Consider the following 230,686-nt stretch of genomic DNA (forward strand, 5'->3'; position numbering starts at 1 on the left):
CCCCGTGACTTCAGACCGAGACACTTTCGGCGAGGTGTGGCAGCAGGTCGTCGCCGAACTCAACGACGACGAAGCCGCACGCGACCACGAACCACTGACACGCCAGCAGAAGGCGTGGCTGTCGCTGGTTCGACCCCTGACACTCACCGAGGGTTTCGCCCTGCTGACCGTGCCGACGGCATTGGTCCAGGAACAGATCGAACGAAATCTCCGCGAGACCATCCGCTCGGTCCTGAGCCGTCACCTCGAGGAGCCCGTCGACCTCGGGGTACGTATCGCGACCCCGCGCAACGACGAGCCGGTACCCGAGGCGCCGGTACCCGACGCTCGTCCGATCGGTGGACGCGCCGCGGCCGCCGACTACGCTGCTGCCCCGGTCAATGCCGGTCTGGGCTCGGCCCCGGTGTCGGAGTCCCCGCGGCCGTCCGGCGACTGGGCGTCGTACTTCGCCGAGCGACCCACGTCGACGCCGCCGGCAACCGGGGCAAACCTCAACCCCAAGTACACGTTTGACACATTCGTCATCGGTGCGTCGAATCGTTTCGCGCACGCCTCGGCGGTGGCGGTGTCGGAAGCCCCGGCACGGGCATACAACCCGTTGTTCATCTGGGGCGAGTCCGGTCTGGGCAAGACGCACCTGCTGCACGCCGCGGGACACTACGCACAGCGCCTCTTCCCGGGCATGCGGGTGAAGTACGTGTCCACCGAGGAGTTCACCAACGACTTCATCAACTCGCTGCGCGACGACCGCCGGGTGGCGTTCAAGCGCCGGTACCGCGACGTCGACGTCCTGCTCGTCGACGACATCCAGTTCCTGGTGGGCAAAGAAGGTATCCAGGAAGAGTTCTTCCATACCTTCAACACCCTGCACAACGCGAGCAAGCAGATCGTCATCTCCTCCGATCGACCGCCGAAACAGCTTGCGACACTGGAAGACCGGCTGAGGACGCGGTTCGAGTGGGGACTGATCACCGATGTCCAGCCGCCCGATCTGGAGACGCGGATCGCGATCCTGCGCAAGAAAGCGCAGATGGACAACATCGCGGTGCCCGACGACGTCCTCGAACTGATCGCGTCGAAGATCGAACGCAACATCCGCGAACTCGAGGGGGCGCTGATCCGCGTCACCGCGTTCGCCTCGCTCAACGACGCCGCACTCGACAAGTCCCTCGCCGACGTCGTCCTGCAGGCGCTGCTGCCCAATTCGGGGACCCTCGAGGTCAGCGCGGCGAGCATTCTCGCGATCACCGCCGAATACTTCGACATCTCCGTCGAGGAACTGCGCGGACCCGGTAAGACACGGTCGATCGCCCAGGCACGTCAGATCTCCATGTACCTGTGTCGGGAACTCACGGACCTCTCGTTGCCGAAGATCGGGGAGACCTTCGACCGCGACCACACCACCGTGATGTACGCCGAACGCAAGATCCGCAAGGAGATGGCGGAGCGACGTCGGGTCTACGACCACGTCCAGGAGCTCACCGCACGCATCAAACAGCGTGCCGTCGGCTGAGACGCCCTCTCCCGTATCTGTAGCTCTCTCGCACCCCCGAGGCCGCATCGGCCCGGGGGTGCGGTCGTCTCACGGTCCGACGCCCGGCGATCGGATTCAGCGGGCCCGAAGGCCAACTCTGTTCCTCGGGTCGAGGGTCGCGGACGCCGTCCGACGACTTTCGTCTTCGGATCCGGCAACGAACGGCCCTGGTCGCGATTGATCACCAGTTGTGGATGATCCTTGGGATAACCCCGGTCGGCATGTGCACCGACGGTGGACGCCGTGCGAACAACATGAAAACTCCACACCGGTGCCCGGATCCGCTCGACGTTGCTCCACCGGTCATGCACACGCTCGCACCCATCCGGACTGGCCCGATGGCATGGTTGTCCACAGATTGCACAGCTCCTATTACTGAGATGGATCCCTCTAGAAAGAGAATCTTTTGTAAGAAGGTCTGTGCACAGACCGTTGCCGATCGGCGCGCTCGGACGCCGCCGGTACGAGGGCCGGACTTGCCCCCAACCACTCCGGCTCGGGCAGTGGCGTTCTACAGTGGGATTCCCGGATGCGGGATCCCACTCCAGGCCGGCCGACCCACTGTGGCGCCGACCCGGCGATCCAGGCGGGAACGAGAACGAGAGAAGGGCAACCTCCCAGCATGAAGTTTCGTGTCGCGCGTGACGAGTTCGCTGATTCCGTCGCCTGGGTCGCTCGCAGTCTCCCGTCTCGTCCGCCCGTCCCGGTTCTCGGTTGTGTTGTGCTCAACGTCGGTGAGACGGGCCTGACCGTCTCGGGCTTCGACTACGAGGTCTCGGCGCAGGAGAACCTCGGCGCGGAGGTCGCCGAGCCCGGGCAGGTGCTGGTCTCCGGCCGGCTTCTCGCCGACATCACCAAGGCCCTGCCGAACAAGCCGGTCGACGTGACCCTCGACGGCTCGCGCGTCGCGATCACCTGTGGCAGCGCGAAGTTCTCCCTTCCGACGATGCCGGTCGAGGACTACCCGCAGTTGCCCGACGTCCCGTCCATCACCGGCACGATCCCGTCGCAGCTGTTCGCCGAAGCCATCTCCCAGGTGGCCGTGGCAGCCGGCAAGGACGACACGCTACCGATGCTGACCGGCGTGCGCGTCGAGATCGAGGGCAATTCCGTCGTTCTCGCCGCGACCGACCGATTCCGTCTCGCGGTGCGCGAATTGCAGTGGGAGCCTTCTGATCCCGACACGAAGGGTGCCGTTCTGGTCCCGGCCAAGACGCTGTCGGAGAGCGCCAAGACCGCAGGTGCCGAGGGCACCGGCGTCGTCTCCCTGGCCTTCGGCGGGGGCGCGGCCATCGGATCCGACGGCATCCTCGGCATCCTCGGCGAGACCAAGAAGACCACCACCCGCTTGCTCGACGCGGAGTTCCCGAAGTTCCGTCAGCTGCTGCCGGCCAGCCACACCGCCGTCGCCACCATCGACAGCGGCCCGCTGATCGAGGCGATTCGACGTGTGGCCCTGGTCGCCGAGCGCGGCGCGCAGGTCCGGATGGAGTTCTCCGAGGGATCCGTTCTCCTCACCGCGGGCGGTGACGAGGCGGGTAAGGCCGAGGAAGAGCTGCCCGTGTCGTTCCAGGGTGAGCCCCTCACGATCGCGTTCAATCCCGGGTACCTGCAGGACGGCTTGTCGGCGATCAACGCCGACGCGGTGGACTTCGGGTTCACCACTCCCAGCCGGCCCGCGGTGCTCCGCCCGGCCAGCGGCGAGGATCCGGTGGCGGACGAGTCCGGCGCCTACGTCGCCCCCGAGAGCGCATTCAGCTACCTGTTGATGCCCGTCCGCCTCCCCGGCTGACGGCCGCCGCCGGCCTCGCCGTCACCAGGATCGACGCCGACTCGTGTTCGTCCGTGAGTTGCATCTGAGGGATTTCCGATCGTGGCGGGCCGTCGACCTCGATCTGGCACCCGGCCCGACCGTCTTCACCGGCCGTAACGGCTTCGGCAAGACGAACCTGCTCGAGGCGCTGTACTACCTGTCGACCCTCCGGTCGCATCGGGTGAGTTCCGATGCGCCCCTCGTCCACGCGGGATCCGCGTCGGCATCGGTGATCGCGACGGTCGAGAACGACGGTCGCGAGCTGACTGCCGATCTGCGGATCAACGCCGAGGGGGCCAACAAGGCGGCCATCAACCGGAGCCCGGCACGACGACCCCGCGACCTGCTCGGCATCCTCCGCACGGTGCTGTTCGCACCGGAGGACCTTTCTCTGGTGCGTGGGGATCCGAGCGACCGACGGCGATTCGTCGACGAGCTCGTCGCACAGCGAGGACCCCGCTTCGCCGCGGCCCGCGCGGACTACGACCGGGTTCTCCGCCAGCGTTCAGCCTTGCTCAAGACTGCCGCGGCAGCGCTGAGACGTGGTGGGGACCAGGCGGATTCAGTAATAAGCACGCTCGACGTCTGGGACGGTCAGCTCGCGGATCTCGGTGGTCAGGTGGTGTCGGCGCGGTTGTCGGTACTCGCGGAGCTCGAACCCCATTTCACCGGTTCGTACGCATCGATCGCGCCGCATTCCCGGCCGGCCGTGCTCCGATACCGGCCCGCGGGGGGTGCGGAGATCGAGGAACGCACGCCCGAGGCGATCGCCGACGTGCTGGCGCTACGCCTGACCGAGTTGCGCGACAAGGAGATCGAGCGCGGCCTGTGTCTCGTCGGCCCGCATCGCGACGACATCGACATCGTCCTCGGCAGCGATATCGCGAAAGGTTTTGCCTCCCACGGGGAATCCTGGTCGTTGGCGCTGGCTCTGCGCCTGGGATCCGTCGAGCTGACCCGTGCGGAGGGTGTCGAGCCGGTCATCATGCTCGACGACGTGTTCGCCGAACTCGACGCCAAGCGGCGAGCGCAACTCGTCGAGTTCACCGCCGATGCCGAACAGCTGCTGATCACCGCTGCCGTGGCGGAGGACATCCCCGAGCGGATCGGCGGACGGCGAATCGGTGTCGACGTCGTCGACGACGACGAGGGACGGCGTTCGCACATCGTCGACGTCAACGGCGCCGGGGCTCCCGAGGATGATGACGATGACCGCGAGGGTGACGACGAGGTGGCCGCGGGGGAGGGAACCCATGAGTGAGGACCACCCATCCGCTTCTCCGGATGATCCCATCGAGCCGGCGCCGCGCCCGACGCCGCCGGGTGAGCTGGGCGGATACGAACGCGCCCGCAAGGCACTCGAAGAGGCCCGTGCGCAGGCCCGCGCCGCGGGGAAGTCCGTCGGTCGGGGTCGGGCGTCGCCGGTGCGTCGGGTACCGCGGGGATCCCAGGGTCGCCGGCGCTGGTCCGGCTCCGGACCCGATGCGCGGGATCCGCAGCCGTTCGGCAGGCTCGTCGGAGGTCTGGCGAAAGAACGCGGCTGGCAGGAGAAGATCGGCGAAGGCACCCTGTTCGGCATGTGGGAGCAGATCGTGGGTTCCGACATCGCTGCACACGCGAAGCCGGTTGCACTGCGCGACAACGTACTCCACGTCCAAGCCGAGTCCACGGCATGGGCGACCCAACTCCGTTACGTCCAGTCGCAGATCCTCGCCAAGATCGCGGCCGCCATCGGCAACGGCCAGGTCACCTCGTTGCGGATCAGCGGCCCGAAGGGGCCGTCGTGGCGCAAGGGCGAGCGGCATGTGCGAGGCCGGGGCCCGCGCGACACCTACGGCTGATGCGTCGCTAGCAGAGTCGCCGGCACTTTACTAGTTGCTGAGCCTCGTGGGCCGTTTTACATCCCCAAGCCACGATCGACCCGGGATGAAGCCAAGAAAATCGATCTGAGGGCCTGTTAGCGGCCCCGGATGCGCGTTCCAGGGCGAGTCAGGCAGTACACTGTGGGGAGTTGTCCCGACAGGGGTGCACAACAACAGACAGACAGCGCCTCCAGGCTACCCGGATCCACACACCGGGTATCCCTGTGCGCGTAGCCGCCGTGTGCCCCGTCGAGAAGGATCGACGACGGATCGGAGACCCCCTGATCCGTCGATGAGCAGAACAGGAGCGGACGCACCTCGTGGCCGACACCAGCGACACCGGACCGAAGAAGAACAAGAAGAAGCCGTCAGAGTATGGCGCCGATTCGATCAACATCCTCGAAGGTCTGGAAGCCGTCCGCAAACGGCCCGGCATGTACATCGGATCCACCGGTGAACGAGGCCTTCACCACCTGATCTGGGAGGTCGTCGACAACTCCGTCGACGAGGCGATGGCCGGTTTCGCCTCTCGGGTCGACGTGACGCTCCTCGCCGACGGCGGTGTGCAGGTCGTCGACGACGGTCGTGGCATCCCGACCGGCATGCACCGGACCGGCGTGCCGACCGTCGAGGTCGTCATGACCCAGCTGCACGCCGGCGGCAAATTCGACTCCGACGCCTACGCGGTGTCCGGTGGTCTGCACGGTGTCGGCATCTCGGTGGTCAACGCGTTGTCCACCAAGGTCGAGCTGGAGATCCAGAACGACGGCTACAACTGGGAGCAGACCTACAGCTACGCCAAGCCGGGCGCCCTGGAGCAGGGGAGCGCGACGCGCAAGACCGGCACCACCGTCCGGTTCTGGCCGGACCCCGAGATCTTCACCGAGACCACGCGATTCAACGCCGAGACGGTCGCGCGTCGACTGCAGGAGATGGCGTTCCTGAACAAGGGCCTCACCATCACGCTGACGGATCAGCGCCCGCAGGCCGTCGAGCCGCCGGGTGATGCCGACGGCGACGAGGACGGCGGCAGCACCGAGGCCGCCGAGGTCGTGAAGTCCGAGGAGGAGAAGGCTGCTGCGGCGGCCAAGCCGAAGACCCGCACGTACCACTACCCCGACGGACTCGTCGACTACATCAAGCATCTCAACCGCACCAAGCAGTCGATCCACAACACGGTGATCGGATTCAACGCCAAGGGTGACGGCCACGAGGTCGAGATCGCGATGCAGTGGAACGCCGGCTACTCCGAGTCGGTCCACACCTTCGCCAACACCATCAACACCCACGAGGGCGGCACCCACGAAGAGGGGTTCCGCGCGGCGCTGACCAGCACGGTCAACAAGTACGCGCTGGACAAGAAGCTGCTCAAGGAGAAGGACGGCAAGCTCACCGGTGATGACATCCGCGAGGGTCTCGCGGCGGTCATCTCGGTGAAGGTCTCCGACCCGCAGTTCGAGGGCCAGACCAAGACCAAGCTGGGCAACACCGAGGTCAAGGGCTTCGTCCAGCGGACCTGCAACGAGCACCTGGGTCACTGGTTCGAGGCGAATCCGGCCGAGGCCAAGATCATCGTGAAGAAGGCCGTCGACTCGTCGCAGGCGCGCATGGCCGCACGCCGCGCGCGCGAGATGGTGCGTCGGAAGACCGCCACCGACATCGGCGGTCTCCCCGGCAAGCTCGCCGACTGCCGCAGCAACGACCCGACCAAGTGCGAGGTCTACATCGTGGAGGGCGACTCGGCCGGCGGCAGCGCCAAGTCGGGCCGCGACTCGATGTACCAGGCGATCCTCCCGCTGCGCGGCAAGATCATCAACGTCGAGAAGGCGCGCATCGACCGCGTGCTGAAGAACGCCGAGGTGCAGTCGATCATCACCGCGTTCGGCACCGGCATCCACGACGAGTTCGACATCTCCAAGCTCCGCTATCACAAGATCGTGCTGATGGCCGATGCCGACGTGGACGGCCAGCACATCTCGACGCTGCTGCTGACCCTGCTGTTCCGGTTCATGCGGCCGCTCATCGAGCACGGTCACGTGTTCCTGGCCATGCCGCCGCTGTACAAGCTCAAGTGGCAGAAGTCGGCACCCGAGTTCGCGTACTCCGACCGCGAGCGGGACGGACTGCTCGAGGCCGGCCGGGCGGCGGGCAAGAAGATCAACACCGACGACGGCATCCAGCGCTACAAGGGTCTCGGCGAGATGAACGCCAAGGAACTGTGGGAGACCACGATGGACCCGGCCGTGCGCGTCCTGCGCCAGGTGACCCTCGACGACGCCGCGGCCGCCGACGAACTGTTCTCCATCCTCATGGGTGAGGACGTCGCCGCTCGTCGCAGCTTCATCGCCCGCAACGCGAAAGACGTTCGCTTCCTCGATGTCTGATCGCCAAACGGTTGGCTCCGAGCAGCTGATCCGCACCCGCTGGTTGAGGTGCGAGGCGGCGTCCTGAGGTGCGAGGGACGAGCCTCGAAGGAAGCGCTAGCGACTAGCCTCGAAACCACTGGCAGAAAGAACCGAAATGACTGACACCACTCTGCCGCCCGCCGGCGGTGAAGGCGACCGCATCGAGCCCGTCGATCTCGGGCAGGAGATGCAGAAGAGCTACATCGATTACGCGATGAGCGTCATCGTGGGCCGCGCTCTTCCCGAGGTCCGCGACGGCCTGAAGCCGGTGCACCGCCGGCTCCTCTATGCATCCTTCGACGCCGGGTTCCGGCCGGATCGCAGCTACGTGAAGTCGGCGAAACCCGTTGCGGAGACGATGGGTAACTACCATCCGCACGGCGACACCGCGATCTACGACGCCCTGGTGCGTCTCGCCCAGCCGTGGTCGATGCGGTACCCGCTCATCGACGGTCAGGGCAACTTCGGCTCACGCGGCAACGACGGTGCGGCCGCCATGCGGTACACCGAGGCTCGCCTCACCCCGCTCGCGATGGAGATGTTGCGCGACATCGGCGAGGAGACAGTCGATTTCGTCCCGAACTACGACGGCAAGACGAACGAGCCGACGGTTCTCCCGGCCCGTATCCCGAACCTCCTGATCAACGGATCCGGCGGCATCGCGGTCGGTATGGCGACGAATATGCCGCCGCACAACCTCAATGAGGTTGCCGATGCGGTGTTCTGGGCACTGGAGAACCACGACGCCGACGACGAGACCACTCTCGTGGCGTGCATGGAGTGCATCAAGGGTCCCGATTTCCCCACCGCCGGACTGATCGTCGGCAGCCAGGGCATCAAGGACGCCTACATGACCGGGCGCGGCAGCATCCGCATGCGCAGCGTCGTCGACATCGAAGAGAACAAGGGGACCACCACGCTGGTGGTCACCGAGTTGCCGTACCAGGTCAACCCGGACAACCTCATCCAGTCGATCGCCGAGCAGGTCAACGAAGGAAAACTGAAGGGCATCAGCCGGATCGAGGACCAGTCCTCGGACCGCGTAGGCATGCGCATCGTGGTGACACTGCGCCGCGACGCCGTCGCCAAGGTCGTGCTGAACAACCTGTACAAGCACAGTCAGCTCCAGACCAGCTTCGGCGCCAACATGCTGTCCATCGTCGACGGCGTGCCGCGCACCCTGCGTCTGGATCAGATGATCCGCTACTACGTGGCGCACCAGATCGACGTCATCGTGCGTCGTACCCGGTACCGGTTGCGCAAGGCCGAGGAACGCGCCCACATCCTGCGCGGCCTGGTGAAAGCCCTTGACGCCCTTGACGAAGTGATCGCGCTCATCCGCCGCTCGGCGAACACCGAGACCGCGCGGACCGGCCTGATCGATCTCCTCGACATCGACGAGATCCAGGCCGATGCGATCCTCGCGATGCAGCTGCGTCGCCTGTCGGCCCTCGAGCGTCAGAAGATCGTCGACGAGCTCGCGGAGATCGAACTCGAGATCGCCGACTACAAGGACATTCTCGACAAGCCGGAGCGTCAGCGCGCGATCGTGCGCGACGAGCTCAAGGAGGTCGTCGAGAAGTACGGCGACGAGCGTCGGACCAAGATCATCGCGGCCGACGGCGATGTCAGCGACGAGGACCTGATCGCGCGTGAAGACGTCGTCGTCACCATCACCGAGACCGGGTACGCCAAGCGCACCAAGACCGACCTCTACCGCAGCCAGCGCCGCGGCGGCAAGGGTGTGCAGGGCGCCGGACTCAAGCAGGACGACATCGTCAAGCACTTCTTCGTGTGCTCGACCCACGACTGGATTCTGTTCTTCACCACCCGGGGTCGGGTCTACCGCGCCAAGGCCTACGAGCTGCCCGAGGCGAACCGCACCGCCCGGGGCCAGCACGTCGCCAACCTCCTGGCTTTCCAGCCGGAAGAGCGCATCGCCCAGGTCATCCAGCTCAAGACCTACGAAGACGCGCCCTACCTCGTGCTGGCCACCCGCAACGGTCTGGTGAAGAAGTCGCGACTCGTCGACTTCGACTCCAACCGTTCCGGCGGCATCGCGGCGATCAACCTGCGCGGCGAGGACGAACTGGTCGGGGCCCAGCTGTGCAGCGCCGACGACGATCTGCTCCTGGTCTCGCAGAAGGGACAGTCGATCCGCTTCCACGCCGATGACGAGGCCCTGCGGCCGATGGGCCGACAGACCTCCGGTGTCCAGGGCATGCGGTTCAACACCGACGACACCCTCCTGTCGCTCAACGTCGTCCGCGACGGCACCTACCTCCTGGTCGCGACGTCCGGCGGATACGCGAAGCGAACCGGCATGGACGACTACCCGGTGCAGGGCCGAGGCGGCAAGGGTGTGCTGACCATCGCCCACGATCGCCGCCGCGGCGAACTGATCGGCGCCCTCATCGTCGACGACGACTCGGAGCTCTACGCCATCACCTCGGGCGGTGGTGTCATCCGCACCACGGCGAAGTCGGTGCGCAAGGCCGGTCGCCAGACCAAGGGTGTGCGCCTGATGAACATCGACGAGGGAACGACGGTCATCGCCATCGCCCGCAACGCCGACGAGCCGGACGAGACTGAGGTCTCCTCCTAGGCGTTAGGGTGAAGACCACTGTTTCGCGGCCCGCCTGCAGTCGGCGGGCCGGGGAACAGTGGGTTCGGACCCGGCGCCGAGCGAGCAACGTCAGAACGCCTGAGTGAGGGAATGTCTGTGAGCACACCGAACGAGCCGCATCAGGACCAGAACGGGCGCCCCGCCGGGGGGCCTGGGGGCCCCGGGACCGGTACCCCGACCGGGGGACTGGTGCCGCCCTGGCAGCGCGGACCCGCCGAGGATTCGGCCGCCGCACCGACCGAGACGTTCACTCGTGAGGGCGCGTCACGCCCCGGCGCCGACGGGAACCCGGGCGGCCCGCCGCAGAGCAACCCGGGCGGCCCGCCGCCGCGCGGCGTCGTCACCAACAGCGGCACCGCCGCCGCCAGCATGAGCGGCCAGCAGGCGCCGGTGACCAAGCTCGAGAGTCCGCGCCGACCGGGCGCGGCGACCGCGACCGAGGAGCCCGGCTTCGTCGAGTCACCGACCAGCACGATCGACCGAGGGCACCTGCCGGAGAACGACCTGCCCGATCTGGATCAGATCCACCACACGGCCGACCTGAAACGACCCGAGGCACCGCAGACGCCGCCGGGAGGCAAGTCGGTTCCGCGGTCGGCGCCACGCCAGGTGCTCGCTGCCGGGACCGCGCTGCGCGCGTCGGTGCAGGTGCGTCGGATCGACCCGTGGGCGACGTTCAAGGTCGCGGCGGTCCTGTCGGTGGTCGGCTTCTTCATCTGGATGATCTCCGTGGCGGTGCTGTATCTGATCCTCGACGGCATGGGCGTGTGGGATCAGGTGAACAACAGCTTCGGAACACTCATGGCAGAGGAATCGAGCACGAGTGGTGACGTCATCGGGGCCGGCACCGTCTTCGGCGGTGCGGCCCTCCTGGGGGCCATCAACGCCATCCTGCTGACGGCGCTCGCGACGATCGGCAGCTACATCTACAACATCTGTGCCGACCTCGTCGGCGGCGCCGAGGTGACTCTCGCCGACCTCGACTGAGTGAGCTCCTGACCAGCCGTTTTGTTTGTTGGGGCATCGGTCGGGTAATCTCACTCCTCGGTTCAAGGGCCTATAGCTCAGGCGGTTAGAGCGCTTCGCTGATAACGAAGAGGTCGGAGGTTCAAGTCCTCCTAGGCCCACTGCGACAGATGTTTTTCGGACATCGGAATTCGCATCCCACCGAACCCATCCGGGACGGTACGGGGCCTTAGCTCAGTTGGTAGAGCGCTGCCTTTGCAAGGCAGATGTCAGGAGTTCGAATCTCCTAGGCTCCACCACTTTCACCGAAGGCGACGATGCGGCTCGACGAGCCACTCGTCGCCTTCGGCGTTTCTCTCGATCGCCGACTCTCATCCCAGCCGCACAACAGGCCGGTCACCATGTGGACCGAGGAGATGCAGGATCTCGACGGGGCGTCGCCGGCCGGTCCGGCGTCATCTTTGCAGATTCCGCAAAAGCTCTCGCCGGTCGCGACTGCCGTCGCAGACCATGGACTCCATGAGCATCGGGAACGACGCAGGTGGCGTTGAGGTGGACGAATCGAACGAGCATCTACGAATCCTGCTTCTCGGCGGGCGCGGTGCGGTGGGCGAAGTCGTCGCCCGGGAGCTGGTGGACGCCGGCCATGTCGTGACCGCGACGAGCCGCACGGCAACCGGTGACGCTCGGGTCGATCTACTGGGCAACCTCTCGGAGTTGCGTGGTCTCGTTGCGCGACACGACGTCGTCGTCAATGCCTCGGGGATCGAGCGCCCGGAGCTCGGCACCGCGACCGGACCGACGCCACTGGTCGACATCTCGGCGTCGGGGGCCTACCTCGACGCGCTGCGGGCCGCCGCCGTGGGGCCCGTCGTCCTGGGGGGCCCGTCGTCCTGGGAGCGGGGCTTGCACCGGGCCTGAGCACGATCCTGGCCGCCTCCCTCGACTCGCGCCCGGACGACGACCTCGATGTGCTCGTGATGCTCGGGGCGGGCGAGAAGCACGGCCCGGCGGCGGTCGCCTGGACGGTCGGTCTGGTCGGCACCGACGTCCACCACCCGCCGAAAGGCCGACCGGTGCGCAACCTCGGCGAGACCCGCCGCGCCACCGGACCGGACGGACGCAGCAGGCGCCATCTGCGCGCCGACTTCCCCGACCACGTCCTGCTGGACGACAAGCCCGGCGCGATCCGCTCGTATCTCACCCTCAGCTCGGCACCGATGACCGCGGCGCTGGGTCTGATCGGTCGGGTGCCGGTGTTGCGGAGCACCTTGACGTGGGCGCCTCCCCTCGGGTCGGACGCCTGGCATGTCGTCGCCGAGAACCGGCGGTCCGGTGAACGTCGACACGCCTGCGGTACAGGACAGTCCGAGGCGACAGGTCGGTTGACGGCGCTGGCTGCCATCCGCGCTGCGACAGAGCTGCGCGATTCGTCGCGGACTGCGGTGACGATGGCCGACCTCGTCTCGCTCGACGACGCGCTCGCGGTGATGACGTAGGTCCGCTCCTACGTCGCGGCGTATTCGACGATCGAGACCCCGGTCTCGAAGTCCTGACCACTGACGCGGCGAAACCTCCTGGGCGCGTATCGTCCGCGAGCCATCAGCGGGATTCCGCTGCCGAAGAGCACCGGCTGACGTTTCAGGACGAACCGGTCGATCTCGTCGGCCAGCTGGGTCGCCAGATCGCCACCCCCGCAGAGCCAGATATCCTTTCCCTCAACCTTTTTGAGATCGCGCACGACGTCGAGCGGGTCGCGGTCGGTGAACGTCACACCGTCCACGGGGTCGCGTCGTCGATGGGTGAAGACGTACTGGTCGAGGTGGCGGTACGGGCTCGTGACCTCGGGCAGCCCCGCAGCGTAGGTGCCGGCTCCCATGAGCACGGTGTCGAAGATGCCTGCGCTCTGGTCGATCCCGAGTGCGACGGCGTAGTCGGTCGGGATCGTGTCGGCGAATCTGTCGTTGATCCCGTCCATGTGATCGCCTTCGATGAGAAAGGCGTCGAACTGCCCGTCCGGTCCGGCGATGTACCCGTCGAGACTGACGGCCACGTAGTACACGAGTTCACGCATGTTGTTCCCAATCACTTCAGATGTAGTGATTGCGAAACTACAGCACATGTAGTGGTTGCGCTATCGTTTTCCCATGGCCCGAAATGACGACCGCCGACGCGCGCTTGCCGATGCGGGCCTCGAAGTGCTCGCCGACACCGGCGCCCGCGGGCTCACCCACCGCGCCGTCGATCGTGCCGCCGGCGTGCCTGTCGGTACGACGACGAACTACTTCCGTTCTCGCTCAGCACTTCTGACCGGTCTGGTGGAGCGCATCTATGAGCGGCTGGCGCCGAGTGACGACTTCATCGCCGAACGGGCCGGACGCACACCGACCCGGGAGCTGTTCGCCGAGTACCTCCGCAACATCGTCGAACGTCTGATGGCGAACCGGACCGTCACCATTGCGCTGATCGAACTCCGGCTGGAAGGTATTCGGCGCCCCGAGGTCGCAGAGATCATCGTCGAATGGCGCCGCACCGGATTCGCCGGGGACGTGGCCTTCAACGAGCAGGTGGGCCTGCCGGGAACCGCGCGGGAGATCGCCCTGTTCCACTACGCGGTCGACGGACTCCTCCTCGACCAGTTGACCGGCCCCCTGCTACCGGACGTACCGGTCGACGACATCGTCGATGCACTGGTCGACGGGTTGCTGCCCGGCTGAGATCGCGCCGCCCGGGTCCGACTTCGGGTCGACGATGGCTGGACATCGAACCCGCTACCGTGAACAGGTGGACCGAGACCTGCTCGACGGACGCTACGAGATCCGGGGAGTTCTCGGACGCGGCGGCATGGCAGTGGTCCATGACGGGTGGGACCGGCGACTCCACCGATCGGTCGCCATCAAACTGCTGCGCTCAGAGCCGGACACCGGGACGGTCGCACGGGACCGATTCGCCGCGGAGGCGCGGGCGGCTGCCGCACTCAACCACCCGAACATCGTCGCCGTCCACGATTTCGGCGAGCACGACGGCACGCCGTACATCGTGATGGAACGGCTGAGTGGCACAACGGTCGGCGACCTCATGGTCGGCGGGCCGTTGCCACCCCACCGCGTCGCGGCGATGCTCGACGACGTCCTGGCCGCCCTGCAGGCCGCCCATTCCGCCGGCGTGCTGCACCGCGACATCAAACCCGCGAATCTGCTGATGTCCGGCAACCGGGTGAAGGTGGCCGATCTCGGCATCGCCAAGACCGCCGGGATGGCGCACACGGCGACGGGAGAAGTGGTCGGCACCATCTGCTATCTCAGTCCCGGTCGCGTGTTGGGCCGGGCGGCGACTCCGGCCGACGATCTCTACGCGGCTGCGGTCGTGGCGTACGAGGCGTTGACCGGTCGCCGAGCGTACGACCACGACAACCCTGCCGCCGTGGCGCACGCCATCCTGCACGCGCCACCGCCACCGCTGGCCGACATCCGTCCGGATGTCGCGCCGACACTGCGCGAGACGATCGACCGGGCGATGCGCCCGGGCGACACCGTGCCGTTTCCGAGTGCCGCGGCGATGAGCGCGGCGTTGGCCCGACGGGGCGACCACCCGGGCCGTGACGCGGGGACGAACCGGCTCACGGCGCCGCTGCCGTTGCTGATGCCGCCCGCTGGGGTCCCGTCGGGAACGGCTCCACTTCCGGGTGTGCCGAACCGGTCCCGACGTCGAACGTCGATCGCGGTTCTGGGTGGCGCTGCCGCCCTGCTGGTCGCCCTACTCGTCGCCGTCGTCGTCATCGCCGGCGGATCCGACGACGACACACCTGTTCCGGCGACCCCGAGCTCCCTGCCGGCCGCCGAGTCCTCGGCCACTGAATCCCGTCCGACTCCGCCGAGCACAGTCGACGCGTCCACGCCGATCCCTGTACCGACCGGCGCGACGGAGACCGACGCACCATCGACTGAGCAGGGTCCGGCCGAAAGCGGAGGAAACGGGCGGGGGAACAACGGTGGTGGCAACAGTGGTGGTGGCAACAGCGAGAACAAGGGGAACGGGAAACCGAAGGACGACAAGAACTGACACGCTAACGGTGTCAAACTCCGCAGAAGACTTCGGACCCAGCGGTCTCAGGGTCGAGGCCCCCGACCCTCAGTCGTTCCTCTTCTCCAGGTGCGCGTAGCGACGGCGGAACTTCTCGACCCGGCCGGCGACGTCGGGGATCGTGTTGACGCCGGTGTAGAACGGGTGCGAATCGCTGGTGACGTCGACGGTGATGAGCGGGTACTCGTTGCCGTCGGACCACGTGACGGTCGCCGACGACGTCGCGGTCGAGCGGGTGAGGAACTCCTTGCCCGTTGAACCGTCGCGGATGACGACGGGGTGGTAGTCGGGGTGGATGCCCTTTTTCATGCTGGGTGCCTTTCGGGAGATGGATGAGCGTCAGTTGTCCCGCGGGTCCGAGGCGTCGAGCCCCGGAATCGCGTCCACGGTCGACTCGGCGACGTCGAGGTCGTCGCACGGGTCGGCGTGGAACTGACCGAAGGGATCGTCGAAGGTCGACCAGAATTGCTGTCCCGCGGCGAATTCGACCTCGTTGAGGCACGCGTTCCGCAGTGCCTCCTCGATGTCGGCAGGATCGCCCTGATGAACGAGAGCGACGAGTGACGTGTGGCGGTCGCCGAACGCCTCGTCCCAGCGCAGGGCACCGAGGGCGCGACGTTCGGCGGACACCTCGGCGAGTTCGTCATCGGTCATCGAGGCGAGCCAGGGGCCTCCGTGGGCGACGCGCAGCCCGCCACCGGCCGACTCGAGCCACAGCGCCTCGTCGGGCTGTGTCGCCATCCAGAGCCGCCCGCGCGCACAGACGACCCCGTCGAGCAAGGCGTCGATCGCGTCGTGGAAACGGCCCGGGTGCAGAGGTCGGTCGCTGTGGAACTCGACCCAGGTGACCCCGCAATCGGATTCCAACGGGGGTTCACCGGCGAGGAGCGGGTCGTGCGGACCGTCGATGCGACCCCGCCGTGAACGTGGGGGCACCGCGGCGAGCAACTGCTCGGCGAGGACGGGTGTGATCGGGCGTTGCGGCAGCTCGAACATCATCGGGACGTTCGGTGCGAGCCGCTTGAGGACGGCGACGAGTCGGGCCGACGCCCACGCGTCGCGGAAGGTCGGGTCGCACGCCGCGACCACGAGCGCATCGGCGAAGGCGACCTGTCCGACTGCCACCTGGGCGAGCGTGCGGTCGTCGTCGAGCGCGACGTGCCCGCCCTCGGCGAGCGACAGGTCGCCCGTCGCCGACGTCAGCCAATCCTCCTCGGCGACACACGCAATGGTGAGGTTGACGCGGACGTCGGCGGCCGCCGGGGCGTCGTCGAACCCGGGCATGTCCGCGACGATGACGTTCTCGATCGACCAGGCGACCTGCTCGGGTTCCAGGACGGGATCGAGCGTGAGGACGATCCGGCTCACCGACGGTCGACGATGAAGGCGCCGGAGCAGGGGGAGCAGGTCCTCGCGCAGCGTGCACGAGATGCATCCGTGGGCCAGCTCGACGATGCAGACGTCATGTCGGCTACGCCCGTCGGGTCCCCGCCAGCTGAGGGTCCGGACGACGCGCCCATCCTCCACCTGGGTCAGGTCGTGGTGTATCTGGACGCTGCCGACACCGCCGCACTCCAACGCATCGCCGACCCGATGGATCGACGGTGCGTCGAGCCCGGTGACCAGGACGACCGGGGTTCGATGGTCGGTCGGTCCGGCGTCCTCCGGGCGGTTCGCGAGTCCATCGTCGAACACGACTCCACTCCGATCTATTGAGAATGATTTCCATTTGTGCTCCGCCGACGGTACCGTGGCCGAACAGTTAATGCCAATCATTGTCGATAAGAACAGGAGGCAGCATGTCCAAGAGGTGCCAGGTCACCGGTCGGGTGCCGGGATTCGGCAAGCAGGTGTCGCATTCGCACAAGCGGACGTCGCGCCGGTGGGACCCGAACATCCAGCGACGCCGCTACTACGTGCCCAGTGAAGGGCGGTATGTGACGCTGCGCGTGAGCGCCAAGGGGATCTCGACCATCGACAAACACGGCATTGAGTCGGTGCTGCGCAAGATCCGCGCGCGTGGAGAGAAAGTCTGATGGCGCGCAACGAGATCCGCCCGATCGTCAAACTGCGCTCCACCGCCGGGACCGGGTACACGTACGTGACCCGGAAGAACCGCCGCAATGATCCCGACCGGATGGTCCTCCGCAAATATGACCCGATCGCCCGCGCTCACGTCGACTTCAAGGAGGACCGCTGATGGCCAAGAAGTCCAAGATCGTCCGCAACGAACAGCGTAAGGAGGTTGTCGCGCGGTATGCCGACCTCCGCGCCGAACTGAAACGCGCGAGCGTGGCGGCAGATTCGACGCCCGACGAGCGGATGGAAGCGATGCGACGTCTCCAACGGCTGCCGCGCAATGCAAGTCCGACGCGGCTGCGGAACAGGGATGCGGTCGACGGCCGTCCGCGCGGGTACATCGGGAAAGCAGGTCTGTCCCGCGTCCGGTTCCGCGAGCTCGCGCATCGCGGCGAACTACCCGGGATCCAGAAGTCCAGCTGGTGAGACGGCCCTACGAGAACCAGGAACGGTGATGGCCAACAAGAGAATCCGCCAGCGCGACGATGTGCCGGCCAAACGCAAGAAGAACCTGCTCGCAGCGCAGGGTGTACGCGTCGACGGGCGTAATCCCGTCGACTACAAAGACGTCGCGCTGCTGCGGCAGTTCTTGTCCGACAAAGGACGTATCCGGAGCCGACGGCTCACCGGTTTGAGTCCGCAGGAGCAGCGCCAGGTCGCCACGGCGATCCGCAACGCACGCGAGATGGCGTTGCTGCCGTACGACTCTCGGCACTGACGACTGTTGTGCGGTGAGAGTGGAGCGACCCCCTCTGCTCCCTGAGGTGCGAGCGAAGCGAGCCACGAAGGGCACGGTGAGGTGCCTCGCCAGCCCTTCGTGGCTCGTCGCTAACGCTCCTCGCACCTCAGGGAGCGGGAGGGGGCGTCGCTAACGCTCCTCGCACCTCAGGGAGCGGGAGGGGGCGTCGCTAACGCTCCTCGCACCTCAGGGAGCGGGAGGGGGCGTCGCTAACGCTCCTCGCACCTCAGGGAGCGGGAGGGGGCGTCGCCAACGCTCCTCGCACCTCAGGGAGCAGAGGGGGGCGCTTCTTTCGGATTAGGGAGCGGGAGGGGGCGTCGCTAACGCTCCTCGCACCTCGGCGAGCAAAAGCCCTACTTCGAGCCCTGCGGGACGTTCTCGAGTCGATCGAGCAGGGTGCGGGCCAGCGATTCCGACGATGCGGGGTTTTGGCCGGTCAGCAGGTTGCCGTCGGTCTCGATGTGGACCGTCCACGGTTCGGCGAGGGTGACCTTGAATCCCGCCTGGGTGAGCCGGTCCTGCAGGAGCCAGGGCGCCTTGTCGGCGAGCCCGGCCTGCTCCTCCTCGGCGTTGCTGAAGCCGGTCACCGTGCGACCGGCGAACGCGTTGACCCCGTCGGGAGTGTTCGCGGCGAGCAGGATCGCCGGCCCGTGACAGACGATCCCGACCGGTAGTTGGGCCTCGTCGGCTGCGATCAGGAGGCCACCGGCGTCCGCGTCGACCGCCAGATCCTCCATCGGGCCGTGTCCGCCGGGAACGAACACGGCGTCGTAGTCGGCGATGCGAACGTCGGTGAGCGCGATCGGCTTCTTCAGTTCGGGTGCGGTCTCGACCACGTGGCGGATCTCGGCCGCGCGCTCGGGCGTGCCGATGCTCTCGACCGCCAGACTGGTCTCGTCGACCGGTGGCCGTACGCCGTTCGGGGTGGCCACCGTGACCTTGTATCCGGCCGCGCGGAACACCTCCAGTGGGGCGACGGCCTCTTCGGCCCAGAACCCGGTCTTGTGAGCCGAGCCGTCGTTCAGCGTCCAGCTTCCGGCGCCGGTCATGATGAAGAGAATGTTGCGTGTCATCTGAACCTCCTGTGCCCAGGTAGACGATGTGGACATCGTCCGCCAACGTAGAGAACAACCGCGAGCTCGGCCACGGTGCAGGTCAGGTCAGGTGAGACCGGTGAGCTCGGCGGAGCGTTGCCACAGACCGTCGATCAGTGTCTGGTCGTGGGCCTGGCGATTCTCCCGGCCGTTGGGCTTGTGGCGGTTGAAGTACACCCCGTTGACGCTCGGGTCGGCGCCGCGCTCGGCCAGGGCGATCAGCGGGGCGGCACCCTGCTCGGGGGTGATGGTCACCAGGCGTGTGATCGGGGACCGATAGGCGAGTCCGACGAATCGCGAGTCGCGGCCGAAGCTCGTTGCCGCAGGTCCTGGATGCACTGCGGCGGAGTAGATCCTGTCGGCAGTCCAGCGCTGGGCGATCCCGCGCGTGAACAGGATGTTCATCAGCTTGGCGGTGCCGTACGGGCGCATCGCGAGTGTCCGGCGTTTCTCGAAGTCGAGATCATCGAGGTCGACCTGCCCGAAGAGATTGCCCACGCTGGAGGTGTTCAGGACCAGGGACTGCGGTGCCGCGGCCAGTCGGTCTCGCAGCAGGTGAGTCAACAGGAACGGCGCGAGATGGTTGATCTGGAAGTTGAACTCGTGCCCGTCGGCGGTGCGTTGGGACGAGTCGAACGTCCCGCCCGCGTTGTTCATCAGGACGTCGATCGTCCCCACGGCGCCGTTGATCTCGGCTGCGAGGTCCCGCACCTGCGCCAGATCCGAGAAATCCGCGGTGAACTGGGTCGCGCCGGTCTCCGCCGCGATCGGCGCGAGCTTCTTCGGTGAGCGTCCGACGAGGACGAGATTGGTATCGGGCCCGGCCAGGGACCGGGCGGCGATCGCGCCGATACCGTCGCTGGCGCCGGTGAGAACGATGGTGCGGGTCGGTTCGGCCATCACTGTCCCTCCGCCGTGCCCTCGGAACCGCCCAGAGCGTGGCCCTGATCGGAGTGACCGGTGTGGGGAGCGGCCTCGTAGGCGGCCTTCTCCTCCTCGGTCCGCTTCGTCTGCCCGATCGGGGTGTCACCGGCGGCCGGCAGAACGGACTCGGGACCGTGCTCCTCGTCCGGATCGTCCCGCAGATCGGGGTCGGTCTTCAGTTCGTCTTCGTTGGTCGTCCAGGTGGGCTTCTCGTTGTCCGGCATCTCTCCACCTTGCCCGAAGACGCGCGAATTCACACCGGTATTGACTTCAAGTTCACTTGAGGTTGTCTGCTCGTCGTCGTGACCACACTCGACCCGGCCAGCCGGCGCATCGGCCTCATCCTCGTCGTCCCGACCCTCATGGTGATGCTCGACGTGACGGTGGTGACCGTCGCGCTCCCACAACTCACCACCGAATTCGACGCCCCGCTGTCCAGCGTGCAGTGGGTGACCACCGCCTACGCGCTGGCCCTTGTGGCGGTGATGCCGCTATCCGCGTACGCCGGCAATCGGTTCGGCGGTCGGCGCGTGTACTGCGCGGCGCTGTTGGTCTTCGTCCTCGGCTCCCTGCTCACCGCCCTGTCCTGGAACATCGTCAGTCTCATCGTCTTTCGCGCCTTACAGGGACTCGGCGGCGGAATGCTCCAACCCGTGGGCATGGCCATCGCGCTGCAGGCGGTGCCCGAGAGACTGCGCGGTCGGATGATGGCCATCTTGGGACTGCCCACCCTCGTCGGTCCCGTGCTCGGTCCGGTGCTGGGCGGCGTTCTCGTGGACCATGGCAGCTGGCGCGTCGTCTTCGCGGTCAACGTTCCCCTCGGACTGATCGCGGTGGCGTTGGCCTGGCGATTCTTCCCCCGGACCGGCTCTCGCCGGATGCCGCGGATCGACCTGCGTGCGGTTGCCGCTCTGTCCCCGGGTGGTGCGTTCCTGGTTCTCGGCCTGTCTCGCGCCGGCGACACCGGTTCGCTCCTCGCGGCGTCGATCCTGGTGCCGGTCGGTATCGGCGTGATCCTGTTGGCGTACTTCGTGCGCCGGTCGCTGCGCAGCCGCACCCCCGTCCTGGATCTCCGACTCCTGGCACAAGCTCGCCTGCGTGGTGGCGTCGTGGTGATGATCTTCTTCGCCGGGGCGTACTTCGGCTCGATGACCATTCTGCCGATCTATGTCCAATCGGTCCGGTCCGATTCGGCCACGACCGCAGGCATGCTGTTCGTCCTCCCCGCGCTCCTGAGCGGCATCAACCTCCAGATCGCCACCCGTGTGACCGATTCCGTGGACCCACGGCGGGTCGCGATCTGCGGGATCGTGCTGTCGACGACGGCGATGATCCTGATGGCGACGCTGCTCGACGAGTCCACTTCCTACCCGGTCATCGTCGCGATCCTCGCTCTCATGGGAATCGGTGTCGGAGCGACGATGTTGCCCACCATGACCGCCGCCACCCGCGATCTCGAAGGCGCCGACACCCCGGGTGGCACGACCATCCTCACGACCTCGAACCAGTTCGCCGTCGCGATGGCATCCGCCGCGATCACCGCCACCATTGCGGCGCTGATGAACTCGCGCAGCGGGGCGGTCGACGGTCGGGGAGTGGCGGGGGCGATGACGCTCGAATCCGCCGACCGTGCCGACGCCGCGCCCGAGTTGGCCTCGGCGATCGCCGACACGTACCTCCTCACGGCCGGTCTGCTCGTGTGTGCCCTCCTCGCGGCCGTGTTCGTGATGCCGGCGCGGCGGGCCCTTCGAGACGCTCGCAAGCTCGCTCCTCAGGGGGCGGGGTGAGAAGCTCGCTCCTCAGTAACTGCGGCCGTCGTGGACTGCGAAAGCACTCGTTGTGACCGGAGCGGGCCCAATTACTGCTCCCTGAGGAGGCCGGAGCTTGCGGAGGCCGTCACGAAGGGTCCTGGTGAGATGCGTCACCGAACCCTTCGTGGCTCGTCGCTAACGCTCCTCGCACCTCAGGGAGCAATGGTTGTGTCGTTCTTTCGGATTAGGGGGCGTGTTAGGTGGGCGCCGGCTCGCTTCTAGGTATCTGCGGCCCTTTTGGATCAGGGAGCGGGGGCGATCCGCGGGACCGCGGCGAGGAGTTCGCGGGTGTAGGGATGCTGCGGATCGTCGAAAACCGCGTCCGCCGAACCGTACTCGACGATCTCACCGGCACGCATCACCGCGATGTCGTCGCTCACGTGGTGGATGACGCCCAGGTCGTGCGAGATGAACACCAGCGCGACACCGGTTTCCGCCTGCAGGCGGGCCAGGAGGTCGAGGATCCGTGCCTGGATGGACACGTCGAGGGCCGACACCGGCTCGTCGCACACGATAACGGCGGGACGCGGTGCGAGCGCACGGGCGATCGCGACGCGCTGGCGCTGTCCGCCCGACAGTCGTGAGGGGTGCCGGTGCCGGTACTCCGCGGGCAGCCCCACCTGCTCGAGGAGTTCGGTGATCCGGTGGTCGAGATCTGCGCTGCGAACGCCGGTCACCCGCAGGGCGTCGGCCAGGACGCGGTCGACGGTCCATCGTGGGTCGAACGAGCTGAGCGGATCCTGGTAGATCACCGAGATCAGGTGGCGCGACGCGCGGCGGCGGGCCTCGGTGAGTCCGGACCACGCCGCGCCGTTCAATTCGACGGTGCCGGAATCGGGTTCGGCGAGCCCGAGGATGATCCGTGCGGTGGTGGTCTTGCCCGAACCCGACTCGCCGACGATGCCGAGGGTACGACCGGGCGCGAGGTCGAAGCTCACCCCGGCCACGGCGGGGCGGGCAGTGATCGCCTTGCCCCTGATCGCCGGATTGCTGAACGACTTGTGCAGGTCGCGAACACGGAGTGCGAGTGGCTGGTCGGGCGTCGGTGTCGCCGTGGTGGCGAGCTGCTCACCGCTGACGAGCAGCGTGCCCTTGGATGCGCGGGACGGGATGGCGTCGATGAGACCTCGGGTGTACTCGTGCTGCGGCGCGGTAAGCACCTCGCGAGCATTCCCGTACTCTACGATCTCACCGTCGCGCATCACGGCCACGCGGTCGGCGAGGCGCGACACGACGGCCAGATCGTGCGAGATGAGGATGATGCCGTTGCCCCGCGTCTTGGCCTCGGCCAGCACGTCCAGGATCTGAGCCTGGACGGTGGCGTCGAGCGCCGTCGTCGGCTCGTCGGCGATGAGGAGTTTCGGATCCTGGGCGAGCGCGGAGGCGATGAGGGCACGCTGGCGGAGTCCGCCGGAGAGTTCGTGCGGACGCTGACGCGCACGTACCCGTGGCTCGGGAACGCCCACGAGATCGAGCAACTCGACGACGCGTTCCTCGCGGAGTGCACGTCCGAGCCGCTTCGGGGTCCGGCCGCCACCTGCACCGTGTGCGGTCAGCGATTCGGCGATCTCGCTGCCCACCGTGCGCAGTTGATCCAGGGACACCAGGGCGTCCTGGAGGACGAATCCGATCTCGCGCCCTCGGATGGCGCGCCACTCGCGGTCGACCAGGCCGCGCAGATCACGCCCGCCGAACGAGAGGGCGGTGGCGTCGATCTCGGCGCCCGAACCGGTGAGTCCGATGAGGGTGCGCGCGGTGACGGACTTGCCGGAGCCGGATTCGCCGACGATCGCCAGGCACTGGCCGGCAGAAACCGAGAACGACACGCCCTTGACGACCTGGCGGCCGGCGAACGAGACGCGGAGGTCGCGCACCTCGGCCAGCGGTGCGTCGGTGCGGTCGACGCGGACGGAGGCCATCGTCTCTCGGGTGACGACGGTCATCGGCGGTCTCCTTCCAGTCGTGCGCCGAGGTGACGGCCCACGGTCGTGAATGCCAGCGCCACCGCGACGATGACGAGACCGGGGAAGATCTCCAGCCACCAGGCCACGGTGATGTAGGTGCGTCCGGCGTCGAGCAGTGCGCCCCACTCAGGTGCGGGTGGTGGTACGCCGAGTCCGAGATAGGCCAGTCCCGACGCCCAGATGATCGCCTGTCCCACTCCCAGCGTCACGGTCACGATCATCGGGCGGAGCGCGTTGGGCGCGATGTGCTGCACAAGGATTCGGCGGCGAGGGTGCCCCAGGGCGGTCGCCGCTTCGATGTAGGGCGCAGTCCGGACGGCGAGCACCTGACCGCGCACGATGCGGGCGTACCCCGGCGCGATGCCGATACCGATCGCCAGGATGAGGGTCACCTGTCCGGGCCCGAAGACCGAGGTCAGGAGGAGACCGAGAAGCACGATGGGGAAGGCGAACATCACCTCGATCCAGCGATTGGCCAGCGCCTGGGCGACGCGCCCTGACAGCCCCGCGGCGATGCCGAGCAACACCGCCAGGACCGATGCGAGTGCGACCGCGCCGAGCCCGATGATCAGCGATTGCCGGGTGCCGGCGATGACGCGACTCAGCAGGTCTCGTCCCGACAGATCGGTGCCGAACGGGTGTGCCCAGCTGGGCGGTTGCAGGGTGGCGTCCAGGTCGACGGCGAGCGGGTCGTAGGGAGCGAGCAGGTTGGGCGCCACCGCGGCCACGAGCAACAGGACCAGCACCACGAGTGCGGCGATCACCGCCGCTGGTGGCCATGAACGACGTGGCTGGTCGTCCTGACCGCGAGGCGTGCCGGTGGTGGACCTGCGAACCGCGGAGAGCGCGTTCGTCAGTGCGGGGCGGACCGGATTGGTGAGGGTCATGGGACCTCGATCCTGGGGTCGATGACGGTGTACAGGAAGTCCACGACGAGGTTGGCGATCGTGTAGACGAGCGCGACGAACAGAACGATGCCACTCACCAGCGGGACGTCACGCGAACTGGCCGCCGCGACCAGCGTCTGACCGATACCCGCTCGCGCGAACACGGTTTCGGCGATGACCGCACCGGACAGCAGCGCGCCCATGGCCCAGCCCGAGACCGTCACCGCGGGAAGGACGGAGTGTCGCAACACATGTCGATACCGGACCGACAGATCGCCGAGCCCGCGACTGCGGGCGGTGAGCACGAAGGGCTGGTCCAGTGCGCGGGCGAACTCGTCCCGGGCGATCTGGCCGAGGAAGCCCGACAGCGGGATCGCCAGGGTGAGCACGGGCAGGACGAGTCCCCACAGGCCCGTTCCGCTCTCGACGGGAAACCAGCCGAGGTTGATCGCGAACACCACCAGGAGGATCGATCCCACCCAGTACTGCGGCAGCCCGGCGCTCACGGTCTCGATCAGGGACCCGGCCGCGCCCCAGGGTCCACGGCGGCCTGCCGTGAGCGTGGTGAGGACGAGGACGAAGAGCCACGCGACGACCAGGGCGGTGAGGGTGAGGACGAGCGTGGGTCCGATCTGGTCGGCGATGATCTCGGTCACCGGCTGCTGCAGCTGGAACGAGATGCCGAGATCGCCGCGCAGCAAACCGCCGAGATAGTCCAGATACTGCGACCACACCGAATCGTCGAAACCATACTCGGCGTTGACCGGAGCGAGTTCGTCCGGTGTGCGTTCCCGGCTCTCGCCAGACGAGAGGTTGAGGAGCAGCGTCGCGCGGTCGCCGGGAGCGAGCACCTGGAGCAGGAAGGTGATGGAGGCGGCGGCCCACAGCACGAAGACGGCCGAACCGATCTTGCCCGCCCACCGGGTCAGGCCCCGCGGGGCGACCACCTGGCGTCGGGCCGCGGTCACGGCCGGGTCGTCGACCAGGGTCATCGCACGAACCTCGCATCTGCGAACACCGGTTCGCCTTGGGATTTCTCGACCCACACCCCGTGGAGGCGTGGTGACACCGCCAACGACGTTGTCTGCGTGTACAACCCGATCGAGAGCGCGTTGTCACCGATGAGGCGCTGGGCGTCGCGGTAGAAGCCCCGGGCCTGTACCGGATCCGGAGAGGCGTTGCCCTGCTCGATGAGGGTCTGCAGACGCGGGTCGTTGTAGTACGCGGTGTTGTGCGGGTTGGGACTGTCCGGGAGGCGCTGACGCCAGTTGATGTACAGCAGGCCCGGGGTCGGGCTCGTCCAGTAGCCGACGTAGGCGTCGTAGGTCGGTGCCTTCGCGTACTGCCCGCCGAAATACGCGCTCTGGGTGGCGGGGACGAGCTGGATGTCGAAGCCCACGTCACGCGCCTGTCGAGCCACCGCCTGCAGGATCGCGGCACCCTCGGGTCCGACGATCGCGTCGGCGGCGTACACCACGCGCGCGGTCAGGCGTCGTCCGTCCTTCGTGCGGATGCCGTCGTCGTCGCGACCGGTCCAACCCGCGTCGTCCAACAGAGCAGCGGCCGCCTCCGGGTCGTGCGGGTAGTTCCCGGCCTCCGGGTCGTAGTCCGGGGTGCTCTGACTGAGCGCGCCGTTGGCGTTGTAGGGGACCACGCCGAGAAACGCGGTCTCGACGGCTTTGCGACGGTCGGCCGAGTAGGCGAACGCCTGCCGTACCCGGACATCGTCGAACGGCGCGTGGTCGACGTTGAGGGTGATGGCATTCGGGCGCCCCGGCGTCACGTAGCGGGTCACCTGATACCGGCTGGTCGCGTCCGCCCAGTTGATGGCCGGCACGTTGTAGATGACATCGGAGGAGTCGCTGCGCAGCGATCCGTAGCGGAGCACCGGGTCCTTGAGGAACTTCCAGACCAGCTTGTCCACGTACGCCGGACCCTGGTTCTCCGCGTTTGCCGGGGGAGAGTTGTACTTCGGGTTGCGCACGAAGGTGATGCTGCGATTGCGGTCCCAGCGTTCGATGATGAACGGGCCGGACCCGACCGGGCTGGTGCAGTTCGCCTTCGGACCACGCGCCAGCGCGGTCGGCGACTGGATTCCGAAGTAGCCCTGCGTCAGCACGGTGAGGAGCGGGGTGTACGCCGACCTGAGGTTCATCCGGTAGGTCAGCGGCCCGATGACCTCGTCGGACTCGAAGTACTTGCCGATGTAGGACACCACCGTGCCGTTGGGTTTGTCCGGGTTCAGATACGACGCGAAGGTCGCACGAACGGCTTCGGCGTCGAGCGGTGTGCCGTCGCTGAATTCGACACCGGGCTTCAGATGGAAGGTGTACGAGCGCCCGTCGGCGGAGATGTCCCAGCGGGTGGCCAGCCACGGCACCACTCGTCCCGAGTCGTCCAGCGACACCAGGTTGTCGAGGTATTGCCGTGCCAGATAGGCGTTTTGAACCCACCCACCGTGCACGCAGGGTGGTTCCTGCTCGTGGCCGTAGGAGATGGTCCCGCCCGAGACGTACTGGCCCGGCGCGGCGGGGACCCCCGTCGACTCGCCGTCACCGGTGCGCGGCTGGGCACATCCCGCCAGCAACGTGACGCAGGTCAGGGCGACCCCGGCCGCGGGCAGCAGGCGGGATCGCCGCGATCGTCGCGGCACAGGACGTCGTCGCAGCACAGAACTTCTCCTCGGGCGGCACAGATGGCGGCGGACGCGGCTCGAGGTCGTGGGACACGACAGCGGGAGCCCGGCGTCGGGACGGGAATCACCACAACCTAGGGGCTCCGGACGGTGTCGGGCACCCCTTGGGGCCACCCTGATCCGAAGTCGCCGGACGCGCGGCGCCGTCCGTAACGTCGCGCTGAGTCCGACGCCTCGTGATCAGGAGCAGCCATGTCCGCGCCCCCCTTGAACTTCGCCGCCTTCGTCATGAACACGACATCGCACATCCTGCACGGAGCGTGGCGGGCGCCGGAGGCGCAGCAACACCACTTCAACGATCTCGACCACTGGATCGGCCTCGCAAAACTGTTGGAGGAGGCCCGGTTCGACTTCATCTTCTTCGCCGACGTGGTCGGACTGTACGACGACTATCAGGGGGACTGGAAGAAGTTCGTCGACTCCGGCCTGCAGATCCCGAGCAACGACCCGCTCGTGCTGGCCTCCGCGATCGCCTCGCACACAGAGCATCTCGGCATCGCGATCACGAGTTCGATCCTGCAGGAGCACCCGTTCGACTTCGCTCGTAAGATCTCCACCCTCGATCACCTGAGCAAGGGCCGGATCGCGTGGAACATCGTCACGAGTCTGTCCGACAACGCCTGGCGCAACTTCGGATACGACGGGATCACCAAACACGACGACCGCTACGCATGGGCCGACGAGTACGTCGACGTCGCGTACAAGTTGTGGGAGGGTTCCTGGGACGAGGGCGCGCTGATCCAGGACAAGACGGGCGGTCTCCACGGAGACTATGACCGCGTCCACAAGATCAACCATGTCGGCGAGCACTACCGGGTCGAGGGACCTCATCTCGTGTCGCCGTCCCCGCAGCGGACCCCGGTGCTGTTCCAGGCCGGTTCCTCGCCGGCCGGACGACGTTTCGCGGCCCGCAACGCCGAGGCGCAGTTCATCCTCTCGCCGTCTCCCGACGCCGCGCGGACGCTGATCGCCGACACCCGTCGCCTCGCGGCCGAGGCCGGCCGGCAACCGACGGATCTCCAGTTCTTCCAGGGACTCTCATTCGTGATCGGGAGTACCGAGCAGGAAGCGGCGCGCAAGTCCCGCGAACTCGACGAGCTCATCGACCCGAGCACGATCATCGCCCACTCGGCGGGCGGCATCGGCGTGGATCTCGGGCACTACGACCTCGACACCCCGATCGGGCAGAGCCACACCGAGGGTTCCCAGAGCTTCCTGCTGTGGCTTCGCGAGGCCGTGCCCGACCGCGAACCGACCGTGCGCGATCTCGCCCAGTTGCGCAGCCGGACAGGCCGGGTCGTCGGGACACCGGACCAGATCGCCGACCGTCTCGAGCAGTGGCGTGACGCCGGGGTGGGTGGCATCAACGTCATCAACGCGACCATCCCCGGCAGCTACGTCGACTTCGCCGACCACGTGCTGCCAGTTCTCCGCGAGCGCGGTCTGGCGAAGCGGGAGTATGCCGAGGGAACCTCACGTGCCAAACTCAGCGGCCACGACCGGCTTCCGGAGTCGCACCCCGCCGCACGCCATCGCGGCGCGTTCGCGAAGGTGCCGGCATGACCGCACCCGCGCGGGTCGTGACCGACCGGAACGAGATCCTCGCCGAGATCGCGGCCGGTTCGGCCGAGCGCGAGCGCCAGGGCCGGGACCCCCGCGAAGCCGTGGCGCTCCTCCGACGGTCGAGGTTGACCGCGCTGTCACTCGACACACAGTCCGGAGGTGCCGGGGCCGGAAGTGTCGAACTCTTCGAGTTCATCATCGACCTCGCCCGCGCCGACCCGATCGCCGCGCACATCCTGCGCGCTCACTACTGGTTCGTCGAGCAGATCGAACGCCTCCCCGTCGGACCGGTGCGGAGTCGGTGGAGCGAGCGGATCGCCGCGGGCGCCATCGTCGGCAACGCGTCCAGTGAACGCGGTGTCGCCGCCGGGTCGCGCCAGTACGCGACTCAACTCGTCTCCGACGGTGACGGCTGGCGGTTGCGTGGCGAGAAGTTCTACAGCACCGGAACGGCTTTCGCGGACTACGTCACGGTCCTCGCCATCGTCCCGGACGCCCTGCGCGCGCGGCTGGTGAAAGTGGTCGTCCCGGTCGACCGCGACGGGGTGAGCGTCGTCGACGACTGGGACGGGATCGGGCAGCATCGGACGGGCACCGGTTCGACGTTGTTCGACGATGTCCGCGTCACCTCGGACGACGTCCTGGAGTTCGTCGAACTCGACGACTCCACGCCGCCCGCCGCCAACGACGGCCCATTCCTGCAGCTGTTCCTGCAGGCACTGATCGCCGGCATCCTCCTGGCCGCCTCGGATGATGCCGTCGCACTGCTGAATTCACGCGTACGGACGTTCGAGCACGCGCCGTCGCCCGAGCCACGGCAGGATCCGATCCTGCTGGAGCGGATCGGTGAGATCGACGCCGCCGCACATGTGGCACGGGACGCGGTCCTGAGTGCGGCGCGGCAGGTCGAGACCGCGAACGCATTGGCGCGACGCGGCGTCATCGACGTCGAGCAGTTCGCGCAGGCGTCGCTCGCCGCCGCGCGCGTGAAGGTGCACGTCGATCGCATCGCCCTCCCGGCGGCGGCGGCCGTCTTCGACGTGGGTGGTGCCTCGTCGGCGAGCCGTAGCCGCAACCTCGACCGGCACTGGCGCAACATCCGGACCATCACCCTGCACAACCCGACGTCGTACAAGGCCGTCGCCATCGGTGATCTCCGCGTGAACGCCACCCCGTTGCCGGGCAACGGGTACTTCTGATCGCGAGACCCGCCGGCAGCTCACCGGGGGCGCACCGGAGCTCGCACTTCCGGGGCGGAGGGTTGATTCCCTGCTCGTCGGCCGGCGTCAGGCGACGAACAGGATCCAGCCGTAGACGATCAGCCCGAACACGAAGACCCCCAGGTAGGCCCAGCCGACCCAGATCGCGGCGGTGGCGAAGGGCAGACCGATCTCGCGACGCTGCCGGATCTGCGTGCGCGCCCGGTAGCCCAGGACGAGTCCCACGATGAAGGTGATCCCGAGGATCGACAATGCCAAGGCCCACAACGCCATCCGATTGACACGCGGACCGGCACCGGACTGGGGAGCCACGCTGTCCTCCGAACTACTGGTGGGATGTGCTGCTGCTGAATAGGCCTGGGTTTCGGGGCGGTCGGCGACCGGAGGCGTGCTCACCGCGCCGGGACTGTCGACGACGCGGGTGTCCGACGCCGGATCCTCGGACTGATCGACGAATCCGCCACCTGCTCCCACCACCTGCGTGGTGCGGTTGTCCCGGGTGGCATCCGGGCCGGGGGAGTCGGGGCGCTCGCCGGGCGCAGCACCTGGACGGGTGCCGGCAAACGGCGGACGTGATCCGTCGAGGGGTCGATTGCCCTGTGGCGGAACACCTTTGGCGAGTGGTGGTGCTCCGGGAGTCGGGCGCCGGCCGGGCGGGGGTCGATGCCCGGGTGGCCCGGCCGGCATCGGCGGGCGTTGGCCCGGACCGACGGGGCTGCCACCCGGCCTCGGTCCCGCGGGGTTGGCTCCCGCACCGGGCGCGTTGGGTGTCGGCCCGGGACCGGTCGGCCCCGGTCGTTGCGGTCCCGGCGCGGGTGGGCGCGGTCCGGCAGGACCTGCCGTCGGCCCCGGGGTGTCGCCGCGCGGCGGTGCCGGTCGTTGGCCCGGAGGTGGGCCGGGGCGGGTTTGCGGGCGACCGCCCGGAGGCGGGGTGAATCCGCCGCCCGGCGCCGGACGGCCGGCGCCGGGAGTGTCCGTCCCGTGCGGGGGCGCGCTGACGGGCCGTGCCGGAGCCCGTTCCCACGGCGCGGGATTGCTCGTCGGCGCGGAGCTCTCGGGCGTCGACCACGACTCGCGGGTCCGGTCGTCAGCGCCGCCGGACCCCGGCGGCGGGTTCGGGGAGCGCTCGTCGTCTGAGGTCACGAGTCCAAATTACCCGTGCATGACATGCGGCCGGTGCCGAGGCGGCCGCGGCGGGTCACGACGCCTGCGTCTCGGTGCTCTCGGCGAGCGCCTCGCGCACCTCCTCGATCCGCGGGACGGTCGGGGACACCGGGGCCACCACGCGTCGTGCGCGACGCAGCGAGCCGACGGCGACGACGGCGGTGACGGATGCGACGACCACACCCAGCGCGGCGAAGAGGTAGTTCTTGGACATGGGCTCAAGACTGCCAGCCGGTGCCCACAGCTGCCACCCCGGCCCGGCGCATTTGCGCACCTCGCGGCCGTCTCCCGACCATCGGACCGGGTGTAAGTGGTTGGATGGAGGTGTGACTACACAGAAAACCTCCGCAGTCATCCACACCAACCGCGGCGACATCAAGGTCGACCTGTTCCCGAACCACGCGCCGAAGACCGTCGAGAACTTCGTCGGCCTGGCCGACGGCAGCAAGGAATACAGCAAGCCCAACGCGTCCGGCGGCAACTCCGGCCCGTTCTTCGACGGCTCTGTGTTCCACCGCGTCATCTCCGGGTTCATGATCCAGGGCGGCGACCCGACCGGAACCGGCATGGGTGGCCCCGGCTACCAGTTCGGTGACGAGTTCCACCCGGAACTGCAGTTCGACCGTCCGTACCTGCTCGCGATGGCCAACGCCGGGCCGGGCACCAACGGTTCGCAGTTCTTCATCACCGTCGGCCCGACCCCGCACCTCAACCGTCGCCACACCATCTTCGGTGAGATCACCGATCCGGCGTCGCAGCAGGTCGTCGACGCGATCGCCACCACCTCGACCGACCGCAGCGACCGGCCGCTCGACGAGGTCGTCATCGAAAAGATCGAGGTCAACTGACCTCTCCGGAGCACGCCGCCCCGCAGCGGGCGGTGTGCTACCGGCATCCCGACCGTCCCACCGGCTTGTCATGCAGCCGGTGCGGGCGTCCGGTATGTCCCGAGTGTCTGCGCCCGGCTGCGGTCGGCCAGCACTGTCTGGACTGTCTCCGCAACGACGGAGTGCAGCGGTCGCCGTCACTCGGCGGCCCCAGGGGTGGCGTCCGCAGGATGGCGCCGACGCGCACTGCGCCCACGCAGCCCTACGCGACCTATGCGCTCATTGCGGTGAACCTGCTGATCTTCGCGCTGTGCGTTCTCCAGGCCGGGGTCGGTGACCCGGGCGGTGCGTCGATCTTCAGTGCCGGCGACCTCCTCAAGAGCGACGTCGCGGCCGGTGAGTACTGGCGTCTGCTGACCGCGGGCTTTCTGCACTTCAGCGTCATGCACGTGGCCGTCAACATGCTCTCGCTCTACATCCTGGGCCGCGACCTCGAACTCGCGCTCGGGATCGGCCGCTACCTGGCCGTGTACGTGATCGCCCTGCTCGGCGGCAGCGCCGCGGTCATGCTCTTCGAGAACGACCGCGCCCTGACCGCCGGTGCGTCCGGGGCCATCTACGGCCTCATGGGCGCGATGCTCGTGATCATCCTCAAAGCCCGTGTGTCCCCGGTCCCGGTGCTGCTCATCATCGGGTTCAACGTCGTGCTGTCGTTCTCGCTCCCCGGGATCTCGGTTCTGGGGCATCTCGGCGGTCTCGTCTTCGGCGCGGCCGCCACCGCGGCCATCGTCTATCTACCCGACGCGGTGCTCCCCGCGGGTCGTCGAGATCCGCAGACCGCGAGCCGGGTGGGCTGGATCGCGCTCGCCGCCCTGTTCGTGCTCGCTCTCGGCCTCGGCATCGGCGCAGGTGTCGCCTACGACGGGCTGACCTACATCCGCTGAGCCGGCCTGAAAGCCGCCCCTCACCGGCCTTCTGCCGGCGTATTGCTTGCAGCCGCCTTGGACTGCTCCCCGGGAGTTGGACTGAGAAATCAGTTCCGACTCGTGGGGAGCAGTTGTATGCGTAAGCGCAGTTTGTTGACTGTGGAGCAGCGTGAGCAGGCGGTAGCCTGCTTTGAACAGGGTTTCGCTGATCGGGCGGTGGCGACGAAACTGAGAGTGCCGCGTGAGTCGGTGAAGCTGCTGTATCAACGTTGGCGGATCCGTGGCAGAGGTGCATTGTTGGAGAAACGAGTCCAGTCCTCGTACTCGTTCGAGTTCAAACGCGATCTCGTGGAACGGTTCCTGGCCGGGGAAAGCGTGCAGTCACTGGCCGAGGAAGCCGATTTGTCCTCCCCCCAAGTGCTGACGGCGTGGGTGCGAATCTATCGCCGTGAGGGCGTCGATGGACTCAAATCGAAGCCTCGTGGCCGGCCCCGCACGAAGCCGGTCGAAGAGCTGAGCGAGGTCGAGCAGTTGCGTCGGGAGAACGAGCGGTTGCGGGCGGAGAACGCCTACCTGGGAAAATTGCAGGCCTTGAGGAAGCAGCAACGACGGTCCTGAAGGTTCAGGCTGTCATCTCCCTCAAGGCAGAACATCGGCTCGGTGATCTACTCGCCGCGGCCGGGTTGGCGCGGTCGACGTTCTTCTACCACCAGGCCCGACTCGACGACCCCGACCCATGGGCAGAGACGAAGGCGGCGATCAGCGAGATCTTCCACGCCAACAAGGCGCGCTACGGCCATCGGCGGGTACACCGCGAACTGGTCAAGACCGGACATCGGATCGCGAAGAAGACCGTGCTGACACTGATGCGCCGACTCGGCCTGGTCTGCAGGATTCGCCGTCGCCGATATGTCTCCTACCGCGGCTTTGTCGGCCCAGTTGCGCAGAATCTGCTCGACCGTGACTTCACCGCCGAGGCGGTCAACCAGAAGTGGGTCACCGATGTCACCGAGTTCCGGGTTGGGCAGGACAAGCTGTATCTGTCACCGATCATGGATCTGTTCAACCGCGAGATCATCTCGTACTCGATCGGCCGGTCACCGACTCTGGACCTGACACACTCGTCGCTGCGTGCCGCGATCGCGACCCTGGAACCCGGCCAGCTGCCACTGGTCCACTCCGATCAAGGCTTCCAGTACCAGCACCACACGTGGGGACAACTCCTTGCCGATGTCGGTGCGCAGCAATCGATGTCACGAAAGGGCAACTGCTACGACAACGCTGTCATGGAGGCGTTCTTCGGCCACCTCAAAGAGGAATGCTTCCACCACGTCACCTACCTCGACATCCACGCACTCGAAGTCGCCCTGCACGACTACATCCAGTGGTACAACCACGACCGCACCTCGGAACGACTCGAGGGCCTGAGCCCGGTGCAATACCGGACTCAGGCCCTCGTGGCCTAACCTCGAATTACCAGTCCAACAAATGGGGACCAGTCCACCTTCCCGAGGGTGGGTTTCAGAGCGTCTGCCCACACGGTGACCCGACCCTGGGTCCTCTACCCCTCGTCGACGACGAATCCCGACTCGCGCAGCGCGTCGACCACGGTCGGCAGGTCGGTGCCGAGGTCCCAGCGGCTGAGCACGACCAGGCGGGTGTCGTCGCGCGGACCCATGCCGTCACGGTGCGACGGCGACGCGGCTGCCTCGTCGTCGAGCACGTCGATCTCGAGTTGTCCGACGCGGCGTCCGACCCGGCGGATGGACAGCACGCGAATCCGCTCGATGCGTTCGCGGGGATACGCCCGCGGCCCGCGCAGCGTTCGGATGATCAGGACGGGCGACGGGCCGGACGAGACGGCCAGCCGGGGACGCACCAGCAGCGTGTAGGCACCGAGTGCGAGAAGAAGGATCCCGGCGACGCCCATCAGGACCGACCCGGCGGGATCCCCGGTGACGACCACGGCCGCCCCGACCAGCACGACACCGCCGAGGCACCCGGCGAGGCCGGCACCGACGGGGGTCGCCCAGGCATGTGTGTAGGAGTCGTCAGAGTTATCCACAGGAGTTACTCACAGTGGGGATGACTTACACACATGTGATTTCCACAGTGTGGATAACTTACAAGCGTGTGTTTCAGCAGCTCAGCGGCTTCGACACGCGAACGACCGACGACGCCTACCGCCAACGCATCGTCATCAACAGGCCCGCCACCATCAGCGAGAAGCCGATCAGGAAGTTCCACGAGTTGAGCTCGGCCATCCAGTGCAGGACCTGGCCCTCGCCGCCGTACGCGGTGGGGGTTGCGGCCAGGTAGTAGACGACGAGCCAGGCGAGACCCAGCACCATCAGGCCGAGCATGACGCTTACGTAGATGGTGCTCGAAGGGCCGGCCTTGACCTTGACCGGCGTCCGGCTGGCCGGGTTGATCGTGTAATCGGTCTTCTTCCGGACTTTTGACTTCGGCATGACTTCCTCTGTTGTGCGGCACCGCCGGAGCGGTCGTACGCGAGCGGGGCGACAACACACGTCCCCGCCATTGGCAAACACTCGAGATCTACGGTATCTCACCAGGTCGCCGACGCCGAGCACCCGCTTCGGCGGTAGCCTTTCTCGCGTGAGTCGCATTCTGGTGGTCGACAACTACGACAGCTTCGTCTACAACCTGGTCCAGTACCTCGGCCAGCTCGGCGTCGAGGCCGTCGTGTGGCGCAATGACGACCCGCAACTCTCCCCGGCCGACCCCGACCGTCTGCGCGAGGCGGTCGCCGGATTCGACGGCGTGCTCCTGAGCCCCGGCCCCGGTACCCCGCAGCGCGCCGGCGCGACGATGCCGATGGTCCGCGTCGCCGCCGAGGAAGAACTACCGCTGCTGGGAGTGTGCCTGGGCCACCAGGCGATCGGGGCGGCGTTCGGCGGCACCGTCGACCGCGCACCCGAACTCCTGCACGGCAAGACCTCACTCGTCTTCCACGACGACGCAGGCGTTCTCGAAGGTCTTCCCGATCCGTTCACCGCCACCCGCTACCACTCGCTGACGGTGCTGCCCGAGACGATCCCCGACGAACTCGTCGTCACCGGCCGCACCGAGTCGGGCATCGTGATGGCGATGGCACACCGCGAACTGCCCATCCACGGCGTCCAGTTCCACCCGGAGAGCGTCCTGACCCAGGGCGGTCACCGGATGCTCGCCAACTGGCTCAAGGCGTGTGGGATCGAGATCGACGAGACCCGGGTGTCAGCGCTCGAAGCGGAGATGGCGACCGCGATCGGCTGACACCGCCGGGGCGGTCACCGAGGCTCAGTTGGGGAGCAGACTCGCCTGGCCGACGATGATCGTGATCGAACCGCTCTTGCGGGTCTGTGACCCGGGATTCGGTTCCTGTCCGACGACGCGACCGTCGTCGGGACTGCCGAGCGGGACGTTGCGGGTCTGGCGCGTCAGGGTGGACCGCTCCCACCCGGCCCGCTCGAGCTCGGTCTGTGCCTCGGCGGGCGTCTTGCCACGCAGGTTCGGGACGGTGAAGAGATTCCCGCGCGACACGCTGATCTGCACGGTGCTGCCCTGTTCGGCGGTCGAGCCCGGACCCGGTGACGTGGAGATGACCTCTCCGGCCGGACGGTCGGAGTCGGCGGCGACGACCACGACCATCATGCCGAGCTCTTCCAGCACCGACCGTGCCCGATCCTCGGACATGCCGACGACGTCGCGAACCGTGACCTCGCGCGGTCCGTTGCCCACGTTGACGACGACCGCGCCGTTGACCGGCACCTCGGTGCCGACTGCCGGGGCGGTCGAGACGACCTTGTCCTTCATCTCGGCCGACGAGTCCACTCGGTCGGTCCGCACATTGGTGAACCCCAGGACCTTGAGCGAGTCCAGGGCCTCCGTGGGTGTTTTGCCGACCAGATCCGACGGCAACCGCACGCGCTGGGGACCCGTCGAGATGTAGAGCGCGATCTCGGAGCCCTCGGCCGCCATCACGCCCTCGCCCGGAGTTGTCCGGGTGGCGAGACCCGCGCCGACGTCGAGGCTGGGTTCTTCGAGAACGCGGACCTCGAAGCCGGCTCGTTCGAGCGAGGCCTGCGCGTCGTCGGAACTGAGGCCCGAGACCGCCGGGACCGATTCCTGCGGTGCCGACCCCGAACTCCACGGCGACCACAGGAACAGGGTGCCGACGAGCAGGGCCACGACGGCCAGGGCGCCGGCCATGAGCAGCCGAGACCGGCGTCGAGGTGTCTTCCCGTCCTCGTCCTCGTCGTCGCGGCGGTGAGTACCGCCGTTGCCGTTCGCGGTGCGGGCGGGGATCGCGCGGCGCGGACCCGTCGTCTCCGCGCGGGTCGGGCGGCGCGGCCCGGTGTCGATGAACTCGGTGCGCTCCTCGTCCGACAGCAGCATCGGCGCCGATGGCTTACCGCCGGCGAGAACCCGGATCAGGTCGGCGCGCAGGTCGGCGGCCGACTGATAGCGGTTGTCCTTGTTCTTGCTCATCGCCTTGAGGACGACGGAGTCGAGTTCGCGTGGGATCTCGGGGCGGACGTGCGACGGCCACGGCGGATCCTCGTGCACGTGCTGATGTGCGACGGCCACCGGCGAATCACCCGTGAACGGCGGCTCACCGGTGAGGAGCTCGAAGAGCACGCACCCCATCGAGTAGATGTCGCTGCGCGGGTCGACCTTGATGCCGCGGGCCTGCTCCGGAGACAGGTACTGTGCTGTTCCCATCACCGCAGACGTCTGGGTCATCGTCGACGTCGCGTCGCTCATCGCCCGAGCGATGCCGAAGTCCATGACCTTCACGGCTCCGGACTTGTCGATCATCACGTTCGCCGGCTTCATGTCGCGGTGGACGATGCCGTTCCGGTGCGAGAAGTCCATGGCGGCCGCGACGTCGGCCATCCAGGTCATCGCCTGTCGCGGAGAGATCGGACCGTTGGCGCGCAACACATCTCGCAGGGTGTCGCCGTCGACGTACTCCATCACGATGAACGGCAGCGGACCGTCGTCGGTCTCGGCCTCGCCCGTGTCGAAGACCTGCACGATCGTGGGGTGGTTCAGCTTCGCCGCGTTCTGCGCCTCGCGACGGAAGCGGAGATAGAACGACGGATCACGGGCAAGATCGGCACGCAGCACCTTGACCGCGACGTCGCGATGCAGCAACAGGTCGCGCGCGTAGTGCACCTCGGACATGCCACCGAAACCCAGCGTTTCGCCGAGTTCGTAGCGGTCGGAGAGGTGGTGTGGTGTCGACATCGGCCTCGGTGGTTCGCCCCTCAGGATCTCAGATCAGAACATATCGGTCGGAAACTTCTCGGTCGGAGACATTCGGCACACGGGCACTGCGGGTGCCTCGGCACGGTTGTCTCCAGTACAGCTGTCCATCAGCACAACGGTGAGAACGGCACGCCGGGGAAGCACGGGGTTCCGGTGGCGGCACCGGGATCCGGCGGCGAGTCAGGGGGTCCCGACGGCGCGAGTGTGGTCGTCTCCTCGCTCGTCTCGCTGGTGGTCGTCGTCTCCTCGCTCGTCGTCGTGCGAGTCGTGCGCCGGGTGGTGGTCGGCTCGTCGGTCTCCTCGGTCGGTGCATCGGTCGTCGTGGTCTCGGTGACCGTCGGCGACGACGGGGGTGGCGTCGCCGCCCCACCGTTTCCACTGTTCACCAGATAGAACCCGATGAGTCCGATGGCGCCGACAAGCAGGGCGGCCGCGATGCCGGCGAGGACCTTCTGCCCGGTCGTCCAGCTGTTGTCCGGCGGTGGTGGCGCGACCGCGGTGCGGGACGTCGGCCGGGGTGTCATCGGTCGCGACGCGGCCCCGGTCGGTGGCGTGGCGCCACGTGCGACCGCGGCACCGAGCGCCGCGGCACCCGCTGCTCCCGCCGCGGCACCTGCGATCGCCCCCGGACGAGGCGGACGGCGCCCGGCGCGCACGGCGGCCACCGCATCGGCGAACTCGCCGCCGTTGGCATAGCGCTGCCGCGGATCCTTGGCCATCGTGATCTCGATGAGTTCGCGGACACCCGACGGCAGGTTCGACGGCAGTGGGGGCGGCGACTCCCGGATGTGTTTCATCGCGACGGTGATCGCGCCGTCGCCGAGGAACGGCCGCCGGCCGGTGAGCGCCTCATAACCGACGACTCCGAGCGAGTAGACATCCGACGCCGCGGTCGCCTCGTCACCGGTGGCCTGTTCCGGGGAGATGTACTGCGCCGTCCCCATGACCATCCCGGTCTTGGTGACCGGGGCGGAGTCGACGGCCTTGGCGATACCGAAGTCGGTGATCTTCACCTGGCCGACCGGCGTGATCAGGATGTTGCCGGGTTTGACGTCGCGGTGCACGAGACCCTGGTTGTGCGCGGCCTGCAGGGCGCGACCGGTCTGCTCGAGCATGTCGAGCGTGTTGGTCAGCGAGAGCCGGCCCAGCCGAGAGATCACCGAGTTCAGCGGTTCGCCGTCGACGAGTTCCATCACCAGGTACGCCAGCGGATCGCCGCCGTTGTAGTCCGGGGTCTCGCCGTAGTCGAAGACGTTCGCGATCCCCGGGTTGTTCAGCTTGGCGGTGGTCTGTGCCTCCGCGCGGAACCGGGCGATGAACTCCGGGTCGCTGGTGTACTCGGCCTTGAGGACTTTCACCGCGACACGTCGATTGAGACGCGTGTCGAGCGCCTCCCACACCTGTCCCATACCGCCCGTGGCGATCAGGCGGATGAGCCGATACCGATCGCCGATGGTGGTGCCGTTCTGCAGGGTCATCGACTGCCACCTCCCACCAGTGAGTTGATCACTTCTCGTCCGATCGGCGCCGCGACGGTTCCGCCGACCGAGTCCGCACCGAATTGTCCATTCTCCACCACGACGGCGACCGCGATCTGCGCGTTCGACGACGGCCCGAAGGCGATGTACCAGGAGAACGGGGTGTCCGTACTCGACCCGCTTTCCGCCGTTCCGGTCTTCGACGCGATCGACACCGGACCGCCCGCGCCGGCCGTCGACCGTTCCGACTCGATCATCATCGACGTCAGCTCGGCGGCCTGCTCGGGCGTGATCGGCTTGTTGGCCGTTGTCGGCGGGGTGGTCTGCAGCGTCCGCAGATCCGCGGCCTGCAACTTGTCCACCAGGTACGGCTGCATGCGCACACCTCCGTTCGCCACGGTCGCGGCGATCATCGCGTTCTGGAGCGGGGTGAGCCGGACGTCACGCTGCCCGATCGAGGCCTGCGCGAGGACGTCGAGGGACGGGATCTGTCCGACAGTCGAGTCGGCGACGGGCATCGGGATGTCGGGGCCCGGCTGATCGAGGCCGAAGAGGCTCGCGGTCTCGGTGAACTTCGGGATCGCGTCGGACATCTTCTCGGTCACCAGTTCGGCGAAGGCGGTGTTGCACGAGTACTTGAACGCCGTCTCCAGTGACACGGTTCCGCCCGACGACCCGGGGCAGGTCTCGCCGCCGTAGTTCGGCAGCGAGACATCGGTGCCGGGCAGCGGGAAGGTCGGCGCGGCGGTGAGACGGATGCCGGGAGTGATGTTGTCGCGCAGGGCGGCGGCCGACGTCACGACCTTGAAGGTCGATCCCGGTGGGTACAGCTGGCTGATCGCGCGGTTCAGCATCGGCTGCGCGGTGTCACCGGGGCGGTTCCACGCCTCCCAGCTGCCCTCACGAACCTCCTGGTCGTGGCTGGCGAGCTTGTTGGGGTCGTAGCTCGGGGTCGAGACCATCGCGAGGATCTTCCCGGTGTTCGGCTGCAGGGCCACGACGGCGCCCCGGCACGGTCCGTCGCACGGGCCGTTGAGCATCGCCTGGTAGGCGGCCTGCTGGACCTTCGGGTTGATGGTCGTGACGACGTTGCCGCCGCGTGGATCGCGGCCGGAGAACATGTCCATGAACCGCTGGCCGAACAGCCGGTCGTCGGATCCGTTCAGGATGCTGTTCTCGTAGTGCTCGATCTGACTGGCGAGGTACTGGAACGAGTAGTAGCCGGTGACCGGGGCGAAGGCCTCGGCGCCCTCCCGCGGGTACTGACGGAGGAACTTTAGGCGGCTGTCGATGGGCACCGACAGCGCGATGACCGTGCCGTCGGCGGTGGTGATCAGACCGCGCTGGCGAGAGTACTCGTCGAGCAGCACCCGGTTGTTGCGGGTGTCGGTCTTCAGCGCGTCGGCCTTGAAGACCTGCACATAGGTGGCGTTCGCGAGGAGCGCGATGATCATCACGATCACCGCCATCGACACATTGCGGATCGGCTTGTTCACCGGCGCTTCACCACCTGCGTGGGCAGTGCCTCGACGGGCTTGGCCGCGGGCCGCTTCTTGCCGGGATCGGGTTCGCGCGCGGCGTTCGAGATCCGGATGAGCAGCGCGACCAGGATGTAGTTGGCCAGCAGCGACGACCCGCCGTAAGACAGGAAGGGGGTCGTGAGACCGGTCAGCGGGATCAGCTTGGTGACGCCGCCGACGACGACGAAGATCTGCATCGCGATGGTGAACGCGAGTCCGGTCGCCAGGAGTTTGCCGAAGCTGTCGCGTACGGCGATGCCGGTCCGTAGTCCGCGGTGGATGAAGATCATGTACAGCAGCAGGATCGCGGTGAGGCCGGCCAGGCCGAGCTCCTCACCGATGGTCGAGATGATGAAGTCGGTGTTGGCGAACGGCACGATGTTGGGCCGACCCGAACCGAGTCCGGTGCCGAACAGTCCGCCCGTGGCCAGGCCGAACAGGCTCTGCCCGATCTGGTAGCCCGAGCCGTCGAAGTCCGCGAAGGGATCCAGCCACACCGAGACACGCGTCTGCAGGTGCGAGAAGATCGACCACGCGAACACCGCGCCGATGGCGAACAACCCGATGCCCAGCACCAGCCATTCGACACGTGAGGTGGCCACGTAGAGCATCGTCAGGATCGTCGCGAAGATCAGCAGCGACGTACCCAGGTCCTTCTGGACCACCATCACGGCGATGGCGATCGCCCAGGCGGCCAGGAGCGGACCGAGGTCGCGGGCGCGCGGCAGGTCGACGCCGAGCACGTGCGGACCGGCGGTGATGAACAGGTCGCGCTTCGACACCAGCACCGCCGCGGCGAAGATGATGATCAGGATCTTGGAGAACTCGCTGGGCTGGATCGAGAAGAACGGTGTGATGATCCAGTTCTTCGAACCGTTGATCTCCGAGAACGCACTGGGCAGGATCGCCGGGATGATCAGGAAGACCAGTCCGCCGAGGCCGAGCGTGTAGGCATAGCGCGACAGCGTGCGGTGATCGCGGATCAGGATGAGGACCGCGGAGAACGCCACGATGCCGAGCACCGCCCACAGCAACTGCTGGTCGGCGTTGCGGGTCGCCTCGGTGGCATTCACCGACTCCCCGGTGTTGCCCGTACCGAGGTCGAGCCGGTGGATCAGCACCAGCCCCAGGCCGTTCAGGACGGCGACGACGGGCAGCATGATCGGATCGGCGTGGGGTGCATAGCGTCGGACCACGAGGTGGGCGACACCGAACAGCCCGGTGTAGGCGGCCACGTACTTGAGGATGTCCCAGGTGAGGTTCTGACCCTGGGCGGCCTGGACGATGAGCAACGCCACCGTCACCAGACCGATGGCGAACACCAGGAGCAGCAGTTCGGCGTTGCGACCGGTGCTCGTGGCGGGTTGGCGTGGCGGGGCGTGCGGTGCGGGCGCGGCTTGAGTCATCTCACCTGCTGCCGGCAACTCGTGCCGGCGTCCTGATCAGGTGCGGGCGTGGCGGAAGGTCCGGCGTTGCCGGTGGGCGGAGCCACCGACTCGGTCGCACCCTGCTGCGGGATTCCCGGTGCGGGCGCCGCGGTGGCGCGTGGTGCGGGCGCGGACGGGTCGGTGCTCGGTGTGGACTCCGACGGTGCCGGTGGCGGGGGAGTCGGTGCGGGCGTTGCCGACGAGGGCGCGTTGTCGCAGCGGAAGGTCAGCTCGTCGGTGACGACGCCCTGGATCTGCTGCTCGCTCTTGTTCCGGATCATCACGTTCTTGACCGACTGCGCCGGCCCCGACACCAGGTCGTCGACGTTGAGGGGGAACTCGCAGGTGCCGTCGTCGTAGGAGATGAACGTGTACGTCGGTTCGGTCTGATCGAGGTCCTCGACGCAGACGCGCTGCACCGGGTTGCTCATCGAGAGGAAGAACACCTTTTCCGGTGATCCCTGGTAGACGAGCACGTCGCCGCTGTCGTCGGCGGCCACGTAGTAGTTGCTGCGTACGACGGACCGGACGACGAAGACGCCGACGACCAGCGCCGCCACCACGGTCAGCACGACACCGGCGACGATCCAGCGTCGGTACTTGCTCTTGTGCTTGGCGGCGGGCTCGTCCTCGGTCAGCACCGTCGGGCGCTGCGGTTCGGCGGGGGGCGGGCGAAGTGCTGCCGCCCGTCCCGCGGCGGTCGCCGGGTCGGGCGTGTAGATCTCCTCGTTGCCGCCGGCAGCGCCACCGACGATCGGGCGCGAGTCGCCGTACTCGGTGTCGACGACGTCGGCGAGGACGACGGTGACGTTGTCCGGGCCGCCGCCGCGCAGCGCGAGTTCGATGAGACGGTCGGCGCACTCCTTGGGGTCGGCGATGGACCCCAGGGTCTCGGCGAGGGTCTCCTCGGTCACGACGTCGGACAGGCCGTCGCTGCACAGCATGTACCGATCGCCGGCGCGGGCCTCGCGCATCGTCAGGGTCGGCTCGACCTCGGTTCCGGTGAGCGCGCGCATGATCAGCGAGCGTTGCGGATGGGTGTGTGCCTGTTCGGCGGTGATGCGACCTTCGTCGACGAGGGTCTGGACGAAGGTGTCGTCACGGGTGATCTGGGTCAGCGCACCGTCGCGGAACATGTATCCGCGCGAGTCGCCGATGTGACACAGGCCGATTCGGCTGCCGGCGAAGAGGATCGCGGTGAGCGTGGTGCCCATGCCGTCGAGTTCGGGTGATTCGTGCACCTGTGCCGCGATCGCCTCGTTGCCGGCACGGGTGGCGCCGTCGAGCTGGGTGAGGAGGTCGCCGCCGGGCTCGTCGTCGTCGAGGGTGCTGAGCGCGCGGATCACCAGTTGGCTGGCGACTTCGCCGGCCGCGTGGCCGCCCATTCCGTCGGCGAGGGCCAGCAGGCGAGGACCCGCGTAGAACGAGTCCTCGTTGTTGGACCGCACGAGACCACGGTCGCTGCGCGCGATGTAGCGCAACACAAGTGTCACGGGCGCAACTCGATCACGGTCTTGCCGATGCGGATCGGCGTGTTCAGCGGGACCTTGACCGCGGTCGTCACCTTGGAACGATCGAGGTAGGTGCCGTTGGTGGAGCCGAGGTCTTCGACATACCAGTCGTCGCCGCGTCTGGAGAGCCGCGCATGTCGCTCGGAGGCGTAGTCGTCGGTCAGCACCAGGGTCGAGTCGTCGGCGCGTCCGAGCAGGACCGGCTGCTGACCGAGGCTGATCCGGGTGTTCGCCAGCGCGCCGTGGGTGACGACGAGATAGCGGGCCGCGCCGCGGACGCCGCCGCTGCGACGTCGCTTCTCCGAGCCGCCGGAGTACCGGGGGATGCGGAGTCCGCCGGCCGACGCGATGTCGGCGCGCAGCGTGCGGATCACGGCGAAGACGAACAACCAGAGCAACAACAGAAAACCGATGCGGGTCAGTTGCAGCACCAAGCCCTGCATGTCGTGTTCACCTCCAGCGCGTTCCGTCTCGCGGGTCGTACCCACGGCAGCGATCATGGGACCGCCGAGCGAAACGAGCGGACCCGACTGCATCTTATGGGCAGATTCGCCGAACCCGGTCATTCGGATATGACAGTTCAGTATCAACCGGCCGGAGCGGTCTCGGGCCAGTCTCGACCGTCGCCCACGTCAGGTGGGCGTGCGCTCGGCGTTTGCGGGTCTACTGGAACCGGACGGTGATGTCGGAGTGTCCGACGCGGATGCGGTCGCCGTCGGCGAGTTCCCAGGTGTTCACCTGGAGATCGTTGACGGTGGTGCCGTTGGTCGAGTTGAGATCGGTGAGCATGGCGGTGGCGCCGTCCCAGCGGATCTCCACGTGGCGGCGCGAGACGCCGGTGTCGGGCAGACGGAACTGCGCGTCCTGTCCGCGGCCGATCACGTTCGATCCCTCGTGCAGCTGGAAGGTGCGGTTGCTGCCGTCCTCGAGGAGGAGCGTGATCGACGACGGGGCGTAGCCTGCGGCCGGGCGGCCCGCGCCGTATCCCTGGTCGTAGCCGCCCTGGTAGTCGTAATTGGCGGGCTGCTGGCCGTACGCCTGCTGGCCGTAGCCCTGCTGCTCGTAGCCCTGCTGACCGTAACCCTGGTCGTAGCCGGGTTGCTGGCCATAGCCCTGCTGGTCGTATCCCTGTTGACCGTAGCCGGGCTGCTGGCTGTAGCCCTGCTGCTCGTAGCCGGGTTGCTGTCCGTAACCCTGCTGGTCGTATCCCTGTTGGCCGTAGCCGGGCTGCTGGCTGTAGCCCTGCTGCTCGTAGCCGGGCTGCTGGCTGTAGCCCTGCTGTCCGTAGCCGGGCTGTTGGCCGTATCCCTGCTGGTCGTATCCCTGTTGTTCGTAACCCTGCTGGCTGTATCCCTGCTGGTCGTACCCCTGGTCATAGCCGGGCTGCTGACCGTACTGGTCGTACCCCTGCTGGCCGTAGCCCTGGTCTCCCGGCTGTCCCGATCCCTGGCCGTACTGGTCGTAGGCGGGATCGGCGCCCCTGCGCTGGTCGTATCCGGGATTCTGAGTCATCTTGGGGGCTCCTTGGTCGGGGGCGTTGGTAAGTGGGGGAACAGGGGCCGGGCGTCCGGCCGGCGGACCGGGGACCGGCGCAGCGTGCGGATGCTCCGAACGTGCTCCCGCCGGGCGGGGCCGCGCGTCCGGGTTGACCGTGCCGCGTGCGCGGAAGATCCCCGTGTGCAAGGACGGCGATTGCTCGAACTCTACGACGACCTTGCCGTAGGTCTGCCATCCGTTGTCCTTGATGAAGTTTTCCAAATGCTTCGAGAAAGTCTTGCGGTTCAGCTCGTATTCCGCAGCGATGTGCTGATGATCGGTGGGACTGAACAGCAAGGTGTAGCTGTTGGCCGCAAGGACCGTACCGTCACCGAGGTTCTCGAGCGACTCCTCGGCTTCTCGTTGAAGCCCGTTCTCGATCTCCTGCGGGGCCACCTGACCACCGAAGACACGGGCAAAACCGTCGTCAACTGCACCTTCGAGCTTGCGTTCCAGTCGTTGCAGGATCCCCACCGAGACCTCCTTTCGCGGCAATAGAGCGTGTCGCCGTGCATCTGGCCTTGTTTGATGATAGCGACATCAACGGCCAACTGTGCCACCAAGGCAACTGGTGCACCGTGTGCAACTCCCGTCCCATTGGTGTGTATTCGGCATCTGACGTAACCCGACGTACTGCACAAATGCAACGTCGGAGATCGAGTTTTGTTTCGGCGGCGGCGTGCTGCTATCGTCGTCCAGTCGCCGGACACACCCAGTTCGACGACATGCCCACCGGATTCTCGGTGGCCACGGGCGAGTGGCGGAATGGCAGACGCGCTGGCTTCAGGTGCCAGTGTCCTTCGGGACGTGGGGGTTCAAGTCCCCCTTCGCCCACCACGAGCGAAGACAAGGTCAGGTTGCACAGGGCAACCTGGCCTTTCTCGTTTCCGGACCCGATGGACGGGTACCGTCCTGCTGCCGCTCGTACCGCTCCCCGGTCGCAGGCAGGGACGCCGAACGACAATACGGTTCGCGACCATTCGATCAGGAGGTGCTCGGTGTCCGACGACCGCGATCGCGACCCCGACGGTCGCGCGCGTCAGGCCCGGCCACGTGACGAGCTGGGACGGCCGCTGCCCTATGGCGAGCGCGGCGTCGAGCCCGTGTCCGAGGAGCCATTGCCGCCCGACGAGACGATTGCGCTGGCATGGCGGTTGTTCGAGGAGGGTCGTCCGTTCTCCGCGCACGAGGTGTTCGAGACCCGCTGGAAGTCGTGTCCGCCGGCGGAGCGTCCGCTGTGGCAGGGACTGGCCCAGCTCTGCGTCGGACTGACTCACCATCGTCGTGGCAACGCCGTCGGCGCGCGACGCCTCTACGACCGCGCGGCTGCGCGATTGACGGAGTACGAGCAGTCGCACGGACCGACGTACGGGATGGACCTCGCCGCGATCCGCGCCCGTGCTCTCGAGGAGATCGACTCCGATCCCACCTGAACCGCGTCACACCGTCCGATAGCGCAGCAGCGAGACGCCCAGCTCGAAGGCCTTGGTGTCGACGAGCCGCAGGGTCGGGATCTCCAGACCGTCGGGGAACAGCCGCCGCCCCGATCCCTGGACGGTCGGGTAGACGAACAGCCGGTACTCGTCGACGAGACCGGCGCCGATCAGGGTGTGGCACAAGCTGATGCTGCCGGTCACGACGATGTCCTTGCCGTCGGCGTTCTTCAGCGCGGTGACCTCATCCACGACATCGCCGGACAGCACCGTCGAGTTCTGCCAGTCCGGGTCGGTCATCGTGCTCGACACCACGTATTTGTCGACGGTGTTCAGGTAGTCGGTGATCCCGGTGGCGTCCTCGGTCTGGTGCGGCCAGAAGCTGCGGAAGTCCTCGAAGGTCTGCCTTCCGACCAGCAGACCGTCGGCCTCGGCGTCCTGCCGGTGCGACTCGGCCATGAGGTCCGGCGCCTCGACGGTCGGGTCGAACCAGTCGGTCACCATCTCGATCGAGCCGTCGAGCGTCATGTTCTGGGTGATCGCCAGCGTTCGCATGCTTCTCCTGAAGAGTCGTCGCAATGTTCTCCCAGATACCGACCGGCGGGGCGGGCGATAGTCATCGGGGGATCAGCGCGACGGCCGCAGACAGTTCTCGACGATCCGGTCGACGAGTTCGTCGTCGTCGATCCCGGGCGCGGCCAGGCCCAACGATCCCGTCGAGGACAGCATCGCGATCCCGTGTACGCCGACCCACAGCTCGGCTGCGCGCAGCTCGGGAGCGTCGACGGTGCCGCTGTGCTCGATCAGCGAGACCAGCCAGGCGAACAGTGGCCGTGAGGTGGTGCGGAGGTCGGCCCCGCCGCCCTCGAGCAGGTCGTGCCGAAAGATCAGGGCGAACATCGCAGGTCGACGACGGGCAAACGCGACGTACGTGAATGCGACGTGCCGGATGTTCTGGGGTACCTCGCCCGCCGCACGCATCAGTTCCGACGACAGGTCCTCCAGGCCTTCGCGGGCGATGGCCGCCAGAAGCGCGCGGTGCGTCGGGAACCATCTGCGGGGAGCGCCGTGGGAGACGCCCGCGCGGCGCGCGATCTCGCGCAATCCCACATCTGGTGAACCGGTCTCCTCCAGCAATTCGACGCCGGCACGAACCAACGCGGTCCTGGTCTTCGCTGACTCCACGTAGACAGTGTCACCCACGCTCGGGTAGACACTGTCTATGCGCGCGAGAACCAGGCTGTCGTACGCCCTGTGTCGGTACGTCCTGATCGGTCCGGCACTCGTCCTGTGGGGGAGACCCCGGATAGCGGGCCGCGAGCATCTGCCCACCACCGGGCCGGTCATCGTGGCTGCGAATCATCTGTCCGTGCTCGATTCCTTCTACCTGGCTCTGGCCGTGCGTCGACCGGTGACGTTCCTCGCCAAGCGCGAGTACTTCGAGCGGCCTGGTCCCGTCGGTCGCCTGCAACGCTGGTTCTTTCTCACCCTGGGGCAGATCCCGGTCGATCGTCGTGGCGGCACGGAAGCGTCGTCGGCGCTCCGACGAGCGGTGGAGATCCTGGAAGACGGGGGAGCCTGGGGAATTCACCCCGAGGGCACCCGATCCCCGGACGGGCGGATGTATCGCGGACGGACCGGGGCCGTGCGGGTGGCGCTGATCACGGGTGCGCCGCTCGTACCCGTTGCGATCTCCGGGACCGGGCGAGCGGATGGCCGGTTGCCAGGCAGACGCAGGGTCACGATCGACATCCTCCCGCCGATCGACCTCGGATGCGGAGACGTCGCCGAGGGCCGAATCCGCGTCCTCACAGACGAACTGATGGCGACGATCTGCGAGCGGTCCGGACAGAACTACATCGACGAGTACGCGCGGCGGTGGACCAGCGGCGAAGGGCGGCCCGGCGCTGCGTGAATCATCGAAAGGGCGGGACCCCTTACCGCGGTGTCAGCTCGACGATGGCCAGCGGACGCGTCGTCTTCTTCTGGTAGCCCGCGTAGCGACCGCGGTTCACCTCGTCGACGAGGACGAAGCGCCGGGCGTAGTCCGGGTCGTCGGGGTAGGTCGCCCGCGCGGTGACCTGGATCCGGCGCCGACCCACCTGGACCTCGACATTCGGATGGGCCTTGAGGTTGGCGAGCCACCCCGGCGGTCGCGGCGACCCGCCGTTCGACGCGACCACCAGGTAGGCCTCGCCGTCGCGGGCATAGGTCAGTGCGTTGCACCTCGCCTCACCCGTGCGGCGCCCGATCGTCCGCAGCAGCAGCGTGGGATTGCCCATGAGCAGGCGGTGGCCGACGAGACCGCCCGAATGCTCGTACAGCCACTGGTGGGTCTGAAGTGCTCGGATGAACAGCGAGGTCATTGGTCCACTATCGCCGAACCGCGATCGGCGAACCGGCTGAAACACCGGTTCGCCGGTCGACGCTCCGCTCAGCTGTCCCCGCTCGCCACGCGCTGTGCGAATCCCGCGAGGTGGGTGCGCAGCGCGGCAATGCGTTGCTGCCGCACGGTTTCGGGGTCGTCGGTGGCGAAGATGGCCGACGGCTTGGCGCGGACGTTCGTCGAACATTCGAAGTTCGAGCAGATCAGCGTGCCGACGGTGTTGCCCTTGCGTCCCGCGGCGCCGGCGAACTTCGCGCTGAAGAAGGCGACCTCGTTGGGCAGCTGGACATCTTCGCAGAACGAGCACAGCGGACGGTTGCGCGGCTGTCGGCCGCCGAGTCGCAGCATGATCCCGACGACGTCGTCGTCGGTCGGGATGACCACGTATCCGACCATCGGGAGCTTCGGATCCCGCCAACCGGCGAAATCCAGCTTCTCCCAGTAGAACTCGTCGAAGTCGGGTGGGAGGGTCATGCTCTTGCGTTCGCGCAACGAGGCGTTGACGAACGACGAGCGAATCTCGGCTTCGGTCAAGGAATGCATGGTTGTGTACACCTCAGGTGTCGGAGGATGGAGGAGAGCACGATTCGACCGGCGCGGTCCACAACAAGGGACGCGCGCCGGTCGGGGCGGGGTGCTCAACCGTCGGCGCGCACGACGCCGACGACCTCCTCACGCCCGAAGGGCGACACTCTGACAGACACGAGGACCGATGGTGGACCTCCTGGTGATCGCTGTCAACCCGTTTCGCGGTGACTCAGCCGGCGAGGAGTTTCGCGATGCGCACCACACGTTGCGCCATGTGTGCCAGGGCCGCCTTCGTCGCGTCGTCGAGGTCGTTCTTGTTCTCCGGACCCGTGACGTGGGAGACGCCGTACGGGTTGCCGTCGGCGAACTTCAGCCCGTCGGTGTAACCGGGCGGGACGAGGATACCGCCGAAATGCATCAGCGACGTGTAGAGCCCGGTGAGCGTGGTCTCCTGGCCGCCGTGCGCGGTCTGGCTCGAGGTGAAGGCGGCGTAGGCCTTGTCGGCCAACTTGCCCTCGGCCCAGAGTCCGCCGAGCGAGTCGATGAACGACTGGAACGGCGAGGCCGTGCTACCGAACCGCGTCGGGCTCCCGAAGATCACCCCGTCGGCCCAGACGATGTCGTCACCGCCTGCCGCGGGCAGGTCCTTGGTGGCCTCGTAGTTGGCCGACCACGCCGGATTCTCGGCGAACGTCTCCGGATCCCGCGTCTCGGCGATGTGTCGGACACGAACCTCGGCTCCGGCGGATTCGCCGGCGTCTGACAACGCCTGCGCCATCGCGGTGCCGTGCCCGGTGGCCGAGTAATAGATGATCGCCAGTTTGGTCAATGTGTCGCTCCCGTCTCGGTGATTGGCATATGCCGCCGACGGGTACCCGGAGCACGTGAATCGACACCCACGCGCATGCCGACTACTCGTCGTGGACGGGATTCGTAGCCCCGTCCCCAACGGATAGGCACGACGGTGCTGTTCATCGGCACCTCCGGGTGGCAGTACCGCGACTGGCGGGGTGCGTTCTACCCCCAGCAGCTTCCGCAGCGTCTGTGGTTGGACTACTACGCCCAGCGGTTTCCGACCGCAGAGGTCAACAACACCTTCTATCGGCTGCCGGAGAGGAAGGCGTTCGAGAACTGGGCCGAGACCGTTCCCGCCGACTTCCGGATGGCGGCGAAGATGAGTCGCTACCTGACCCACATCAAGCGCCTCCAGGAGCCGGCCGAACCGGTCCAGCGCTTCCTCGACCGGTCGGCGGGACTCGACGGTCGGCTGGGGCCGGTGCTCCTCCAGTTGCCTCCCAACCTCCGCGCCGCGCCCGACGCCCTCGACGAGACGCTCGCGCGGTTCCCGAAGACGATTCAGGTCGCGGTCGAGCCCCGGCACGACTCGTGGTGGACCGACGAGACCCGGTCGGTCCTCGAACGGCACAACGCGGCGTTGTGCTGGGCCGACCGGAAGAACCGCATCCTCAATCCACTTTGGCGCACAGCCGATTTCGGATACTTGCGACTTCACGACGGCACGTCGCGACGACCGATGAGCTACGGGACCCGTGCGATCGACAGCTGGCTGCGCCGCCTCTCGGAGTTCTACGACGACTCGTGCGATGTGTACATCTACTTCAACAATGACCCGGGTTGTGCCGCAATCGACAACGCGTTCACCATGATTCGCCGTGCGCAGCGGCTGGGGCTCGCCGTCAAGACCGTCGAGCGTTGATCCGGTGAGAATCGGGCCGGTCGGTTGTGCGGCACGGGCGGGTCCATCGTTCGACGTAATCGGAGCACAGTTGCCGCCGACGACGTGGCAGCCCGCCCGGCGCTCGGTACGGTGCGAGCATGTCGATCCTGCTGATGCTCGTCGTCCTGCTCGCGCTGCTGGCCGTCCTCGGTGCCGGGATCGCAGGCATCGTCGTCCTGGTGTCCCGGAGGTCGGCGGGTTCGGTTGTGGACGGCTCACGGAATGTCGTGGCCGGCTGGTACCCGGACCCGCAGGACCCGGTCGCGGATCGGTACCACGACGGTCAGACCTGGACCACTCACACCCGGCCCCGCATCGCCGACGGCGGATAGGCAGCCCGCACGCGTCGGGTGACCGGCATCACCGATCTTAATTGGTATTTTCCGTACCAATTTATGGTCTACTTGCACCATGCAATTGACCCGCTTCACCGACATCGGCCTCCGAGTCGTGATGCGGTTGGCGGTCGCAGATCAAGGTGGCCCGGTTGCAACAGCTCTCACCACCAAGGACCTCGCCCGGGAACTCGCGGTCCCGTACACGCATGTCGCCAAGGTCGTCGGGAGGCTGTCGGAGATGGGCGTCGTCCACGCTCGACGCGGTCGAACAGGTGGGCTGACGATCACCGAACTCGGCCGCGATGCCCGCGTCGGGTGGCTCGCACGTTCGCTCGAAGGCGATGGCGAGGTCGTGGAATGCGAGGGCGCCCAACCCTGTCCGCTGCGGAATGCGTGTCGGCTCCGGGGCTCGCTGGCCCGCGCGGTGACGGCCTTCTACGAGAGCCTGGACACCGAGACGGTCGCCGACCTCGCCCGCGAGCCGACGAGCGCGGTGTTGTTGTCGCTGACGCCGCGTCCGGCGAGCGACGGCTCCTCCGCGACGATGCCCCGTCGCCTCGGCTCCTGACGCGATCCGGACGACCCGATCCGCCAGACCTCAGATTTCATGCGCACCAACCGATGAGCAGATGAACAAAGGAGTTCTCATGCTGTCTGACACCCAACTCGCGACGATCGCCGCCACCCTGCCCGCCGTCGAGGGATCCCTCGCGGAGATCACCCCGCGGTTCTATCGCGGACTCTTCGCCGCGCACCCGGAGCTGCTCGACAATCTGTTCAACCGTACTCACCAGAAGTCGGGCGAGCAGCCGCAGGCACTCGCCGGTTCGATCGCCGCGTTCGCGCGTCTGCAGCTCGAACCCGACATCCGGCGCCAACGCTTCATTCTCGACCGCATCGCGCACAAGCACGCTTCACTCGGAGTCACCGCCGAGCAGTATGCCGTGGTGCACGAACATCTCTTCGCGGCGATCGTCGATGTGCTCGGTGCCGCGGTCACGCCCGAGGCCGCCGACGCCTGGGATCAGCTCTACTGGGACATGGCAGACCTGCTCATCGCTTCCGAGGCGCAGCTCTATGCCGACGCAGCCGTCGATCCCGGGCACGTCTGGCGCGAGGTCCGGGTCGCCGAACGCGTGCAGGTCTCGCCCGACACGATCGCGCTGACCGTCGAAGCCGTCGAGGGTGCACTGCCGGGATTCCGGCCCGGACAATACATCTCGGTTCAGGTCCCGCTCCTCGACGGTGCTCGGCAGATCCGTCAGTACAGTCTGACGGGATCGCCGGCCGAGTCGCGGTGGCGGTTCAGTGTCAAACTCGCCGGTGAGGTGTCGGCACACCTGCACGAGCAGGTCTTCGAGGGCGATCTCCTCGACGTCAGCACGCCGTTCGGCGACCTTGTGCTGCCCGACGACGATGCACCCCTGCTGCTGGCCTCGGCAGGAATCGGCTGTACGCCCGTCATCGGTCTGCTCACCGCACTGTCGGAGCGGCGCGACCCTCGGCCGGTGACCGTTCTTCACGCAGACCGTTCGCGAGACCGGCAACCGCACCGCGGAATGCTGGCCGCCCTTGTCGATTCACTGCCGTCTGGCCGATTGATCCAGTGGTATGAGAGCACGTCACCCCACGTGGTGTCGGACGCGATCCGGGTCGGGCAGATGACACTCGACGACGTCGACGTCGATCGGGACTCGCACGTCATGCTGTGCGGGCCCACCGGATTTCTCTCGTCGATGCGCGAGGCATTCATCAATCGCGAGGTCGACGAGAGCCGGATCCACTACGAGACGTTCGGACCTGAGCTGTTGCGGACCGGCGCGCGATGAGCGCTGCCGGCGCGGTCGTCACCGCGCTGACGTTCCTGTGGCTCGGCATGGTGTTCGCCATCTCGTTCATCGAGGCACCGCTCAAGTTCCGCGCACCCGGGGTGACCCTGCCCGTCGGGCTCGGCATCGGTCGGTTGGTGTTCCGAGCGCTCAATTCCGCCGAGATCGCCTGGGCGGTGGGCATTCTCATGGCCATCGTCCTCGGCGAGTGGGGTGGTCTCGCGGAACCGATCGCGGCCGGCGTGGCAATTGCCGCCCTCATCATTCAGCTGGTGGCCGTGCGGCCCGCACTGACCAAGCGGTCCGACGCCGTGCTCGCCGGGCACGAGGGACCCCGCAGTCACGCCCACTTCGTGTACGTCGGATTCGAGGTGGTCAAGGTCGTCGCACTCGTCTGGCTCGGCGCTGCGGTGCTGATCGGCGCGACCTGATCGGTGGCCGCGGGGTGGTGGTCGGTCGGCGCCACCGAGGAGCGAGCGTGCGAGCGTCGTTCTCTGTTCCCTGAATCGAATGAACCACAGCAGGGCGGGCCCGCCGCGACCGGCAGACTTCGACTCGACCGATGGACTTCGATCGAGGTCTAGGAGTCGAGTTGAAGTCTGTCGGTCGCGGAATGGCCCGTCGCAGGCAGGGGATTGTCGTACCCACGGCATAGCGTGTGCACGACTGACACCGGACGAGGGGACTTCGATGCCGAGCAGGATCGCCGCACTGGGAAACCACGACGCCGCCACACTCACCGGCTATCTCGAGGTGTGTGACGACCAGTGGGAGCACTGGCAGAGCATGGTCAACACTGCTCGACTGGCGGGCGCCGATCCGCGGAGCATCCGGCTCTACGACTCCGAGGCCGCGTACTGGAGCCGCTTCGCGGAGATGCTCCGCGTCGCGATCGCGGAGGTCGAGGCGTCGAATCGGCGAGCCGGACGCCGACGAACCGCGTGACACCCCCTGCGCGCACATGTCTGGAGGTTCGTGTGGGGCGTCGACCGGCCACTTGTCGGACGTATCCCAAAACCGTTGCCGCAGTGTCGTGTCCGGGTCGTCGATCTGGTAAGTTGGGTCACACCCCTCCACGATCGGAAGATGTTGTGACGGAAGCGAATAAGTCCGGCCGGCGCCCGGCGTACCAGGTTGTGGCCGACGCGCTTCGGGTACGCATCCTGGCGGGTGAGATGACGCCCGGTACGCGGTTACCGCCCGACACCGAGTTGCGCGCCGAGTTCGGAGTGGGGCAGAGCACCGTCCGGGAGGCCATCCGCTCGCTCGCCAGCGAGAACCTGGTCCACACCACGCGTGGGGTCACCGGCGGGACCTTCGTCGCCACCCCCGACATCGGCCAGCTGAGCGCCCACCTCGAAGCCGGGGTCACCCTGCTCGCGGCGGCCGAGGGGGTGACCGTCGACCAGCTGATGGAGGTCCGGCAACTCACGGAGGTCCCGGCCGCCGGGGTGGCCGCGTACCGCCACACCGACGCACATCTGGAAGAGTTGCGCGCCAACATCTTCGACGTCTCGGGTGAGATCGGGCCGGAGGTGTACGCGAACAACCAGGAGTTCCACCGCGTGCTGCTACGGGCCGCCGACAACCCGCTGCTCGACCTCATCACCGTGCCGGTCTTCCGGGTGATCGGCAGCCGGTTCAGCCGGGACACCGCACCCGAGGACTTCTGGAAGTGCGTCGACGAAGACCACCGGGCCATCCTCGAGGCGGTCGAGGCGCGGGACTCGATGACCGCGATGACGCTCATGCGCCGCCACCTCGACCACCTCGGCGACGTCTACAAGCAGATGGACCTGCTCCGACGCCAGAGCTGACGCGGACGCCTCACACGTCCACGCGGACCGGCGGGCGTCGACGGTGCCAGTCGGTGTGCTCCTGGAATTGCTCGGCCAGCGCGAACAACGTGGCCTCGGCGCCGTGGGCCGCGGTCAGCTGAGCCCCGACCGGCATCCCGGACGGGTGGACTCCCACCGGCAGCGCGAGCGTCGGGCCGTCGTGCAACGACCACGGGTAGGTCAGCTGGCCCATCCGACGTGCCTGTGCAACAACGGCATCGCCACCACCGAGCAGGGGGACGTCCGCCGGCATCGCCGGGGTGAGGACCACGTCCACGTCGTCGAAGAGCTCGGCCGTGGCAGCGCGGAACACATCACGGTGTCGCCGCGCCGCGGTCACCTGACCGTCGGAGATGCTGAGTCCGAGCAGGATCCGCTCGCGCGTCGCCGACTGGAATCGGCTCGGCTCGTCCCGCAGTCGTTCGGCATGGGTCTTCGCCAAGTCCGAGTAGATGAGGGTGTACACGACGTCCTGCGCCGATTCGCTGTGCGGAACCGGCACGTCGACAACACTGTGGCCCAGGTCGCGAAGCAGGTCCGCGGCACCGACCACCGCGTCGCGCACTGCCGGATCCACGTCCTCGGTGACGAACGGCCAGGGCAGCGCGATCCGCAACGACCCGCTCCGCAACGGTGCCGAGTCGGCGCCCGCGAGCACCGCGAACGTCTCCCGCACCAGGGCCGCCGATCGGGCCAGCGGGCCGACGGTGTCGAAGTCGGCACTCACCGGGAAGATCCCGGTCATGTCGAGCACTCCGACCGATGGCCGCAGACCGGTCACACCGCAGCACGCGGCAGGCAGCCGGATGGACCCGCCGGTGTCCGTGCCGAGGGACACGTCGACGATCCCCGCCGCCACCGCGACACCGGACCCACCACTCGAACCGCCGGGCACCCGGTCGGCGGCCCAGGGATTCACCGGCCCACCCGATGCCGAATTCTGACTCGTCACACCGACGGCGAACTCGGCGAGATTCAGCGTCGAGGTGATGACGCCACCGGCCTTTTTCAAGGCGGTCACGCACGCCGCGTCGGCAGATGCCACCCGGTCGGCGAAGTACTCGGACCCACAGGTGGAGCGCACGCCGCCGACCTCGATGTTGTCCTTCACCCCGATCCGCAGGCCGGACAGCGGACCGGATGCGACATCGGGGTCGACACCGAACTGCTCGGGCACCCACGAGATGACCGTGTTGAGCCGCGCGGCAACGTCTCTCACAGATTCATCCGCGGTGCTTTCCGGGGAATGGCCGGAGGGGCCGGCGACAGAATCGCCGGCCCCTCCGATGTCACTGGTCAGGACGCCACCCGCGACGCGCGGAGCTGCTCGGTGGCCGCTGCGTCGACGGTCCAGTCGTCGGTGTTCACGACGACACCGTAGTCCTGACGCGCCTCGTCCGCGGACAGGTACTCGTCCCACACGTCGGAGAGCACCGCGAACGGATCGCGCAGGAACGGATCGCCGAAGCCACCGCCCGACGGCATCCGGATCTCGAGACGCTCGCCCTCGCGGATGACCTCCTGGGTCACCTTCGAGAACAGCACCTCCTCTTCGGGCGTGCCGGGGTTGCGGACGAACGAACCCGACGCGCCGTCGCCGCCACCGAGCGCGCCCGCGGGCGGGTCGGTGCGGTTGTCGGCCTCGGAGCCGAGGAACGTGTCGGTCTGCATGTACCAGGTCCGCACGCTGCCGATGCCGCCGCGCCACTGGCCGGGTGCTGGTGACTCGTCGCGGAGCTCGTAGCGCTCGGCACGCATCGCGTGGTTGAGCTCGAGTTCCTCGATCGGGTTGTTGCGGGTGTTGGCCATGAGAGCGTCGACGGCGTCCATGCCGTCCTTGCCGTTACGGGCACCGTAGGAACCTTCGTTGATCTCGATGTAGACCCAGTACGACTCACCGTCCTCGGCCAGACCCGAGTACGCGATGGCGCACAGCGCCGCCGACGAACCGGCGATCGCCCGCTCGGGCAGCACCGGTGCCAGCGCCAGGTTGATCGAGTCGAAGATGCGGTTGACCTGCGAGAAGCGTGCGAAACACGATGCCGGGAAGTCCGGGTTGAAGATCGTGCCCTCCGGCGCGTAGGCGCGCACCGGTCGGAAACACCCGTCGTTCTGCGGGACGAACTCCTCGGTGAGGTACTCGTCGAGCAGGATGGTGCGGATCGCGCTCACCGCCACTGGCAACACCGAACCCTCGAACGGCACGTTGAACGCCGTCGGCACCTGGTCGTTGGAACCGGTGAGGTCGATGAGGACGTCCTCGTCCTCGACCTGCACGCGCACCGCGACCTTCAGCGGCACACCGCGGTTCTTGCCGTCGTCGTCGAGGTAGCCGATCGGTGCCTCGTAGCTGCCGTTGGGGATCTGGCGGATCCGACTGCGCAGCATCTCTTCCGAGTAGTCCATCCACCGGTCGGCGGCACTCATCACGGTGTCGAGCCCGTGCTTCTCGAGCAGTTCGACGAACCGCTTCTCACCGATGCGCGAGCAGGCGATGAGAGCCTCCAGGTCACCGCGGTTCTGCTCCGGGGTACGCACGTTGTCCAGGATGTGCTGGATCAGCATGTCGTTGCGGACGCCGCCGTCGTAGATCTTCATCGAGTCCATCAGCTTGCCCTCGGCCCAGACGTCGACGACGTCCATGCACAGGCCGGGGAAGTTGCCGCCGATGTCGGAGACGTGACCGGTGCAGCCGGCGAACCCGATGTGCTCGCCTTCCCAGAAGATCGGGATGATCACGCCGTAGTCGGGGGAGTGCGCCGCACCGTGATACGGGTGGTTGTGCAGGATCACGTCACCGGGCTTGTAGGTACCGGCGAGCTTGCGGTTCACGCCGCGGATGTACGCGGGGATCGAACCACAGTGCATCGGAGTCGAATCCGACTCGCACAGCTCGCGGCCGTTGACGTCGAAGATGCCGGCGCCGAGGTCCTCGGACTCGCGGATGAGGCTCGAGTAGGCCATCCGGTAGAGAACCTGGGCCATCTCCTTGGCCATCGAGTTCAGCGCACCACCGATGACGCGCAGGGTGATCGGGTCGACCTCGACGGTGTTCCAGGTCCGGTTGGCCTCGGCGGCGAGCGAAACGCCGTCCGTGGGCATCAGAGCTTTCGCCATGTCAGGCGCTCCTCTCGATGATGATGTGGCCCACGGCGTCGACCGTGGCCTTCTGTCCGATGCCGACGATGGTCGTCGAGTCGAATTGCTGGACGATCGCGGGACCGTCGAAGGTGTTGCCCGCCTTGAAAAGTGCGCGGTCGTAGATGGGGGTGTCGACCCATTCCGGATCGGCCGAGTCGTTCTTCCAGAACAGCGCGCGAGTTGTGGCCTTGATCGCCGACGACGCGTCCGCGTCGCCCTTCTCGATCTCGGCGATGCGGATGTGCTCGACCGCGCCCACCCCGGTCACGCGGATGTTGACCAGCTGGACCGGCTTGTCGTCGAAGCGCTGCGAGTACGTACGACCGTGGACCTCGTGGAAGGTGGCCGCGGTCTGCTCGACCCACTCGTCGGTGATGTCGCCGGCAGGTGCGGGCACCCGGAGCTCGTAACCCTGTCCGACATAACGACAGTCGACGCTGCGCTCGAGAGTGATCGCGTCCTCGGCGATACCGTCGGCGCGAAGCTGGGCGACGGCCTGCTCGGACAACCGGTCCATCTCGCGACGCAGCAGCTCCAGATCGGGTTCGGCCGACGAGGTCCACACGGTGGTCGGCACCTCGTAGCGAACATCGGTGGTCAGCAGGCCGACCGCAGAGGTGATCCCGGGATGACCGGGCACGATGACACGCGGAATGCCGAGGTGTTCGGCGATCTGCCAGGCGTACAGGGGTCCGGCGCCACCCTCGGCGACCAACGAGAACTCGCGCGGGTCATAGCCTTTGCGCACCGAGTGCAGCGAGATGGCCTCGGTCATCGAGTGCGCGAGGATCTGGAAGATGCCCATCGCGGCATGCTCGATATCGGCACCGAGCTTGTCGGCGATGTGGGTCTGGACCGCCTCGGTGGCGAGTTCGGTCTTGACCTCCATGGTTCCCGACAGGAAGCTGTCCTCGCGGAGCCAGCCCATGACGACCATCGCGTCGGTGGAGGTGGGTTCGGTGCCGCCGCGGTTGTAGCAGGCCGGGCCGGGCATGGCACCGGCGCTGCGCGGTCCGACGCGGAACATGCCGCCCTCGTCGATGCTGGCGATGGATCCGCCGCCGGCACCGATGGTGTCGACCTCGGCCATCGGCACCATCGCGTGGTAGTCGCCGATGCGGGTGTCGAGCAGGTGCTTCATGCGGAGCTTGCCGTCGGGGGCGACGCCGATGTCGGCGGAGGTGCCGCCCACGTCGAGGGTGATGACGCTCGGGTAGCCCGACGCCTTGCCGATGAAGCAGCCGCCAAGGAGTCCGGCGACGACACCGCTGGTCAGGAGCGAGACCGGAACCTCGCTGGCGCTGCGCGACGTGACGAGACCGCCGGCGGAGGTCATCAGGTGGACGTCCTCGCCGACCTGTTCGGCCTTGGCCTTGCCGGCCAGGTTCTCGATGTAGCGGGAGGTCTTGGGGCCGACGAACGCGTTGAGCGCGGTGGTGGAGAAACGCTCGTACTCGCGGTACTGCGAGGCGACGTCGCTGGACAGCGAGACGAACACGCCGGGATACTCCTCGGCGATGATGTCCCGGACGCGGTGCTCGTGGGCCGGATTGCGGTAGGCGTGCAGGAAGGCCACCGCGATGGCCTCGACACCGCGCTCGCGGAGCAGGCCCACCTCGCGGCGAACGGCATCTTCGTCGAGCGGGGTGAGCACGTTTCCGGCCGCATCCATCCGCTCGGCGACGGTGCGCCGGTTGCGACGGGGCACCAGCTGCCACTTCTGCCACGGCAGATCCTGGTAGTTGGAGTAGTTCAGGGGGCGCTTCTTGCGCGCGATGTGCAGGATGTCCCGGAAGCCGTCGGTGGTGATCATGCCGACGTCGCTGCCGTTGTGCTCCAGCACGATGTTGGTGGCCACGGTCGTGCCGTGGAAGAACATCTCGATGTCCGCGACGTCGATGCCCGCACGTTCGGCGAGCACCCCGATCCCGTCCATCGTGCCGATCGAGGGATCGTGGTTGGTCGACGGCGTCTTGTGCACCGTGACCGTCCCGTCGTCGTCCCACAGGACCAGGTCGGTGAACGTGCCGCCCACATCCACGCCGATTCGCTTCATCGAAACTCGCTTCCTCTGTACATGCCGTCACCCCGACGTCTTCAGCTGTGTCCCCGATGACGGGAGTGATCTGAGCCATAGCTGCGCTCCGGAGCATCATGCAATACATCGGAGGGTTTCGGCAACACCTGCAGCGAAACTCAGGGTATTGCCAGGATGACGAGATCCTTGACGTTCTAAAGATCAGATGTTTATGGTGGTCCGCGTCACGGCTCGTTGTGTGCACTCCACGACGCCGCACCCTGAGGAGGACCATTGACCACCCATCCCGCCACTCTCGGACGCTTCTTCGAGGACTACGTCGTGGGCGACGTCTACCAACACCCGATGGGCCGCACCATCACCGACACCGACAACGCGTGGATCACATGCCTGTCGATGAACACCAACCAGAACCACTTCAACTCCCACCTCGCCGCGACGAATCCCATCACCGACGGCAAGGTCATCGTGAACTCGGGTCTGACCATCGCCCTGGTCCTCGGACTCTCGGTCATCGACATGAGCCAGAACGCGGTCGCGAACCTGCAGTTCACCGACGTCAAACTGGCCCACCCGGTCTACGTCGGCGACACCATCTACGCCGAGAGCATCTGCACCGACCTGCGCCTGTCCCAGTCCCGTCCCTACGCGGGGATCGTGTCGATGGTGACCCGCGGGATCAACCAGGATGGCGAGGTCGTCATCTCCTGGAAGCGTTCGGTGATGGTCGCGACCCGCGATAGCGGCATCGGACAGAACTACTTCCCCGAGGTCAAGGCCCCGTCCCTGACCGAGCTGACCGGAACCACCGAGGGGAGCGTCGGATGAAGCCGCTCGAGGACGTCCGCATCATCGCCATCGAGCAGTACGGCGCCGGCCCGTTCGGCAGCGTCCACCTCGCCGACCTCGGGGCGGACGTGTTGAAGATCGAGGAGCCGCAGTCCGGCGGCGACGTCGGAAGGTATGTCCCCCCGTACAACTCGGGCGAGGATTCGCTGTTCTTCGAGGCCTTCAATCGCAACAAGCGCAGTCTCTCACTGGATCTCGCGACCCCCGGCGGTCGCAAGGTGTTCGAGGACCTCGTCCGGACCAGCGACGCGGTCTACTCCAATCTGCGCGGCGACGTCCCGGCGAAGATCAAGATCACCTACGACGACCTCAAACACCTCAACCCGGCGATCGTCTGCTGCAGCCTGACCGGCTTCGGCATGACCGGTCCGCGCGCCAAACAGCCCGGCTACGACTACATCCTGCAGGGCCTGGCCGGCTGGATGGACCTCACCGGCGATCCGGACGGACCACCCACGAAATCCGGTCTGTCCCTTGTGGATTTCTCCGGCGGATTCGTCGCCGCCCTGAGCCTGATGGCCGGTCTGCACGCCGCGCGCCGCGACGGTGTCGGCGGCGACTGCGACGTCTCGCTGTACGACACCGCGGTCTCCATGCTCACCTACCCGGCCGCATGGCATCTCAATGCCGGTTACCGTCCGGGTCGCACCAAGAACTCGGCGCATCCGTCGCTGGTGCCGTTCCAGGCCTTCGAGGCCACCGACGGTTGGTTCGTCGTCGGCTGCGCCAAGGAGAAGTTCTGGGTGCGCCTCGCCGAGGCCATCGGTCTGGCCGAGCTGCTCGACGATCCGCGGTTCACCGACTTCGCCGCCCGCGGACAGCACAAGGACGAGCTGCTGCCGATCCTGGAGAAGCGATTCGCCGAGTCGACCGTCGACCACTGGGTGTCGCTGCTGACCGACGCCGGGGTTCCCACCGGGCCGATCAACGACGTCGAGCAGGCGCTCGCCGAGGAGCACACGCTCGCACGCGGTCTCATCGCCACCACCGAACACGAGGTGTGGGGTGAGGTCCGGCAGGTGACCTCGCCGGTGCGTTTCGGCACGGACAAGACGGAGTATCGTCGGGCACCGCATCGCAACGAGAACTTCGACGAGGTGATGGGTCTGCTGGGCTACAGCGCCGACGACGTCCGTGGTCTCGTCGACGGCGGCGCCTTCGGCGCGGTCGCCCAGGCTCCCTCCGGTCAGGCCCCGTCGTGACCGCCCGCCGACTCGCGAGCTGGGCCGCCGGCCTGAGCATCGACGCCATCCCCGAGACCACCCGCCGCGCCGCACTCCGACACCTGCTCGACGGCATCGGCAACGGGATCGGGGCCCGGCGCCTCGGCCAGGGCGGACCGGGGTTGACGGTGGCTCGCGCGCTCGGCGGTCCCGCCCAGGCCCACCCGCTCGGAGATGCCGAGGCGATCTCGGCCCCCGCGGCGGCGTTCGCCAACGGCGTGCTGATGCATGCGCTCGACTTCGACGACACGCACGCCGGCGCGCTGGTGCACCCGACGACGGTCGTGGCCCCGGCGGTGCTGGCGGTCGCCGAGGAGGTCGACGCGACCGGCGCCGACACCGTCGTCGCGCTGGTGGCCGGGCTCGAGGTCGCGTGCCGTCTCGGCGCGGCCGCGCCCCACGGGTTCCATGCGCGCGGACTGCACGCCACCGCCGTCGTCGGTCCGCTCGCCGGTGCCGTCGCCTCCGGATTGCTGTACGGCGCCGGGACCGATGTGCTCACCAACGCGATCGGCATCGCCGCGTCGTCGTCGGGTGGGCTCCTCGAGTTCCTCGACACCGGCGCGAACACCAAGACCCTGCACCCCGGGAACGCCGGCTTCAGCGGTGTCCTGGCCGCGCGGCTCGCGGTGGCCGGGGCGAGCGGACCCGAGTCGGTGCTCGAAGGCCGCCGCGGTCTGTACCGTGCGCTCGCCGATCGTGACATCGATCCCGACATCATCGTGGCCGACCTCGGAACCCGCTGGGAGAGTGCCAGTATCGGCATCAAGCCGTATCCGAGCTGCCAGCTGATGCATGCCGCGCTCGACGCGGTCGGCGCGGCAGTGGTCACGGCCGGTGAGCAGGGGCGCGAGATTGTGCCGGGAGAGATCGCGAGCATCGCCGTCGACGTCCACCCCGACAGCGTCGAGATCGTCTGCGGCCCGGGCACCGGTACGCGCAGCCCGCGCAGCGTCTACGACGCCAAGTTCGACTTGCCGTGGAGCGTCGCCGCCCTCGTGCACGACGGTGCCGTGACCGTGGACACCTACGCTGTGGACTCGATCGGGCGCCCCGAGGTCGCGACCACCGCGGGACTCGTCGAGGTCACCACCGTGCCCGATGACCGCCCGGCCGCCGACGCCGCCGGCCGGGCGGTCATCACCTTCGCCGACGGCTCCCGGGTCGTCGGCGAGGTGCCCTGCAGCCGTGGCACTTCGGGCCGACCGATGGACGACGCCGCCGTGGCCGCGAAGTTCCGTGGGAACAGCGGTGGCGGAGATGCCTCCGATGACCTCGTCGACGCGGTGTTCGGTCTCTCGAACGCGTCGTCGGTCGTACCGATCACCACCCTCGCGACGACCATCGTCGCCGCCGGCTGACACGCACCACGCCCATCTCGCCGTGGGTTTGCCGCCGCGAACCCGTCCGGTCACGCCTGAGAGCAAGGATCACAATGGATTTCAGCTTCAACTCCGAACAGCGCGACTTCCGCGCCGCCCTACGTCAGCTCGTCGACAAGGAGATCATCCCGGTCGCCAACGAGTGGGAGCGCACCGGCCGGTATCCCACCGAGATCGTCGACCGGCTGCGGGAGATGGGTCTGTTCGGGATCACCACGCCGGAGGAATTCGGCGGACTCGAACTCGACATGGTGTCCTTCACCCTCGTCTACGAGGAGCTCGCACGCGGTTGGATGGGCATCGCCGGAATCCTCGGCAGTCACAATCTGTCCTGCTGGATGATCGCGCGCCACGGCACCGACGAACAGAAGGCACAGTGGCTCCCGCGCCTGGCAAGTGGTGAGTGCCGCACCGGAATCGGCCTCACCGAGCCCGGGGCCGGAACTGATCTGCAGGGCATCAAGACGACCGCCACCAAGGACGGCGACGACTACGTCATCCGTGGCACCAAGACGTGGATCACCAACGCGCGTCACGCGAATGTGCTTCCGGTACTGGTGAAGACCGACCCGTCGGCCACTCCGGCACACAAGGGCATGAGCATCCTGCTGGTGGACACCACCACGCCCGGCTTCGAGGTCCAGCGGGACATGGGCAAGCTCGGCTACAAGGGCACCGAGTCGTGCGAGATCTTCCTCGATGAGGTGCGCGTCCCGCAGTCGACGCTGCTCGGCGGCGTCGAGGGCCGGGGCATGCAGCAGGCGCTGTCGGGCCTCGAGATCGGTCGGTTGAACATCGCCGGCCGTAGCGTCGGCATCGCGCAGGCGTCGTACGACGCCGCGCTCAACTACTCACGTGAGCGGACGGCATTCGGCAAGCCGATCTCGGACTTCCAGGCCATCCAGCTCAAGCTCGCCGACATCGCCACCCAGCTGCAGGCGGCGCGTCTGATGACGTACTGGGCAGCGGCCAAGGCGGATTCGGGTGCCCGCGTCGACGGCGAGGCCGGCATGGCGAAGTACTTCGCGTCGGAGACCGCGATCACCGCGAGCCTCGAGGCGATGCGCATCCACGGCGGATACGGCTACTCGACCGAGTTCAACGTCGAGCGCTACTACCGGGACGCGCCGCTGATGTCGATCGGTGAGGGCACCAACGACATCATGCGGACGGTCATCGCCAAGGCGCTCGTCAACGGCACCGTCACGGTCGGATGACGCCCGCGCTGATCTTCTTGTACGTCCCGGGAGACCGGCCCGAGCGCTTCGACAAGGCGGTCGGGTCGGGGACCGATGCCGTGGTCCTCGACCTGGAGGACGCGGTGCCGTTGTCGGGCAAGGACACCGCACGCATCGCCGTCGGCGCGTGGCTGGAGAACCGCGACCGGGACGGCGTCCCCGTCTGGGTGCGGGTCAACCCCGGAGCCGAACTCCTCGACGACCTCACCATGGCGGTGCGGGCCGGCGCCGACGGCGTCTGGCTGCCCAAGGTCGACGACGCGGCGACGCTCGAGCGGGTGGACACCATGCTGGCCGAGCTCGAGGCCGAGTGGGGACGACCCCGCACACCGGTGTCGCCGCTGATCGAGACCGGGGCCGGACTCTGCAACGCGGCGTCGATCGCCGCCGGACCGCGGGTCGAGTTCGTCCAGATCGGCGAAGTCGATCTCGCCGCCGACCTCGGGGTCACCTCGGTGGTCGGCAACGAACTGCTGTGGGGACGCTCGCAGGTGGTCGCCGCGTCGGCGGCCGCGCGGATCGGTCCACCGCTCGGCGCGGCGTCGCCGGTCATCGACGACCCGGACGGCTTCGCCGACGAGACCCGGCGGCTGACCGCCCTCGGGTTCCTCGGGCGCGCCTGCATCCACCCGCGACAGATCGCCCCTGCCCGAGCAGGGATGGCGCCGACCGACGCCGAGGTCGCCTCCGCCCGCGACGTCCTGACCGCCTTCGACGCCGCGGGAGGCGCCGCGGCCACGGACAGTGCGGGCCGTCTGATCGACGAGGCGGTCGCGCGGATCGCCCGGCGAACTCTCGCCCGGCAGTCGACGTAGGATCGACAGCGCCGGGGCGGGGCGACCCACGGTTTCCTGCTCGGTGCCGGACCCTACCCCTCACGCGAACATCGAAACGGAGACGAACATGGTGGACAACATCCTGTGGCAGGCGATCCAGGACAACGAGCTGGCACTCGCCGTGCTGCAGTACGTGTTCTCGGGCGTCAAGTAGGGGAATCCCGAAACAACCCGCAATCACGTTGCGGCAGTTCGGTCCGAATTGCGGGCCGATCTGCCGCAACAAACATTTTGGGACGTATTTCAGAAATCGATCCGGGGAATTCACCGGCTACTCGGGCCCTGTCTGAATTGTCCGCTAGTGTTTAGCGATGCTCACAGGCACGCGCGGTAATCGATGGCTGATGCGTCTCTCGGTGACAGCACTTGTGCTGGCGGTGGCCGCAGGTTTGTCGGTCGTCGCCTCCGGCCCGTCGCAGGCGTCGCCCGTGGTGAACCCCAACGCCGGAAAGCTCGTCGCGCAGGCTGACTTCCAGGTCAAGCGGGACGGTTTCTCCTTTGAGAACTGGGGACCGAACGACGCTCAGCACACTCGCGGACTGAGCATCGACGGCATGCGTGCGGTCTTCGGTGATGAGGTCTGCGCCCGAATCGTGTTCGGAGTCTGTTCGCCGACGACGGTTGCCGAGCTCGTCCAGCAGGAATTCAACGAGTCGATGGCGGGCGGGCATTGCTTCGGAATGGCCGCGCTCGCCGCACTGTATGCCACCAAACGTCTGAACCCGTTCCCGCTGGCGATGCCGTGGCAGTCCGTCTACAGCATCGGCCCGTCGGCGCCGCTGGACGAACTCATCGCGCGGATGTTCATCACCCAGGGCTTCCCGCCCACCGACCTCGTCGAGTCAGAGGTCACCGTCACAGAGGCGCTTTCCCGACTGCGCTCGGCGTGGGCGCGCAACGACAACTACGTCTTGGCGATCTACACCGATGAGGAGCAGAGCGCCGGGCACGCCATCAACCCGATTGCCATCCGCGATCTGGGCCAGGGCAAGCGCGGCATCGTCGTCTACGACAACAACTTCCCCGGCGTGGAGAAGATGATCGTCGCCGACCCGGCTGCCAACAGCTGGTACTACTCGACGGCCACCAACCCGTCCGAGCCGACACTGTTGTTCCAGGGGTCGCCGGCCAACAGGATGATGCTTGTTCCGCTGGCACCGATCCTGGCACGTCATCAGGATCCGGAGCTGCGTAACGACGAGACGGTCGTGATGGTGTCGGACAACAACGGCGGTGCGCGCGGTGTCGGCGACGTCGACTGGGACGTGCGGGTCACCGATCCCGCCGGTCGTGCGATCCCGGGTGTCGACAAGAAGATCCTGTTCAACAACGACAACTCCGCGACGTTCACGGTGCCCGCCAACCGCAAGTTCCGGATCGTCGTGGACGGGGTGGAAGCGGGTCGGACCGCGGACATCGACGCCACCGTGCTCAGCGCGGGCGGCGTGGTCGCGATGGGTGATCTCGAGGTGGCCGCGGGTGCGGTCGCGGTCATCGACGCCGATCCGGCCCGGCACGGGATGCGGGTGACCTCGTCGGCACCGTCGACCGCGGAGTTCGAAGTCGCGACCGAGAATTCGCTGCGATCACTGTCGACCGAGACCACGCAGTTGGCGATCGGCCCGGGCTCGGCGGTCTCGGTGGGGGCCACCTCTCCGTCGGGAGTGACCGTCCGATCCGAAGGACGGGCACAGCGGCTCCGACTGGAGGTCGAACGCAGCGACACCTTCACCGATCGCATCGCGGTCAGCCCGACGTCGATCTCGCTGCCCGCGGGCGCGACGGTCACGGTGCCGGTGAATCTGTGGCCCGGGTTCGGACCGCTGCCGGCGACCCTGCGTAGCGGCGCGTCGATCACGCCCGTACCCCTGAGCGTGCGGTGACGGCCTCGTCGCGTCGCGTCCGCGTCGCACTGGGGGTCGTCGTCGCCGGCGTGCTGGGACTGTCCGCGTGCTCCACGGGAACCACGCTGCCCCCGACCCCCAGCAGCAGTGTTACAGCCGCCCCGGTCGAGCACCTCGACGAGGTGACCGTCCACCGGTTCGACTACCCGACGCCGGACGATGGTGACTCCGAACAGAATTGGGCCGAACTGTACCTGCCCGCGGGTGAGCAACGGGTCGATACGATCCCGCTCGTGGTCCTCATCCACGGCGGTGCCTGGCAGAGCGCCCTCGGCGCCGACGTCTTCGAGCCGCTGGCACGAGACCTCGCTGACCGGGGCATGGCCGTGTACAACATCGAATACCGCCGCGTCGGATCGGGCGGTGGTTGGCCGACGACGTTCCGGGACGTCGCGAGCGCCCTGGACCACGTCGTCGTGGTGGACCGGCAGTTCCCGCAGATCGACACCGACGACGAGCTGGTCGTCGGGCACAGTGCCGGAGCGCAACTCGCGGTCTGGGGCGGCACCCGGCACAAACTCGACGACGACGAGGTCGGTGCGCGGCCGCTGTTCCGCCCGACGCGGGTCGTCTCGCTCGCCGGTCCACTCGACATGACCTATGCGGCCACGCATGGCGACGACCGGATCGTGACCGCCCTCGGCGGCACCCCGGCGCAGGTCCCGCAGCGGTACACGATGGTCGATCCGATCCAGAACATCGATCCCGACACCCCCGTGGTCGCCGTTCACGGGACCGCCGATCGGATGGTCGCGCCGGCCAATTCGCAACGCTACGTCGCCGCCGTCGTGCGCGACGGCGGCGACGCCGAGGCCGTTCTCATCCGTGGCGGCAACCACGGGTCGGTGGTCACCTCGACTGCGCCCGAGTACCCGCGGATCCTCGACATCATCTCCGGAGCGTCGGCGGCGGATGTGCAGGACGTTGCCTGAGCTGGCCGTCGGCACCGGAACAAAGGTGCCTCCGGGCCGGCTCAGAGGGTCACGAGACTCGCTGCGGGCGTGTACTTCTCCCGCTTGATCCGCCGGGGCGGCATGCGTCGTCGCTTGAGGGCCCGGACCCCCGCCTCGACCATCGCGGGCGGGCCGCAGAGGTATGCCGAGTGATTGCGGCAGGAGTCGAAGTCGGCCATCATCGCGTCACCGACGTAACCGGTCCGGCCGCTCCACTCTTCGCGGCTGAGGCAGGGCGTGTACCGGACATTCGGGTGCCCGGTCTCGAGTGCGCGCCAGAAGTCGACGTCGTACAGCTCGGCCTCGGTGCGGACGCCGTGGTAGACGTGGATCTCGCGATCGGGGTCGGCGTCGAGTGCTGCTCTCGCGATCGACTTCAGCGGCGCGAGACCGGTTCCCCCGGCGAGCAGTATGAGCCCGACGTCGGGTTCGCCCGGCTGATGGCAGAAGTCGCCCCACGGTCCCGTCATGGACACCGCCGCCCCGACCGTGAGGGAATCGAAGATCCACCGATCGGTGGCGAGACCGTCTGGCTGCCTTCGGACGTGGAACTCGAGAGTGGCGGATTCGCTGGGCGGGTTGGCCATCGAGTACGGCCGGGTCTGGCCGGTGCCCGGGATCGACAACTCGACGTATTGGCCGGCCGTGAACTCGAACGGTTCGTCGAGTGACACCGTGATGGACACGGTGTCATCGGCCACCGCGGTGATCGAACCGACCGTTCCGGCGACATCGCGCAACAGGTGATGGCGCTCGCCGCACTCGGCGGCGGGCGGTTCGACGGCGATGTCGGTGATGGGTGTCGACTGACACGACAGCACGTATCCCTGCTGCTGCTCGGCGTCGGACAGGACACTGTCGGGGGTTGGCGGGGCGGTCACCATGCCGTCGATCACCCGCACCTTGCAGGTGCCGCAGGTGCCCTGGTTGCAGGAGTTGGGAATCCACACCCCCTGGCGCAACAGGGCATCGAGAACTCGCTGTCCGTCACCGCAGGTCACCGAGGTGTTGCCGGCGTCGATTCGGAAGGTCGTCGGGCCGGGCCGGGTCGTCGGGTCGGACACGTCACACCTCCCACACCGTGTGCAGTGACGTCGGACCGCGGAAACCCCAACCCCAGAACTCGACGTCGCTGCTGTTGTCGCGCTCGAGGTTCGGGATGGACTCGAACAGCTCTTCGAGTCCGATCCGGCACACGTGATTGGCGAAGTAGATTCCTGCGCAGGCGTGGTTGCCGGCTCCGAATGCGAGATGCGGCAACGGCGGTCGGGTGATGTCGTAGTCCGACGGTGCCTCGTAGACGGAGTGGTCGTGATTGGCCGAACCGTACGACATCAGGACCACTGAGCCCTCCGGTAGGTCGACGCCTGCGACCTCGACGTCCTTCGTACTGATCCGGGCCGTGGCCGACCAGATCGGTGACGTCCACCGCATGCCCTCCGAGATCGCGCGCGGGATCAGGTTCGGCTCGTCGACGACCTGCTCGAATTGGTCCGGCCGGCTGAAGAGGCCGACCAGTGTGGAGGCCATGGCGTGGCCGGGCTCCTGCATCGCTCCGAGGAGGTACACGTACAGCGTCGGGTAGATGTAGTCGCGGTCGCGCGTCTGTCCCTCGGGCATACCGTCGTGCAACCAGTGGGAGATCGCGCTGTCGTCGGGATTCTCGATCCAGTTGTCGATCAGCGGATTGACGATCGACTGGATCTCCAGCTTCGCGGCGTCGGCCTCGGCGAAGCCGTCCGGGTTGGTGAACTCGCCGTTCTCGTCGACTCCCGCGTTGGTGAACGACGCCGACAGTTTGTGGAACCATTCGCGCAACTTGTCCGAACTCACCGACTGAAGGCCGAGAAGGTCGCCGAGCGCGCGCACGCTGACGGGTTCGCAGTACTGGGCGACGAGTTCGGCGCGCCCCACGTCCTCGAAGTCGCTCAGGTACCGGCGGGCGATCGGCCGGACGAGGTCGTCGATCCACCGGTCGACCTCCTGGGGTTGCAGGGCTGGATCGACCATCGACCGTAGGTCGTCGTGGATCGCACCGTTCACCCCGATCACTGCCGGGTGTCCGAAGGTACGGCCGCCGGCCTTGGTGATCACCGCCTCGAAGTCGGGGCTGGTGGCGATCGACCGGCAGATGTCCGCGGTCGTCGCGACGTACGACCCGAGAACCGGGACATAGGCGAGCGGCGCCTCGGCGCGAAGCCGTTCGTAGACGGGGTAGGGGTTGCGTTCGAGTTCGGTCATCGTGATGTCGTCGATCCACGACATGGTGCTGGTCATGGGTTCCTCCGCTGTGTTCGTCTCGAGAGCCGGGGGCGGCGGCCGGCAGGTTGTCGGCGACCCGGTGCGAGGTGACATTAGGGACCGCCGACCGGGCGGTCGATACGCTTCGCGCGTCGGCGGCACCGATCGCGCGGCGATGTGATCGCAGTCTCCGAACCGGGTGGCGAGTGTCGTGTGTCACCGGGTTGAATCGAGATGCACGACCCTGCGCGACCGGAGTACGAGGAAGAAGTCCATGCGGAGCACGACATCGACCAGCGACTGGGAGACGGCGCATCGTGCCGTCGAAGAGGTGTACTTCCCGCATGAGCTGACCGCGCTGTCGTCGCCGGATCAGCTGAATCTGAACCTGCAGACCGTCGAGCTGGGACCGGTCACGATCGGCAGGCTCAACTGGGGGACCGATGTCTCCATCTCCTGCGACTACCCGGGTGCCTACGAGATCAACATCCCGGTCCGCGGTGTCCTGGACTCGCGCGCCGGGTCGGTGGAGACGACGTCGGAGGAAGGCAAGGCCACGGTCTTCACCGCGGATCGCCCGTCGACGATCACCCGGTGGTCGGCGGACTGTGTCGTGGTCGGGGTGAAGTTCGACGCCGAGTACCTCGAACGTGAGGCCGACCGGGTCCGGGCGTCGGCGCTGCGTTCACAGTTGCGGCTGCCCGATCAGCTGGATCTCGCCGGACCCGACCAGCAGGCGTGGTTCGGGCTCGTGCGCGCGTTGTCGGCCCAGGTGCGCGAACCCGCCGACCTCCTGTCGAACCCACTGGTCGGACCGCAGCTGGCGAGCGCGATCAGCAGCGCGTTCCTCCTCGCTGTCTCTCCGGAAGAGGCGGGGACCGGTCTGCGCCCGCGGATGGTCAAGCGTGTGCTCGACGCATTGCATGACGATCCGGGACGCGACTGGCGTCTGGCGGACATGGCCGAACTGGGCGGCTCGAGCCTCCGGCGGCTGCAGGAGGGCTTCGCCGAACACGTCGGTGCGAGTCCGACCCAGACGCTACGGGACATCCGACTCGACCGGGCTCACCACGACCTCACCGAAGCGGACAACACCGACACGGTGGCCGAAGTTGCTGCGCGATGGGGCTTTTCGAGCCCCAGTCGGCTGGCGGCCGCGTACAAGAAGCGCTACGGCATCCCGCCGTCGGAACACCGTCGGCGGTAGGCATTCCGGGGGTACCGCTCGAATCTGTGCCGGAACTTCGCAGTTCAGACCACGCGGCGACGCCGATCGGTTAGTTTCCGCACTGCGTGATTCCGACGGACCCATCGAAAGGCGCGGCCATGAAACGTCGCCATGCTCTGCTTGCCACCCTCATCAGTGTCACGCTGGCACTCTCCGGGGGAGGGGTGGCGGCCGCCGCGCCGAACCCTTTGGGCGCATTGGATTTCGGATCGCTGGGCGGGCCGGAGGCGGGTGGATGTTCCGCACAGCTGTTGTACAACGACGAACTGTTCGGTCCGAAGATTCTGGCGACCGATGCCCCGGTGGGTCCGCAGTTGAGGGGTTACGACCGGCTCGCGGGTCTGAGTCCGAGCGAGTTCCTGCAGACGTATCGGAAAGGGGACAAGTGGGACTATCCGGACCACGACGGATACACGCTGAACCCCGACGGGTCCGCCAAGAAGTCGCTGACCACCCTCAACCCGAACAAGCGGATAGATCGCTATGGTCCCGCCAATGGTCGCTTCCTGGCCCCCGCGGGCACGCACTACAAGAGGCGGGCGCTTCCGCCGGAGAACCTCGTCGACAAAGACAACCCTCAGTTCTGCAACTACCACGTGTACGTGGTCATGCGCTCGGTGAAGGTGTGGACCGGACGTATCGCCAAGGGCTTCGGTCAGCCGGGCGGCGGCATTCAATATCAGATCGACCAGCAGCTCCTCGATCCCGGGTTGATCGAGGACCATCGCGGATGTTTCAACGAGACAGGCGGTTTCGTCAACACCCAGTGGTTGCTGTGTTCGGGTGTGCTCGAGAGCGTCTTCCCCGGATGACGTCGGGCGCCGACGACCAGCTCGACCCCGAGATGCGCAGCCGGATAGCCGATCTCGCGGCGACGATGTCGGCGGAGCCGTCCGATGTGCCTCGCCTGGGTCACATCCTCGACGACGCGACGCCCTCGTGCGTGCGCGACTCGGACGGTGTGTGGCACTTGATCATTCGCGAACGCGGCACGGTGATGTTCGACCGGCAGTCCAGCGATCCAGAGGAGTTCCTGAGCTGGGTTGCGGTGGCGATCGCCGAAGCGGCGTCGTATCGGCTGCACTCGCCCGGCGCGCCCGACTATCTGCGCCGGATCTGGGCGGAGCAGTATCGGATGCTGACCGCGGCCGACCCGGGGTGGGCCCGTACGTGGCTGGAGCGGACCCGGAAGAGGTTGGTCGACCAGGGAGCCGACGATCGTGAACTGGCGCAACTGCCGGGCGGGCACCACGGCTGAGACGAGGCCGGGAATCGGCGTCCACCGGTGTGGGCGGCGTAGCGGTGCAGGTTCGCTATCCCGGTCTCGAAGAGACGATCGTAGTCACCACGGCTGGTCGAGCCAGACTCATACTCGTTCGACATTGCGGCACGGCCTTTTCAGTCCGGTCTACGCGGGGGTCCACTCGAGTCCGAGGAGCGTCAGGGCGCGGGCCAATTGTGGATCCGCGGCGTCGATGGGGCAGTGATCGACAACGTCGATGTGGGGGCTGATGTCGGGGTCGGCGGCGCGTTCATAGAGCGCCCACATGCGCAGCTGGTCGCCGTGTCGGGAGTCGAACTCGATCCCGTCGACCGCTGCATGGCCGTGGTCGGTGAGGGCGTAAATCCAGCGGGAGATGGCCTGGGTGAGCCCGCGGGGCCGGCCGTCCCGCAACGCGGCGGTGTCGAGGTCATCGAGCCCGTAGCGGATCGCGAGCGGCCGAAACACCGTCCGGAGGGTGGCGAGGCTGTCCGGGTCGGCGGGCACCGCGAACCGTCCGGTCAGGGTGCCGTGACCGATCATCCGTAGATCGCACCACGATCGCGGAACGTGGCCGGGCGGCAGCGCGGGGTAGTCCTGCTCGTCTTCCTCGTCGACGACGATGTCGTCGAGCTCGGCGATCAGTTGTGGGCTGGGTCGGGCGAAGGCGAGGACTTCGAGGTAGCAGGCCAGGGGAGTGTCGGCGCAGTACAAGGTGCGCCACACCCCCGTCGGGGTCGTCCCAGCGGCCGGCGAAGCGGTCGTCGGTGGCGTACTCCCATGGTGTCCACTCCCACGGGCTGGGCGCGTATCCGACTCGATATATGGGCGTGGCAGTCCGGATGCTGGTGGTGATCGGGCCGTGCGGGGTGCTGATCGTCGAAGGCTGTGGTTGGTTCATCCCACCGCGGCGAATTGGCGGGCGGCGGCGAGTACTTGCGGTCCGACGTCGGCGAGCTCGCCGTCGCGCAACAGCAATGCCGGCGCCCGGTCGTCGAGGACCGGGTTGAGGCCCTGGAACCAGGCTTGTGCGACGGCGGGGGTGTCGCGTTCGGTGATCAGGCGGGCGGCGCGGTAGGCGATCCGGAGCCGTTCGACGTCCTCGGGGTTGGCGATGGTGCGGGTGCCGTCAGCCCATTGCCGCACCGCCCGGGTCTCGCTCACCCGACCCAGGTAGGCGACCAGCCGCGCGCCGAGCAGATCTCGCAACGCAGCCACCAGTTCGGGCTGCGACATACGAGCCGCCTCGGCGTAGGCAGCTAGTGTTCTGAGTCATTAATTCGTGTGCAGTAGTGGGCGATGGAGTCGAGGATCTGGTCAGCGGTCTTGACCCACACGTAGGGGCGGGGGTTGTCGTTCCAGGTCTCGATCCATGCTCTGATGTCGGCGTTGAGCGCTCTCACGGTGCGGTGGGGGGAGCGTTGGAGCTTCTTGGTGGTCAGTTCGGCGAACCAGCGTTCGACGAGGTTCATCCAGGATGAGCTCGTCGGGGTGAAGTGGACAACGAATCGTGGGTGCGAGGTCAGCCATCGTTTGACCGCGGGCGTCTTGTGGGTAGAGGCGTTGTCCATGACCAGGTGGACGTCGAGCTCGTCGGGCACCTCGGCGTCGATCTTGCGGAGAAACCCGATGAATTCTGTTGCCCGATGCCGTGAGTGAAGCGAACCGATCACTTTTCCCGACGCGATGTCCAACGCCGCGTACAGACTGGAGGTGCCGTTGCGCACATAGTCGTGGCTGGCCCGTTGCGGGGTGCCCGGGAGCATGGGAAAGATCGGCTGGGTGCGATCGAGAGCTTGGATCTGGGTCTTCTCGTCAACGCAAAGCACCAGGGCACGTTCGGGTGGGTTCATATAGAGCCCGACGACATCGCGGACCTTCTCGGTGAACAAGGGATCTCTCGACAGCTTCCACGAATCCTGTTTGTGCGGAGCCAATCCGAACGCCCGCCACACACGCGACACGGTTGACTGTGACATGTCGAGATGCTCGGCCATCGCCCGCGTCGACCAGTGTGTCGCATTCTTCGGAGTGGTCTCGAGAGTCGCGGTGATCAAGTTTTTGATCTGCTCGTCGTCGACGGTGCGAGGTCGCCCAGGCCGGGGTTCGTCGAGCAACCCCTCGCAGCGGTGCTCGACGAACCGGCCTCGCCAGCGCCGCACGGTACTGCGATTGAGGCCGAGTCGTTGTGCCACTTCAGTATTCGAACCGCCATCAGCGGCGGCGAGAACGATTCGTGAGCGCATCGCCAAACCCGAGGCCGTCGTTCGCCGACGCGCCCACCCTTCGAGCTCACGGCGCTCGTCATCAGTCAGAACAATATCCACTGCTCGCGGACCCCGGGTTGCCATTCCCTAGCCTAACAACCGAACGGAAATTAATGACTCAGGACACTAGGTGGGGTTCGCCGCGCTACATTCCAGTGATGACCGCACTTGAGCGCGGTCTTCCCGTTACGGCAACGTCGAACACACTCGTGAGCTGTCGTGGCTGAATCTATTGGCGATGGGCGGTTCGAGGCCGGGCTCGAGCACCTGCACCGCTACGTCGCGGTGTACGGCACCAGCAACGCCCGCCGGCGCGATGTCATTGACGGATTCGCGATCGGCACCTGGGTGCAGAGCCGCAGCGCTGACTACCGCAAGGGCCGGTTGTCGGCCGAGCGGATCGAACGGCTCGAGACCGAGTTCCCGGACTGGCGGTGGACCATCCGGACTAATCAGGGATGCGTCAATGCATCGCGACCGTAAGATGGCGAGCAGCCACCGCTCACGGAAGCGGAGCTTGAGAAACTGTTCCTCGCACTGGCCTAAACAGTCGGCCAACCTAGTACTACCGCGAGTCGTAGCGACTTGAATCGCCCCGGGTTTGCTGGAGGCTCGGTTAGTTGGTTCCAGCGTTTGCGGGGACCGGGTTCTCACGGTAGCTGGTGACGGTTTGGGTCGACCAGTAGGCGCTCTCGTACTCGACGGGTGGGACGTGTCCGATCTCGCCGTGCAGGCGGCGGTGGTTGAACCATTCGACGTACTCAGCGACGGCGATCTCGACCTCGCCCACACCTGCCCAGCCGCCTCGCGGGCGCATCACGGGGTTACGGATGCATTCGGCTTTGAACAGCGAGTTGAACGCCTCAGCCATCGCGTTGTCGTATGAATCCCCTTTGGAGCCAACAGATGTCACCGCTTCGGCTTCGGCCAGTCGTTCGGTGTAGCGGATGGCTCGGTATTGCACTCCGCGGTCGGAGTGGTGGATCAGCCCGGCCACGTCGTGGCCGGCACGCGACCGTGCCCACAATCCCATGTTCAGGGCGTCGAGGGCGAGGTCGGTGTGCATGGTGGTCGAGACCTGCCAGCCGACGACCATCCGCGAGAACACGTCCAGGACGAACGCCGCGTACACCCAGCCCGAGTGGGTGCGGATGTAGGTCAGGTCCGCCACCCACAACGCGTTCGGTGCCGCCGCGGTGAACTGACGGTTGACCCGGTCAGCCGGCCGGGGTGTTTCAGCTCCCTCGCTGCGCGTGGTCTTGCGTGTCTTGAGTCTCGCTATCCCTTGCAGCCCATCGGCTTTCATCAATCGCTCGACGGTGCAGCGGGCAGCACTATGGCCCTGTCTGCGCAATTGGGCATGCACCTTGCGGGCACCGTAGACGCCGAGGTTGTCGGCATGCACCGCGCGGACCTGGGTAAGGAGCTCCCGGTCACGCACCACACGAGGCGCCTCGGTCTTCTGGGGGCTCAGGTGGGCTCGTACCGTGGACGGAGCGATCTGGGCGGACGTATCGCGCAATGCCGCACAGATCGGATCGACTCCGTGTTCATCGCGGTGAGCCGCGACGAACTCCACGATCAGCGCTGTGGGCGGTCGATCTCCGCCGCAAAGAAAGCCGAAGCCTGCTTCAAGATCGTGTTCGCTCGCCGCAGTTCACGGTTCTCCCGCTCCAACGCCGCGATGCGGTCAGCGTCCTCACTCGTGGTGCCCGGGCGGACCCCGCCGTCGATCTCGGCCTGACGAACCCAATTGCGCAACGCCTCGGGATGGACTCCGAGCTGATCGGCGATCCGCTTGATCGCACCTCTCGACGAATCGGGATCTCGTCGCGCTTCACATGCCATCCGGGTGGCCCGGTCCTTGAGTTCCTCACTGTACTTGCGTGGTGCTGCCATGCTCTCCATCCTTCACAGGTTCGAGAGCCTCCGACAGACCCGGGGCGGTTCAACTGTAGCCAGGACGGAAGGAAGAGAGCTGCACATTCGAGGGAGCTCGCCGCCCTCCCCTCCAATCCTGTGAGAACAGTGCTGCCGGTGACCGTTATGGTTCAGCCGCTGTGTACGAGCCTGATGCTGCAGCGCCGCGACTGGTGGGCGGGCAATCCGCTCGGCCTGACCCTCGCGGTCAAGCCGGTCCTTGCGGTGTTGTTTTCCTGTCGCTACTGAACCGGCAGTGGAAGGCCGAGCGTTTGCAGTTCCAGCCCTGTTGACCGTCGCAGCCTGACCGCTGGCGGTGGATCGCCGAACGTGGTCGCGTACCTCGCAGAGTTGGCGGCGCGCAGAACGGAGACGCGTGCGGCGTCAGTCTGACCGCGTGAAGTTGGCGAAGAAGTCATCGATTGTTGATACGTCGGCATAACGTCGAAAGTGAGCAACGTCGACCTTGACGAAAACACCGCTAGAGGTGAAGTACGTTTGCTCATCGAACGATCCGGCGGCCGCGATGTGCAGTAGGCGATCCGACTCGTGGTCAATCCAGGCAGTGAGACGTATGGGAGTGTGCAGCGGGACCGGCCGGCGGTATTCGACGGTCAGGGTGCGGGTCACCGCGGGGGTCCGCGCGATCCACAGGGTGAAACCCATGATGTCGTCGCAGGCGGCCGAGATCGCGCCACCGTGCGCCAACCCGGGCGCGCCGAGGTGTTTCTCGTCGAAGGTGTGATCGGCGTACACCCGCTCGCCGCTCCGGTAGACCTCAAGTTGAAGTCCGTGGGGGTTGCTGCTTCCGCAGCCCATGCACTGGGACGAGTGTGCCGGCAGTCTTGCTTCGGGGGTCATCTCTGATCGTTGTCCTTAACTCAGCCCGCCACCTACGCAACAGGGTGCGGGGGGATCGATGAGGTGTGGGAACCGGTCCCGAACACGGTCTGTGCTCACCACTATAGGTAATACTGCCAGTACCTGATACTGTCCATTACGCACACGCGAATGGAGTGGCGCACACCACGCGCACTAGGGGGGGAGATGGCCATCACCACCGGCACAGGCGTCAACCGTCTGCTAGACGGCGCTGCCACTTTTGGTAACACCGTCGGCTTGGCTGGTCAGGCCCTGCGGTGGGTAGCAGTAGACATTGCTACAGGACGATTTCCGTTTCGCGAAGCCGTATCGCAGACCTGGTTCGTCATCGTCGTGACAACTCTGCCGGCGATTCTCGTAGCTGTGCCATTCGGTGTCATCGTGTCAGTACAGGTGGGTAGCCTCACTCAGCAAGTTGGGGCCACGTCAATAGCTGGCGCCGCTGGTGGCCTCGGGATTATTCAACAGGGAGCGCCCATCGTTACCGCCCTCCTACTCGGGGGCGCGGCCGGATCAGCGATTGCCTCTGATTTGGGTGCTCGAACGATTCGCGAAGAAATTGCTGCCATGGAGACACTCGGACTCAATCCGATCAGGCGAGTCGTAGCGCCCCGGTTCGTATCTGTGTTGATCACCGCGCCGCTGCTCTGCATGCTAATCGTCTTCACCGGGCTGCTGGCGGGCTACGCCATCAGCGTCGACGTCCAAGGCATCACACCAGGCAGCTACGTCGCCTCGTTCGCTTCGTTCGCATCGATAACAGACATCGTTGTCGCTCTATGCAAATCGCTTGTGTTCGGACTTGTAGTGGTGACGATTGCTTGTCACCGCGGCCTGTCGACGAAAGGCGGCCCTAAAGGCGTCGCAACCTCAGTAAATGCCACCGTAGTACTGGGCGTCGTCGCATGCTTCGTGATCAATGTCTTTATCACGCAATTAACAACCATGTTCGTCCCCCAAACTATTGGATGAGAAACGCCTCGTGACCACCGTTCCCTCCCGGAGGTTCTCCGCCGCCACCCGCCCTGTCGAAGCCGTGATCGCGCCAGTTGTACACGTACCTGAACGCTTGGGGCACGTCGCGACCTTTGTGATCGCCGCGGTCCTCGGCATCCGCCATGTGATCACCACCTACCGACGCCAAACCCTGCTCTACATACAAGAATTCGCCTGGGGTAGAGGTGCAGTCTTGGTCGGTGGTGGAACGGCCATCGTCCTCGCCATCCTCGGCATCGCCGTCGGCGCCTCAATCGGTATCCAGGGTTACGCCTCTCTGGACCTCGTAGGGATGGGTTCACTGACGGGGTTCATCTCTTCCTATGCCAACACCCGAGAGCTTGCGCCAATGATCGCGGCGATCGGGTTCGCAGCACAAGCCGGCTGCCGGTTGACAGCTGAGATCGGCTCGATGCGCATTTCCGAGGAGATCGACGCTCTCGAGGCTATGGCGGTACGTCCTATTCCATTCGTCGTCAGCACTCGCGTAGTTGCGTCGATCACGACCGTGATTCCTTTGTACATCGTCGCGCTTATTCTCGGATTCGGGGCCGCCAAACTCGTCGTCACACAAGTTCACGGCCAATCCGGCGGCACTTACGATTTCTATTTCGACCAGTTCCTCAAACCTCAGGATCTTGCCTTCTCGCTTATCAAAGTTCTTGTATTTGTCATTTCTGTAGTGATTATCCATAGCTATCAGGGCTACTTCGCCACAGGCGGAGCTGAGGGGGTGGGTCGAGCGTCCGGTCGAGCGATCCGCACGAGCCTCATAGTCATCGTCGTGGAGGACATGATCTTGACCCTTCTGATGTGGGGATTCGATTCCGGCGTACGGATTTCAGGGTAGGGGGTTCAGTGGCTGTCTTTCATGATCCGTCCGGACGCGAGCCGTCGCACGGGAACCTGGCCCTTCGGGGGGTCGCCCTATTGATCCTCGGCGCGATAGCTGCCTACTTACTGATAAGTGACGCTAACGGCGACTTCAGCGATCACACGTCGTTGACCATCAACACCGACGCGATAGGCGACGGATTGAAGGGGGGATCGGATGTGAAGTACCTTGGGTTCACCGTGGGGGAGGTCTCGAGCATCGCGGTTCGAGACCGTGGCGCGGCGGTCAAAATCAACCTCACCGGTTCCGGTAACGACCTAGTTCTCCGGCAGGGCATGACGGTGAACTACACCTCGTCAAACGCATTGGGACCAACTGCACTGGAGATCGTAGATCCTGGACAAGGACCACCCATCGGTTCCGGCGGGAGTGTCTACGTGAGCAGGTTGCAATCTGAACAGACCTCGGTGTCAACGCTTGTTCGCAAGATCTCCACGCTGGTCGAGGCACTGGACCAGCCCTCATTTGAAGCGGTAGTGAGGTTCATCGTTGAGGACTCGCAGGCAATGGCTGATAGCGGAAGACTCGTTCTCCAGATTGCGCAACTCACGCGAGATGTCCAGAAACGGCCGGTCGGGGAGGACCTAGGAATTGCGGCTAACCTGTCCACCGGAGTCGCCGACTTCATGACGCCGTTTGTCCCTGGCGTCTTGAAGAACGTCGATATCGCTGACTTTTTCGCCACCCAACAAAACATCGACCGCACGAAGAGTAATCTCGGCGACACGGGAAAGGTTCTTTTCGGTGGGCTCGGCGGCCTGCTCGATAAGAATTACCCAGCCCTGAGTTCGCTGTTAGACGTCGGCCTTGACCTAGCGCGGCCCGTCGCCAGATCCGCCTCGGGGCTAGTTCGCACGGTGTACACGATCCCGCAGATCCTCGATGGCATCGACAAAGCCTTGCCGAAATTCAACGAACGGGTCCAGCTCCAGCTAGCACTGGTGGTCCAGACGTCGCCTGCCCTACAAGGCGCATTGAGAATGGGGGGTGCCACGCGATGACTCTGAGGTCGCTAACACCCACAATCATTAAAATCGTCGCTTTCATCGCTCTCATCGGAGTCCTTTCATATGTCATCATCGCGATTCTGCAGCCGACCAACGAAGGGTCACCCAGTTCGCAGCGTTCCGCGGTGTTTGCCGACGCTTCCGGACTCAAGCCCCGCGACGGGGTACGACTCGCTGGAGTGAAAGTGGGATATGTAACGGCTGTCGATCTCGAGGGCTCAACAGCGATCGTCCGTTTCCAACTGGATGACGGTGTCGCGATTACCCCCGCGACGACTGCCGCTGTGCGTTACCAAAATCTGCTGGGGCAGCGGTATGTGGAACTCATCAATGCCGGACAAGGCGCCGACCAGGACTCGATCACACAGGTGGCACTCGAGAAGACCGTCCCGTCCTTCGACGTATCGACACTATTCAACAGTTTCAAACCAGTATTCGATACATTGAATACTGCGGAAATCAACGAGCTTCAGTCGAACCTTCTACGGGTTGCCCAGGGAGACGGTCGAGGTATCGCACCAGTCATGAAGCAAGTCGCGAACATCACTGATTACGGGAACCAGCGTTCAGAGATCATCACCAATATTGTGACGAGCCTGGGGCAGGTGTCCGACCAGTTGATGGGGCGCTCCGCTGAACTGGTTGAGTTGATAGACAAATTGGGGTCAATCGTCGATGCGTTCAGCCGCGTGAGCGATCGACTGCGGGCCTCGCTGCGAGAGGTCAACCGTTCGATGGCAAAGACTGTACTCGCCGGTGAGCAGATCGAGTCGACCTACGACACCAGCTTCGCGGCTATCTTTCAGAGATTAGTGCGGGAGCCAGGGGATACAGAAGGCCTACTGAATGGTGCCGTTCTCCTGAAGCCGCTCCTGGACGCCCTGGCCGCAACATCCAACGCGACTCCCCCGCCCTCGGCGGCAGGGTGTGCCCGAGGGGTGCTCGACCTACCGAGAACAGTGCAGATCGCCCTGATGGGTCAACGACTGGTGGTGTGCCAGTGACCCGTTTCTTCGGCAAGCGTCCGCATCACCGCCCGCAGCGTCGGCGGGACCTCATCCTGGCGGGGGTCGTAACGATGGTCACGGTGGCCGGTCTCGTCGCCGCCGGAGCTGTGTATATCTCGCCGCCCGGACAAACTATCTACAGCGCGGAGTTAGTCAATACCGGCGGATTGGAAGCTGGCGACCAGGTACGTATCGCCGGGATCAGGAAAGGCAAGGTAGCGTCGGTCGACCTGACCGGAACGTTCATCACCGTGCGGTTCCGGCTGGATGACTCGATTGCCGTTCGGTCGGACGCGACGGCGAACGTCCGTCTCCTCACCCCTATCGGTGGACGTGTATTGGACCTCGACCCAGGTTCAGGCCCGTCGGCCATTGACGGCGCGATCCCACTGGTGCAGACAGGCAGCACCTATGATATTTCCAGCACCCTGGAGACATCTACACCGGTGTTCCGTGACGTGCGTGGTGTTGATCTACGGCGCACGGCGGCGTTGCTACAGGATGCCTTTTCCGACGGAAACACCAATATCCCTGATGCCCTGCAAAACGCGAGCAGCCTGATGGACTTGCTGGAGCGTCAGTACGCACAACTCGACAAGACGGTGGCTTTGTCCGACGAGTATGTCGCTGCCCTCGCAAACCGCAAGCAGGTACTCGTGGACTTCCTACGCCAGCTCAGCTTCCTTGCCCGCACCCTTGGACCAGACATCGCCAACGTCCAGAGCGGGTTCGATTATCTACGTCGTCTTTTTAAGTTGCTGACCCGGCCGCTTGTCGCGTACCGCGACGGTATAGAACCATCGGTACAGCAGTTTAAGATCCTTCTAAACAAGGTGTCGGCCCAGATGCCCGCCTACCAAGACGCGCTGGCCCAGGTCGATCAGATCACCAGAAGACTGAGCATTCTCCTCAATGCTCCGCAGGTCGGACCTGCGAGTCCTGAACCGACCGTCCGCGTCTGTATCCCGATTGGTGATAACAAATGTTGACGGAGCGGATGCGTCGGCATCTGATCCCGATCGCCACCATTGTCACACTGGCAGTAGTGATCGGCGGCGTCGGAATCGACTATGCGACAGCCGACGACGACACGCGATCACTATGTGCGGAGTTTTCTGACGCATCAGGTCTGTACGAAGGCAATTCCGTCGCGATGCTCGGCAAGAAGGTGGGCAGGGTCGTAGGCATTCACGAGGAGGGACAGAAAGGTGTGCGTGTCGATATGCGGATCGACAAGACCGTGCCGCTTCCCGCAGATGTGGGTGCGACCCTGGTGTCCACCTCGATTGTCACCGAAAGACAAATCGAGTTCACCCATCCCTATCGTGGCGGAGAATATTACAAGTCGGCTGAGTGTATCCCACTGGAAAAGACCAGGACTCCACTGGGGATTAGTCAAACGCTCGACGCGATCAGCACTCTTTCAGACGAACTCGTCAAGGACGACGGACGTAACACGGATGCGATTCTTCAGGCACTTACACTCGTCTCGAAAAACATGGAAGGGACCCAGGGTGATATATCCGGCATTCTCCAGGACTCGGCCACGCTAATCAACGATCCGACCCGGCGTGATAGCCAGATACGCAGGATTGTAGCCAATCTCGCCACCTTAACCGGTGTTGCCACCGAAAACAGTACTGAGGTGACCCAGCTATTCGACAACTTCGTAGGCGCAATTGAGGTGATTGTTGCTTTCGGTCAAACATTCGGCGCCGCAACAGAGTACGCAGGCACCTTCGTCCCTATCCTGTCGCGCCTATCGTCTGACTTCGGGCCACCTATTTTCTCACTTGGAGATGCTGCGGTTCCCCTCCTCTCGCAAGCGGGCAAGCAAGAAAACATACTTGCGTCCGTCGCCGCTCGAACAGCTGACCTCATCGTTGAGCATCCAGATGCGAAGTCGATCCTGCGGGCATTCGCAATATCTGTACCACTGCAGGCCCTCAAGAACGCGTGCGCTCCTCCTTCCGTCAAGGACGTTTGCGCGACGGGTAACGAAGCGGCGACGATCGCCAACTTGATCGGAGGGCAACCTCGATGATGATCTACGGCTACCTTCGTCGTGTCACGGCCGCGATCGTGACGCTGTTCGTAGCGACTATCGCCCTCGCCGCCTGCAGCATCAGTGCTGACAACCCGCCGACCATCGGTGGATCATCCGCCCGAGACGGCTACGACATCGAGATCGAGTTCACGAGTGCTCTGAACTTGCCTGCCCGTGCCAAAGTCCTCTCTCGAGGGATTGACGTCGGTGCCGTCACCAGCGTCGCTTACGACGGAGGCCACGCGCTGGTTGCTGCCCGAATTGATAAAGACGCCCAGCTGCCGGAAGATTCGCGCGCGGAACTCCGCCAAGACACTCTCCTGGGCGAGATTTATGTGGCCATCCTTCCCCCTGCACAGCAGTCCACCCAAGGCTTGCTGCGCGCGGGATCGGTAATACCTCTCTCACGCACCGAACCGGCTGCCAACGTCGAGGACGTGATGCGGGGTATGGCTAACGTATTGGGCGGGGGTGAACTCGATAAAATCCATACCGCGATATCGACGCTGAACTCGACTTTTCCGAGTGACCCCGCCCAGTTCGATGCGCTCTACCGCACGACCTTGCGCACCGTGTCTGAGGTGTCTGCCAACACCGACAAACTCGACGTAATCCTGCAGTCAGCCGATCGCACACTCAAAGTGATCCTGGCCGACCCGTCAGGTACAGACCGAATGTTGACCAAGGGGGGAGTGAACTTTTATGGTCTGGGCTACTCGCTAATTGACGTAGCGCTACTCATCGCTAATCTGCGCGACTTCGCGGTATCCGCAGGCCGTATCGTCGACCCTGAGTATTCCCGCATCAAGGAAACGGTGGGCGCGATCGCGCCAGTGGTCGCGTCCATCGCGTACTCGGACATCTACTCCAAGGATGTTTCCGACAAGGCGGCTCGTGTAATACGCGAAAGGCTCATCCCATTCGTCAGCTCGCCAGATATCAACGTCTCCGATGTGTCTATCGATGGCCGAGAACTGGCGCGGCGTGATGCCGAGTCGTTCATAACCGTCTTGCGAGCGATCGGAATGATGCCATGATCCGCAGCACCCTCGTATCGCTGGTTGCCCTTGTCCTCGTTCTCCTCGTCGGAGCGACATACTTGATCATCGACGTGGCACGGGTAAACCCGTTCCGCACCGACTACGCGATCTCGGCCATACTCGAGAGCTCGGGCGGCCTTCTAGACACATCACCGGTAATGTTAGAGGGGGTGCCGGTGGGAAAAGTGACATCTATTCGCGTCACAGGTAATCAGCTCGCCGTCGACATGTCCATCGACTCCGACTATAAGATTCCTCGCGGCAGTGTCATGACGATTCAGAACCTCTCGGTCGCGGGAGAACAATACATCAATTTCATCCCACCGGGCACAACCACCAGTGAGTACTTGCGTAGTGGGGACCTAGTGCCCGCCGGCGCCATCCGCGTGTCGCAATCCGTTCCCCAGGTGCTCCCGAAAATGTCGGCAGTGGCGGACGCGCTCGATCCAGCATCGATTCAGTCCATCAACGAAACGATCTCGGCGGCAGTCGACGGCCGGCAAAAGGACCTCGACACGATCGGAGACATGATGCACCGCCTCGTGGACTTCGTCGGTGACGACGGTGCCGTCCGTACCACTGCGGACAATGCCGAGTTCCTCCTGGGCCTTATGTCGAACGTGGGCGGTGTGCTCAGCACCGCGTCGGTCCGGACCCCGGATGCCGTCGACGGTTTGGCGAGGATCCAACGTGCGTTCATCGTTTTCACTTCTACGTCCTACGACAAATGGCCACCGATCCTGAAGCTAGTGGAAAAGCTCAGCGGCTACATCCAGATACTCCAGCCCGATATTGTCGCCATTACCCGCGCGGTGAAGCCGGCGACGGCGAAAGTCGCAGACACATACATCGACTTCGGATCGATCGGTGATCTTCTGGCTCGAACATTCCCAGCGTCACATCGGGGGCAGGCGCAGATTCCGATCGCCGTCACGCCATCACCTCGCTGACGCCCGATGGATACCTCCTACACCAGCATTCACAGAAGGCAGCAAATGACGGCACAAGACAACGGACCAGAATCCAAGGACAGCAGCGCTGAGGATAAGCTGACTGCGGCTTCCGACAAAGCAGATCGCAGCGACGCCACTGGTGCTACAGAATCTGCGACGTCCCAAGACGGTCCCGCCCCGGACGAGGCAAGCCCCCCGACGTCCGATGCCAGGCACCGATGGAGATCAGCACGCGTCCAGGCGGTGGCCGCCGGCGCTTTCGTGGTGGCACTCGCGGTGCTGGCCGGCCTCTTTGCTTACCTCTACATTGACATGAGGGAAGCAAAGACGTCCGCGGAGAACGCTGCCACACAACGAGCGCAGGCAGCGCAGGCAGCATCGGACTACACCACAAAGTCGCTCACCTACAGCTACCAAAACACCGGCGCATTCTTTACCGAAGTGAAAGAGAATGCCAGCGATGCGTTGGTCAAGCGATACGACGATGTCGAACCCACCCTGACCCAAATCATGGAACAGGCCAAGGTCCAAGCGTCGGGACGCGTACTGGCGACCAGTGTCACCGGCAGCGCCAGCGAGAACCGGGGGGAATACACGGTGCTGGTCTTCGCCACCCAGAAGACCCAGAATGTTCAGAACCCTCAGCCGAGCGAACTCCCCACACTGTTGAAAGTAGTCGTGCTGAAGACCGAGAACGGCTGGCAGATCCAGGATTACGGACCTGCCGAATGATCCAGCGTCCGCCGCGAAAGGAGAATTTGATGAAAAACACCATGCAGGAGGTGCCGATGACAGTGTCATCGATACTGCGTCACGTCGCAACCAATCATACTGATAGGCAGGTGATTACTTATTCCGCGAGCGACTCTGCCCGGTACGCAACCTACGGCGATCTCGAAGAGCGATGCGCACGTCTGGCGAATGCTCTGCGCCGGGTCGGCGTGGTCGGCGACGACCGCGTGGCAACCATGCTGTGGAACAACCAGGAGCACCTCGAAGCGTACGCTGCGGTACCCGCGATGGGCGCGGTGCTGCATACGCTGAACATCCGGTTGTCACCGGCTCAGCTGCAGTTCATCGCGAACCACGCCGAAGACAAGGTCATCATTGTGGACGGGTCGCTGGTGCCGTTGTTGGCGGCGGTCTTACCGGGCTTGGCGACGGTTCGGGTTGTGTTCGTTACCGGCGACGGCGACACCTCCCCGCTCGACGGCCACGGCGTGACCGTGATGCGATACCATGACGCGCTCGCAGCAGAATCACCAATGTTCTCTTGGGTCGATCCCGACGAGCGGTCGGCTGCGGGTATGTGTTACACGAGCGGCACTACAGGCGATCCCAAGGGGGTCGTCTACAGTCATCGCTCGGTGTTTCTGCACTCCATTGCAGCGTGTACTGGTAACGCTCTGGCGATCGCAGAAGCCGATCGTGTACTTCCCGTCGTGCCGATGTTTCATGCCAGCGCCTGGGGTCTGCCCTACGCGTCGCTGATGGCCGGCGCGGACTTGCTCATGCCTGATCGATACCTTCAAGCGGCGCCGCTCGCCGACTTGATCCAACAGCATCGCCCCACGAAGGCAGGAGCAGTACCGACAATCTGGAACGATCTTCTTCAGTACGGTATCGCGAATCCGGGTGTCGACTTGTCATCAATCGACCTTGTCGCCTGTGGTGGAGCTCCTGTCCCGCAGTCGTTGATCGAAGGGTTTGCGGACCGCTTCGGCGTACAGATTATCCAGGCGTGGGGCATGACTGAGACGTCCCCGCTTGCAGCGGTAAGTCGGCCTCCCGCCGGGATCAGCCCCACAAAGGAAATGTCGTACCGCAAGCGACAGGGACGGGCAATTTGCGGGGTGGAGATGCGCCTCATCGACGAGGGCGGCCTGCCGGTTCCCCGTGACGACAAGTCCGTCGGCGAACTCGAAGTGCGGGGTCCGTGGGTCACAGGCAGCTACTACCGGCTCGAGGACGCCGAGAGGTTTCGGGATGGCTGGTTGCGGACCGGAGACGTGGGACACATCAGCCCGGACGGGTACCTGACGCTGACCGACAGGTCCAAGGACGTCATCAAGTCAGGGGGCGAATGGATCTCGTCAGTGGAGCTCGAGAACTGGATCATGTCGCACCCAGATGTCGCCGAGGCCGCGGTTGTCGCGATGCCCGACCCCCGGTGGCAGGAAACAGCTCTCGCCGTGGTGGTTCCGGTACCGGGTCGCAAGGTGTCGGCTGACACGCTTCACGAGTGGTGCCTAAGAAATTGCCCGGAGGAGATCCCACACTGGTGGATCCCGAAGAACTGGACGTTCGTGGAGCAGGTACCGCGTACGAGCGTGGGCAAGTTCGATAAGAAGGTGTTACGCGCGAAGCATGAGCAGGGCGAGCTGCCGGTTGTATCGAATTAGCGCCGCTATAGGGCGCAAGTGTGCCCACCGAACGTCGTCAGCGTTCGGTGGGCACACTTCTATAGAAGCAATGCATTTGCCGATGGGGACTGCTGCACGGATAGGTGACAGTTTGGGTGTCATGCCGCGGCAGCGGCGGTGTTGATCATTGCTTCGAACTCGACAGGCGTCAACCGACCGAGGCGGGCTTGCCGGCGCCGGCGGCGGTAGGTCCGTTCGATCCAGGTGACGATCGCGATCCGAAGCTGCTCGCGGGTGTCCCAGCGTTGGCGGTCGAGCACGTTGCGTTGCAGGAGTGCGAAGAAACTCTCCATCGCTGCGTTGTCCCCGCACGCTCCGACTTTGCCCATCGACCCCGTGAGTCCATGAGTGTTCAAGGCGTGTACGAATTTTCGCGATCGGAATTGGGCGCGTTCAATCGGTCGATGCAACACTGGGTTGTTGTAGCGAGTGTAGTTGTTCGCCAAAGACTTCGGCGGGAGTTTTCCATCCAAGGACTTTTCTAGGACGGTTGTTGAGGGTGTAGGCGATGGCCTCGAGGTCCTCAGCTGACCACCGCGACAGATCAGTTCCCTTAGGAAAATATTGGCGCAGAACACCATTGGTGTTCTCGTTGGATGGTCGCTGCCACGGTGAGTGCGGATCGGCGAAGAACACCTGCGTTCCGGTGTCCATCGCGAACTGGGCGTGAGCGGACAGTTCCTTGCCGCGATCCCACGTCAACGTTTTGCGCAACTGCTGCGGCAGCGCGGCGATCGACGCTGTCAGTCCTGCATTCATCGCGATGGCACCGTAGCCACCGAGTGCGGGCCCGTTCTTCACAGGCGGCTGCTCACCCCAGCCCTGCTGGCGTGGCAGATGCACCAGAAGTGTTGCACGACTACGACGTTCAACGATCGTGCCGATCGCCGATCTCCCAGTTCCGATAATCAGATCACCCTCCCAGTGCCCGGGGACGGCACGGTCCTCGGCCTCGGCAGGGCGCTGACTGAACACGACATCGGAGGTGACGTGACCCTGCGGCTTGTTGCGCGAGCGGGCCCGCGGCTCCCTCAGTGCACGTCCGGTGCGCAGGCACGCGACCAGCTCACGTTTGAGCGCGCCGCGGCCCTCGATGAACAGGGACTGGTAGATCGCCTCGTGACTGATACGCATGGATTCATCATCGGGGAAGTCGACCTTCAAACGCTGGGAGATCTGCTCTGGACTCCACGCCAGCGACCACCGCCGGTTGGCCCGGTGCGGTTTGTTAAGCCCCTTCCATGGCGGTGGCGTGGGGCCCGCAGCGATCGTGCCATCGGGACGGCGGACAACGCCGGCCAGGCGGTCCTGTACGTACTCCCGCAACTCGACGTGGGCCACGAGCTTCGCTGTTTTCGGGCGCTTGGCGGCCTGCTGGGCTTTCCACTGCGCCACCAACGCCCGATACTCGAGCTTCCCGCTCCTGGTTGCGGCGTTGCGCCGTAGCTCACGCGAGATCGTGGCCGGACTCCGCCCGATCCACCGTGCGATCTCACGCACCCCACGATCCTGGGCGCGTAGCAGCGCGATCTCTTCCCGTTCGGCGAAGGATAGATAGCGGCCCGAAGGCTCATCCAGACTCAGCGGCCTCATGCCGCCAGCGTGGCGGAACCAGCGTGTACCCACCGGCACCGACACACCGACAGCGATCGATGCCTGTGCCGTGCTCACCCCCGTCGCGACCACCCGCCAAAACTCACGTTGCACCTGCCGCGACGGCTCCGGCCGCCCCGGCGATCGCATCGCCGGCCGAAGTGCACGATCAGCACGCCACTGCCGACGAACACCTACCGCCACATCGCTGGTCCTCCGACTCCAGTCCGCCGTAGCCACCGCAAACACCTCCATGATCATGGTGTTGCGACGACCAGTTGAATCCGCCTTGCACTCCGCGGTCGGAGTGGTGGATCAGCCCGGCCACGTCGTGGCCGGCACGCGACCGTGCCCACAATCCCATGTTCAGGGCGTCGAGGGCGAGGTCGGTGTGCATGGTGGTCGAGACCTGCCAGCCGACGACCATCCGCGAGAACACGTCCAGGACGAACGCCGCGTACACCCAGCCCGAGTGGGTGCGGATGTAGGTCAGGTCCGCCACCCACAACGCGTTCGGTGCCGCCGCGGTGAACTGACGGTTGACCCGGTCAGCCGGCCGGGGTGTTTCAGCTCCCTCGCTGCGCGTGGTCTTGCGTGTCTTGAGTCTCGCTATCCCTTGCAGCCCATCGGCTTTCATCAATCGCTCGACGGTGCAGCGGGCAGCACTATGGCCCTGTCTGCGCAATTGGGCATGCACCTTGCGGGCACCGTAGACGCCGAGGTTGTCGGCATGCACCGCGCGGACCTGGGTAAGGAGCTCCCGGTCACGCACCACACGAGGCGCCTCGGTCTTCTGGGGGCTCAGGTGGGCTCGTACCGTGGACGGAGCGATCTGGGCGGACGTATCGCGCAATGCCGCACAGATCGGATCGACTCCGTGTTCATCGCGGTGAGCCGCGACGAACTCCACGATCAGCGCTGTGGGCGGTCGATCTCCGCCGCAAAGAAAGCCGAAGCCTGCTTCAAGATCGTGTTCGCTCGCCGCAGTTCACGGTTCTCCCGCTCCAACGCCGCGATGCGGTCAGCGTCCTCACTCGTGGTGCCCGGGCGGACCCCGCCGTCGATCTCGGCCTGACGAACCCAATTGCGCAACGCCTCGGGATGGACTCCGAGCTGATCGGCGATCCGCTTGATCGCACCTCTCGACGAATCGGGATCTCGTCGCGCTTCACATGCCATCCGGGTGGCCCGGTCCTTGAGTTCCTCACTGTACTTGCGTGGTGCTGCCATGCTCTCCATCCTTCACAGGTTCGAGAGCCTCCGACAGACCCGGGGCGGTTCAACCACCAGCCAGCCGCGTACCAAGGTCAGTGCAGCTAGCGTTTGAATTAGGACGCAACTCATCTATCACGGGCGACGGTGCTGCGTCATGCTTATGCCCCTCCTACCTGTTGACGGAATGGTCGGGATATTCAGCGACCGACGCTTGTCAGATCCCCATGGGTCCGTCCGCGTGACTTTTGCGATGGTCAAGGGGCGAGCCGGAAACGGTCGATGTCACCCGGCCACCAGCTCGCAGTGCCCAGCAGCACCGCTAGCGCCGGGACTACTAAGGTCCGCACCAGGAACGTGTCGAGCAGCAAACCGACACCGATGATGAACCCGATTTGCACCATCACATCGATGGACCCGACCATCAGCCCAAACATGCTGGCCGCGAATATCAACCCAGCCGAGGTGATGACCGACCCGGTGTAAGCGACGGTACGCATTACGCCGACCCGCACGCTCCACCTCGTTTCCTCTCTCAGCCGTGACACCAGCAGCATGTTGTAGTCGGCGCCCACCGCCACCAAGACAATGAACGACACCAGTGGCACGGGCCAGGCGATCCCGGCACCGAGGATGTGTTGAAGTACGAGCACACCAATACCGAGAGCCGCCATGTAGTTCAAGACGACGGTTGCAAGGAGATAGACAGGTGCAACGACGGCCCGCAACAGCAGCATCAGGATCAGACCCACGATGAGAAGGGTGGCTATGCCGAGCAGTTTGAAATCGTACGACAACAGTCGCTGGACGTCGGCATTGATCGCAGGAAAGCCCGCAACAGAAGCACGTCCGCCCTCCAGAGTGGTGTTCGGCATCGCGTTCTCGGCGACGCTGGACAGCTCGTTCGCCAGCGTCATTGCATCGGCAGAGTATGGGTCGTAGGCGGTCTGTACCGCATAGCGCACGGTTTTCCCGTCGGACGAGATGAACTGTCGAGCGACCTGACTGAACTGCTGGTCCTTGAACGCATCCGCGGGGAGATAGAAGCCGGTTGCCGAGTCAGAATCGCCGACCTCCCGTGCGGGAGCCCGAAGCTGTGCGGCGACCTGTGCCAGTCCACTGAGTAGCTGAAGGTTGCTGTCCACCAGAGCACCGACTCCGTTCGACAACTGACGCGCGCCGTCGGCAAGTGCGCCGACGCCGGATTCGAGTTGCGAGAGCCTGTTCCCGAGGTCCTGTCCGCCGATGGCTTGTAGTGCAGAATCCAGCGTTTGAAGAGAACGCTGCAGCTGTGCAATGTTGGTCGAGCCTGGCGCACTCACGCGGCCGAGCTGCGCGGCAAAGTCAGCCACCCTCCCAAGCGACTGATCATCCGCGAGTGCCCGGATGTCGGCCATTTGCGCGCGCAGTGCCGAGCACTGCGCGATCTGCTGGCACCACGGATTGTCTAACGCGGACAACGCCGGCGCGACCGCATCTGCCGCAGACTGGGCCCGACGTGCGAGTTGAGACAGCTCGGGCGCTTGCTTGGAAAACTGTCTAAGCCTTGGGGCAGCGTTCGCCAGTTGGTTCACAAGCGGCCGATACTCGTCGAGCTGCGGGCCAAATGACGACACCTCGTCGAGCAACCCCGACAGCGGAGCGAGGTTGGAGGATATCTGGTCTTCTAACAGTGCCAGGCCTCCGGCGAGCTGCTCTGACCCCGCCTTCAGGACGGCCAGATCACCCTTGCGGGCCTGTCCATCACCGGTCTCCTCGGTGATCTTGGTACCGATCTGATCATTCTGCCAAGATAATTGCGCCTGCTCTAGCTTCTCACCGGTCGGCCGCGTCACGCCAATGACCCTGGTCACGCCGGGAATCTGCGCGACGCGGGAGGCTAGCTGGTCGAGGTCGGCAAGGCCTTGAGCCGTGCGCATGTCGTTCTCGGACTCCACCACCAAGAATTCTGAGATGATGATGTCTTTCGGGAAGTGGCGGTTGAGAAGCGCGTATCCTTCGTTGCTCCCTGTGTCAGGTGGCTGCCCCTCGCGATCGTCGTAGGTGATCTGAATTGTTGCGGCGACCATGGCGAGGCCGATCAACACGACCACACTGATCGCGAGCAGAGGGACCGGCCGCCGGATAACCATGACTCCGACTCTTCTCCAGTAATCCCGCGTCAGGTCACGGCGGGGAAGGCCGGCGCCTTTCTTGGCAGCGAAAGAGAGTACGAGGGGCAGCAATGTCACCGTCGCCAAGAATGCGAAAGCTATGGCGATTGCGCAGGCCGGACCCAAAGTGTTAAACACACTGAGCTTGGCGAAGGCCATAGCCAGGAACGCTAGGGCCACAGTGCCCGCCGACGCTAGAACCACGCGGCCGATAGTTGCATTCGCGTGGGCGATAGCGACATCAGGAGAGTAACCCGCTCGAATACCTTCATGATAGCGGCTGATGAGGAACACCGAATAGTCAACTCCGGCACCAAAGATGATGACGGTCATGAACATTGACGTGAACTGGGATACCGGCATGCCCAGCTCGCCCAGTCCAGATAGAACTCCGCGACCCACAGCCAAGCTCATGCCCACGACAAGCAGCGGCATCAGCGCGGTGAAGACCGAACGATAGACGATCAGGAGGATCACGGCGATCAGCAGCACGGTGGCAACAGTGATCAGGACCAGATCCGACTCGCCCACGGCGAGTTGGTCGCTAAAGGTCGCGGGCGGGCCTGTCACACGGACTGTCGTCCCACTGTCACGAAAGATACTCTCAGCGATCTCACGCACCGCTGCGACCGCCTCCGCGGTATCGGGTCCCCCGAGTGTGCCGGCCACTCCCACGGGCAGATACCAGGCTTGCTTGTCTTTGCTGAGAGCCTGACTTGCGGTGAGGGGATCGCTCAGCAGGTCCCGGACAGCGATGACGTGCCTGTCGTCCGCCCGCAGGGTGTCGACAAGCACGTGATATCGATCGCGGGTGTTGTCGGACAGGCCTGCACTGTTCTCCATCACAACGAATACTGTGGTCTTGGCGCCGCGCTCGTCGAAAGATGCACCCATACGGTCCAAGGTCTGAAAAGACGGGACTCCGGCCGGGATCGGATCCACAGATTGTTCCCGTATCACTGACTCCAGTTGAGGAAAGAGAAGGCCTAAGCCGATGGCGGCGCCGAGCCAGACCAGCGTCACAATTCCCTTGCGGCGGAGGGTAAACCATGCAACCCGCTCAAGGGTCGGACTGTACTCGCCGAGTTTCTCGCCCCCTCTCGACGGGCGGGTTCGAATGGGAGACGAACTCACCATGTGCAATATCCTCTCGACCTGAAGTGGGCGACCCAATCGTGCGGACCCGTTTCGCGAATGTCCGTGCGGCGGTGGATGGTTGTCACTTGTGGTGGTGCTCGACCATGTTCTCGACTTCCTCGAGAGTGGTGGGCAGGTGGTATGGCGGAGTGCTCTTGCCTGAGATGCGGTATCGGCCCCAGAAGTCGGGATCCCCGACGACACACTCCGCTCGGCCCTCGGGGGTCGTAAATACAGCGATCGCGCGGGCGCCTTTCAGGAGCCCGTCGAGCTCATCATTCTTCTGAATCCGGCCATACCAGGTGTACAGGCCGTTCAGCGGCTGGAAATAGCCTTTGATCTTCGCTTCGACATGGATCTCCGCCCCGCGGCACACCAGGGTTCCTTCGCCGGAGTAGTCGAGGTCATGGTCGTCAGACATGCAGTCCTACCTTCTTCGCACTGAGCGTTGACAAATATCGCAGTTCGTGGATACTAGCAGTACCAGATACTATGAGTAATGGGTACTGGGCGCCAGGCCCCGACTCCCAGCCTTGAACGACCGAGGAGAAGACATGACCGTGCAGGATGTCCAGATGAACCCCGACTTTTCGAAGGAGGGCATGGCTCGGGTGAACGGGCGTAAGCCCGTCGACATGGAACGATCTGCGGGTCGATTGCTGCGGTCTTCCGCGGAGAAGTTCTACGACGCGGAGATCGACATCGACTGGGAGTCGCCCTGGGAGGAAGGCAAGTGCTTTCTGCCAGAGCATCGAGTGTCGCTATACGGCACCAGGCTGTGGGACAAGATGACTGAGGAGCAGCGTCGCGAGTTGGGGCGCCATGAGATCGTGAGCATCCTCAGTTTCGGCATCTACGCAGAGAATCTGTTGAGTTCAGCGCTTCTGCGCATGTCGGCGAAGGGGGCTTTAACCGATCAGAAGTCTCTATACGCGTTGACAGAGATCGGCGATGAGTCCCGCCATTCCACTATGTTCGCGCGCCTCATCAACAAGACGGGCGTGCCCCCCTACAAGCTTCCTAAGGGCTTCTTGAGCTTCGCGAAGATCCTGCATTTCGTCCCTCTCGGGCCGTCGGTGTCTGGAGCTACGCTGTTGATCGAGGAAATCCTGGACCGCGCCCAGCGCGAGGCGATGAACGACCCCAGTATGCAGCCTCAGCTTCGCCAGCTCATGAAGATCCACGTCCTTGAGGAAGCCCGTCACATTACCTTTGCGCGACTGGAGATGATCGAAGGCATGCAGCGTCGTCGTAAGGCGACGCGCGCTTGGCACCGAGGGGTGCTTGCCGTCATCGCGAACCTGGCGTACCCGCTGCTCATTAATCCGAAAGTGTACCCCGCAGTGGGAATTAGTCGCTGGCGTGGCGTGTGGGCGCAGCAGACCAGCCCAAACTATCGGACCAACCTGCAATTTATGTCGGAGCCCATGATTCGGTTCTTCCATGAGGCGGGAATGTTGGAAGGCAAGTTCACAATGGCCATGTGGCGTGCGACGCGGAGCCTTCCCGACGATCTTCGCTGATCTCCGTTCACGCGGCCGAGCCGTCGTGATCGACATCAGTTAGACCTGTGCGGAGCATTCTCGATGGCTTCGCGATCACTTCCGCCTCAACAGATCACCTGCCGCCACTGTGCGCAGGTGATGTGTTGTGCGATCCAACCTACGAGGGAGAAAGCATAAACATGGCATCATCGACTACCCGGCGCGCCTCGCGCGCAACCGCCAAGACGGATTCAACCAACGACCCGATTTCGACCAAGATTCTGATTATTGGAAGCGGGTTCTCTGGTCTCGGGATGGCCGCGCAGCTTAGACGTCGCGGGTATAGCGATTTTCTGATTCTGGAGAAGGCAAGCTCCGTCGGTGGGACCTGGCGCGACAATACCTATCCGGGCTGTGCATGTGACGTTCCGTCGCTGATGTACTCGTACTCATTCGAGAGTCGAGGTAGCTGGTCGAAGGTGTGGTCGTCACAGCCAGAAATTGAGCGGTATCTACAGGATGTCGCGGATAAGCGTGGCGTGACACAAAAGATTCATTTCGGTCAGAAGTTGGTTTCTGGATACTGGAGCGAGTCGGAGTCGCGGTGGCACCTGCGTACTGAGTCCGGACGTGAGTACATTGCTCAGTTCGTGGTGTCAGGAGTCGGTGCGCTGCATATCCCCAATTTTCCCGAAATTTCGGGGATTGAGGACTTTAAAGGCGAAGCGTTTCACTCCGCACAGTGGGATCATTCGGTGGATCTGGAGGGCAAGCGTGTCGCCGTGATCGGCACTGGTGCCAGCGCTATCCAGTTTGTACCTTTCGTGCAGAAGGAGGCCATGTCCCTCAAGGTCTTCCAGCGAACCCCTGCCTGGGTCCTACCCCGCAAGAATTTCTCCGTTCCGCCGGCCCTGCGGACTCTTCTGAGTAAACTCCCGATTGCACGTCGTATCGCCAGGTGGTCGGTGTACTGGGGTGCGGAGAGCCTGGCCTTCGGCCTCAACGGTCACTCTAACCTCATGCGGCCAATTGAAAAGGTCGCTCGGTGGAACATTGAACGCTCCATCTCTGATCCGGCATTGCGCAAGAAACTGACCCCGTCGTATCGTATCGGCTGTAAGCGGATTCTGGGGTCAAACGACTATTACCCGGCGCTTGCGGCACCTAACACCACTGTCATCAGCGATCGGATTGAGAAGGTGACCGCTGATTCCATCATTTCTTCAGACGGTGTCGAGCATCTCGTGGACGTTATAATTTATGCGACCGGTTTTCACGTGACTGATGGTTTCGATCAGCTCGCCCTGAAAGGTGCCACTGGCGAGGATCTCCCGTCCCACTGGCATCAGACGGGGATTAACACGCACCTGGGCATCACGACCGAGGGTTTTCCCAACCTGTTTTTCCTCCTCGGACCCAACACGGGCCTCGGCCACAACTCAGTGGTGTTCATGATCGAGCAACAGATCAAATACATCATGAAGGCCATCGACACAGTAGAAAGCCGAGGCGCTGAGAAGGTTGACGTACGCCCGTCCGTGCAAGAACAGTTCAACACCGACATCCAGCGGAAGCTGGCCAAGGGAGTGTGGACCAACGGCGGCTGCACGAGTTGGTATCTCGACTCGCAGGGCGTCAACCGGACCGTGTGGCCGGGCTTCACATGGCAGTACTGGCGCGCCACGAAAGATTTCGAGCCCGCCGAGTACGACATCGCCTGAGCCCGAACGCACGGAGAGACACGATTCGAAGAGATGGTGGGACGACGGTGAGCAGTTCTAATCGGCATGACTATACCGGCAAGGTGGCAGTGATCACCGGTGCCGCGTCAGGGATCGGTCGGTCTCTGGCACTCCAGTTGGCGGAGCGAGGTGCCGCACTGGCACTGTCCGACATTGATGAGATGCACTTGAAGGAGACTGCAGAACTTTGCCGCACCACGCATGGGGCAACGGTAACCGCCGCCGTACTAGACGTTGCGGACCGCGCTGCTTTTCAGGACTATGCCGACGGAGTGCGGTCAGAGTCGGGCCACGTCGACATGGTGTTCAACAACGCCGGCGTGGCCTTGGGCGTCGACGTGGTCGACATGAGCTGGGAAGACTTCGACTGGCTCATGGGCATCAACTTTGGCGGAGTCGTTAACGGGTCGAAGGCGTTTCTGCCTCACCTGATCGCGTCCGGGGACGGACATCTCATTAACACGTCGAGCGTCTTCGGCTTGATCGGAATCCCCAGCCAAAGCGCCTATAATGCCGCGAAATTCGGCGTCAGAGGCTTCACCGAGGCGCTCCGACAGGAGATGAAAATCAGTCGATACCCGGTCACAGTGACATGTGTGCACCCGGGGGGTGTAAAAACCAACATCGTCAACAATGCCCGAGGCGTTTCCGCCATGGGGGCAGACACCGCGACTGTCGCCTCGCTGTTCGACAGGATCGCACGAAGCACCCCGGATAAAGCAGCGGCGACAATCCTCAAAGGTATGGACAAGAAGAGAGCGCGAGTGCTGATCGGTGCGGACGCCCGCGGTTTCGACTTCGTGGCACGGGTGATCGGTCCCCGCTACCAGGACATCGCGGCGCCACTGACACGAGCGGGTTACGCGGTCGCACGTAGACAGGGGATCCTCAAGTGACCGTCGAACCCGATTCACGTCCGGCTGCCGCGGCGGCCCGCTCACGCACCTTAACCGTCTCGGAAGTGATCCAGGAAACGAAAGACTCCGTTACCATTTCGTTCGAAATCCCCGACGCCATGGTCGAGGAATTCAAGCATACCCCAGGGCAATTCATCACCGTCAAGATCCCATCTGATCGGACCGGTCATGTCGCACGGTGCTACTCATTGAGCAGCTCGCCTCACGTCGACGACTTCCGTCTCGAGATCGGCATCAAGCGGACCGAGAACGGTTACGCATCGAACTGGCTGTGCGATAACGCGATTACGGGAATGGAATTGACCGTCCTCCCGCCGTCAGGGCATTTCACGGCGAAGAATCTCGACGTTGATTTTCTATTCTTCGCAGGAGGAAGTGGGATCACTCCGGTCTTTTCGCTGATTAAGTCGGCACTTGTGTGCGGCGGGGGCGAGGTCACACTATTCTACGCGAACCGCGATGCCGAGTCGATCATGTACGGGGGGCAACTGACGCAGATCGTCTCCGAGTTTCCTGAGCGTTTCACCGTCTTCCATTGGTTGGAGTCGGCTATGGGTATTCCGACGCCTCAGAATGTCGAGTCCGCCATACGTGAGCACCGCGGTGCACAGATCTTCACCTGTGGTCCGGCGCCGTTCATGGATCTGGTGCAGAAGTCGGCGGAGGCCTGCGGTGTCGAGCACTCCTCGGTACATCGAGAAGTCTTCCAGTCACTGACCGGGGATCCGTTCGATACAGCCACGATGCGTCAGCTTGGTGACGACGACGGTGTGGCGACCGCTACGGTCTATCTGAATGGGCAGTCCATCACGACTGAGTGGCCGCGCAACACGCCGTTGCTCGACGTGCTACTGGCCCAAGGCCACAATGCCCCGTACTCCTGCCGAGAAGGAGCCTGCAGCGCGTGTGTATGCAAGCTGGTCGAGGGTGATGTAGAAATGGCCCAGAACCACATCCTCGTTGAGGGTGATGTTGCCGACGGTGAACGGCTCGCATGCCAGGCACTTCCGCTGACGGATTCTGTCACGGTGAGCTTCGATGACCTCTGAGTTTGCGAGTGCGTCGCGAGGATCGCGTGACCTCGAGGTCCTTTCCTCCGACGGGACCAAGTTGTTCGCTCAGGAATTCGGTCCGGGCCGGGATGCTCCGCTCCTAGTCTTTAGTCACGGCTGGGCTTGTCAGGGACGTTTCTGGCGTCCGCAGGTCGAGCAGTTCGCGGCGACGCATCGGGTGGTGGTCTACGACCAACGCGGACACGGGTTGAGCGACCGGGGCCGGGTACCGTTCTCGGCGAAGCTCTTGGCCGATGATATGGAGGCCGTAGTCCGGGCAGTGGCGACTCCCGCCGACAAGGCTGTCGTGGTCGGACACAGCATGGGAGGCATGTCCATCATGAGTTGGGCGGCTGAGTACCCCGCCTCGGTTTCGGAGCTGGCCCGCGGAGTAGTACTGGCAAGCACCGGGCCATCACAGTTGGTGGATCGGTCTACATTGCTCAAGGTTCCCCGACAGCTACGACCGAGACTTGAGCGGGCCTTCGCGGCCAGTCTTGCAGTCGCCGGACCCGAGATGCAGGGGACGCGTTTGTCTCGCCGCCTGATTCGTTACGGAACCCTGGGCCCGGGCGCGACTGCCGAGGTAGTCGACGAGTGCGCCGACATCGTGTTGCGATGCCCACCACAGGTGCGCGGGATGTGGGGTTCAGTGTTGGCGACAATCGACGTCAGTAAGGGGGTTGACTCGCTGGAGGTGCCGGCGACGGTCATCGTAGGTGATGCCGACAGACTGACCCCAGCGACCCATTCAGTGGATCTCGCAGCGCGCCTGGGTCGGAAGGGCGTTCTATTTGAATTCACTCTTCTTGACAAAGTCGGTCACATGTCCAACCTAGAGGCCGTCGAAGACTTCAATTCAGCCGTGGCCAGATTAGACAAATCCGCCTGACGCGGGTCTCGTCGACCCAACCCATGTTCACTGGCTAGTGCGTCACTGGCGCGACAAGTCAGCCATCCTGATAACGTAGGAGGTCATGTCTGTAGTCCGTCGCATCTCCGCGGCCCCGGTGAAAGTGCAGCGACGTGTGCGCGACGCTCGAAGCACGCGCTGGGACGACCACCGCGCCGTCGTCAAAGCTGAACTCGTCGATGCAGCGATACGCGCGATCGAAAAGTTCGGCGATGCCGTGAGCATGGACGATTTTGCGGAAGAGGCTGGTGCGTCGAAGCCTAAGCTCTACCGCCATTTCGGTGACAGGGCTGGGCTCTACTCCGCCGTGGCAGCCCGTCTGGGTTCTATGATGTGGGAGTCAGCGCAGTCAACTCTGCTCTCCGGACAGGCAGACAGCACCGTCGACGAACTTTTCCGTTCAGCGGTGTCCGCATACGTATCCTTGGTTGATGAACATCCAGCGGTCGTCCGTTTCCTCATGACGAACCACATGTTCCAGTACTCTGAGTCCGGCGAGGGTGGGGCCGCAGATCAGCTGAGATCGGCAATGGAGATTATTTCCGACGAGTTCGCTCGTGGCCTCCGAGAGGTCGATGCCGAGGAGTCCCCCGTCGCCGTAGCAGTAGCCTCCATTCTGGGGGCTGGCCTATCAGCGACCCAGTGGTGGATCGATCACGGTCGGCAGAATGGAATGAGCAGGGACATGTTTGCCGCGCACCTGTGCCAGACCTCGTGGGGGATCATAGACGGCGCTGCAGCCACAGTAGGCGTTCGATTCCATAGGGACAGGCCCTTAGGCGACCCTGGATTCGCCACTCGCCTCGACGCCGTCTGATCCCCTTCGTACGGGTGGTCCGCCCTGTGTCACGCACGCGGCAGAACTGCTCACACAAACGGAGCGCATTTCACAATCCTGACTGCTGGCTGTCATGGGGGATCATCCTTGGTCGCCGCTCATCTTAGTAGCGGAGCGCTACAGACGGTACTGTTGACGACAGTGCCACAGTCGTGGCGGCACTCATAAGGCCCCCCTCGAGCCTTCCATCGGTACCGCCACTGGCAGTTTCGTTCTGTTACCGACGGTATTGGTGTGCAGTCAGAGGTTCTTGATTTGGTTTCGTAGGGAGTGGCCAGGGTGGAAACCATCGATTTCGACGATGTTGACCCGAGGCGGGTTCGGTCGCGTCAGCGTTTGTTGGATGCTGCGGTGACCTTGCTGAACAGTGGCGGGGTCGAAGCCGTTACCGTGGAGGCGGTCACTCGACTGTCTCGTGTTGCTCGCACCACCTTGTATCGTCACTTCGAGAGCTCCACAGATCTGGTGGCGGCTGCCTTCGAGCGATTGTTGCCTCAGGCCGAGACCCCCGAGACGACGACGTCGATCCGTGATGACCTGCTGAAGCTGATGCAGCGGCAGGCTGAGCTTATTGAGCATGCACCGCTGCAGTTGACGACGCTGGCATGGTTGGCAATGCTTCCCGAGCAGCCCCGGCAATCCGGGCAATCCGACGGGGATCAGAACGCGCTCGCGCCACTGCGTCGTCGAGTCGTCGAGCAGTATCGAGAACCATTCGATCGAGTTTTGACGAGTGACGTGGCCACGGCTGAGCTCGACAACTTCGATTTGACCATGGCTGTCACCCAGCTCGCGGGCCCGCTGATCTTTGCCAAGCTCACGGGCATTCGGTCGATGACCGTTGGCGATCTCGAACAGCTTGTCGACGATTTCCTCATGGCCCACCGGCGACACCAAACCTCCTGACCTCCTTCCCCATCTACGGTACTGCTAGTACCGTAACGATACCGTCGGTTTCGTAGACGGGCTGGGTCGAGGGTGAGGTGCTGCATATGGTGGTCCAACGTCCAAGTGGTGGGCGCTTGGCGGCGCGCCGGTTGGCGGAACGCAGCGAGTACAGCACGACATTGGGGCGGTTGGCACGGTTCACCTTGGCGCACAGATTCCTCGTCATCGGGGCGTGGGTGGCTGTGGGTATCGTCTTGGCGATTCTGTTTCCCCAGCTGGAGACGGTGGTGCGGCAGCAGTCTGTTGATCCGATCCCTGCTGGGGTTCCATCGTTTCAAGCACTCGATCAGATGGGTGGTGCGTTCGGTGAGAAGGGCGCCAAGACCACTGTTTTCGTGACCATGGAGAACCCGAACGGGTTCACCGACGTGGCGCGGGAACGCTACGACATGCTCGTTCTGCAGCTGCGCGAAAATTTCGACGATGTGCAGTCAGTGCGGGATTTGCTTTCCGATCCGACGACGGCCGGCCAAGCCTTGAGTGAGGACGGGCAAGCCTGGTACCTGCCTGTCGGGGTCACCGGAACATTGGGAGGGCCAACGGCCACGCATGCTGTGGAGACCGTGCGCCAAACCGCGCAGCGCGTGTTTGACGGTACGGGCACCACTGTCCATGTCACCGGGCCGACAGCCACTTTCAGTGACCAGATCGTCAGTGCTGAAAGCGATTTAGTCGTGATCACTCTGGCGACGGTGGCGCTTATCGCGATCATTCTGTTGATCGTTTACCGATCGCTGTTCACCGCGCTGGTGCCGTTGTTGGTGATCGGTGTCAGCCTCGGCGTGGGCCGTGGCATCTTGTCCGCACTCGGCGAACTCGGTATGCCGGTATCGCAGTTCACCGTCGCGTTCATGACCGTCATCCTGCTCGGAGCCGGGGTCGACTACTCAGTCTTCTTCATCAGTCGCTATCACGAACGGCTACGCCAGGACGCCACCACCGAGGTTGCGCTCGTGGACGCGACAGCAACTATCGGACGGGTCATCCTGGCTTCAGCTGCCACGGTGGCGCTGGCCTTTTTGGCGATGGTCTTTGGTCAGCTGAGCGTGTTCTCCACCTTGGGTCCGGCATGCGCGATCGCCATCCTCATCGGATTCCTCGCCACGGTCACCCTGCTACCACCGGTGTTGCTGTGGGCGGCACGATTCGGCTGGGGCGCACCCAGGCGAGATCTGACCCGAAAGTACTGGAATCGCGTCGCCGTGCTCGTCGTGCGGCGTCCTGTGCCGCTGCTGGCACTAACCCTGGTCGGGCTAATCGTGCTTAGCGTCTTCGCGACGGGCATCCAGATCACCTTCGACGATCGTGAGGGGCAACCCGCGACAACCGACAGCAACGAAGGCTACGCGTTGCTCGACCGTCATTTCCCTCAAGACGTCACTATCACCGAGTTCCTCGTCGTAGATGCACCGATCGATCTCCGTACTGCCAGCGGGCTGGCCGATCTTGAGCAAATGGCCTCACGTGTATCCCAGATCCCCGGAGTGACTCGAGTCATCGGCGTTACCCGTCCCACCGGGGACAAGCTCGAGCAAGCCGAGCTGTCCTGGCAGAACGGCCAGATCGGGAACCGGCTGGCGGGTGCGGTCGACGATGGCCAGAACCGCCGCGGTGACCTCGAACAGCTCCGTACAGGCGCATTCCAACTCGCCGACGGGCTTACTCAGCTCGACACCCAGGTACGCACCAACTTGGCCCCCCTGGCCGGCATCCTCGATCAGGCAAGCACAGCCGGGCAGCAAATTCAGCAGTACCAGCCACTACTACGCCAACTCGCCGCATCTGCACCAGCGCTCGATCGCGCTTCTCAGAATGCCCCACAGCTGGCCGCGCTCACCCGCCAAACATCTGCAGCCCTGGCAACAGTGACCTCGATCCTGCCCATCCTCGATAATGCGCCCTGGTGCACCCAAGTCCCGCAGTGCGCAGCTCTGCGCGCGCAGACCCGCAATCTCGACGCCCTACTGAGCAACGGGACCCTCGACCAGATCGCCACGCTGTCAACACAACTCGCGCAGCTGGATACACCGATCTCAACAGTCACCGACCAACTCACTTCCACCGTCAACTCACTGGGCTCCACGCTGGGAAGCATCAGCAGCCAAGACCTTCCCGGCAAGCTCACCCAACTGCAAACAGGTATCAGTCAACTCGCGGCGGGATCACGCCAACTCGCCGCCGGTGTATCCGCGCTGATCGACAGCAACCTTCAACAACTCGCCGGGATGGCCGCGCTAGCCACACAACTACAAACCTCCGCCCGCGAGACCGCCGGAACAAACTCAGCAACCGGCTTCTACCTCCCACCTCAGGCCAACGCAGACCGCCGTTTCGTCGACGTCGCTCGCCAGTTCGTCTCGCCCGACGGCCATACCGTGCGCTACGCAATACAAACCAGCTTCGACCCCTACAGCACCGAGGCCATGCAACTGGCCGACACAATCACCGATGTCGCACTCGCCGCCAGACCGAACACAACCCTGCAGGACTCCAACATCGCGACAGCCGGGTTCCCCGCCATCAACGCCGATCTGCAACGTCTACTCACCGAAGACTTCCGACTCCTAGCGTTGGCCACCCTCACCATCGTCGGCCTGATCCTGATACTCCTACTCCGAGCACTCATCGCGCCGCTATACCTTCTGGGCACCGTCATACTCAACTACACCGCGGCACTGGGTATCGGCGTCCTGATCTTTCAACACATCCTCAAAACCGACATCGCCTGGCCCGTACCACTACTGGCCTTCATAGTCCTCGTCGCGGTCGGCGCCGACTACAACATGCTTCTCATCTCTCGCCTACGCGAAGAATCCCAAAACAACATCCGCATCGGCGTCCTGAGAACCGTCACCAACACCGGATCAGTCATCACCTCGGCCGGCCTCATCTTCGCTGCCAGCATGTTCGGACTCATGGCCGGATCCATCTCGATCATGACCCAGGTCGGACTCATCATCGGCATCGGCCTGCTGCTCGACACCTTCATCGTCCGCACCATCGTCGTGCCGACCATCGCCACACTTGTCGGCAGAGCAAGCTGGTGGCCGAGTACCCGAACCGACACGCATCCAGCGTCCCGCTAGTACGCACGCACGTGCCGAGATCTGACCGGCCCCGCCAGTCATCCAGCCATCGCGCCCACCTCATCGACTGACACCCGCTCGACGGTCGGCCGCGGCACCACACCCGACCCACGTGCGAGCGCCCCTCGCGTCGTTGACGCTGGTAGAACTCGCAGGAGGGCCCGTCGCGGCGTTGGGGACTGTCGCTGATTCGGTGTAAGTGGTTTTGATCGCCCCCGGCGTGGGGCAGGAGGAATCACGACGATGACCGACACAATCGGGGGCGTGGATGCCCCGGTGGCAGGGCCGGTTCAGACCGGTCAGGAACACGATGTCACCACCGCGGATGCGGTGCGTGAGCTCTCGAAGGCCGAGCAGGCTTTGGTGAGCGATCTGGTACGTAGCTCACGCGCTCAGGGAGTGGCTCTGACCGGTCCTGACGGGCTGCTCAAAGCGCTGACCAAGAGCGTGCTCGAAGCCGCGCTCGATGAAGAGATGACCGAACATCTTGGCTATGACAAACATGACGTGGCCGGCCGCAACACCGGCAATTCACGCAACGGCACGCGCACGAAACGGGTCCTGACCGACGCGTGCGGGCAGGTGCCCATCGAGGTGCCCCGCGACCGCAACGCCACCTTCGACCCGGTAATTGTCGGTAAGAGCAAACGTCGCGTCACCGATGTGGATCGGGTAGTGCTGTCGCTGTATGCCAAAGGCCTCACAACCGGCGAGATCTCAGCGCATTTCGCCGATGTCTACGGTGTCAACGGCGGCTGAAAACTGACCCCTTATCGACGGTTGAATTTTGACCCCCTTTGGTGTGGTTACTGGTCGGTGTTGACGAGTTCTCGTCGGGCTTTGGTGCGGTAGGAGTCGCCGTCGATAGCGATGACCTCGGCGTGATGGACGAGGCGGTCGATGAGTGCGGCGGCGACGACGTCGTCGGCGAAGACTTCGCCCCAACGGCCGAATGGCATGTTCGAGGTGATCAGAATCGAGCCTTGTTCGTAGCGACTGGCAATGAGTTGGAAGAACAGGTTGGCGGTGTCGGAGTCGAATGGGAGGTAGCCGATCTCGTCGATGATGATCAGTCGGTAGCGGCGGAGCCGTTTGAGTTCGGCGGCCAGGCGGCCGGTGGTGTGTGCCTCGGTCAGGCGGGTGGCCCATCCGGTGGCGGTGTCGAAGAGCACGGGGTAGGCGTTGTGTGCGGCTTTGATCCCGAGCGCGATCGCGAGGTGGGTTTTTCCCACCCCGGGTGGTCCGAGAAGGATCACGTTGTCGCTCTTGGCGATCCAGGTGCTGGTGGCCAGGTGGGCGATCACATCACGACGCAGTCCTGGAAGGTGGTCGAAGTTGAAGTCCTCGAGTGTTTTGACCGCAGGGAAGCGCGCGCCGCTGATCCGCAGCATGGTGCCGTTGGCTTCGCGTTCGCTGACCTGGCGGTCAAGAATCGCTGCGAGGTACTGCTCGTGGGTCCAGTTGTCGGTGCGGGCCCGCTCGGCCAATTCCGCCCAGCATCGGCGGATCGCTGGCATCTTCAACGCCCGCGCCGCGAACTCGATCTGTTTACCTGTTTGATTGTCGGACACAGTCTTTCACCTTTCAATGCTGGTGGATGTGGTGGGCGGGTGAGCTTGGGGCGGGGTGGCAAAGTTCACCCCGAACAGCTCGTCGTAGTCCGGTAACGCCCGGATCGGCACCTCGTGGCCATCAGGGTGGGCGCGGATGCGGGCGGCGTTTCGGGCCCGGTTGGCGAGGTCTTGGCGGCGGTAATCGCGGCGCAGTTCTTTGGCTGCTCGCACGTGCTGAGGGTCGGCGATGGTGACGTGGTTGGCCCAGCTGCGCGCGTGGTCGGCGACGGTGACCTCGCCGCAGAGGATGCGCACCTGCTGCAGGTCGGCAGTGATGTCGACGAACCGACCGATCACCGACGGGTGCACCGAATAGTCATTGCCGGCTACACGTACGTAGTAGTCGCGACCGAGTCGCACCCGGCTACTCAAGCCGATATGCGGTGCGGTCGGAGGTAGGCCGGTCATCTGCTCGAGGTCCTCGGCGAACACGTCACACGGGCGTCGATCACCGATCGCGCGCACCACTCGGGTGTTGGCATGATCGGCCAGCCACCGATCGAACTGGGCGGTGAAATCGGCCGGTGAGCTGAACTGGCGGCCCGGCAGGAACGAGCTCTCGAAGAACCGGTTGTTGCGTTCGACCATGCCCTTGTACTCGGGGTCTCGCGGTGGCGCCAGCTCCAGCCGCGTACCCAACGTGCCCACGAAGCCGGCCGCCAACGCGGTGGGTGTGCCCTTGGGGCCGATCGCGGCTTCGCGGTCCCACACCAGTTTGCGGGTCACCCCGCCCAGTTGCGACAGCAGCAGCCACATTCCCGTCAGGATGTCTCCGCCCTGGCGAGACGGGATCATCACCGCCGACCGGTACCGGGAGAACGCCAACGTCATCACCAACACCGGTAGCATGGCGAACTGATTGTGGCTCAGAGGGATTCGGTAGTCCGGAAACCACAAATCCCACTGTGAACAGCCGCCGGGCTGATAGATCACCCGATCGGCTGGATCTACCCCACGAAACTCTGGACGAATAGCCCGGACCCGGTCTTTGAGGACCGTCAACGACCTCGTCCACCCAACCCGCTCGGCGATCACCGTCGCCGGCATCGTCGGATACTCCCGCAGCAACGCCCGGATCTGCGGTTCGAACGCGTCGACCGCCGAGCCCGTCGCCGGCCGCGAGTACTTCGGCGCGGTATCCGAAGCCAACGCCGCACGAACGGTGTTGCGGGCCACCCCCAACCGGCGCGCGATCTCCCTGATCGGCACACCCTCACTGCGATGCAAACGGCGGATCTCTGCCCATTGCTCCACTGAAATCACCCTCCTAACAAGACGGGGGGGGTCAAAATTCACCCGTCGTCAGGGGGTCAGTTTTCAGGCGTCGTCAACATACGGTGCGTCGGTATCGAAAGACACTGAACCGCCCCGGGTCTGTCGGAGGCTCTCGAACCTGTGAAGGATGGAGAGCATGGCAGCACCACGCAAGTACAGTGAGGAACTCAAGGACCGGGCCACCCGGATGGCATGTGAAGCGCGACGAGATCCCGATTCGTCGAGAGGTGCGATCAAGCGGATCGCCGATCAGCTCGGAGTCCATCCCGAGGCGTTGCGCAATTGGGTTCGTCAGGCCGAGATCGACGGCGGGGTCCGCCCGGGCACCACGAGTGAGGACGCTGACCGCATCGCGGCGTTGGAGCGGGAGAACCGTGAACTGCGGCGAGCGAACACGATCTTGAAGCAGGCTTCGGCTTTCTTTGCGGCGGAGATCGACCGCCCACAGCGCTGATCGTGGAGTTCGTCGCGGCTCACCGCGATGAACACGGAGTCGATCCGATCTGTGCGGCATTGCGCGATACGTCCGCCCAGATCGCTCCGTCCACGGTACGAGCCCACCTGAGCCCCCAGAAGACCGAGGCGCCTCGTGTGGTGCGTGACCGGGAGCTCCTTACCCAGGTCCGCGCGGTGCATGCCGACAACCTCGGCGTCTACGGTGCCCGCAAGGTGCATGCCCAATTGCGCAGACAGGGCCATAGTGTTGCCCGCTGCACCGTCGAGCGATTGATGAAAGCCGATGGGCTGCAGGGGATAGCGAGACTCAAGACACGCAAGACCACGCGCAGCGAGGGAGCTGAAACACCCCGGCCGGCTGACCGGGTCAACCGTCAGTTCACCGCGGCGGCACCGAACGCGTTGTGGGTGGCGGACCTGACCTACATCCGCACCCACTCGGGCTGGGTGTACGCGGCGTTCGTCCTGGACGTGTTCTCGCGGATGGTCGTCGGCTGGCAGGTCTCGACCACCATGCACACCGACCTCGCCCTCGACGCCCTGAACATGGGATTGTGGGCACGGTCGCGTGCCGGCCACGACGTGGCCGGGCTGATCCACCACTCCGACCGCGGAGTGCAATACCGAGCCATCCGCTACACCGAACGACTGGCCGAAGCCGAAGCGGTGACATCTGTTGGCTCCAAAGGGGATTCATACGACAACGCGATGGCTGAGGCGTTCAACTCGCTGTTCAAAGCCGAATGCATCCGTAACCCGTGATGCGCCCGCGAGGCGGCTGGGCAGGTGTGGGCGAGGTCGAGATCGCCGTCGCTGAGTACGTCGAATGGTTCAACCACCGCCGCCTGCACGGCGAGATCGGACACGTCCCACCCGTCGAGTACGAGAGCGCCTACTGGTCGACCCACACCGTCACCAGCTACCGTGAGAACCCGGTCCCCGCAAACGCTGGAACCAACTAACCGAGCCTCCAGCAAACCCGGGGCGATTCACACCGTCTCCCGAATCACGGATCGGGTCATCGAAGAGATGGTGTCGTGGTGGGCACGCCCGCTGGAGAAAGTGTACGCGGCGGTGTTCATCGACGCGATCATGGTCAAGATCCGGGATGGGCAGGTGCGTAACCGGCCCATCTACGCCGCGATCGGGGTGGATCTCGACGGGCACAAAGACATCCTCGGCATGTGGGCCGGCGACGGCGACGGCGAGTCGGCCAGGTTCTGGCTGGCGGTGCTCACCGACCTCAAGAACAGGGGTGTCCGCGACATCTTCTTCGTTGTGTGTGACGGATTGAAAGGGTTGCCCGACAGTGTATCTGCCGCGTTCCCGTTGGCCACGGTACAGACGTGCATCATCCATCTGATCCGCAACACCTTCAAGTACGCCTCCCGCAAGTATTGGGACACGATCAGCGCCGATCTCAAACCGATCTACACCGCGCCGACCGCCGCTGACGCCCGGGCGCGGTGGGAGGAATTCGCCGAGAAATGGGGCACGCCGTACCCGGCGATCGTGACCCTGTGGGAGAGCGCGTGGGAGGAGTTCATCCCGTTCCTTGACTACGACGTCGAGATACGGCGAGTGTTGTGCTCCACCAACGCGATCGAAAGTCTCAACGCCCGCTACCGGCGTGCGGTGCGCGCTCGAGGACACTTCCCGAACGAGCAGTCCGCACTCAAAACGCTCTACCTGGTCACCCGGTCGCTGGACCCGAAGGGTACCGGTCAGACGAAGTGGGCCGTACGCTGGAAGCCAGCGCTCAACGCCCCGGCCATCACGTTCGCCGATCGTATGCCCGCAGCCGAAGAACGCTGACCCGCCGAGCAATCGGAAAACCGCCGCTTACACCGAATATCGGACAGACCCGTCGGGGCCCGATTCCCGCCGAGCTCGTGGTGAGCGTGCGTGAGACGCTGGGTGGGGGTCGTCCAGAACGGGGGGTGTCCCTATGGGTTTGTCAAGCAGCTGAAGCGATTGGGGTTCGGTAGGGCTCGCTGTGCTTGAGCATCGCGTAGAGGACGTCGCATCGTCGGCGTGCCAGGCAGATGAGGGCGGCGTTGTGTTTCTTTCCTTCGGCGCGTTTGCGGTCGTAGTAGGCGCGGCTGGTGGGGTCGTGCAGTGCGGCGAACGCGGAGAGGAAGAAGGCTCGTTTGAGTTTGCGGTTTCCGAATCGGGCGGGGTGCTCGCCACGGATGGAGGTGCCGGATCGGTGGGTGACTGGTGCGATGCCGGCGTAGGCGGCCAGGTGGCCTGCGGTGGCGAATGCTGAACCGTCGCCGACTTCGAGGAGGATGCGGGCTGCTGTGTAGGGGTCGTAGCGGATCTGGTTTCGCACCGCGGCAAAGTGGCTCCGCGCCATGTCTCGATCGTTGTCCGCGTCGCCGGTAGCATCACGGGTGGACGCCTGCACGGTGGCGTGGTCGAAGGCCAGGATACGTGACGCTGCGAGAAGAACTGCAGGCTTCCCGGTTGCCTCCTGTCGATGTCACAGGACCCGGGTCAGCGGGAACCGGCGTCCTGCTGATGGTAATGCTCCTGCGTGCGTTTGTGTGAACGCGGCGGCCCTGCTTAGCGTCCTCCTCGCGGACTTGCCGCGACAGGCCGGTTAGCCTGACAAGGATGCTGCGGCCTTTCGTAGTGACGCCTCCAGGGTCGTTTCCGCCTCGGGTAGAGCCGCCGCGAGGGTTGTGACGGATCGGAGCCGCTCGGATGAGGCGTGATCCTTCTGTACTGCTGCGCGTGCGACTGCAGTCCAGGATGTCGCCGCATGGTGGGCGTTGGCTGCAAGGATGGCGGTGGCGTGATCGCCGGTGAGGCGCGCGATTTCGTCGCAGCCCTGTGCCAGCAGTCGGCGGAACAGGCCGCCGCCGGTCCCCGCTTTCTCGATGAAGGCGCCGAGGCTGAATAAATGCATCTCGAGGTCGTCGGTCGACAGGGCTCCCCAGCTGCAGACGTCGGATGCGAGCGCGCTGGCAGCGTCGAGGCCGTGTGACCCGTGTTCTGCGGGCCCGGCGATCGTCGATGCGCCTGGGGTGCTCAGGCTCGCTGCGGATTGTGCGAATGCCTGTGCGGCCACCTCGAGAATCGAAGGTGGCGTCTGTGGCCAATTGATACGAAACAGCGTGTGTCGGGTTGGCTCCGGGAAGGAGGTCGAGCGGCGCGCGCGTGCGAGTGCGTCCAGTGGGACGCGTTGAAGGTCTTCGCGATCGTTGTCGGCGATGTACGCGACGCCTTGCGTCTCGTCGTAGCCGACTACAACGATGTCGTGGCGGCTCATGCGCAACTGGACCCGCAGGTAGGGGAGTTCTGCGATCTCCGCCCAGACCAGTGCAGGGCGTCCCTGATCGATCTCGCCACGAAGGTTCTCCCAACCCTCGGCCGGGTCGTCTGTGGCAAGCACCTCGACGGTGCCGCCCAGACGGCGGGGGAGGTCGATCTCAAAATCAGGTCCTCGTCCGACTAAGTACACGGGTGGCATCAGCGCTTTTGATCGAATGTAGGTGAGGGAGAGGGCTCCGCCGAGGGCAAAGACGAGGCCCTCGTCGGGTGGGCCGTCGTAACCGAGCCCGGTCCACTCCATGAGGTCTCGCATCGCACCGGACCCACAGTGGCCACCCATTCGGTGCGGGTAGGGGTCGATCATCGAGGGGCCGGACACTGACACGATCCTCCTGTGTTGAGGCGGTACGAAAATTGTCGATTGCCGGGCCGACGACTGAGGCAGACCGGGTTAGGCGTGGAATGCATCTAGTGACGTCGCACGCTGCGTGAGTATAAGAGGGCCATAGGCCTCTTTGAGAGCCACCAGGATGTTGTCGAGAGGCAGGTCGTTGTACACACCTCTTTCGCGGACGTACTCCATGTGTGTTGAGCCGTCCGCGGAGTGAGCGTGGAGCAACGCGTCGCTGTCGCCGGTGAAGTCGATCGGGGCGACTCCGAACCGCGCGCACAGTTCCGAGTTGAACGCGGGTGTCGCCTTGAGCCACCGTCCGTCTATGTAGACGTGGCTGTACCCGTGATAGACGAAGACGTCGGTTCCCATCAGCTCACGTAGGGCGCCCGTTTGGAGGTGATTACGGACGTCGGCGAAGCCTAGCCGCGCTGGGATCCCGGCGGCGCGGAATGCGGCGGTAAGCACGACGGCCTTGGGGACGCAGTATCCACGCCCGGATTCGATTACATGGCTGGCCCGGTAGTGCTCTGGGTCGTTGGAGACGGTGTACGGGTCGTAGCGGATGGCGTCGCGCACCGCGGTGAACAGGCGGCCGGCTTTGTCTTTGTCGGTGGTCGCGTTGCCGACGGCTTCGCGTGTGAAGGTTGCGACGGTGGCGTGCTCGATGTCGAGGAAGCGTGAACCCGTCAGCGCCGCCGGGCTGACCGCATTTGTCGGTGATGTGGTCATGGGGCCGCTCCGATCAATTCGGACCTGACGATCGGCGCTCGTTGTGCAATGGCGCGCTTGGCGGTCACGAAGTCAGCGGGTCTGTTGACGCAGTCAGCTGCAATCAGTTCTCCGGCGGTTAAGTAGTAGCAGGTGAAGTCGCGGCCATGGGCGGGGTTGCCGCTGACCAGCACCTCGTCGTATCCGGTGTTGAGCCCGGCGATCTGGAGTTTGAGGTCGTATTGGTCGGACCAGAACCATGGCAGTGCGGCGCGACCGGTTGTGTTGTCGCAGATTGTGGCCGCCGCGATCTTGGCGTGCTCGGTTGTTGCGGACACGCACTCGAGACGAACACGTCGCCCGTACCGCTCGATTCGGTGGTTGGCGCAGTCGCCGGCTGCGACGATGTCAGGATCGCTGGTACGAGCGCGGTCGTCGACGAGGATGCCGTTTTCGACGTCGATGCCCGCAGCTGCTGCGAGCTCCGTGTTCGGAATGACGCCGACGCCGACGATGACCAGGTCAGCGGCCAGCGTCTCCCCCCCGGACAGGACAACGCCGTCGACTCGTTCGTCGCCGCGGAACCCTTCGACCATTGCGTCGGTCCGTACCTCGACACCCTTCTCGCGGTGAATTCGATCGAAGAATTCCGACACGACGGGCGCCGTGACACGTTCGAGTACGCGTCCTGCCGCCTCCAGGACGGTGACCTCGACACCCAGGGTTCGAAGCGAGGCCGCTGTCTCCAGGCCGATGTACCCGCCGCCGACAATGACGACCCGCGAACCCGGGACCGCGGCGGCGCGGATGGCCTCGACATCGGTGGCGGTGCGCAGATAGTGCACGCCCGGCAGGTCGGCGCCGGGGACCGGCAGTGCGCGAGCTCGAGCGCCGGTGCACAGGGCCAACTTCGAGTAGGACACCGCGTCGTTGTTGCCAAGAGTGACGGTTCGTTCGGCACGGTCGATCGAGGTCACGGTCCCGTCGACGAGCTCGATCCGTTGCTTGTCGTAGAACTGGCGGCTCCGAATCGCGACATCGTCGAGATGGCAATCGCCAGCCAGGTATGCCTTGGACAGCGGCGGCCGCTGATACGGCAGGCGGCCCTCGTCGCCGATCAGCAGGATGGCCCCAGCCCACTTCTCCTTGCGCAAATTGGCCGCCAGCTGTGCGCCCGCGTGGCTTGCGCCGACGATCACGACCCGATCAGTACTCACGTCTCCGGCTTGGGAGTCAGACGGACCATCATCTTGCTGATCCCACGAACGAAGTTGGACTGCACGTACTCCGGATCACCGACCACCTCGATGTCGTCGAAGCGCTCGAGAAGTTCTTCCCAGAGAATGCGCAACTGCAATTCGGCCAAACGGTTTCCCATGCAACGGTGCACACCGAAACCGAACGCGATGTGGTTGCGAGCGTTGGACCGATCGATGATGAGCTCGTCCGGGCGGTCGAACACTCGCTCGTCGCGGTTGCCGGAGGCATACCACATGACGACTTTGTCACCTGCGCGGATGAACTGACCGTTGAGCATCACGTCCTTCTTGGCGACCCGACGCATGTATGCCAGCGGGGTTTGCCACCGGATAATCTCCGACACCGCATTGGGAATCAGATCCGGATTGGCTTTGAGTTTCTCGAACTGCTCGGGAAACTCGTTGAGAGCCAGCACTCCGCCGCTCATCGAGTTGCGGGTGGTGTCGTTGCCGCCGACGATCAGCAGCACGAGGTTCCCGAGGAACTCCATCGGGCTATTGTCGAGAAGGTTCTTGGTGTCCTCGTTGCTCTGCAGCATGGTGATGAGGTCGAATCCGGTCTCCTCGCCTGCCGCGGTCCGCGCGGCCTTGTCTCGCCACAGCGCACTCAAGCCCTGTGCCATCGCGACCATCTCGCGGAAAACTTTGTCGTTGTCCGATGGTCCGCCGTTGGCCTGCTCCATCGACGTGGCCAAATCCGACCACTGGACGAGTTTGTGGCGCTGCTCGTAGGGGTAGTCGAGCAATGTCGCGAGCATCCGCGCGGTCAGTTCGACCGACACGGTCTGGACCCAGTCGAACGGTTCGTCGAGCGGTAGCTCCTCGACGACTTCCCGGACGCGAGACCGGATGAGGCCCTCCATCTCGCGCAGGTTCTTCGGTGCGACGACTCCCTGGACGGCGGCGCGCTGCTTGTCGTGCCGCGGCGGGTCCATGGCGATGAACATCGCGATATCCATGAAACGCGGGGGCCGACCGATGATGATGAACGGTTCGGCGGAGAACGCTTCATGGTTTTTGTCGACAGCGATGATGTCGGCATGTCGAGTGACCGACCAGAACGGCCCGAAGGGACTGCGGGGCTGGAAGTGAACGGGCGCCTCATTGCGCACACGCTCGAAGTAGGACCGCCACATGCCCTGTCGGTAGAGAAATGGGTTGCTCAGATCGATGTCAGTGAGTTCGACGTCCTCGACCGGCGGGATGGGGGTCTCGGTGAAGATTTTCTTGCCGTCGGTTCGGGTGACGATCCGGCGGGTCTTGTCATAGACGTGAGCGCCACGGATCTGCAGATCGATCGGGATCATGGACTGCGCCTTCTCGGCGATCGCGGTGGTAATGCTCATCTGAAAGTCGCTCTCATTCTCTCACTTCACAACTGGAACTCGGGGAGGTGAACGGTCAACCCGTCCCACTCTTCGCGCGCGGTCATCTGACACGACAGCCGCGAGTTGGCCTCACGCTCGGGGTGCATGCTCAACATGCCTTCTTCGACGTCTGTGCTGTGGCCGACGGTGTCGATCCACGCGCTGTCGACGACGACGTGGCAGGTTCCGCATGCCGCCTCACCGCCACAGTCGCCATCAATGCCCGGTATCGCCTGGTCGACCGCGGTCTGCATCAGTGACCTGCCGGGCATCACCGGCGCGGGGTAGTCCTCGCCGTCGTGGGTCACGTAGGTGATCGTGGCCATGGCCACCTCCTTGTTCCTGGGTCGTAGAGATGAGTGTGCGCGCGGCGAATGTGGTCGATCCAGGTTCGGACGTCGCGATGTCTTGTTAACTTGGCTCATATGAGCCTTGTCGAGTCGGGGATGCCGCCGCTGGCGTTCGCCCAGCTCCTCGACAGCGGCGCCTTGGGCGCGGCGGAGACCCGAGCGTTCGAACGCATCATGGCCCGCGAGGGCGTCGATCTCGCGGTCGTCATTGCGCGACAGGGCCAAGTGCCTGTCCGGTGGTTTCACGAGGTGTATCCGGCGATGGATTCCCAGCAGGGATTCCGGTTGGGCGTAGCGTTCGCCGAGCACGCTCAGCTCACCTCGTTCGGCCCCATCAGTTTGCCGCTGGTCAGTGCGGGTTCCGTCGTCGAAGTTGTTCAACTGCTTCAGTTCTTGCCCCTGATATCGACCGCGCTGAGCACCGAGTTCCAGCACGGAGATTCTGGACTGACGATCGCTCTGGCCGGGCGCACCGACAGCGCCGGCACCGATTGTTTCGCCGTCACCTACGGTGGTCTGGCTGTCCTGCGGTTGGTGGACATGCTCGCCGGTGCCGTCCCCTCCGTGGAGCTTCATCTGACATGCCAGGCGCCGGCAGACCTGATCGCCGTGGGTGAGATCGGCCATCGGATCGTTTTCAACGCGCCCGCGGCGTTCGTGCACATACCGGCTGCCGTGCTCTACGACGTGTGCCGTTTCTCCGACCCCGTGGCCTACCGGATCGGTATTGCCGAGCTTCGACGCGTCTACGAACAGCGTAGGCCCAGTTCCTACACGCAGCTGGTCCGCGCACAGTTCGATGCCGACCCTGCCCGCGCTGACGGTGCTCGTATCGCGGCGGAGCTGTCGATATCGGTGAGCACACTCAAGCGACGCCTGAACGCCGAGGGCACCACCCTGCGTCGCCTGCGGCAGCAGTTCGTCCAAGAACGGGCCACCGCGCGACTGCTGGATCCGGGCATCGGTGTCGGCGAGATAGCCGCAGAACTGGGGTACTCCGACGCCGCCAGCTTCTCTCATGCGTTCACACGGTGGGTCGGATGCTCCCCGACGCGGTTTCGCCGCGCACCGGCGAATCGGCAGGCAGCGCCGGGCATCTGAGCAGGTCAGTCCGCGCGAAGAAGATTGACGAAAAAGCTGTCTACCGTGGAGGTGTCGGCGTAGCGCGCGAAGTGCATGAGATCGACTTTCACGAACTCGCCGGTGGCGGAAAAGTAGGTCTCGCCGTCCACAGTCCCGCTCGCCCCGATGTGCAGGATGTGATCGGCGTCCTCGTCGATGCACGCCGTAAGACGTACTGGTACGTGGAGGGGTACCGGTCGGCGGTACTTGACGGTCAACGTGCGCGTGACGGCCGGGGTGCCGGCGATCCACAGCGTGAATCCCATGATGTCGTCGCACGCGGCCGAGATAGCGCCTCCGTGCGCCAAACCTGGTCCACCGGAATGCTTGGTGGTGAAAGAGTGATCGGCAAAAACGCGGTCGCCGTCGCGGTACACCTCGAGCTGCAGGCCGCTGGCATTCTCCGGCCCGCAGCCCATGCACGATGGGGAGTGTGCGGGCAGTTTGGTGGGTGCTGACATCACAGTCCTCGAATCGATGCTCGTGCCGGTAGCAGACCACTACCAACGGTATCGTTGGTAGAATGCCACATCCACGCTGGACCAACAGCGTGAGGAGACCTGGTGGCGGTGAGCATCAATGGCCTCGACGACGTCGATCCGCGGCGGGTTCGTTCCCGGAACCGTCTGCTCGACGCCACGGCGGTGTTGCTGCGCAGCGGGGGAGTGGAGGCTGTCACCGTCGAGGCGGTCACGAGCGTTCCCGCAGCTGGAGACAGTCGTGCGGCAGCAGTCGGTCGACCCGATCCCTGCGGGAGTGCCGTCGTTTCAGTCATTCGACCGGATGGGCACGGCGTTCGGGGAGAAAGGCGCCAAGACAACGGCGTTTATCGCCATGGAGAACCGTGGCGGCCTCACCCCGACGGTGCGTGCACGCTACGACGAGCTTGTCCAGGAACTTCGTGGCACCACCGCCGATGTCGCTTCCGCCCGCGACCTGGTGGGGGGATCGCCGATGTGTGTTGTCGAACTTGTCAGGATGTAAAGCCTGGGACGGGATCACGGTCGTTCTAGAAGTACTGGCCGACGTCGGCAATCTTGTAGGCCACCGGGTCATGCAGGCTGTGCGTCCGGATGTTGCGCCAGAACCGGTCCAGCCCCAAACGCGGGTGTGTCCCACGCGCCCCGATGACCTCGAAGATCCGGCTGCCTATAGACAGACCCGCCTCGGTGGCCAAGACCTTCACCCCCGACACCTGAACCATCAGCGAGGCCCGATCGGCGGGTGCCAAAGCATCACCCTTCTCCCAGATCCGCTGCACCGCGTGCGACGCATCGCGGGCCGCCGCGTCAGCGCCTTGTAGTTTAATCGCAAGCTCTCCAAAGGTCCGAACTACGTATGGATCCTGCGTGGCCTCAGAAACCCCCGCAGGGGTCCATGGCCGTGCGTGCTCCAGCGTGTATTCGCGAGCGGAGTCCAGCGCTTCGGCGGCAATTCCTATGTAGACGTGCGAGAAGATCAGTTGCACCAACGGGCCGAATAGGCTGGCGCGCCTATAGCCGAAAAAGTCGGTGATCACGCTGTTCGGAGCCCCCAACACCTCGTGCGGAAGCACTTGAACATCTTTGAAGTCCGTTGTACCGCTGTCGGTCCGCCGCATCCCCAGGGCTTTCCAGTCATTGTTGGGACGCACTCCCCCTCGGTCGGTGGGTATGACCGCTGTGATAATTCCCGACCGCTCGGGTGAGTCATCATCCTGCGCCACGCCAAACACCAGAAGCAGATCGGATCCGAGCGCCCCGCTACAGAAATGCTTGGTCCCGTTCAGCACGTAACCACCGTCGTCGCGTGGGGTTGCACGCACCTTCCAGTCGAGAATGTGACTGTTGTTCTCGCTCAACGCGTTCCCCGTCCAGGAACCCTGCGCCACGCGGCGGTAAGTGGCGTCGCGCTGCTCCGGCGAGCCGAGGAGTTCGATGAAGGCTGCACACACGAGGTGGTATCCGTAGAGGTGGCCAAGCGAGCCGTCGACCTTGGCAATCTCGCGGATTACTGCGAAGACTGAATCGCCCCGGGTTTGCTGGAGGCTCGGTTAGTTGGTTCCAGCGTTTGCGGGGACCGGGTTCTCACGGTAGCTGGTGACGGTGTGGGTCGACCAGTAGGCGCTCTCGTACTCGACGGGTGGGACGTGTCCGATCTCGCCGTGCAGGCGGCGGTGGTTGAACCATTCGACGTACTCAGCGACGGCGATCTCGACCTCGCCCACACCTGCCCAGCCGCCTCGCGGGCGCATCACGGGGTTACGGATGCATTCGGCTTTGAACAGCGAGTTGAACGCCTCAGCCATCGCGTTGTCGTATGAATCCCCCTTGGAGCCAACAGATGTCACCGCTTCGGCTTCGGCCAGTCGTTCGGTGTAGCGGATGGCTCGGTATTGGGCGCGTTCAATCGGTCGATGCAACACTGGGTTGTTGTAGCGAGTGTAGTTGTTCGCCAAAGACTTCGGCGGGAGTTTTCCATCCAAGGACTTTTCTAGGACGGTTGTTGAGGGTGTAGGCGATGGCCTCGAGGTCCTCAGCTGACCACCGCGACAGATCAGTTCCCTTAGGAAAATATTGGCGCAGAACACCATTGGTGTTCTCGTTGGATGGTCGCTGCCACGGTGAGTGCGGATCGGCGAAGAACACCTGCGTTCCGGTGTCCATCGCGAACTGGGCGTGAGCGGACAGTTCCTTGCCGCGATCCCACGTCAACGTTTTGCGCAACTGCTGCGGCAGCGCGGCGATCGACGCTGTCAGTCCTGCATTCATCGCGATGGCACCGTAGCCACCGAGTGCGGGCCCGTTCTTCACAGGCGGCTGCTCACCCCAGCCCTGCTGGCGTGGCAGATGCACCAGAAGTGTTGCACGACTACGACGTTCAACGATCGTGCCGATCGCCGATCTCCCAGTTCCGATAATCAGATCACCCTCCCAGTGCCCGGGGACGGCACGGTCCTCGGCCTCGGCAGGGCGCTGACTGAACACGACATCGGAGGTGACGTGACCCTGCGGCTTGTTGCGCGAGCGGGCCCGCGGCTCCCTCAGTGCACGTCCGGTGCGCAGGCACGCGACCAGCTCACGTTTGAGCGCGCCGCGGCCCTCGATGAACAGGGACTGGTAGATCGCCTCGTGACTGATACGCATGGATTCATCATCGGGGAAGTCGACCTTCAAACGCTGGGAGATCTGCTCTGGACTCCACGCCAGCGACCACCGCCGGTTGGCCCGGTGCGGTTTGTTAAGCCCCTTCCATGGCGGTGGCGTGGGGCCCGCAGCGATCGTGCCATCGGGACGGCGGACAACGCCGGCCAGGCGGTCCTGTACGTACTCCCGCAACTCGACGTGGGCCACGAGCTTCGCTGTTTTCGGGCGCTTGGCGGCCTGCTGGGCTTTCCACTGCGCCACCAACGCCCGATACTCGAGCTTCCCGCTCCTGGTTGCGGCGTTGCGCCGTAGCTCACGCGAGATCGTGGCCGGACTCCGCCCGATCCACCGTGCGATCTCACGCACCCCACGATCCTGGGCGCGTAGCAGCGCGATCTCTTCCCGTTCGGCGAAGGATAGATAGCGGCCCGAAGGCTCATCCAGACTCAGCGGCCTCATGCCGCCAGCGTGGCGGAACCAGCGTGTACCCACCGGCACCGACACACCGACAGCGATCGATGCCTGTGCCGTGCTCACCCCCGTCGCGACCACCCGCCAAAACTCACGTTGCACCTGCCGCGACGGCTCCGGCCGCCCCGGCGATCGCATCGCCGGCCGAAGTGCACGATCAGCACGCCACTGCCGACGAACACCTACCGCCACATCGCTGGTCCTCCGACTCCAGTCCGCCGTAGCCACCGCAAACACCTCCATGATCATGGTGTTGCGACGACCAGTTGAATCCGCCTTGCACTCCGCGGTCGGAGTGGTGGATCAGCCCGGCCACGTCGTGGCCGGCACGCGACCGTGCCCACAATCCCATGTTCAGGGCGTCGAGGGCGAGGTCGGTGTGCATGGTGGTCGAGACCTGCCAGCCGACGACCATCCGCGAGAACACGTCCAGGACGAACGCCGCGTACACCCAGCCCGAGTGGGTGCGGATGTAGGTCAGGTCCGCCACCCACAACGCGTTCGGTGCCGCCGCGGTGAACTGACGGTTGACCCGGTCAGCCGGCCGGGGTGTTTCAGCTCCCTCGCTGCGCGTGGTCTTGCGTGTCTTGAGTCTCGCTATCCCTTGCAGCCCATCGGCTTTCATCAATCGCTCGACGGTGCAGCGGGCAGCACTATGGCCCTGTCTGCGCAATTGGGCATGCACCTTGCGGGCACCGTAGACGCCGAGGTTGTCGGCATGCACCGCGCGGACCTGGGTAAGGAGCTCCCGGTCACGCACCACACGAGGCGCCTCGGTCTTCTGGGGGCTCAGGTGGGCTCGTACCGTGGACGGAGCGATCTGGGCGGACGTATCGCGCAATGCCGCACAGATCGGATCGACTCCGTGTTCATCGCGGTGAGCCGCGACGAACTCCACGATCAGCGCTGTGGGCGGTCGATCTCCGCCGCAAAGAAAGCCGAAGCCTGCTTCAAGATCGTGTTCGCTCGCCGCAGTTCACGGTTCTCCCGCTCCAACGCCGCGATGCGGTCAGCGTCCTCACTCGTGGTGCCCGGGCGGACCCCGCCGTCGATCTCGGCCTGACGAACCCAATTGCGCAACGCCTCGGGATGGACTCCGAGCTGATCGGCGATCCGCTTGATCGCACCTCTCGACGAATCGGGATCTCGTCGCGCTTCACATGCCATCCGGGTGGCCCGGTCCTTGAGTTCCTCACTGTACTTGCGTGGTGCTGCCATGCTCTCCATCCTTCACAGGTTCGAGAGCCTCCGACAGACCCGGGGCGGTTCAGACCGTCGGCCAATCTGCGCCCCAACCACCGTGCTCCTCGGGTACCGCGAGCGCCAGCAGACCACTTAGGCGTAAGTCCTCTTTCTCACGGGTGGCTGGCCCCCCATCGCGATCCCGTTCGACGATTCCCTCCCGCCAGCTTGCAGCAAGGTCTCGAGCCACCGCGAGAGGATCGCCCGCCCGCCGGTCGGTGGCCGCCGCCGTGTCGTCGGTGACTGTCATTCGTATTCTCCAATCGCTGATGTGCCGGCCGCGCATGTACGCAGGCTCGTCTGCAGAAATTCCGGGGCCGACCAATCAGTCAGGTCGATCGCCTTATCCACCAGATCGTGGTCGACCAGGTACCGCTGTGTCGCAGCAAGGACAGTGAGCGCATCGTGGTCGAGGGTGGGTACTAAGTTGTCGGTGAAGTGCTCGCCGAAACCGCGTGTCACCGCAGTCTCGCTAACACCGAGGTTGCGGGCATGAATCGCGACTGTCTCGGTCAGATGATCGCGCGCCCAGGAGCCTGCCCGGACCACCGTATCCACCAGATGCTGCACGAGTGACGGGTTCTTATCGACGAGTTGCGCGCTGATTGTCCAAACGCTGGCGTAGTGGCTTGTCCTGTCCAAGCTCAGGTCACGCAGCGGTCTAACACCGGTGAGGTCTTCGAACTCCGCGGACCACGGAAGCCAGCTGAATAGCGCATCGACCGTCCCCCCGGCAAAGACTTGTGCCTGATGGGCCCCGACGGCGGGAAAGAGGTCCGAACCGTTCACTGATGCCGATGCGCTGAGTCGGTCCTGCGGTAAGTCGACTCCCGCCGTCTCAATGGGTACGAGCTCGATATCGTTTACTGTTACGCCGGAGTGACGAAGGGTGTGCTGCAGGGCTCGCGCCTCCCAAGTGCCCAGTGCGACGAGAGTCTGGCGCCACGGGTCGAGCTGTCGGTAGTCACCAAGGTCGCCGCGCAGGATCCGGATTGCCGATGCGGATACGCCGACACGATGCCCCGCCAGTTGCTCCGGTGCGGTCAGGGTGGGGTCGGCCGCGTAAAAGCCCAGCTTTCCCTCGAACAGGGTGACGCCCAGGAGGCGTGTGCGACCCGGTGCACGCAGGCCCTCACTCACCAACGGCGGGATCTCTCCGCCGAATCGGGTGTAAGCGGGATGATCGTAGGTGAAGTGCAAGGAGCCCAGCGGCCCTCCCAGCACGTCCAGATTGATGCCAGCCTCGGCGAGCAACTGCGACTCGCGGCCAACCAGCAGGGCGTTGGGAACAGGGCAGTTGCTGTACGCGAGGGTGTGGACCGCTGAGCTGGTGTCGGTCACAGCGCCGCCGCCCCGCTTGGCAGTTCCAGGCCGAGGTGGTCGCGCAGCGTTGATCCCTCATACTCGTCGCGGAATACCCCACGTTCTTGCAACAGCGGCACCACCTGGTCGACAAAGTCCTCGTAAACGCCGGGCAGATAGGCGGCGGAGATGATGAACCCATCAGCCGCTCTCGCATCGAAGTACTCGACCAGTCTGTCGGCGATCTGGGTGGGCGTTCCTCCCCACTGCGGGACAAAACCCACGTTCGTGCCATAACGCTTTCCAAGGTCGGCCAGTGTCAGATCCTCGCCGTCGCTCGCAACCGTGGAGAACATGTGGAGCATGGTGGGGATGTGCGCGTCCCCCAAGCTCGCGACGATGTCGGAGTACTTCGCGTCTAGGGGGAAGGCGGACAAGTCGATTCCACTATGACTCGACAACGTCGACAGACCGACCTCGGGGTGGACGAGACCGTTGATGTATTCGAGGCGATCGCGTGCGATCGCCTCGGTCTCCCCAAGTATGGGCATGACAGCTGTGAAAACCTTCGTGGCGTCGGGGTTGCGACCCGCGGCACTCACTTGCCCCTTGATGTCCTGGTACGTGCGCTGCATCATCTCCAGCGTCGGCGAGATGCTGAACACGGCGTCGGCCCACTGGCCCGCGAAACGTCTACCGCGAGGCGACAATCCGGCCTGGAGGAGTACTGGCTCGCGCTGACTTGAAGGGGGGATTTGCAGGGGGCCGCGCACGTCGAACCAGTCACCACGGTGATCGACGTAATGAACTTTCTTAGGATCAGCGAACCGGCCGCAGATCTTGTCCAACAGCAGCGCATCATCGTCCCACGAGTTCCACAGCTTACGTACGACCTCGACGAACTCGTCCGCGCGGTCGTAACGGGTGTCGTGTTCAAGATGAGCATCGATTCCGAAGTTCTTTGCCTCTGAATCGTTCAGCGATGTCACGATGTTCCACGACACCCGCCCGTCGGACAGGTTATCCAGCGTTGCCAGGATACGGGCGACGTGAAACGGCGGGTAATACGTGGTGGAGATGGTGGCTCCAAGTCCCAACCGGTCGGTCACGGCGGCCATCGTCGCCACCACCGTGGCGGGCTCGAGTGCGATCGCGCCCTGGCCGCCCAGTCCGACGCCTGTTTGCAGATCATGGCCGTAGCTGTCCTCGACTGCGAGAGCATCCGGAAGGAAAAGAAGATCAAACTTTCCGCGTTCAAGGGTCTGAGCGATCTTCTTATAGTATGCACCGGAAAGAAAATCGTTAGTTGCTGCGGATCTAGTGTCCTGAGTCATTAATTTCCGTTCGGTTGTTAGGCTAGGGAATGGCAACCCGGGGTCCGCGAGCAGTGGATATTGTTCTGACTGATGACGAGCGCCGTGAGCTCGAAGGGTGGGCGCGTCGGCGAACGACGGCCTCGGGTTTGGCGATGCGCTCACGAATCGTTCTCGCCGCCGCTGATGGCGGTTCGAATACTGAAGTGGCACAACGACTCGGCCTCAATCGCAGTACCGTGCGGCGCTGGCGAGGCCGGTTCGTCGAGCACCGCTGCGAGGGGTTGCTCGACGAACCCCGGCCTGGGCGACCTCGCACCGTCGACGACGAGCAGATCAAAAACTTGATCACCGCGACTCTCGAGACCACTCCGAAGAATGCGACACACTGGTCGACGCGGGCGATGGCCGAGCATCTCGACATGTCACAGTCAACCGTGTCGCGTGTGTGGCGGGCGTTCGGATTGGCTCCGCACAAACAGGATTCGTGGAAGCTGTCGAGAGATCCCTTGTTCACCGAGAAGGTCCGTGAATCACCCCTGGTTTGATGCCGCTTCCTTCTGAGTCAGGAAGGATGAGCACATGCCTAAGAAGATCGATCCGGAGGTCCGTTCGAGGGCCTTGCGTTTGCTGGAGGCGCACGGCGGCGAGTACACGTCGTTGACTGCCGCGGCAGAGGCGATCGCCAAGCAGGTCGGTGTCGGTGGGGAGACGGTACGTCGGTGGGCCGTGCAGGCCCAGGTCGATGCCGGCGCCCGGTCGGGGACCACGTCGAAGGAGTCCGCTGAGATCAAGCGACTCAAGGCGGAGAACAAGCAATTGCGAGAGGACGTTGCCATTTTGAAAGCGGCGACGACTTTCTTCGCGGGGGAACTCGACCGCCGCAACCGATGATCGTGGCGTTCATAGATCAGATGCGCGCCAACGGTTTTGCGGTCGAGTCGATCTGTCGGGTCTTGCGTGAGCAGGGCTGCATGATTGCCGCACGAACCTACCGGGCATCGCGAACACGCACGCCTGCCGCTCGGACCGTCTCCGATGCCCACGTCGTCGATGCGGTGCGCACCGTGGTCTGGCGCACCGATGACGACGGCCGGCGGAAGATGACTCCGGAGGGCCTCTACGGGCGGGTGAAGATGCGCGCCCATCTGCATCGGACAACACTGCCCGGGGTGTCCTATGGCGCCGTTGATCGAGCGATGAAAGTGCTAGGCCACAACGGGATTCGAAGGTCCAAGGGAGTCCGTACGACCGTGCGGTCCGCTGATGGTGTACGTGCGGAGGATCTGGTGAATCGACAGTTCAGTGCCGTCGAGCCGAACCGGGTGTGGGTGACCGATTTCACCTACTGCCGGACGTGGGCGGGGTGGGTGTACGTGGTGTTCATCATCGACGTGTTCTCACGTCGGATCGTGGCGTGGCACGCCTCGACGTCGAAGACGGTGGAGCTGGTGACGGTCCCGCTTCGGATGGCGCTGTGGCAGCGGAAACGAGAGGGTCATCCGGTGAAAGCTGCTGAGCTGATTCATCATTCGGATGCTGGAAGTCAGGGCGGATTCAACTGGTCGTCGCAACACCATGATCATGGAGGTGTTTGCGGTGGCTACGGCGGACTGGAGTCGGAGGACCAGCGATGTGGCGGTAGGTGTTCGTCGGCAGTGGCGTGCTGATCGTGCACTTCGGCCGGCGATGCGATCGCCGGGGCGGCCGGAGCCGTCGCGGCAGGTGCAACGTGAGTTTTGGCGGGTGGTCGCGACGGGGGTGAGCACGGCACAGGCATCGATCGCTGTCGGTGTGTCGGTGCCGGTGGGTACACGCTGGTTCCGCCACGCTGGCGGCATGAGGCCGCTGAGTCTGGATGAGCCTTCGGGCCGCTATCTATCCTTCGCCGAACGGGAAGAGATCGCGCTGCTACGCGCCCAGGATCGTGGGGTGCGTGAGATCGCACGGTGGATCGGGCGGAGTCCGGCCACGATCTCGCGTGAGCTACGGCGCAACGCCGCAACCAGGAGCGGGAAGCTCGAGTATCGGGCGTTGGTGGCGCAGTGGAAAGCCCAGCAGGCCGCCAAGCGCCCGAAAACAGCGAAGCTCGTGGCCCACGTCGAGTTGCGGGAGTACGTACAGGACCGCCTGGCCGGCGTTGTCCGCCGTCCCGATGGCACGATCGCTGCGGGCCCCACGCCACCGCCATGGAAGGGGCTTAACAAACCGCACCGGGCCAACCGGCGGTGGTCGCTGGCGTGGAGTCCAGAGCAGATCTCCCAGCGTTTGAAGGTCGACTTCCCCGATGATGAATCCATGCGTATCAGTCACGAGGCGATCTACCAGTCCCTGTTCATCGAGGGCCGCGGCGCGCTCAAACGTGAGCTGGTCGCGTGCCTGCGCACCGGACGTGCACTGAGGGAGCCGCGGGCCCGCTCGCGCAACAAGCCGCAGGGTCACGTCACCTCCGATGTCGTGTTCAGTCAGCGCCCTGCCGAGGCCGAGGACCGTGCCGTCCCCGGGCACTGGGAGGGTGATCTGATTATCGGAACTGGGAGATCGGCGATCGGCACGATCGTTGAACGTCGTAGTCGTGCAACACTTCTGGTGCATCTGCCACGCCAGCAGGGCTGGGGTGAGCAGCCGCCTGTGAAGAACGGGCCCGCACTCGGTGGCTACGGTGCCATCGCGATGAATGCAGGACTGACAGCGTCGATCGCCGCGCTGCCGCAGCAGTTGCGCAAAACGTTGACGTGGGATCGCGGCAAGGAACTGTCCGCTCACGCCCAGTTCGCGATGGACACCGGAACGCAGGTGTTCTTCGCCGATCCGCACTCACCGTGGCAGCGACCATCCAACGAGAACACCAATGGTGTTCTGCGCCAATATTTTCCTAAGGGAACTGATCTGTCGCGGTGGTCAGCTGAGGACCTCGAGGCCATCGCCTACACCCTCAACAACCGTCCTAGAAAAGTCCTTGGATGGAAAACTCCCGCCGAAGTCTTTGGCGAACAACTACACTCGCTACAACAACCCAGTGTTGCATCGACCGATTGAACGCGCCCAGTACACATCGGTTACACTGACTGAGCGGCTGCGGCTCGAAGACATCGCCGCGTCGATCGGGTCGGTCGGAGACGCCTACGACAACGCTCTGGCCGAGTCGGTGAACGGGCTGTACAAGACCGAGTGCATCCGGACCACGATCTTCCACTCCGGCCCGTACCGGACGATCTCCGACGTCGAGTTCGCGACCGCTGGTTGGGTCGACTGGTACAACAACAGCAGGCTGCACTCGAGTATCGGCCAGATTCCCCCGACCGAGTTCGAAACGCTCCACTACGCTGGCCTCGGCCCCGAGGACCAGCCCACACTGGAGGCGGCACAAAACCCTAGGGTGATTCACCCAGCCGATCTTTCCCATGCTCCCGGGCACCCCGCAACGGGCCAGCCACGACTATGTGCGCAACGGCACCTCCAGTCTGTACGCGGCGTTGGACATCGCGTCGGGAAAAGTGATCGGTTCGCTTCACTCACGGCATCGGGCAACAGAATTCATCGGGTTTCTCCGCAAGATCGACGCCGAGGTGCCCGACGAGCTCGACGTCCACCTGGTCATGGACAACGCCTCTACCCACAAGACGCCCGCGGTCAAACGATGGCTGACCTCGCACCCACGATTCGTTGTCCACTTCACCCCGACGAGCTCATCCTGGATGAACCTCGTCGAACGCTGGTTCGCCGAACTGACCACCAAGAAGCTCCAACGCTCCACCCACCGCACCGTGAGAGCGCTCAACGCCGACATCAGAGCATGGATCGAGACCTGGAACGACAACCCCCGCCCCTACGTGTGGGTCAAGACCGCTGACCAGATCCTCGACTCCATCGCCCACTACTGCACACGAATTAATGACTCAGAACACTAGCGGGAATTATGTCATAACGTAGGTTATCGGCGAATCTTGGAGAAAATCAGGTCATTTCGTCATCAATGACGAAACTGTGGAGCAATCACGAACCGTTCGGCCGTCGAGGCGTTCTCCAAGCTGATCCTGCGGAACGAGTACACCCTCTCCGACGTCGAGAAGGTCATCGCCGGGGACACCGATGCCGTCGACGTGCCACCCGACTAGACCCCGTCCAGCGGTGGGCCGCGACCTCTCACGGTCGCGGCCCAGCGCCCCGGCCCCGCTCACACCCGCCACCTCGAGGAACCATCGTGACCATCACCGCCGAACTTTTCCCCCGCTGCGCCCTGCCCGGCTGCGCGATCCCCACCGACACCCAGGGCCACCCCTGCAGACAATGCCGCCGTGACCTCGGAACCCTCGTGCGCCACAACCCCGGCGGCCGCCGACGCCCAAACCGGCCGCGACCACGACGTCGCCCTGGCCTACCGGGCTTAAGAACAGCTACGCATCGCCGACGCCGCCGAACAACGCATCGCCCTCCAGATCGGTCAGCGCGAGAAGCCCGGACAGTCCAGTTGGCTGTGCGAGAAACGCCGAAGGTGTGACATTCTGTCCGTTCCGTACCCGAGGAGTGCGAACGTTCTGTAGGTATCGCGCGACGGGCGGTGCGACCACCATGGATGCACTGCGCATCGTCGCGCGCCATGCCCGAACGCACCCCGCCCAATCGGGGGCCGACACTTCCTGGACGGACTCCATGACCGCACTCGACGCCGCGACCCCGTCGGCACCCGGACCGGGCCATTCGGGCCCGCAGGCCGAGGCCGAACTCGAACTGATCCCCGAGTCCGCGAAGACCCATGACGTGCGCGGACAGTTCTGGATCTGGGCCGGTGCGAACATCGCGCCGATCAACTGGGTGCTGGGTGCACTCGGCGTCACGATGGGCCTCGGGCTGTGGGAGACGGTGGCGGTCCTCGTCGTCGGCAATGCCATCGGCATGACCATCTTCGGCGTCTTCGTCGTCATCGGTCAGCGCACCGGGGTCACCGGAATGGTGCTGTCGCGAGCCGTCTTCGGACGCCGCGGCGCCTACGTTCCCGCCGCCGTCCAGGCCCTGGTCTGCATGGGCTGGTGCGCGGTCAACACCTGGATCGTTCTCGACTTGGTGATGGCGCTGCTCGGCGAGATGGGACTCGTCGACCCGGACCTCGACAACAACGCCGCACGGATCGTCGTGGCCGCGGTCATCATGGGGATGCAGGTGACGATCGCGTGGTTCGGGTACCGGGTGATCTCCGCGTTCGAACGATGGACGGTGCCTCCGACGGTCGCGATCCTGCTCGTCATGACCGTCGTCGCGTGGGTCGGCCTCGACGTCGACTGGGGACAGACGACCGCTCCGGGGCTCACGGGATCGGCCCACATCGGAGCGATCACGGCGGTGATGACCGCGATCGGCATCGGCTGGGGTCTGACGTGGATCGGTTACGCCGGCGACTACTCGCGCTTCGTGTCCCGGGACGTCCCGTCGCGCAGGCTGTTTCTCGCCAGTGCACTCGGGCAGTTCATCCCGGTCGTCTGGCTCGGCGTGCTGGGTGCGTCCCTGGCGACATTGAGCGACTCCGCCGACCCGGGTGAGATCATCGTCGACGCCTACGGCGTTCTCGCACTGCCGGTTCTGTTGCTGGTGATCCACGGACCGCTCGCGACCAACATCCTCAACATCTACACGTGCACGGTGTCGACGCAGGCGCTCGACATCCGCGTCGACCGGCGCGTGCTGAACCTGATCATCGGCGTCGTGGCGATGGCGGTCGTCGTCTACTTCGTGCTCAACAGCGACTTCGCTACCACCATCGACTTCTGGCTGGTGTCGATCGTCGGCTGGTTGAGCCCTTGGGGCAGCGTTGTTCTCGTGCACTGGTTCCTGATCGCTCGGCAACAGATCGACGCCGAGAGTCTGTTCGCCGCACCGGCGGACAGCGTCCTGCCGATGGTCCGGCCGACCGCCCTCGTCGCACTCGCTCTCGGTGTCACCGCGACCTGGATGTTCATGTACGGGATGCTGCCGGCACTGCAGGGCCCCGTCGCCGTCGCCCTCGGTGGGATCGATCTGTCGTGGCTCGCCGGGGCAGTCGTTGCCGGCACCTCCTACTGGACCATGGAGAAACTCACCGCGCCACGCGCTGCCTGAAGCCCGTCCCGCCAGAGCCGAGGCGGTCGGCGGCGACGACGGGCGAAAGCCGCCTGCCGCATCAGGTCGTCGACTAGGGTTCGGCCCAGCGGGAGGTAACGCGGCCTCCTGATGAGGAGGTTTCATGGCCACCGTCCAGACCGCAACCGGCTCGATCGATTCCGCCGACCTCGGGAACGTGTTGGTGCATGAGCACGTCTTCATCGTCAACGAGGAATTCCGGCAGAACTATCAGGACGATTGGGACGAGGACGAGAAGGTCGCCGAAGCTATCCGCGACCTGACCGAACTGAAGGAACTCGGGATCGACACGATCCTCGACCCGACGGTTCTCGGTCTCGGCCGGTACATCCCACGCATCCAGCGGATTGCCGAACAGATCGACCTCAACATCGTCGTCGCGACCGGGTTGTACACCTACAACGACATCCCGTTCCAATTCCACTACGCGGGACCGGGAATGCTCTTCGACGTCCCGGAGCCGCTGGTCACCCTGTTCACTAAGGATCTCACCGAGGGCATCGCGGACACCGGTGTGCGGGCGGCTTTCCTCAAGTGCGCCATCGAATCCCAGGGACTGACACCGGGTGTCGAGCGCGTGATGCGCGCGGTGGGACAGACCAGCGCCCAGACCGGCGCGCCCATCACCGTGCACACCGATCCGCACAGTCAGTCGGGACTGGTCGCCCAGAAGGTCCTGGCCGAGGAAGGGGCCGACCTGACGAAGGTCGTCATCGGCCACTCCGGAGACAGCGTCGACCTCGACTACCTGATGAAACTCGCCGACGCCGGTTCCGTTCTCGGCATGGATCGTTTCGGGCTCGACCTCCTCCTGCCGTTCGACGAGCGCGTGAACACGGTCGCCGAACTGTGCAAGCGCGGCTATGCCGACCGCATGGCCCTCGCGCACGACGCCGCCTGCTTCATCGACTGGTTCGACCACGAGGCCAAGAAGCAGGCACTCCCGAAGTGGAACTATCGGCACATCAGTGAAGAGGTGTTGCCGGCGCTACGGGAACGCGGGGTGAGCGAGGCCGACATCACGACGATGCTCGTCGACGTGCCGCGACGCTACTTCGAGTAGCGGCGCGACACGGCGAGAGGGTCAGCGCAGGCTGCTCTGGTACCGGCGCATCCCGCGGAGCCACCGGTCGTAGTCGGCGCCCTTCTGGCGGTACATCTCGAGGACCTCGGGGTGGGGGAGGATGAGGAAGCGTTCGTCGGCTACGGCGTCGAGCACGATCGCGGCCACCGCCCCGGGCGTGAGCACCGTGCCCGCGGTCTCCACGGCGCGCTGCATCAGTCGTTGCTCCTCGGTGGCGGAATCACCTTCCGGCCGCAGCAGTTTGGTGTCGACGCCCATCGGGCAGAGGCAGCTCACCCGGATGCCGTCGTCGCCGTGGGTGATGTTGAGCCATTCCGCGAAGCCGACCGCCGCGTGCTTGGTGACCGAGTACGGGGCGTTGCCGATCTGCGTGAGCAGACCCGCGGCCGACGCCGTGCTGACGAAGTAGCCGGTCCCTCGTTCCACCCAGTCCGGGACGAGGCGCCGAGCTGCTCGGATGTGGGCGCGGAGATTGACGTCCAGCGTGAGATCCCACACCGCCTCGGCGGTGTCGACACCGCCACCCACACCCACGCCGGCATTGGCGAAGTAGAGATCGACCGGGCCGAACGTGTTCTCCGCCAGCCGGACCGCGGCGTCGATGTGTTCGTCGGATGAGGCGTCACCGCCGATCGCGGTCGTCGAATCCCCCAGTGAGTCGGCGACGGCCAGGGCGCCGGACTCGTCGAGATCGGTGACGACGACCTTCGCGCCCGCATCGACCAGCGCATGCGCGATCGCCGCGCCGATACCCGCACCGCCACCCGTGACGATGGCCACCTTGCCTGCGACGTCCATGGATCTCCTTCGATCGCCGATGTGTGGGTCCAGAGTTACCAGACGCGAGGGCTTCGACAAGCTCAGCCGGCGGGATGGGGCTCAGCCCTTCCGCTCGCTAATCCGAAAGAAGCGACCCCCATTGCTCCCTGAGGTGTGAGGAGCGATAGCGACGAGCCTCGAAGGGGCCCGACAAGGGCACGACCCTTCTCGAAGCCGATGACTTTTCCGCCGCCCCACGGTCTGACATCGTGACGTTCACCGCGACGAGACGAGAGGCCACACCATGGGAAAGATCCACGTCCACGAGTTCATCACCCTCGACGGCAGCTACGAGGACCCGAGCTTCACGATGCCGTATGGATTCGCCGACGGGATGGGCGAGCTGCTCGGTTCCTTCATGTCCGACTGCACCGGAATACTGCTCGGACGCAACACCTTCGAGATGTTTGCCCCGGCCTGGGCGCACCGGACGGTCGACGACGATCCCGGTGCGCCGTTCTTCAACGACACCACCAAGTACGTGGTGTCCTCGACCCTCGACGACGCGGCTGCCTGGCAGAACTCGGAGATCATCGGCGCCTACGACGCCGACCGGATTCGCGAACTTAAGAAGGATCGCGACCTCTACATCAGCGGGAGCGGCACCCTCGTGCGGGCGTTGCTGCGCGACAAGCTCATCGACGAGCTGCACCTGCTGGTGTACCCCGTGGTCCTGGGGAGCGGTGCCCGCCTCTTCGACGGTCTGGCCGATCTGCCTCTCACGCTCGTCGGCACAGACGTCTTCGACAACGGCGTCGTACACCTCTCGTACAGCTCCACCGACTGAGCGGTCGCGATCCTCGGCGGAGATGGCGCCGGAGTTCGTCGAAGGCGCAGCGGCCCTTCGTGGCTCGTCGCTTGCGCTCCTCGCACCTCAGGGAGCAGAGGGGGTCGCTCCTTTCGGACTAGGGAGCAGGGGGGCGTTGCGACGGCTCCGATGCCCCGTCAGCGAGGTCCATGGCGCTGAGGAGCAGGCGGGCGACGCGGGCGTAGGCCTGGTGCTCGGCCTCGCACAGTGCGATCTCCTCGGCGCCGAGCTCGGCATTGCGGGCTGTCGTCAGATTGTCCATCCACTCGCGCATCTCGGCGGCACAGATGTCGAAGAACTCGTGCACACGCTCCCGATCCCGGTGGCACGCCGCGAGAACCGTCGTCGGGGACAGCTTGTTGTCGAGCTTCTGGTTGACCCGCAGGAGACTGAGCAGGGCGCCGGGCAACCGATCGCCGCGGCGGCGATGATCCAGTTTCGGCTGGCTGCCGAGCCGCCTGATCATGTCGCCGCGGGCCGACCTGGCGAAGTCGTCCCAGCGCCGGAGGGCGGCATCGAGGTTCGCGGGACTGAACACCGCGACGTCGATCCGGCGCTGCGCGTACACGAGTCCGTTGCGTACGACCACCGCGACTTCGGGCCATCGCGGGGAGAACTCCGCGACCACCATCCCGAGCAGCGAGGGTGCGGGCACCGACGAGCTGAGGATGGTCACGATCTCCAGCGAGCGGGCATCTCGGGTCGGTCGTAACAGCGAGGTGCCCGTCGACCGCAGGAAGATGGCCTTGCGCGGACTGACCACGGCGGGACGGCCCGCCGCGGTCATCGCGGCGCGGACCAGTTCGACGAGATGGTCTTTCGACTGCGGGATCACCCCGCCCTCCGCGGGGGCGTCGACGAATCGGGGCGGCGCGGTGAAGCGGAGTGTGTCGGCGTCGGTGATGCGGACGGTGTCGTCGGGATCCTCGCCGACCACGCGGCTCGACTCCGATGACCGGGCCTGGTCCCGCTCGGCGTCGAGATCGTCTGCGGGCAGAGGTGAGTGGTGGCGGGCGAAGGACGGGTCGCCGATGCTGACGAATGACGGATGGATGACACCCCACACCTCGCGCAGGGCCCGCACGGCGGCGTCGGCGAGGTCGGCGAACCGGAGGGGGTCGACCTCGAAACAGAAGGCGCTCCGACCTTCGAGCCGACACCAGCCGCGGTCGACGATGTAGGTGGCCTGTCGCATCCACCGGTCCTTGTCGGTCCAGGTGAGGTCACCCGCGGAGATGGTGCAGCGGAGGCGTTCGGTCGACCCGAGGGTTCCGGTCACCGCAAAGGTCATCCGTCGACGCCATCCCCCGGCGGCCGCCTCGACGATGGCGAGACTCTGACCCGGCAGGAGGCGTGGCACCCGGACCGCGAGAGTGTCGGCGAAGTCCCGCCAGGCCGCCTCGAGGACGGCGTCGAAGTCGGGGGACATGCGGGTTCCTCCTGGGCGGGACGTACGCGGACCGGATCCGAATAGTACGACGCGGAGCAGACACCCGGGGCGACACCCGCGACAGAACTAGCGGGGTGCCGAGTGCTCGACCGTCTCGTCGAAGACGGGGTGCCAGGGAAGGCTGTGCGCGGCGTAGTCGGCGCTCGTCGGCGCGGCCCGCGGCACCGGTTCACCGGTCATCGACCTCCATGCGATCGAGTTGACGATGCGGACCGTGGCGGCGTCGGAGATCGTCGGGTGCCAGGTGTCGACGGACTCGAGCGGACCCGTCACGAGCGGCGCGGCGAGGCGGGGATGCGCTCGTTCTCGTTCGGCTCGAGAGATGTCGCAGAGCACGCAGGTGCCGGGCGCTGACGGACGATGGCGTCGTCGCCGGGCCCACGCGTCGGCGCGCATCGGGATGACGGCCAGCTGCACGAGCGTCCCGAGTCGGCCGCCGTCCCCGACGGTGTGCGTCGAGGGGGCGAGGAACTGCTGATCGTCGAATCCACCGCCGGCCGGCCCCCGGTGCGAGGCGAGCGACGGTTGCGTGGGGACTTCGAGATAGTCGCCGGCGTCGAAGTCCGGCACCCCGGTGAACACCTCACCGCTGATCGCGTTGACACCGTCGACGCCGACCATCACCAGGAACGGATGCAGGTGCGGCGAGGAGAAATCCAGCCAGGTGGCCTCGGACTGCCACATCGGGATCGTCGCGTGTGCGTCCCCGTCGGGAGAGCCCTGGGCGAGGCGCAGGGCGCCGTCGCCGCCGGCCGAGCCGCATCCTCCGACCGGGTCGGGGGTCCGCAGCGTTCGCTGGAACGTGACGTGCAAGCGCGCGTCGCGACCGAGTTCGGGAAAGGTGAACGTGAGCGCGCCGCGATCAGTGGTGATGGCCATGCGAGGGCTCCGATCGGTGACGCGAACCGCTGAGGGTGGCCTAAAGAATTGAACGCCTCGCCGGCCTCCGGCGCGATGGGCGGCGTCGAAAATCGTCCGCGCAGACTACGTGCGCCGATGATTCGGATCCCGATTTGCCGGGATCACTTGGCTGATGAGCTGCTGTCCGCGGTGTCGTCGTCGGACAGCACGACGACGCGGAGAGCGGCCCGCAGGTTGTGCGTGGTCGCCTTCCAGGTGTCGGCCTCGTGACGACAGGCATCGGCCTGCACCGAGTCCGACGCGGCGGCCGCGTCGACCGCCGAGCGCCGCCACGTGAGGTGCTGTTCTTCGCTGGTGTGGATGTAGGAGAGGATGTCGGCCTGGTTGTAGCGGCAGATCTTGGCGACCTCGCGGGCGCTCAACGACCGGCCGTCCGGGTCGAGCTCGAGCAGCGTCTGCAGGGCGTCGGGGAGCCGGCCGTCGTTCCGCGCGGTCAGGGGTGTGTCCTCGCCGACCTTGGCGATGACGGACGGTGCGCAGTCGGCGAGGAACGAGAACCACTCGGCCAGGGCCGAACTGAGGTTGTGCGGGTGGAAGACCGCGCACTCGACGGTCAGCGTCGCGAAGACCTCGTTCTCGAGCAGGTGCACGCGCACCGCCGAACCCATGGTCGGCTGGGCGGCCACGATGTCGGCGGCGCGCCGGCGGTCGGTGATGTCGCCGGCCAGGCGAGCGAAGAACTCGAGCCGCGGGGCGTCACTGCGCGGACTCAACCACGACGAGACCGGCTTGGTGGGCAGGGCGATGTCACCGTCGGCGTCGGTCTGGATGCGGCAACCGGTGAGGTCTTCGAGCGAGCCGACGAGCAACGCGCGCAGATGGTCGGCGTCGAAGGGCTGGACCGCGACCTCGATCCGGGGTTCGGGGCGAGCGGCGGGGGAATGGTCGAGGAACGCGGGGTGCACGACCTCCCAGACCTGACGCAGCGTCAGCACCGTCACGTGCGCGAGCTGATCCACGCGGCGTCGGCCGACCTCGAAGATGTGGGTGCCGTTGCGCAGGCGCCGCCAGCCGAGAGAGGCGAGCATGGCCACGTGCTCGGCGAAGTACTCCGGGGTGGGATGCAGGTCGGTGTCGTCGATCGTGCAGCGCAGCCGACGTGAACCGGTGATCGTGAACCGCAGCGTCCCGTGGGGTCCCTCCGGGATCATCGGGTCCTGCTGGATCGTGAGGGTCTCGCCCGGCTCGAGATGCGACAGGCGATCGCCGACGTGCAAGGCGAACGTGCGCCAGGCGTCGTCGATGTTCGAGTCCACGGTGAAGTCGGTCATGTCGACTCCCTTCCTCGTGCGCTGACGAGCATGCGCATTGTGCAGCGATGTCGGGATCGGGAGCACGCTCCACCGAGCTGTTCGACGGCCGGCCCCGAACCCGCCTCGGAGTTCAGGTTAGGTGACCTGGCCGACAGACTTGGTCGGTTGAACAGACCCCGCGATGAACTCGTTGCCCGAACCGTACTCCAAGGTCGGTGACCCGGCTGAGTCAGGCACAGGTTGTCAACCGACAACGAGTAGTTGTGTCCCCAGCCTTGGGGACACGCACTCGGACCACCGCTCAGACGCTGAGCCGCTGATGCCAGCGCAACGTCACCGAGGTCCCGTCGGGCCCGCTGGTCACGTCGGATGCGTCGCTGAGCGCCGAGATCAATGCGAGGCCGCGCCCGCGATAGGGCGACGACGAGGCATCGGATTTCCAGCGCCCTGAGTCGGTGACCGTGACCTCCAGCGATTCGTCGCGCGTCACGTGGGCGCGAACCCCGATGGCACGGGACCGTGTGGCCGAGGACTGGGCGGCGGGGGACTGGGCGGCGGGCGAGGGCGCGTCAGCGGCGTACGCGTGCTCGGCCGCGTTGGCCACGGCCTCGTAGACCGCGAGGACGATGTCGCTGCGACGTTCGGCGTCCACGTCGAGCGTCGCGTCCAGCCACCGTGTGAAGTGCTGCCGAAAGAGGTGGGCGGACTCGGGCGTGGCTGTCACCGACAGCGTCAGGCCGCCGTCCGAGTCCTCGGGGCGCGGGTGGGCCGAGGAAATCCGGACCATCGGCGTCTAACCAGCCGGACGGTCGGCCAGCCCCTCTGTGGTGGTCATGGCCGTGACCGCGTCGTTCAGTGTCGGGTAGAGCACCATCGTCTGGTCGAGTCCCATCACGGTGAGGGGCCGTGTGGTTGCCGGACCGGCGGCCACGACCCCGAACATGCCTCTCGGCGCGATCGCCTCATGGGCGGCGACGAGCGCTGCCATGCCCGCCGAGGCGAGGAATTCGGTGGTGGTCAGGTCGATGATCAGACCGTCCGGTTGCCCGCTGAGCGCCTGGGAGACCGCCTCGGACAACTGCGGAGCGGTGAGCACGTCGATGCTGCCCTCCACGGTCAGGATCACCAGCTGCTCGTGTGCCGCGGACACCACCGTCATCAGGGCGCGTCCGGCACTCAGGCCGTTGTCGTCGACGATCACAGCGTCAGGATGTTCTGCCTGCATCGGTGGTGGCCCTCTCTACGGGGGACTACAGCAGGCCGGCGTGCGGCCCCGTCCCGGCGAAACGTATGACGGCAGTTGCTCAACCGGTGCCGTCCATCGTGCCATGGGACGCCGTCGCGCCGGTACCGGGGTGAGCGAGAGATCTACCGCGCGATGAGTGACTATTTGCCGAAGAGCCGATCGAGGAACGGGATCGTGTCGGCTTGCGACCGAACCAGTGTTCCGCTGTGGTCACTCGGATAGGTCCGGAAGGTCACGGGTTGGCCGTTGGCCGCCAGCGTCGCGGCGTACGCCGCGGTGGTGGGATACGGCACGTCGGTGTCCAGCAGGCCGTGGCCCATGAAAAACGGCTTGTCGAAACCCTTTTCGGGCATGCCGAGGTAGTCGGCGAGGGTCGCCGAGAAGTTCGGCAGGCTGGTCAGCGGAGCGGAGAAGTAGTCGCCGACGGAGACTCCCCGGAGCTGCTCCTCGAACTCGCCGACACACTGTGTCTCGGCGAGCGCCACATACTTCCGGCCGGTCGGCGTGAGGATGCGATCGATGCCGAGTTCGGGGTGTGCGTATCGGAGGCCGGCCGTGATGTAGCTGAGGTAGGCGGTCAGCGCGGGTGTGATCGCCACCGGCGGTACGCCCGGGCCGGCGATCTGGACGAGGCGTTCGATGTAGGCCGGCGTACCGGTGCCCACGGCGCCGCGGTAGTCGAGTGCGGGACCGCCGAATTGCGTGGCGTAGCGCGCGGTGTAGATCGCCGCGCCGCCGCCCTGCGACTGCCCGACCGCCGCCCAGGATCGTGACAACCGCTGTGCGGCAGGCAGACTCGCGGAGACCTCGCGACCCGCCCGCACCATGTCGACGACATTGTGGGCCGTGGTCCGGCCGTCGAGGTAGGCATGCAGGCCGGGGGTGCCCAGGCCGGCGTAATCGCTGGCGACGATGGCGTATCCCTGCTGCATCCACTTGGCCAGGTACGGCAGGTCGCGCTCCGGGAGGCCTGGTCCCCGGACCGACGGCGCGCAGTCGTCGCCGATCCCGGATGTCCCGTGGGCCCACGAGATCACCGGCCAGCCGCCGGGCGGGGCGGTGCCCTCGGGGATGAAGACGGTCCCGGTGCTCAGCGCCTTGTTCCCGAACGTGTCGGTGGTGACGTAGGTCAGGACGGTGGCGTCGGCGGACCCGGGAACCCAGAACTGCGGCGCCAGCGGGCGCGACGAGACGACCGAGCCGGTGTCGCCGAGAGTCGACGGTGAGGCGATGGCCGGACCGGCGGCGAGGGTCCCGGCCGCGCCGGAACTCCCGATCACGACGGCCGCACACGCGGCGAATGCCAGAACCTTGCGATGCCATCGAGTCACGGTCCTCACCGTACTGCGGACGAGTCCCGGTCGTCGATTCGCTCACCTATCCCGTTGCTGCGCAGCCATTTCGGTGAGCGGTACCGGATTCGGTGAGCGGGGCCGGTGGCCGCGGCAATACGCTGGGTCGGACAATCCCGACAGACAGGTGCCACGACATGGCGTTGCAGACGGTCGACCTGCCGGCTCCGGCGGAGATGCGATCCAGGTGGGCTGCCCACGCAGCTCTCCTGGCGGTACGAGGAGAACGCTGGGCGCAGGGCGCGTATGCGACGCCGGACGGGTGGCACTACGACGACGGTGGCGGCAACTGGGTCGACGTGGTGCTGGTCGGTGCCGACCGGGCGGTGCTCGTCGGCCACGATCACGAGTACTCCGAGACGTACTTCCGCGAGGGCGCCACATATTTCGGCGAGTCGGAGACCGACCTGCTCGGCGGCGCGCCGCCGTGGTGGGAACCGGCCATCGCGTCTCACCTCGAGAGGCAGCGCACCGACGGCATGTGGATCGGATTCGTCTACGGTTTCGACGGCCGATGGACCCGATCTGGTTACGACCTCGCCGACGGTTTCACCAGTGTCGGGCTGCCGTTCACCGATGACCAGAAGACCGTCGATGCGCTCGACGATCTGCTGGCGAACTGGTTCGTCGAATTGCGACTGGCGCCCCCGGCCGACATCCGTGCCCGTGTGCGAGAGATCATCGAGCCCGGGGCGGAGGTGACCGCGGCGGGTCTGCATCGGATACTCGGACCGGCGGGCGCACACGCCGACATCCCCGGGGCAGTGGCTGCGGCGCAACGGTTCTGACGATGTCAGGTCCGACGCGCCGCACGTCCGTCACTGCGAGCGCAGCTCCCGCTTGAGCAGTTTGCCGCTCTGATTGCGGGGGAGTTCGTCGACGAACCGCACCTTCTTCGGGACCTTGAACGGCGCGATCCGGGACCGGACGTGCTCGATCAATTCCTCCTCGGTCACCGACCGGCCGTCCCGCACCACGACGACCGCGGTGATGGCCTCGATCCACTTCTCGTCCGGCTCGCCGATGACGGCCACCTCCGACACCGCCTCATGGGTGTAGACGGTGTCCTCGACCTCACGTGAGGCGACCAGGATGCCGCCGGTGTTGATCACGTCCTTGATGCGGTCGACCACGGTGATGAAGCCCTCGGCATCGCGGGTGACGAGGTCGCCGGAGTGGAACCAGCCGTCTCGGAACGCCTCCTCGGTGGCCGCGGGGTTGTCCCAGTACCCGCGGCAGAGTTGCGGCGAACGATAGAGGATCTCGCCGGGGACCCCGGGCTCGACGTCGTTCCCGTCGGTGTCGACGACGCGCGTCTCGACGAAGAACACCGGGCGACCGCACGACGACGGCCGGTCTTCGTGTTCCTCCGGGCGCAGAACCGTTGCGAGCGGGCCGATCTCGGATTGCCCGAAGCAGTTGTAGAACTGCATGCCGGGGAACTGGTCGCGGAGCCGGTTCAGCACGGTCACCGGCATGATCGACGCGCCGTACTGCGCCTTGCGCAAGGAGGACAGATCGCTGGTGGCGAGGTCGGGATGATTGGCCAGCGGAACCCACACGGTCGGAGCGAGGAACAGCGAGCCGATGCGGTCGGCCTCGACGCGCCGCAGGATCTCCGGGATGTCCGGCGTGGCCATGAGTCGGACGGTCGCGCCCACGGAGAGGTACGGCAGCATGAAGACGTGCATGCCCGCCGAGTGGTAGAGCGGCATGGCGATCAGCGGATTGTCCTCGGCCGTGAAGTCCAGCGCGATGACCGACGAGACGTACTCGCTGATCAGTGCGGCGTGGGACATCATGGCGCCCTTGGGCTTCGACGTGGTCCCCGAGGTGTACAACAGCTGCGCGAGGTCGTCACCCGAGGCCCGGGAGTCGAATGCGGCGGGCGGTTCGGATGCGGCCGACGCGAGCAGCGAGTCGTCGGCGTCCCGCAACGGGACGACGGCCTCGACGTCGGCGAGATCGCCGCGGATCTCCTCGACCCGCTCGGACAGCGCGGGGTCGACGAGGACGGCGCGTGCGCCCGACTGCACCACGAGGTAGCGGAGCTCGTCACCCCGGAGCGCGTAGTTGATCGGCACGTGGACGAGTCCGGCGCGACAGCATGCCAGGAAGCCGATGACGTAGGCATCCGAGTTCGTGCCATAGGCCGCGACCCGGTCCCCCTGCTCCAGGCCGCGGGCGAGCAGGCCGGCGGCGGCAGCGGACACAGCGTCGTCGAGCTGACGATAGGTGTAGTCGCGGTCGTCGAAGACCAGCGCGGTGCGGTCGGGATGCCGCGCGGCGGACCTGCGGAGAATCCCGTCGATGCTGTTCGTGGAGGAGAGTCGCGGAGCCATGCCGACGACAATACTTGGACGTCCTAGTGACACGCGCCGATACCGCGTATCAGGGCCAGAAGATGGTGCCGTTCAGGAAGTCCTGCGCGAACCGGCCGCCGGTCCGATACTCCCCGCCGAGCGGAACCCCGAAGTACCCGCCCGCACCGCCGGTGTTCTCCCACTTCTGCCGGATCTGGCCCCACACGATCTGTGCGCCACCGGTCTTGGACCACGTGACGACGCCGCCCTGGAAGTCGTTGCTCCGCCCGCTGCCCGACCGGTACTCGTTGCTCACGGGGTAGCCCAGCGCGCCGCGCTCCGCGCCGGCCTGCTGCCATCGACTCCGGATCGCGCCGCCGACCTGATGCGCGGTGCCGCCGTCGGCTGCCGGGTGCCAGTAGAACGACGTGTCGCGCGAGAACGTCTGGAAACGGCCGCGCTTGGCGGCCACGCGTTCGGGACCGGTCGGGACGCCCCACTTGAAGAACCCGCCCGTCGAGGCGTACGCCTGCTCGATCTTCCCGCCCACCAGGTGCCCGTTGATGACGCGGTCCGCATGCGCGCTCGGCGCGAACATCACCAGCGACGCCATCGCCGCCACGATCGCGACGCTCGCCAGACGTACCCGCACTCGCCTACGGGCGGATTCCGGGCGGAGGTCACGAGAGGGGCGTCGGGTCGACGTCGTCAGAGCAGACATGCGCGCGATGGTACGGACGTCCCAGGGTGCCTGCTGTTGGACAGCTCACACCCGTGGTGCGGTCACGGAGTCCCCGCAGGTGCTTCCGGGTCGGCGGGGGCGTCGGCCGGAGGCGGGCTCTCCGTGGTCGTCGTCGTGGTCGTGTCGTCGGGGAGCTCCTCGGCAGGGGTTGCGGGATCCGCGGAGCCGTCGGATGCCGGTGGTTCGGAAGCCGGGGCCGCCGGCGGCGCGGCGATCCAGTTCGCCGATCGGACGGTCACCGATCGCGACGCGCCGACCGCCGTCAGCGTCAGGGTCCACACCCCGGTGCCGGTGGTGGAGCCCGACACCCCGGGGCGGTGCAGCGCGGAACCGGCGACCGACCGGGTCACGCCGTCGGTGCACGAGAGCGTGATGGTACCGAGTGCTGGACCGCCGGGAACCGTACAGCCCACCGACAGCCCGGCGTCGACGAAGCTGAAACTGCCGACGACCTCCCCCGATCCGCTGAACGAGGTCGGCGTCGTCGGCGTTTCGGCCGGTTGGTCGGGCCCGGGCGCGCCGGGCTCCGTCGCAGGTCCGGGGAGCTCGGAGCCCGGGGCCTCGTAGCCGGGCTCCTCCGGGACGGGTACGTCGGAAGCCGGCACCGGGGCGTCCGGGGCCGGGGAATCCGGGCCGGGACCGGGGGTGTCGGGGGCAGCCGAGTCCGGTCCCGATGAGTCGGGGGCCGAGGAGTCCGTCGACGGCGCGCCTTCCGGCAGGCCGTCGTGCTCCTCGGCACGCTTCTCCAGTGCGGGCGCGGCCGCGGGATTGCCCGCTGCGAGGAGGCCGTTGTGCTCGGCGTCTTCGTCGGTGGCCGCCTCGAACGGGGTGTTCAACGCGGCCGGGGTGGGCAGCGGACCGGACGGTGGCGGGAATCCGCTCAGGTCGAGCAACCCGCCCGCCGGTTGCGAAAAGATCTGTCCGGTGAGGAAATTCAAGAGCTGGAGAACGTCGCCGGCGGGCGCCCCGGGGTCCGGGACCGGCGGCGCGGGGACGATCGTCGTCGACTTGCCGACCGCGGTGACGTGCTGGTTGTTGTACGCGATCCGGGCGACCGACCGGCTCTTGTAGCCCTCCCACGGCTGTCCGTCGAGTCGATACCCACCGAGCGGGGCGGCGGCCGGCGGGGCGAGCGGATTCCCGCAGGAACACATCGCGCGCGGCACGCCGGCGGAATCGACGTAGACCGCGGTGCCGCGCTCCAGGACCGACTGGAACGGGACCGCCCGGCCGGAGGTGTACGAGTGATTGGTGACCCAGGTGTCGGTCGTCAGAACCACCGGGGTCAGCGTGTTCAGGTAGTGCGGGATGTCGGCGGTATCGATGCCGTAGACCCCGGCCCACGCGCGCGCCGCCGGCGGATCGGCGAGCAGCCGGTTGCTGAGCGCGGCGGTGTCGCAGGCTGCGGCGTCGCCGGAGCCGTACAGCCCGGCGTCGGTACCGTTCACCGCGCGGCCGCCGAGGTCGGCGGCCCCCGCCGTGCCGGTGAGGGCGACATTCGCCGGCAGGTCGCCCGCCCCGGCCACGAGGACCGGATCGGTGAACGGGTCGATCCCCGGATCGTTGGCCGCGGTGAGGGTGAGGCCGGGTACGAAGATGTCCCCATCGCGCGCCTTGACGACGAAGACGATGCCCGCGGCGAGGATCAGCGCCAGGACGACGACGATCGCGCCGAGCACGAGAGTGAGGGCGCGCCGGCTGTCGGACTGCGGCGGCACCGGGCCGTACGGGTTCGACGGGTGGGACGGGGGACCGGGCGGATAGGTCATCTCGGAGCTCCTACTGGTCCACTCCTGCCGGGACGCATGCCGTGGAGTGGCGCTCCGCGGGGGCGGGGCGGATTCAGCGAGACGGCTCGCTCGCCGAGCCCAGTATCGGCGCGGCGTCTCGCGAGGAGCAAGGCTTGACCAGCATATTTACGGTGCTGAGGCGAAATCTCGACCGTTTGGACCACACCGGCGTAACGCCTCGCGCGGGTCGGCCGACACCACCCCGGTCTGCGTGAGCTGAGTCAGACCCGGCCGAACACCATGGAGTCCTCGACCTTGTTGATCCGGTGGTCGATGGCGTCGCGGTAGTAGTTGTGCCGCACCTGCCAGTGACCCCGCGTGCCCGACTTCGGCAGCGCCTCCGGGGACCGTTCGACGTAACCCGCCTTGAGGTCCCACAGCGGCCGCGAACCCATGACCTCCGAACCGAGATGGGGATAGGCATGGGTGTAGCCGTTGGTGCGCATGTACTTGACCAGGTCGGCGACGGCGCGAGCGGTCATGTCCGCGCGCAGGGTCCACGACGCGTTCGTGTAGCCGACCGACCAGGCGAGGTTAGGCACGTCCTCGATGAGGTAGCTCTTGAAGACGAATCGGTCGTGGGGTTTCACCTCGGCGCCGTCGACGCGGAGCCGGGTGCCGCCGAAGCCGAGGAGTTGGAGCCCGGTCGCGGTGACGATGATGTCGGCGTCGAGGTGGCGACCCGAGGTGAGGGTGACGCCGGAGGCGTCGAACCGGTCGATGTGGTCGGTGACCATCTCGACGGTGCCCTCGGCGATGTCGGCGAACAGATCGGCGTCGGGGACCATGCACATGCGCTGATCCCACGGGTTGTAGGTGGGATTGAAGTGGAGGTCGACCGGATAGTCCTCGGGCAGGTTCGCCACGACGTTGCTCCGGATCATCTTGCGCCCGAGCTTCGGGAACCGATGGGTGAGGTGCACGATCGCCGCGGTCTGCGCCGCATATCGGGTGCGGATGACCTTGTGCGCGGCGTGGGGCGGCAGCAGCTTCTGCACGAGTGGCGCGAGGTATTGCTTCTGCTTGGACGAGAAGATGTACGACGGCGAGCGTTGGAGCATGGTGACGTGCTCGGCCTGCTCGGCGAGGCTCGGGATGAGGCTCACCGCCGTCGCGCCACTGCCGATCACCACGATCTTCTTGCCTCGGTAGTCGAGGTCCTCCGGCCAGTGCTGCGGGTGCACGATCTGACCGGTGAAGTCGTCGGCACCGGCGAACCTCGGCGTGTACGGGTTGTCGTAGTCGTAGTAGCCGGTCGCGAAGATGACGAACCTGGCGCGGTATGTCTCGCGGCGCCGGTCCTCGCCGACCTCGACCCCGAGCGTCCAGGTGTCGGTCGTCGAATCCCAGTCGGCGGTCAGGACATGCTGACCGAACCTGATGTGGTCGGTGATCGAGTACTTGGCGGCGGTGTCCTCGATGTACTCCCGGATGTCGGTCCCGTGGGCCAACGCGCGCGGCTTGCGCCACGGCTCGAACGGGTAGCTCAGCGAATAGATGTCGCTGTCCGACCGCACGCCGGGATACCGGAAGAGGTCCCAGGTGCCGCCCATGCGTTCGCGGCGTTCCAGGATCAGATAGTCGGCGCCGGGATTCTGCTCTGTGAACCGGTAAGCGCAGTCGATGCCGGACAGGCCGGCGCCGATGATGATCATGTCGCGCACGGATGGCTGTGTGGTGTCGGTGTCGCTGTCGGTCACGGGGACCTCCTCGGTGGGGCTGCCTGGCGTGCTGTCATCATGCAACACTTGTCGTCAGATGTGAACGGAATCACACCGAACCGCAGGCCAGCCCGTCTGCGGTCGTCATCGAGCGAGGTCGAGGGGACGCACAGATGCCGATGGAGAAGCACACCTATTGCCGGATCTGCGAGCCGCTGTGCGGCATGATCGCCACCGTCGAGGACGACCGGCTGATCTCGCTGCGGCCCGACAAGGAGCATCCGCTGTCGAGGGGTTTCGCATGCCCGAAGGGGATCGCGTTCACCGAGATCGTCAACGACCCGGACCGTCTCCGGCACCCGCTCCGGCGACGCCCGGACGGCGAGTTCGAACAGGTCTCATGGGAGACCGCGCTCGATGAGATCGGCCGCAGGCTCGTCGAGGTCCACCAGACCTCCGGCAGCGACTCGATCGGTTGGTACTTCGGCAACCCCGCGACGTTCTCCACCGGGCACGTGCTGTGGACCGCGATCTTCATGAACCTGCTCGGCACACCGCACGTGTATTCGGCCGGATCGCAGGACGTGAACAACCGGTTCGTCGCCAGTCACTTCCTGTACGGGAACCCGCTGACCGCACCGATCCCCGACATCAATCGCGTCGACTACCTGGTGATCATCGGTGCGAACCCGGTCGTGTCGCACGGCAGTGTGATGAGCTCCCCGCGGATCCGCGAGGGTTTGAACGCCATCACCGCACGCGGCGGGTCCGTCGTCGTCGTCGATCCCCGCCACACCGAGACCGCCCGCGAGTTCGACTGGCTGCCGATCACACCCGACACCGACGCACTGTTCCTGCTGTCCGTGCTGCATGTGCTGTTCGACGAGGACCTCGCCGACCGCGACCGGCTTCGACGGCAGGCGCGGGGAGTGGGGGAGCTCGAGACGCTCGTCGCGGCCTATGCACCGGAGACGACCGCGGATCGCACCGACATCGACCCGGAGCGCGTCCGTGAGGTCGCCCGCTCGCTCGCCCGGACGGAGCGGGCGGCCGTGTACGGCCGGGTCGGGACGTCGTTGGGGCGCACCGGGACACTGACGACCGCGCTCCTGGACATGGTCAACCTCGTCGCCGGGAACCTGGACGTGCCGGGCGGGTCCATGTTCGGCGATCTGGGAATCCCCGGGCAGCGGCTGGGAGTGAGCGCACTGCAACGGGTGTCGAGCTTCCGGTGGGCCGGACGTCGGAGTCGGGTCGGCGATCTGCCACAGGTCCTCGGGACGGCGCCGGCGTCGCTGATGGCCAAGGAGATCACCACGCCCGGTCGCGGACAGCTGCGAGCCCTGTTCGTCAGCGCGGGCAATCCGGTGCTGTCGGTACCCAACGGCGACGAATTACGTTCGGCGCTGGACGAACTCGATCTCATGGTGTCGCTGGACATCTACCGCAACGAGACGAACGCGCGGGCCGACTACATCTTGCCGGCGACCACGATGTACGAGCGCGAGGATTTCCTGCTCCCGTTCCAGGCGCTGTTCACCACCCCGTTCAAGCAGGCGACCGAGGCGGTGATCCCCCCGCAGGGTGAAGCGCGGGAGGAGTGGACGGTGATCAACGAGCTCATCGGTTTCCTCGCTCGGGAGAATGTGCTGATCCGTTCGCTACATGCCGGCAATCGGTTGGCGCGACGCATTGGGCGTCCGGTCACCCCGCGCGGGATCTCCGACCTGGTGATCCGAATGGGGTTGGGCGGGGACCGATTCGGTCTGCGTCGAGGCGGCTTGACCTACCGCCGCCTGGTCGAGGACCACCCGCATGGGGTCGTGGTCGCCGACCACCTCGCACCTGGGCAGCTGAGCAAGAATGTCACATACCTCGACGGTCGAATCCGGTTGGCTGCGCCGGAACTGATGTCCGAGATCGGGCAACTGGGCGTGGACGCAGACACGGGTTATCCGTTGCGGCTCATCGGAATGCGGGAGATACGTTCGGAGAACAGCTGGCAGCACAACGCGCCGATGCTGCTGCGCGGCGGACGGTCTCACGCGGCCCGGATACATCCAGACGATGCCACGGCACGCGGCCTGGCCGAGGGCGACCTGGCGACGGTGGCGTCCCGACACGGACGGATCTCGTTGCCGGTCACCATCACCGAGGACATCAAGCCCGGTGTCGTCGCGATTCCGCATGGCTGGGGCCACAACGGCTCCGGCGGATGGACGCAGGCGAATGCAGCGGCGGAGAATGATCTGGGTGCCGGCGGAGTGAACGTCAACGCGCTCATCTCCTCCGATCCGGCCGATCTCGAGCGACTCGCGGGGATGGCCAACATGACCGGGGTGCCGATCCAGGTGTCGGCGATGTCCGAGAGTCGCCTTCAGTCGGCCGACACGGTGGAGCCGGCTCGGCACTGACCGCGCACAGCACGATTCTCACCGACGGGTCTCGTCGGTGAGAATCGTGGAAAGTGCTGTCACACAGCGGCTACGGTGAGATCACTCGCCGGCCGGGGGCATCAGCACCGTGTCGATCAGGTAGACCTGAGCGTTCGACGTGGTGACGCCGCCGCAGACGACGCCCGACTCGTTGACCTTCAGGTTGTCGCCCGAACCGGTCACGGTCACCTGCTGACCTTCGAGAGTGGTGTGCTCACCGACGATCTTGTCCGGAGCCGCCTGGCCCTCGACCACGTGGTAGGTCAGGATCTTGTTCAGCAGGGGGGCATCGGTCTTGAGCTGCTCGACGGTCTCCGGGGGCAGCTTCGCGAACGCGTCATCGGTCGGCGCGAACACGGTGAACTCACCCTCGTTCAGCGTCTTCACGAGGTTCACCTCGGGATTCAACTGGCCCGAAAGCGCTTGTGTCAGCGTGGTGAGTTCGGGGTTGGTGGCAGCCGCGGTGGCGACCGGCACGCTGGACATGCCGTTGACCGATGCCGGGCCCGAGGGGTTGGCCTCGGCGTATGCGGCGCAACCGGGTCCGACGAGATTGGCGGCGGGATCGGCCATCGCGCTCTCGCTCATCATGGCGCTGGATTCGGTTGCCGCGCCGGTGGTCTCGCTCGAGGTGTCAGAGTCGTCGCTGGAACAGCCGGCCATCACGCCGACGGCGAGGACCAGTCCGGTCAACGCTCCTGCTACGCGGGGAACTCGCTTGATCATCGTTGATCCAATCTGTGATGCGGTGTCGACTGCGCCTGACCGGCAGCCTCATAACGTCTTCGGTGCCGGGCGATCCGCGGATTGGTCAACGACGAGACTGATCGTGAAGGGCGCCTTGTCGGTCAGGCCGTCGAGGGCGTCACTGGGCCCAATCCTGGTCGGCCCAGCCCTCGGCCCAGTCCTGGCCTTCGGAGACCGCGCCCATGGTGGTCTGGCCGTCCAGCGCCTCACGGATGATGTCCGCGTGGCCGCAGTGGTGCGCGGTTTCCCGGATGAGATGGATGATCATCATCCGGATCGACGACCACTCGCGCTCGGGCGCCCACGGCGCGGTGGGCTGGGGAATCAGCTCGTCGAGGTTCTCGGCGTCGGCGATCACGCGATCGAGCTCGAGCGCGGCACGGTCGTACTCGGCCAGCCACCCGGCGATGGTCTCGTCGTCGCTCATCACGTACTCGGTCATGGCCTGACTCATGTCGAACTCCGCGTTCTCGTCCCGCTCGGTGATGACCTTCGCGGCTCCCTCCTCGCCATGGGCGAGGTGCTTGATCAAAGCGCCGATCGTGAGGGTGCTGACCGTCGTCTGCTTCCGGGCATCGGCGTCGGAGAGGTTGCGTGCCGTGATCTTGAGCATGTTGCGCTGGTCCTGGAGCAGGGTCAGCAGGTCGAGCTTCTCGCCGGTGACCTCGACGCTGACTTCCGCGGGGGTGTAGGTGCCCATGATGTGTCCTCTCGGTTGGTGTGAGGACCACGTTATGAGCGATAGAGGACAGGTTCGGTCCTCGTTTAGCCGAGTTCTTCCATCAATCGGGGGAACCGTCTGGAATTCGCCCAGCAGCGCGACGCCGGCGACGAAATGTCGCCCGACCCGGTCTGCTGGGTGGTTTTCAGCCGGGGTGGGAGAGTCCTGGTCTGAGGCAGCAAATCTGTTGAACCGGGGGCCGACGCGGGCGACCATGTCCGCATGACCTCGAACGGCGTCACCCCGACCGACGCGACTTCGCCGCTCGCGTCGCTGACGCGCAAACCCGAACGGGCCGCCGACCGTGCGTTGCTCGACGCGCTGCTCGACGAGGCGAAGGTCGGGACCCTCGGTACCGTCGTCGACGGACTGCCGTGGTCGGTGCCGATGCTCTTCGCCCGGGACGGCGACTCGATCCTGCTCCACGGTTCCACCGGGGCGGGCGCACTGCGGCACGTGGCCGCCGGTGCGCCGGTGACCTTCACGGTCTTCGTCCTGGACGGTCTCGTCGTCGCCGACACTCTCTTCGACCACTCGGCGAATTACCGTTCGGCGGTGATCCGGGGCGTACTCGAAGTGTCCGGCGATGCCCAGACGGACCTCGAAGTGCTGTCGGACAAGCTGATTCCCGGACGTGTGGCCGAGGTTCGGCCGACGACCCGCAAGGAGCTGGCGGCGACCGTCGCCCTCCGGTTGCCGATCGCCGACGGTCAGTGGATCGCCAAGGCACGGACCGGTGGGCCGGGCGGGGGGTCGACGGACTGGACCGGGGTGGTCCCGGTACGAACGGTGTACGACGCCCCGCTCACCCACAGCGGAGGGACGCCGCCCGAATCGGTACGGGCGCTGGTGGGCCCGTCGCCGTCGACCGAGGCGCGCGAGTGACGGAGAAGCGCAACCAGCGGATAGGGGTGTGATCCGCTGGTTGCGCGTCCGGTGACCGCGTCGGGTCGGGCGAGGTCGTCGAAGCCCGGCCGACGGGGTCGGTCTGGGCGCGGCCGGGCTCGGTGGGCCGCGCAACCGGTTCATCGCTCCCGCGCGGTGGCGCCGTTACGCGCCCGAGCGACTCATCTCTGGCGGAGCAGGAACCGCTGGATCTTGCCGCTGGGTGTCTTGGGCAGGGCGTCGACGAAGTGCACGGTGCGCGGGTAGGCGTGCGCCGCGAACTGCGTCTTGACCAACTGCTGGAGCTCGGCCTCGAGAGCGTCGGAACCCTCGACCCCGTCGGCGGTGACGACGAAGGCCTCGAGGACCTCACCGCGGAGTTCGTCCGGGCGACCCACGACGGCGACGTCGACGACCGACGGGTGGGTGATCAGGACGCTCTCGACGTCGAACGGGCCGATCCGATATCCGGCCATGATGATCACGTCGTCGTCGCGTGCCGTGAAGAAGTAGCGACCCTCGTCGTCGACCCGGCCGGTGTCGCCGGTCAGGTACCACCGCCCGTCCGGCGAGAACCGCTGCTTGGTCTTCTCCGGTGCGTCCAAATAGCCCTCGAACCACATCAGCGGGCTGGCCGGGACATCGATGGCGATCTGGCCGTCGACGATGCCCGCGGCGAAGCCGGGCATCGGCTGACCCATCGAACCGGGCACGAGGGTCTCGTGCACCGACTCGTGCCAGTGGTTGTTGATGAACATGCCGTGTTCGGTCTGGCCGTAGTGGTCGCGGACCTCGGTGCCGATGGCGCGGAGCGCCCAGTCGATGACGTCGGGGGTCAGCGGTTCGCCGGCCGAGGACGCCCGGCGCAGCGAGAACCCGGAGATGCGTGAGTCCTTGCTGAGCGCGCGGTACACGGTCGGCGCGGCCGCGAAATTGGTGACACCGAGCTCGCCGAGGATCTTCGCGGTCAGCTCGGGGGTGAAGCCGGCGTGCAACAGGAGGTTGCGCCTGCCGGCGGCCAGCGGACCGAGCACGCCGTAGTAGAGGCCATAGGCCCAGCCGGGGTCGGCGGCGTTCCAGAACACGTCGTCGGCGCGGACATCGAGGCCGAAGTGCATGTAGGCGACGAACGAGGCGAGCGCCTTGACCGGGACCGGAACACCCTTCGGTGCCCCGGTGGTGCCGCTGGTGAAGAGCAGGATCAGGGTGCCGTCGCCCCCGACCGCCACCGACTCGGTGACCGGTTCATGCGAGGAGATGAGTTCCTCGAACTGCTCGCCGGCGATCACCGTGGTGATCCCGTCGATGCCGGCGAGTTTGTCCGCCTGACTCGGCTCGGTGATGACGACCTTCGCGTCGCCGGCCGCCAGGCGCATCTCGATCGCGGGTGTGGCGAACGCGGTGAACAGCGGGATGTAGATCGCGCCGAGTCGGGCGATCGCGAGGAGCGACACGACGAGTTCCTCGCGTTTGCCCATGAGGACGCCCACCGTGTCGCCGCGACCGACGCCCATCTCCGCGAGAGCCGCGGCGAGTCGCTTGGACCGCTCGGCGAGCTCGCCATATGTGATGTCGGTGGTGACCGGGCGAACACCGCCGGACTGCTGATCGCCGGTCTGCTCGACCTCGATCACGGTGAAGGCGATCGCGTCGGGATCGTGACCGTCGACGAGCAGCGACGCGGCGTCGGCGTCGGGCGCCCCGTAGATTCCCAACCAGCGATCGACCATGTCGACGGGCTTCGTGGTGGCCTGTGTCATCGTGAACCTCGCTCCGTACTGAGTAAGCTGAGTCACAGTGTCCTCCGCGACATGCCCCCGGAACACCCCCTGAAGAGGGGGAGAAGTGAGGTGAGATGCCCGAGCCGCTGAGCGGGATCGTCACCGAGGCGTTGCGTCGAGTGCGCAGGTCCAGCGGGGTGCCGCTGGCCTTCGCGGGCGTCCTCAGCGGTCCGTCGAACCTGCGCCTGCAGCACTTCGCCGGATCGACGGTGGGAGCGTTGAACGGCGTGTCGGTCGACGTCGGCCACGGTCTGGGCGGCAAGGTCGTCTCGCTGAACCGCCCGATGGTCGTCGACGACTACCTCCGCACCCCACGCATCACCCATCGCTACAACACGATCATCGAGCGGGAGGGACTGCGCGCCATGATGGCCGCGCCGGTGATCGTCGACCGCTCGCCCGTCGCGGTGCTCTACGGTGCGTTGCACACGCCGGACCCGATCGGTGGGCGGATGCTCGACGTCCTCGCCATGGAGGCGCGCACCGTCGAACACGAGATCGTCGCATCCCGCGCACGTCTGGAGCACGCCGCTCAGGACGAGGCCGAGATGCGCGACCGGATGACCGCGGCCTACGCCCGACTCCGATCGCTGGCCGACACCGTCGACGACGCCCGGCTCGCCGATGAACTCGCCGCGATCACCGAGGTCCTGGTTGCCGCGAACCCGGTGGCGCAGACACAGGTGGACCTGACCGGCCGGGAGCAGGACGTGATCTCCCTTGCCGCACTGGGTTACTCGAACGCCCGGATCGCCGAGACCCTCGGCGTCACCGTGTACACGGTGAAGGGCTACATGAAGGATGCGATGCGCAAGCTCGGGGCGTCGTCGCGACTGGAGGCCGTGGTGACCGCCCGCAGCGCCGGCCTCCTGCCCTGACGGACTCCACTCAGTGAGGAGCGCCCGGAGCTTGCGGAGGGCGGCGGCGCGTCACCCTGCTCCCTGATTCAAAAGAATCCGCCCAATGGTCCCTGAGGTGCGAGGAGCGCAAGCGACGAGCCACGAAGACATCCCAGGGGTCCAAGGTGTCAAGCGGCGAGGTGTGTGCGGTGGTTCCATGCGGTGTGTTCGTTGTAGTGGGTGCGGTGGGTGAGGCAGCCGTGGAGGATGCCGATGAGCCGGTTGGCGACCGCGCGTAGTGCTTGGGTGTGGGACTTCTTCTGATCGCGGAGGCTGTCGTAGTAGACGCGGGCGCCGGGGCTACCGGTCAGAGCGCTTTGCGCCATGCACAGTGCGGCGGCGTTGAGTCGGGTGTTGCGGATGTGGCGGGCCAACACGACGTGCCCTTTGCCTGAGGCGATGGTGCGTGGTGAGGTGCCGGCATAGTTTCTGCGAGACTTGGCGGTGGCATAGCGTTCGGGGTCATCCCCGAACTCGCCGAGCATCCGGGCGCCGGTGATGTCACCGACTCCGGGCATGGACAGGTAGATCTCGGCGTCCGGATGCGCTCTAAAAGACTGGGCCATAGTGGTTTCCAGTTGGATGATCTGGGTGTTGAGAGCGGCCAGCATTTCCACGGTCGCTGTCACGGTCGCCGCGTAGGCGGCGGTGAGTGCCTCGGGTGCGCCCAGATGGCCGCCACCGCGTAGGGCGTGCTGGATGTCGCGGGCACGGGTATCGGTATTGCGTTGTCGGCCACCCTTTTTCAGGGCCGAGCGGATCGCCGCGACCGATAGTGCCGCACCCTGTCGTGGGGTGGGAGCGCGACGCAACACCGCCAGACAGTCTTTGTGGGCGAGGTCGCCGCCGAAGGCATCGACCGCGGCCGGGTAGTAGGCGCCCAGTTGGGAGCGCAACACATTCTGTTGCGCTGAACGCGCCCACACCAGGTTCTGGTGCGTGCGGGCCATCACCGTGATCGCGTCCGCGGCGACGGTATCGGCGGCGACGAGCCGATGGTTGTGCCGGTCGGTACGCACCAGGTCAGCCAGCGTTTTCGCGTCAGCCTTATCGGATTTGGTGCCCCCGACATGGTGGCGGTCGCGGTACCGCGATACCGACAACGGGTTGATCGCGTACACCTGATAGCCCGCGGCGACCAGGGCGGTGACCCACATGCCGTGATCGGTTTCGATCCCGATCACTACCTCGCCAGGCTCTTGGGCATACCGGGCGATCAGTTCATGCATGGTGGTGGCGCCGGCAGCGTTCTCGGGTATTCGGCGGGTGGCCAGGGTGGTGCCGTGTTCATCCATCACGCACACATCGTGATGATCTGATGCCCAGTCGTTGCCCACAAAGATCATGACACTCGTTCACCTCGTCTTCGGTCGTCTCGACGATCTGGTGTGAACCTTTGGGTGATCACCCTGACGCGGCCTAATGGATCAGTGCTCACCCACACGTTCAAGGGGGCACGACATCCCAGAAGCGTTCTAGCGGGTGATCCTCGCCCGGCCGGGCCACGGTCTTCGTGTAGAAATCCGACACCGTTTCAGGGCCTGGCAGTGGTCACCGACCGGGAAGGCTCACACGACCAGCATCCCCCAAAAGGAAGCCGATCCACCCCCATTAGGGCCTGGTGAGACGTCTTGCGAAACCCTTCGTGGCTCGCTTCGCTCGCACCTCAGGGAGCAAGGAATTCGGACGCGTCACCCTGCTCCCTGAGGAGCGCCCGGAGCTTGCGGAGGGCGCGTCACGAAGGGTCTCGCGACCCCGGTCGGAGGGTTGATCCGCGCGCGGAGGGGTAACACCGGGTTCCATGCGAACACTCTCGGCGACACTGCTGACCGCAGCTCTGCTCGGAACACTTCTCGTCGCCGCGCCGGCAACGTCGACGGCGGTACCGGCCGAGACGTGTGGCACCGAGCTCCGCCCGGCCGACCGCGAGCGGATCGTCGAACTCGGTACCTACGATCAGGATTCGCGGGACCTCCCGCTCGTGCAGCTACGACGCAACGTCGCGAAGCTGTACGGGATCGTCGACATCCTCACCGACCGCCGCGACCGTCGCGGATTGTTCGCCCTCGGACTGGCCGCAGTGGAACGCGACGCGGTGATGCCGCTGCAGAACAATCCGCGCGTGTTCCAGACGCCGCGGTGGGCCCCGGTGATCAGTCTCGAACTCCTCAACCGGTTCCTCGACGCCGTCCGAGGCGAGTTCGGCGGCGGACCCGTGGCGCCTCAGTGGCGGCACTACTTCGACATGGCCGACGATTGCGCGGTCCCCGGCCAGCGGGTGGCCATGGCCGGCTACAACTCGCACATCACCGTCGACCTGGCGTATGCGACCGCCGACGCCCGGGCGACACCATCGAACGCTCGGGACTTCTTCTTCATCGTCGACGCCATTGCTGCGCATGGGAACTCGATCGTCACGGAAACACTGCGGGAGTACGGCGTCGACCTGGGTCCGATCTTCCGCTTCTACATCGTCGGTGAGGGACTCGACCGGGTGGTCGGTGCCGGGCGCGCGACCGGGCCGATGCTGCGCGCCGCCGATGTGGGCTACAACGTACTGACGTTCCGCAACGGCCTCGCGCTCCAAGACGTCCGTGCGGCGCCCGGCGCGCGCGGCGACGTCAACGCGCTCTGGAACACCGGGGAGACCGCGCTCACGGCATTCCAGCGTGTCGGTCTGGTTCGCTGACCACTGCCCGAAACGTGTGGGTCGCGTGCGGACGAACCATGTGGAATAACTCGCCGAGGGACGCGGTTGTAGCCCTCGACGGTGACGGATCCATTGCCCCGGGTCCCACCCTTATGCCGCTTCGAGCGGCCTGTTTGCCGAGAGGCGCACTGGCCGGCACCGTCCCTTTTCACACCGAAGCCGCCGAACCCTCAGGGGTCGGCGGCTTCGGTGGTGTCGGGCCCGGCGGATCGGGTTTCAGTGATCGCGGAGCTTCTCGATCAGCTCGTCCTTCTTCAGGTCCGAATAACCGGAGAGGTCCAGTTCCTTCGCGCGCTTCTTGAGTTCGTCGACCGTCCAGTCCTCGTAGGAACCGGACCTGCCGCCGCTCTTGCCGACGTCCGACCGCGAGCTGTTGGCCGCGGCGTTGGCGATCCGAGCGGATTTTTCCTTCGAGTTGCCCTCGTCGCGCAGCTTCTCGTAGAGCTCGTCGTCCTTGACCGAGGGTCCAGGGTCCTTCTTGTTCTCTGCCATGGTGTACCTCCTCGTGGTCGAGATGCTGAGTACGTCGCAGGGTTGCCCCGACGTGGCCGTCGTGAAACAACCTGCGTCGGCATGGACGCCGCGGGCTCGGTGTTCGCAATGGCCGAAACGGAGTCGAATCGGCCGATCGCGAGCCTAGGGTGAGGTCCGAGCGGGCCCCGGCGCCGGACCACCACTGGGTGTGGCTACCAGCAGTGGACGACGGCTACTCACAATAGATCGGTGTCCGCCCTACCGATAAGGTTGTGGCGATGTGTTCCGGCGATGCCACGACGCGTCGCCGTCCTTGCGAACACACGTTGCACACGTACCCCGAACAACGCAGTTGCGGAAGGAAGAACGCATGTCGCAGACAGTCAAGGGAGTCATCTCGCGCAGCAAGAAGGCGCCGACGGAGGTCGTGGACGTGGTGATCCCGGATCCGGGTGCGCGTGATGTGGTGGTGGCGATCAAGGCGTGCGGTGTCTGCCACACCGACCTGGCCTACCGCGAGGGTGGGATCAACGACGAGTACCCGTTCCTGCTCGGGCACGAGGCCGCGGGTGTGGTCGAGTCGGTCGGTTCCGATGTCACCCATGTCGAGGTCGGCGACTTCGTCGTCCTGAACTGGCGGGCGGTGTGTGGTCAGTGTCGGGCGTGTAAGCGGGGTCGTCCGTGGTATTGCTTCGACACCTTCAACGCCAGTGTCCCGATGACATTGACCGATGGCACCGAGCTGACCCCGGCGCTGGGTATCGGCGCGTTCGCGGAGAAGACGTTGATCCACGAATTGCAGTGCACCAAGGTCAATCCCGACACCGACCCGGCGGTGGCGGGTCTGCTCGGTTGCGGTGTGATGGCCGGGATCGGTGCGGCGATGAACACCGGCAACGTGGGTCGTGGCGACTCGGTTGCGGTGATCGGCTGCGGTGGTGTGGGTGATGCCGCGATCGCCGGGGCTCGGTTGGCCGGTGCGACGACGATCATCGCGATCGACCGCGATGCGTCGAAGCTGGAATGGGCCACCGACCTCGGCGCCACGCACACGATCGACGGGTCGAAGGTCGACGATGTGATCGCCGCGGTGCAGGAACTGACCGACGGCAACGGCGCCGATGTCGTGATCGACGCGGTCGGCCGTCCGGAAACCTACAAGCAGGCGTTCTACGCCCGCGACCTGGCCGGGGTCGTGGTGCTGGTCGGTGTGCCGACCCCGGAGATGACCCTGGAGATGCCGCTGGTCGATTTCTTCTCCCGCGGTGGCGCACTCAAGTCGTCCTGGTATGGCGACTGCCTGCCCGAGCGTGATTTCCCGATGCTGATCGACCTGTACGAGCAGGGGCGTCTGCCGTTGGACAAGTTCGTCACCGAACGCATCGGTATCAACGATGTCCAGGCCGCGTTCTCGGCGATGGAGGCCGGCAAGGTGCTGCGATCGGTGGTGGAGTTGTGAGCGGCGAGTTGCGGATCGACAACGTCGTCACCTCGGGCACGTTCAGTCTCGACGGCGGCACCTGGGACGTCGACAACAACGTGTGGCTCGTCGGTGATGACGACGAGGTGATCATCATCGACGCCGCGCACTCGGCGAAGCCGATCCTCGACGGCGTCGGCAACCGGACGGTGACCGCGATCGTGCTGACCCACGGGCACAACGATCACGTCACCGTGGCCCCGGAGCTGTCGGAGGCGACCGGCGCGCCTATCCTGCTGCACCCCGGCGATGACATGTTGTGGAACGACACCCATCCCGACGTCGCCCATCAGGATCTGGAGGACGGCCAGCGGATCAGCGTCGGTGGGACCGAGTTGACCGTCATCAACACCCCCGGCCACTCGCCGGGGTCGTCGGTGATCCATCTGCCCGAGGCGAAGGTCCTGTTCTCCGGCGACACCCTGTTCCAGGGCGGTCCGGGCGCGACGGGGCGTTCGTACTCGAGTTTCCCCACGATCATCGCCTCGATCACCGAGAAGATCTTCACCCTCGACCCCGAGACGAAGGTCTACACCGGCCACGGCGACGGCACCACCGTCGGCGACGAAGCACCCCACCTCGAAGAATGGATCAAACGCGGTAGCTGACAGGCCGAATGCGGCATCCGCTCGGCCGACTACCGCCCGTTCTCGGTAGCGGCGCGGGCGGGTGGCGGCCGCGGAGGATGCGTCAGGAGACGGACGCGACAAGGACTCGCAGCAGTCGTCGAAAGGTCGTTGCCTGACTGTCGGACATGGCACCGTGGAGTAGCTCGTCCTCCACGGCACGTATCTCGGCCTGGACGCGCTCGTGCAGTGCATGCCCCTCCGAGGTGATCGAGACGGTCCACTGGCGATGACTGCCCGACCTCTCCCTGGACACGATGCCCCGCCGCTGGAGTTCGTCCAGATGTTTGCCGAGTCGCGTCGGATCTCGCCCGGTGCGTTCGGACAACGCACGCTGCGACACAGCCGGCGTCGCGGCGATCTCGCCCACGATGGCGTACTCCCACATCGACAGGCCGGCGGCCCGGAGGATCGGCTCCTCGAGGCTGATCAGGTGCGGGATCAGTCGCCCGAGAAGTGCGCCGAGATCGGGCTCCGCACTCGAAACCCGGTCGTCGTCCGCCATCGACATCCCCTCTCAGATCGTCTACCGTGGTAGACGATCGTTGCGGCCGGTCACTCCCGCTCGATGCGGAAGCGTCCTCTCATCATCGCGGGCCGACGGGACGGATCGACAGTTCGGATGGGCACTGTCTTCGAGAAGGGGCGTCGGATGGACACAGCGGCACTTCGGGCGACGACCGACGATGTCGGCGCACATCTCTCCGAGATGACCGTCGGCGACATGAGCATTCCGGCCGCCGCCACGAACGGTGACCTCGGCGATCTGTTCGTGGCGGCCGTCGATCGAAACGCGCGTCTCACCGCGCTCCTCGCCGGCGATGAGCTGATTTCTCAGCGAGCTGCACCGATCGACAGGGCATCGTTCCCGTTGGTGGCGGACCAGTACGGAGGCGGTTTCGATCACCGGTACCGTCGAAGTGCCGGCCTGATGGTCGCCGCCTTCGCCGGAGTCCTCGACACGCACCGGGTCGTCGACCTCGACGGCACCCACACAACCGCGGGAGCGCTCTACGAGCACGCGGTCCGCGATGCCTTCTTGCTCACGTGGAACATCGCCACCGCAATCGACATCCGGTATCAGCCGCGACCCGACATCGTTCGAGGGGTCATCCAGACGATGCTCTCGCACATCGAGGATGCCGATCTGGCAACGGCAGTCGACGTCCTCGTCCAACTGTCGGGTCCACACCGGGACAAGTGAGGAGTCGCGGTGGGACTGCGATGGAGCCGCGCCCGTCGGGTGTCGCCGTCCGCTCAGCTTTTTCTCAGGGGTCGGAATCGGCGGCTCGAGCCGCAGGCGTAACGTCGCGCGGATGAGCGATTCCGCGGTCCGCAACATCGACCATCCCGACCAGGCGCCGGTACCCCGTAGCCGCATCGTGATCGCGTCGATGATCGGGACGAGCATCGAGTTCTTCGACTTCTACATCTATGCGACGGCCGCGGTCCTCGTGTTCCCGGTCCTGTTCTTCCCCAAGGGGGACGACACCGCGGCGCTGCTGTCGTCGTTCGCGACCTTCGGTCTCGCCTTCGTGGCGCGACCCATCGGCTCGATCCTGTTCGGCCACTTCGGGGATCGCGTCGGCCGGAAGGCGACACTGGTGGGGTCGCTCCTCACCATGGGTATCGCCACCTTCGTGATCGGTCTGCTGCCCACGTACGACTCCGTCGGCTACCTCGCACCGGCGCTGCTCGCGCTCATGCGCTTCTGCCAGGGCCTCGGACTGGGCGGAGAGTGGTCGGGCGCAGCGCTTCTCGCGACCGAGACGGCCGAGAAGGGCAAGCGCGCGTGGGCGGCGATGTGGCCGCAACTCGGCGCACCGATCGGCTTCTTCTTCGCCAACGGTACCTTCCTGCTGCTGATGCTCGCCCTCGACTTCGACGCCGCGTCCGCCGACCCGGACCATGCCTTCATGACCTGGGGCTGGCGAATCCCGTTCCTGGCCAGCGCCATCATGGTGGCCGTGGGGCTGTATGTCCGGCTGAAGCTCACCGAGACACCGGTGTTCGCGAAGGCCGTCGCCGACGGCAAGAAGGTCAAGGCGCCGCTCGCCGAGGTCGTCAAGACCAGCTGGCGTCCGCTCATCGCGGGCACGTTCATCATGGTCGCGACGTACACGCTGTTCTACATCGTGACCACCTGGGTGATCTCGTACGGCACCGGCAAGGTGACCGACGAATCGGGTGTCAAGCTCTCCATCAGCTACGTCGACTTCCTGCAGCTGCAGCTTGTCGCGGTCCTCTTCTTCGCCGCGTGCGTGCCGATCTCGGGACGCCTGGCCGATCGGTACGGGCGACGTGCGTTCCTCATCATCATCACCGCCGCGATCATCGTGTTCGGCCTGTGCTTCCAGTGGCTGCTCGATCCGTCATCGATGACCGACGGAATGATGCTGTTCTTCCTGATCCTCGGGATGACGTTGATGGGGCTCACCTTCGGGCCGATGAGCGCGATCCTGCCGGAGCTGTTCCCGACCAACGTGCGGTACACGGGTTCGGGGATCGCCTACAACGTGGCGTCGATCCTCGGCGCCGCCGTGGCCCCGTTCATCGCGACGTGGATCGTCGCGGACTACGGCGTCGGCTGGGTGGGCGTGTACCTCGCGGTCGCCGCCTGCGCCACCATGATCGCCCTGCTCAGCGTCAAGGAGACCAAGACCGTCGACCTCACCGAGGTCTGAGTCACGGGCGCGCTGCCGACCGGGATTGTCGGCGGCGCGGCGTACCGTCGAACGGGTGAATGCCCGTCCGGTTGCAGGTGAGGCGACATGAAGCTGACCGACGTCGTCCAGACCTCCGCGGATGTCGCGCGCGACCGGTCGCGAACCCGTAAGACAGCGGTGCTCGCGGAGGCGCTCTCGGCGACGTCGGACGCGGAACTGCCGATCGTCGTCGCATGGCTTTCCGGCGAGATCCCCCAAGGGCGTCTCGGCGTCGGATGGCGGTCGTTGTCGAAACTGATTGCGGCACCCGCGGAGTCGCCGACTCTGGAGGTCGCGGCTGTCGATGCCGCCCTTGGTGAGCTCGCGTCGGCGTCGGGCCCCGGGTCGACGAAGCGCCGCGGCGAGATCATCGCGTCCCTGTTCGCGGCGTCGACCGAAGCCGAGCAGAAGTTCCTCGTGGCACTGCTCACCGGCGAACTGCGGCAGGGAGCACTCGCCGGCGTCATGACCGACGCCATCGCCAAGGTCACCGGCCAGGATCTGGTGCTGGTGCGTCGGGCGAACATGCTGACCGGTTCGCTGCCGGAGACCGCGGCGCTGGCCCGGTTCGGGGCCGAAGCGTTGGCCGCGGTGGGCCTCGAGGTCGGTCGTGCCGTCGAACCCATGCTCGCGACCCCCGCCGACGATCTCGATTCCGCTCTCGCGCTCCTCGGGCCCGACCTCATCGTCGACTACAAACTCGACGGAGCGCGGATCCAGGTTCACCGCAAGGGGACCGAGGTCTCGGTGTTCACACGCACATTGCGGAACGTGACGGCCAACGTGCCCGACCTCGTCTCGGTGATCGCCGCGCTACCGTGCGACTCGGTCATCCTCGACGGGGAGACGCTGATGCTCTCCGACGACGGCCGACCGCGGTCGTTCCAGGACACCATGAGCCGCTTTGGTTCCGGGCCCACGGCGGCGGGTGAACCCGAACGCCTGCTCAAGCCGTTCTTCTTCGACTGCCTGCATCTCGACGGCACCGACCTGATCGACCGCCCGCTGTCCGAGCGGCTCGCCGCCATCGACTCGATCGCCCCGCAGCTGCGTATCCCGGCCGTGACGCGGCCGAGTGTCGAGGAGGCGCGCAACCACTTCGACGCCGCGATGGCCGACGGTCACGAGGGTGTGATGGTCAAATCGCTCGACGGCCTGTACGTGGCCGGCCGTCGTGGAAAGGCATGGCAGAAGGTCAAACCGACGCACACCTTCGACCTCGTCGTGCTGGGTGCCGAGTGGGGGTCGGGGCGTCGCTCGGGCTGGCTGTCGAACCTGCATCTCGGCGCCCGCGATCCGGAGACGGGGGAACTCGTGATGGTCGGCAAGACGTTCAAGGGCCTGACCGACGAGCTGCTGCGCTGGCAAACCGAGGAGTTCCCGAAACACGAGACGCACCGGGACTCGTACACGATCCACCTGCGCCCCGAGATCGTCGTCGAAATCGAACTCGATGGTGCGCAACGGAGTTCGCGCTACCCGGGTGGTGTCGCGCTGCGCTTCGCGCGCGTGGTCCGATATCGGCCGGACAAGACCGCGGCCCAAGCCGACAGCATCGAGGCGATCCGCGCGTTGTTGAAGTAACTCTGGAAGCCACCCGTGGAAACCGGACAGCCGCCGATATGTCGCCGGCCCGGCTCCACGGGGTGGTTTCCAGGAAACGGCCCGGTCAGGTCAGCGACAACTGCGCCACCGGGGTGGTGGTGGGCCGGTCCGAACCGCCGGGTGGTTCGACGGTGAACGCCAGCGTCGAGGCGGAGTTGATCCCGGACAAGACGGCGGTGGTGACCGGTTCGACGTCCTTGTCCGTCATCGTGCCGGCCGAGCGGGCGCCGTCCGGCCCGATGAGCCACATCTGATACACCGTCCCCGGTTGAGGCGGCGGGACCGAATCCATGACCAGTACGCCGGTGTCCGCAGACTTCGCGAGGTAGACGGTGACGTTCCCGGTCGCGACCGGACCGCCGGTCGATCGCAGGTCCTCCGCGGAGAAGACCTGCTCGGCCGGTGAAGCGAGCGGGCGCACCTCCGGTTCCGGGGAACTCGACTGTCCGATGACCCACCCGGCGGCGCCGATGGCGACGGCGAGGACCGCCGCGGCGGCGAGATATGTCCAACGGCGAGACCTGCGTCGGTCATCGGCCCCGGTCGCCGGGGAGCCGGCGGCGGATTCCGGTTGCCCGACGTCGGTGCCGGCCGATGCGGGGTCCTGCTGGGGCATCGGATGATCCGACGCGCCGGACACGACCGGTCCGGACGCGGACGCGCCGGCCGGTTCGGCGAGGTCCGGCGCGTCGAGACCCGCGTCGGCACGCGCGGCGGACAGGATGCGGTCGCGGAGCGTCGGCGGAGGTGGCGTGGCGGTGGTCTTGCTCATCGCGGCCAGCGCCTCGCGGGTCGCGCGGACCTGCTTGTCGAACAGTGCGCGGACATCGTGCGGCGCCCCTGCGACGCGCTCCTGGACGTCGCGTAGTTCGTCATCGGAGAGTGCGTCGAGGGCGACGAGCGGTGCCATCTCCAGCAGTTCGGCAGCGTCGGGATCGAGATGCTCAGACATCGCGTGCCTCCTGCCGTCGTCGAACGATGTGTCGCTGTCCCCCCGAACGCCGCTCCCGGCGGGCGGGTGTCACGTTTCCGCGTGGGCCCGGAGGCAACGGGGCTGCGGCAAGAAGTATGACGTGCGCTGCGGGTGATCGGGGTATCCGGGCCGTCGGCTGAACGACTCCTGGTGGAGTCGGGCGCCGGTGGCGTGCAGCGAGAAATTGGCCATCGCCACCGGCGGCAGCGCCGCGTCCGTACCGGGCCTGGCGCTCGCGACGTCAGTCTGGGACCCGTGTGTCATGCCACCTGTTCGGATCCACCGGCGAGGCGGATGGGTCGGGGGAGGTCAGCGCGACGTTCGGTGGGTCACATCCGCACCGGCGTACCGCCGGGAATCTGCTGATCGGTCGGGACGATCTCGGCACCCAGCGGGAGCAGCGACACCGGAACCATCTTGAAACTCGCGATGCCGAGGGGGATGCCGATGATCGTCAGGCACATCGCCAGGCCGGTCGTGATGTGACCGATCGCGAGCCAGAGGCCGGCCACGATGATCCAGATGACGTTGCCGATCGTCGATGCCACACCCGCGGTCGGCTTGCGGATCACGGTTCGTCCGAAGGGCCAGAGCGCGTAGCTAGCCATCCGGAACGAGGCGATGCCGAAGGGGATGGTGATGATGAGGATGCAGCAGATGATGCCCGCGACGACGTAGCCGATCGCCATCCACAGTCCGCACAGGACGAGCCAGATGACGTTGAGGATGGTCTTCATTCCTCCATTGTCCATGTGGTGCCGGCCGGTGGGCACAAATGCGAGACGCAGGAGAGCACCCGCGGGCCGGCACGACACTACGATGACGTCGTGGGTGGACGGCCGGGGCGTGCGCGGGAGGCGTTGTGGGCGGTGCTCGCCACCGTGGTGCTCGTCATCCGCATCCTGGCGACCATCGCGCTCGTGCTGTTCGTGATCGGCTGGGCGGTCGCGGCGATCCGCGATTCACTCGACAACGTGTTCTTGTGGCCGTCGATCGGTGCGGGCGTCGCACTCCTCGTCAGCACCTATGTCTACGGTCACCTCCGCGCGCGCTATCCGCGGCACAACGGGTGGATCCCGTGAGTGGTGCTGACCCCCTTGCTCCCTGAGCTGCGCGCGGAGTCCCGCCCCGGCTCGCTGAGTTGCGAATCTTGTGCTCCCTAATCCGAAGAGTTAGGTGAGGTGGCTGCTCAGGCCGCTCCGCGGGGTGTGATGGTGACGTCGTATCCGAGTTGGTGGAGCTCGTTGAGGGCGCGGTTTTTGGTGCGTTCGGGGTGGCGTTGCTGGTGGTAGTCGGCGCCGGGTTCGTCGTAGACGACGTTGTCGGTGAGCATGATCCAGACCACGGTGAGCAGGCTGTGTTCGAGCGCGACGATCGCTTTGGGTTTGCCGCGCGAGCGCACCAGACGCCGGTATTTGGTGTTGAGGAAAGTGCCTTTGTGACTGGCGATCGACAACGCTGCAGCCCCGAGAGCACCTTTGAGGTAACGGTTCCCCGGACGGGTTTTCACGTTTTTGACCCGTCCCGCGGACTGGTGCTGGCCTGGGCACACCCCTGCCCAGGAGGCCAGATGTCCTGGTGTGGGGAACTGGGACATGTCCGCGCCGGTCTCGGCGATGATCACATCGGCGGTGGTGGTGGAGATGCCCGGGATGGTGCAGATCAGGTCGCGCTTGGCCTGAAAGGGCGCCATCACCGTCTCGATGCGTTCGGTCAACGCCTCGATTCGGGTGGTGTGTTCGTCGATGAAGTCCAAATGCAACTCGACCAAGAACGCGTGATGGTCGGTGAAGCGGCCCTGCAACGCCTGGGTCAACAGCGGGATCTTGCGTCGTAGCAAGGCCACCGACATCTCCGCCAACTCGGCGGGATCGCGTTCGCCTCGGACCAGAGCGCGCAGCATCCGACGTGCCGAGACCCCGTTGATGTCGGAGGCGACCACCGACAGTTTGATCCCGGCGTCTTCGAGGACTTTCTCCAGACGCTGGATTTCGCGGCTGCGTTCGCGGGTGATCGCGGTGCGGGTCCGGGTCAGATCACGCAACCGTCGGATCGGTTCGGGTGGCACGAACGAGGCACGCAATAACCCGTGCGCGGCCAACTGCGCCAGCCACGCCGCATCCGACACATCAGTTTTGCGGCCCGGGAGGTTCTTGGCGTCGTGGGCGTTGACCAACATCACCTCGAACGGGGCATCTTCGAGGAGGTAGTAGAACGGTTTCCAATAGTCGCCGGTGGCTTCCATGACCACACACGTCACCTGCTCGGCGATCAGATAGTCCCGCAGCCGCAGAATCTCGCCGCACATCGACGACCAGGTCGTTGTGTCCTGCACGGTCTTTCGTCCCGGACTAGCCAGGCGGACACAGACTTTCACATCCGATTTGGAGACATCCATCCCGGCGCATCGGGAATGCAGCACTTCCATCTCGGTCTCCTTTCGAGTCCTCGGAAGTGGGCTGCGGACGGGGCGAACAAATGCAGGAGTCTAATCCGCGTGCTCGTAGCAACAATCCACGATTCCCGTGGCAGGCCCCGCGCCTCACACTGAGGTACTGGCTCTTCGGCACAAGGGAGGAATTCAAGGTCACCGCATCCCACCCCTCCACTATCGACCCCCGACACCGTGGTGACCAGCACAACTCTTCGACCCCCACGACGGGCGCCAGGCCGCAGATACTGAGGTGCGAGGAGCGATAGCGACGAGCCACGAAGGGCGTGGTGAGGGTGCCTCGCCATGCCCTTCGTGGCTCGCTTCGCTCGCACCTCAGGGAGCATGGGGAGGCTCGCACCTCAGGGAGCATGGGGGCTCGCGCCTCAGAGGCGGAGGGAGTCAGGACGCGACGCGACCCAACTTCGCGAGAAGCGTCGTCTGACGGTCGGCGCCGGTGGGGATCTCGACCTTGCGGCACACGCCCTCGGAGTAGAGCGCGTCACCGAAACCGTCGACCGCCGTTTCCATCTCGGACAGTTCGTCGTCGGTGAACCGATGCTCTGCCCCGGCGGCCCGGGCGATGTCCCACCGGTGGGCGATCATGTCGAATCCGTAGAACCGGATGAGGGTCTCGCCGATGGTGGTCGGTCCGAAGTGGCCGTCGAAGGCGCGCTCGCCGACGCTCGGGTCGGCGAGCAGGCCGGCGACGGTGTCGCGGTGGGTGTGCCAGGCGGCGGCCGGATCGTCGAGGGAGGGCGTGGGTCCGAGATCGACGTCGTGGCGTGCGAAGAACTCGCGCTGCGTGTCGATGACGTGACCGACGACGTCGCGTCCGGTCCAGCCCTCGCACGGGGAGGATGCGGTCCAGGTGTCCGCGGGAGCGTCGTCGAGGATGGCGGCGAAACCGTCGGCGAGGAGGGCGTAGTGGTCGAGCAATGGTGAGGTGTCGTTGATTGCGGTCATGATGAAAGTCAACCGCACGAGTACGGGACGGTGATTGATGAAACCCGACAATGAGGGGCGCGCGCGGCTCGACGACGTCGAGCGCGCGCACCTCGTCGACCCGTCGGACGCGAGTTATCGCATCGGGCGGTGGGCGCCGAGCCCCGATCTCGACGAGCTGGTGCGCCGCTTCTGGGTTCCGGTCTGGTGGGTGCCACCCGGCGCCGAGGCGCCGCAGCGCGTTCTGCAGTACCCGGTCTGCCTCATCGTCATCAGCAACACCTATGCGCGTTTCTACGGCGTGGTGACCGGACTGTCGGAGACGGTTCTGACGGGCGACGGCTGGGCGGTCGGGGTGATGCTGACGCCGGGGGCCGGGGGGTTGCTGACCGGCGATGTCGGGGCGTGGACCGATCGACATGCCGAACTCGCCGAGGTCTTCGGCGAGAAGGGCAGCGATCTCGAGCGGTCGGTGCGCTCGGCGATGGCCGTGGACCCCGGGATCGAGGAGACCCAGCGTGTCGCGACCGATCGGGTCGAGGACTGGCTGCGCTCGTATCTCCCGCTCGACGACGACGGCCGGCTGATCAACGCGATCGTGGAGTACGTCGAGACCGATTCGACCGTCGTGGCGGTCGCGCAGATCTGCGAACGGTTCCATCTCACCGAACGGAGCCTGCAGCGGCTGACCCGGCGTCGCCTCGGCCTGACCCCGAAGTGGCTGATCCAGCGCCGCCGGTTGCACGAGGCGGCCGAGCGTCTGCGCGACCGGTCGGGAACGCTCGCCTCGCTCGCGGCGGAGCTGGCCTACGCCGACGAGGCGCACTTCGTGCGTGACTTCAAGACCGTCACCGGCATGACCCCGCGGACGTTCTCGGCGCGGTTCGGCTAGGCCGGGATCGTGGACCGGGCGCGGGATCGCGGACCGGCACGCGACGGCGGGGCCGGTCGAATGTTGCCGAGATCACATCGGTGCAGGCAGAATCGTCGACATATCGGGCAATCAACGGAGGGTGCATGACTGACGCGGCGTTGGTGGCCACGCGCATCCGCCGGGCGTACGAGGACTTCCTCTCCGGCGGGAATCCACCCGCGGATGCGGTCCGATCGATCGTCCGCGACTCGTGGGCGAGGTCGCTGACCAGGGGCGTCGACCCGAGTGAGGCCGCCGCGGACGGCGACCGTGCGTCCGTGATGTCACCCGCGGAGTTCGCCGCCTACCGAGCCGCACATCCCATCACCGCCGTCCGGCCATTGGTGCAGTCGCTGATGGTCGATGCCATCGCCGACACCGGCGTCGTCGTCGCGCTGACGGATCAGGCCGGGCGCCTGCTGTGGATCGAGGGCGACACGGCCGCTCGCGATCGGGCCGGTCACATCAACTTCGTCGAGGGCACGGTGTGGAGCGAAGAGGTCGTCGGCACCAATGCCCCGGGACTCGCGCTGGCCGTCGACCGAGGCGTACAGGTCGTCGGACCCGAACACTTCGCCGGCCCCGTGCAGGAGTGGAGCTGTGCCGCGGCGCCCGTGCACGACCCGCTGACCGGGCATGTGATCGGTGTCATCGACGTGACCGGTGGACGTGAGGTCGCGGCACCGTTCGCGCTGGCGGCCGTCCGCTCGGTGGTCGCGGCCGTCGAGCGTGAACTGCGGGCGGGTGCTGTCGACCTCGCCGACCCGTCCACCTTCGATCCGGCGCCCAGACCGCAGGGCGCGGCGCATCTCACCGTCCTCGGAGACGGTTCGGGACGCTGGCACCGAGTCGCCGACGGGCCGGGCGCCCGCACGCTGTCCCGTCGACATGCGGAGATACTCGTTCTGCTACAAGCATTTCCGGAAGGACTGAACACCGAGCAGCTCGCGCTCAAGCTGGCCGAGGACGGGCTCGACCCGGTCACGGTGCGAGCCGAGATCTCCCGGCTCCGCCGCGACCTCGGTGCCGACGTCGTGGCAAGCAGGCCCTACCGCCTCACTCTCGACATCACCTCCGACGTCGACGCCCTCCGGTCGCGCATCGCGTCGGGTACGGATCTCGCGTCGGTGGTCGACGACCTCGGTCGCGGCGGACTGCTCGCCGAGTCGAGCGCGCCGGGCATCGTCGACATCTTCGAGGAACTCCGGGAAGATCTGCGGTCACGTCTCTTCGCGTCCGGCGACGTCGCGGCCCTCCGCCGGTGGACGTCGTCGACCCACGGACGCGACGACCTCGCCGCCTGGCGCCGCCTCGAACACCGCCTGCCGGTCGGCGACCCCGACCGGGCCGTCGTCGGCGGACGCATCCGACTCCTGGACAAGCGGTACGGGGCGTAACCGGCTGAGCTGCGTGAACAGCTGGTGGCCAACGTTGCAACGCTTGTGCAACCACCCCGCTCCTAGAGTGTGGAGCAGATCACAACGGACGCCTCCGGTGTCCCGTGTGACATCCGCAGAGCGTCCTCAGCTTGAGGCCCACACGCAAGGAGCAACCATGACCGTCTTCGCAAAGCCGGGTGCCGATGGCTCGGTGATGAGCTACGAGTCGCGCTACGACAACTGGATCGGCGGACAGTGGACCCCGCCGGTGAAGGGTCAGTACTTCGAGAACCCGTCGCCCGTCGACGGCAAGATCTTCTGCGAGGTCGCACGCTCGACCGCCGAGGACATCGACCTCGCGCTCGACGCCGCCCACAAGGCCGCACCCGGATGGGGCAAGACCCCCGTCGCCGAGCGCTCGCTGGCCCTGCTGCGCATCGCCGATCGCATGGAGGAGAACCTCGAGAAGCTCGCCGTCGCCGAGACCTGGGACAACGGCAAGGCCGTCCGCGAGACCATGGCCGCCGACATCCCGCTGGCCATCGACCACTTCCGCTACTTCGCCGGCGCCCTCCGCGCCCAGGAGGGCTCGATCTCCGAGGTCGACGAGGACACCGTCGCCTACCACTTCCACGAGCCGCTCGGCGTCGTCGGCCAGATCATCCCCTGGAACTTCCCGATCCTGATGGCGGTGTGGAAGCTGGCGCCCGCGCTCGCCGCCGGCAACGCGGTCGTGCTCAAGCCCGCCGAGCAGACACCCGCGTCGATCCTGTACCTGGTCAGCCTCATCAGCGACCTGCTTCCCGCCGGAGTCCTCAACGTGGTCAACGGGTTCGGCGTCGAGGCGGGCAAGCCGCTCGCGTCGAGCAACCGTATCCGCAAGATCGCGTTCACCGGTGAGACCACCACCGGCCGGCTCATCATGCAGTACGCCTCGGAGAACCTGATCCCGGTCACCCTCGAGCTGGGCGGCAAGAGCCCGAACATCTTCTTCAACGACGTGATGTCCGCCGACGACGGGTTCCTCGACCGTGCGCTGGAAGGCTTCTCGATGTTCGCGCTCAACCAGGGCGAGGTGTGCACCTGCCCCAGCCGCGCGCTCATCCAGCAGGACATCTACGACGAGTTCATCGCCAAGGCCGTCGACCGCGTCGGAAAGATCAAGCAGGGCAACCCCCTCGACACCGACACGATGATGGGCGCGCAGGCCTCCAACGATCAGTTCGAGAAGATCTCCTCCTACCTCGCCATCGGCAAGGACGAGGGCGCCGAGGTGCTGATCGGCGGCGAGGCAGCCGAACTCGACGGCGATCTGGCCGGCGGCTTCTACATCAAACCGACTGTCTTCCAGGGCAACAACAAGATGCGCATCTTCCAGGAAGAGATCTTCGGCCCGGTCCTCGCGGTCACCACCTTCAAGGACTTCGCCGACGCCATGCACATCGCCAACGACACGCTCTACGGGCTCGGCGCCGGCGTGTGGAGCCGTGACGGTGCGACCGCCTACCGGGCGGGCCGCGAGATCCAGGCCGGCCGGGTGTGGACGAACACCTACCACGACTACCCGGCGCACGCCGCCTTCGGCGGGTACAAGCAGTCCGGTATCGGTCGCGAGAACCACCTCATGATGCTCGAGCACTACCAGCAGACCAAGAACCTCCTGGTCGGTTACGCTCAGAGCGCCAAGGGTTTCTTCTGACCCTTCGAGGCTCGTCGCTAGCGCTCCTCGCACCTCAGGGAGCAGATGAGAGGTGATTGACGATGACCGCCGAGCAGAGTGTTCCTGATCGCGTGGTCGCCACAGACTCCGCCGTGCAGCTCCTGACCAAGTTGTCGGAGCTGCACGGCGGCCTCATGATCCACCAGTCCGGTGGGTGCTGTGACGGCTCGGCCCCGATGTGTTACCCGGTCGGGGAGTATCGAGTGGGCCAGCGGGATGTGCTGGTCGGCGAGATCGAACTCCCCGAACCCATTCCGGCTGTACGGGTCTGGATCAACGGTGACCAGTTCGAGCTGTGGAAGCACACCCAGCTGATCCTCGACGTCGTGAAGGGTCGTGGCGCCGGATTCAGTCTCGAGGCGCCGGAAGGCGTCCGGTTCCTCTCGCGTGCACGAACTTTCACTGATGAGGAGAACGAGATCCTGGAGGCGTCGCCGCCGCTGACGGGGGCCACCGCCGGCCCCTGAGCTCGACCCCACACAGAATGCGTCGTCCGTATCGAAATCCGATACGGACGACGCATTCTGTGTCTGTCCGGGCTGGTTCACCACTGGTCGAAGCCGACGTTGACCTGGGGGTATCCGGTGTCGATGTGGTTGTTCATCCAGTAGTTCTGGGCGTGGGGTCCCCAGATGGTGCTCATGGCGGTGTTGACGTTGTGGGGGTGGTTGGTGAGTTGGTAGTTGGCGGTGGGGCCGAAGGCGCCGATGCGGTAGATGGCGTTGACGTCGAGGTGGTTGGTGAAGGGTGCGGTGGCGGTGATGGTTTCGGTGGCGCCGGGGTAGAGGATGTGTTGGGGTGCGTTGACCCATTGGCCGCCGTCGGCGTTGGCGCCTTGGAGGTATTCGGGCTTGTCGGTGTGGTTGGTGATGGTCATGGCGACGGTGGGTTCGCCGGGGCGGGTGATGGGGAGGGTGCCGGCGTGGGCTGCTCCGGCGGCGCCGAGGGCGATGCCGGTTGCGGCGGCGAGTCCGAGGGTGGCGGTGGCGATGCGGGTGGTGGTCTTCATGGTGTGCTCCCGGTGTGGTGTGGGGGTTGTTGTGGTGACACCACTGACTTTCCTCGGGATGTGGGTGTGGTGGTTTCCGCTGACCGGGTGATGGTGGGGGTGAACGCTGCATCCACCGATCGGGGGACATGCGGACCCGGACACGAGGATGCGCCGAGTTCGACGGGTGGGAGTCGTCGGGGCAACTACCATCGAGGGATGTCGAACGCCGACGGCTCCCCACCGCCCCGCCCACGCGTCGCCGTCACGCCGATGCGTCCGCAACGGCCGGCCGGACGTGCCGCGGCCGTCCGGTACGTGATCGTCGGCTGGCTGGTGTCGGTCGCCCTCGTCATCGTGACCGTGGGACTGACACTCCTGTCCCTCAACGACATTCGGTCCACCCTTGCCGCCGATCTCGTGCGGGCCCACCCGGAGAGCGGAACCGACGCCGCACGTGCCGTGGACATCTCACTGATGGTCGGCGCGGTCATCGCCGTGGTCGTGGTGGTCCTGGGTCTGTGGGGATCAGCCCGACTCTGGGACAGCCGACGGTCCGGTCGCACCATCCTGACGATCGGTGCCGCGGCGGCTGTCGCCGGCGCCGTGGCGTTCCATCTCACCGTCAGTCCGTCCGCGACCGCCCTGGCCGATATCGGCATGCCGGTTGTCGCACAGTGGCTTCCGGCGACCGCCGCCCTCGTCGCGGTCATCGCCACCGGGATCGCCTACACCCGGTCGGTCACGGCCTCCCTGCGCTGAAGCCCTCGACGTCGCCGGTCCGGACCACCGCGTCGAGTTGCGCGACGATGCCCTCGGCGCTGCGAACCGCGACCTGACATGCCGACGCCGACGCCGGACCGAGGAGCGGATGGCCGGCACGCGCCCGCCAGACACGCGCGGCCTCGATGGCCGCGTCGCGCAACGCATACAGGTCCGCGGTCGGTGGCAGCCCGAGGCGGACCGCGGGATCGATGCCCGATCCGCCGATGAGTCGGGTGATCTCGGCCGCCTGATCCGGGGGAAGATCGACGCCGCCGGCCCGGATGGTGCCGAGCAGACGCAGTTCACGGAAGCCGTGCACGTCCGCGAGCTCCCGACGGACCGAGGCCCGGACGTCGCGCGCTCCCGCCGACGGTGAGGCGGCGAGAAGGTGATCCATCGTCACCAGTGCGGAATGGGATTTGAGCTGGTCGGCGCGCTGGCCGAACTGGGTGTCGATGATGGCACTCAATTCCGAGAGCCCGCTGCGCTCGACGAGTTCGGCGGCCAGCGCCGACGACGAGGTGGCGCCGAACCGGATGAGCGTGACCGCCATGCGGATGCCGAAGGCGCCGAGGCGTTCGGCCAGCGAACGGCGCAGATCGGCCGGGATGGCAGGCAGGATGTCGGGGCGCGAGAACCGGTCCATGGTGAGCAGTGCCGCCTCGAGATCGGGACCCGGGGTCGCGGCCAGCTCTGCCAGCGCGCGGAACTCGACCTCCCGCATCGTCCGGGCGGCGAGCGCCAGGAGTCCCGCGACCGGCACGACCGCCTGGCAGAGCCCGGTGCGTTCGAGTTCGCCGGCGAACCGCCCGGCGATCTGATGTGCCGAGATCATCGCGTCCATCCGGCCGGCGCCGAGCTCGTCGGCGCGGGAGACCACACCGATCACGCCCAGGGGACCCGACGATCCGCCGATGGCCGAACCGATGCGGCGCAGCATCGTCGTGTCGGTGGCGGTCAGGGAACGCAGCAGGTAGACGACGGCGTCGACGCCGGACAGGCCGTCGTCGGGGGTGAGGAGCGCGAGTGTGGACGCGGACAGCTCCGTCGAGAGCGAGGCCGTGCCCGGGGTGTCGACGATGGTCGTCGACTGCAGCGCCCGCGCAGGCCATTCGACGTCCAGGCGGTCGACGCGGTCGGCGGTCAGGCGCCCGAAGTCGAAGCCCAACCGGCCGTCGATGCGGGTGACCGGGATGCCGACCGCGCGGCCGTCGTCGACGTGCGCGGTGACCGACGGGGACCGTCCGTTGCGGTACCAGGTGACCACGCGTGTGCACTCGGTGGCGTCGGTAGGGGCGATGTCTTGCCCGACAAGGGCATTGAGCAGCGTCGACTTGCCTGCCTTGAGCGAACCGGCCAGCGCGATCCGCACCGGCTGATACAACCGGTGGGCGCACACGTCGAGCTCGGCCTGTGCATGCGGGTCGTCGGCGAGCGCGGCGCGGGTGGCCTCGAGAAGCCCTCGGACACGGGCGATGTCGGTCATCGGTGGGGAAGCTCCGCGGCGGTGTCGTCGGGATCGAGATGGTCGGCCGCTCTGCGCAGGGCGGCGACCGCATGGAGCCGCGATTCGAGTTCGGCAACCCGTCCGGATCGTTCCGAGTCCGCGAGGGTCGCGGCGGACTGTGCAGCACTGAGGGATTCCGAGATCGAGCGCGCGGTCTGTTCGGCGACCGAGGTGAAATGGTCACGGAGGACTCGCTGGATCACCCGTAGCCGGTCGCGGGACTCCTTGCCGACCTGGAAGCTGACGTCGTCGGTGAAGGCGCGTACGGCGACCTTCGCCTTCGCGCGACGCTCGAGGACCTTGGCCTCCTTGTCATCCCGATAGGCCTTGGTACCCAGCAACAGTCCGGCGCCGACGGACACCGGGTTGATGAGAGCCATGCCGACCATCGTCGAGATGAGGCCGAACATCAGCACGCCGCCGTAGGAGCCGCGCATCCCGATCAGCAGTTTCTGGGCGACACCGACTCGGCCGCTGTCGAGTTCGGCGAGTTCGGCAACCGAGTCGAGAACGCCGGTGAGATCCGCGACGTCGATGTCGGGGAGCGAGTTCTGGCCGGCGGCCGCGAAGTGGTCGGCGACCCGTTCGGCGAGCCACACCGAACGCTCGTGCGCCCAGACGAAGTTGTCGCCGATCACCGCCGCGGTCTGGTCGGCCAACCACTCGCTCAACTGCTCCCAGTCGACCCCCGGGTCGCCCTCGTCGATCGCCCGCTCGGCCTCCCGGGTCACCGCACGCAGACGGTCCCGCAGGTCGTGGTCGATGTCGGCGGCGAGATCGGCGATCCCATCGGCCAGCGTCTGCTGCCATTGCGCGGACTGTCGGCGCATGGCCTCGGCGTCGGACTTGGCTTCCCGGAGTGCCCCGACGGCGCGGCCGGCGGTCTCGGGGTCACGCAGGGCGGCGAGTTCGCTGCCCAGGGTGAGCGCGAGATGCTCACTGACGACTCGTAGATCGGTGGCGACGGTGGCTCGCGTCGCCTGTCGCGCGGTGGCCACCACGCGCTCGCGCAGATAGCGGTACAGATCGAGGAACCCGGCCTCCGCGTTCAGTTTCTCGTCACCGAGACGCAGTGCGTGGGAACGGAGTACCGACGACACCGGCAGCAGCGGGATGTCGAGGCCCGCGGTCTGCAGATGCGACCGGTCGGCGTCGACGATGGCCCGCCAGTGCGGATACAGGTCGGTCTTCGTGACCAGGCACGCCAGCGTCGGGCACAGACCGGCCACCTGCTGGAGGAACGCCATCTCCGGTGCGGTGAACTCCTGGCTGGCATCGGATATGACGAGCACTGCGTCGGCCGCTGCGACCATACCCAATGTTGCTGCGGCATAGGGATGTCCGTGACCGCCGACGCCGGGGGTGTCGACGAGGACGAGGCCGTCGGCGAGCAACGGGCCGGGTGCCTCGATCTCGAGACGCAGTACTTCGCGGCCACCGGCGAGCGGGGAGTCGGGGGTGATGCCGGCGATCGCCTCGATCGGCACCGGGATGCGGCTGTCGGTGGCCGGGCCGTCGACGATCAGATGGGCCGACGGTTGCGCGGCGTGCGAGATGACGGTCGGCACCGCGGTCGTCTCGTCGTCGCCGACCGAGCACACGTCGAGGTTGAGCAGCGCGTTGACGAAAGAGCTCTTGCCCTGCTTCAGCTGACCCACCACGACGATCCGCAGCCGGGGGTCGGTGATCCGGGTGCGTGCGCCGTCGAGTCGGCTGACGAGATCGTTGCGACCGGCCTCCCGGGCCACGTCCGACATCGTCGACAGCAATTCGCCGATGGTGCTGGGCGACTGGGTCGTTGCGGTGGGGGCTGATCGCGCCGGCGTGACCGCGGACGGTGGTGTCGGGGTCGGTGGTGTCGGCGTCCGCGGTGTCGGGGTCGGCGGTGCCGGGACCGGGTCGGGTTCGGGTGCGTCCCGGTCGGCGGCGTGCCGGCCGACCCGAGGTGGTTCGGCGGGTGGAGTGGTCATGGTGTCCTCACGGTAGCGGTGAGTCGGCGTGTCCGGTCGGCATCGGACGAGGACCGCCCCGGGACCTGCCCACGTCCAGGGTTGCTGGATCGGTGAGCGGTCCCGGGGCGGGTTGCCGACCTGGATGGGTCAGTCGGCCTCGGGTCCGGCGTCCGGGGTGTCGACGCCGATCCCGGTGTCTGTGTCGCCACCGAGGCCACCGGTCAGGCCCCCGGTCAATCCGCCGGTGAGGCCCCCGGTCAATCCGCCGGTGAGGCCGGCGGTCGTGTCGGCCACGCCGCCGACGGTCGTGTCGAGTGCGCCGCCGAGTCCGGCACCGGTGTCGGCCGCGCCACCCAGGTCCAGACCGCTGTCGGCCTCGCCACCTGCTCCGACGCCGCCACCGGCGACCGCGCCACCGGTCAGTCCGCCGGTCACGCCACCGACGACGTCCGTCGTCGTGTCGAGGGTTCCGCCGACAGTCGTGTCGAGGGTTCCGCCGACCCCGGTTTCGAGCGAGCCCGCGGTCGCGCCGGCCACGTCTGCCGCACCGCCGGCGGCGCCGGAGATCGCGGTGGTCAGGTCGGCAGTGACATCCGCGGGCAGCTCGGTGTCGAGCGCGCCACCCAGGCCCAGGTCCCCGCCCAGACCCAGGTCTCCACCCAGGCCGCCGCCGAGGCCGGTGCCGGTGTCGAGACCCAGCGCACCGTCGAGCACCGGACCGGCGGTGGCCCCCAGTGCGGCGTCGCCGATTGAATCGAGCCCGCTCGCTCCGCTCCCGGCGCCCATGAGATCGAGCCCGCTCGCTCCGCTCCCGGCGCCCAGCCCGGCGAGTCCGGTCTCCAGGGTGCCGCCGAGGCCGCCCTGCAGGGTGCTGTCCACTCCGGCCACCAGGTCCGTGCCGGTCTCGGCCACGGTGCCCAGGCCGGCCAGTGTGCCGGCGCCCAGGTTGCCGGTGAGGCCGTCGACGACCGTGCCGCCGAGCCCCTCGGTGACCAGGATCGGTCCGCCGACGGTGATGGTGCCCTCGGGGGAGAGAATGAGGCTCGGGTTGATGATCGCCTCGAGTTCGCCGGTCAGCGCCCCGCCGAGACCACCTGTCGCCTCCAGGGTGGAGTCGAGGGTGGCAACGAGGCCGTCGGTGGCCGACAGGTCCACGTCGAGCGCGGTGCTGAGTACGGTGCTGAGGGCCGCGGGGAGTTCGGCTCCGCCTGCCAGCTGGCCGGCCAGCGAACCGCCGAGCTCTCCACTCAGCGCGGTCCCGAGGACAGCGCCGAGGGACGCGCCCAGGTCGGCGCCGACATCGCCGCCGGCAGCCAGCACGGTCTCGAGGGTTCCGCCGAGGTCGGCCGCGGTCTCGGTCACCAGGCCGAGTCCTGCGCCGGCGTCGAGTGCGGCGTCCAGCGCGCCGCCGAGCTGGGCGATCAGTGCGCCGTCGACGCCGAGTGCGCCGCCGAGGTCCGCAGCGAGCAGTTCGCCGAGGTTCAGTCCGGCACCGGCCGCGGCGTCGAGGATGCCCTCGATGCCGGTGGTCGCGCCCAGCACGCCGCCCAGGGTGGCGCCGAGTCCGGCTGCGAGGTCACCGCCTCCGCCGACGATCGCACCCAGTTGCGCGGCGAGATCGGTGGCCAGGCCGCCCTCGAGCAGACCCGTGAGGTCGGCACCGAGGACGCCGCCCAGTTCGAGTGCGCCACCCAGCGCGGCTCCCAGATCGGCGCCCGCGGCGGCACCCAGGACGCCGGTGAGCACGGTGCTCAGTGCGGTGTCGAGGCCGGCGCCGGCCGACAGCAGTCCGTTGAGCGCGGCGCCGAGTTCGGTGCCGAGCCCGCCCACGACCCCGAGCCCGCCGCCGAGGGCGCCTTCGACGGCGCCACCGAGACCGGCGCCGAGTCCGGCACCGAGGCCCAGACCCGCGTCGAGTGCCCCGCCGACCCCGGCTTCGAGTGCGCCACCGAGACCGAGTCCGGCGTCGAGTGCGCCACCGAGTCCGGCGGTGAGGTCGGCCGCGAGACCACCTTCGAGTGCCGCGGCGAGCGTGCCGCCCAAGGCCGCGCCGAGACCGGCTGCGGCCTCACCGCCGACCTCGAGGCCGGCGGACAGGGCTCCGGCCAGAGTGGTACCGAGATCGCCACCTGCCTCGAGCAGGGCCTCGACGTCGACGATCCCGCCGGCTTCGAGGACGGATTCGAGTGCCGCGGCGAGTCCGGCCTGAGCGCCGCCGCCGACACCGAGTGCGGCGGTCAGGGCGCCGCCGAGGACGGCGTTCGCACCGGCTGCGCCGGTCAGGACGAGGCCACCGGTCGCGGCTGCCGTCGAGGTCAGGGCCACGCCCAGTGCGGTGCCGAGCGACGCGGCGGCCGTACCGCCCGCGGCCAGGGTGGAGCTGAGGGCGCCGCTGAGGGTGGCGCCCAGTTCGCCGGACAGATCGGCGATGGCCTGCGCGTCGAGCAGACCCGACAGCGTCGCGGAGAGGTCGCCGGCGACGTCGAGAGTGGAGGTGAGTGCGGCGGTCAGATCGCCGGACAGTTCGGCGCCCAGGCCGAGGGCGCCGGTGAGGACCGCCGAGATGGCACCGCCCGCACCGAGACCGGCGTCGAGTGCGGCCGCGAGGTCGGCGCCGAGCGCGCCGCCCGCACCGATCGTCGCACCGAGGAGACCACCCAGGGTCGCACCGAAGGAACCGGCGAGCTCGCCGCCCGCACCGAGTGCGGCGGACAGCTGCGCGGCGAGACCGCCACCGAGGCCGAGTCCGAGGTCGGCGCCGGCGGCGAGGAGTGCATCGAGCGAAGCCCCGAGTTGAGCGACCAGCGCGCCTTCGGCACCGATCGCGCCGGCCAGCGACCCGGCGATGACCGGCCCGATGCCTGCGGCGATCTCGATCCCACCGTCGACGACGGTGTCGAGCGCTGCACCCAGTGCCGCACCGAACTGCGCTGCGACCGCGCCGCCGGCACCCACACCGGCGGACAGCGCCGCGCCGAGTGCAACGGCCAGCTGTCCGGCCAGGTCGAGGTCACCGAAGGCGATGCCGCCGAGATCGAGATCGGCCAGCGACAGACCGGAGAGGTCGATGTCACCCAGCCCGATGCCGCCGAGGAGACCACCGAAGTCGATGTCGCCCAGATCGATTCCACCCAGATCGATTCCACCGAGGTCGAGTCCGCCCACGCCGAAGCCGCCCAGATCGATTCCACCGATTCCGCCGAAGTTCACGTCGCCCAGGGCGACGTTCCCGCCGCCGAGGTTGATGTCGCCGAGGTTCAGACCGCCCAGGCCGACGCCACCGCCGCCGACCACACCCCCGCCGACTGCGCCGCCCACGGCCCCACCGACGGCGCCACCGCCGGCGCCGATGATCGCGCCGAGTCCGCCGCCGGCCCCGGCGGCCAGGCCGGCATCCGCCACCAGCGGTGCTGCCGCGGAGACATCGGCCGGGGTGACGCCGGTGAGACCGGCGCGGTCGATCGCGGCCTGGGGGTTGCCGCAGTAGGCGTTGAAGGATTCCTCGTCGCGAAGCAGACCGAGGATGAAGTCGAGTACCGCGTTGCTCGGCATGGCGTCGTTCCTTGCGTCGGGGAGATCGGAGTTCGATCCCGTGTCGAGTTCGACCGTATGGACTCCGGCGCCGGACGACATCGGGGTAAATCCCCAGTCCTGTCGAGGAGGGGGGTGGGCCGGCGCCCCCGGGGATTCGGCCGGGGGCCGGCTCGTCGCATCCCACGTATAGGGGTGTCGGGACTTTCCCCCTAATCTCCGCCGAAGGGCTAACACCTGGGCATCAGTGCGCGACACACTGGGTGACGTGCACCGCCGGGGCCGGGGCACGTGACATCGACGGTGTGCTCGAGATGAGGGACCGTCACCGACCACCGTCTGCAGGTGCGAACAGGAGTGACCGTCATGGCCATCGGGATCGGTGTGAAGATCGGGACCGCGAACAGCGTCGCGGTAGCTGCCTCGGAACATTCCTGGGAGGGTGCGGTCTCGGTCGAGACCTCCGCTCTGGTGGATGCCGACGACTTCGTCGCCCGGGTCGGCGACCCGGTACCGATGCTCGACGACCACGGGCACACGATCGCGGCCGCCGAGATCTACGCGGACGCGGTCACAGCGCTGCTCGCCCGGCTCAACCTCGGGACGGACTCGTCACGGTTCGACGACGCGCACCTGAGTGTCGTGTTTCCCGACAACTGGACCGATCAGGCCGTCGACGAGGCCAGGACAGCGCTCGCGGCCCACCCCGACGCGGTGCCGGCGGAGTCGACGACCTGGGTTCCCGAATCGCGCGCCACCTTGGCCGCGGCCGAGCATGCCGAGGGCGCCTTCGGCGACGGCACCGTCGTCGTCTGTGATCTCGGCGCGACCGGCGTCACCGTCTCCGTCCTGACCACCGGCTCCGACGCGGCTCCGGTGGGCCGCCCGGTGCGGCTGGAGACGGTGAGCGGCAACGAGTTCGACCGCCTGGTGCTGGCGCACACGCTCCGGGTCACCGGTGCCGACGCCGAGGTCGACTCGGGCCTTGCCGACCCGCAGCGCAGCGGCGCGATCCTCGACGACGTGAACCGGCTGCGTGGCGACTGTCGACGGGCCAAGGAGTGTCTGTCGGTCGACACCGACACCGTCGTCGACGTGCGGGTCGGAGACGTCCGCACCGAGGCGCGGCTGGTCCGGGACGACATCGAGGATCTGCTCCGCGCCCCGATTCTGGAATCGGTTGCGCTGGTTCGTGAAGCGCTCACGGCCTCGGCGGTCGGCCTCGACTCCTCCGAGGCGGCCGCGACAGGGTTGAATCCGGCCGGTGCGACCGCGGTGCTCCTCGGTGGTGGCGGTGCCGCGATCCCGCTCGTCACCGAGATGCTGTCCTCGACCCTGCGCCTGCCGGTCGTCGGCGACCCGGACCCGGCGTCCGCCTCGGCGGCCGGTGGCGCACTGATGGCCGGCGCCGCACTCGCCGCGCACCGGTCGGCGATCGCGCCCGCCGCCTCCACCACTGCCGTCGTCTCGGCCTTGCCCGACGAGCGCCCGCTCCGCGAGATCGTCCCGGCGCCGAGCACTCCGGTGACCGAACCCGCTCCGCGGCTGTCGCGGCGCAAGCGCGGCACGCTGATCACGCTCGGCGCCGCCGCCCTGGCGCTCGTGACGGCAACCGGACTCTCCGTCGGCACCGGACTCGTCGGCTCGGTCGGGGAGTCCACGCCCCCACCCGCGGGAGCGGCCACGACGACGGCGACCTCGTCCCAGAATCCCGCGGGCGGTCCGGGTACCACGGTGGCGGGTGCGCGTCCGGGAACCTCGGCCGCGCCGGTGACCGGTGCGGGCACCCGGGCTCCCGGCACCGGAACCGGCACACCCGGACGCGCCGCGACCAACACACCGACGGGTGGAGCGCCCGCCCCCGGAACCACCCCTGGCCGGACGGCACCCGCACCCGCGCCGGCACCGGCTCCGGCGGCGCCGTCGGTCCCGTCGGCACCCGGCACCCCGTCGGTGCCCAGCCAGCCAGAACCGGAAGTCCCCGATCCGGGCACCGGTGGCGGCTCCGGCGGTGGCGGAGTCACCCCGGGCGGGGTCCTGGAAGCGCCCGGTCGGGTCCTCGACGGCACCGGCCAGATCGTCTGCGGCGTCACCGGCGTCATCGGCGTCGACTGCTGAGCCCGGTGACTCCCGGCCACCCCTGGTCTGTGCGATGACGCCGACGACACCGGTCTCGATGATCGGCGACCTGTCACCCGCTGCGTCGCGTATCTCGTCGTGGATCTCGGGCGTCGTCGACCGCGCGCACGGCGGCCATCCGCTGTGCGCCGTGGTCGTCGGAACCCCCGGAAGTGGACGGTCGACGCTGCTGGGCGGCGTCCGGGAACAACTGCGACAGCGGGGTGTCCCGGTGAGTGTCGGGCTGCCCACGGGCAGCGAGACCGGCCCGGTGTTCGTCCTCGCCGACGACATGCACTTGTGGCCCGGGCCCGTGATCGAGACCGCCCTGGGGATGCTCGACGCCGGGACGATCGGGTTGATCGCCACGACCGAACCGAGGGAACTGGACCCGAGCGTCCGCGTGCTCCGGGACCGCTCCCGGCCATACGGTGCCGTCCTCGAACTCGAGGCTCTGGGCACCGCAGACGTCCTGACCCGCGCGACGCGCACGGGTCTGACGCTCGACCCGACCACGGCATCGCAGATCCGCCGACGCTGTGGTGGTGCCCCGGTGCTCGTCGACAGCGCACTCGAGGCGATCCGGAATGCCGGACTCGGCGTCGGGAACACCGCCGACGAACCGTCCGCCGACGTGATCGCGATCGTCGAACGGGTGGCCCGCGACTGGCATCACCGATTGTTGCGCGGGCTCGATCCGCTGACGCTCGCCGTGCTCGCCCTCGCCTCGGTCCGGGCGCCCCTCGACCCCGACAGCCTGGCCGACGCGGCCGGAGTCGACCGGGCTGCCGCGGCCGGGGCTCTCGACCGGGCACGGGGCTGCGGCCTGTTGCGCGGCTCGGACGTCTTCGTGTCGGCCGCCGCCGGGCCGTTGCGAGATGTGCTGGGGGATCGACGGATCGGCGAGCTCCGCCACAGATCCGTCGTCGCCGCACTGCGCGCGGCCGAACTCACCCCGGACACCGCGCTGCTGGCCGCCGAGGCCGGTGTCGACGACCCACGCATCGTCGACGCGTTGCTGGCCGGCGCCACCGACGCCACCGGGGCGCGGGCGGCGGTGCTCCTCCGGGCCGCCGACCGGGTGGCGCCGGGACGCGATGACGTCCGGTTGCTGATGGCGCAACGAGCACTGGCGTCCGGTGACCTCGATGGCGCGGGCGACGCGGCCGATCAGCGGTTGGAGACGGCCGGTCCGGCCGACCCCGGGGTCGCGGAGTGGGTGGAGCTCGCCGCCACCGTCGCCGCGCATCGCGGACTGGCGTCGCATGCCGCCGACCTCCACCGGTGGGTCGGCTCGAGTTCGTCCGGGGTGCAATCGCTCCCGGCCGCGGTGGCCCTGCTCGCCGTCGGTGATCGCGCGGCGGTCACCGCCATCGCCGCGGCGGATCGAGGCCGCGCGCCGGTCGCAAGCAGGGCCGCACGGTCGCTGGTGACCCGTGGGCTGCTGGCCACCCTCGGCGATGCGGACGACGCGCCCACCGGCGACGACGCGGTCGACGCCGTGATCCGGGGGCTCTCGGCCGGGGGTGCGGGGTCCCGGGGTCCGTATGCGGGCCGGATTCTGCAGGCGGCCACCGCGGTGGCGCTGAATCACGGTGACATCGTCGGGGCACAGACGATCAGGTCGGTGGCCCCCGAGTCCGGGCGCGCTCTGATCGACGCCGAGATCGCCTTGGCCGTCGGCGATCTCGAGATGACGGCGCGCCTGATCCCGTCGGATGATCCGGTTCCTGTGCCCGAACGTCTTCGATGGCAGGCGATTCGACTCGGACTCGCCCGACGCCGAGGCGACGCTGCTGCACTGACCGCGGCGTGGCAGCACGGGGTGTCGCTGCTCGCCGGCACCGAGGTGGACCTCTTTCTGCTGCGGGCGTTCGGCGAGTTCTGGATCGCCGCAGCGAGTGTGGGCCAGTTGTCGGCGGTCGATCGACACGTGGACACCGCCGACCGGTTGCTCGCCCGTCTGGAGGATCCCCCGGCATGGACACAGTTCTGGGACTTCGCCGGCGTGCAGGCAGCGGCCACCGCGCATGACGACACCGCCATGGCGCACCGGTTGGCTCGTCTCGACCTCGCAGCGGCGGAGAACCGGACGGCCCGCTCGCTCGCCGTCGCCGCCCGCGTCTGGGTGTCGCTGACACCCGATGACTCCGAGGCTGTCGCCGCCACCGCGGTTGAGGTCGCGGCGGCGGTCGACGCGTTGCGGAGTGTCGGATTGCACTGGGAGGCAGATCGGTTGGCAGGGATGGCCGCGCTGCGCGCCGATGATCCATCGGCCGCGGCCGGCCTCCTGGACACCGCCCGCTCGGCCGATGAGGAACGGCGTCGCACCCCGCCGATCGGTGGACCGCTCACCGAACGCGAGGCAGAGGTCGCCCACGAACTACTCCAGGGCTTCACCTACCGGGAGATCGGTGAGCGACTGTACATCTCGGCGAAGACCGTCGAACACCACGTCGCCCGGATCCGACGCAGGCTCGACGCCGGATCCCGCTCGGACCTGATGGCTGCCCTTCGTGCGGCCGGGTATCGGTGACGACTCTGCCCTCGCGCTGAGAACCGCCCCTGGGGAGGCCGCCGGGGACGATATCTAGGTCGTCGGTCGACTTCCTTGGGGTGGTTTCCGGGTCGTTTTCGACGACGGCCCGCGCGGAGATGCCACGGATCGGAACCCGGCGGTGGTACCAACAGGTCATGGAACACATGCAGTGCCGCGGTGATCGGGGCCCGTTCTGATGCCGGCGGTCCTCGTCGAGCGCGACGGTGAGATCACGACGCTCACTCTCAATCGCCCGGATGCGCTGAATGCCTTGAACGCCGATCTGGTCGGGGAACTGACAACCGCCCTCGACGCCGTCGACCAGGACCCCGGATGCCGGATCGTGATCCTGACCGGGGCGGGCCGCGCCTTCTGCGCAGGTCTCGACCTGAACGGTTACGGAGACGATGATTCCGCCGCCGACCGGCGCGGGGTGATCCCGATGCTCGAGCGCCAGCAGGACATCGCCGGTCTCGCACGCCGGCTACACGGTCTGCGCCAACCGGTCATCGCGGCGGTCAACGGGCCCGCCGCCGGTGGTGGTCTCGCGTTGGTGTGCGCGAGCGACATCCGCATCGGGTCCACGTCGAGCGTCTACGCGGTCGGGTTCATCCGGGCGGGCTTCTCCGCCTGCGACATCGGTGTGTCGTGGTTGCTTCCGCGCCTCGTCGGGACGGGCCGGGCCCATGAACTGATGCTGACGGGCCGGAAGTTCACGGCCGTCGAGGCCGAGCGGTACGGACTACTCGTCGATCTGGCCGAACCGGAGGAACTGCTCGAGCGGGCGCACTCGACGGCTCACGCGATCCTGGCCAATCCGCCGCTGTCGGTGGAGCTCACCAAGGTCGGGATGTGGGCCGCGGTGGAGTCCGATTCTTTCAGTGCCACCGTGGAGTTCGAGAACCGCCAGCAGATGATCACGGCGATGACCGAAGATCGGGGCGAGGCGACCGCCGCATTCCTGGAGAAACGAGCACCGAAGTACCGACGACGATGACTTCTCGTACGTCGGGGTATCGGTGAACACGGCGCCGCCCACACGCCGAAAACCGCCCCAGAGCGGGCCGACGCCGGCTCTACGTCGTCTGTCCGATTCTCCGGGGTCGTTTTCCGAGCCTGCGACATCGCCCCGTCAGTTGGTGCCGACAACGGTCACCGTGACCGCGACGGATGATGCGGCGATGGCCGCTGCCGTCCGCACGACCGCTGTGTTCACCGCCTCGGCGCCCCAGTTCCCCTTCTCGAGTTCCTTGCCTCGGCGATACACGTCGCCGGACCAGCGGATCGTCGGGTGTAGGTGTGACAGCACGCCGCTGGCCGACAGCAGGGCGGCCACCGCAGCAGTACGCGCGTCGGGGTCGACGCAGTCGACGAGTACCGCACGGACACGGTCCTGGAGTGCCTTCTCGTAACCGGTGTCGACCGGCAGTAGGCGGGTTGTCGGGAACAGTCCCAACATCTTTCGCCGCTCCTGCCGGATGAGGCCGCGTTCCTCAAGCCGGTCGAGGACCGTGCCGCGGAGATCTGCGCCGATCATGGGGAGCAGCGCCTGCACGCCACGCGGCCGCTCAGCGATCGTCCCGTACGCGCCGGCCAGCAGCGGGTCGGACGGCTCGGCTCCTGGCACGGCCGTGATCCGGGCACCGGTGAGTCCGCCGCCGGCGTCGTCGATCTCCACGGCCCCGCGGAGTCCGAGTTCGACGAGGACGGCTCCGCCCAGCGTGTAGAACAGGGTGCCCTCGCCGGCGATCGCGCCGGACTCGTCGTCGAGCAGCATCAGCAGCAGGTCTTCGACGATCAGCGGTGTGGTGTCCATCGGGTGCTCCATGATCTGTGATGAGTGTGCGACCGGTACCGGCCCGATCCTTCCCGGTCGGGGCGACCCGTCACAAGGTGCATCGCGCGCCGGGTGCGGGTGGCGTCAGATCGAGCAGGTAGGCGTCCACCGCGGTGTTGACGCAGTCGTTCGTACCGGCAGCCGCCACCGTGTGCTGCGTGCCCTCGACGGTGAGCAACGAACCCCCGAGCGCATCTGCCACCGCGACGCCGCCCTCGTACGGGGTGCTCGGGTCACCGGTGATCGAGATCGTCAGCGTCTCCGGGAGGCCGGTCACGTCGCTGGCATACGGCACGCCGAGAGTCGGCTCGCCCGGCCAGGATTCACAACCGTCACGTGCGCCGTCGTATCCGGTACCCGGGTCCATGAACGGTGCGGCCTCCCAGATCCGCTCGCGTAGTGCGCGGGCGTCCTCGGGGGACAGGCGATCCTCGTCGGCGCAGTTGATCGCGTGGTTGGCTTCGGTGAAATTGCTCCAACGTCCGTTCTCGTCGCGACCGCCGAAGGAGTCGCTGAGCAGCTGCAGGACGTCGCCGCGACCGTTGGCGAGCTCGGTGAGGCCGGTCCGGATCGCGGGCCACGCCGCCGGGTCGTAGAGGCCGGCGCCCACTCCGCCGACCGCGGCGTTGAAGTCCAGCGTCCGGCGCTCCTCGCTGGGAACGGGCTGTTCGACCAGCGGGCGGACCAGGCCGGAGAACACCTCCGTCGCCCGGCTCGGGTCCGTGCCCAGCGGACAGTCGGCGCGCGTCGCGCAGTCCGCAGCCATGGCGTCGAAGGCCCGTTGCATACTCGCGAAGGTGTGGGTTCGCGTGTCCGCATAGGTCGTGCTCGGGTCGATGCCGCCGTCGAGGAGCATCGCCCGCACCTTGTCGGGGAACATCTCGGCATACACGGCGCCGAGGCGGGTCCCATAACTCTGACCGAAGTAGGTCAGGCGGTCGTCGCCGACCACCTCGCGCAGTACGTCCATGTCCCTGGCGACATCCCTGGTTCCGAGCCGGGACAGCACGTCGTCACCGCCGGACCCCTCTGCGCAGCGCTCGACCGAGGCGCGGGTGTCCGCCGCGGTCCAGCGCCCCTCGGCAGCCGGCACCGCACCGGGAAGCTCACCGGCATCGAGCTGCTCGTCGGTGAGACAGTCGACGGCCGGGACGGACGCCCCGGTCCCGCGCGGATCGAATCCGACCAGGTCGAACTGTTCTGTCGCCGGACGATCGGCCCAGGTGGTCGCCAGCGTGGCGGCCATCGACGTACTGCCGCCACCGGGTCCCCCGGTGTTGAGGACGAGCGAGCCCTCGGACTCGCCGCGCGCCGGGATCCGCATCACGGCGATCTGTGCGGAGCGTCCGTCGGGATTCTCGTAGTCCAGTGGCACCTCCATCCGCGCGCACTGCGCCGCGGGTGCGGTGGCGAAGAGCTCGGCTTCGGTCTGGGTCGACGGGTAGTCGTCGCACGGCCCGAAGGCGAGCTCTTGCTGGTAGAACCGGCCCAGATCGCCCTCGCCGAAGGTGGGCGCGGAGCACGCGCCGACCGCGAAGGACAGCGCGAGGGCGGCGCCGAGAACTCGCCGACGGGGCGGTCGCGAGCGGAGTTTCGAGGTGTCGTTTCGCATGTGTTCCACCCTCACCGTCGAACGGCGTCGACGACAGTGCGCCCGATCAGCAAAAGCCCATGCGGATCGGCATGTCTCGGACATGACAGATGTCATGGCCCGGCCATGACATCCATCGCGAAACCTGATGATGCACAGCACTACCGACTTCACTGCTCCGGCGCGAAGGTGGGAGCATGAACGATTCGATCAGGAACACTGTCATCAGCGCACGTGGGCTGCGCCGCGTCTACGGCAGTGGCGTAACAGCATTCGAGGCCGTCCGTGGCATCGATCTCGACGTCGCGGAGGGGGAGGTGTTCGCTCTCCTCGGTACCAACGGGGCGGGCAAGACCTCGACCTTCGACCTTCTGGAAGGTCTCGTCGCACCGACGTCCGGCGAGGTCGAGGTCTTCGGACTCGACCCGCGGCGTGAACGGGCGAAGGTCCGGCCGCAGATCGGCGTGATGCTGCAGTCCGGCGGTCTCCCCGCCGATCTCACCGTCGCGGAGACCCTCGAGATGTGGCGCGGGACATGCTCGCACCCGACGACGGTCGACGACGTGCTCTCGAAGGTCCGGCTCACGGACCGGGCCGACGTCCGCGTCGCCGCGCTCTCCGGCGGCGAGCGGCGACGGGTCGACCTCGCGTGCGCATTGTTGGGCCGGCCCCGGCTGCTGTTCCTCGACGAGCCGACGACCGGCCTCGACCCCGAGAGCCGCCGCAGCACCTGGCAACTGCTCGCCGACCTCAAGACGTCCGGCGTGACGATGGTTCTCACCACCCACTACCTCGACGAGGCAGAAGCCCTCGCCGACCGGATCGCGATCATGCACCGGGGCGAGATCGCCCGGCGCGGAACGCTTCGCGAGATCGTCGACCGGCATCCGGCCCGGATCGCATTCGACCATCCCGGACTGGTGCTGCCGGAATTCCGCGGTGCTCAGGTGGATGCGTCGGCGCGCGTGCAGGTCTCCACCCGCGACCTCCAGGGACATCTCGACGAATTGCTCACCTGGGCAAGCGTCAACGCAGTACCGCTGGGCGGACTCGAAGCCCGGGCGGCCTCCCTGGAATCGGTTTTCCTCGACATCGCCGCGGGCACCGACGACCCGGCCGAACTCGCCCTCACGAACGGAGCAGCCGCATGACCACCGCAGACACCTTCCGGACCGCCCCGACGCGCAGACGTCGACCCCTGACCGCGCTGTCGATCGCGGAGTTCCGACAGTTCATCCGCAACAAGACGCTCGTCGTTATGGGGATCGTCTTTCCGATCGGCGTCCCGCTGGCCACCTTCTTCCTCACCCGCGGACAGTCAGGAACCACACCCGAACTGACATTCACGACGCTCGAGACGTTTGCGCTGGTCGCCCTGCTCTTCGTGCAGTACTACTCGGTGCTGTCGATGATCACCACGCGGCGAGGCGAGGGGGTCCTCAAGCGGTTGCGCACCGGCGAGGCCGCGGACTGGCAGATCATGGCCGCACCGGCGGTACCCGGCGCGATCCTCACGGCGATCGGCACAGTGATCGTGGCGGCGGTGATCTACGGGGCCGGCGCCCCGGCCCCGGTCAACCCCGTCCTCGTCGTCATCGCCCTCATCGCCGGGGTCGCGTTGTTCTCCCTGCTCGCACTCGCGACGAGCGCCGTGACGCGCAACGCCGAAGCAGCGCAGATAACCTCGCTCCCGGTGATGGTCGTGGCGATGGTCGGACTCGCGTCGATCCGCGGGGTACTGCCCGAACGGTTCGGTGAGATCGCCGCCTGGACCCCGTTCGCCGCGATCTCCGATCTCATCTCGCTCGGAACCGTGGGACGTGGCGCGACCGTGGCGGAGTCGGTCCCCGCCGCCGACTTCGCGGGCACCTTCGGCGACATCGGCCAGCCACTTGCGACACTGGTGGCATGGACCGTTCTGGCGCTCGCACTGACCGCGCGGAGCTTCCGGTGGGACGATCGCGGCTGAACCGGACAACCGACTGGTGGCGCGCCCAGTCCGATACGCAGCGCTACCGGCTCTACACCCAGGTGACACTCCAGTTGGTCGTCGTCGGTGTGGCGGTCGCGGTGAGTGTCCCGGCGCCCGCCGTGTGGGGGATGATCGGGACGTGGGTCGCCGGATTCGCCGCCGTGCTCGCTCTCGAGTCCCAACCGGATTTCGCGATCTGGTCACCGATGCGGGCACGACGGTGGCTGTTCGGCGTCGCGGTCGGTCTGATGGTCGGGGTCTGGATCGTCTACGCCGTCCTCGCCCGGGTACTCACCGGACAGGGGGATCTCGAGACCGCGCGGCCCGTCGGCGTGTACACCGCCCTGCTCGCCGGCATGGCGGTACTTCCTTTTCTCCGGCACCGGTGGTGGCTACTGGGCGCGATCGCCATCGTGACCGGGATCGCCTATGCGGGTTCACCACGTGGGGTGCTGGGGATCACCGGGGTGGTGGCTGCGACGGGTACGCTCCTGATGGTCACGACGCTGCTGACCCGCTGGGGCCTGCAGGTCATCGACGACCTGGAGCGGGCCAAGGCGGTGGAAGCCCGACTTCGTGTGGCGGAGGAGAGATTACGTTTCTCCCGCGACCTGCACGATGTGGTCGGCCGGGGATTCTCGGCGATCGCGGTCAAGAGCGAACTGGCCGGGACCCTGTTGCGGGCGCGGTCGACCGACAAGGCCGAAGTGGAGATCGACGAGATCAAGGTGCTCGCAGTGCAATCCATGGAACAGATGCGAGCACTGGTCCGCGGCTACCGCGACATCGACCTGGTCGGCGAGGTCGCGGGAACACGGTCCCTGCTGTCGGCGGCGGGATGCGATCTCGTGGTCGAGGGCGATCCGGCGCAGGTGCCAGACCGGTTCCACGAGGTGGCTGCCTGGGTGGTCCGCGAGGGGACGACCAACATCGTCAAACACTCGTCGGCGTCGTCGGCCTGGCTCACCCTCGGCCCAACGGGCATGTCGTTGCGGAATGACGGTGTGGCTGAGCATGACTCGTCGACAAGCGGTCCACGATCGGGGCTGCAGGGACTCGCCGAACGTCTCGAGATGGTCGGTGCGAGCCTGCGCACCAGCCGGGCCGACGGCCTGTTCACACTACAGATTCGCTGGGAGCCAACATGATTCCTGTCCTGCTCGCCGATGACGAGACCTTGGTGCGGACCGCGATGGCCACCATGCTCGACCTCGAAGACGACATCGAGGTGGTCGCTCACGTCGACTCGGGTGAGCAGCTGGTCGCGCTCTGGCGTGCCCGGCGCGATGCCGGCGAACCGACCGCGGTCGCGGTGATCGATCTGCAGATGTCCGGCATGGACGGTATCGACACCGCCATCGAGCTCCTCGAACTCACGCCTGATGCAGGAACGCTCATCGTCACCAGTCACGGTCGGCCCGGCTATCTGAAGCGAGCGCTGACCGCCGGCGTGCGCGGGTTCCTGCCCAAGACCACCCCGGCCGCCACGCTGGCGCAGGTGATCGCGACCGTGCACTCCGGCGGACGCTACATCGACCCGGAGCTCGCCACCGAAGCCATCAGCACCGGTGACTCGCTGCTGACCGCCCGCGAGGCCGACGTCCTGGAGTTCGCTCTCGACGGTGCGTCGGTCGAGGAGATCGCCCGCCGAGCACACCTGACCGCGGGCACGACCCGTAACTACCTGTCGTCGGCGGTGTCGAAGCTGAATGCGTCCAACCGGTACGAGGCCGCGATCAAAGCCCGTGACCTGGGCTGGATCTGAGCGTTCGCCGAACCGGGGTAGCGCTACGCCCTGATCCGGAAGAGCGACACAACCCCTGCTCCCTGATCCGGAAGAGCGACATAACCGCAGGTCTCAGCCCCTGCTCCGTAATCCGAAAGAACCGCACAACCCCTGCTCCCTGAGGAGCGCCCGGAGCTTGCGGAGGGCGCGTCACGAAGGGTCCTGCCGAGACGAGTTGTGAGGGACGACGGTCTGCGCCGGTGATTCGCGATTCGGCACCAGACGGCCCGCCGCTGACCGAGAATCGACGCGAGGCGACGACCGCCCGTTCCGGCTACCGAGCACCGAAGGACGACGATGACTGCTGACCTGTTCGATGTGAGTGGTAAGACGGTGCTGGTCACCGGCGGCACGTCGGGTATCGGGGCGATGATCGCCCACGGCCTGCACGACCGCGGAGCGCGGGTGATGATCACCGGCCGCAACGACGATGCGCTCGCCGAGGCGCGTGCAGCGGGACTGACTGCGTTACAGGCGAATCTATCGAGCCCCGAGGGTGCGCGCACCCTCGCGGAGCAGGTGGCCTCGGAGACCGATGCCCTCGATGTCCTGGTGAACAACGCCGGCGCGACCTGGGGTGCGTCCCTCGAGGAGTTCCCGGACTCGGCGTGGGACCGGGTTCTGAAACTCAACGTCCAGACGCCGTTCGTACTCACCCAGACACTGCTGCCGTTGCTGACCCGTACCGCGACCGCGGAGAATCCGTCGCGGGTCATCATGATCGGCAGTGTCGACGGAATCCGCGTGCCGCGCACCGCGTCGTATTCGTACTCGTCCAGCAAGGCGGCCGTCCATCAGCTGACCAGACATCTCGCGCGCGACCTCGGTCCGCGCCACATCACCGTGAACGCCATTGCGCCTGGACCTTTCGAGTCCAAGATGATGGCGCCGATCCTGGCCGAGCTGGGGGACGAGGTCGCGGCGGCCTCTCCACTCGGGCGCATCGGTCGAGCCGACGACATGATCGGGACGGTGGTGTACCTCGCCAGTCGCGCCGGGTGCTATCTCACCGGGACCGTCATCCCGGTCGATGGCGGGATCGCGACGACGCTCTGACTCAACCACGGACCGGTCCCTCCGGTGCCCATGCAGAGATTCTGGTGGAACCCGGAGCCCGTCGACGCAACTTCGGGACATGTGCGTGTCGGTGGCCGCTTATCACACAGCACCGACAACGCAATCGCGCCGTGCGGCCGCCGTAGGCACTGTGGGACAGCATCTTTCGATGCGCGCGCCTCGATTCTCGTGTACGCTCGAACGTACATTCGTAGCAACGGTTCTCGGGGGAGGTGACCGTCATGTCCGACACCACACACGTCGTCGATGATGGCGCGCCTTCGTCTCGGGCAGTTGAGCTCGTCGCCGAGCTGCACCGGCTGATCGATGAACTGCAGACCGTCGATCTGGGCTCCTGTGCGGACACCGAACTCGTCGAGGTCGCCGCCGACACCGAAAAGGCCATCGCCCGCCTCACCTACACCGGCGACCGTCAACTTGTCACCATCGCCGACCGCGACCTCCCCCATCGCACCGGGTACCGCAGCATCACCACGTTCATGACCCACCGCCTCCGCGTCTCCGATCCGATGCGTCGCAACAACCAACGCCACGCCACCGCCGCCCACCTCACCCACACCGGCGAACCACTGCCACCCGAACATCCCACCCTTGCTTCGGCGTTGGCCGACGGCCGGGTCGGGACCTCGCATGTGCGCGCCGTCATCGACGTCCTCGACCAGATTCCCCACGCCGTCGAGCACGACGTGAAGGTTGCTGCTGAACGGCAGATGGCCGAGATCGCCGCCGACCACACGCCTGCCGACATCACCCAACTCGGTGCGCGGCTGCTGGCCCACCTCGATCCCGACGGCACCCAGGCCGACGAATCGGAGCGGAAACGACGTCGGAATCTGTGGGTCAACCGGCAACGCGCCGACGGCACCGCCAAACTCACCGGCACCCTCACCCCCGAGTTGGCCGCCCGGATCACTATGCTGCTCGCGGTGTGGGCCAAGCCCGGCATGAACAACCCCAACGACCTCGATTCGCCCACCGGCTCGTTCGAGGACGCCGACCCAAACCTCCTGGCCGCCGCGGCGGAACGTGACGACCGCACGCCCGCCCAGATCAACCACGACGCACTCAACGCGCTACTGAAAGCTGTGCTCGAGGACGGCCTCCTCGGGAAATCCCATCGCGGCCTGCCCGTGCAGCTGATCATCAAAGCCGACCTCGGCGACCTGATCCGCGAAGCGGGACTCGCCACCACCGCCACCGGCACCCTGCTGCCCATCCCCGACCTCGTCGCCATGGCCGCTGACGTCCAGCCGTGGTTGGCGGTGTTCAAAGGCGCCACCGCCGTACCGCTGCATTTCGGGCGCGGCAAGCGTCTGGCCACCCGCGAACAACGTCTCGTCTCCTTCGCACGCCCCGACGGCGAAGTCTCTTCCGCACCCGGCTGCGATCAGCCCGCGACCCACGTCGAACTCCACCACGCCCAGAAAGACTGGGCCAGAGGCGGACTCACCGACATCGACGATCTCGCCCCGGCCTGCCCCCGGCACAACCGGATGGTCGGCGACCAGCCCGGTCAGTACACCACCCACATCGTGCGTTCCGGACCCGACGAAGGCCGCTGCCTCTGGCGATTGAACGCCGACCCCGGCGCACCACCCAACCCTGACCGCCTCAACCGCCGACCCGACATACCCCGGCGGTTCGCCGCACACCTACGTGACACACGCGCCGAGATCCACGGCGAACCACCCCGAGGGTTTCGCACGCTCGGTCACCGGACCCTTCGTGACGCGGCCTCCGCAAGCTCCGGGCGCTCCTCAGGGAGCAGGGGGCCCGGCGACCAAGCACGCCCGGAGGCGCCACATCCGATAGACGCGCGTCGCTCATGGCTGACAACCAGCCACGTCATCGACGTCCGACCACCGCGACCCGGCCAGCGGCAGCTCCGACCCTCCCTCGTCGAAGCGCACCTCGTGTGGCTCCTCGCCACCCGCTGACTGCCGCCCAGGATCACAACCTGCACGGGTGCCACAGCTAGTCGTAGAGAACCGCTTCGCCGCGCTGTCGCAGTGCCTCCAGCCCGGCCCGGAACTGCTGCAGGTACTCCGGCGGATGTCCGACCCAGTCGGTCATCTCGCCGACGACCCGGACCGGCCGGGCGCTCCGGTACGAGTGGGTCGGGTTCCCGGGGAACTTCTTGTCGGTGACATTCGGATCGTCATGCACGTCGTCCTCCGGCTCTACGATGTAGACCCGGGGGCTACCGTCACCCACCGCCATCTCGGCCGCGAGGACCGCGCCGTCGAGCACCTTCGTCATGTAGACGTAGTTCGAGATGTGCTCGCGACGGTAGTTCGAGTGGTGCCCGGGGGTCAGGTGGTCGCCGACGCGGAGGTCGGCTCGGGTGCCGTGAAAGTAGGCCCCGGACTCGTGCACCCGGAAGCGTTCCGGGGTGTCCGCCATGTCTGAGTGGTCTGCATCGTCAGCCATCGATCGCCTCCTGGGTATCGGTCGTCGAGCGATTGTGCACGGCCACCAGGGCCTTGCGGCAAGCCCCTGGCGTCGACATATGGTGGAAGTGACAGGATCGGGCGGGTGCCTCGACCGTCGGCGAACCGGTAGGGCCGACAGATTCGGGGCATACCGACCTCTCGGGCGGGGGGGATCTCGACCCCGCTGTCGAACCCCGAATGCAGTCAACGAATATCCAGCACAGTCAACGGATACCCCGGCACAGTCAACGAAATCGTATGCACAGCCAACGAAACTCGGCGCAAGGTCAACGGGTGGTGCGGAATAGGCAGATAGCCGGGAATTCCGGATCGAGAAAAACGAATGCGACATAGTCCACTGGCGCAATGTGTGTGCTGGTCAGGTTTGCTGTGTAAAGGTGTGCCTGATTTAGATACCTTCAATCGCGCTGGTATCTGATAAATCCCTTTGTTAGCTTGCGGGAGTTCGATGGACCGAATGACAAATGAATGACAAAAGGGAGGAAAGAACCAGTGCGAAGAAATCTCATCCGTGTGACCACAGCTGGCGCGGCCCTCGGGGTCGCGGCTCTGATCGCTCCCGCGGTGGCCACCGCCGCCCCGGTATCCGAGGCGAACTGTGCCAAGACTTCTACTCCAGCCAACCCCGCGGGGTGGGGCAACACCTTTGGCGACGAGCGGGGCCAGGCCGGAAAGGTGACGGCCACCAACGTTGTCGACCAGGACGGGTCCCTCGAGTTCGTGACGACCGAGCAGACACCTCGTCAGGCCTCGTACCACAGTGCCGGTCAGCTCAAGTTGGTCGACGCCGCGACAAAGCCGCTCAGCTTCGAGAAATCCGACGGCCAGGCGAACTGGCAGATTCGCGTGACCGGGGCGAACACCGGGCAGGCCGATGGATTCGCCACACTCGTCTGGAGCGCTCCGGCGGGTGCGGGCAAGCAGGACGCCGCCGACTCCGACCAGTGGTGGGCCACTCGCGACCTCGGCGACATCAAGAAGGGCACCAACGCCACGCTGGATGATCTGGTGGAGGCCGCCGGTGGCAACACAGTGGTCGACCACTACGGGATCTCCAGCCAGCCCAACGAGAAGGCCGGCAAGGTCAACGTCGACAACGTCTCGTTCAACGGCTGCACCACCAACTTCGCCGCATCGGGTGCCGGCGGAGCATTCGGATCGCTGGAGAACATCTTTCCCTGATCTGTGAGTTCGATACTGCGGCAGGCGGGCCCGCGACCGGTGATCGGTCGCGGGCCCGTCTCTTTCCACCGGAGGTGAGCGAGTGTCGGTCGCTCACCGCCCATCTTTCGACCTCACCACTGGTCGAAGCCGACGTTGACCTGGGGGTATCCGGTGTCGATGTGGTTGTTCATCCAGTAGTTCTGGGCGTGGGGTCCCCAGATGGTGCTCATGGCGGTGTTGACGTTGTGGGGGTGGTTGGTGAGTTGGTAGTTGGCGGTGGGTCCGAAGGCGCCGATGCGGTAGATGGCGTTGACGTCGAGGTGGTTGGTGAAGGGTGCGGTGGCGGTGATGGTTTCGGTGGCGCCGGGGTAGAGGATGTGTTGGGGTGCGTTGACCCATTGGCCGCCGTCGGCGTTGGCGCCTTGGAGGTATTCGGGCTTGTCGGTGTGGTTGGTGATGGTCATGGCGACGGTGGGTTCGCCGGGGTGGGTGATGGGGAGGGTGCCGGCGTGGGCTGCTCCGGCGGCGCCGAGGGCGATTCCGGTTGCGGCGGCGAGTCCGAGGGTGGCGGTGGCGATGCGGGTGGTGGTCTTCATGGTGGGCTCCGGTGTGGTGTGGTGGGTTGTGCTGGTGACACCACTTACTGTGCCGGGGATCGGTGGTCGGGGGATTCCGCTGACCGGGTGATGGGTGGGGTGAATGGTGCCTCCACCGATCGGGGGACACGCCGGTCGGCTCGGCCGACGCGCCTCACAGCACGCGAGCCGGTACCTCCACGATCGCGACGGTTCCGCCGCCGGGATGATTCGACAAAGACAACATGCCACCGCTTCCCTCGATGCGAATCCGTCGGGAGGCAAGTCCGATGTGGCCGTTGGCCTGTCGTCGACGCATCAGTTCGGCGACGGCGATGTCGGAGGGTAGGCCCACGCCGTCGTCGAGGACGACCAGGCGCGCTCGCCCCTCGTCGAACTCGGCGGTGACCTCGACCGTCGTGGCGGCCGCGTGTTTGATCACGTTCGTCAACAGTTCGCGTGCGGTGGCGAACAGCAGCGAGTCGGCGGAGGTGCGCAGTTCGGGCGGCCAGCCGACGGTGTCGACCGCGACCGCCGGGGCGCCCGCGCGGCTCCCCATGGAGGAGGTGAGGTCGGTCAGGGCCACCGACAGCCCGGCTTGTTCGAGCACTGCCGGGTGCAACTCGCTCAGCGTCGAACGTAGGAGTTGTGCTGCGTCGCGCAGTGCACCGTCGACGCGGTCGAGGGTCACCGGATCGGCGGAGTCACGGAGCGTGGCGAGTTCCTGGCGCGCCGCCAGTACGTATTGCAGAGCCCCGTCGTGCAGGTTGTCGGCGAGATCACGGCGCTCGCGCTCTTCGATCTCCATCGTCGCGTCGAGCAATCGGGCGCGTTCGGCAGCGAGCGCCCCGATCGTTCTCACCCGGGATCGCTGTAGGCGGGACAACAGGATCGCGCCGACGGCCAGCGCCGCGACGACGAGGATGCGCAGCACGATCACCGACCACGGTTCGCCGTTCGAGGTGCGGGCCAATGCGGAGGAGGCTGCGTACACCACGGTCGTGACGACAACGACCACGGCGCACGTCGTGGGCTGCAGGGCGATCGCCGCGATCATCGGCACGAGGACGAAACCGCTGAGGAGAACGTCGGTCGTCCAACTCAATTCGTTGGATCGGCTCGCCACGACGGCGAGCGCGGTGAGCAGCAGGAGGTCGATGGGTAACGCGACCCAGGAATATCGGATCATCGCCGACTCGTGCTGTACGACCACGAAGGCTCCACCGACACACCACGCCGCGTAGAGAACTGCCGTCACGACACTGAACGTCTCGGCGTGCGCGGGAGGATCGAGACAGACGGTCAGCAACACGAACAACGACAGGAACAGTCGGAGGACCACCTGGATCCGGATGCCACGGATCGCGTGGTCGATCAGGATGTCGTGGATCCGCGGTTCATCGGCGAACTCATCGAGACCCAGATACTTTGTCGCTCCGGCGATCCGATCGTCCCCGTCGACGTCGCCCCCTCGTTCCCGGGGGCGCGCGCTACTCGAGGAGGCCACGGCGCATCGCCTCGGCGACCGCGGCCGCACGGTCGGACACGCCGAGCTTCTCGTAGAGGCGCTGGGTGTGCGTCTTGACCGTCGACGCACCGATGTAGAGCTCGGCCGCGACCTGCGGAATCGACTGTCCGCGTGCAAATCCCGTGAGAACCTGCCGCTCCCGCTCGCTCAGGGCCGGCGCATCACGCTGGGTCTGCGCACGGATCTCGCCGGCCAGTCCGGCGGCGAGCTCCGGTGGCACCACGGTCTCTCCCTTCGCCACCCGGGTCACCGCGCCGACGATGTCGTCGCGATCGGCATCCTTCGACAGATAACCGGCCGCACCCTCCTGGAGCGCCCGGAAGACGATCGGGCCGTCGGTGACCGCGGACAACAGCAGCACCCGGGTCGCCAACCCGTCACGCGACACCGCGTGCGCGACCTCGACGCCGGTCATGAGCGGCATCTGGTGGTCGACGACCGCTACGTCGGGGCTCTCGCGACGGATGAGTTCGAGGCCGGCCTGCCCGTCCGCGGCTTCGCCGACCACCCGGACCCGCCCACTGGCCGTGAGGCCGCGGGACACGCCGTCGCGGAAGAACGGGTGATCGTCGACGACGACCACGGTGACGAGGCTGTTCATCGGATCAGGATAGGTGCTCGAGCCGCGCGAACCGGCCCGAACGTGTGCTCGCGTCCCCGAGCGCGCGCTCGCGGCGGCCGCCCGTGCCGGTCGCGCGAAGCCGCGCCATTTGGCAACCTCGGATCGGGACCGATACGAGGATCGGAGTGGGGGATGTACCGACCGGACCTACACCTGGGAGCGCTGAGGGGCCCGCTCCCGCGATCGCCGCTACACGTGCTGCGGACCTATCTGGCGGTGACCTCGCTGTTGTACGCAATGGGCGTGGCTCTCACGCTGTTCCCGGTCGACGACTCGGCGACCCTGTCCGACCCGACCGGGGGACTCGTCGCCGTCGCGCTGGGCATCGCGGCGCTGGGCTGGTTGTCCGTGCGTCCCCGGCGCCCGTTCCCGGCCGTGATCGCGGCCTGTCTGGCCACCCCCGCGGTGATGGCGTTCCACGAGCTGATCAGCGCCGAGTTCCTCTGCATGGTCGCGGCGATGTTCCTGGCGATGTATCTGCGCGCCACTTTTCCGCGCCGCCAGGCGTGGGCGCTCATCGGTCTGCTGACCGCCGGATGTGTCGTCGCGCTCGCGGTGGCGCCCGCGCCGAAGTACCTCAGCACCTACATCGTCGTCGCTGTGGCGATTCCCGCGGCGGCCGAGTCGTTCGGGATGCTGACCCGCACGCTGCTCACGGCCGTTTTTACTGACCCGCTGACCGGCGTGTTCAATCGCGCGGGTTGGGAACTGGCGACCACCGGACTTCTCGAAGGTCGCCGCTCCGCCGCAGCGGTAACGGTGATCTCGTGGGCGATCGACGATCGCGGGACGACCGACGACCCGCGCGGTCGGGATCAGCGACTGGTGCGCCAAGCACGGACCTGCGTCGGGTTGCTTCCCGCTGCGTCGGCAATGGCGCGCCTCGGCGATTCGGAGTTCGCGATCTGCGTGATGCACGACGACGACGGTCCTCCCGGACAGGCAGCGGCCTTGATCGACGAGTTGCGCCGGCACCTGCCCGCTGCGTCGCTGGCCGCGGCCACAGCGCCGGCCCCGGCCGCGGATGTCGCGGCCCTTCGCGCGCAAGCAGCGTCCCGCCTGACGTCCGCCAGACGCGACAGGGCCTGACCGTCATCGCCAGTGAGTGACGCACCGCTGAGTTCGGACACACGCCCGCGTCCCTGGTCGACCGTGCGGGGTCGGCCAGGGACGAGCGCGAGGAATCATCTCATGAAGACTCGGCATCTGAACGCTGTGGGCCCCGCCGCACAGCTCACATGCGAACCCTCTGCTGCTCACCGTCGAGGAGCTGCACGGACTCAGTGCGTGCAGCACGCGCGCGGACCCACGCGGACCGACCGCTCCACGGCCGTCGCGCTCATTGGTACAGGGTCTCCCGCGATCGCGGACTGCACCACGATCTCACCGAAGACCAAGTCGTACGCCGACGGCGAACGCTGATTGCTGGAACGAGCTGGATACACGACGAGGCGGGCTGAAACCGAAGTGGTTCAACCCGCCTCGAAGGACGGGGATGTATCAGGGAATCTGCGCCTCGGCCTCGATCTCGACGAGGAGTGCGGGATCGACGAGCCCGGACACCTCCACCATCGTCGTGGTGGGGCGGATGTCTCCGAACACCGCGCCGTGGGCTTGACCGACCTCTTCCCATCGGCGGATGTCGGTCACGTAGATCCTGGTGGTGATGACGTGGTCGAGGGAGGCGCCGGCACGTTGTAGCACTTCATCGATGCGGCGCAGGATCTCCGTGGTCTGGGCTGCGACGTCGTTGCCACCGACCACCCCTTCGGGCGCGGAAGCCGTCGTGCCGGATACCAGCACCCGATTCCCTATCCGCAATGCCCGGGAGTAACCGACGATGGGCTCCCACTTACTGTCGGTGTAGAGATGCGTTCGATCGTTCATCGGGTCGATTCTCCCTGTGTCGCAGGCTTTCTGCATACACTCGTACGTTCGTGGACAACACGTCGTCGTGCTTCTGGGTCAGTTCACAGATGCGCCTGAAGTAGGCCGCGCGGGTGATGCCGAACTCCACCATCGTCTCCTCCTCGTCGGGGCCGCCGAAGGGCAGCCACCGCTCGGCGTGCGAGAGCAGGTAGTAATCTTCCTTGTTCATCTCTCACTCGACGATCTGCACGACGGACTTGTATGCGAGGTGGGGGGCGATGAGTTCGCGGAGGATTCGTTGGTGCTCCGGATGATCACGATAGTGGACGAAGGCGTCCTGCGTCGCGAATCTTCCGACGACGCCGAAGTCCCAATTCCCGGTTGTCACACCGGCATCCGGACCGCAGAGGTAGAGGTCGACGCCGGGCAGGGTCCGGACCAATGCCAGCAGGGCCGTGGTCAAGGCGGTTTCGTCAGCGTGTTCGGTTTTCCAGGAGAACGTGACGATGTGAGTGAAGGACACAGTACTGTTCCTTGGTGAGGGGTCCCGCATCTCGACGGATACGAGTCGGACATGGTCCGCAGTCGAAGAGGGTGGAGGCCGGGGTGCCACGGCGAGCGCTGCTCGCGCCGGCGTGGACCACCCCCGGCTCCGTCGGAGATCAGGCGTGATCCAGGTAATCCCGCATGTACTCGAGGCCTGCACCGAAGGTGCCGGCGCCGAAGACGTCGTCGAACAGCGCCGAGCCGACCGTGATGCCCCAGGGGGACAGGCGAGCGATCTCGTCCATCCGTGCGGTGCTGTTGATCGAACCGGTCACGACGACAGGCCCCTCGACGTCCTCGACGAAGGCCTTGCCGAGCGCTCCCGGTTCGCCATCGGTCCACCGGTACAGCGAGAGTGCGACGCCATCCACCTGAGGGCGGATGCGCTTGGCGTCACCGACGATGTCCTCGATCGAACCGTGGAGCATTCGGGGAATGCCGCTGCGGCCGCCGCAAGTCGGGAGGTACCCGACCCCTGACTTCGAGAGCAGGTCCGCGACCGACGTGTGGAACGCCATCCCGATCAGGAAGTCGAGACCGTTGTCCACCGCGAACTGTGCGGCCGTGAGGCAGTCCGATTCCTCTTCCTTGAGGGACTCGAAATGCACTGTCTTGCCGGCATTCTTCATGTCCTGCGCCAGCAGTGCCTGGTCGGACGCCGACAGGCCGGTGTCCTTGAAGCCCCAGTGCTTCGTCGGGGCGTCGATCGCCTGCGCGAAGATCTCCCGCGCATTGTCGATGGTCTTGTCGTTGTGCGTGAGCATGGCAATCAGCTCGGTCATTTTCTTGGGCCTTGTCTGTGCGACGGAAATGTCCGTCGATGCTGGACGGATTCGACAGCAGACCTGGCGGATTACGCAGGCCGGCTGATGACGGTTCGGCTGTCCCGGCTGCGGACGGAGGTTGGTGCGTGATCCTTCCGCAGCCGGCGAGATTCATGTGTTCGGACAGCACGACATGGGGCTCACGCGGCGTGAGTCCTGAACGGAACGCCTGGTTCCGTGGTCGTGGTGGTGCGGAAAGACTTTCCGCGCCGGGGATTTGAGAGAGCCTGAAAGGCTCGCTGGCAGAGTTACTTTGCTAGCATGCCCGCGTCGACTGGGATTGCAGCGCCAGTGGTGAAGCGCGCTTCTTCAGAGCAGAGGTAGGCGATGGTATTGCTGACGTCCTCGGGCAGAACCCAAGGCGTGTCGAGTAGGTGGATGGTTCCGAAGCTGTCCATTGCGTCATCCAGCGTGGGCGATTCGAGATCCGGGCGGAACATCTTGATGACACCGGAGTTGGTCATCATCGGGGTCCGGCAGTTGCTCGGATGAATGGAGTTGACGCGGATATTGTGCGGTGCAAGCTCATTCGCCAGGGCCTTGGCCAGTCCGGTGACGCCGTGCTTGGCCGCCACGTAGTGACCGATCTCGTTGAGATTGCGGAGTCCCGCGGTCGAACTGGTGAGCACGATCGAGCCACCGTTGCCCGCGTTGATCATGTGTTGCACGCCGGCGCGGACGGTCTTCCACACACCCGACAGATCGATGTCCATCATCTCGTTCCACTGTGCCTCGGTCATCTCGGCGAGCTTCCCGTAAGTACAGACTCCGGCGTTGGCGAGGATGAAGTCGAGGCGCCCGAACTGTTCGACGCCTTCGTCGACCACGGCGGTGAGCGCTTCGAGGTCTCGGACGTCGGCGACGCGGCTGAGGATCTTTCCCCCGGCCTTCTCGACGAGGTCGGTGGTCTCGTCGAACTCGTCCTTGGTGCCCATTTTGTAAGGCGCCGACTTCACCGGTGCGCAGATGTCGACTGCAATGATGTTCGCGCCCTCGCTGGCGAACTTGATGGCGTGTGCGCGACCCTGTCCGCGGGCTGCGCCGGTGATGAACGCGACTTTACCGTCGAATTTACCCATGGTTATCGACCTTTCAGATTTCTCGGGTCGACGTCGCCGAGCCTAGAAGGACTTCGGCGTATCGATCCAGATGTATTCGCTGACCTCTTTGGCAACGTTCTCGATCTTGTGTGGAATGGTGCTGTGGAACCAGATGGAGTCACCTGGGTCCAGGAAGTAGACTTCGTCGGCCAGCGTCACCTTGAAGCGACCCTTGAGCACCATTGCCCACTCCTCGCCCTCGTGCGTATAGGGCTCGTCGCCGGTGCTGGCACCGACCTCGTAGCGTCCGTACAGAGCTTCGAGGACTTCAGATTCTGCCGGTGAGGCGAGCTCGAAGTGGACTCCCCGGGCTGCGATGGACGAACGGGAGTCCGAGCCCGGGTGGGTGGGCAGATCTCCGCCTATGGTCTGGCGGTCGGTGGCACGGATGACGTGCCCGTTGCGCTGGCTCGGCTCGGTGAAGAAGTAGGTGATGCTCGTGCCCAGTGCGGCGGCGAGTCGCTTGAGGGTGGAGATCGATGGCTCGGTCTTTCCTCGTTCCACTTCACTGATGACCGAAGACGACATCTCCGCTCGTTCCGCCAGTGCGCGGATCGAGTACCCGTGATCGTTACGCAGTTTCTTGAGGCGATCACCGATCGAGATGGTGTCGTCGTCGGTCTTCTCCGGCCCGCTAGCCATTGATTTCTCCACTTCCCACAGTCAGTTGTGCCCGGATAGAGCGCCTACCACCTCCGTGGTGGATGATGCCCACTGTCAGTGGAGCCTACTGAGGCCGGCAGTGGTAGGTGGGGATGCAGGGCACCGGGGGTTTGAGATGACCTCCCCGGTGCCCCGCAAGCTTGGTTGCAGTCGGATCAGGCCTTGAGGACGAACTCGCGCGAGGTGATGTCCACCTTCACCTTCTTGAGTTCCTCCAGGGCATCGGCGAGATGACTGGAGAAGCGGTCGAAGATCTGCTCGCCCTTCTCGGCGGTGGCGCGGAACGGGTTCCCGATCACACCGTGCGGCGCCATCTCCTGATGCTCCATGGGGAAGTAGAAGTACTCGAAGCCCTGGAACTCGACGTCCGGGCTCGCGTCGACCTTCTTGAACGACTCCGGCAGCCATTCCGGTGCCTGGGCGCGGGTGTCGAGACCTCGGTCGAGCTTCACGTTCTCGGGCTTGAAGGCCATCATGATCGAGGTCTCCTGCTCACTGGCGTGCCAGCCGGCCGTCTCCTCCTCGCTGTTCTCCATCAGGTCTTCGATGATCCCGAGGTAGCGCTCGCCGTAGGGCTTGAACATGCCGAGCAGTGCCCCCGTTTCGTATCGGAGGGTGCGGAAGACCTGGTCGGTGACCTTGGTGTTGGAGGTGTGGCCGTTCACGAAGATCAGGCGGTTGAAGCCGTGATGGATGAGTGAGCGTGCCGTGTCGTAGATGACCGCCCGCACGGTGTCGCCGCGGAAGGTCATGGTGCCCATGCCGTTCTCGGGCTCACGCAGGTGATGCGGGCTGTACCCCGTCCAGATCGGCGGGCCGTACAGCACCTTGGCCTTCTCGGCGGCACGGCGGCACACTTCCTGTGCGTTGTAGATGTCGGTGCCGATGGGGAGGTGGTAGCCGTGCATCTCGACCGCGCCCATCGGGATGATGATGGTGTCGTCGGTCTTCAGGTACTCCTGGATGTCCGGCGGGGCCAGGTCGGTGATGAGACGCGAGTGAAGTTCTGACATCGAGTTTTCTCCTGTGTTTCGTGGGTGTTATGTCTGGGGCTTGACGAGGATCTTGCCGTTTCCTCGCTCTTTGGTTTCTTCGAGCGCGTCGATGAGCCCGGCCAGCGGGAATCGACGAGTGATGGCCTTGTCCATGGAGATTCGTCCGGAAGCCATCAAGGCGATGACGTTGGGGAAGTTCCAACTGCCGGAATGTCCGACGGTGCCGTAGATCTGACCGGCTTTGAGCTGGATCTTGATCGTGTTGATAGATGCGGGCTTCGCGTCCATGCCTGCGACCACGAGCTTTCCGCCGATACCGAGTGTGTCCTCGATCGGACCCATCACGGCCTTGCTGTTGCCGCTGGCCTCGATGATCATGGCGGCCCCGTTCCCTTTGGTGGCGTCCGCGATCGCTGCCACCGCATCGTCGGCGAGGGGGTCGATGACATGCGTCGCGCCCATCTCGGCGGCCAGGGACCGTCGTTCGGCGATCGGCTCGACGGCGAAGATCTGGGACGCGCCGGCAGCCTGGGCGAGCGCGACCGAGGCGAGACCGATGGGGCCGAGCCCGTAGATCGCGACCGCGCTGCCCGGTGCGAACCCTCCTGCGCGGGTGAACATCCCCTCATACGCGACGCTGGTCGGTTCGGTCAGTGCGCCGACTTCGAGAGCGGCGTCCTCGGAGCCGTAGCGATCGGCAACGGCGTCGAGCGGCCAGCAGTATCGTGCGTCGACGCGAACGTACTGGGCGAACCCGCCGTCGATGGTGATACCGAGATCCTCGATGTTCCGGCACTGATTCCAGAAGCCCCCGCGACATTCGCGACAGGTACCGCACCACTGGATCTCCTCGGCGGCCACGAGCTGGCCCACGCGCAGTTCGCTTACCGCGGACCCGGCGGCGACGATCTTGCCGGAGAACTCGTGACCGGTGATCACCGGAGCCTTGAGGTGGTAGGGGGACAGCACGTAGCCGTCCTCGTCGGTCTCGTACATGTGGACATCGGTGCCACACAATCCGCAGGCACCGACCTCGAGGATCACCTCGGTCGGCCCGGGAGCGCCTGGGTCGGCGACTGTGCGAAGCTCCATCACCGGGTTTCGGTACGCCTCACTGGCGTTGACGGCCCATTGGCGCGCGGCGTCGTCGGCGGGAATGTGCACGCCTGTCCGGGGCGACCATTCGGCCTCCAGTACAACTGCTTTCATGTGCGTGTCTCCGTTCGTACGAGTATCGGGTGTGGGTATCGCTGGCTCACGATGGACAGGGCTGTCATGCGGTGGGCACGGGCGGGCGGGGCCGTGGGTCGGGTCGGGTCGTGGTGACCGCTTCGAAAGCGTCGATCACCGCAGCCGAGAACTCGGGGTCGTTGATGTGCGCGTCGATCTCGCTGATCCGAACCCGGTCGTGGATCTCTGAGCGCAGGACGCGGCGGAATGCCTCGTCGGCGGCTGGGTCCCAGAAGGCGCCACCGGGGGCGTTGGGAACGGACAGCCCCCGTGTGGGGATCACGATGTGAACCGGCCCCACGGCCAGGTTGGCCTTGCGGGCGAACTCCTTGGCCACCATCTCCATCTCGCTCGTGGTGAGGCGGACGAGCGTGAGCTCGGGATTGTGCCCGAAGTAGGTGCGGCCGGGGAACTCCCGCTCGGTGTCGGCCGGTGTGCCGCAGGTGATCAGGTCGATGCAACCGGGTACGAGCACCTGGGGGAGCCCCAGCCGGCCGGCTGTCTCCATTCGCTCCGGGCCCGGGTCCATCAGACCGCCGACCAGGTGTCCGCTCAGTTCCGTTGTGGTGACGTCGATGACGACATCGACCTGCCCGTGCTCCACGGCGGACTCGAGGGCCTTTCCGCCGGTGCCGTTGGCGTGGAAGGCGACGAATGCCCTTCCCGCGGAACGTAGGTGATCGTGAATGCGATCCACCGTCGGGGTGGTGTTCCCATTCATGGAGACGGCCACCGTCAGCGGCCGCTCGGCAGTGGCGTCGACGTCATCCCGCCGCGCCGCGGTGGCCGCTCCGACGATGAACCCTGCCGCGTTGCGGTAGATCACCGAGGTGAGCGAGTTGACGCCGACGATGTCGGCGACGGAGTGGAGTACGGCGACGTCCTGGATGCCGACGTACGGCTCGAAGGTCCGTCGGCCGGACGCCAGCGGGGACACGATGAGCTTCGGGAAACCGAAGGGGAGCTGCTGCAGGGCCGGGCCGGCGATGTGGGTTCCGGCGCCACCCATGCAGACGGCCCCGTCGATGCCGCGACCGGCGGCCATGTCGGTCAGCAGCCGGGTCACCCCGGCTCGAAGGGCGGACACGGCTTCGCCGCGCGGCAGTGAGTCGATCTCCTGCATCGAACTCCCGGCTGCGACGGCCACCGCATTCTGATCGACGAACGGACGGTCACCGATGGTCGCTTCGTCCGGAATCGCGGTGAGGCGCGCCGATGTGTCGACGAAGATGACTCGCCCGCCCAGATCCTCGATGTGATCGGCGAGGTCGGCCAGCTCGACGGCCTTGGTGTCGAAGGTCCCGATGACCGCAATCGTGGGGGACGAGTGCCGCGTTCCGGTACTGGCTCCGTCTGCGCTGTGCATGACCTAGATCATAGTTCGGGAAACCGAACGCTGCAAGCCTATTTCGGTGGAAAATGTTCGGAGTACCGGTACGAAAATAGAAAAATGCCTGGTCGAGGGTTTCTCGTCACGTCTGCAAACTCCGCACGGCTGCGGCATGCAGTCGACCCGCGCGATAAGAAGAGCGCACCAGCGGGCCGGACATGACGCCCAGGAAACCGAGGTCGGTGGCGGTCTTGGCGAATTCCTCGAACTGGTCCGGAGGAACCCACCGGTCCACCGGAAGATGTCGAGGGCTTGGCCGCAGGTACTGGGTGATGGTCACCAGGTCGCAGTCGGCGGCGCGAAGGTCGGCCAACGCGTCGTAGACCTCGGTGTCCGACTCGCCCATACCCAGGATCAGGTTCGACTTCGTGATCAGCCCGGCCGCTTTTGCGGCCGTGATCACCGCGAGTGAACGCTGATAGTCGAACGCCGGGCGCACGCGACGGAACAGCCGCGGGATGGTTTCCACGTTGTGAGCCAGCACGGATGGCTGTGAGGCGAAGACCTCATCGAGTTGGCGGCGGTCGCCGCTGAAGTCGGGGATCAGGAGTTCCACGCCCGTCGACGGGCACGCGGCCCGGATGGCCCGGACGGTCTCGGCGTACAACCACGCTCCGCCGTCGTCGAGGTCGTCACGTGCCACCCCGGTGACCGTCGCGTACCGCAGATCCATCGCCGCCACCGATTCGGCGACCCGGCGCGGCTCGTCACGGTCGAGGTCATCGGGACGGCCGGTGTCGATTTGGCAGAAGTCGCACCGGCGGGTGCATTGTTCGCCGCCGATGAGGAAGGTCGCTTCGCGATCGTTCCAACATTCGAAGATGTTGGGGCAGCCGGCCGATCGGCACACCGTGTGCAGGTCGTGATCGGACACGACCGTCGAGACCTCCTGGAACACCGGGCCGGTGTTCACGGCCTTCTTCATCCAGGGGGGCTTCCGTTCGACGGGGGATGCACTGTTGCGCACCTCGAGCCGCAGAAGTCGTCGTCCTTCATTGGTGACCGACATGATTCCTCGCTGATGGTGGTGGGGTACCTCGCGGGGCGTGACACGCCGTCGGTCGGCCCGGTGGTCGGCGAGGTAGGAGATGGCGCGCGCTGAAGCACAGCACGGGACCGACCTCATTCTTGCACGGAACAGCGAACGAAATCCCGCTAAATGGACTCAAACCGTGCGGAATGCCGATCAGTGATCTATGGTGGGTGTCACACAACCGAATCCGCCGCTCGATGCGTATCAGGAGAACTCCAGGACCCGGCGGTCCGTGGAGAGCCGTAGGAGCAAGTTCCTCCCCGGGAATCTCTCAGGCCCCGCACTGATCACGCAGAGGCAACTCTGGAGAAAGCCGCCGCGCTTACCGAAGGTGTATGGCCCCTTGCGGGTCGGGACTCTCAGGTACCAGGACAGAGACGGGGAGGGCAAGCATCCGCTGATCGCGCCGCGGCGCGGTCATGAGATCTCGGAGAATCTCTTGTCCCACAATTCTTTACGAGGTGATTTCACCTCTCGTCACATCGGCCCGGACGCTTCCGGTGCCCGTCGGATGCTCGACACCGTCGGGTACGACGGCCTCGACGAACTGATCGACGCCGCGGTACCGGACTCGATCCGGACGCATTCGCCGCTGAACACGCCGGCCGCACGTTCGGAGACCGAGGTGCTGGCCGCGCTCCGGGCGATGGCAGCGCGCAACGAACAGCGCGTGCAGATGATCGGACTCGGCTACTACGACACCGTCACACCGGCCGTACTGCGACGCAACCTGCTCGAGGCGCCCGGCTGGTACACGAGCTATACGCCGTACCAGCCCGAGATCTCACAGGGCCGCCTGGAGGCTCTGCTGAATTTCCAGACCGTGGTCGAGGACCTCACCGGCCTGCCGGTTGCCGGAGCGTCACTGCTCGACGAGGCGACCGCCGTGGTCGAGGCGATTCTGCTGATGCGTCGGGCGAACAAGTCCGCGCCCGCGGCGGTGGTCGTCGACACGAACTGCTTCCCCCAAACCCTGTCTGTCGTCCGCGCACGAACCGAAGCCGTGGGGATCGAACTGATCGAGCACGACACGACGCGCGGACTGCCCGAGGAGAAGTTCTTCGGGGTCGTCATCCAGAACCCCGGTTCCACCGGGCAGGTCCGCGACCTCTCGGCACTCATCAACCGGGCGCACGAGCAAGATGCTCTGGTCACTGTCGCCACCGATCTGCTTGCATCGACCATCTTCGAGGAGCCGGGCGCGCAGGGGGCCGACATCGCCGTTGGGTCTGCGCAGAGATTCGGTGTACCGCTGTTCTTCGGTGGTCCGCACGCCGGATTCATGGCGGTGCGCCAGGGACTGGAGCGAATGCTGCCCGGTCGACTCGTGGGCGTCTCCCGCGACGTCGACGGAGCGGTGGCCTATCGTCTGGCCCTGCAGACCCGGGAACAGCACATTCGCCGCGACAAGGCGACTAGCAACATCTGTACCGCCCAGGCCCTGCTGGCCAACGTCGCGGGTATGTACGCCGCCTATCACGGTGCGAGTGGATTGCGCGCGATCGCCTCGCGTGTGCACGGACACGCGACGGCGGTCAACGCCGGTCTGCGCGCCGGTGGCGTGGACACGTTGCACGCCGACTTCTTCGACACCGTGGTCGCGCGGGTCAGCGGTCGCGGTCGCGCCGTCGTCCTCGCCGCCGATCGTCTGGGAGTCAACCTCCGCCTCATCGACGACGACACCGTCGGAATCTCCTGCGACGAGAAGACGACCGACGCGATCGTGGCTCGGGTACTGGAAGCGTTCGGCGTCAGCGCGGGTGTCCGCGGCGCCGACGGTCAGAGCCGCGACTCGCGAACGTCCGGCTGGATCCAGCCGGACCTGGCGCGTACCTCACCGTTCATGACGGCTGACTTGTTCCACCGGTATCGGTCCGAAGCCGCGATGCAGCGGTACCTTCGTCGACTCTCCGACAGAGACCTGGCCCTCGACCGGACCATGATCCCGCTCGGTTCGTGCACGATGAAACTCAACTCGGCGGTGGAGATGGAGCCGATCAGCTGGCCGGGCTTCGCGGGCATCCACCCGTACGCACCGGACGAGCAGACCCGGGGGTATCGCGAACTGATCGGCGACCTGGAGAGCTGGCTTGCCGACATCACCGGATACGACCGGGTCTCGTTGCAGCCCAATGCCGGATCGCAGGGAGAGCTGGCCGGGCTGCTGGCAATTCGCAACTACCACCGCAGCAATGGAGACACCGGCCGCGACATCTGCCTCATCCCGCAATCGGCGCACGGAACGAATGCCGCGTCGGCTGTGTTGGCGGGGTTGCGTGTCGTCGTGGTCGCCACCGCGAGCAGCGGCGACATCGACCTCGGTGATCTGCGGAACCAGCTCGAGGAGCACCGCGATCACGTGGCTGCCATCATGCTCACGTATCCCTCCACGCATGGCGTGTACGAAACCGACGTGCGCCAGGTCTGCGATCTCGTCCACGACGCCGGCGGGCAGGTCTACGTCGACGGCGCCAACCTCAACGCCCTGGTCGGTCTGGCCAGACCCGGCGAATTCGGTGGCGACGTCTCGCATCTCAATCTGCACAAGACCTTCTGCATTCCGCACGGAGGTGGTGGGCCAGGAGTGGGGCCGGTCGCCGTGCGCGCGCACCTGGCACCCTTCCTGCCTTCGCATCCGTTCGACACCGACGGGGTGACCGGCCCGGTCTCGGCCGCTCCCCAGGGGTCGGCCGGCATCCTCCCCATCACCTGGGCGTACATCGCGCTGATGGGACCCGACGGACTCGCCGCGGCCACCCGAACCGCCGTTCTCGCGGCCAACTACCTGGCGTCGGAGCTCACCGACTCGTTCCCGGTTCTGTTCACCGGGGCCGATGGCCTGGTCGCGCACGAGTGCATCCTCGATCTGCGTGCGCTGACCAAGGCCACCGGGGTGACCGCCGAGGACGTCGCGAAACGATTGATCGACTACGGGTTTCATGCTCCGACGCTGTCCTTTCCGGTCAACGGCACCTTGATGGTCGAGCCCACCGAATCGGAGGATCTGGCCGAGCTGGATCGGTTCGTGGCGGCGATGAAGGCCATCCGAGCCGAGATCCAAGCTGTCGCCGATGGCAGGTGGCCGCTCGAACAGAGCCCCCTACGCCAGGCGCCGCACACCGCCGAGTGCCTTCTGGCCGACGAGTGGACACATCCGTACACCCGCCGTGAGGCGGCGTATCCGCTGCCATCGGTGATGGCGGACAAGTACTTCCCGCCGGTGCGTCGTATCGACGGCGTACACGGCGACCGGAATCTCGTCTGCTCGTGTCCACCGCCCGAGGCGTTCGCCATCGACGGCGACAGAGAAGAGGTTCCCGTATGAAAGCCACCCCGCTCGCCGCCGAGCATGAGCGGCTCGACGCCCAGATGACCGACTTCGCCGGCTGGAACATGCCGCTGAAGTACCGCGGTCACACCGAAGAGCACAACGCCGTACGAACCACCGCAGGTCTGTTCGACCTCTCCCACATGGCCGAGATCGCTGTACGAGGTCCGCATGCCGGAGCGTTCCTCGACCACGCCCTCGTCGGCGAGATGAGTGTCGTCGACAACGGTCGCGCCAAGTACTCGCTGTTGTGCGCCGAGACCGGCCACGTGCTCGACGACCTCGTCGTCTATCGGCTGGCCGCAGAAGACTTCCTGGTGGTGGCCAACGCGTCCAACCGCGAGACTGTGGTCTCCGAATTGCTCAGCCGCGCAGCCGCGTTCGACGTGTCGGTCACGGACCAATCCGACGAGACGGCGCTGATAGCGCTACAGGGTCCACGCTCCGCGGAGATCCTCCTCCCGCTCGTCGCCGATGCCAGACGAGAGTCTGTGCATGACCTCAAGTACTACGCGATCGTCGCCGCCGACGTGAGTGATGTCGGTGTGCTCGTGGCGCGCACCGGGTACACCGGCGAGGACGGCTTCGAGATCTACGTGCACTCCGACCACTGCGCACACGTCTGGCGCTCGCTCCTGAAGGCCGGACAAGCCCTCGGAGCTCAACCCGCCGGGCTCGCCGCGCGCGACACCCTGCGGTTGGAAGCCGGGATGGCTCTCTATGGCCACGAACTGGACTCCTCCATCACTCCCTATGAGGCGAACCTGAGTCGAATCGTGCGCTTGCACAAAGACTTTGTCGGTGCCGACGCGTTGCGGAAGATTGCCGAAGAACCGCCGCGACGGGTACTCGTCGGACTGGTGGGCGCCGGCAGGCGAGCCGCACGCTCCGGGTATGCAATCACCTCACGATCGGACGGTCGCGACATCGGCGTCATCACTTCCGGTTCGTTCTCGCCGACCCTCGGTCACCCCATCGCGATGGGTTATGTCGACTCGGCGTTCGGCGAGGTCGGCACGACCGTCGACATCGGGGTCCGGGGCACCCCGCACGAGTTCACAGTCACTGCCCTGCCGTTCTACAAGCGTTCCCGACGCTGACCCCCCCCTACACCTTCGCGAAGACGACAAGGACGATCAGAATGACCAACCCAGCACTCCCGGAGAATCTTTCGTACACGGCTGAGCACGAGTGGATCGCGCTGGCCCCGGGCGCCGAGCAGACCGGTGATCCGGTCCGTGTCGGAATCACCGCACTCGCCGTGGAGAATCTCGGCGACCTCGTCTACCTGGAGCTTCCCGATGTGGGCAGCACCGTGACCGTCGGCGAGTCCTGCGGCGAGGTCGAGTCCACCAAGACCGTTTCCGAGCTCTACCCGCCGGTGACCGGAAAGGTGTCGATCATCAACACCGCCGCGGTCGAGAACCCGGAGGTCGTCACGTCCGATCCGTACGGCGAGGGATGGCTGTTCGCCGTCATTCCCGACGAGGTCGGCGAACTGTGGACTGCTGCGAAGTACGCGTCCGAGTACGGAGTCCAGTGATGACGGTGCTGTCGCAATCTCTCGCCGAGTTCGACCCCGAGGTGACCGAGCTCATCGACGACGAGCTGCGACGCCAGCAAGACGGTCTGGAGATGATCGCCTCGGAGAACTACGCACCCGTTTCGGTCATGCAGGCCCAGGGGTCGGTCTTGACCAACAAGTATGCGGAGGGTTACCCGGGGCGCAGGTACTACGGCGGATGTGAGTTTGTCGACGCGATCGAGCAGATCGCGATCGATCGCGTCAAGCAGCTGTTCGCCGCCGAATACGCCAATGTGCAGCCGCATTCGGGGGCGACGGCAAACGCAGCGGTGATGCACGCGCTGATCAAGCCCGGCGACACGATTCTCGGACTGGCGCTGCCGCACGGCGGACACCTCACCCACGGCATGCGTATCAACTTCTCCGGGCGGCTCTATGACGTGGCCGCCTACGAGGTGTCGCCGGATGACCACCGCATCGACATGGCGGCAGTGGCTGCGGCCGCCCGGCAGCATCGCCCCAAGCTGATCATCGCGGGCTGGTCGGCCTACCCACGTCGGCTGGACTTCGAGGCGTTCCGCGAGATCGCCGACGAAGTGGGCGCTCTGCTGATGGTGGACATGGCGCACTTCGCCGGATTGGTCGCGGCCGGGCTGCACCCGTCACCGGTGCCACACGCCCATGTCGTCACCTCCACCACGCACAAGACCCTCGGGGGCCCGCGCGGCGGGATCATCCTCACCAACGATGCCGACGTGGCGAAGAAGATCAACTCCGCTGTCTTCCCCGGCCAGCAGGGTGGCCCGCTGGAACACGTGATCGCCGCCAAGGCGGCGGCTTTCAAGATGGCACTCGAGCCGGCTTTCGCCGACAGGCAACGCCAGACCCTGAGTGGTGCGGCGATCCTCGCCGAACGGCTGGGCCGCGACGACGTATCCCGCCGCGGTATCAGCGTCGTCACCGGAGGCACCGACGTCCACCTGGTGCTCGTCGACCTCCGCAACGCCGACTTCGACGGCAAGGAAGCCGAGGACCGTCTGGCCGCGGTGGACATCACGGTCAACCGCAACGCTGTTCCCTTCGATCCTCGGCCCCCGATGGTGACGTCCGGTCTGCGGATCGGAACGCCGGCGCTCGCCTCGCGCGGGTTCACCGACGAGGATTTCCGCGAGGTCGCCGACATCATCGCCACCGCGTTGACCGCCGAAGCCGCCCGGCTGGACGCGGTACTCCCCGAGCTACGGGATCGGGTCCGGTTGCTGGCGCGCCAACATCCGCTGTATCCGGAACTGTCGACATGACCGTGAGCGCATTCGACCTGTTCTCCGTCGGCATCGGACCGTCGAGTTCGCATACCGTGGGCCCGATGCGCGCCGCGGCGACGTTCGTCGAAGAGCTGCGTTCCGAGCGCGTTCTCGACTATGTCGACGAGGTCGTCGTCACGGTGTTCGGCTCTCTTGCGGCAACGGGGAGAGGTCACGGGACCTTCGATGCGATCATGCTCGGCCTCGAGGGCCTCGAGCCGGAGACCATCAGCGTCGAAACAAAGGATGTGACGCGTCGTCGTCAAGAGGCCACCGGATACGTTCGTCTGGGGGGAGATCGCGAGATCCCCCTCCGGGTGGCAGACATCTTCGAGAAGCCCGACGTGGTACTGGACCGACATCCGAACGCGATGTCCTTCGTCGCCGAATCTGACCGCAATGGCGAACTCCATTCGCAGACATACTATTCCGTCGGCGGCGGATTCATCGTCGTAGGCGACGAGTGTGCGGATGGGGCCGCAGACGGCGACCAGTGGTCACCGTGGGCTTTCGACTCCGCCGCCGATCTGCTGGCGCTGACCGCGCGGCACGGGCTGGGCATCAGCGAGATCATGATGCGGCACGAGCAGTACCGGCGGCCCGCGACCGAAGTGGCAAAGCAGCTACTGCACATCCGTGACGTCATGCACGAGTGCCAGCGCAACGGGATGGCCCGGACGGGAACACTTCCGGGCGGCCTGAATGTGCAGCGTCGCGCGCACACCTGGTACACGCGGCTCGCGCTCGAGGACCCGGATAGGAGCTTCGAACACGCCGAGGCGTGGGTGAATCTGGTCGCGATGGCCGTGAACGAGGAGAACGCATCGGGGGGTCGGGTGGTCACCGCCCCGACGAACGGTGCGGCCGGGATCATTCCCGCGGTGTTGCACTATGCCGAGAACTACACACCCAGAGGGTGTTCGGACCCGGACGGGGTCGCCATCGACTTTCTCCTCACCGCGAGTGCGATCGGCTCGTTGTACAAGAAGCGCGCATCGATATCGGGCGCGGAGGTCGGATGTCAGGGCGAGGTGGGGTCCGCCGCGTCGATGGCGGCCGCGGCGCTGGCGCAGATCATGGGCGGTTCGCCGCAGAAGGTCGAGAACGCTGCCGAGATCGCGATGGAGCACTGTCTGGGCCTGACATGCGATCCGATCGGTGGACTGGTGCAGATCCCGTGCATCGAGCGGAATGCTATCTCGGCGAACAAGGCGATCACAGCCGCTCGGATGGCGTTGCGCGGGGACGGAACCCATCGGGTGACACTCGACGAGGTCATCGAGACTATGCGTACGACCGGCCTCGACATGCACAGCAAGTACAAGGAGACGTCAACCGGTGGCCTGGCGATCAATGTTGCGGTGAACATCGTCGAGTGCTGACCGATCGGGCGACATCGCGAACCGTGGTTCCTCGGGGCCTCGGTGGATTGGCTGCCGGGGTCGGCGCTTATGGGATCTGGGGGCTGTTTCCCGCATACTTCGGCCTACTCGGCTTCACCGACGGAGGGCAGGTGGTCGCCTACCGGGTCATCGCCACCGCTGCGCTGATGTTCGTGGTCATCCTCGCCACCCGTCGACTGCGCGACCTCAAAGAGGTCACTCCGCGCGGCTGGGCGCTGGTCTGCATCGGCGCAGTGCTGATCTCGCTGAACTGGGGTGTCTATGTCTACGCGGTGGAAAGCAATCAGGTGGTCGGCGCCGCGCTGGGGTACTTCATCAATCCATTGCTGAGTGTCGTACTCGCGGTCCTCTTCTTCCATGAAAGACTCAGTCGCGCCCAGGTTGTGGCCGTCGTCGTGGCCGCCGTCGCGGTCGTCGTCCTCACCGTCGACCATGGCTCGCCGCCCTGGGTGGCGTTGCTCCTCGCCGGGACCTTCGCGGCCTACGGAGCGGTGAAGAAGGTAACTCACCTTCGTCCTACGGTGGGACTCGCCGCCGAAGGCCTGGTCAGTTGGCCGTTCGCGGTGATGTACCTGGCGGTGGTCGCGCTCGGGGGCACCACGAGTGCAATGGCGCACGGTTGGTGGAGTTCGACGCTGATGCTGCTCCTCGGGCCGATCACGGCGGTGCCTTTGGTGTTGTTCGGGGTGGCAGCGCATCGGCTACCGCTCGTCAGTCTCGGCCTCCTGCAGTACCTGACGCCGGCGATGCAGATGGTGTGGGGAGTCGTGGTCGGGCATGAACCGATGTCGGTGACCAGGTGGTGCGGTTTCGCGCTCATCTGGACGGCCCTCGCCATCTTCAGCGTGGACACCCTGCGCCGCCGTCGTGAACCTCCGCCGGTTGGCACGTCCAGCTGGGCTGACAACTCGGGCAAATTGGACTCGCCGAACGGAAGAGCGTGATAGATCGCGCAATTGTTCGGCATAGCGATCAATTGACGGTAAAAGTTCCAGATTTGTACTGCGAAACCGATCACAATGACGTAGCGTTGTGACGAAGGGCTCCGTCCGGGGGCCACCGGAAGGAATCGAAGATGTCCATCGAAGAACCAGGCGTATCGGCGCGCCGGAAGCGCGCGGCCGCCGACACTCGCAGTGATGACGACGCCCATCTCGAAGCGCTTGGGTACGAGAACCAGTTCGAACGCAAGATGAGCCTGTCGGCGAACTTTGCGCTCGGTTTCGTCTACCTGTCACCGATGGTCAGCGTGGTGTCCATCTTCGCGCTGGGGCTTTCCTCGGCGGGCCCCCCGGCCATTTTCTGGATTCTGCTGATCGGAGCGGGACAGCTCCTCGTCGCTCTCGTGTTCGGCGAGGTGGTCTCCCAGTACCCCCTCGCGGGCGGCCTCTATCAGTGGGGTCGACGACTATGGGGTGGTCGGTACTCATGGTGGATGGCCTGGATCTACATCTGCGGCATCACAATCGGTATCACCACCACGGCGCTCTTCAGCTCAGATTTCATCGCCAGCCTGTTCGCGGGGACCGCTTCGAGCCCCTCGGTCACCCCGACTGATGGGCAACGGCTCGGCATCACCCTCGCCATGATCGCAATCTGCCTCGCCGTCAACCTGACCGGCACGAAAACGTTGGCACGGGTGTCCCAGATCGGTCTGGCATGCGAGGTGGCAGGTATCGTCATCGTGGGGCTGTATCTTCTGATCTTCCAGCGCAAGAACGATTTCGGGGTCTTCTTCGACACTTTCGGTACCGCTGGAGACAGTCCGTACTTCTTCGCCTTCCTCGGTGCATCGCTGGTCGGCTTGTACATGTTCTACGGCTTCGAGTCCTGTGGTGAGGTCGCCGAGGAGACTCCGAATCCCGCCCGCGCGATCCCGAAGGCCATGATCATGACCGTGGTGTTCGGCGGACTGTTCGCAATTCTGGCGTTCGCCGGGTACGTCCTGGCCGCACCCAATCTGCAGGCGATTGTCGATGGTGAAGACAGCAACCCGATTCCGACGATCCTGCAGGACAGCATCGGCACCGTCGGGACCAAGCTCTTCCTGATCTCAGTCCTGACCGCGTTCGTGGCGGGTGTCATGGGCCAGCAGGCTGCGGTGAGTCGATTGGTCTACTCGTTCGGGCGGGACAACATGTTCCCCGGAGCGCCGTTCTTCGCCAAGACCTCGAAGCGGCACATCCCCAGTAACGCATTGATCGCGGTCAACGTCGTACCGGTGGCTCTGGTGATCTTCGTCTTCTTCGAACCGGGGTCGCAATTCCGGATCGCGGCCTTCCAGATGCTGGCGGGGTACTTCGCCTTCCAGATGGTGGTCTTCGCTGCCCTGCGTATGCGGCTCAAGGGCTGGAAGCCAGGCGGCCCGTGGACTCTCGGCAAGTTCGGGATCGTCATCAATGTCGCTGCGCTCGTCTACGGAATCCTCGCGATGCTGGTGCTGGCCAAGCCCAGCTCCGACCCTGGCCTCGCGTTCTACGATCGGTGGATCGCTCTCATCGGCTTCCTGGTCGTAGCAGGAGTCGGCCTGGCCTACCTGCTGATAGCCAAGCCGGAGCGCAATTCGACGGCACCGGAGGGTGACGCGATCGAGGTCTCCGAGCGACTGCGAAGCGCTCGCAACCGGTAGTCATGACCTTCGCCTGCACCACACGCACCGTCGGCCGCCCCACCCATCGTGGGGAGGCCGGCGGTGCGTGAGTATGTGGAGTTCCTGGGTGCCCATTCGCCTTATGACCGTCTCGATTCCGGAGATCTCCGATCGCTGGCCGAGACCGTGGAGGTCGAGTTCTTCGCCGCCGGCACGATGATCGTGCCCGTAGGGGCCGAGCCGCTGGATCAGATGAGCGTGATCCGTACCGGCTCGGTGCAGGTCCTCGATCGCGGGCGCGAAGTCGACTTGTTGACCACAGGTGACACTTTCGGCCACGTCTCGGTGTTGTCCGGGCTCGCGCCCTCGATGGCAGTCCGTGCGGTCGAAGACACCGTTTGCTACCGGATCCCGGATCCGAGGAGCGTGCTGCGACATCCGGAGGTGTTGCAGTACAGCCATTATGGGTCGGTCACCGCGCGAGATCGCTTGATCTCGGTGGGAGGCGCGGTCAACCGGCTCGAGCGGCCGCTGGGCGAGGTCACCAAAGGTGTCCTGTGGTGCGAGTCGGATGACTCCATCAGGACTGTGGCGCAGGAGATCACGCGGGCCGGCCAGTCGTGCGCGATCTTCGTCCGAGGTGACGAGATCGGAATCGTCACCGACGACGACTTCCGGAAGCGGGTGGCCACCGGCGAGGTGCCGGTGGATCAGCCGGTCCACACCATCGCCAGCATTCCGGCGCTGTCGGTCTCCAGCGACTACACCGTGAGCGCGGCATACCTGCGTATGGTCGAGTTCGGGATACACCATCTCGTCGTTACCGACGGGCGAGGCCGCCCGACCGGGATCGCCCGCGTCGTCGACATCGCCGCCACCGATGTGAGCCATCCCCTGGTGATCCGGAGTGCCGCGGCGAACGCCCGAACTCTCGACGAACTCGCCGACGCGGCAAAACTGTTGAGTCCGACCCTCGTCGAACTCTGGGATGCCGGCGTCCCGCCCATGCATCTGGCCGCCGTCCTCTCGACGATGAACGAGGCCGTGTTTCGGCGGATGGTCGAACTCCGGACCGCCGATGACGAACTGTGGCAGTCGATCACGCCATCGTGGATGCTGCTGGGATCGCTCGGTCGTCGAGAGCCGCTGCCGAATTCGGACCTCGACACCGCGGTGGCCTGGGAGGTTGCCGACGACTGCCGGGAGGTCGACCACGCGGCCCTCAAGGCAGCGTCTCGTGCGATCGTCGACGACGCGCAGTCATGCGGCTTGCAACCCTGCCGGCAGGGCCTGAATGTGTCGAACGACCTGTTCAACCGGTCTGCGGCAGGCTGGGCCGAGGCGGTCCGTCGGTGGCGGGCCGAGCCCGAGGACGACGACTCGGTCATGATGGTCTCGACCATGCTCGACGCGCGACCCCTGACCTACGCCCGGCTCACCCGGCCGCTGAAGTCGGCGCTGTCTGCTTCGGCAGGACGCGATGCCTACGGCCGAACCCTCACGATGAATGCGCTACGCCAGCGCCCGCCTGCCGGTTTCGTGCGCGAGTTCGTCATCGAGCACATCGGACGCCGGCGCAGCCTCAACCTGAAGAAGGCGGCACTCCGTCCGGCCGCCTCGGTGGCGCGCGCAGTGGCATTCCGGGCCGGGGACGCCTCCGGGTCCACACTGAGACGCATCTCGACGGCACGCGATGCGGGCCTGCTGAATCCGACCGAGGCCGACGACCTGGGGAGCGCATACCAGCACTGCTTCGGACTCGTTGTCGAGCACCAGATCGCCGCGTTGCGGGAGCACCGCGAGATCTCTTCGTGCCTGGACCCGGCCACCATTGCAGGCCCAGAACGACGCCAACTCCGTGATGCGTTCCGCGCCATCAGATCAGTCCAGGATCGGATCGCGTCCGATCGTTACGACAAGGGGACATTCTGATGCTTATCCGCCGCCGCCGCCGGCCCGACGCCCAGTCGGCCGAACCGCCGACACCATCGTCGTGGCGATCGTCGAAGTACTTGGTCATCGATCTGGAGACCAGCGGACTCGATCCGTGCACCGACCAGATCAATTCTGTCGGTATGGTTCCCATCGATCATGGGCGGATCATCTGTTCGGACGCGCAGTATTCGTTGGTTCGCAGTCCGCGGCCGATCTCCGAGGAATCACTCAAGCTCCACGGAATCCGCAACGAAGACACCGCGTCCGCGCCGACGCTGGCCGAGTGCGTGGACCGGATGGACGAGCTGATGCGGGGACGGGTTCTCGTCGCACATGGCGCTCACATCGAGAGAGCGTTCTTGCGCAGGGCGTTTCGGCAGACCCACCGCGAGTTCGCACAATCGTTCATCGACACCGCGATCCTGGCGCGGGATCACCTCGACATCGACATGGAACCGCATCAGAGCGTATCGCTGGAATTCGTCGCCGAACAGATGAATCTACCGGTTCACACCCCCCACCATGCCCTGGGCGACGCCATGACCACAGCGGTTCTGTTCATCGCGCTGGCCACCAAACTCGAGGACTCGCTCGCGGGGGGCGCGAGCAGCTTGCTCTCACTGTGCTCATGACCATCGAATGGCCGGCGACGGCCGACCCGATCAGGCCCCCGTTCGCGCGATGACCGCCGCGACCTCACTTCGATTGCGAGCGACCAGCTTTCGCATGACATTGCGCAAGTGGAACTTGACCGTGGTCTCGGAGATCCAGAGTTCCTGTCCGATCGCCCGATTGGGCATACCTGCTCCGACGGCTCGGGCGATCTCCAACTCTCTGACGGTGAGGAGATCGTCTATGCGTGCACCGTCCAACTTTGATCCGGCCTGGTCCAGGGTGACGATGATGTCGGCGATCAGCAGGCGGGACTGGGTGAGCGCATGGTGTGGTCGAGGCGACCGCGCCCCTTCTTCCAGATGGAGATAGACCTCCTGCAGGCGTTCGACGAGATCCGAACGGCTAGGTCGCTGTATGTCCGGAGTGGTGGCCGAGGAGCCGACGATGCCCCACCCCGTCGGATGAGGGAGGTGGGGCGAGCCGCCGCCGAAGCACGTCGGCTCATCAGACGTGGTCATCGTTCACGACTTGACGATGAAGCCTGCGTCGATGGTCAGCGTGGAGGCGGTGATGTACCGGCCCGATTCGCCGACCAGGTAGAGGATCGCGCGGCTGACATCGATCGGCTCCATCCACGGCACCGGCAGGATGTGTGTGCCCGTGAACGCCGGCTCGACTGATTCGCGAGTGGGGGAGGGGTTGTCGGGCTGGAAGAGTCCCCAGACGTACGGGTTCTGGATCATGTTGGTGTCGACGCAGGTGGGGTTCACCGAATTGACGCGGATGTTGTACTGACCCAATTCGCGAGACAGGCTCGTCATCAACCCGGTGACGCCATGCTTCGACGCCGCGTAGACCGACATGTTCTCGGCGCCCTTGAGGGCCTCGGTGGATCCGATGAAGACCACCGATCCGCCCTCGCCCTGCTCGATCAGCGTCGGCACCGCGGCCTTCACCGTGTGCCAGACGCCGGTGAGGTTGATGTCGATGGTCTCCCGCCACGCTTCTTCGGACAGCTCCCACGTCTTGCCGCCCGCGCACAAGCCGGCGTTGGGAATGATGATGTCCACTCGCCCGAACTCATCGAGACCGCGCTGGAACGCGGCCTCGACCTGCGCGTAGTCCCGGACGTCACCATGCGACAACACCGAACGTGCGCCGACCTCGGTCAGCAACCGGCGGGTCTCCTTCAGGTCGGCGTCGGTGGCACCGGGGTAGGCGGTGGAGGTGAGGTCGTCGCACAGGTCGAAGCCGATGACGGAGGCGCCCTCTTTGGCGAGTGTTAGTGCGTGCGAGCGTCCTTGACCTCGCGCGACTCCGGAGATGAATACGACCTGACCGTCCAGCTGTCCCATTGCGGCAGCCCTTCTGTTGAAAGCAGGCATTCGGCGTTTGCACAGCGAACGCCGCGCCGTCGTTCCGGATGCCCCGCTCTGTGTGTACCTGTTTGACGATCATTTGTCTGCCATTGACAGCATAAACGATCGGAATGCCGATCGCACTAGCTTTGACATGGGCGTCGGCGCGCGAGAACTACGATGTGCGGCATGATGAGCTCGTCGTCGGCAACTCTCGTCGACCTGGCCCGGGGAGAGAAGCCCGACCCTCTCGGCAACCGGGACCTGAACCTGCGGGAGTCGGTGGGCTCATGACTTCGGCCATCGTGGTGGGGGCGGGCCCCAACGGGCTCGCCGCCGCCATCACCCTCGCGCAGCGGGGCATCGAGGTGACGGTGCTCGAGGCGGCCGAGACGATCGGTGGTGGTGCCCGCTCGTCCGAGCGAATCCTGCCCGGCCTGCTGCACGACGACGGCGCGGCCGTCCACCCGATCGGGCTGGCATCGCCGTTCTTCCAGAGCCTCGGACTCGCCGACCATGGGCTCGAATGGGGCTGGCCGGAGATCGACCTCGCACATCCGCTGCCCGACGGCCGGGCCGGCGCCATGATGAACTCGCTGGACGAGACCAGTCGGTTTCTCGGGGTCGACGGCCCACGATGGCGGAGCCTGTTCGGTCCGTTGGCGGAGAACTTCGACGACCTGGCGCAGGAAGTGCTGGGCCCGCTCCTGCACGTGCCGCGTCATCTCGGCCCGCTTGCCCGGTTCGGGCCCGCCGCTCTCCTGCCCGCAACCGTCCTGGGACGGGTGTGGCACACGGACGAGGCGGCGGCCTTGTTCGCCGGGAACGCCGCCCATGGGTGGTACCCGCTCACCCGGCCGACCACTTCTGCGTTCGCGCTGATGTTCGCCGCCATCTCGCATCGGTACGGCTGGCCGATCATCAAGGGCGGGACGGCCCGAATGCCGGAGGCCCTCGCCGCGGAGCTGACAACGCTGGGCGGCCGCATCGAAACCGGCCATCGGGTCAGCTCCCTCTCCGACCTCCCACCGGCGGATGTGGTCCTGCTCGACCTGGAGCCCGGCGCGGTCGCCGACCTTGCGGGGGACGCACTCCCGAGTCGAGTCCGTAAGGCATATCGACGGTTTCGGCGTGCGCCCGCCGCGGTCAAACTCGACCTCGCCGTCGACGGCGGACTCCCGTGGCGGGACGAGTTCTCCGGCCGGGCGGGCACCGTGCACGTGTGCGGCACCGCCGCCGAGGTCGTCGCGTCCGAAGCCGAGATCCATCGTGGCCGGATGCCGGAGCGGCCCTTCGTCCTCGTCGCCCAGCAATATCTGGCCGATCCGGCGCGGTCGGTCGGTGACGTCCATCCGGTGTACGTCTATGCACATGTGCCGCATGGCTACAGCGGCGACGCCACGAACGCCGTGCTCGCGCAGCTGGAACGCTTCGCGCCGGGGACGCGCGATCGGATCGTCGGGTCCGTCGTGCGCACGCCCGCAGATCTCGCCGCGAGCAATCCCAACCTCGTCGGCGGCGACATCATCGGCGGGGCAAACGATCCCCTCCAGGTGGTGATGCGCCCCCGGATCGCTGCCGACCCGTACGCAACCGGGATCCCGGGTGTCTACATCTGTTCGGCGTCCACGCCGCCCGGCGCCGGTGTGCACGGGATGTGTGGCCACCACGCCGCACTTTCGGCACTACGCCATATCGAGAAGTCGAGCTGACGAACCCGTCACGAGTCCGTGTGGTGGCACCGTGGTGGCGATTGTCCGCGAGAACGGCCCGCGCTCCCGCTAGGGTCGGGGGATGACCGGGTGGTTCGATGAGCGGATCGTCGAGACCGGTCGTCTGCCGTTGTTCTTCCTCCTCCTCGCCTTCGTCCTGACCTTCCTGTTCATCCGGTTCAGCGTGCGGATGATCCGCGCGGAGGTCAGTTGGTGGCCCGGGAACGTGACGCCGGGCGGGGTCCATGTCCACCACGCCTTCTTCGGGATGATGGCGATGTTGGTGGCGGGCTTCGGTTTCGTCGCGGTCGATCCACTGCGGACACCGGTGATCGACTGTGTGCTGGCGGCGCTGTTCGGGATCGGCTCGGCGCTCGTCCTCGACGAGTTCGCGCTCATCCTCCACCTCCGCGACGTCTACTGGGCGGAAGAGGGCCGAACGTCGATCGACGCGGTGTTCGTCGCGATCGCGATCGGTCTGCTCTTCCTGCTGGGGTTGCAGCCGTTCGGGGCGTTCGAGGTCGTCGGGGACATCCGAAACGAGAACGGGCTCGTGGCACGTCTGATCGCTGCGGGTGTCGTCGTGCTGAACGTGCTCCTGGCGATCGTCACGCTGATCAAGGGCAAGGTGTGGACCGGTCTGGTCGGCATGTTCGTCCCGGTCCTGCTGTGGTTCGGGGCAGCCCGACTGGCTCGGCCGCGATCGCCGTGGGCCCGGTGGCGGTACAAGAACCGTCCCCGCAAACTGGCCCGGGCGATCGGGCGTGAGCAACGCTACCGAGAACCGCTGATGCGGTGGAAGATCGTCGTGCAGGAAGCGGTGGCAGGTCGATTCGGGGTGCCAGAGACCCCCGCGCCGATTCCCGCCACGACACCGGCACCGACTGCGGTCGGTGTGGTGACCGAAAAAGTTCCGAGTGCGCTGGCGACCGCGATCCGGTGGCGGCGCACGCGCCGGGCGCTGCGCACGGTCCCGATCTGGCGATTGCCGGTCGTGCTGGTGACCCTCGCGATCGTCGCCGCATGGACCACCGTCGGATTCGACGAGCTCCTCGAACTGGAAGTGGACCCGGGCACGCTGGCGACGCTGCTGAGCGTGATCGCCGGCTCGATGGCGACACTGACCGGTCTCGTGTTCACCGCCGTCACCCTCGCGATGCAGTTCGGCGCGTCGTCGATCTCGGTGCGGGTGATCCCGATGCTGCAGCAGGAACCCGTCATGCGGTGGTCCACGGGCTTCTTCCTCGCGACCTTCGTCTACAGCGTGATCATCGCGATCGACCTGTCGGTGGGCGGCCCGGACGAGCCGACTCCCGGTCTGTCCACGGCGATCGCGTTCATGCTCACCACGGTCAGCGCCTATCTCTTCATCGCGCTGGTCGGGAAGGTCGGGACCATCCTGAACACCGCCCGACTGCTGCAGTGGATCGCCGACGACGGCCGGTCGGCCATCGTCCGGCAGCTACCGCCGCCGGCGGCCCACCACGAGCTCACGGCGGCAACCGGATTCGACGAACAGGTCGTCGCCGGGACCGCCGCCGTCCCGGGGGATGGCAGCCCCGATCCCGGTGCCGCGGCGGAGGCGGCGCACACGCAGATCAGGCTGGGGGAGGTGAGCGCGCGAGGGCGGGTGTTGCTGGCCGTCAACGGCGATCGACTTCGACGGCACGCGGCGTCGTGGGACGTACGGATCAACCTGCTGATCGCCGTCGGCGACCATGTGCCGCACGATCTCCCGGTGGTCGAGGTCATCGGCGACCCGGCACGGGTGGAGAAGCGCCGGGTGCTGGCCTGCCTGCTGTTCGGCGACACCCACCAGCCATCGGTGAGTCCCGCTGCGGCGCTGCAGGCGATCTCGGACATCGCACTCAAGGCGATGTCCGCGGGAAGCAACGATCCGAGCGTCGTGGTGCAGGCGCTCGATCACACCGAGGATCTCCTGCTGCTGCTGGCACCGCGGCTGTGCGACGACCGGACGGCGCCGGACACCTCCGTCCGCGGTATCCGCCGCAGCTGGGCGGACTATGTCGCGATCGGGACCGACGAGATCCGCCGGCACAGCACCGGACAGGTGCAGGTGCAACGCCGCCTCCGTGCGTTGTTCGAATCCCTCCTCGGCGGTTGCGGGCCGGCGCAGCGCGCCCCGGTGTCGGAGCGACTGGCCGTGCTCGACGCGCAGGTCGCGCGCGACTGGTCCGACGACCTCGATCGGCGGCTGGCCGCAGCCGCGGACCGCCAGGGCTACGGTTCCGAATTCGGGCGGTGACGGTGAGCCGATAGATCACGCGAATCGGACACAGCCGATACCCTGGGTCCGTGCTCGCGTCTCATTCCGCTGACCGTCGCGAGGTGGTCGACGAGATGCGCGACGTCGTCGCGACCGCCCAGCGGGAACCGGGAACAGCCCGTCGCGGAGTCTGCGTGATCACCGCCGGACCGGGGGCCGGCAAGACCCACACCTTGCGGGAATTGGCGTCGGCCGCCGACGGATCCGTCCGGACGGTTCGGGCGGACGAACTGTCGTGGCGCCAGCCGTTCGGGCTCGCGGGGCAGTTGCTCGACGTCGATCTGCCCAACCCGGTGCCCGACGGCTTCGAGGACGACCTGTATGCGCGCGTGGACGCGCTGTGCGCCGGTGGTCCGCTGGTGCTCGTCGTCGACGACGCGCATCACGCCGACGCCGCGACCCTGGAACTGTTGTCTCGTCTCGTGACCGCAACCCGGGTCCTGCCGCTGACGCTCCTCGTCGGTCGCCGGCCGCTACCGGAACGGGACCTGCTGAACCGGCTCGTGGCACGCGCGGAGGTCGGCGAATGGTCGTTGCCACCGCTGGGCGTCGACGAGGTCCGCCGCATCTCGGCCGAGATCGTCGGTGCCGCGCCGGATGACGAACTGCTCGGACTCCTCGACGCATCGGGAGGCAATCCGATGCACGTGATCTCGGTTCTGCGCGCCCTCCAGCAGTCGGGTGGCCTGCGGATCGCCGACGGCCGTGCGTCGGTCGATGCCCGCACCCGGGCGGGTATGCCGAGCGGGCTCGAGGACGCGATCGCCGAGCATGTCGCACTGCTCGACGGCCGCGCGCGCGAACTGACCCAGAAACTGGCGGTGTGGGGTGGCCCGGCGACACTCGCCCAACTGGCCGCGGTCGACGCCGTTCCGCCCGCCTCGCTCGTCGGGGCGGCGCAGTCGGCGATCGACGCGGGGATCATCGCCGTCGACGATGCGGGAGCTTTGCGGTTCACCCACGACCTGTATGCCGACGTCACCTACGGGCACCTCGATCCGATGTTACGTTCGGTGCTGCACGATGCGATCGCCAGTCATCCCAGCACCCGGCACAACCCGCAGTCCGTGGCGCATCACCGGATCGCCTCGGGGAGTGACGAATCCGCGATGTTCGCCGCGGTGCGCCGGGCGGAGAGTGAACTCGCCAGCACACCGGCCGTCGCGGCCGAGCTCCTCGAGACCCTGGCCACGCGTACCGCGCGCCCGCCGGCCGGGGTGAACACCGCCCTCGCCCTCGCCCTCGCCCGCACCGGTCAGCTGGACCGCGCGTCTCGGGTCGCCGAGGACGGCATGGCGTCGGCGACCGAGATTGCCGAGATCGCCGACCTCCACCGAATCCTGTTGTTCGCGTTGATAGCCCAGGGCGAGACCGACCGGGTCCGGAGTCTGATCGATGAGACCCTGAAGCTCCCCGTGGGTGACGATGTCGTCGGCACGCTCACCGATCTGCGGCACTACGTCGGCCTTCTCGACGGGCGTGCCCCCGCCCCGGACACCCCGTTCTTCGACGTCGACCTGGATGCGTCGACCCGCTCGGTGTCCGGCCTGATCGCCGAGGCGCTCCGCCTGTTCCTGCGTGGCGAGGTGGACGACGCGCTGCGCACGGCGTTGCTCGCCTCGCGACGCGACGCCGAGGAATCTGCCGCCGGCACGTTGTCCACGTCGTCCGCCGACATCTGGCCCTCACTGATCGAGCAGTACGCGCACGGCCCGGCCGCCGCGGCGGACCTGCTCGCGGGCGCCGCTCGGTTGCGTTCGAGCCGGGGAACCGACTGGATGACCGCGTATCACGAGTTCACCCGCGGTGGGATCGCGGTGGGGCTCGGCGACCTCGACGACTCGGCCGCGTCCTTCGACGCCGGCCTGGACCGCGCGGACTCCGCGGACATGGGCTGGA

Annotated in this window: 208 protein-coding genes, 3 tRNA genes, 11 pseudogenes, 1 riboswitch and 4 other annotated features (1 of these 227 cut by a window edge); of the genes and pseudogenes, 119 read left to right on the forward strand and 103 right to left on the reverse strand. The window is 66.2% G+C overall.

Going from position 1 to position 230,686, the window contains the following annotated elements:
- Positions 1-4: 4 nt before the first annotated feature.
- From dnaA to BCM27_RS25975, 11 genes are all read left to right on the forward strand, one after another.
- Positions 5-1,513, forward strand: a complete 1,509-nt coding sequence (gene dnaA / locus BCM27_RS00005) for a chromosomal replication initiator protein DnaA (protein ID WP_039866015.1) — start codon at positions 5-7, stop codon at positions 1,511-1,513.
- A gap of 643 nt (positions 1,514-2,156) precedes the next feature.
- Positions 2,157-3,326, forward strand: a complete 1,170-nt coding sequence (dnaN, locus tag BCM27_RS00010) for a DNA polymerase III subunit beta (protein WP_004020966.1) — start codon at positions 2,157-2,159, stop codon at positions 3,324-3,326.
- A 43-nt stretch (positions 3,327-3,369) separates the two neighbouring features.
- Complete coding sequence (gene recF, locus BCM27_RS00015) at positions 3,370-4,608, forward strand: DNA replication/repair protein RecF (RefSeq protein WP_004020965.1); 1,239 nt, start codon at positions 3,370-3,372, stop codon at positions 4,606-4,608.
- The gene (locus BCM27_RS00020) at positions 4,601-5,188 is read left to right on the forward strand and encodes a DUF721 family protein (RefSeq protein ID WP_004020964.1); all 588 of its coding nucleotides are present in this window, start codon (positions 4,601-4,603) and stop codon (positions 5,186-5,188) included. The genes recF and BCM27_RS00020 overlap by 8 nt, the downstream gene beginning before the upstream one ends.
- A gap of 341 nt (positions 5,189-5,529) precedes the next feature.
- On the forward strand, positions 5,530-7,593 hold the full coding sequence (gene gyrB / locus BCM27_RS00025) for a DNA topoisomerase (ATP-hydrolyzing) subunit B (protein ID WP_004020963.1): 2,064 nt from the start codon (positions 5,530-5,532) through the stop codon (positions 7,591-7,593).
- Between the two features lie 136 nt (positions 7,594-7,729).
- Complete coding sequence (gyrA, locus tag BCM27_RS00030) at positions 7,730-10,219, forward strand: DNA gyrase subunit A (RefSeq protein WP_004020962.1); 2,490 nt, start codon at positions 7,730-7,732, stop codon at positions 10,217-10,219.
- Between the two features lie 117 nt (positions 10,220-10,336).
- Positions 10,337-11,227 carry a DUF3566 domain-containing protein gene (locus BCM27_RS00035; RefSeq protein WP_004020961.1) on the forward strand — a complete coding sequence of 297 codons (891 nt, stop codon included), beginning with the start codon at positions 10,337-10,339 and terminating at the stop codon, positions 11,225-11,227.
- 66 nt (positions 11,228-11,293) lie between these two features.
- Positions 11,294-11,367: transfer RNA gene (locus BCM27_RS00040), tRNA-Ile, on the forward strand.
- Positions 11,368-11,429: 62 nt separating this feature from the next.
- Positions 11,430-11,505: transfer RNA gene (locus tag BCM27_RS00045), tRNA-Ala, on the forward strand.
- A 220-nt stretch (positions 11,506-11,725) separates the two neighbouring features.
- Positions 11,726-12,127, forward strand: a complete 402-nt coding sequence (locus BCM27_RS25970; protein ID WP_239450639.1) for an NAD-dependent epimerase/dehydratase family protein — start codon at positions 11,726-11,728, stop codon at positions 12,125-12,127.
- 59 nt (positions 12,128-12,186) lie between these two features.
- The gene (locus BCM27_RS25975; protein ID WP_239450640.1) at positions 12,187-12,705 is read left to right on the forward strand and encodes a hypothetical protein; all 519 of its coding nucleotides are present in this window, start codon (positions 12,187-12,189) and stop codon (positions 12,703-12,705) included.
- 8 nt (positions 12,706-12,713) lie between these two features.
- Here the strand turns inward: BCM27_RS25975 and BCM27_RS00060 are convergent, their stop codons facing one another.
- Positions 12,714-13,280: a dihydrofolate reductase family protein gene (locus BCM27_RS00060; RefSeq protein ID WP_004020958.1), complete on the reverse strand. Its 567-nt coding sequence runs from the start codon at positions 13,278-13,280 to the stop codon at positions 12,714-12,716.
- Between the two features lie 73 nt (positions 13,281-13,353).
- On the opposite strand from BCM27_RS00060, the gene BCM27_RS00065 reads away from it, so the two are divergent.
- Both BCM27_RS00065 and BCM27_RS00070 read left to right on the forward strand, forming a co-directional pair.
- Complete coding sequence (locus tag BCM27_RS00065) at positions 13,354-13,923, forward strand: TetR/AcrR family transcriptional regulator (RefSeq protein WP_033204228.1); 570 nt, start codon at positions 13,354-13,356, stop codon at positions 13,921-13,923.
- 67 nt (positions 13,924-13,990) lie between these two features.
- Complete coding sequence (locus BCM27_RS00070) at positions 13,991-15,268, forward strand: serine/threonine-protein kinase (protein WP_004020956.1); 1,278 nt, start codon at positions 13,991-13,993, stop codon at positions 15,266-15,268.
- A gap of 69 nt (positions 15,269-15,337) precedes the next feature.
- Here the strand turns inward: BCM27_RS00070 and BCM27_RS00075 are convergent, their stop codons facing one another.
- Positions 15,338-15,598, reverse strand: coding sequence for a type B 50S ribosomal protein L31 (locus tag BCM27_RS00075; RefSeq protein WP_004020955.1), 261 nt, complete (start codon positions 15,596-15,598; stop codon positions 15,338-15,340).
- A 30-nt stretch (positions 15,599-15,628) separates the two neighbouring features.
- Positions 15,629-16,984: a ribosome hibernation factor-recruiting GTPase MRF gene (mrf, locus tag BCM27_RS00080; protein ID WP_033204230.1), complete on the reverse strand. Its 1,356-nt coding sequence runs from the start codon at positions 16,982-16,984 to the stop codon at positions 15,629-15,631.
- A 104-nt stretch (positions 16,985-17,088) separates the two neighbouring features.
- On the opposite strand from mrf, the gene rpmB reads away from it, so the two are divergent.
- The 4 genes from rpmB to rpsR are packed head-to-tail and all read left to right on the forward strand — an operon-like array spanning position 17,089 to position 18,086.
- Entirely contained in the window at positions 17,089-17,325 is a 237-nt protein-coding gene (rpmB, locus tag BCM27_RS00085) for a 50S ribosomal protein L28 (protein ID WP_004020952.1), read from the forward strand.
- Positions 17,325-17,489 carry a 50S ribosomal protein L33 gene (gene rpmG, locus BCM27_RS00090; protein ID WP_004020951.1) on the forward strand — a complete coding sequence of 55 codons (165 nt, stop codon included), beginning with the start codon at positions 17,325-17,327 and terminating at the stop codon, positions 17,487-17,489. The genes rpmB and rpmG overlap by 1 nt, the downstream gene beginning before the upstream one ends.
- On the forward strand, positions 17,489-17,794 hold the full coding sequence (gene rpsN / locus BCM27_RS00095; RefSeq protein WP_004020950.1) for a 30S ribosomal protein S14: 306 nt from the start codon (positions 17,489-17,491) through the stop codon (positions 17,792-17,794). The genes rpmG and rpsN overlap by 1 nt, the downstream gene beginning before the upstream one ends.
- 28 nt (positions 17,795-17,822) lie before the next feature.
- Entirely contained in the window at positions 17,823-18,086 is a 264-nt protein-coding gene (gene rpsR, locus BCM27_RS00100) for a 30S ribosomal protein S18 (RefSeq protein ID WP_004020949.1), read from the forward strand.
- 374 nt (positions 18,087-18,460) lie between these two features.
- Here rpsR and BCM27_RS00105 read toward each other — a convergent pair whose 3' ends face one another.
- From BCM27_RS00105 to BCM27_RS00115, 3 genes are all read right to left on the reverse strand, one after another.
- A complete protein-coding gene (locus BCM27_RS00105) occupies positions 18,461-19,180 on the reverse strand; it encodes a type 1 glutamine amidotransferase domain-containing protein (RefSeq protein WP_004023331.1) in 720 nt (239 codons plus the stop codon).
- Positions 19,181-19,267: 87 nt separating this feature from the next.
- The gene (locus tag BCM27_RS00110; protein WP_004023330.1) at positions 19,268-20,101 is read right to left on the reverse strand and encodes an SDR family NAD(P)-dependent oxidoreductase; all 834 of its coding nucleotides are present in this window, start codon (positions 20,099-20,101) and stop codon (positions 19,268-19,270) included.
- Complete coding sequence (locus tag BCM27_RS00115) at positions 20,101-20,349, reverse strand: hypothetical protein (protein WP_004023329.1); 249 nt, start codon at positions 20,347-20,349, stop codon at positions 20,101-20,103. The genes BCM27_RS00110 and BCM27_RS00115 overlap by 1 nt, the downstream gene beginning before the upstream one ends.
- Before the next feature lie 78 nt (positions 20,350-20,427).
- Here BCM27_RS00115 and BCM27_RS00120 point away from each other — a divergent pair, with 78 nt between their 5' ends.
- Positions 20,428-21,912, forward strand: a complete 1,485-nt coding sequence (locus BCM27_RS00120; RefSeq protein WP_004023328.1) for a DHA2 family efflux MFS transporter permease subunit — start codon at positions 20,428-20,430, stop codon at positions 21,910-21,912.
- A gap of 266 nt (positions 21,913-22,178) precedes the next feature.
- On the opposite strand, the gene BCM27_RS00125 is transcribed toward BCM27_RS00120, so the two are convergent.
- From BCM27_RS00125 to BCM27_RS00140, 4 genes are read right to left on the reverse strand one after another with little or no spacing between them, the layout of a single operon-like run.
- Entirely contained in the window at positions 22,179-23,879 is a 1,701-nt protein-coding gene (locus BCM27_RS00125) for a dipeptide ABC transporter ATP-binding protein (protein WP_004023327.1), read from the reverse strand.
- Complete coding sequence (locus BCM27_RS00130) at positions 23,876-24,787, reverse strand: ABC transporter permease (RefSeq protein WP_004023326.1); 912 nt, start codon at positions 24,785-24,787, stop codon at positions 23,876-23,878. The genes BCM27_RS00125 and BCM27_RS00130 overlap by 4 nt, the downstream gene beginning before the upstream one ends.
- The gene (locus BCM27_RS00135; protein WP_004023325.1) at positions 24,784-25,779 is read right to left on the reverse strand and encodes an ABC transporter permease; all 996 of its coding nucleotides are present in this window, start codon (positions 25,777-25,779) and stop codon (positions 24,784-24,786) included. The genes BCM27_RS00130 and BCM27_RS00135 overlap by 4 nt, the downstream gene beginning before the upstream one ends.
- Entirely contained in the window at positions 25,776-27,458 is a 1,683-nt protein-coding gene (locus BCM27_RS00140; protein WP_004023324.1) for an ABC transporter substrate-binding protein, read from the reverse strand. Before BCM27_RS00140 ends, BCM27_RS00135 begins: the two co-directional genes overlap by 4 nt.
- A 216-nt stretch (positions 27,459-27,674) precedes the next feature.
- Between BCM27_RS00140 and BCM27_RS00145 the strand changes: the two genes are divergently transcribed.
- Positions 27,675-29,045, forward strand: a complete 1,371-nt coding sequence (locus BCM27_RS00145) for an LLM class flavin-dependent oxidoreductase (protein WP_004023323.1) — start codon at positions 27,675-27,677, stop codon at positions 29,043-29,045.
- Entirely contained in the window at positions 29,042-30,244 is a 1,203-nt protein-coding gene (locus tag BCM27_RS00150) for an acyl-CoA dehydrogenase family protein (protein WP_004023322.1), read from the forward strand. The genes BCM27_RS00145 and BCM27_RS00150 overlap by 4 nt, the downstream gene beginning before the upstream one ends.
- Before the next feature lie 87 nt (positions 30,245-30,331).
- On the opposite strand, the gene BCM27_RS25690 is transcribed toward BCM27_RS00150, so the two are convergent.
- Positions 30,332-30,739 carry a DUF4190 domain-containing protein gene (locus BCM27_RS25690; protein ID WP_101820518.1) on the reverse strand — a complete coding sequence of 136 codons (408 nt, stop codon included), beginning with the start codon at positions 30,737-30,739 and terminating at the stop codon, positions 30,332-30,334.
- Between the two features lie 724 nt (positions 30,740-31,463).
- Positions 31,464-31,643, reverse strand: coding sequence for a hypothetical protein (locus BCM27_RS25920; RefSeq protein ID WP_033204236.1), 180 nt, complete (start codon positions 31,641-31,643; stop codon positions 31,464-31,466).
- Positions 31,644-31,755: 112 nt separating this feature from the next.
- On the opposite strand from BCM27_RS25920, the gene BCM27_RS00170 reads away from it, so the two are divergent.
- The 4 genes from BCM27_RS00170 to BCM27_RS25990 all read left to right on the forward strand — a co-directional run bounded on the left by BCM27_RS00170 (position 31,756) and on the right by BCM27_RS25990 (position 34,648).
- The gene (locus tag BCM27_RS00170; RefSeq protein ID WP_004023318.1) at positions 31,756-32,277 is read left to right on the forward strand and encodes a peptidylprolyl isomerase; all 522 of its coding nucleotides are present in this window, start codon (positions 31,756-31,758) and stop codon (positions 32,275-32,277) included.
- A gap of 209 nt (positions 32,278-32,486) precedes the next feature.
- Complete coding sequence (locus BCM27_RS00175; RefSeq protein WP_004023317.1) at positions 32,487-33,200, forward strand: rhomboid family intramembrane serine protease; 714 nt, start codon at positions 32,487-32,489, stop codon at positions 33,198-33,200.
- A 117-nt stretch (positions 33,201-33,317) separates the two neighbouring features.
- The gene (locus tag BCM27_RS25985) at positions 33,318-33,800 is read left to right on the forward strand and encodes a helix-turn-helix domain-containing protein (RefSeq protein WP_004023316.1); all 483 of its coding nucleotides are present in this window, start codon (positions 33,318-33,320) and stop codon (positions 33,798-33,800) included.
- Between the two features lie 14 nt (positions 33,801-33,814).
- Positions 33,815-34,648, forward strand: a complete 834-nt coding sequence (locus tag BCM27_RS25990; RefSeq protein WP_239450718.1) for an IS3 family transposase — start codon at positions 33,815-33,817, stop codon at positions 34,646-34,648.
- A gap of 95 nt (positions 34,649-34,743) precedes the next feature.
- On the opposite strand, the gene BCM27_RS00190 is transcribed toward BCM27_RS25990, so the two are convergent.
- Both BCM27_RS00190 and crgA read right to left on the reverse strand, forming a co-directional pair.
- Entirely contained in the window at positions 34,744-35,247 is a 504-nt protein-coding gene (locus tag BCM27_RS00190; protein ID WP_004023314.1) for a PH domain-containing protein, read from the reverse strand.
- A 115-nt stretch (positions 35,248-35,362) separates the two neighbouring features.
- Complete coding sequence (crgA, locus tag BCM27_RS00195) at positions 35,363-35,653, reverse strand: cell division protein CrgA (RefSeq protein ID WP_004023313.1); 291 nt, start codon at positions 35,651-35,653, stop codon at positions 35,363-35,365.
- Between the two features lie 148 nt (positions 35,654-35,801).
- Here crgA and BCM27_RS00200 point away from each other — a divergent pair, with 148 nt between their 5' ends.
- A complete protein-coding gene (locus BCM27_RS00200; RefSeq protein ID WP_004023312.1) occupies positions 35,802-36,461 on the forward strand; it encodes an aminodeoxychorismate/anthranilate synthase component II in 660 nt (219 codons plus the stop codon).
- 24 nt (positions 36,462-36,485) lie between these two features.
- Here the strand turns inward: BCM27_RS00200 and pknB are convergent, their stop codons facing one another.
- The 7 genes from pknB to BCM27_RS00235 all read right to left on the reverse strand — a co-directional run bounded on the left by pknB (position 36,486) and on the right by BCM27_RS00235 (position 46,405).
- On the reverse strand, positions 36,486-38,438 hold the full coding sequence (gene pknB / locus BCM27_RS00205; protein WP_004023311.1) for a Stk1 family PASTA domain-containing Ser/Thr kinase: 1,953 nt from the start codon (positions 38,436-38,438) through the stop codon (positions 36,486-36,488).
- A 128-nt stretch (positions 38,439-38,566) separates the two neighbouring features.
- Positions 38,567-39,937 (reverse strand): protein kinase domain-containing protein, encoded by a 1,371-nt coding sequence (locus tag BCM27_RS00210; protein ID WP_004023310.1) that lies wholly within the window; start codon positions 39,935-39,937, stop codon positions 38,567-38,569.
- Positions 39,934-41,433: a peptidoglycan D,D-transpeptidase FtsI family protein gene (locus tag BCM27_RS00215; RefSeq protein WP_004023309.1), complete on the reverse strand. Its 1,500-nt coding sequence runs from the start codon at positions 41,431-41,433 to the stop codon at positions 39,934-39,936. Before BCM27_RS00215 ends, BCM27_RS00210 begins: the two co-directional genes overlap by 4 nt.
- The gene (locus BCM27_RS00220) at positions 41,430-42,863 is read right to left on the reverse strand and encodes an FtsW/RodA/SpoVE family cell cycle protein (protein ID WP_004023307.1); all 1,434 of its coding nucleotides are present in this window, start codon (positions 42,861-42,863) and stop codon (positions 41,430-41,432) included. The genes BCM27_RS00215 and BCM27_RS00220 overlap by 4 nt, the downstream gene beginning before the upstream one ends.
- The gene (locus BCM27_RS00225; protein ID WP_033204240.1) at positions 42,860-44,377 is read right to left on the reverse strand and encodes a PP2C family protein-serine/threonine phosphatase; all 1,518 of its coding nucleotides are present in this window, start codon (positions 44,375-44,377) and stop codon (positions 42,860-42,862) included. The genes BCM27_RS00220 and BCM27_RS00225 overlap by 4 nt, the downstream gene beginning before the upstream one ends.
- Complete coding sequence (locus BCM27_RS00230) at positions 44,374-44,838, reverse strand: FHA domain-containing protein FhaB/FipA (RefSeq protein ID WP_004023305.1); 465 nt, start codon at positions 44,836-44,838, stop codon at positions 44,374-44,376. Before BCM27_RS00230 ends, BCM27_RS00225 begins: the two co-directional genes overlap by 4 nt.
- Before the next feature lie 220 nt (positions 44,839-45,058).
- Positions 45,059-46,405, reverse strand: coding sequence for an FhaA domain-containing protein (locus tag BCM27_RS00235; protein WP_004023304.1), 1,347 nt, complete (start codon positions 46,403-46,405; stop codon positions 45,059-45,061).
- 277 nt (positions 46,406-46,682) lie between these two features.
- Here BCM27_RS00235 and BCM27_RS00240 point away from each other — a divergent pair.
- Positions 46,683-46,768, forward strand: a tRNA-Leu gene (locus BCM27_RS00240).
- 161 nt (positions 46,769-46,929) lie between these two features.
- Positions 46,930-47,364 carry a DUF309 domain-containing protein gene (locus tag BCM27_RS00245; protein ID WP_004023303.1) on the forward strand — a complete coding sequence of 145 codons (435 nt, stop codon included), beginning with the start codon at positions 46,930-46,932 and terminating at the stop codon, positions 47,362-47,364.
- Between the two features lie 6 nt (positions 47,365-47,370).
- On the opposite strand, the gene BCM27_RS00250 is transcribed toward BCM27_RS00245, so the two are convergent.
- Both BCM27_RS00250 and BCM27_RS00255 read right to left on the reverse strand, forming a co-directional pair.
- The gene (locus BCM27_RS00250) at positions 47,371-47,919 is read right to left on the reverse strand and encodes a dihydrofolate reductase family protein (protein WP_004023302.1); all 549 of its coding nucleotides are present in this window, start codon (positions 47,917-47,919) and stop codon (positions 47,371-47,373) included.
- Between the two features lie 72 nt (positions 47,920-47,991).
- Positions 47,992-48,549 (reverse strand): TetR/AcrR family transcriptional regulator, encoded by a 558-nt coding sequence (locus BCM27_RS00255; RefSeq protein ID WP_033204344.1) that lies wholly within the window; start codon positions 48,547-48,549, stop codon positions 47,992-47,994.
- A 37-nt stretch (positions 48,550-48,586) separates the two neighbouring features.
- On the opposite strand from BCM27_RS00255, the gene BCM27_RS00260 reads away from it, so the two are divergent.
- Complete coding sequence (locus tag BCM27_RS00260; RefSeq protein ID WP_004020871.1) at positions 48,587-49,279, forward strand: lysophospholipid acyltransferase family protein; 693 nt, start codon at positions 48,587-48,589, stop codon at positions 49,277-49,279.
- A 22-nt stretch (positions 49,280-49,301) separates the two neighbouring features.
- Here the strand turns inward: BCM27_RS00260 and BCM27_RS00265 are convergent, their stop codons facing one another.
- The 3 genes from BCM27_RS00265 to wrbA all read right to left on the reverse strand — a co-directional run bounded on the left by BCM27_RS00265 (position 49,302) and on the right by wrbA (position 51,107).
- Positions 49,302-49,730, reverse strand: coding sequence for a nitroreductase family deazaflavin-dependent oxidoreductase (locus tag BCM27_RS00265; RefSeq protein WP_004020870.1), 429 nt, complete (start codon positions 49,728-49,730; stop codon positions 49,302-49,304).
- 68 nt (positions 49,731-49,798) lie between these two features.
- Positions 49,799-50,293 carry an FBP domain-containing protein gene (locus BCM27_RS00270; RefSeq protein WP_004020869.1) on the reverse strand — a complete coding sequence of 165 codons (495 nt, stop codon included), beginning with the start codon at positions 50,291-50,293 and terminating at the stop codon, positions 49,799-49,801.
- Positions 50,294-50,507: 214 nt separating this feature from the next.
- Positions 50,508-51,107 (reverse strand): NAD(P)H:quinone oxidoreductase, encoded by a 600-nt coding sequence (gene wrbA / locus BCM27_RS00275; RefSeq protein ID WP_004020868.1) that lies wholly within the window; start codon positions 51,105-51,107, stop codon positions 50,508-50,510.
- A gap of 135 nt (positions 51,108-51,242) precedes the next feature.
- Here wrbA and BCM27_RS00280 point away from each other — a divergent pair, with 135 nt between their 5' ends.
- The 7 genes from BCM27_RS00280 to BCM27_RS00310 all read left to right on the forward strand — a co-directional run bounded on the left by BCM27_RS00280 (position 51,243) and on the right by BCM27_RS00310 (position 56,000).
- Entirely contained in the window at positions 51,243-51,995 is a 753-nt protein-coding gene (locus BCM27_RS00280) for a DUF72 domain-containing protein (RefSeq protein WP_004020867.1), read from the forward strand.
- A gap of 119 nt (positions 51,996-52,114) precedes the next feature.
- Positions 52,115-52,348 carry a DUF2510 domain-containing protein gene (locus tag BCM27_RS00285; RefSeq protein WP_004020866.1) on the forward strand — a complete coding sequence of 78 codons (234 nt, stop codon included), beginning with the start codon at positions 52,115-52,117 and terminating at the stop codon, positions 52,346-52,348.
- Between the two features lie 79 nt (positions 52,349-52,427).
- On the forward strand, positions 52,428-52,922 hold the full coding sequence (locus BCM27_RS00290) for an RrF2 family transcriptional regulator (RefSeq protein ID WP_004020865.1): 495 nt from the start codon (positions 52,428-52,430) through the stop codon (positions 52,920-52,922).
- Positions 52,923-53,001: 79 nt separating this feature from the next.
- On the forward strand, positions 53,002-54,183 hold the full coding sequence (locus BCM27_RS00295) for a globin domain-containing protein (protein ID WP_004020864.1): 1,182 nt from the start codon (positions 53,002-53,004) through the stop codon (positions 54,181-54,183).
- On the forward strand, positions 54,180-54,614 hold the full coding sequence (locus BCM27_RS00300) for a hypothetical protein (RefSeq protein WP_004020863.1): 435 nt from the start codon (positions 54,180-54,182) through the stop codon (positions 54,612-54,614). The genes BCM27_RS00295 and BCM27_RS00300 overlap by 4 nt, the downstream gene beginning before the upstream one ends.
- A gap of 79 nt (positions 54,615-54,693) precedes the next feature.
- Positions 54,694-55,128: a hypothetical protein gene (locus BCM27_RS26285; RefSeq protein ID WP_373278283.1), complete on the forward strand. Its 435-nt coding sequence runs from the start codon at positions 54,694-54,696 to the stop codon at positions 55,126-55,128.
- 146 nt (positions 55,129-55,274) lie between these two features.
- Complete coding sequence (locus BCM27_RS00310; RefSeq protein ID WP_004020861.1) at positions 55,275-56,000, forward strand: FadR/GntR family transcriptional regulator; 726 nt, start codon at positions 55,275-55,277, stop codon at positions 55,998-56,000.
- Positions 56,001-56,010: 10 nt separating this feature from the next.
- Here BCM27_RS00310 and BCM27_RS00315 read toward each other — a convergent pair whose 3' ends face one another.
- The 3 genes from BCM27_RS00315 to BCM27_RS00325 all read right to left on the reverse strand — a co-directional run bounded on the left by BCM27_RS00315 (position 56,011) and on the right by BCM27_RS00325 (position 61,218).
- A complete protein-coding gene (locus tag BCM27_RS00315) occupies positions 56,011-57,240 on the reverse strand; it encodes an amidase (RefSeq protein WP_004020860.1) in 1,230 nt (409 codons plus the stop codon).
- A gap of 77 nt (positions 57,241-57,317) precedes the next feature.
- Positions 57,318-59,138 carry a hydantoinase B/oxoprolinase family protein gene (locus tag BCM27_RS00320; protein WP_033204242.1) on the reverse strand — a complete coding sequence of 607 codons (1,821 nt, stop codon included), beginning with the start codon at positions 59,136-59,138 and terminating at the stop codon, positions 57,318-57,320.
- Between the two features lies 1 nt (position 59,139).
- Positions 59,140-61,218 carry a hydantoinase/oxoprolinase family protein gene (locus BCM27_RS00325; protein ID WP_033204244.1) on the reverse strand — a complete coding sequence of 693 codons (2,079 nt, stop codon included), beginning with the start codon at positions 61,216-61,218 and terminating at the stop codon, positions 59,140-59,142.
- A 255-nt stretch (positions 61,219-61,473) separates the two neighbouring features.
- Between BCM27_RS00325 and BCM27_RS00330 the strand changes: the two genes are divergently transcribed.
- From BCM27_RS00330 to BCM27_RS00360, 8 genes are all read left to right on the forward strand, one after another.
- Complete coding sequence (locus tag BCM27_RS00330; RefSeq protein WP_004020858.1) at positions 61,474-62,028, forward strand: MaoC family dehydratase; 555 nt, start codon at positions 61,474-61,476, stop codon at positions 62,026-62,028.
- Positions 62,025-63,251, forward strand: coding sequence for a CaiB/BaiF CoA transferase family protein (locus tag BCM27_RS00335; protein ID WP_004020857.1), 1,227 nt, complete (start codon positions 62,025-62,027; stop codon positions 63,249-63,251). The genes BCM27_RS00330 and BCM27_RS00335 overlap by 4 nt, the downstream gene beginning before the upstream one ends.
- Positions 63,248-64,633: an MmgE/PrpD family protein gene (locus tag BCM27_RS00340; protein ID WP_004020856.1), complete on the forward strand. Its 1,386-nt coding sequence runs from the start codon at positions 63,248-63,250 to the stop codon at positions 64,631-64,633. The genes BCM27_RS00335 and BCM27_RS00340 overlap by 4 nt, the downstream gene beginning before the upstream one ends.
- A 74-nt stretch (positions 64,634-64,707) precedes the next feature.
- Positions 64,708-65,871, forward strand: a complete 1,164-nt coding sequence (locus BCM27_RS00345) for an acyl-CoA dehydrogenase family protein (protein WP_004020855.1) — start codon at positions 64,708-64,710, stop codon at positions 65,869-65,871.
- Complete coding sequence (locus BCM27_RS00350; protein WP_004020854.1) at positions 65,868-66,707, forward strand: HpcH/HpaI aldolase/citrate lyase family protein; 840 nt, start codon at positions 65,868-65,870, stop codon at positions 66,705-66,707. The genes BCM27_RS00345 and BCM27_RS00350 overlap by 4 nt, the downstream gene beginning before the upstream one ends.
- 43 nt (positions 66,708-66,750) lie before the next feature.
- Complete coding sequence (locus BCM27_RS26165) at positions 66,751-66,882, forward strand: hypothetical protein (protein ID WP_255220179.1); 132 nt, start codon at positions 66,751-66,753, stop codon at positions 66,880-66,882.
- A gap of 157 nt (positions 66,883-67,039) precedes the next feature.
- On the forward strand, positions 67,040-68,611 hold the full coding sequence (locus BCM27_RS00355) for a hypothetical protein (protein ID WP_033204246.1): 1,572 nt from the start codon (positions 67,040-67,042) through the stop codon (positions 68,609-68,611).
- Complete coding sequence (locus BCM27_RS00360; protein WP_004020852.1) at positions 68,608-69,564, forward strand: alpha/beta hydrolase family protein; 957 nt, start codon at positions 68,608-68,610, stop codon at positions 69,562-69,564. The genes BCM27_RS00355 and BCM27_RS00360 overlap by 4 nt, the downstream gene beginning before the upstream one ends.
- Positions 69,565-69,605: 41 nt before the next feature.
- Here the strand turns inward: BCM27_RS00360 and BCM27_RS00365 are convergent, their stop codons facing one another.
- Entirely contained in the window at positions 69,606-70,649 is a 1,044-nt protein-coding gene (locus tag BCM27_RS00365) for a 2Fe-2S iron-sulfur cluster-binding protein (RefSeq protein WP_004020851.1), read from the reverse strand.
- Position 70,650: 1 nt separating this feature from the next.
- Complete coding sequence (locus BCM27_RS00370) at positions 70,651-71,862, reverse strand: cytochrome P450 (RefSeq protein ID WP_004020850.1); 1,212 nt, start codon at positions 71,860-71,862, stop codon at positions 70,651-70,653.
- Between the two features lie 238 nt (positions 71,863-72,100).
- Between BCM27_RS00370 and BCM27_RS00375 the strand changes: the two genes are divergently transcribed.
- The 3 genes from BCM27_RS00375 to BCM27_RS00385 all read left to right on the forward strand — a co-directional run bounded on the left by BCM27_RS00375 (position 72,101) and on the right by BCM27_RS00385 (position 74,312).
- A complete protein-coding gene (locus tag BCM27_RS00375; protein WP_004020849.1) occupies positions 72,101-73,033 on the forward strand; it encodes an AraC family transcriptional regulator in 933 nt (310 codons plus the stop codon).
- 119 nt (positions 73,034-73,152) lie between these two features.
- Entirely contained in the window at positions 73,153-73,866 is a 714-nt protein-coding gene (locus tag BCM27_RS00380) for a TNT domain-containing protein (RefSeq protein WP_004020848.1), read from the forward strand.
- On the forward strand, positions 73,863-74,312 hold the full coding sequence (locus BCM27_RS00385; protein WP_004020847.1) for an Imm63 family immunity protein: 450 nt from the start codon (positions 73,863-73,865) through the stop codon (positions 74,310-74,312). The genes BCM27_RS00380 and BCM27_RS00385 overlap by 4 nt, the downstream gene beginning before the upstream one ends.
- A 150-nt stretch (positions 74,313-74,462) precedes the next feature.
- Here the strand turns inward: BCM27_RS00385 and BCM27_RS00390 are convergent, their stop codons facing one another.
- The 3 genes from BCM27_RS00390 to BCM27_RS00400 form a co-directional block, all read right to left on the reverse strand.
- Positions 74,463-75,041: an RES domain-containing protein gene (locus BCM27_RS00390; RefSeq protein ID WP_231896066.1), complete on the reverse strand. Its 579-nt coding sequence runs from the start codon at positions 75,039-75,041 to the stop codon at positions 74,463-74,465.
- A 171-nt stretch (positions 75,042-75,212) separates the two neighbouring features.
- On the reverse strand, positions 75,213-75,551 hold the full coding sequence (locus BCM27_RS00395) for a hypothetical protein (RefSeq protein ID WP_033204248.1): 339 nt from the start codon (positions 75,549-75,551) through the stop codon (positions 75,213-75,215).
- Positions 75,552-75,574: 23 nt separating this feature from the next.
- Complete coding sequence (locus tag BCM27_RS00400) at positions 75,575-76,666, reverse strand: IS630 family transposase (protein WP_068884350.1); 1,092 nt, start codon at positions 76,664-76,666, stop codon at positions 75,575-75,577.
- A 135-nt stretch (positions 76,667-76,801) separates the two neighbouring features.
- On the opposite strand from BCM27_RS00400, the gene BCM27_RS00405 reads away from it, so the two are divergent.
- Positions 76,802-77,065 carry a helicase associated domain-containing protein gene (locus BCM27_RS00405; protein ID WP_004022477.1) on the forward strand — a complete coding sequence of 88 codons (264 nt, stop codon included), beginning with the start codon at positions 76,802-76,804 and terminating at the stop codon, positions 77,063-77,065.
- 133 nt (positions 77,066-77,198) lie between these two features.
- Here the strand turns inward: BCM27_RS00405 and BCM27_RS00410 are convergent.
- A protein-coding gene (locus BCM27_RS00410) for an IS3 family transposase (RefSeq protein WP_085949824.1) occupies positions 77,199-78,481 on the reverse strand; the annotation gives its coding sequence in 2 pieces (ribosomal slippage) (positions 77,199-78,193 and positions 78,193-78,481; 1,284 coding nt in all).
- Positions 78,075-78,203 (reverse strand) — a sequence feature (AL1L pseudoknot). It overlaps the preceding gene by 129 nt.
- A gap of 138 nt (positions 78,482-78,619) precedes the next feature.
- Here BCM27_RS00410 and BCM27_RS26170 point away from each other — a divergent pair.
- The gene (locus tag BCM27_RS26170; RefSeq protein WP_257881396.1) at positions 78,620-78,751 is read left to right on the forward strand and encodes a hypothetical protein; all 132 of its coding nucleotides are present in this window, start codon (positions 78,620-78,622) and stop codon (positions 78,749-78,751) included.
- A gap of 135 nt (positions 78,752-78,886) precedes the next feature.
- Here the strand turns inward: BCM27_RS26170 and BCM27_RS00420 are convergent, their stop codons facing one another.
- Positions 78,887-79,363, reverse strand: a complete 477-nt coding sequence (locus BCM27_RS00420; RefSeq protein ID WP_004023289.1) for a PaaI family thioesterase — start codon at positions 79,361-79,363, stop codon at positions 78,887-78,889.
- A gap of 258 nt (positions 79,364-79,621) precedes the next feature.
- Here BCM27_RS00420 and BCM27_RS00425 point away from each other — a divergent pair, with 258 nt between their 5' ends.
- The 10 genes from BCM27_RS00425 to BCM27_RS00470 are packed head-to-tail and all read left to right on the forward strand — an operon-like array spanning position 79,622 to position 89,731.
- The gene (locus tag BCM27_RS00425; protein ID WP_033206584.1) at positions 79,622-80,356 is read left to right on the forward strand and encodes an MlaE family ABC transporter permease; all 735 of its coding nucleotides are present in this window, start codon (positions 79,622-79,624) and stop codon (positions 80,354-80,356) included.
- A 10-nt stretch (positions 80,357-80,366) separates the two neighbouring features.
- Positions 80,367-81,230, forward strand: coding sequence for an ABC transporter permease (locus BCM27_RS00430; protein ID WP_014928961.1), 864 nt, complete (start codon positions 80,367-80,369; stop codon positions 81,228-81,230).
- 8 nt (positions 81,231-81,238) lie between these two features.
- Positions 81,239-82,276 carry an MlaD family protein gene (locus BCM27_RS00435; RefSeq protein WP_004023292.1) on the forward strand — a complete coding sequence of 346 codons (1,038 nt, stop codon included), beginning with the start codon at positions 81,239-81,241 and terminating at the stop codon, positions 82,274-82,276.
- Positions 82,273-83,286 (forward strand): MlaD family protein, encoded by a 1,014-nt coding sequence (locus BCM27_RS00440; RefSeq protein ID WP_004023293.1) that lies wholly within the window; start codon positions 82,273-82,275, stop codon positions 83,284-83,286. Before BCM27_RS00435 ends, BCM27_RS00440 begins: the two co-directional genes overlap by 4 nt.
- Positions 83,283-84,278 (forward strand): MlaD family protein, encoded by a 996-nt coding sequence (locus BCM27_RS00445; RefSeq protein WP_004023294.1) that lies wholly within the window; start codon positions 83,283-83,285, stop codon positions 84,276-84,278. Before BCM27_RS00440 ends, BCM27_RS00445 begins: the two co-directional genes overlap by 4 nt.
- A complete protein-coding gene (locus tag BCM27_RS00450) occupies positions 84,272-85,333 on the forward strand; it encodes an MlaD family protein (RefSeq protein WP_004023295.1) in 1,062 nt (353 codons plus the stop codon). The genes BCM27_RS00445 and BCM27_RS00450 overlap by 7 nt, the downstream gene beginning before the upstream one ends.
- Positions 85,330-86,373, forward strand: coding sequence for an MlaD family protein (locus BCM27_RS00455; RefSeq protein ID WP_004023296.1), 1,044 nt, complete (start codon positions 85,330-85,332; stop codon positions 86,371-86,373). Before BCM27_RS00450 ends, BCM27_RS00455 begins: the two co-directional genes overlap by 4 nt.
- The gene (locus BCM27_RS00460; RefSeq protein ID WP_004023297.1) at positions 86,370-87,326 is read left to right on the forward strand and encodes an MlaD family protein; all 957 of its coding nucleotides are present in this window, start codon (positions 86,370-86,372) and stop codon (positions 87,324-87,326) included. The genes BCM27_RS00455 and BCM27_RS00460 overlap by 4 nt, the downstream gene beginning before the upstream one ends.
- A 6-nt stretch (positions 87,327-87,332) precedes the next feature.
- On the forward strand, positions 87,333-88,061 hold the full coding sequence (locus BCM27_RS00465; RefSeq protein WP_223258800.1) for a hypothetical protein: 729 nt from the start codon (positions 87,333-87,335) through the stop codon (positions 88,059-88,061).
- A gap of 29 nt (positions 88,062-88,090) precedes the next feature.
- Complete coding sequence (locus BCM27_RS00470; RefSeq protein ID WP_004023299.1) at positions 88,091-89,731, forward strand: long-chain fatty acid--CoA ligase; 1,641 nt, start codon at positions 88,091-88,093, stop codon at positions 89,729-89,731.
- A 119-nt stretch (positions 89,732-89,850) separates the two neighbouring features.
- Here BCM27_RS00470 and BCM27_RS25995 read toward each other — a convergent pair.
- From BCM27_RS25995 to BCM27_RS00500, 6 genes and pseudogenes are all read right to left on the reverse strand, one after another.
- A pseudogene (locus tag BCM27_RS25995) lies at positions 89,851-90,141 on the reverse strand (integrase core domain-containing protein); the annotation flags it as partial.
- A 4-nt stretch (positions 90,142-90,145) separates the two neighbouring features.
- Positions 90,146-91,600: an IS30 family transposase gene (locus BCM27_RS00480; RefSeq protein WP_078114170.1), complete on the reverse strand. Its 1,455-nt coding sequence runs from the start codon at positions 91,598-91,600 to the stop codon at positions 90,146-90,148.
- Positions 91,515-92,255 (reverse strand): IS3 family transposase, encoded by a 741-nt coding sequence (locus tag BCM27_RS00485; protein ID WP_014928955.1) that lies wholly within the window; start codon positions 92,253-92,255, stop codon positions 91,515-91,517. The genes BCM27_RS00480 and BCM27_RS00485 overlap by 86 nt, the downstream gene beginning before the upstream one ends.
- Positions 92,169-92,297 (reverse strand) — a sequence feature (AL1L pseudoknot). It overlaps the preceding gene by 87 nt.
- Positions 92,258-92,575, reverse strand: coding sequence for a transposase (locus tag BCM27_RS00490; protein ID WP_004022138.1), 318 nt, complete (start codon positions 92,573-92,575; stop codon positions 92,258-92,260). (Overlaps the previous feature by 40 nt.)
- A gap of 239 nt (positions 92,576-92,814) precedes the next feature.
- Positions 92,815-95,847: an MMPL/RND family transporter gene (locus tag BCM27_RS00495; protein ID WP_004021767.1), complete on the reverse strand. Its 3,033-nt coding sequence runs from the start codon at positions 95,845-95,847 to the stop codon at positions 92,815-92,817.
- A gap of 82 nt (positions 95,848-95,929) precedes the next feature.
- Positions 95,930-96,268 carry a DUF4873 domain-containing protein gene (locus tag BCM27_RS00500; RefSeq protein WP_004021766.1) on the reverse strand — a complete coding sequence of 113 codons (339 nt, stop codon included), beginning with the start codon at positions 96,266-96,268 and terminating at the stop codon, positions 95,930-95,932.
- 133 nt (positions 96,269-96,401) lie between these two features.
- Here BCM27_RS00500 and BCM27_RS00505 point away from each other — a divergent pair, with 133 nt between their 5' ends.
- The 9 genes and pseudogenes from BCM27_RS00505 to BCM27_RS00545 form a co-directional block, all read left to right on the forward strand.
- Positions 96,402-97,370 carry an AurF N-oxygenase family protein gene (locus BCM27_RS00505; RefSeq protein ID WP_004021765.1) on the forward strand — a complete coding sequence of 323 codons (969 nt, stop codon included), beginning with the start codon at positions 96,402-96,404 and terminating at the stop codon, positions 97,368-97,370.
- Positions 97,371-97,531: 161 nt separating this feature from the next.
- Positions 97,532-99,052 (forward strand): flavin-containing monooxygenase, encoded by a 1,521-nt coding sequence (locus tag BCM27_RS00510; RefSeq protein ID WP_004021764.1) that lies wholly within the window; start codon positions 97,532-97,534, stop codon positions 99,050-99,052.
- Positions 99,053-99,099: 47 nt separating this feature from the next.
- The gene (locus BCM27_RS00515; RefSeq protein WP_004021763.1) at positions 99,100-99,969 is read left to right on the forward strand and encodes an SDR family NAD(P)-dependent oxidoreductase; all 870 of its coding nucleotides are present in this window, start codon (positions 99,100-99,102) and stop codon (positions 99,967-99,969) included.
- Positions 99,966-101,039 (forward strand): ferredoxin--NADP reductase, encoded by a 1,074-nt coding sequence (locus BCM27_RS00520; RefSeq protein WP_004021762.1) that lies wholly within the window; start codon positions 99,966-99,968, stop codon positions 101,037-101,039. Before BCM27_RS00515 ends, BCM27_RS00520 begins: the two co-directional genes overlap by 4 nt.
- Complete coding sequence (locus BCM27_RS00525) at positions 101,029-101,934, forward strand: alpha/beta fold hydrolase (protein WP_004021761.1); 906 nt, start codon at positions 101,029-101,031, stop codon at positions 101,932-101,934. The genes BCM27_RS00520 and BCM27_RS00525 overlap by 11 nt, the downstream gene beginning before the upstream one ends.
- An 85-nt stretch (positions 101,935-102,019) precedes the next feature.
- Positions 102,020-102,772, forward strand: coding sequence for a TetR/AcrR family transcriptional regulator (locus tag BCM27_RS00530; RefSeq protein WP_004021760.1), 753 nt, complete (start codon positions 102,020-102,022; stop codon positions 102,770-102,772).
- Positions 102,773-103,072: 300 nt separating this feature from the next.
- Positions 103,073-103,699, forward strand: a complete 627-nt coding sequence (locus BCM27_RS00535) for a TetR/AcrR family transcriptional regulator (RefSeq protein ID WP_004021759.1) — start codon at positions 103,073-103,075, stop codon at positions 103,697-103,699.
- 86 nt (positions 103,700-103,785) lie between these two features.
- The gene (locus BCM27_RS00540; protein ID WP_033206569.1) at positions 103,786-106,827 is read left to right on the forward strand and encodes an MMPL/RND family transporter; all 3,042 of its coding nucleotides are present in this window, start codon (positions 103,786-103,788) and stop codon (positions 106,825-106,827) included.
- Between the two features lie 243 nt (positions 106,828-107,070).
- Positions 107,071-107,577: pseudogene (locus BCM27_RS00545) on the forward strand (transposase); the annotation flags it as partial.
- A 56-nt stretch (positions 107,578-107,633) separates the two neighbouring features.
- Here BCM27_RS00545 and istB read toward each other — a convergent pair.
- Complete coding sequence (istB, locus tag BCM27_RS00550; protein WP_004021756.1) at positions 107,634-108,398, reverse strand: IS21-like element helper ATPase IstB; 765 nt, start codon at positions 108,396-108,398, stop codon at positions 107,634-107,636.
- A gap of 6 nt (positions 108,399-108,404) precedes the next feature.
- Positions 108,405-109,703, reverse strand: coding sequence for an IS21 family transposase (gene istA, locus BCM27_RS00555; protein ID WP_165629285.1), 1,299 nt, complete (start codon positions 109,701-109,703; stop codon positions 108,405-108,407).
- 148 nt (positions 109,704-109,851) lie between these two features.
- On the opposite strand from istA, the pseudogene BCM27_RS00565 reads away from it, so the two are divergent.
- Positions 109,852-111,133 (forward strand): annotated as a pseudogene (locus BCM27_RS00565) (IS3 family transposase).
- Positions 110,130-110,258, forward strand: a sequence feature (AL1L pseudoknot). It overlaps the preceding pseudogene by 129 nt.
- 31 nt (positions 111,134-111,164) lie before the next feature.
- Positions 111,165-111,986 (forward strand): annotated as a pseudogene (locus tag BCM27_RS00570) (IS256 family transposase); the annotation flags it as partial.
- 142 nt (positions 111,987-112,128) lie between these two features.
- Here BCM27_RS00570 and BCM27_RS00575 read toward each other — a convergent pair.
- From BCM27_RS00575 to BCM27_RS00600, 6 genes and pseudogenes are all read right to left on the reverse strand, one after another.
- Positions 112,129-112,476 (reverse strand): annotated as a pseudogene (locus tag BCM27_RS00575) (transposase); the annotation flags it as partial.
- Between the two features lie 300 nt (positions 112,477-112,776).
- Entirely contained in the window at positions 112,777-113,814 is a 1,038-nt protein-coding gene (locus BCM27_RS00580) for a BtrH N-terminal domain-containing protein (RefSeq protein ID WP_472892132.1), read from the reverse strand.
- A gap of 87 nt (positions 113,815-113,901) precedes the next feature.
- On the reverse strand, positions 113,902-114,573 hold the full coding sequence (locus BCM27_RS00585; protein WP_004020618.1) for a transglutaminase-like domain-containing protein: 672 nt from the start codon (positions 114,571-114,573) through the stop codon (positions 113,902-113,904).
- Complete coding sequence (locus BCM27_RS00590) at positions 114,570-115,769, reverse strand: NAD(P)/FAD-dependent oxidoreductase (RefSeq protein WP_014928948.1); 1,200 nt, start codon at positions 115,767-115,769, stop codon at positions 114,570-114,572. The genes BCM27_RS00585 and BCM27_RS00590 overlap by 4 nt, the downstream gene beginning before the upstream one ends.
- Positions 115,766-117,157 carry a cytochrome P450 gene (locus tag BCM27_RS00595; protein WP_004020620.1) on the reverse strand — a complete coding sequence of 464 codons (1,392 nt, stop codon included), beginning with the start codon at positions 117,155-117,157 and terminating at the stop codon, positions 115,766-115,768. The genes BCM27_RS00590 and BCM27_RS00595 overlap by 4 nt, the downstream gene beginning before the upstream one ends.
- A 26-nt stretch (positions 117,158-117,183) precedes the next feature.
- Positions 117,184-117,504, reverse strand: a complete 321-nt coding sequence (locus BCM27_RS00600) for a 2Fe-2S iron-sulfur cluster-binding protein (RefSeq protein WP_004020621.1) — start codon at positions 117,502-117,504, stop codon at positions 117,184-117,186.
- A gap of 99 nt (positions 117,505-117,603) precedes the next feature.
- Between BCM27_RS00600 and BCM27_RS00605 the strand changes: the two genes are divergently transcribed.
- Complete coding sequence (locus tag BCM27_RS00605) at positions 117,604-118,629, forward strand: helix-turn-helix domain-containing protein (RefSeq protein WP_004020622.1); 1,026 nt, start codon at positions 117,604-117,606, stop codon at positions 118,627-118,629.
- Positions 118,630-118,634: 5 nt separating this feature from the next.
- On the opposite strand, the gene BCM27_RS00610 is transcribed toward BCM27_RS00605, so the two are convergent.
- Positions 118,635-119,111 (reverse strand): PaaI family thioesterase, encoded by a 477-nt coding sequence (locus tag BCM27_RS00610; protein ID WP_004020623.1) that lies wholly within the window; start codon positions 119,109-119,111, stop codon positions 118,635-118,637.
- Between the two features lie 108 nt (positions 119,112-119,219).
- Between BCM27_RS00610 and BCM27_RS26000 the strand changes: the two are divergent.
- Together BCM27_RS26000 and BCM27_RS00615 are read left to right on the forward strand one after the other, a co-directional pair.
- Positions 119,220-119,345, forward strand: a pseudogene (locus BCM27_RS26000) (TetR family transcriptional regulator); the annotation flags it as partial.
- Between the two features lie 4 nt (positions 119,346-119,349).
- Positions 119,350-119,592, forward strand: a pseudogene (locus BCM27_RS00615) (MMPL family transporter); the annotation flags it as partial.
- A 67-nt stretch (positions 119,593-119,659) separates the two neighbouring features.
- On the opposite strand, the gene BCM27_RS00620 reads toward BCM27_RS00615, so the two are convergent.
- The 7 genes from BCM27_RS00620 to BCM27_RS00650 form a co-directional block, all read right to left on the reverse strand.
- The gene (locus BCM27_RS00620; RefSeq protein WP_014928945.1) at positions 119,660-120,583 is read right to left on the reverse strand and encodes an acyl-CoA dehydrogenase family protein; all 924 of its coding nucleotides are present in this window, start codon (positions 120,581-120,583) and stop codon (positions 119,660-119,662) included.
- Positions 120,584-120,682: 99 nt separating this feature from the next.
- The gene (locus BCM27_RS00625; protein ID WP_282958935.1) at positions 120,683-121,051 is read right to left on the reverse strand and encodes an integrase core domain-containing protein; all 369 of its coding nucleotides are present in this window, start codon (positions 121,049-121,051) and stop codon (positions 120,683-120,685) included.
- Complete coding sequence (locus tag BCM27_RS00630) at positions 121,035-122,489, reverse strand: IS30 family transposase (protein ID WP_078114170.1); 1,455 nt, start codon at positions 122,487-122,489, stop codon at positions 121,035-121,037. The genes BCM27_RS00625 and BCM27_RS00630 overlap by 17 nt, the downstream gene beginning before the upstream one ends.
- Positions 122,404-123,144 (reverse strand): IS3 family transposase, encoded by a 741-nt coding sequence (locus BCM27_RS00635; protein WP_014928955.1) that lies wholly within the window; start codon positions 123,142-123,144, stop codon positions 122,404-122,406. Before BCM27_RS00635 ends, BCM27_RS00630 begins: the two co-directional genes overlap by 86 nt.
- Positions 123,058-123,186, reverse strand: a sequence feature (AL1L pseudoknot). (Overlaps the previous gene by 87 nt.)
- Positions 123,147-123,464 (reverse strand): transposase, encoded by a 318-nt coding sequence (locus tag BCM27_RS00640; protein ID WP_004022138.1) that lies wholly within the window; start codon positions 123,462-123,464, stop codon positions 123,147-123,149. It overlaps the preceding feature by 40 nt.
- 270 nt (positions 123,465-123,734) lie before the next feature.
- Positions 123,735-124,829: a type 2 periplasmic-binding domain-containing protein gene (locus BCM27_RS00645; protein ID WP_004022072.1), complete on the reverse strand. Its 1,095-nt coding sequence runs from the start codon at positions 124,827-124,829 to the stop codon at positions 123,735-123,737.
- Positions 124,826-126,124 carry an LLM class flavin-dependent oxidoreductase gene (locus tag BCM27_RS00650; RefSeq protein ID WP_068970850.1) on the reverse strand — a complete coding sequence of 433 codons (1,299 nt, stop codon included), beginning with the start codon at positions 126,122-126,124 and terminating at the stop codon, positions 124,826-124,828. Before BCM27_RS00650 ends, BCM27_RS00645 begins: the two co-directional genes overlap by 4 nt.
- Before the next feature lie 29 nt (positions 126,125-126,153).
- On the opposite strand from BCM27_RS00650, the pseudogene BCM27_RS00655 reads away from it, so the two are divergent.
- The 5 genes and pseudogenes from BCM27_RS00655 to BCM27_RS00675 all read left to right on the forward strand — a co-directional run.
- A pseudogene (locus tag BCM27_RS00655) lies at positions 126,154-126,636 on the forward strand (IS630 family transposase); the annotation flags it as partial.
- Between the two features lie 49 nt (positions 126,637-126,685).
- Positions 126,686-127,659 (forward strand): annotated as a pseudogene (locus BCM27_RS26005) (IS3 family transposase); the annotation flags it as partial.
- Positions 127,660-127,687: 28 nt separating this feature from the next.
- Positions 127,688-129,142, forward strand: coding sequence for an IS30 family transposase (locus tag BCM27_RS00670; RefSeq protein WP_078114170.1), 1,455 nt, complete (start codon positions 127,688-127,690; stop codon positions 129,140-129,142).
- 4 nt (positions 129,143-129,146) lie between these two features.
- Positions 129,147-129,455: pseudogene (locus BCM27_RS25300) on the forward strand (integrase core domain-containing protein); the annotation flags it as partial.
- Positions 129,456-129,489: 34 nt separating this feature from the next.
- Positions 129,490-130,014: pseudogene (locus BCM27_RS00675) on the forward strand (IS630 family transposase); the annotation flags it as partial.
- 486 nt (positions 130,015-130,500) lie between these two features.
- Here the strand turns inward: BCM27_RS00675 and BCM27_RS25700 are convergent.
- Entirely contained in the window at positions 130,501-130,758 is a 258-nt protein-coding gene (locus tag BCM27_RS25700) for a hypothetical protein (protein ID WP_143953045.1), read from the reverse strand.
- Between BCM27_RS25700 and BCM27_RS00680 the strand changes: the two genes are divergently transcribed.
- The gene (locus BCM27_RS00680) at positions 130,757-132,196 is read left to right on the forward strand and encodes a purine-cytosine permease family protein (RefSeq protein ID WP_033206535.1); all 1,440 of its coding nucleotides are present in this window, start codon (positions 130,757-130,759) and stop codon (positions 132,194-132,196) included. The two genes, BCM27_RS25700 and BCM27_RS00680, sit on opposite strands and share 2 nt — an antisense overlap.
- Before the next feature lie 124 nt (positions 132,197-132,320).
- On the forward strand, positions 132,321-133,280 hold the full coding sequence (locus tag BCM27_RS00685) for a phosphotriesterase family protein (protein WP_004019703.1): 960 nt from the start codon (positions 132,321-132,323) through the stop codon (positions 133,278-133,280).
- Between the two features lie 21 nt (positions 133,281-133,301).
- On the opposite strand, the gene BCM27_RS00690 is transcribed toward BCM27_RS00685, so the two are convergent.
- Positions 133,302-134,099, reverse strand: a complete 798-nt coding sequence (locus BCM27_RS00690; protein WP_004019702.1) for an SDR family oxidoreductase — start codon at positions 134,097-134,099, stop codon at positions 133,302-133,304.
- Between the two features lie 265 nt (positions 134,100-134,364).
- On the opposite strand from BCM27_RS00690, the gene BCM27_RS00695 reads away from it, so the two are divergent.
- A complete protein-coding gene (locus BCM27_RS00695; RefSeq protein WP_004019701.1) occupies positions 134,365-134,907 on the forward strand; it encodes a dihydrofolate reductase family protein in 543 nt (180 codons plus the stop codon).
- A 118-nt stretch (positions 134,908-135,025) separates the two neighbouring features.
- Here BCM27_RS00695 and BCM27_RS00700 read toward each other — a convergent pair whose 3' ends face one another.
- The 6 genes from BCM27_RS00700 to BCM27_RS00725 form a co-directional block, all read right to left on the reverse strand.
- On the reverse strand, positions 135,026-136,357 hold the full coding sequence (locus tag BCM27_RS00700) for a TY-Chap domain-containing protein (protein WP_004019700.1): 1,332 nt from the start codon (positions 136,355-136,357) through the stop codon (positions 135,026-135,028).
- A gap of 87 nt (positions 136,358-136,444) precedes the next feature.
- On the reverse strand, positions 136,445-137,257 hold the full coding sequence (locus tag BCM27_RS00705; RefSeq protein ID WP_004019699.1) for a hypothetical protein: 813 nt from the start codon (positions 137,255-137,257) through the stop codon (positions 136,445-136,447).
- Positions 137,258-137,400: 143 nt separating this feature from the next.
- Positions 137,401-138,570, reverse strand: coding sequence for a TY-Chap domain-containing protein (locus tag BCM27_RS00710; RefSeq protein WP_004019697.1), 1,170 nt, complete (start codon positions 138,568-138,570; stop codon positions 137,401-137,403).
- Between the two features lie 283 nt (positions 138,571-138,853).
- The gene (locus BCM27_RS00715) at positions 138,854-139,339 is read right to left on the reverse strand and encodes an ATP-binding protein (protein WP_004019696.1); all 486 of its coding nucleotides are present in this window, start codon (positions 139,337-139,339) and stop codon (positions 138,854-138,856) included.
- 6 nt (positions 139,340-139,345) lie between these two features.
- On the reverse strand, positions 139,346-139,777 hold the full coding sequence (locus tag BCM27_RS00720) for an STAS domain-containing protein (RefSeq protein ID WP_004019695.1): 432 nt from the start codon (positions 139,775-139,777) through the stop codon (positions 139,346-139,348).
- Positions 139,778-139,938: 161 nt separating this feature from the next.
- Positions 139,939-141,129 (reverse strand): lipase family protein, encoded by a 1,191-nt coding sequence (locus tag BCM27_RS00725; RefSeq protein ID WP_004019694.1) that lies wholly within the window; start codon positions 141,127-141,129, stop codon positions 139,939-139,941.
- Positions 141,130-141,287: 158 nt separating this feature from the next.
- Between BCM27_RS00725 and BCM27_RS00730 the strand changes: the two genes are divergently transcribed.
- The gene (locus tag BCM27_RS00730; RefSeq protein ID WP_004019693.1) at positions 141,288-141,938 is read left to right on the forward strand and encodes a hypothetical protein; all 651 of its coding nucleotides are present in this window, start codon (positions 141,288-141,290) and stop codon (positions 141,936-141,938) included.
- Between the two features lie 30 nt (positions 141,939-141,968).
- Here the strand turns inward: BCM27_RS00730 and BCM27_RS00735 are convergent, their stop codons facing one another.
- The 4 genes from BCM27_RS00735 to BCM27_RS00750 form a co-directional block, all read right to left on the reverse strand.
- Positions 141,969-143,492, reverse strand: a complete 1,524-nt coding sequence (locus BCM27_RS00735) for a fatty acyl-CoA synthetase (protein ID WP_004019691.1) — start codon at positions 143,490-143,492, stop codon at positions 141,969-141,971.
- Positions 143,493-143,541: 49 nt separating this feature from the next.
- On the reverse strand, positions 143,542-144,174 hold the full coding sequence (locus tag BCM27_RS00740; RefSeq protein ID WP_033206529.1) for an LGFP repeat-containing protein: 633 nt from the start codon (positions 144,172-144,174) through the stop codon (positions 143,542-143,544).
- Between the two features lie 62 nt (positions 144,175-144,236).
- On the reverse strand, positions 144,237-145,964 hold the full coding sequence (locus tag BCM27_RS00745) for a DUF6777 domain-containing protein (RefSeq protein WP_004019687.1): 1,728 nt from the start codon (positions 145,962-145,964) through the stop codon (positions 144,237-144,239).
- A gap of 242 nt (positions 145,965-146,206) precedes the next feature.
- Positions 146,207-147,640 (reverse strand): flavin-containing monooxygenase, encoded by a 1,434-nt coding sequence (locus BCM27_RS00750; RefSeq protein ID WP_373278280.1) that lies wholly within the window; start codon positions 147,638-147,640, stop codon positions 146,207-146,209.
- Positions 147,641-147,819: 179 nt separating this feature from the next.
- On the opposite strand from BCM27_RS00750, the gene BCM27_RS00755 reads away from it, so the two are divergent.
- Positions 147,820-150,060, forward strand: a complete 2,241-nt coding sequence (locus BCM27_RS00755) for a molybdopterin-containing oxidoreductase family protein (protein WP_004019685.1) — start codon at positions 147,820-147,822, stop codon at positions 150,058-150,060.
- Positions 150,061-150,141: 81 nt separating this feature from the next.
- Here BCM27_RS00755 and BCM27_RS00760 read toward each other — a convergent pair whose 3' ends face one another.
- Both BCM27_RS00760 and BCM27_RS00765 read right to left on the reverse strand, forming a co-directional pair.
- Positions 150,142-150,807, reverse strand: a complete 666-nt coding sequence (locus BCM27_RS00760; protein ID WP_004019684.1) for a fasciclin domain-containing protein — start codon at positions 150,805-150,807, stop codon at positions 150,142-150,144.
- 139 nt (positions 150,808-150,946) lie between these two features.
- Positions 150,947-151,528 (reverse strand): mycothiol transferase, encoded by a 582-nt coding sequence (locus BCM27_RS00765; protein ID WP_004019683.1) that lies wholly within the window; start codon positions 151,526-151,528, stop codon positions 150,947-150,949.
- 243 nt (positions 151,529-151,771) lie between these two features.
- Here BCM27_RS00765 and BCM27_RS00770 point away from each other — a divergent pair, with 243 nt between their 5' ends.
- A complete protein-coding gene (locus BCM27_RS00770; RefSeq protein ID WP_004019682.1) occupies positions 151,772-152,434 on the forward strand; it encodes a pyridoxamine 5'-phosphate oxidase family protein in 663 nt (220 codons plus the stop codon).
- Positions 152,435-152,616: 182 nt separating this feature from the next.
- On the opposite strand, the gene BCM27_RS00775 is transcribed toward BCM27_RS00770, so the two are convergent.
- Positions 152,617-154,194: an AMP-binding protein gene (locus tag BCM27_RS00775; protein ID WP_004019681.1), complete on the reverse strand. Its 1,578-nt coding sequence runs from the start codon at positions 154,192-154,194 to the stop codon at positions 152,617-152,619.
- Positions 154,195-154,289: 95 nt separating this feature from the next.
- On the opposite strand from BCM27_RS00775, the gene BCM27_RS00780 reads away from it, so the two are divergent.
- A complete protein-coding gene (locus BCM27_RS00780) occupies positions 154,290-155,093 on the forward strand; it encodes a helix-turn-helix transcriptional regulator (protein ID WP_004019679.1) in 804 nt (267 codons plus the stop codon).
- A gap of 149 nt (positions 155,094-155,242) precedes the next feature.
- Here the strand turns inward: BCM27_RS00780 and BCM27_RS00785 are convergent, their stop codons facing one another.
- Positions 155,243-156,460, reverse strand: coding sequence for an IS110 family RNA-guided transposase (locus tag BCM27_RS00785; RefSeq protein ID WP_068884355.1), 1,218 nt, complete (start codon positions 156,458-156,460; stop codon positions 155,243-155,245).
- 455 nt (positions 156,461-156,915) lie between these two features.
- Between BCM27_RS00785 and BCM27_RS00790 the strand changes: the two genes are divergently transcribed.
- On the forward strand, positions 156,916-157,803 hold the full coding sequence (locus BCM27_RS00790) for a DUF5995 family protein (protein ID WP_004022235.1): 888 nt from the start codon (positions 156,916-156,918) through the stop codon (positions 157,801-157,803).
- 237 nt (positions 157,804-158,040) lie between these two features.
- On the opposite strand, the gene BCM27_RS00795 is transcribed toward BCM27_RS00790, so the two are convergent.
- On the reverse strand, positions 158,041-158,316 hold the full coding sequence (locus tag BCM27_RS00795) for a DUF7218 family protein (RefSeq protein WP_004022234.1): 276 nt from the start codon (positions 158,314-158,316) through the stop codon (positions 158,041-158,043).
- 352 nt (positions 158,317-158,668) lie between these two features.
- On the opposite strand from BCM27_RS00795, the gene BCM27_RS00800 reads away from it, so the two are divergent.
- Both BCM27_RS00800 and BCM27_RS00805 read left to right on the forward strand, forming a co-directional pair.
- Entirely contained in the window at positions 158,669-159,757 is a 1,089-nt protein-coding gene (locus BCM27_RS00800) for an S-(hydroxymethyl)mycothiol dehydrogenase (protein WP_004022233.1), read from the forward strand.
- The gene (locus tag BCM27_RS00805; RefSeq protein ID WP_004022232.1) at positions 159,754-160,386 is read left to right on the forward strand and encodes an MBL fold metallo-hydrolase; all 633 of its coding nucleotides are present in this window, start codon (positions 159,754-159,756) and stop codon (positions 160,384-160,386) included. Before BCM27_RS00800 ends, BCM27_RS00805 begins: the two co-directional genes overlap by 4 nt.
- A gap of 82 nt (positions 160,387-160,468) precedes the next feature.
- On the opposite strand, the gene BCM27_RS00810 is transcribed toward BCM27_RS00805, so the two are convergent.
- Complete coding sequence (locus BCM27_RS00810) at positions 160,469-160,909, reverse strand: MarR family winged helix-turn-helix transcriptional regulator (protein WP_004022231.1); 441 nt, start codon at positions 160,907-160,909, stop codon at positions 160,469-160,471.
- Between the two features lie 117 nt (positions 160,910-161,026).
- On the opposite strand from BCM27_RS00810, the gene BCM27_RS00815 reads away from it, so the two are divergent.
- The 3 genes from BCM27_RS00815 to BCM27_RS00825 all read left to right on the forward strand — a co-directional run bounded on the left by BCM27_RS00815 (position 161,027) and on the right by BCM27_RS00825 (position 164,693).
- Positions 161,027-161,608 carry a hypothetical protein gene (locus BCM27_RS00815; RefSeq protein WP_033206613.1) on the forward strand — a complete coding sequence of 194 codons (582 nt, stop codon included), beginning with the start codon at positions 161,027-161,029 and terminating at the stop codon, positions 161,606-161,608.
- A gap of 112 nt (positions 161,609-161,720) precedes the next feature.
- Positions 161,721-163,088, forward strand: coding sequence for an MFS transporter (locus BCM27_RS00820; RefSeq protein ID WP_004022229.1), 1,368 nt, complete (start codon positions 161,721-161,723; stop codon positions 163,086-163,088).
- A gap of 87 nt (positions 163,089-163,175) precedes the next feature.
- A complete protein-coding gene (locus BCM27_RS00825) occupies positions 163,176-164,693 on the forward strand; it encodes an ATP-dependent DNA ligase (RefSeq protein WP_004022228.1) in 1,518 nt (505 codons plus the stop codon).
- A gap of 85 nt (positions 164,694-164,778) precedes the next feature.
- Here the strand turns inward: BCM27_RS00825 and BCM27_RS00830 are convergent, their stop codons facing one another.
- The 3 genes from BCM27_RS00830 to BCM27_RS00840 form a co-directional block, all read right to left on the reverse strand.
- A complete protein-coding gene (locus BCM27_RS00830; protein ID WP_004022227.1) occupies positions 164,779-165,666 on the reverse strand; it encodes an anti-sigma factor in 888 nt (295 codons plus the stop codon).
- Between the two features lie 69 nt (positions 165,667-165,735).
- The gene (locus BCM27_RS00835; RefSeq protein ID WP_033206616.1) at positions 165,736-165,951 is read right to left on the reverse strand and encodes a hypothetical protein; all 216 of its coding nucleotides are present in this window, start codon (positions 165,949-165,951) and stop codon (positions 165,736-165,738) included.
- A 65-nt stretch (positions 165,952-166,016) separates the two neighbouring features.
- A complete protein-coding gene (locus BCM27_RS00840) occupies positions 166,017-166,424 on the reverse strand; it encodes a YccF domain-containing protein (RefSeq protein ID WP_004022226.1) in 408 nt (135 codons plus the stop codon).
- Positions 166,425-166,514: 90 nt separating this feature from the next.
- Here BCM27_RS00840 and BCM27_RS00845 point away from each other — a divergent pair, with 90 nt between their 5' ends.
- Positions 166,515-166,769 (forward strand): hypothetical protein, encoded by a 255-nt coding sequence (locus BCM27_RS00845; protein ID WP_033206618.1) that lies wholly within the window; start codon positions 166,515-166,517, stop codon positions 166,767-166,769.
- 107 nt (positions 166,770-166,876) lie between these two features.
- On the opposite strand, the gene BCM27_RS00850 is transcribed toward BCM27_RS00845, so the two are convergent.
- Together BCM27_RS00850 and BCM27_RS00855 are read right to left on the reverse strand one after the other, a co-directional pair.
- Positions 166,877-168,115: an IS110 family RNA-guided transposase gene (locus tag BCM27_RS00850; protein WP_004022872.1), complete on the reverse strand. Its 1,239-nt coding sequence runs from the start codon at positions 168,113-168,115 to the stop codon at positions 166,877-166,879.
- A gap of 405 nt (positions 168,116-168,520) precedes the next feature.
- Positions 168,521-169,084: a maleylpyruvate isomerase family mycothiol-dependent enzyme gene (locus BCM27_RS00855; protein WP_033206671.1), complete on the reverse strand. Its 564-nt coding sequence runs from the start codon at positions 169,082-169,084 to the stop codon at positions 168,521-168,523.
- A gap of 37 nt (positions 169,085-169,121) precedes the next feature.
- Here BCM27_RS00855 and BCM27_RS00860 point away from each other — a divergent pair, with 37 nt between their 5' ends.
- The 4 genes from BCM27_RS00860 (at position 169,122) to BCM27_RS00875 (ending at position 173,542) form a co-directional block, all read left to right on the forward strand.
- On the forward strand, positions 169,122-169,955 hold the full coding sequence (locus tag BCM27_RS00860; protein ID WP_004021501.1) for a helix-turn-helix domain-containing protein: 834 nt from the start codon (positions 169,122-169,124) through the stop codon (positions 169,953-169,955).
- Positions 169,956-170,080: 125 nt separating this feature from the next.
- The gene (locus BCM27_RS00865) at positions 170,081-171,373 is read left to right on the forward strand and encodes a GAF domain-containing protein (protein WP_004021500.1); all 1,293 of its coding nucleotides are present in this window, start codon (positions 170,081-170,083) and stop codon (positions 171,371-171,373) included.
- Positions 171,374-171,530: 157 nt separating this feature from the next.
- Positions 171,531-173,054 (forward strand): acetaldehyde dehydrogenase ExaC, encoded by a 1,524-nt coding sequence (gene exaC / locus BCM27_RS00870; protein WP_004021499.1) that lies wholly within the window; start codon positions 171,531-171,533, stop codon positions 173,052-173,054.
- Between the two features lie 62 nt (positions 173,055-173,116).
- Entirely contained in the window at positions 173,117-173,542 is a 426-nt protein-coding gene (locus tag BCM27_RS00875; RefSeq protein WP_004021498.1) for a DUF779 domain-containing protein, read from the forward strand.
- 77 nt (positions 173,543-173,619) lie between these two features.
- Here the strand turns inward: BCM27_RS00875 and BCM27_RS00880 are convergent, their stop codons facing one another.
- A complete protein-coding gene (locus tag BCM27_RS00880; protein WP_004021497.1) occupies positions 173,620-174,084 on the reverse strand; it encodes a hypothetical protein in 465 nt (154 codons plus the stop codon).
- Between the two features lie 198 nt (positions 174,085-174,282).
- Between BCM27_RS00880 and BCM27_RS00885 the strand changes: the two genes are divergently transcribed.
- Positions 174,283-174,825: a hypothetical protein gene (locus BCM27_RS00885; protein WP_004021496.1), complete on the forward strand. Its 543-nt coding sequence runs from the start codon at positions 174,283-174,285 to the stop codon at positions 174,823-174,825.
- On the opposite strand, the gene BCM27_RS00890 is transcribed toward BCM27_RS00885, so the two are convergent.
- From BCM27_RS00890 to BCM27_RS00900, 3 genes are all read right to left on the reverse strand, one after another.
- Entirely contained in the window at positions 174,806-176,314 is a 1,509-nt protein-coding gene (locus BCM27_RS00890) for a dynamin family protein (protein WP_004021495.1), read from the reverse strand. The two genes, BCM27_RS00885 and BCM27_RS00890, sit on opposite strands and share 20 nt — an antisense overlap.
- Positions 176,311-178,305 (reverse strand): dynamin family protein, encoded by a 1,995-nt coding sequence (locus BCM27_RS00895; RefSeq protein ID WP_004021494.1) that lies wholly within the window; start codon positions 178,303-178,305, stop codon positions 176,311-176,313. The genes BCM27_RS00890 and BCM27_RS00895 overlap by 4 nt, the downstream gene beginning before the upstream one ends.
- Positions 178,306-178,434: 129 nt before the next feature.
- The gene (locus BCM27_RS00900) at positions 178,435-181,839 is read right to left on the reverse strand and encodes an IniB N-terminal domain-containing protein (protein WP_004021493.1); all 3,405 of its coding nucleotides are present in this window, start codon (positions 181,837-181,839) and stop codon (positions 178,435-178,437) included.
- 345 nt (positions 181,840-182,184) lie between these two features.
- Here BCM27_RS00900 and BCM27_RS26175 point away from each other — a divergent pair, with 345 nt between their 5' ends.
- The 3 genes from BCM27_RS26175 to BCM27_RS00915 all read left to right on the forward strand — a co-directional run bounded on the left by BCM27_RS26175 (position 182,185) and on the right by BCM27_RS00915 (position 187,472).
- Entirely contained in the window at positions 182,185-183,936 is a 1,752-nt protein-coding gene (locus BCM27_RS26175; protein ID WP_004021492.1) for an Hsp70 family protein, read from the forward strand.
- A gap of 34 nt (positions 183,937-183,970) precedes the next feature.
- The gene (locus tag BCM27_RS00910) at positions 183,971-186,472 is read left to right on the forward strand and encodes a helix-turn-helix transcriptional regulator (RefSeq protein ID WP_033206554.1); all 2,502 of its coding nucleotides are present in this window, start codon (positions 183,971-183,973) and stop codon (positions 186,470-186,472) included.
- Positions 186,473-186,671: 199 nt separating this feature from the next.
- Positions 186,672-187,472, forward strand: a complete 801-nt coding sequence (locus tag BCM27_RS00915; RefSeq protein ID WP_004021490.1) for an enoyl-CoA hydratase/isomerase family protein — start codon at positions 186,672-186,674, stop codon at positions 187,470-187,472.
- Positions 187,473-187,607: 135 nt separating this feature from the next.
- On the opposite strand, the gene BCM27_RS00920 is transcribed toward BCM27_RS00915, so the two are convergent.
- Positions 187,608-188,291, reverse strand: a complete 684-nt coding sequence (locus tag BCM27_RS00920) for a GOLPH3/VPS74 family protein (RefSeq protein ID WP_004021489.1) — start codon at positions 188,289-188,291, stop codon at positions 187,608-187,610.
- 70 nt (positions 188,292-188,361) lie between these two features.
- Positions 188,362-189,924, reverse strand: a complete 1,563-nt coding sequence (locus tag BCM27_RS00925; RefSeq protein WP_004021488.1) for an alpha/beta hydrolase — start codon at positions 189,922-189,924, stop codon at positions 188,362-188,364.
- Between the two features lie 176 nt (positions 189,925-190,100).
- On the opposite strand from BCM27_RS00925, the gene BCM27_RS00930 reads away from it, so the two are divergent.
- From BCM27_RS00930 to BCM27_RS00955, 6 genes are all read left to right on the forward strand, one after another.
- Positions 190,101-191,054: an ABC transporter ATP-binding protein gene (locus BCM27_RS00930; RefSeq protein ID WP_004021487.1), complete on the forward strand. Its 954-nt coding sequence runs from the start codon at positions 190,101-190,103 to the stop codon at positions 191,052-191,054.
- Positions 191,051-191,872 carry an ABC transporter permease gene (locus BCM27_RS00935; RefSeq protein WP_004021486.1) on the forward strand — a complete coding sequence of 274 codons (822 nt, stop codon included), beginning with the start codon at positions 191,051-191,053 and terminating at the stop codon, positions 191,870-191,872. Before BCM27_RS00930 ends, BCM27_RS00935 begins: the two co-directional genes overlap by 4 nt.
- The gene (locus BCM27_RS00940) at positions 191,854-193,023 is read left to right on the forward strand and encodes a sensor histidine kinase (RefSeq protein WP_004021485.1); all 1,170 of its coding nucleotides are present in this window, start codon (positions 191,854-191,856) and stop codon (positions 193,021-193,023) included. Before BCM27_RS00935 ends, BCM27_RS00940 begins: the two co-directional genes overlap by 19 nt.
- Positions 193,020-193,640 (forward strand): response regulator transcription factor, encoded by a 621-nt coding sequence (locus tag BCM27_RS00945; protein WP_004021484.1) that lies wholly within the window; start codon positions 193,020-193,022, stop codon positions 193,638-193,640. Before BCM27_RS00940 ends, BCM27_RS00945 begins: the two co-directional genes overlap by 4 nt.
- 318 nt (positions 193,641-193,958) lie before the next feature.
- A complete protein-coding gene (locus BCM27_RS00950) occupies positions 193,959-194,717 on the forward strand; it encodes an SDR family oxidoreductase (RefSeq protein ID WP_004021483.1) in 759 nt (252 codons plus the stop codon).
- 242 nt (positions 194,718-194,959) lie between these two features.
- Positions 194,960-196,675: an HNH endonuclease signature motif containing protein gene (locus BCM27_RS00955; protein ID WP_004021482.1), complete on the forward strand. Its 1,716-nt coding sequence runs from the start codon at positions 194,960-194,962 to the stop codon at positions 196,673-196,675.
- A 37-nt stretch (positions 196,676-196,712) separates the two neighbouring features.
- On the opposite strand, the gene arr is transcribed toward BCM27_RS00955, so the two are convergent.
- Positions 196,713-197,141, reverse strand: coding sequence for an NAD(+)--rifampin ADP-ribosyltransferase (arr, locus tag BCM27_RS00960; RefSeq protein ID WP_033206549.1), 429 nt, complete (start codon positions 197,139-197,141; stop codon positions 196,713-196,715).
- 563 nt (positions 197,142-197,704) lie between these two features.
- On the opposite strand from arr, the gene BCM27_RS00965 reads away from it, so the two are divergent.
- Positions 197,705-198,373, forward strand: coding sequence for a hypothetical protein (locus tag BCM27_RS00965; protein ID WP_004021480.1), 669 nt, complete (start codon positions 197,705-197,707; stop codon positions 198,371-198,373).
- A gap of 113 nt (positions 198,374-198,486) precedes the next feature.
- Here the strand turns inward: BCM27_RS00965 and BCM27_RS00970 are convergent, their stop codons facing one another.
- From BCM27_RS00970 to BCM27_RS00980, 3 genes are all read right to left on the reverse strand, one after another.
- Positions 198,487-198,951 (reverse strand): hypothetical protein, encoded by a 465-nt coding sequence (locus BCM27_RS00970; RefSeq protein ID WP_004021479.1) that lies wholly within the window; start codon positions 198,949-198,951, stop codon positions 198,487-198,489.
- Between the two features lie 154 nt (positions 198,952-199,105).
- Complete coding sequence (locus BCM27_RS00975; protein WP_004021478.1) at positions 199,106-200,437, reverse strand: sensor histidine kinase; 1,332 nt, start codon at positions 200,435-200,437, stop codon at positions 199,106-199,108.
- Complete coding sequence (locus BCM27_RS00980; protein ID WP_004021477.1) at positions 200,421-201,059, reverse strand: response regulator; 639 nt, start codon at positions 201,057-201,059, stop codon at positions 200,421-200,423. Before BCM27_RS00980 ends, BCM27_RS00975 begins: the two co-directional genes overlap by 17 nt.
- A 216-nt stretch (positions 201,060-201,275) precedes the next feature.
- On the opposite strand from BCM27_RS00980, the gene BCM27_RS00985 reads away from it, so the two are divergent.
- Positions 201,276-202,169: a nucleotidyl cyclase domain-containing protein gene (locus BCM27_RS00985; protein WP_239450641.1), complete on the forward strand. Its 894-nt coding sequence runs from the start codon at positions 201,276-201,278 to the stop codon at positions 202,167-202,169.
- Positions 202,170-202,580: 411 nt separating this feature from the next.
- On the opposite strand, the gene BCM27_RS00990 is transcribed toward BCM27_RS00985, so the two are convergent.
- The 10 genes from BCM27_RS00990 to lipA form a co-directional block, all read right to left on the reverse strand.
- On the reverse strand, positions 202,581-202,967 hold the full coding sequence (locus BCM27_RS00990; protein WP_004021475.1) for a RidA family protein: 387 nt from the start codon (positions 202,965-202,967) through the stop codon (positions 202,581-202,583).
- The gene (locus tag BCM27_RS00995; protein WP_004021474.1) at positions 202,933-203,178 is read right to left on the reverse strand and encodes a hypothetical protein; all 246 of its coding nucleotides are present in this window, start codon (positions 203,176-203,178) and stop codon (positions 202,933-202,935) included. Before BCM27_RS00995 ends, BCM27_RS00990 begins: the two co-directional genes overlap by 35 nt.
- 3 nt (positions 203,179-203,181) lie before the next feature.
- Positions 203,182-203,472: a Dabb family protein gene (locus BCM27_RS01000; RefSeq protein WP_004021473.1), complete on the reverse strand. Its 291-nt coding sequence runs from the start codon at positions 203,470-203,472 to the stop codon at positions 203,182-203,184.
- A 139-nt stretch (positions 203,473-203,611) separates the two neighbouring features.
- Positions 203,612-204,277, reverse strand: coding sequence for a hypothetical protein (locus tag BCM27_RS01005; RefSeq protein WP_004021472.1), 666 nt, complete (start codon positions 204,275-204,277; stop codon positions 203,612-203,614).
- 290 nt (positions 204,278-204,567) lie between these two features.
- Positions 204,568-205,398 (reverse strand): mycofactocin-coupled SDR family oxidoreductase, encoded by an 831-nt coding sequence (locus tag BCM27_RS01010; RefSeq protein ID WP_004021471.1) that lies wholly within the window; start codon positions 205,396-205,398, stop codon positions 204,568-204,570.
- A gap of 42 nt (positions 205,399-205,440) precedes the next feature.
- Complete coding sequence (locus BCM27_RS01015) at positions 205,441-206,061, reverse strand: helix-turn-helix domain-containing protein (protein WP_004021470.1); 621 nt, start codon at positions 206,059-206,061, stop codon at positions 205,441-205,443.
- A gap of 176 nt (positions 206,062-206,237) precedes the next feature.
- Positions 206,238-207,095: a creatininase family protein gene (locus BCM27_RS01020; protein WP_004021469.1), complete on the reverse strand. Its 858-nt coding sequence runs from the start codon at positions 207,093-207,095 to the stop codon at positions 206,238-206,240.
- A 27-nt stretch (positions 207,096-207,122) separates the two neighbouring features.
- Positions 207,123-208,286 carry a scyllo-inosose 3-dehydrogenase gene (iolM, locus tag BCM27_RS01025; RefSeq protein ID WP_004021468.1) on the reverse strand — a complete coding sequence of 388 codons (1,164 nt, stop codon included), beginning with the start codon at positions 208,284-208,286 and terminating at the stop codon, positions 207,123-207,125.
- 64 nt (positions 208,287-208,350) lie between these two features.
- The gene (locus BCM27_RS01030) at positions 208,351-209,673 is read right to left on the reverse strand and encodes a Tm-1-like ATP-binding domain-containing protein (protein ID WP_004021467.1); all 1,323 of its coding nucleotides are present in this window, start codon (positions 209,671-209,673) and stop codon (positions 208,351-208,353) included.
- Positions 209,674-209,779: 106 nt separating this feature from the next.
- On the reverse strand, positions 209,780-210,706 hold the full coding sequence (gene lipA, locus BCM27_RS01035) for a lipoyl synthase (RefSeq protein WP_033204753.1): 927 nt from the start codon (positions 210,704-210,706) through the stop codon (positions 209,780-209,782).
- Between the two features lie 317 nt (positions 210,707-211,023).
- A riboswitch (glycine riboswitch) is annotated at positions 211,024-211,115 on the forward strand.
- Positions 211,116-211,154: 39 nt separating this feature from the next.
- On the opposite strand from lipA, the gene gcvP reads away from it, so the two are divergent.
- The 9 genes from gcvP (at position 211,155) to BCM27_RS01080 (ending at position 223,447) form a co-directional block, all read left to right on the forward strand.
- Positions 211,155-214,055 (forward strand): aminomethyl-transferring glycine dehydrogenase, encoded by a 2,901-nt coding sequence (gene gcvP / locus BCM27_RS01040; RefSeq protein WP_051987096.1) that lies wholly within the window; start codon positions 211,155-211,157, stop codon positions 214,053-214,055.
- Complete coding sequence (gene gcvT / locus BCM27_RS01045) at positions 214,052-215,158, forward strand: glycine cleavage system aminomethyltransferase GcvT (protein WP_004021464.1); 1,107 nt, start codon at positions 214,052-214,054, stop codon at positions 215,156-215,158. The genes gcvP and gcvT overlap by 4 nt, the downstream gene beginning before the upstream one ends.
- Positions 215,159-215,199: 41 nt before the next feature.
- Positions 215,200-215,601 carry a glycine cleavage system protein GcvH gene (gene gcvH / locus BCM27_RS01050; protein WP_004021463.1) on the forward strand — a complete coding sequence of 134 codons (402 nt, stop codon included), beginning with the start codon at positions 215,200-215,202 and terminating at the stop codon, positions 215,599-215,601.
- Positions 215,601-216,884 (forward strand): serine hydroxymethyltransferase, encoded by a 1,284-nt coding sequence (gene glyA, locus BCM27_RS01055; RefSeq protein ID WP_004021462.1) that lies wholly within the window; start codon positions 215,601-215,603, stop codon positions 216,882-216,884. Before gcvH ends, glyA begins: the two co-directional genes overlap by 1 nt.
- On the forward strand, positions 216,881-218,269 hold the full coding sequence (locus tag BCM27_RS01060) for an L-serine ammonia-lyase (protein ID WP_004021461.1): 1,389 nt from the start codon (positions 216,881-216,883) through the stop codon (positions 218,267-218,269). The genes glyA and BCM27_RS01060 overlap by 4 nt, the downstream gene beginning before the upstream one ends.
- Complete coding sequence (gene rarD, locus BCM27_RS01065) at positions 218,263-219,234, forward strand: EamA family transporter RarD (RefSeq protein ID WP_004021460.1); 972 nt, start codon at positions 218,263-218,265, stop codon at positions 219,232-219,234. The genes BCM27_RS01060 and rarD overlap by 7 nt, the downstream gene beginning before the upstream one ends.
- Before the next feature lie 131 nt (positions 219,235-219,365).
- Positions 219,366-220,919 (forward strand): APC family permease, encoded by a 1,554-nt coding sequence (locus BCM27_RS01070; RefSeq protein WP_004021459.1) that lies wholly within the window; start codon positions 219,366-219,368, stop codon positions 220,917-220,919.
- A gap of 63 nt (positions 220,920-220,982) precedes the next feature.
- Entirely contained in the window at positions 220,983-222,812 is a 1,830-nt protein-coding gene (locus BCM27_RS01075; RefSeq protein ID WP_004021458.1) for a putative nucleotidyltransferase substrate binding domain-containing protein, read from the forward strand.
- On the forward strand, positions 222,812-223,447 hold the full coding sequence (locus tag BCM27_RS01080) for a 3'-5' exonuclease (RefSeq protein WP_004021457.1): 636 nt from the start codon (positions 222,812-222,814) through the stop codon (positions 223,445-223,447). The genes BCM27_RS01075 and BCM27_RS01080 overlap by 1 nt, the downstream gene beginning before the upstream one ends.
- Positions 223,448-223,477: 30 nt before the next feature.
- Here the strand turns inward: BCM27_RS01080 and BCM27_RS01085 are convergent, their stop codons facing one another.
- Positions 223,478-223,948 carry a response regulator transcription factor gene (locus tag BCM27_RS01085; protein WP_004021456.1) on the reverse strand — a complete coding sequence of 157 codons (471 nt, stop codon included), beginning with the start codon at positions 223,946-223,948 and terminating at the stop codon, positions 223,478-223,480.
- 3 nt (positions 223,949-223,951) lie between these two features.
- Positions 223,952-224,785, reverse strand: coding sequence for a mycofactocin-coupled SDR family oxidoreductase (locus BCM27_RS01090; RefSeq protein WP_004021455.1), 834 nt, complete (start codon positions 224,783-224,785; stop codon positions 223,952-223,954).
- 293 nt (positions 224,786-225,078) lie between these two features.
- Between BCM27_RS01090 and BCM27_RS01095 the strand changes: the two genes are divergently transcribed.
- From BCM27_RS01095 to BCM27_RS26180, 3 genes are all read left to right on the forward strand, one after another.
- A complete protein-coding gene (locus BCM27_RS01095) occupies positions 225,079-226,500 on the forward strand; it encodes a phytoene desaturase family protein (protein WP_004021454.1) in 1,422 nt (473 codons plus the stop codon).
- 82 nt (positions 226,501-226,582) lie between these two features.
- Positions 226,583-228,766: a DUF2254 family protein gene (locus BCM27_RS01100; protein ID WP_004021453.1), complete on the forward strand. Its 2,184-nt coding sequence runs from the start codon at positions 226,583-226,585 to the stop codon at positions 228,764-228,766.
- 50 nt (positions 228,767-228,816) lie between these two features.
- Positions 228,817-230,686, forward strand: partial view of a helix-turn-helix transcriptional regulator gene (locus tag BCM27_RS26180; RefSeq protein ID WP_033204709.1) — the 5' portion only. It continues 869 nt past the right edge of the window; only the first 1,870 of its 2,739 coding nucleotides appear in the window; the start codon lies at positions 228,817-228,819; its stop codon lies off the right edge, out of view.

The sequence above is a fragment of the Gordonia terrae genome (assembly GCF_001698225.1).
Classification (GTDB): domain Bacteria; phylum Actinomycetota; class Actinomycetes; order Mycobacteriales; family Mycobacteriaceae; genus Gordonia; species Gordonia terrae.

Coding starts and splice junctions, on each gene's coding strand:
- dnaN (WP_004020966.1), top strand. CDS start 2,157: ATGAAGTTTCGTGTCGCGCGTGACGAGTTCGCTGATTCCGTCGCCTGG.
- BCM27_RS00020 (WP_004020964.1), top strand. CDS start 4,601: ATGAGTGAGGACCACCCATCCGCTTCTCCGGATGATCCCATCGAGCCG.
- gyrA (WP_004020962.1), top strand. CDS start 7,730: ATGACTGACACCACTCTGCCGCCCGCCGGCGGTGAAGGCGACCGCATC.
- BCM27_RS25970 (WP_239450639.1), top strand. CDS start 11,726: ATGAGCATCGGGAACGACGCAGGTGGCGTTGAGGTGGACGAATCGAAC.
- BCM27_RS25975 (WP_239450640.1), top strand. CDS start 12,187: ATGCTCGGGGCGGGCGAGAAGCACGGCCCGGCGGCGGTCGCCTGGACG.
- BCM27_RS00060 (WP_004020958.1), bottom strand. CDS start 13,280: ATGCGTGAACTCGTGTACTACGTGGCCGTCAGTCTCGACGGGTACATC.
- BCM27_RS00065 (WP_033204228.1), top strand. CDS start 13,354: ATGGCCCGAAATGACGACCGCCGACGCGCGCTTGCCGATGCGGGCCTC.
- BCM27_RS00075 (WP_004020955.1), bottom strand. CDS start 15,598: ATGAAAAAGGGCATCCACCCCGACTACCACCCCGTCGTCATCCGCGAC.
- rpmB (WP_004020952.1), top strand. CDS start 17,089: ATGTCCAAGAGGTGCCAGGTCACCGGTCGGGTGCCGGGATTCGGCAAG.
- rpmG (WP_004020951.1), top strand. CDS start 17,325: ATGGCGCGCAACGAGATCCGCCCGATCGTCAAACTGCGCTCCACCGCC.
- rpsN (WP_004020950.1), top strand. CDS start 17,489: ATGGCCAAGAAGTCCAAGATCGTCCGCAACGAACAGCGTAAGGAGGTT.
- rpsR (WP_004020949.1), top strand. CDS start 17,823: ATGGCCAACAAGAGAATCCGCCAGCGCGACGATGTGCCGGCCAAACGC.
- BCM27_RS00105 (WP_004023331.1), bottom strand. CDS start 19,180: ATGACACGCAACATTCTCTTCATCATGACCGGCGCCGGAAGCTGGACG.
- BCM27_RS00110 (WP_004023330.1), bottom strand. CDS start 20,101: ATGGCCGAACCGACCCGCACCATCGTTCTCACCGGCGCCAGCGACGGT.
- BCM27_RS00115 (WP_004023329.1), bottom strand. CDS start 20,349: ATGCCGGACAACGAGAAGCCCACCTGGACGACCAACGAAGACGAACTG.
- BCM27_RS00125 (WP_004023327.1), bottom strand. CDS start 23,879: ATGACCGTCGTCACCCGAGAGACGATGGCCTCCGTCCGCGTCGACCGC.
- BCM27_RS00130 (WP_004023326.1), bottom strand. CDS start 24,787: ATGACCCTCACCAATCCGGTCCGCCCCGCACTGACGAACGCGCTCTCC.
- BCM27_RS00135 (WP_004023325.1), bottom strand. CDS start 25,779: ATGACCCTGGTCGACGACCCGGCCGTGACCGCGGCCCGACGCCAGGTG.
- BCM27_RS00145 (WP_004023323.1), top strand. CDS start 27,675: ATGTCCGCGCCCCCCTTGAACTTCGCCGCCTTCGTCATGAACACGACA.
- BCM27_RS00150 (WP_004023322.1), top strand. CDS start 29,042: ATGACCGCACCCGCGCGGGTCGTGACCGACCGGAACGAGATCCTCGCC.
- BCM27_RS25920 (WP_033204236.1), bottom strand. CDS start 31,643: ATGTCCAAGAACTACCTCTTCGCCGCGCTGGGTGTGGTCGTCGCATCC.
- BCM27_RS00175 (WP_004023317.1), top strand. CDS start 32,487: ATGGCGCCGACGCGCACTGCGCCCACGCAGCCCTACGCGACCTATGCG.
- BCM27_RS25985 (WP_004023316.1), top strand. CDS start 33,318: ATGCGTAAGCGCAGTTTGTTGACTGTGGAGCAGCGTGAGCAGGCGGTA.
- crgA (WP_004023313.1), bottom strand. CDS start 35,653: ATGCCGAAGTCAAAAGTCCGGAAGAAGACCGATTACACGATCAACCCG.
- pknB (WP_004023311.1), bottom strand. CDS start 38,438: ATGTCGACACCACACCACCTCTCCGACCGCTACGAACTCGGCGAAACG.
- BCM27_RS00210 (WP_004023310.1), bottom strand. CDS start 39,937: ATGACCCTGCAGAACGGCACCACCATCGGCGATCGGTATCGGCTCATC.
- BCM27_RS00220 (WP_004023307.1), bottom strand. CDS start 42,863: ATGACTCAAGCCGCGCCCGCACCGCACGCCCCGCCACGCCAACCCGCC.
- BCM27_RS00230 (WP_004023305.1), bottom strand. CDS start 44,838: ATGCAGGGCTTGGTGCTGCAACTGACCCGCATCGGTTTTCTGTTGTTG.
- BCM27_RS00250 (WP_004023302.1), bottom strand. CDS start 47,919: ATGCGAACGCTGGCGATCACCCAGAACATGACGCTCGACGGCTCGATC.
- BCM27_RS00260 (WP_004020871.1), top strand. CDS start 48,587: ATGCGCGCGAGAACCAGGCTGTCGTACGCCCTGTGTCGGTACGTCCTG.
- BCM27_RS00265 (WP_004020870.1), bottom strand. CDS start 49,730: ATGACCTCGCTGTTCATCCGAGCACTTCAGACCCACCAGTGGCTGTAC.
- BCM27_RS00270 (WP_004020869.1), bottom strand. CDS start 50,293: ATGCATTCCTTGACCGAAGCCGAGATTCGCTCGTCGTTCGTCAACGCC.
- BCM27_RS00285 (WP_004020866.1), top strand. CDS start 52,115: ATGTCGATCCTGCTGATGCTCGTCGTCCTGCTCGCGCTGCTGGCCGTC.
- BCM27_RS00290 (WP_004020865.1), top strand. CDS start 52,428: ATGCAATTGACCCGCTTCACCGACATCGGCCTCCGAGTCGTGATGCGG.
- BCM27_RS00295 (WP_004020864.1), top strand. CDS start 53,002: ATGCTGTCTGACACCCAACTCGCGACGATCGCCGCCACCCTGCCCGCC.
- BCM27_RS00300 (WP_004020863.1), top strand. CDS start 54,180: ATGAGCGCTGCCGGCGCGGTCGTCACCGCGCTGACGTTCCTGTGGCTC.
- BCM27_RS26285 (WP_373278283.1), top strand. CDS start 54,694: ATGAACCACAGCAGGGCGGGCCCGCCGCGACCGGCAGACTTCGACTCG.
- BCM27_RS00320 (WP_033204242.1), bottom strand. CDS start 59,138: ATGGCGAAAGCTCTGATGCCCACGGACGGCGTTTCGCTCGCCGCCGAG.
- BCM27_RS00325 (WP_033204244.1), bottom strand. CDS start 61,218: ATGAAGCGAATCGGCGTGGATGTGGGCGGCACGTTCACCGACCTGGTC.
- BCM27_RS00335 (WP_004020857.1), top strand. CDS start 62,025: ATGAAGCCGCTCGAGGACGTCCGCATCATCGCCATCGAGCAGTACGGC.
- BCM27_RS00345 (WP_004020855.1), top strand. CDS start 64,708: ATGGATTTCAGCTTCAACTCCGAACAGCGCGACTTCCGCGCCGCCCTA.
- BCM27_RS00350 (WP_004020854.1), top strand. CDS start 65,868: ATGACGCCCGCGCTGATCTTCTTGTACGTCCCGGGAGACCGGCCCGAG.
- BCM27_RS00355 (WP_033204246.1), top strand. CDS start 67,040: ATGCTCACAGGCACGCGCGGTAATCGATGGCTGATGCGTCTCTCGGTG.
- BCM27_RS00370 (WP_004020850.1), bottom strand. CDS start 71,862: ATGACCAGCACCATGTCGTGGATCGACGACATCACGATGACCGAACTC.
- BCM27_RS00375 (WP_004020849.1), top strand. CDS start 72,101: ATGCGGAGCACGACATCGACCAGCGACTGGGAGACGGCGCATCGTGCC.
- BCM27_RS00380 (WP_004020848.1), top strand. CDS start 73,153: ATGAAACGTCGCCATGCTCTGCTTGCCACCCTCATCAGTGTCACGCTG.
- BCM27_RS00385 (WP_004020847.1), top strand. CDS start 73,863: ATGACGTCGGGCGCCGACGACCAGCTCGACCCCGAGATGCGCAGCCGG.
- BCM27_RS00395 (WP_033204248.1), bottom strand. CDS start 75,551: ATGTCGCAGCCCGAACTGGTGGCTGCGTTGCGAGATCTGCTCGGCGCG.
- BCM27_RS00400 (WP_068884350.1), bottom strand. CDS start 76,666: ATGGCAACCCGGGGTCCGCGAGCAGTGGATATTGTTCTGACTGATGAC.
- BCM27_RS00420 (WP_004023289.1), bottom strand. CDS start 79,363: ATGACCCCCGAAGCAAGACTGCCGGCACACTCGTCCCAGTGCATGGGC.
- BCM27_RS00440 (WP_004023293.1), top strand. CDS start 82,273: ATGACTCTGAGGTCGCTAACACCCACAATCATTAAAATCGTCGCTTTC.
- BCM27_RS00450 (WP_004023295.1), top strand. CDS start 84,272: ATGTTGACGGAGCGGATGCGTCGGCATCTGATCCCGATCGCCACCATT.
- BCM27_RS00455 (WP_004023296.1), top strand. CDS start 85,330: ATGATGATCTACGGCTACCTTCGTCGTGTCACGGCCGCGATCGTGACG.
- BCM27_RS00460 (WP_004023297.1), top strand. CDS start 86,370: ATGATCCGCAGCACCCTCGTATCGCTGGTTGCCCTTGTCCTCGTTCTC.
- BCM27_RS00465 (WP_223258800.1), top strand. CDS start 87,333: ATGGATACCTCCTACACCAGCATTCACAGAAGGCAGCAAATGACGGCA.
- BCM27_RS00470 (WP_004023299.1), top strand. CDS start 88,091: ATGAAAAACACCATGCAGGAGGTGCCGATGACAGTGTCATCGATACTG.
- BCM27_RS00480 (WP_078114170.1), bottom strand. CDS start 91,600: ATGGAGGTGTTTGCGGTGGCTACGGCGGACTGGAGTCGGAGGACCAGC.
- BCM27_RS00490 (WP_004022138.1), bottom strand. CDS start 92,575: ATGGCAGCACCACGCAAGTACAGTGAGGAACTCAAGGACCGGGCCACC.
- BCM27_RS00495 (WP_004021767.1), bottom strand. CDS start 95,847: ATGGTGAGTTCGTCTCCCATTCGAACCCGCCCGTCGAGAGGGGGCGAG.
- BCM27_RS00500 (WP_004021766.1), bottom strand. CDS start 96,268: ATGTCTGACGACCATGACCTCGACTACTCCGGCGAAGGAACCCTGGTG.
- BCM27_RS00505 (WP_004021765.1), top strand. CDS start 96,402: ATGACCGTGCAGGATGTCCAGATGAACCCCGACTTTTCGAAGGAGGGC.
- BCM27_RS00510 (WP_004021764.1), top strand. CDS start 97,532: ATGGCATCATCGACTACCCGGCGCGCCTCGCGCGCAACCGCCAAGACG.
- BCM27_RS00525 (WP_004021761.1), top strand. CDS start 101,029: ATGACCTCTGAGTTTGCGAGTGCGTCGCGAGGATCGCGTGACCTCGAG.
- BCM27_RS00530 (WP_004021760.1), top strand. CDS start 102,020: ATGTCTGTAGTCCGTCGCATCTCCGCGGCCCCGGTGAAAGTGCAGCGA.
- BCM27_RS00540 (WP_033206569.1), top strand. CDS start 103,786: ATGGTGGTCCAACGTCCAAGTGGTGGGCGCTTGGCGGCGCGCCGGTTG.
- BCM27_RS00580 (WP_472892132.1), bottom strand. CDS start 113,814: ATGATCGACCCCTACCCGCACCGAATGGGTGGCCACTGTGGGTCCGGT.
- BCM27_RS00585 (WP_004020618.1), bottom strand. CDS start 114,573: ATGACCACATCACCGACAAATGCGGTCAGCCCGGCGGCGCTGACGGGT.
- BCM27_RS00595 (WP_004020620.1), bottom strand. CDS start 117,157: ATGAGCATTACCACCGCGATCGCCGAGAAGGCGCAGTCCATGATCCCG.
- BCM27_RS00600 (WP_004020621.1), bottom strand. CDS start 117,504: ATGGCCACGATCACCTACGTGACCCACGACGGCGAGGACTACCCCGCG.
- BCM27_RS00605 (WP_004020622.1), top strand. CDS start 117,604: ATGAGCCTTGTCGAGTCGGGGATGCCGCCGCTGGCGTTCGCCCAGCTC.
- BCM27_RS00610 (WP_004020623.1), bottom strand. CDS start 119,111: ATGTCAGCACCCACCAAACTGCCCGCACACTCCCCATCGTGCATGGGC.
- BCM27_RS00630 (WP_078114170.1), bottom strand. CDS start 122,489: ATGGAGGTGTTTGCGGTGGCTACGGCGGACTGGAGTCGGAGGACCAGC.
- BCM27_RS00640 (WP_004022138.1), bottom strand. CDS start 123,464: ATGGCAGCACCACGCAAGTACAGTGAGGAACTCAAGGACCGGGCCACC.
- BCM27_RS00650 (WP_068970850.1), bottom strand. CDS start 126,124: ATGACTCAGGACACTAGATCCGCAGCAACTAACGATTTTCTTTCCGGT.
- BCM27_RS00670 (WP_078114170.1), top strand. CDS start 127,688: ATGGAGGTGTTTGCGGTGGCTACGGCGGACTGGAGTCGGAGGACCAGC.
- BCM27_RS00680 (WP_033206535.1), top strand. CDS start 130,757: ATGACCGCACTCGACGCCGCGACCCCGTCGGCACCCGGACCGGGCCAT.
- BCM27_RS25700 (WP_143953045.1), bottom strand. CDS start 130,758: ATGGAGTCCGTCCAGGAAGTGTCGGCCCCCGATTGGGCGGGGTGCGTT.
- BCM27_RS00685 (WP_004019703.1), top strand. CDS start 132,321: ATGGCCACCGTCCAGACCGCAACCGGCTCGATCGATTCCGCCGACCTC.
- BCM27_RS00690 (WP_004019702.1), bottom strand. CDS start 134,099: ATGGACGTCGCAGGCAAGGTGGCCATCGTCACGGGTGGCGGTGCGGGT.
- BCM27_RS00695 (WP_004019701.1), top strand. CDS start 134,365: ATGGGAAAGATCCACGTCCACGAGTTCATCACCCTCGACGGCAGCTAC.
- BCM27_RS00700 (WP_004019700.1), bottom strand. CDS start 136,357: ATGTCCCCCGACTTCGACGCCGTCCTCGAGGCGGCCTGGCGGGACTTC.
- BCM27_RS00705 (WP_004019699.1), bottom strand. CDS start 137,257: ATGGCCATCACCACTGATCGCGGCGCGCTCACGTTCACCTTTCCCGAA.
- BCM27_RS00710 (WP_004019697.1), bottom strand. CDS start 138,570: ATGACCGACTTCACCGTGGACTCGAACATCGACGACGCCTGGCGCACG.
- BCM27_RS00715 (WP_004019696.1), bottom strand. CDS start 139,339: ATGGTCCGGATTTCCTCGGCCCACCCGCGCCCCGAGGACTCGGACGGC.
- BCM27_RS00720 (WP_004019695.1), bottom strand. CDS start 139,777: ATGCAGGCAGAACATCCTGACGCTGTGATCGTCGACGACAACGGCCTG.
- BCM27_RS00730 (WP_004019693.1), top strand. CDS start 141,288: ATGGCGTTGCAGACGGTCGACCTGCCGGCTCCGGCGGAGATGCGATCC.
- BCM27_RS00735 (WP_004019691.1), bottom strand. CDS start 143,492: ATGGCTCCGCGACTCTCCTCCACGAACAGCATCGACGGGATTCTCCGC.
- BCM27_RS00740 (WP_033206529.1), bottom strand. CDS start 144,174: ATGTCTGCTCTGACGACGTCGACCCGACGCCCCTCTCGTGACCTCCGC.
- BCM27_RS00745 (WP_004019687.1), bottom strand. CDS start 145,964: ATGACCTATCCGCCCGGTCCCCCGTCCCACCCGTCGAACCCGTACGGC.
- BCM27_RS00750 (WP_373278280.1), bottom strand. CDS start 147,640: ATGATCATCATCGGCGCCGGCCTGTCCGGCATCGACTGCGCTTACCGG.
- BCM27_RS00755 (WP_004019685.1), top strand. CDS start 147,820: ATGCCGATGGAGAAGCACACCTATTGCCGGATCTGCGAGCCGCTGTGC.
- BCM27_RS00760 (WP_004019684.1), bottom strand. CDS start 150,807: ATGATCAAGCGAGTTCCCCGCGTAGCAGGAGCGTTGACCGGACTGGTC.
- BCM27_RS00765 (WP_004019683.1), bottom strand. CDS start 151,528: ATGGGCACCTACACCCCCGCGGAAGTCAGCGTCGAGGTCACCGGCGAG.
- BCM27_RS00770 (WP_004019682.1), top strand. CDS start 151,772: ATGACCTCGAACGGCGTCACCCCGACCGACGCGACTTCGCCGCTCGCG.
- BCM27_RS00775 (WP_004019681.1), bottom strand. CDS start 154,194: ATGACACAGGCCACCACGAAGCCCGTCGACATGGTCGATCGCTGGTTG.
- BCM27_RS00780 (WP_004019679.1), top strand. CDS start 154,290: ATGCCCGAGCCGCTGAGCGGGATCGTCACCGAGGCGTTGCGTCGAGTG.
- BCM27_RS00785 (WP_068884355.1), bottom strand. CDS start 156,460: ATGATCTTTGTGGGCAACGACTGGGCATCAGATCATCACGATGTGTGC.
- BCM27_RS00790 (WP_004022235.1), top strand. CDS start 156,916: ATGCGAACACTCTCGGCGACACTGCTGACCGCAGCTCTGCTCGGAACA.
- BCM27_RS00795 (WP_004022234.1), bottom strand. CDS start 158,316: ATGGCAGAGAACAAGAAGGACCCTGGACCCTCGGTCAAGGACGACGAG.
- BCM27_RS00800 (WP_004022233.1), top strand. CDS start 158,669: ATGTCGCAGACAGTCAAGGGAGTCATCTCGCGCAGCAAGAAGGCGCCG.
- BCM27_RS00810 (WP_004022231.1), bottom strand. CDS start 160,909: ATGGCGGACGACGACCGGGTTTCGAGTGCGGAGCCCGATCTCGGCGCA.
- BCM27_RS00815 (WP_033206613.1), top strand. CDS start 161,027: ATGGGCACTGTCTTCGAGAAGGGGCGTCGGATGGACACAGCGGCACTT.
- BCM27_RS00820 (WP_004022229.1), top strand. CDS start 161,721: ATGAGCGATTCCGCGGTCCGCAACATCGACCATCCCGACCAGGCGCCG.
- BCM27_RS00825 (WP_004022228.1), top strand. CDS start 163,176: ATGAAGCTGACCGACGTCGTCCAGACCTCCGCGGATGTCGCGCGCGAC.
- BCM27_RS00830 (WP_004022227.1), bottom strand. CDS start 165,666: ATGTCTGAGCATCTCGATCCCGACGCTGCCGAACTGCTGGAGATGGCA.
- BCM27_RS00835 (WP_033206616.1), bottom strand. CDS start 165,951: ATGACACACGGGTCCCAGACTGACGTCGCGAGCGCCAGGCCCGGTACG.
- BCM27_RS00840 (WP_004022226.1), bottom strand. CDS start 166,424: ATGAAGACCATCCTCAACGTCATCTGGCTCGTCCTGTGCGGACTGTGG.
- BCM27_RS00850 (WP_004022872.1), bottom strand. CDS start 168,115: ATGGAAGTGCTGCATTCCCGATGCGCCGGGATGGATGTCTCCAAATCG.
- BCM27_RS00855 (WP_033206671.1), bottom strand. CDS start 169,084: ATGACCGCAATCAACGACACCTCACCATTGCTCGACCACTACGCCCTC.
- BCM27_RS00860 (WP_004021501.1), top strand. CDS start 169,122: ATGAAACCCGACAATGAGGGGCGCGCGCGGCTCGACGACGTCGAGCGC.
- BCM27_RS00865 (WP_004021500.1), top strand. CDS start 170,081: ATGACTGACGCGGCGTTGGTGGCCACGCGCATCCGCCGGGCGTACGAG.
- exaC (WP_004021499.1), top strand. CDS start 171,531: ATGACCGTCTTCGCAAAGCCGGGTGCCGATGGCTCGGTGATGAGCTAC.
- BCM27_RS00875 (WP_004021498.1), top strand. CDS start 173,117: ATGACCGCCGAGCAGAGTGTTCCTGATCGCGTGGTCGCCACAGACTCC.
- BCM27_RS00880 (WP_004021497.1), bottom strand. CDS start 174,084: ATGAAGACCACCACCCGCATCGCCACCGCCACCCTCGGACTCGCCGCC.
- BCM27_RS00885 (WP_004021496.1), top strand. CDS start 174,283: ATGTCGAACGCCGACGGCTCCCCACCGCCCCGCCCACGCGTCGCCGTC.
- BCM27_RS00890 (WP_004021495.1), bottom strand. CDS start 176,314: ATGACCGACATCGCCCGTGTCCGAGGGCTTCTCGAGGCCACCCGCGCC.
- BCM27_RS00895 (WP_004021494.1), bottom strand. CDS start 178,305: ATGACCACTCCACCCGCCGAACCACCTCGGGTCGGCCGGCACGCCGCC.
- BCM27_RS00900 (WP_004021493.1), bottom strand. CDS start 181,839: ATGCCGAGCAACGCGGTACTCGACTTCATCCTCGGTCTGCTTCGCGAC.
- BCM27_RS26175 (WP_004021492.1), top strand. CDS start 182,185: ATGGCCATCGGGATCGGTGTGAAGATCGGGACCGCGAACAGCGTCGCG.
- BCM27_RS00910 (WP_033206554.1), top strand. CDS start 183,971: ATGACGCCGACGACACCGGTCTCGATGATCGGCGACCTGTCACCCGCT.
- BCM27_RS00915 (WP_004021490.1), top strand. CDS start 186,672: ATGCCGGCGGTCCTCGTCGAGCGCGACGGTGAGATCACGACGCTCACT.
- BCM27_RS00920 (WP_004021489.1), bottom strand. CDS start 188,291: ATGGACACCACACCGCTGATCGTCGAAGACCTGCTGCTGATGCTGCTC.
- BCM27_RS00925 (WP_004021488.1), bottom strand. CDS start 189,924: ATGCGAAACGACACCTCGAAACTCCGCTCGCGACCGCCCCGTCGGCGA.
- BCM27_RS00930 (WP_004021487.1), top strand. CDS start 190,101: ATGAACGATTCGATCAGGAACACTGTCATCAGCGCACGTGGGCTGCGC.
- BCM27_RS00935 (WP_004021486.1), top strand. CDS start 191,051: ATGACCACCGCAGACACCTTCCGGACCGCCCCGACGCGCAGACGTCGA.
- BCM27_RS00945 (WP_004021484.1), top strand. CDS start 193,020: ATGATTCCTGTCCTGCTCGCCGATGACGAGACCTTGGTGCGGACCGCG.
- BCM27_RS00950 (WP_004021483.1), top strand. CDS start 193,959: ATGACTGCTGACCTGTTCGATGTGAGTGGTAAGACGGTGCTGGTCACC.
- BCM27_RS00955 (WP_004021482.1), top strand. CDS start 194,960: ATGTCCGACACCACACACGTCGTCGATGATGGCGCGCCTTCGTCTCGG.
- arr (WP_033206549.1), bottom strand. CDS start 197,141: ATGGCGGACACCCCGGAACGCTTCCGGGTGCACGAGTCCGGGGCCTAC.
- BCM27_RS00970 (WP_004021479.1), bottom strand. CDS start 198,951: ATGAAGACCACCACCCGCATCGCCACCGCCACCCTCGGACTCGCCGCC.
- BCM27_RS00980 (WP_004021477.1), bottom strand. CDS start 201,059: ATGAACAGCCTCGTCACCGTGGTCGTCGTCGACGATCACCCGTTCTTC.
- BCM27_RS00990 (WP_004021475.1), bottom strand. CDS start 202,967: ATGAACGATCGAACGCATCTCTACACCGACAGTAAGTGGGAGCCCATC.
- BCM27_RS00995 (WP_004021474.1), bottom strand. CDS start 203,178: ATGAACAAGGAAGATTACTACCTGCTCTCGCACGCCGAGCGGTGGCTG.
- BCM27_RS01005 (WP_004021472.1), bottom strand. CDS start 204,277: ATGACCGAGCTGATTGCCATGCTCACGCACAACGACAAGACCATCGAC.
- BCM27_RS01010 (WP_004021471.1), bottom strand. CDS start 205,398: ATGGGTAAATTCGACGGTAAAGTCGCGTTCATCACCGGCGCAGCCCGC.
- BCM27_RS01015 (WP_004021470.1), bottom strand. CDS start 206,061: ATGGCTAGCGGGCCGGAGAAGACCGACGACGACACCATCTCGATCGGT.
- BCM27_RS01020 (WP_004021469.1), bottom strand. CDS start 207,095: ATGTCAGAACTTCACTCGCGTCTCATCACCGACCTGGCCCCGCCGGAC.
- iolM (WP_004021468.1), bottom strand. CDS start 208,286: ATGAAAGCAGTTGTACTGGAGGCCGAATGGTCGCCCCGGACAGGCGTG.
- BCM27_RS01030 (WP_004021467.1), bottom strand. CDS start 209,673: ATGCACAGCGCAGACGGAGCCAGTACCGGAACGCGGCACTCGTCCCCC.
- lipA (WP_033204753.1), bottom strand. CDS start 210,706: ATGTCGGTCACCAATGAAGGACGACGACTTCTGCGGCTCGAGGTGCGC.
- gcvT (WP_004021464.1), top strand. CDS start 214,052: ATGAAAGCCACCCCGCTCGCCGCCGAGCATGAGCGGCTCGACGCCCAG.
- gcvH (WP_004021463.1), top strand. CDS start 215,200: ATGACCAACCCAGCACTCCCGGAGAATCTTTCGTACACGGCTGAGCAC.
- glyA (WP_004021462.1), top strand. CDS start 215,601: ATGACGGTGCTGTCGCAATCTCTCGCCGAGTTCGACCCCGAGGTGACC.
- BCM27_RS01060 (WP_004021461.1), top strand. CDS start 216,881: ATGACCGTGAGCGCATTCGACCTGTTCTCCGTCGGCATCGGACCGTCG.
- BCM27_RS01070 (WP_004021459.1), top strand. CDS start 219,366: ATGTCCATCGAAGAACCAGGCGTATCGGCGCGCCGGAAGCGCGCGGCC.
- BCM27_RS01080 (WP_004021457.1), top strand. CDS start 222,812: ATGCTTATCCGCCGCCGCCGCCGGCCCGACGCCCAGTCGGCCGAACCG.
- BCM27_RS01085 (WP_004021456.1), bottom strand. CDS start 223,948: ATGACCACGTCTGATGAGCCGACGTGCTTCGGCGGCGGCTCGCCCCAC.
- BCM27_RS01090 (WP_004021455.1), bottom strand. CDS start 224,785: ATGGGACAGCTGGACGGTCAGGTCGTATTCATCTCCGGAGTCGCGCGA.
- BCM27_RS01095 (WP_004021454.1), top strand. CDS start 225,079: ATGACTTCGGCCATCGTGGTGGGGGCGGGCCCCAACGGGCTCGCCGCC.
- BCM27_RS01100 (WP_004021453.1), top strand. CDS start 226,583: ATGACCGGGTGGTTCGATGAGCGGATCGTCGAGACCGGTCGTCTGCCG.